Annotated in this window: 206 protein-coding genes, 1 tRNA gene, 1 other RNA gene and 1 CRISPR repeat array (1 of these 209 only partly in view); of the genes, 112 read left to right on the forward strand and 96 right to left on the reverse strand. The window is 71.3% G+C overall.

Going from position 1 to position 230,686, the window contains the following annotated elements; genetic code table 11:
• The 6 genes from Drose_RS30085 to Drose_RS30110 all read left to right on the forward strand — a co-directional run.
• A protein-coding gene (locus Drose_RS30085) for a DEDD exonuclease domain-containing protein (RefSeq protein ID WP_260724652.1) crosses the window boundary here: on the forward strand, positions 1-1,170 show its 3' portion. 564 nt of this gene lie to the left of the window's left edge; 1,170 of the gene's 1,734 nt are visible here — the last part of the coding sequence; its start codon lies off the left edge, out of view; its stop codon occupies positions 1,168-1,170.
• Positions 1,171-2,362: 1,192 nt separating this feature from the next.
• Positions 2,363-4,216, forward strand: a complete 1,854-nt coding sequence (locus Drose_RS30090) for a RelA/SpoT family protein (RefSeq protein ID WP_390891460.1) — start codon at positions 2,363-2,365, stop codon at positions 4,214-4,216.
• A gap of 17 nt (positions 4,217-4,233) precedes the next feature.
• Positions 4,234-4,752 carry an NUDIX hydrolase gene (locus Drose_RS30095; protein ID WP_260724653.1) on the forward strand — a complete coding sequence of 173 codons (519 nt, stop codon included), beginning with the start codon at positions 4,234-4,236 and terminating at the stop codon, positions 4,750-4,752.
• Positions 4,749-5,576, forward strand: coding sequence for a nucleotidyltransferase family protein (locus Drose_RS30100; protein ID WP_260724654.1), 828 nt, complete (start codon positions 4,749-4,751; stop codon positions 5,574-5,576). The genes Drose_RS30095 and Drose_RS30100 overlap by 4 nt, the downstream gene beginning before the upstream one ends.
• A gap of 37 nt (positions 5,577-5,613) precedes the next feature.
• Positions 5,614-5,901 (forward strand): Lrp/AsnC family transcriptional regulator, encoded by a 288-nt coding sequence (locus Drose_RS30105; RefSeq protein WP_260729863.1) that lies wholly within the window; start codon positions 5,614-5,616, stop codon positions 5,899-5,901.
• A gap of 170 nt (positions 5,902-6,071) precedes the next feature.
• Positions 6,072-7,088 (forward strand): aspartate-semialdehyde dehydrogenase, encoded by a 1,017-nt coding sequence (locus Drose_RS30110; protein WP_260724655.1) that lies wholly within the window; start codon positions 6,072-6,074, stop codon positions 7,086-7,088.
• A gap of 104 nt (positions 7,089-7,192) precedes the next feature.
• Here Drose_RS30110 and Drose_RS30115 read toward each other — a convergent pair whose 3' ends face one another.
• From Drose_RS30115 to ctaE, 7 genes are all read right to left on the reverse strand, one after another.
• Complete coding sequence (locus Drose_RS30115; RefSeq protein ID WP_260724656.1) at positions 7,193-9,130, reverse strand: S9 family peptidase; 1,938 nt, start codon at positions 9,128-9,130, stop codon at positions 7,193-7,195.
• Between the two features lie 220 nt (positions 9,131-9,350).
• The gene (locus Drose_RS30120) at positions 9,351-10,259 is read right to left on the reverse strand and encodes a transposase (protein WP_260722880.1); all 909 of its coding nucleotides are present in this window, start codon (positions 10,257-10,259) and stop codon (positions 9,351-9,353) included.
• Positions 10,249-10,851, reverse strand: coding sequence for a transposase (locus Drose_RS30125; RefSeq protein ID WP_260722881.1), 603 nt, complete (start codon positions 10,849-10,851; stop codon positions 10,249-10,251). The genes Drose_RS30120 and Drose_RS30125 overlap by 11 nt, the downstream gene beginning before the upstream one ends.
• A gap of 358 nt (positions 10,852-11,209) precedes the next feature.
• Entirely contained in the window at positions 11,210-12,844 is a 1,635-nt protein-coding gene (gene qcrB, locus Drose_RS30130; protein WP_260724657.1) for a cytochrome bc1 complex cytochrome b subunit, read from the reverse strand.
• Positions 12,841-13,944, reverse strand: a complete 1,104-nt coding sequence (qcrA, locus tag Drose_RS30135; RefSeq protein ID WP_260724658.1) for a cytochrome bc1 complex Rieske iron-sulfur subunit — start codon at positions 13,942-13,944, stop codon at positions 12,841-12,843. The genes qcrB and qcrA overlap by 4 nt, the downstream gene beginning before the upstream one ends.
• Positions 13,941-14,807 (reverse strand): cytochrome bc1 complex diheme cytochrome c subunit, encoded by an 867-nt coding sequence (gene qcrC, locus Drose_RS30140; protein WP_260724659.1) that lies wholly within the window; start codon positions 14,805-14,807, stop codon positions 13,941-13,943. The genes qcrA and qcrC overlap by 4 nt, the downstream gene beginning before the upstream one ends.
• Positions 14,808-14,881: 74 nt before the next feature.
• Positions 14,882-15,481 carry an aa3-type cytochrome oxidase subunit III gene (gene ctaE / locus Drose_RS30145; protein WP_260724660.1) on the reverse strand — a complete coding sequence of 200 codons (600 nt, stop codon included), beginning with the start codon at positions 15,479-15,481 and terminating at the stop codon, positions 14,882-14,884.
• Positions 15,482-15,610: 129 nt separating this feature from the next.
• Here ctaE and Drose_RS30150 point away from each other — a divergent pair, with 129 nt between their 5' ends.
• From Drose_RS30150 to Drose_RS30175, 6 genes are all read left to right on the forward strand, one after another.
• Positions 15,611-16,537, forward strand: a complete 927-nt coding sequence (locus tag Drose_RS30150; protein ID WP_390891461.1) for a cytochrome c oxidase assembly protein — start codon at positions 15,611-15,613, stop codon at positions 16,535-16,537.
• Entirely contained in the window at positions 16,534-16,929 is a 396-nt protein-coding gene (locus Drose_RS30155) for a response regulator (protein ID WP_260724662.1), read from the forward strand. The genes Drose_RS30150 and Drose_RS30155 overlap by 4 nt, the downstream gene beginning before the upstream one ends.
• Before the next feature lie 26 nt (positions 16,930-16,955).
• A complete protein-coding gene (trpD, locus tag Drose_RS30160) occupies positions 16,956-18,002 on the forward strand; it encodes an anthranilate phosphoribosyltransferase (RefSeq protein ID WP_260724663.1) in 1,047 nt (348 codons plus the stop codon).
• A gap of 52 nt (positions 18,003-18,054) precedes the next feature.
• The gene (locus Drose_RS30165; protein ID WP_260724664.1) at positions 18,055-18,786 is read left to right on the forward strand and encodes a hypothetical protein; all 732 of its coding nucleotides are present in this window, start codon (positions 18,055-18,057) and stop codon (positions 18,784-18,786) included.
• Positions 18,783-19,028 (forward strand): hypothetical protein, encoded by a 246-nt coding sequence (locus tag Drose_RS30170; RefSeq protein WP_260724665.1) that lies wholly within the window; start codon positions 18,783-18,785, stop codon positions 19,026-19,028. The genes Drose_RS30165 and Drose_RS30170 overlap by 4 nt, the downstream gene beginning before the upstream one ends.
• Before the next feature lie 114 nt (positions 19,029-19,142).
• Positions 19,143-19,685 (forward strand): phospholipase, encoded by a 543-nt coding sequence (locus tag Drose_RS30175; protein WP_260724666.1) that lies wholly within the window; start codon positions 19,143-19,145, stop codon positions 19,683-19,685.
• Positions 19,686-19,734: 49 nt separating this feature from the next.
• Here Drose_RS30175 and Drose_RS30180 read toward each other — a convergent pair whose 3' ends face one another.
• Entirely contained in the window at positions 19,735-20,178 is a 444-nt protein-coding gene (locus Drose_RS30180) for a cytochrome c oxidase subunit 4 (RefSeq protein WP_260724667.1), read from the reverse strand.
• A gap of 16 nt (positions 20,179-20,194) precedes the next feature.
• Positions 20,195-21,073, reverse strand: coding sequence for an aa3-type cytochrome oxidase subunit II (gene ctaC, locus Drose_RS30185; protein ID WP_390891251.1), 879 nt, complete (start codon positions 21,071-21,073; stop codon positions 20,195-20,197).
• A 100-nt stretch (positions 21,074-21,173) separates the two neighbouring features.
• Here ctaC and Drose_RS30190 point away from each other — a divergent pair, with 100 nt between their 5' ends.
• Positions 21,174-22,319, forward strand: a complete 1,146-nt coding sequence (locus tag Drose_RS30190; RefSeq protein ID WP_260724668.1) for a cysteine desulfurase family protein — start codon at positions 21,174-21,176, stop codon at positions 22,317-22,319.
• Positions 22,320-22,366: 47 nt separating this feature from the next.
• Complete coding sequence (locus tag Drose_RS30195; RefSeq protein ID WP_260729865.1) at positions 22,367-22,534, forward strand: sulfurtransferase TusA family protein; 168 nt, start codon at positions 22,367-22,369, stop codon at positions 22,532-22,534.
• 465 nt (positions 22,535-22,999) lie between these two features.
• Here Drose_RS30195 and Drose_RS30200 read toward each other — a convergent pair whose 3' ends face one another.
• The 3 genes from Drose_RS30200 to Drose_RS30210 all read right to left on the reverse strand — a co-directional run bounded on the left by Drose_RS30200 (position 23,000) and on the right by Drose_RS30210 (position 25,692).
• Entirely contained in the window at positions 23,000-23,980 is a 981-nt protein-coding gene (locus Drose_RS30200; protein ID WP_260724669.1) for a carbohydrate kinase family protein, read from the reverse strand.
• A 131-nt stretch (positions 23,981-24,111) separates the two neighbouring features.
• Entirely contained in the window at positions 24,112-24,480 is a 369-nt protein-coding gene (locus tag Drose_RS30205) for a HesB/IscA family protein (RefSeq protein ID WP_390891252.1), read from the reverse strand.
• A gap of 93 nt (positions 24,481-24,573) precedes the next feature.
• Positions 24,574-25,692 carry a glycerate kinase family protein gene (locus Drose_RS30210; protein WP_260724670.1) on the reverse strand — a complete coding sequence of 373 codons (1,119 nt, stop codon included), beginning with the start codon at positions 25,690-25,692 and terminating at the stop codon, positions 24,574-24,576.
• A 56-nt stretch (positions 25,693-25,748) separates the two neighbouring features.
• On the opposite strand from Drose_RS30210, the gene nadA reads away from it, so the two are divergent.
• The 5 genes from nadA to Drose_RS30235 all read left to right on the forward strand — a co-directional run bounded on the left by nadA (position 25,749) and on the right by Drose_RS30235 (position 32,977).
• The gene (gene nadA, locus Drose_RS30215) at positions 25,749-26,912 is read left to right on the forward strand and encodes a quinolinate synthase NadA (RefSeq protein WP_260724671.1); all 1,164 of its coding nucleotides are present in this window, start codon (positions 25,749-25,751) and stop codon (positions 26,910-26,912) included.
• Positions 26,913-27,182: 270 nt separating this feature from the next.
• A complete protein-coding gene (gene murA, locus Drose_RS30220) occupies positions 27,183-28,526 on the forward strand; it encodes a UDP-N-acetylglucosamine 1-carboxyvinyltransferase (RefSeq protein WP_260724672.1) in 1,344 nt (447 codons plus the stop codon).
• 89 nt (positions 28,527-28,615) lie between these two features.
• Positions 28,616-29,242, forward strand: a complete 627-nt coding sequence (locus Drose_RS30225) for a DUF3043 domain-containing protein (RefSeq protein WP_260724673.1) — start codon at positions 28,616-28,618, stop codon at positions 29,240-29,242.
• A 154-nt stretch (positions 29,243-29,396) separates the two neighbouring features.
• A complete protein-coding gene (locus Drose_RS38860; protein ID WP_313899950.1) occupies positions 29,397-31,955 on the forward strand; it encodes a WG repeat-containing protein in 2,559 nt (852 codons plus the stop codon).
• Between the two features lie 23 nt (positions 31,956-31,978).
• Entirely contained in the window at positions 31,979-32,977 is a 999-nt protein-coding gene (locus Drose_RS30235; protein WP_260724674.1) for an aldo/keto reductase family protein, read from the forward strand.
• Positions 32,978-33,012: 35 nt separating this feature from the next.
• Here Drose_RS30235 and Drose_RS30240 read toward each other — a convergent pair whose 3' ends face one another.
• Both Drose_RS30240 and Drose_RS30245 read right to left on the reverse strand, forming a co-directional pair.
• Positions 33,013-33,804: a site-2 protease family protein gene (locus Drose_RS30240; protein WP_260724675.1), complete on the reverse strand. Its 792-nt coding sequence runs from the start codon at positions 33,802-33,804 to the stop codon at positions 33,013-33,015.
• A gap of 3 nt (positions 33,805-33,807) precedes the next feature.
• Complete coding sequence (locus Drose_RS30245) at positions 33,808-34,008, reverse strand: hypothetical protein (protein ID WP_260724676.1); 201 nt, start codon at positions 34,006-34,008, stop codon at positions 33,808-33,810.
• Positions 34,009-34,114: 106 nt separating this feature from the next.
• Here Drose_RS30245 and Drose_RS30250 point away from each other — a divergent pair, with 106 nt between their 5' ends.
• Together Drose_RS30250 and Drose_RS30255 are read left to right on the forward strand one after the other, a co-directional pair.
• The gene (locus Drose_RS30250) at positions 34,115-35,899 is read left to right on the forward strand and encodes a bifunctional adenosylcobinamide kinase/adenosylcobinamide-phosphate guanylyltransferase (RefSeq protein WP_260724677.1); all 1,785 of its coding nucleotides are present in this window, start codon (positions 34,115-34,117) and stop codon (positions 35,897-35,899) included.
• Positions 35,887-36,696 carry an adenosylcobinamide-GDP ribazoletransferase gene (locus Drose_RS30255; RefSeq protein WP_260724678.1) on the forward strand — a complete coding sequence of 270 codons (810 nt, stop codon included), beginning with the start codon at positions 35,887-35,889 and terminating at the stop codon, positions 36,694-36,696. Before Drose_RS30250 ends, Drose_RS30255 begins: the two co-directional genes overlap by 13 nt.
• A gap of 86 nt (positions 36,697-36,782) precedes the next feature.
• Here the strand turns inward: Drose_RS30255 and gcvT are convergent, their stop codons facing one another.
• Positions 36,783-37,880 (reverse strand): glycine cleavage system aminomethyltransferase GcvT, encoded by a 1,098-nt coding sequence (gene gcvT, locus Drose_RS30260; protein ID WP_260724679.1) that lies wholly within the window; start codon positions 37,878-37,880, stop codon positions 36,783-36,785.
• Positions 37,881-37,999: 119 nt separating this feature from the next.
• On the opposite strand from gcvT, the gene Drose_RS30265 reads away from it, so the two are divergent.
• The gene (locus tag Drose_RS30265) at positions 38,000-39,559 is read left to right on the forward strand and encodes a leucyl aminopeptidase (protein ID WP_260724680.1); all 1,560 of its coding nucleotides are present in this window, start codon (positions 38,000-38,002) and stop codon (positions 39,557-39,559) included.
• Between the two features lie 6 nt (positions 39,560-39,565).
• Here Drose_RS30265 and Drose_RS30270 read toward each other — a convergent pair whose 3' ends face one another.
• Positions 39,566-39,880, reverse strand: a complete 315-nt coding sequence (locus Drose_RS30270; protein WP_260729868.1) for a hypothetical protein — start codon at positions 39,878-39,880, stop codon at positions 39,566-39,568.
• A gap of 202 nt (positions 39,881-40,082) precedes the next feature.
• On the opposite strand from Drose_RS30270, the gene lpdA reads away from it, so the two are divergent.
• The 4 genes from lpdA (at position 40,083) to lipB (ending at position 45,214) form a co-directional block, all read left to right on the forward strand.
• Positions 40,083-41,465 (forward strand): dihydrolipoyl dehydrogenase, encoded by a 1,383-nt coding sequence (lpdA, locus tag Drose_RS30275; RefSeq protein WP_260724681.1) that lies wholly within the window; start codon positions 40,083-40,085, stop codon positions 41,463-41,465.
• 65 nt (positions 41,466-41,530) lie between these two features.
• A complete protein-coding gene (gene sucB / locus Drose_RS30280) occupies positions 41,531-43,342 on the forward strand; it encodes a 2-oxoglutarate dehydrogenase, E2 component, dihydrolipoamide succinyltransferase (protein WP_260724682.1) in 1,812 nt (603 codons plus the stop codon).
• A 90-nt stretch (positions 43,343-43,432) separates the two neighbouring features.
• Entirely contained in the window at positions 43,433-44,323 is an 891-nt protein-coding gene (locus tag Drose_RS30285) for a TIGR01777 family oxidoreductase (RefSeq protein ID WP_260724683.1), read from the forward strand.
• A 258-nt stretch (positions 44,324-44,581) separates the two neighbouring features.
• Positions 44,582-45,214, forward strand: a complete 633-nt coding sequence (gene lipB, locus Drose_RS30290; RefSeq protein ID WP_260724684.1) for a lipoyl(octanoyl) transferase LipB — start codon at positions 44,582-44,584, stop codon at positions 45,212-45,214.
• Here the strand turns inward: lipB and Drose_RS30295 are convergent.
• Positions 45,198-45,797, reverse strand: coding sequence for a DUF6928 family protein (locus Drose_RS30295; protein ID WP_260724685.1), 600 nt, complete (start codon positions 45,795-45,797; stop codon positions 45,198-45,200). The genes lipB and Drose_RS30295 overlap by 17 nt on opposite strands.
• A gap of 98 nt (positions 45,798-45,895) precedes the next feature.
• Here Drose_RS30295 and lipA point away from each other — a divergent pair, with 98 nt between their 5' ends.
• Positions 45,896-46,831, forward strand: coding sequence for a lipoyl synthase (lipA, locus tag Drose_RS30300; protein WP_260724686.1), 936 nt, complete (start codon positions 45,896-45,898; stop codon positions 46,829-46,831).
• A gap of 25 nt (positions 46,832-46,856) precedes the next feature.
• Positions 46,857-47,558, forward strand: coding sequence for a DUF4191 domain-containing protein (locus Drose_RS30305; protein WP_260724687.1), 702 nt, complete (start codon positions 46,857-46,859; stop codon positions 47,556-47,558).
• 24 nt (positions 47,559-47,582) lie between these two features.
• On the opposite strand, the gene Drose_RS30310 is transcribed toward Drose_RS30305, so the two are convergent.
• A complete protein-coding gene (locus tag Drose_RS30310; protein WP_260724688.1) occupies positions 47,583-47,948 on the reverse strand; it encodes an RDD family protein in 366 nt (121 codons plus the stop codon).
• Between the two features lie 179 nt (positions 47,949-48,127).
• Here Drose_RS30310 and glnA (Drose_RS30315) point away from each other — a divergent pair, with 179 nt between their 5' ends.
• Positions 48,128-49,552 carry a type I glutamate--ammonia ligase gene (gene glnA / locus Drose_RS30315; protein ID WP_260724689.1) on the forward strand — a complete coding sequence of 475 codons (1,425 nt, stop codon included), beginning with the start codon at positions 48,128-48,130 and terminating at the stop codon, positions 49,550-49,552.
• 157 nt (positions 49,553-49,709) lie between these two features.
• On the opposite strand, the gene Drose_RS30320 is transcribed toward glnA (Drose_RS30315), so the two are convergent.
• The 3 genes from Drose_RS30320 to glnA (Drose_RS30330) form a co-directional block, all read right to left on the reverse strand.
• Positions 49,710-52,610, reverse strand: a complete 2,901-nt coding sequence (locus Drose_RS30320) for a bifunctional [glutamine synthetase] adenylyltransferase/[glutamine synthetase]-adenylyl-L-tyrosine phosphorylase (protein WP_260724690.1) — start codon at positions 52,608-52,610, stop codon at positions 49,710-49,712.
• Entirely contained in the window at positions 52,610-53,410 is an 801-nt protein-coding gene (locus tag Drose_RS30325; RefSeq protein ID WP_390891253.1) for a type 1 glutamine amidotransferase, read from the reverse strand. Before Drose_RS30325 ends, Drose_RS30320 begins: the two co-directional genes overlap by 1 nt.
• Positions 53,411-53,472: 62 nt before the next feature.
• A complete protein-coding gene (glnA, locus tag Drose_RS30330; protein WP_260724691.1) occupies positions 53,473-54,825 on the reverse strand; it encodes a type I glutamate--ammonia ligase in 1,353 nt (450 codons plus the stop codon).
• 152 nt (positions 54,826-54,977) lie between these two features.
• Between glnA (Drose_RS30330) and Drose_RS30335 the strand changes: the two genes are divergently transcribed.
• Positions 54,978-56,702, forward strand: a complete 1,725-nt coding sequence (locus tag Drose_RS30335; RefSeq protein WP_260724692.1) for an NAD+ synthase — start codon at positions 54,978-54,980, stop codon at positions 56,700-56,702.
• 190 nt (positions 56,703-56,892) lie between these two features.
• Complete coding sequence (gene panB, locus Drose_RS30340) at positions 56,893-57,723, forward strand: 3-methyl-2-oxobutanoate hydroxymethyltransferase (RefSeq protein WP_260724693.1); 831 nt, start codon at positions 56,893-56,895, stop codon at positions 57,721-57,723.
• 27 nt (positions 57,724-57,750) lie between these two features.
• Here the strand turns inward: panB and Drose_RS30345 are convergent, their stop codons facing one another.
• The 6 genes from Drose_RS30345 to Drose_RS30370 all read right to left on the reverse strand — a co-directional run bounded on the left by Drose_RS30345 (position 57,751) and on the right by Drose_RS30370 (position 65,096).
• Positions 57,751-59,319 carry a methyl-accepting chemotaxis protein gene (locus Drose_RS30345; RefSeq protein WP_260724694.1) on the reverse strand — a complete coding sequence of 523 codons (1,569 nt, stop codon included), beginning with the start codon at positions 59,317-59,319 and terminating at the stop codon, positions 57,751-57,753.
• Between the two features lie 81 nt (positions 59,320-59,400).
• On the reverse strand, positions 59,401-60,600 hold the full coding sequence (locus Drose_RS30350) for a cytochrome P450 (protein WP_260724695.1): 1,200 nt from the start codon (positions 60,598-60,600) through the stop codon (positions 59,401-59,403).
• Positions 60,597-61,292 (reverse strand): NADPH-dependent F420 reductase, encoded by a 696-nt coding sequence (npdG, locus tag Drose_RS30355; RefSeq protein WP_260724696.1) that lies wholly within the window; start codon positions 61,290-61,292, stop codon positions 60,597-60,599. Before npdG ends, Drose_RS30350 begins: the two co-directional genes overlap by 4 nt.
• On the reverse strand, positions 61,289-62,713 hold the full coding sequence (locus tag Drose_RS30360; protein WP_260724697.1) for an RNB domain-containing ribonuclease: 1,425 nt from the start codon (positions 62,711-62,713) through the stop codon (positions 61,289-61,291). The genes npdG and Drose_RS30360 overlap by 4 nt, the downstream gene beginning before the upstream one ends.
• Positions 62,714-62,838: 125 nt before the next feature.
• Positions 62,839-64,773 carry a hypothetical protein gene (locus Drose_RS30365; RefSeq protein ID WP_260724698.1) on the reverse strand — a complete coding sequence of 645 codons (1,935 nt, stop codon included), beginning with the start codon at positions 64,771-64,773 and terminating at the stop codon, positions 62,839-62,841.
• A gap of 125 nt (positions 64,774-64,898) precedes the next feature.
• A complete protein-coding gene (locus tag Drose_RS30370; protein ID WP_260724699.1) occupies positions 64,899-65,096 on the reverse strand; it encodes a hypothetical protein in 198 nt (65 codons plus the stop codon).
• A gap of 436 nt (positions 65,097-65,532) precedes the next feature.
• Here Drose_RS30370 and Drose_RS30375 point away from each other — a divergent pair, with 436 nt between their 5' ends.
• A complete protein-coding gene (locus Drose_RS30375) occupies positions 65,533-65,952 on the forward strand; it encodes a hypothetical protein (protein WP_260724700.1) in 420 nt (139 codons plus the stop codon).
• A 64-nt stretch (positions 65,953-66,016) separates the two neighbouring features.
• Positions 66,017-67,300, forward strand: coding sequence for a 3-phosphoshikimate 1-carboxyvinyltransferase (gene aroA / locus Drose_RS30380; RefSeq protein ID WP_260724701.1), 1,284 nt, complete (start codon positions 66,017-66,019; stop codon positions 67,298-67,300).
• 84 nt (positions 67,301-67,384) lie between these two features.
• Here aroA and Drose_RS30385 read toward each other — a convergent pair whose 3' ends face one another.
• The 7 genes from Drose_RS30385 to rnpB form a co-directional block, all read right to left on the reverse strand.
• A complete protein-coding gene (locus tag Drose_RS30385; RefSeq protein WP_260724702.1) occupies positions 67,385-68,059 on the reverse strand; it encodes a fascin domain-containing protein in 675 nt (224 codons plus the stop codon).
• A 137-nt stretch (positions 68,060-68,196) separates the two neighbouring features.
• The gene (locus Drose_RS30390) at positions 68,197-68,391 is read right to left on the reverse strand and encodes a hypothetical protein (protein WP_260724703.1); all 195 of its coding nucleotides are present in this window, start codon (positions 68,389-68,391) and stop codon (positions 68,197-68,199) included.
• A 105-nt stretch (positions 68,392-68,496) separates the two neighbouring features.
• On the reverse strand, positions 68,497-70,059 hold the full coding sequence (locus tag Drose_RS30395) for a DUF2142 domain-containing protein (protein WP_260724704.1): 1,563 nt from the start codon (positions 70,057-70,059) through the stop codon (positions 68,497-68,499).
• Entirely contained in the window at positions 70,056-70,499 is a 444-nt protein-coding gene (locus Drose_RS30400; RefSeq protein ID WP_260724705.1) for a GtrA family protein, read from the reverse strand. The genes Drose_RS30395 and Drose_RS30400 overlap by 4 nt, the downstream gene beginning before the upstream one ends.
• A 383-nt stretch (positions 70,500-70,882) precedes the next feature.
• On the reverse strand, positions 70,883-71,131 hold the full coding sequence (locus tag Drose_RS30405; RefSeq protein WP_260724706.1) for a hypothetical protein: 249 nt from the start codon (positions 71,129-71,131) through the stop codon (positions 70,883-70,885).
• Positions 71,132-71,412: 281 nt separating this feature from the next.
• The gene (locus Drose_RS30410; protein ID WP_313900056.1) at positions 71,413-72,198 is read right to left on the reverse strand and encodes a Uma2 family endonuclease; all 786 of its coding nucleotides are present in this window, start codon (positions 72,196-72,198) and stop codon (positions 71,413-71,415) included.
• A gap of 11 nt (positions 72,199-72,209) precedes the next feature.
• An RNA gene (gene rnpB / locus Drose_RS30415) (RNase P RNA component class A) lies at positions 72,210-72,587 on the reverse strand.
• Between the two features lie 29 nt (positions 72,588-72,616).
• Between rnpB and Drose_RS30420 the strand changes: the two genes are divergently transcribed.
• Positions 72,617-73,396, forward strand: coding sequence for a sulfite exporter TauE/SafE family protein (locus Drose_RS30420; protein ID WP_260724707.1), 780 nt, complete (start codon positions 72,617-72,619; stop codon positions 73,394-73,396).
• Here Drose_RS30420 and Drose_RS30425 read toward each other — a convergent pair.
• Genes Drose_RS30425 through Drose_RS30445 form a run of 5 tightly spaced genes read right to left on the reverse strand, consistent with a single transcriptional unit; the run spans position 73,393 to position 77,858 of the window.
• Positions 73,393-74,481, reverse strand: a complete 1,089-nt coding sequence (locus tag Drose_RS30425) for a bifunctional RNase H/acid phosphatase (RefSeq protein WP_260724708.1) — start codon at positions 74,479-74,481, stop codon at positions 73,393-73,395. The genes Drose_RS30420 and Drose_RS30425 overlap by 4 nt on opposite strands.
• Before the next feature lie 4 nt (positions 74,482-74,485).
• Complete coding sequence (locus Drose_RS30430; protein ID WP_260724709.1) at positions 74,486-75,226, reverse strand: zinc ribbon domain-containing protein; 741 nt, start codon at positions 75,224-75,226, stop codon at positions 74,486-74,488.
• Positions 75,223-76,017 carry a Nif3-like dinuclear metal center hexameric protein gene (locus tag Drose_RS30435; RefSeq protein WP_260724710.1) on the reverse strand — a complete coding sequence of 265 codons (795 nt, stop codon included), beginning with the start codon at positions 76,015-76,017 and terminating at the stop codon, positions 75,223-75,225. Before Drose_RS30435 ends, Drose_RS30430 begins: the two co-directional genes overlap by 4 nt.
• A gap of 9 nt (positions 76,018-76,026) precedes the next feature.
• On the reverse strand, positions 76,027-76,605 hold the full coding sequence (locus tag Drose_RS30440) for a flavoprotein (protein ID WP_260724711.1): 579 nt from the start codon (positions 76,603-76,605) through the stop codon (positions 76,027-76,029).
• A gap of 20 nt (positions 76,606-76,625) precedes the next feature.
• Entirely contained in the window at positions 76,626-77,858 is a 1,233-nt protein-coding gene (locus Drose_RS30445; RefSeq protein ID WP_260724712.1) for a helix-turn-helix domain-containing protein, read from the reverse strand.
• Positions 77,859-78,051: 193 nt separating this feature from the next.
• Between Drose_RS30445 and Drose_RS30450 the strand changes: the two genes are divergently transcribed.
• The gene (locus Drose_RS30450; protein WP_260724713.1) at positions 78,052-78,678 is read left to right on the forward strand and encodes a bifunctional DNA primase/polymerase; all 627 of its coding nucleotides are present in this window, start codon (positions 78,052-78,054) and stop codon (positions 78,676-78,678) included.
• Positions 78,679-78,914: 236 nt separating this feature from the next.
• On the opposite strand, the gene Drose_RS30455 is transcribed toward Drose_RS30450, so the two are convergent.
• Together Drose_RS30455 and aceE are read right to left on the reverse strand one after the other, a co-directional pair.
• Positions 78,915-79,313: a hypothetical protein gene (locus tag Drose_RS30455; protein WP_260724714.1), complete on the reverse strand. Its 399-nt coding sequence runs from the start codon at positions 79,311-79,313 to the stop codon at positions 78,915-78,917.
• 667 nt (positions 79,314-79,980) lie between these two features.
• On the reverse strand, positions 79,981-82,725 hold the full coding sequence (gene aceE / locus Drose_RS30460) for a pyruvate dehydrogenase (acetyl-transferring), homodimeric type (RefSeq protein WP_313899951.1): 2,745 nt from the start codon (positions 82,723-82,725) through the stop codon (positions 79,981-79,983).
• 268 nt (positions 82,726-82,993) lie between these two features.
• Between aceE and Drose_RS30465 the strand changes: the two genes are divergently transcribed.
• The 5 genes from Drose_RS30465 to Drose_RS30485 all read left to right on the forward strand — a co-directional run bounded on the left by Drose_RS30465 (position 82,994) and on the right by Drose_RS30485 (position 87,565).
• Complete coding sequence (locus Drose_RS30465) at positions 82,994-83,392, forward strand: hypothetical protein (RefSeq protein WP_260724715.1); 399 nt, start codon at positions 82,994-82,996, stop codon at positions 83,390-83,392.
• A 23-nt stretch (positions 83,393-83,415) separates the two neighbouring features.
• The gene (locus Drose_RS30470; RefSeq protein ID WP_260724716.1) at positions 83,416-83,820 is read left to right on the forward strand and encodes a secondary thiamine-phosphate synthase enzyme YjbQ; all 405 of its coding nucleotides are present in this window, start codon (positions 83,416-83,418) and stop codon (positions 83,818-83,820) included.
• A gap of 60 nt (positions 83,821-83,880) precedes the next feature.
• Positions 83,881-84,324 carry an NUDIX hydrolase gene (locus tag Drose_RS30475; protein ID WP_260724717.1) on the forward strand — a complete coding sequence of 148 codons (444 nt, stop codon included), beginning with the start codon at positions 83,881-83,883 and terminating at the stop codon, positions 84,322-84,324.
• Between the two features lie 63 nt (positions 84,325-84,387).
• A complete protein-coding gene (locus tag Drose_RS30480; protein WP_260724718.1) occupies positions 84,388-87,027 on the forward strand; it encodes a transketolase C-terminal domain-containing protein in 2,640 nt (879 codons plus the stop codon).
• Positions 87,028-87,133: 106 nt separating this feature from the next.
• Positions 87,134-87,565, forward strand: a complete 432-nt coding sequence (locus Drose_RS30485) for a DUF3052 domain-containing protein (protein ID WP_259858988.1) — start codon at positions 87,134-87,136, stop codon at positions 87,563-87,565.
• 1 nt (position 87,566) lies between these two features.
• On the opposite strand, the gene Drose_RS30490 is transcribed toward Drose_RS30485, so the two are convergent.
• Positions 87,567-90,281 (reverse strand): Hsp70 family protein, encoded by a 2,715-nt coding sequence (locus Drose_RS30490; protein WP_260724719.1) that lies wholly within the window; start codon positions 90,279-90,281, stop codon positions 87,567-87,569.
• A 46-nt stretch (positions 90,282-90,327) separates the two neighbouring features.
• Here Drose_RS30490 and Drose_RS30495 point away from each other — a divergent pair, with 46 nt between their 5' ends.
• From Drose_RS30495 to Drose_RS30515, 5 genes are all read left to right on the forward strand, one after another.
• Positions 90,328-90,786, forward strand: coding sequence for a peroxiredoxin (locus Drose_RS30495; protein WP_260724720.1), 459 nt, complete (start codon positions 90,328-90,330; stop codon positions 90,784-90,786).
• A gap of 102 nt (positions 90,787-90,888) precedes the next feature.
• Positions 90,889-90,963: transfer RNA gene (locus Drose_RS30500), tRNA-Val, on the forward strand.
• Between the two features lie 300 nt (positions 90,964-91,263).
• The gene (locus tag Drose_RS30505) at positions 91,264-91,998 is read left to right on the forward strand and encodes an XRE family transcriptional regulator (RefSeq protein WP_260724721.1); all 735 of its coding nucleotides are present in this window, start codon (positions 91,264-91,266) and stop codon (positions 91,996-91,998) included.
• 10 nt (positions 91,999-92,008) lie between these two features.
• Positions 92,009-92,485 carry an NUDIX hydrolase gene (locus Drose_RS30510; protein ID WP_260724722.1) on the forward strand — a complete coding sequence of 159 codons (477 nt, stop codon included), beginning with the start codon at positions 92,009-92,011 and terminating at the stop codon, positions 92,483-92,485.
• Positions 92,478-92,942, forward strand: a complete 465-nt coding sequence (locus Drose_RS30515; protein ID WP_260724723.1) for a hypothetical protein — start codon at positions 92,478-92,480, stop codon at positions 92,940-92,942. Before Drose_RS30510 ends, Drose_RS30515 begins: the two co-directional genes overlap by 8 nt.
• Here the strand turns inward: Drose_RS30515 and Drose_RS30520 are convergent.
• Together Drose_RS30520 and Drose_RS39230 are read right to left on the reverse strand one after the other, a co-directional pair.
• Positions 92,907-93,452, reverse strand: a complete 546-nt coding sequence (locus tag Drose_RS30520) for an HD domain-containing protein (RefSeq protein ID WP_260724724.1) — start codon at positions 93,450-93,452, stop codon at positions 92,907-92,909. The genes Drose_RS30515 and Drose_RS30520 overlap by 36 nt on opposite strands.
• 24 nt (positions 93,453-93,476) lie before the next feature.
• On the reverse strand, positions 93,477-93,623 hold the full coding sequence (locus Drose_RS39230; RefSeq protein WP_390891254.1) for a GntR family transcriptional regulator: 147 nt from the start codon (positions 93,621-93,623) through the stop codon (positions 93,477-93,479).
• Positions 93,624-93,999: 376 nt separating this feature from the next.
• Here Drose_RS39230 and Drose_RS30525 point away from each other — a divergent pair, with 376 nt between their 5' ends.
• The 3 genes from Drose_RS30525 (at position 94,000) to Drose_RS30535 (ending at position 95,089) form a co-directional block, all read left to right on the forward strand.
• Positions 94,000-94,287 (forward strand): type II toxin-antitoxin system Phd/YefM family antitoxin, encoded by a 288-nt coding sequence (locus Drose_RS30525; protein WP_260724725.1) that lies wholly within the window; start codon positions 94,000-94,002, stop codon positions 94,285-94,287.
• A gap of 20 nt (positions 94,288-94,307) precedes the next feature.
• Positions 94,308-94,565: a type II toxin-antitoxin system RelE family toxin gene (locus Drose_RS30530; RefSeq protein ID WP_260724726.1), complete on the forward strand. Its 258-nt coding sequence runs from the start codon at positions 94,308-94,310 to the stop codon at positions 94,563-94,565.
• Positions 94,566-94,630: 65 nt separating this feature from the next.
• A complete protein-coding gene (locus tag Drose_RS30535; protein ID WP_260724727.1) occupies positions 94,631-95,089 on the forward strand; it encodes a hypothetical protein in 459 nt (152 codons plus the stop codon).
• 388 nt (positions 95,090-95,477) lie between these two features.
• Here the strand turns inward: Drose_RS30535 and Drose_RS30540 are convergent, their stop codons facing one another.
• Positions 95,478-97,046, reverse strand: coding sequence for a methyl-accepting chemotaxis protein (locus Drose_RS30540; protein ID WP_260724728.1), 1,569 nt, complete (start codon positions 97,044-97,046; stop codon positions 95,478-95,480).
• A gap of 97 nt (positions 97,047-97,143) precedes the next feature.
• Here Drose_RS30540 and Drose_RS30545 point away from each other — a divergent pair, with 97 nt between their 5' ends.
• Positions 97,144-97,608: a hypothetical protein gene (locus Drose_RS30545; protein WP_260724729.1), complete on the forward strand. Its 465-nt coding sequence runs from the start codon at positions 97,144-97,146 to the stop codon at positions 97,606-97,608.
• 3 nt (positions 97,609-97,611) lie between these two features.
• On the opposite strand, the gene Drose_RS30550 is transcribed toward Drose_RS30545, so the two are convergent.
• Positions 97,612-98,391, reverse strand: a complete 780-nt coding sequence (locus Drose_RS30550) for an aldo/keto reductase (RefSeq protein ID WP_260724730.1) — start codon at positions 98,389-98,391, stop codon at positions 97,612-97,614.
• A gap of 43 nt (positions 98,392-98,434) precedes the next feature.
• Here Drose_RS30550 and Drose_RS30555 point away from each other — a divergent pair, with 43 nt between their 5' ends.
• Both Drose_RS30555 and Drose_RS30560 read left to right on the forward strand, forming a co-directional pair.
• Positions 98,435-99,787: a GH1 family beta-glucosidase gene (locus Drose_RS30555; protein ID WP_260724731.1), complete on the forward strand. Its 1,353-nt coding sequence runs from the start codon at positions 98,435-98,437 to the stop codon at positions 99,785-99,787.
• A 65-nt stretch (positions 99,788-99,852) separates the two neighbouring features.
• On the forward strand, positions 99,853-100,239 hold the full coding sequence (locus Drose_RS30560) for a hypothetical protein (RefSeq protein ID WP_260724732.1): 387 nt from the start codon (positions 99,853-99,855) through the stop codon (positions 100,237-100,239).
• A gap of 258 nt (positions 100,240-100,497) precedes the next feature.
• Here the strand turns inward: Drose_RS30560 and Drose_RS30565 are convergent, their stop codons facing one another.
• Positions 100,498-103,686: an efflux RND transporter permease subunit gene (locus tag Drose_RS30565; RefSeq protein ID WP_260724733.1), complete on the reverse strand. Its 3,189-nt coding sequence runs from the start codon at positions 103,684-103,686 to the stop codon at positions 100,498-100,500.
• Between the two features lie 99 nt (positions 103,687-103,785).
• Here Drose_RS30565 and Drose_RS30570 point away from each other — a divergent pair, with 99 nt between their 5' ends.
• The 4 genes from Drose_RS30570 to Drose_RS30585 all read left to right on the forward strand — a co-directional run bounded on the left by Drose_RS30570 (position 103,786) and on the right by Drose_RS30585 (position 110,517).
• Entirely contained in the window at positions 103,786-104,292 is a 507-nt protein-coding gene (locus Drose_RS30570; protein ID WP_260724734.1) for a MarR family winged helix-turn-helix transcriptional regulator, read from the forward strand.
• 35 nt (positions 104,293-104,327) lie between these two features.
• Positions 104,328-105,710 (forward strand): glutamate--tRNA ligase, encoded by a 1,383-nt coding sequence (gene gltX / locus Drose_RS30575; protein ID WP_260729872.1) that lies wholly within the window; start codon positions 104,328-104,330, stop codon positions 105,708-105,710.
• 81 nt (positions 105,711-105,791) lie between these two features.
• Positions 105,792-107,075: a cellulase family glycosylhydrolase gene (locus Drose_RS30580; protein ID WP_260724735.1), complete on the forward strand. Its 1,284-nt coding sequence runs from the start codon at positions 105,792-105,794 to the stop codon at positions 107,073-107,075.
• Positions 107,076-107,205: 130 nt separating this feature from the next.
• Positions 107,206-110,517, forward strand: a complete 3,312-nt coding sequence (locus Drose_RS30585; protein ID WP_260724736.1) for an ATP-binding protein — start codon at positions 107,206-107,208, stop codon at positions 110,515-110,517.
• A 190-nt stretch (positions 110,518-110,707) separates the two neighbouring features.
• On the opposite strand, the gene Drose_RS30590 is transcribed toward Drose_RS30585, so the two are convergent.
• Genes Drose_RS30590 through Drose_RS30600 form a run of 3 tightly spaced genes read right to left on the reverse strand, consistent with a single transcriptional unit; the run spans position 110,708 to position 113,156 of the window.
• The gene (locus tag Drose_RS30590; RefSeq protein ID WP_260724737.1) at positions 110,708-111,556 is read right to left on the reverse strand and encodes an ABC transporter permease; all 849 of its coding nucleotides are present in this window, start codon (positions 111,554-111,556) and stop codon (positions 110,708-110,710) included.
• A complete protein-coding gene (locus tag Drose_RS30595; protein WP_260724738.1) occupies positions 111,553-112,554 on the reverse strand; it encodes an ATP-binding cassette domain-containing protein in 1,002 nt (333 codons plus the stop codon). Before Drose_RS30595 ends, Drose_RS30590 begins: the two co-directional genes overlap by 4 nt.
• Positions 112,555-112,586: 32 nt before the next feature.
• Positions 112,587-113,156 (reverse strand): NADPH-dependent FMN reductase, encoded by a 570-nt coding sequence (locus tag Drose_RS30600; RefSeq protein WP_260724739.1) that lies wholly within the window; start codon positions 113,154-113,156, stop codon positions 112,587-112,589.
• A 143-nt stretch (positions 113,157-113,299) separates the two neighbouring features.
• Here Drose_RS30600 and Drose_RS30605 point away from each other — a divergent pair, with 143 nt between their 5' ends.
• Positions 113,300-113,647 carry a nitroreductase family deazaflavin-dependent oxidoreductase gene (locus tag Drose_RS30605; protein ID WP_260724740.1) on the forward strand — a complete coding sequence of 116 codons (348 nt, stop codon included), beginning with the start codon at positions 113,300-113,302 and terminating at the stop codon, positions 113,645-113,647.
• A 68-nt stretch (positions 113,648-113,715) separates the two neighbouring features.
• Here Drose_RS30605 and Drose_RS30610 read toward each other — a convergent pair whose 3' ends face one another.
• The 3 genes from Drose_RS30610 to Drose_RS30620 form a co-directional block, all read right to left on the reverse strand.
• The gene (locus tag Drose_RS30610; protein WP_260724741.1) at positions 113,716-115,047 is read right to left on the reverse strand and encodes a TIGR04013 family B12-binding domain/radical SAM domain-containing protein; all 1,332 of its coding nucleotides are present in this window, start codon (positions 115,045-115,047) and stop codon (positions 113,716-113,718) included.
• A 77-nt stretch (positions 115,048-115,124) separates the two neighbouring features.
• Positions 115,125-115,589 carry a hypothetical protein gene (locus Drose_RS30615; protein WP_260724742.1) on the reverse strand — a complete coding sequence of 155 codons (465 nt, stop codon included), beginning with the start codon at positions 115,587-115,589 and terminating at the stop codon, positions 115,125-115,127.
• Positions 115,586-116,176, reverse strand: coding sequence for a MarR family transcriptional regulator (locus Drose_RS30620; RefSeq protein ID WP_260724743.1), 591 nt, complete (start codon positions 116,174-116,176; stop codon positions 115,586-115,588). The genes Drose_RS30615 and Drose_RS30620 overlap by 4 nt, the downstream gene beginning before the upstream one ends.
• A 193-nt stretch (positions 116,177-116,369) precedes the next feature.
• Here Drose_RS30620 and Drose_RS30625 point away from each other — a divergent pair, with 193 nt between their 5' ends.
• On the forward strand, positions 116,370-117,263 hold the full coding sequence (locus tag Drose_RS30625) for a ParA family protein (protein WP_260724744.1): 894 nt from the start codon (positions 116,370-116,372) through the stop codon (positions 117,261-117,263).
• An 11-nt stretch (positions 117,264-117,274) separates the two neighbouring features.
• Positions 117,275-117,682 (forward strand): hypothetical protein, encoded by a 408-nt coding sequence (locus Drose_RS30630; RefSeq protein ID WP_260724745.1) that lies wholly within the window; start codon positions 117,275-117,277, stop codon positions 117,680-117,682.
• An 11-nt stretch (positions 117,683-117,693) separates the two neighbouring features.
• Here Drose_RS30630 and Drose_RS30635 read toward each other — a convergent pair whose 3' ends face one another.
• On the reverse strand, positions 117,694-119,910 hold the full coding sequence (locus tag Drose_RS30635; RefSeq protein ID WP_260724746.1) for a HelD family protein: 2,217 nt from the start codon (positions 119,908-119,910) through the stop codon (positions 117,694-117,696).
• A gap of 154 nt (positions 119,911-120,064) precedes the next feature.
• Here Drose_RS30635 and Drose_RS30640 point away from each other — a divergent pair, with 154 nt between their 5' ends.
• The 7 genes from Drose_RS30640 to Drose_RS30670 all read left to right on the forward strand — a co-directional run bounded on the left by Drose_RS30640 (position 120,065) and on the right by Drose_RS30670 (position 127,654).
• Positions 120,065-121,084, forward strand: coding sequence for a glycoside hydrolase family 5 protein (locus Drose_RS30640; RefSeq protein ID WP_260724747.1), 1,020 nt, complete (start codon positions 120,065-120,067; stop codon positions 121,082-121,084).
• An 85-nt stretch (positions 121,085-121,169) separates the two neighbouring features.
• Positions 121,170-122,363 (forward strand): PucR family transcriptional regulator, encoded by a 1,194-nt coding sequence (locus Drose_RS30645; protein WP_260724748.1) that lies wholly within the window; start codon positions 121,170-121,172, stop codon positions 122,361-122,363.
• Positions 122,364-122,537: 174 nt separating this feature from the next.
• Positions 122,538-123,698: an acyltransferase domain-containing protein gene (locus Drose_RS30650; RefSeq protein WP_260724749.1), complete on the forward strand. Its 1,161-nt coding sequence runs from the start codon at positions 122,538-122,540 to the stop codon at positions 123,696-123,698.
• Entirely contained in the window at positions 123,695-124,642 is a 948-nt protein-coding gene (locus Drose_RS30655) for a beta-ketoacyl-ACP synthase III (protein WP_260724750.1), read from the forward strand. The genes Drose_RS30650 and Drose_RS30655 overlap by 4 nt, the downstream gene beginning before the upstream one ends.
• Positions 124,643-124,695: 53 nt before the next feature.
• Entirely contained in the window at positions 124,696-124,941 is a 246-nt protein-coding gene (locus Drose_RS30660; RefSeq protein WP_260724751.1) for an acyl carrier protein, read from the forward strand.
• A gap of 77 nt (positions 124,942-125,018) precedes the next feature.
• Positions 125,019-126,236, forward strand: a complete 1,218-nt coding sequence (fabF, locus tag Drose_RS30665; protein ID WP_260724752.1) for a beta-ketoacyl-ACP synthase II — start codon at positions 125,019-125,021, stop codon at positions 126,234-126,236.
• An 8-nt stretch (positions 126,237-126,244) separates the two neighbouring features.
• The gene (locus Drose_RS30670) at positions 126,245-127,654 is read left to right on the forward strand and encodes an acyl-CoA carboxylase subunit beta (protein WP_260724753.1); all 1,410 of its coding nucleotides are present in this window, start codon (positions 126,245-126,247) and stop codon (positions 127,652-127,654) included.
• A gap of 221 nt (positions 127,655-127,875) precedes the next feature.
• Here Drose_RS30670 and Drose_RS30675 read toward each other — a convergent pair whose 3' ends face one another.
• Positions 127,876-129,582, reverse strand: coding sequence for a glycoside hydrolase family 3 N-terminal domain-containing protein (locus Drose_RS30675; RefSeq protein ID WP_390891255.1), 1,707 nt, complete (start codon positions 129,580-129,582; stop codon positions 127,876-127,878).
• 38 nt (positions 129,583-129,620) lie between these two features.
• The gene (locus tag Drose_RS30680) at positions 129,621-130,112 is read right to left on the reverse strand and encodes a DUF3145 domain-containing protein (protein ID WP_260724755.1); all 492 of its coding nucleotides are present in this window, start codon (positions 130,110-130,112) and stop codon (positions 129,621-129,623) included.
• Positions 130,113-130,354: 242 nt separating this feature from the next.
• On the opposite strand from Drose_RS30680, the gene Drose_RS30685 reads away from it, so the two are divergent.
• Both Drose_RS30685 and Drose_RS30690 read left to right on the forward strand, forming a co-directional pair.
• Complete coding sequence (locus Drose_RS30685; RefSeq protein WP_260724756.1) at positions 130,355-130,687, forward strand: hypothetical protein; 333 nt, start codon at positions 130,355-130,357, stop codon at positions 130,685-130,687.
• 128 nt (positions 130,688-130,815) lie between these two features.
• A complete protein-coding gene (locus Drose_RS30690; RefSeq protein ID WP_260724757.1) occupies positions 130,816-131,817 on the forward strand; it encodes an alpha/beta fold hydrolase in 1,002 nt (333 codons plus the stop codon).
• Here the strand turns inward: Drose_RS30690 and Drose_RS30695 are convergent.
• Positions 131,755-132,753 (reverse strand): saccharopine dehydrogenase family protein, encoded by a 999-nt coding sequence (locus Drose_RS30695; RefSeq protein ID WP_260729873.1) that lies wholly within the window; start codon positions 132,751-132,753, stop codon positions 131,755-131,757. The genes Drose_RS30690 and Drose_RS30695 overlap by 63 nt on opposite strands.
• Positions 132,754-132,789: 36 nt before the next feature.
• Between Drose_RS30695 and Drose_RS30700 the strand changes: the two genes are divergently transcribed.
• From Drose_RS30700 to Drose_RS30725, 6 genes are all read left to right on the forward strand, one after another.
• The gene (locus Drose_RS30700) at positions 132,790-133,443 is read left to right on the forward strand and encodes a DedA family protein (protein ID WP_260724758.1); all 654 of its coding nucleotides are present in this window, start codon (positions 132,790-132,792) and stop codon (positions 133,441-133,443) included.
• A gap of 75 nt (positions 133,444-133,518) precedes the next feature.
• Positions 133,519-135,672, forward strand: a complete 2,154-nt coding sequence (locus Drose_RS30705) for a HelD family protein (RefSeq protein ID WP_260724759.1) — start codon at positions 133,519-133,521, stop codon at positions 135,670-135,672.
• A gap of 243 nt (positions 135,673-135,915) precedes the next feature.
• Entirely contained in the window at positions 135,916-136,695 is a 780-nt protein-coding gene (locus tag Drose_RS30710; protein WP_260724760.1) for a DeoR/GlpR family DNA-binding transcription regulator, read from the forward strand.
• Between the two features lie 14 nt (positions 136,696-136,709).
• On the forward strand, positions 136,710-137,783 hold the full coding sequence (galT, locus tag Drose_RS30715; RefSeq protein WP_260724761.1) for a galactose-1-phosphate uridylyltransferase: 1,074 nt from the start codon (positions 136,710-136,712) through the stop codon (positions 137,781-137,783).
• Positions 137,780-138,934 (forward strand): galactokinase, encoded by a 1,155-nt coding sequence (galK, locus tag Drose_RS30720; RefSeq protein WP_260724762.1) that lies wholly within the window; start codon positions 137,780-137,782, stop codon positions 138,932-138,934. Before galT ends, galK begins: the two co-directional genes overlap by 4 nt.
• Before the next feature lie 222 nt (positions 138,935-139,156).
• Entirely contained in the window at positions 139,157-140,485 is a 1,329-nt protein-coding gene (locus Drose_RS30725; RefSeq protein ID WP_260724763.1) for a nitric oxide synthase oxygenase, read from the forward strand.
• A 61-nt stretch (positions 140,486-140,546) separates the two neighbouring features.
• On the opposite strand, the gene rocD is transcribed toward Drose_RS30725, so the two are convergent.
• From rocD to Drose_RS30740, 3 genes are all read right to left on the reverse strand, one after another.
• A complete protein-coding gene (gene rocD / locus Drose_RS30730; protein ID WP_390891256.1) occupies positions 140,547-141,764 on the reverse strand; it encodes an ornithine--oxo-acid transaminase in 1,218 nt (405 codons plus the stop codon).
• Complete coding sequence (gene ddaH / locus Drose_RS30735) at positions 141,761-142,552, reverse strand: dimethylargininase (RefSeq protein WP_260724764.1); 792 nt, start codon at positions 142,550-142,552, stop codon at positions 141,761-141,763. The genes rocD and ddaH overlap by 4 nt, the downstream gene beginning before the upstream one ends.
• 115 nt (positions 142,553-142,667) lie before the next feature.
• Positions 142,668-142,883 (reverse strand): hypothetical protein, encoded by a 216-nt coding sequence (locus Drose_RS30740; RefSeq protein ID WP_260724765.1) that lies wholly within the window; start codon positions 142,881-142,883, stop codon positions 142,668-142,670.
• Between the two features lie 133 nt (positions 142,884-143,016).
• Between Drose_RS30740 and Drose_RS30745 the strand changes: the two genes are divergently transcribed.
• Genes Drose_RS30745 through Drose_RS30760 form a run of 4 tightly spaced genes read left to right on the forward strand, consistent with a single transcriptional unit; the run spans position 143,017 to position 145,066 of the window.
• The gene (locus tag Drose_RS30745) at positions 143,017-143,415 is read left to right on the forward strand and encodes a hemerythrin domain-containing protein (RefSeq protein WP_260724766.1); all 399 of its coding nucleotides are present in this window, start codon (positions 143,017-143,019) and stop codon (positions 143,413-143,415) included.
• 22 nt (positions 143,416-143,437) lie between these two features.
• A complete protein-coding gene (locus Drose_RS30750) occupies positions 143,438-144,037 on the forward strand; it encodes a nucleotidyltransferase family protein (protein ID WP_260724767.1) in 600 nt (199 codons plus the stop codon).
• 37 nt (positions 144,038-144,074) lie between these two features.
• Entirely contained in the window at positions 144,075-144,320 is a 246-nt protein-coding gene (locus Drose_RS30755) for a hypothetical protein (protein WP_260724768.1), read from the forward strand.
• The gene (locus tag Drose_RS30760) at positions 144,317-145,066 is read left to right on the forward strand and encodes a metallophosphoesterase family protein (protein WP_260724769.1); all 750 of its coding nucleotides are present in this window, start codon (positions 144,317-144,319) and stop codon (positions 145,064-145,066) included. The genes Drose_RS30755 and Drose_RS30760 overlap by 4 nt, the downstream gene beginning before the upstream one ends.
• 84 nt (positions 145,067-145,150) lie before the next feature.
• Here Drose_RS30760 and Drose_RS30765 read toward each other — a convergent pair whose 3' ends face one another.
• Complete coding sequence (locus Drose_RS30765; RefSeq protein WP_260724770.1) at positions 145,151-145,999, reverse strand: SigB/SigF/SigG family RNA polymerase sigma factor; 849 nt, start codon at positions 145,997-145,999, stop codon at positions 145,151-145,153.
• A 253-nt stretch (positions 146,000-146,252) separates the two neighbouring features.
• Complete coding sequence (locus tag Drose_RS30770) at positions 146,253-147,521, reverse strand: glycosyltransferase (protein WP_260724771.1); 1,269 nt, start codon at positions 147,519-147,521, stop codon at positions 146,253-146,255.
• A 189-nt stretch (positions 147,522-147,710) separates the two neighbouring features.
• On the opposite strand from Drose_RS30770, the gene Drose_RS30775 reads away from it, so the two are divergent.
• Positions 147,711-150,179 carry a SpoIIE family protein phosphatase gene (locus Drose_RS30775; protein WP_260724772.1) on the forward strand — a complete coding sequence of 823 codons (2,469 nt, stop codon included), beginning with the start codon at positions 147,711-147,713 and terminating at the stop codon, positions 150,177-150,179.
• Positions 150,180-150,213: 34 nt separating this feature from the next.
• Here Drose_RS30775 and Drose_RS30780 read toward each other — a convergent pair whose 3' ends face one another.
• A complete protein-coding gene (locus Drose_RS30780) occupies positions 150,214-150,849 on the reverse strand; it encodes a hypothetical protein (RefSeq protein ID WP_260724773.1) in 636 nt (211 codons plus the stop codon).
• Between the two features lie 117 nt (positions 150,850-150,966).
• Between Drose_RS30780 and Drose_RS30785 the strand changes: the two genes are divergently transcribed.
• Both Drose_RS30785 and Drose_RS30790 read left to right on the forward strand, forming a co-directional pair.
• Positions 150,967-153,165: a TRAP transporter permease gene (locus Drose_RS30785; RefSeq protein WP_313899952.1), complete on the forward strand. Its 2,199-nt coding sequence runs from the start codon at positions 150,967-150,969 to the stop codon at positions 153,163-153,165.
• Complete coding sequence (locus Drose_RS30790) at positions 153,162-154,184, forward strand: TAXI family TRAP transporter solute-binding subunit (RefSeq protein ID WP_260724774.1); 1,023 nt, start codon at positions 153,162-153,164, stop codon at positions 154,182-154,184. Before Drose_RS30785 ends, Drose_RS30790 begins: the two co-directional genes overlap by 4 nt.
• Before the next feature lie 31 nt (positions 154,185-154,215).
• Here the strand turns inward: Drose_RS30790 and Drose_RS30795 are convergent, their stop codons facing one another.
• The gene (locus Drose_RS30795) at positions 154,216-154,542 is read right to left on the reverse strand and encodes a hypothetical protein (RefSeq protein ID WP_260724775.1); all 327 of its coding nucleotides are present in this window, start codon (positions 154,540-154,542) and stop codon (positions 154,216-154,218) included.
• A gap of 244 nt (positions 154,543-154,786) precedes the next feature.
• Positions 154,787-157,111, reverse strand: a complete 2,325-nt coding sequence (locus tag Drose_RS30800) for a M28 family peptidase (RefSeq protein WP_260724776.1) — start codon at positions 157,109-157,111, stop codon at positions 154,787-154,789.
• Positions 157,112-157,304: 193 nt separating this feature from the next.
• Between Drose_RS30800 and Drose_RS30805 the strand changes: the two genes are divergently transcribed.
• Complete coding sequence (locus tag Drose_RS30805; RefSeq protein ID WP_260724777.1) at positions 157,305-157,718, forward strand: DUF6401 family natural product biosynthesis protein; 414 nt, start codon at positions 157,305-157,307, stop codon at positions 157,716-157,718.
• A gap of 13 nt (positions 157,719-157,731) precedes the next feature.
• Here Drose_RS30805 and Drose_RS30810 read toward each other — a convergent pair whose 3' ends face one another.
• Genes Drose_RS30810 through Drose_RS30820 form a run of 3 tightly spaced genes read right to left on the reverse strand, consistent with a single transcriptional unit; the run spans position 157,732 to position 158,895 of the window.
• Positions 157,732-158,016: a Smr/MutS family protein gene (locus Drose_RS30810; RefSeq protein ID WP_260724778.1), complete on the reverse strand. Its 285-nt coding sequence runs from the start codon at positions 158,014-158,016 to the stop codon at positions 157,732-157,734.
• Between the two features lie 22 nt (positions 158,017-158,038).
• Positions 158,039-158,440 (reverse strand): rhodanese-like domain-containing protein, encoded by a 402-nt coding sequence (locus Drose_RS30815; RefSeq protein WP_449247097.1) that lies wholly within the window; start codon positions 158,438-158,440, stop codon positions 158,039-158,041.
• Positions 158,434-158,895 (reverse strand): cysteine dioxygenase, encoded by a 462-nt coding sequence (locus tag Drose_RS30820; RefSeq protein ID WP_260724780.1) that lies wholly within the window; start codon positions 158,893-158,895, stop codon positions 158,434-158,436. The genes Drose_RS30815 and Drose_RS30820 overlap by 7 nt, the downstream gene beginning before the upstream one ends.
• A gap of 387 nt (positions 158,896-159,282) precedes the next feature.
• Between Drose_RS30820 and Drose_RS30825 the strand changes: the two genes are divergently transcribed.
• Both Drose_RS30825 and Drose_RS30830 read left to right on the forward strand, forming a co-directional pair.
• Positions 159,283-160,248, forward strand: a complete 966-nt coding sequence (locus Drose_RS30825) for an ATP-binding cassette domain-containing protein (RefSeq protein ID WP_260724781.1) — start codon at positions 159,283-159,285, stop codon at positions 160,246-160,248.
• Positions 160,245-161,105 carry an ABC transporter permease gene (locus tag Drose_RS30830; protein WP_260724782.1) on the forward strand — a complete coding sequence of 287 codons (861 nt, stop codon included), beginning with the start codon at positions 160,245-160,247 and terminating at the stop codon, positions 161,103-161,105. The genes Drose_RS30825 and Drose_RS30830 overlap by 4 nt, the downstream gene beginning before the upstream one ends.
• Before the next feature lie 6 nt (positions 161,106-161,111).
• Here the strand turns inward: Drose_RS30830 and Drose_RS30835 are convergent, their stop codons facing one another.
• From Drose_RS30835 to Drose_RS30845, 3 genes are all read right to left on the reverse strand, one after another.
• Positions 161,112-164,258 (reverse strand): BTAD domain-containing putative transcriptional regulator, encoded by a 3,147-nt coding sequence (locus tag Drose_RS30835; RefSeq protein ID WP_260724783.1) that lies wholly within the window; start codon positions 164,256-164,258, stop codon positions 161,112-161,114.
• A gap of 84 nt (positions 164,259-164,342) precedes the next feature.
• Complete coding sequence (locus Drose_RS30840; RefSeq protein WP_260724784.1) at positions 164,343-165,383, reverse strand: S1 family peptidase; 1,041 nt, start codon at positions 165,381-165,383, stop codon at positions 164,343-164,345.
• Positions 165,384-165,494: 111 nt separating this feature from the next.
• A complete protein-coding gene (locus tag Drose_RS30845) occupies positions 165,495-166,292 on the reverse strand; it encodes a phosphatase (protein ID WP_260724785.1) in 798 nt (265 codons plus the stop codon).
• A gap of 60 nt (positions 166,293-166,352) precedes the next feature.
• On the opposite strand from Drose_RS30845, the gene Drose_RS30850 reads away from it, so the two are divergent.
• Entirely contained in the window at positions 166,353-167,006 is a 654-nt protein-coding gene (locus Drose_RS30850) for a hypothetical protein (RefSeq protein WP_260724786.1), read from the forward strand.
• A gap of 42 nt (positions 167,007-167,048) precedes the next feature.
• Positions 167,049-168,368, forward strand: a complete 1,320-nt coding sequence (locus Drose_RS30855; protein WP_260724787.1) for an HNH endonuclease signature motif containing protein — start codon at positions 167,049-167,051, stop codon at positions 168,366-168,368.
• Between the two features lie 7 nt (positions 168,369-168,375).
• Here the strand turns inward: Drose_RS30855 and Drose_RS30860 are convergent, their stop codons facing one another.
• A complete protein-coding gene (locus tag Drose_RS30860) occupies positions 168,376-168,990 on the reverse strand; it encodes a TetR/AcrR family transcriptional regulator (protein ID WP_260724788.1) in 615 nt (204 codons plus the stop codon).
• Positions 168,991-169,681: 691 nt separating this feature from the next.
• Between Drose_RS30860 and Drose_RS30865 the strand changes: the two genes are divergently transcribed.
• Positions 169,682-170,866: an FAD-dependent oxidoreductase gene (locus Drose_RS30865; protein WP_260724789.1), complete on the forward strand. Its 1,185-nt coding sequence runs from the start codon at positions 169,682-169,684 to the stop codon at positions 170,864-170,866.
• A 14-nt stretch (positions 170,867-170,880) separates the two neighbouring features.
• On the opposite strand, the gene Drose_RS30870 is transcribed toward Drose_RS30865, so the two are convergent.
• The 3 genes from Drose_RS30870 to Drose_RS30880 are packed head-to-tail and all read right to left on the reverse strand — an operon-like array spanning position 170,881 to position 172,810.
• Complete coding sequence (locus tag Drose_RS30870; protein ID WP_260724790.1) at positions 170,881-171,930, reverse strand: winged helix DNA-binding domain-containing protein; 1,050 nt, start codon at positions 171,928-171,930, stop codon at positions 170,881-170,883.
• A 42-nt stretch (positions 171,931-171,972) separates the two neighbouring features.
• Positions 171,973-172,524, reverse strand: coding sequence for a Clp protease N-terminal domain-containing protein (locus Drose_RS30875; protein ID WP_260724791.1), 552 nt, complete (start codon positions 172,522-172,524; stop codon positions 171,973-171,975).
• Positions 172,525-172,552: 28 nt separating this feature from the next.
• The gene (locus Drose_RS30880) at positions 172,553-172,810 is read right to left on the reverse strand and encodes a helix-turn-helix domain-containing protein (RefSeq protein ID WP_260724792.1); all 258 of its coding nucleotides are present in this window, start codon (positions 172,808-172,810) and stop codon (positions 172,553-172,555) included.
• An 81-nt stretch (positions 172,811-172,891) separates the two neighbouring features.
• Here Drose_RS30880 and Drose_RS30885 point away from each other — a divergent pair, with 81 nt between their 5' ends.
• From Drose_RS30885 to Drose_RS30910, 6 genes are all read left to right on the forward strand, one after another.
• Positions 172,892-173,518, forward strand: a complete 627-nt coding sequence (locus Drose_RS30885) for an ATP-binding cassette domain-containing protein (protein ID WP_260724793.1) — start codon at positions 172,892-172,894, stop codon at positions 173,516-173,518.
• Entirely contained in the window at positions 173,515-174,213 is a 699-nt protein-coding gene (locus tag Drose_RS30890; RefSeq protein WP_260724794.1) for a hypothetical protein, read from the forward strand. The genes Drose_RS30885 and Drose_RS30890 overlap by 4 nt, the downstream gene beginning before the upstream one ends.
• Entirely contained in the window at positions 174,213-175,244 is a 1,032-nt protein-coding gene (locus Drose_RS30895; RefSeq protein WP_260724795.1) for an isopenicillin N synthase family dioxygenase, read from the forward strand. Before Drose_RS30890 ends, Drose_RS30895 begins: the two co-directional genes overlap by 1 nt.
• A gap of 159 nt (positions 175,245-175,403) precedes the next feature.
• Positions 175,404-175,529 (forward strand): hypothetical protein, encoded by a 126-nt coding sequence (locus tag Drose_RS30900; RefSeq protein ID WP_259859097.1) that lies wholly within the window; start codon positions 175,404-175,406, stop codon positions 175,527-175,529.
• 67 nt (positions 175,530-175,596) lie between these two features.
• Entirely contained in the window at positions 175,597-176,931 is a 1,335-nt protein-coding gene (locus tag Drose_RS30905; protein WP_260724796.1) for an LCP family protein, read from the forward strand.
• A gap of 55 nt (positions 176,932-176,986) precedes the next feature.
• A complete protein-coding gene (locus tag Drose_RS30910) occupies positions 176,987-177,847 on the forward strand; it encodes an NAD-dependent epimerase/dehydratase family protein (RefSeq protein WP_260724797.1) in 861 nt (286 codons plus the stop codon).
• A 10-nt stretch (positions 177,848-177,857) separates the two neighbouring features.
• Here the strand turns inward: Drose_RS30910 and Drose_RS30915 are convergent, their stop codons facing one another.
• Positions 177,858-179,042, reverse strand: coding sequence for a M48 family metalloprotease (locus Drose_RS30915; protein ID WP_260724798.1), 1,185 nt, complete (start codon positions 179,040-179,042; stop codon positions 177,858-177,860).
• 198 nt (positions 179,043-179,240) lie between these two features.
• On the opposite strand from Drose_RS30915, the gene Drose_RS30920 reads away from it, so the two are divergent.
• From Drose_RS30920 to Drose_RS30930, 3 genes are all read left to right on the forward strand, one after another.
• The gene (locus Drose_RS30920; RefSeq protein WP_260724799.1) at positions 179,241-180,911 is read left to right on the forward strand and encodes a GspE/PulE family protein; all 1,671 of its coding nucleotides are present in this window, start codon (positions 179,241-179,243) and stop codon (positions 180,909-180,911) included.
• 71 nt (positions 180,912-180,982) lie between these two features.
• Complete coding sequence (locus tag Drose_RS30925; protein ID WP_260724800.1) at positions 180,983-182,089, forward strand: type IV pilus twitching motility protein PilT; 1,107 nt, start codon at positions 180,983-180,985, stop codon at positions 182,087-182,089.
• Between the two features lie 107 nt (positions 182,090-182,196).
• Entirely contained in the window at positions 182,197-183,429 is a 1,233-nt protein-coding gene (locus Drose_RS30930) for a type II secretion system F family protein (protein ID WP_260724801.1), read from the forward strand.
• Here the strand turns inward: Drose_RS30930 and Drose_RS30935 are convergent.
• The gene (locus Drose_RS30935; protein WP_260724802.1) at positions 183,405-183,578 is read right to left on the reverse strand and encodes a hypothetical protein; all 174 of its coding nucleotides are present in this window, start codon (positions 183,576-183,578) and stop codon (positions 183,405-183,407) included. The genes Drose_RS30930 and Drose_RS30935 overlap by 25 nt on opposite strands.
• A gap of 82 nt (positions 183,579-183,660) precedes the next feature.
• On the opposite strand from Drose_RS30935, the gene Drose_RS30940 reads away from it, so the two are divergent.
• The 11 genes from Drose_RS30940 to Drose_RS30990 all read left to right on the forward strand — a co-directional run bounded on the left by Drose_RS30940 (position 183,661) and on the right by Drose_RS30990 (position 194,221).
• Positions 183,661-184,152, forward strand: coding sequence for a prepilin-type N-terminal cleavage/methylation domain-containing protein (locus Drose_RS30940; protein WP_260724803.1), 492 nt, complete (start codon positions 183,661-183,663; stop codon positions 184,150-184,152).
• 166 nt (positions 184,153-184,318) lie between these two features.
• Entirely contained in the window at positions 184,319-185,098 is a 780-nt protein-coding gene (locus tag Drose_RS30945) for a prepilin peptidase (RefSeq protein WP_260724804.1), read from the forward strand.
• A 65-nt stretch (positions 185,099-185,163) separates the two neighbouring features.
• A complete protein-coding gene (pilM, locus tag Drose_RS30950) occupies positions 185,164-186,189 on the forward strand; it encodes a pilus assembly protein PilM (RefSeq protein ID WP_260724805.1) in 1,026 nt (341 codons plus the stop codon).
• Positions 186,186-187,484, forward strand: coding sequence for a PilN domain-containing protein (locus tag Drose_RS30955; RefSeq protein WP_260724806.1), 1,299 nt, complete (start codon positions 186,186-186,188; stop codon positions 187,482-187,484). The genes pilM and Drose_RS30955 overlap by 4 nt, the downstream gene beginning before the upstream one ends.
• Positions 187,484-188,041, forward strand: coding sequence for a type 4a pilus biogenesis protein PilO (gene pilO / locus Drose_RS30960; RefSeq protein ID WP_260724807.1), 558 nt, complete (start codon positions 187,484-187,486; stop codon positions 188,039-188,041). The genes Drose_RS30955 and pilO overlap by 1 nt, the downstream gene beginning before the upstream one ends.
• Before the next feature lie 9 nt (positions 188,042-188,050).
• Positions 188,051-189,712, forward strand: coding sequence for a type IV pilus modification PilV family protein (locus Drose_RS30965; protein ID WP_260724808.1), 1,662 nt, complete (start codon positions 188,051-188,053; stop codon positions 189,710-189,712).
• Entirely contained in the window at positions 189,709-190,335 is a 627-nt protein-coding gene (locus tag Drose_RS30970) for a hypothetical protein (RefSeq protein WP_260724809.1), read from the forward strand. The genes Drose_RS30965 and Drose_RS30970 overlap by 4 nt, the downstream gene beginning before the upstream one ends.
• Positions 190,335-191,840 (forward strand): ricin-type beta-trefoil lectin domain protein, encoded by a 1,506-nt coding sequence (locus Drose_RS30975; RefSeq protein WP_260724810.1) that lies wholly within the window; start codon positions 190,335-190,337, stop codon positions 191,838-191,840. Before Drose_RS30970 ends, Drose_RS30975 begins: the two co-directional genes overlap by 1 nt.
• Positions 191,841-191,945: 105 nt before the next feature.
• Positions 191,946-192,710, forward strand: a complete 765-nt coding sequence (locus Drose_RS30980; RefSeq protein ID WP_260724811.1) for a phosphatase PAP2 family protein — start codon at positions 191,946-191,948, stop codon at positions 192,708-192,710.
• 53 nt (positions 192,711-192,763) lie between these two features.
• Positions 192,764-193,666 carry a methyltransferase domain-containing protein gene (locus Drose_RS30985; protein WP_260724812.1) on the forward strand — a complete coding sequence of 301 codons (903 nt, stop codon included), beginning with the start codon at positions 192,764-192,766 and terminating at the stop codon, positions 193,664-193,666.
• A gap of 9 nt (positions 193,667-193,675) precedes the next feature.
• A complete protein-coding gene (locus tag Drose_RS30990; RefSeq protein WP_260724813.1) occupies positions 193,676-194,221 on the forward strand; it encodes a VanZ family protein in 546 nt (181 codons plus the stop codon).
• Here Drose_RS30990 and Drose_RS30995 read toward each other — a convergent pair.
• Both Drose_RS30995 and Drose_RS31000 read right to left on the reverse strand, forming a co-directional pair.
• Positions 194,121-194,810, reverse strand: a complete 690-nt coding sequence (locus tag Drose_RS30995; protein WP_260724814.1) for a hypothetical protein — start codon at positions 194,808-194,810, stop codon at positions 194,121-194,123. The genes Drose_RS30990 and Drose_RS30995 overlap by 101 nt on opposite strands.
• Positions 194,811-194,883: 73 nt before the next feature.
• Positions 194,884-196,965, reverse strand: a complete 2,082-nt coding sequence (locus Drose_RS31000; RefSeq protein ID WP_260724815.1) for a M3 family metallopeptidase — start codon at positions 196,963-196,965, stop codon at positions 194,884-194,886.
• Between the two features lie 92 nt (positions 196,966-197,057).
• Between Drose_RS31000 and Drose_RS31005 the strand changes: the two genes are divergently transcribed.
• A complete protein-coding gene (locus Drose_RS31005; RefSeq protein WP_260724816.1) occupies positions 197,058-197,930 on the forward strand; it encodes a PhzF family phenazine biosynthesis protein in 873 nt (290 codons plus the stop codon).
• A gap of 14 nt (positions 197,931-197,944) precedes the next feature.
• On the opposite strand, the gene Drose_RS31010 is transcribed toward Drose_RS31005, so the two are convergent.
• Positions 197,945-199,129 carry a citrate/2-methylcitrate synthase gene (locus Drose_RS31010; protein ID WP_260724817.1) on the reverse strand — a complete coding sequence of 395 codons (1,185 nt, stop codon included), beginning with the start codon at positions 199,127-199,129 and terminating at the stop codon, positions 197,945-197,947.
• A gap of 87 nt (positions 199,130-199,216) precedes the next feature.
• Here Drose_RS31010 and Drose_RS31015 point away from each other — a divergent pair, with 87 nt between their 5' ends.
• The gene (locus tag Drose_RS31015) at positions 199,217-200,443 is read left to right on the forward strand and encodes a homocitrate synthase/isopropylmalate synthase family protein (RefSeq protein ID WP_260724818.1); all 1,227 of its coding nucleotides are present in this window, start codon (positions 199,217-199,219) and stop codon (positions 200,441-200,443) included.
• 12 nt (positions 200,444-200,455) lie between these two features.
• Here Drose_RS31015 and Drose_RS31020 read toward each other — a convergent pair whose 3' ends face one another.
• The 3 genes from Drose_RS31020 to Drose_RS31030 form a co-directional block, all read right to left on the reverse strand.
• Positions 200,456-200,647: a hypothetical protein gene (locus tag Drose_RS31020; RefSeq protein WP_260724819.1), complete on the reverse strand. Its 192-nt coding sequence runs from the start codon at positions 200,645-200,647 to the stop codon at positions 200,456-200,458.
• 203 nt (positions 200,648-200,850) lie between these two features.
• Positions 200,851-202,161, reverse strand: a complete 1,311-nt coding sequence (locus Drose_RS31025) for a helix-turn-helix transcriptional regulator (RefSeq protein ID WP_260724820.1) — start codon at positions 202,159-202,161, stop codon at positions 200,851-200,853.
• A gap of 200 nt (positions 202,162-202,361) precedes the next feature.
• Positions 202,362-202,910 carry a transposase gene (locus Drose_RS31030; RefSeq protein WP_260724821.1) on the reverse strand — a complete coding sequence of 183 codons (549 nt, stop codon included), beginning with the start codon at positions 202,908-202,910 and terminating at the stop codon, positions 202,362-202,364.
• Between the two features lie 28 nt (positions 202,911-202,938).
• On the opposite strand from Drose_RS31030, the gene Drose_RS31035 reads away from it, so the two are divergent.
• On the forward strand, positions 202,939-203,673 hold the full coding sequence (locus tag Drose_RS31035; protein ID WP_260724822.1) for a carbonic anhydrase: 735 nt from the start codon (positions 202,939-202,941) through the stop codon (positions 203,671-203,673).
• 791 nt (positions 203,674-204,464) lie between these two features.
• On the opposite strand, the gene Drose_RS31040 is transcribed toward Drose_RS31035, so the two are convergent.
• Entirely contained in the window at positions 204,465-204,986 is a 522-nt protein-coding gene (locus tag Drose_RS31040) for a fascin domain-containing protein (protein WP_260724823.1), read from the reverse strand.
• 327 nt (positions 204,987-205,313) lie between these two features.
• Between Drose_RS31040 and Drose_RS31045 the strand changes: the two genes are divergently transcribed.
• Positions 205,314-205,643, forward strand: coding sequence for a hypothetical protein (locus Drose_RS31045; RefSeq protein ID WP_260724824.1), 330 nt, complete (start codon positions 205,314-205,316; stop codon positions 205,641-205,643).
• A 165-nt stretch (positions 205,644-205,808) separates the two neighbouring features.
• A complete protein-coding gene (locus tag Drose_RS31050; RefSeq protein WP_260724825.1) occupies positions 205,809-208,988 on the forward strand; it encodes a BTAD domain-containing putative transcriptional regulator in 3,180 nt (1,059 codons plus the stop codon).
• Positions 208,989-208,992: 4 nt separating this feature from the next.
• Here the strand turns inward: Drose_RS31050 and Drose_RS31055 are convergent, their stop codons facing one another.
• Together Drose_RS31055 and Drose_RS31060 are read right to left on the reverse strand one after the other, a co-directional pair.
• Entirely contained in the window at positions 208,993-209,559 is a 567-nt protein-coding gene (locus tag Drose_RS31055; protein ID WP_260724826.1) for a dihydrofolate reductase family protein, read from the reverse strand.
• A 119-nt stretch (positions 209,560-209,678) separates the two neighbouring features.
• Complete coding sequence (locus Drose_RS31060; protein WP_260724827.1) at positions 209,679-211,283, reverse strand: ADP-ribosyltransferase domain-containing protein; 1,605 nt, start codon at positions 211,281-211,283, stop codon at positions 209,679-209,681.
• Between the two features lie 137 nt (positions 211,284-211,420).
• Here Drose_RS31060 and Drose_RS31065 point away from each other — a divergent pair, with 137 nt between their 5' ends.
• Positions 211,421-212,098, forward strand: coding sequence for a macro domain-containing protein (locus Drose_RS31065; RefSeq protein ID WP_260724828.1), 678 nt, complete (start codon positions 211,421-211,423; stop codon positions 212,096-212,098).
• Positions 212,099-212,467: 369 nt separating this feature from the next.
• On the opposite strand, the gene Drose_RS31070 is transcribed toward Drose_RS31065, so the two are convergent.
• The 10 genes from Drose_RS31070 to Drose_RS31115 form a co-directional block, all read right to left on the reverse strand.
• Entirely contained in the window at positions 212,468-213,589 is a 1,122-nt protein-coding gene (locus Drose_RS31070) for a restriction system modified-DNA reader domain-containing protein (RefSeq protein WP_260724829.1), read from the reverse strand.
• 622 nt (positions 213,590-214,211) lie between these two features.
• Positions 214,212-217,137: direct repeats of the CRISPR family, unit length 36 nt; unit sequence GCCTCAATGAAGGGCAGCTCCGACGGGAGCTGCGAC.
• 186 nt (positions 217,138-217,323) lie between these two features.
• Entirely contained in the window at positions 217,324-217,626 is a 303-nt protein-coding gene (cas2, locus tag Drose_RS31075) for a CRISPR-associated endonuclease Cas2 (protein ID WP_260724830.1), read from the reverse strand.
• 151 nt (positions 217,627-217,777) lie between these two features.
• Positions 217,778-219,238 (reverse strand): CRISPR-associated endonuclease Cas1, encoded by a 1,461-nt coding sequence (gene cas1, locus Drose_RS31080; RefSeq protein ID WP_260724831.1) that lies wholly within the window; start codon positions 219,236-219,238, stop codon positions 217,778-217,780.
• Positions 219,238-220,263 carry a hypothetical protein gene (locus Drose_RS31085; protein WP_260724832.1) on the reverse strand — a complete coding sequence of 342 codons (1,026 nt, stop codon included), beginning with the start codon at positions 220,261-220,263 and terminating at the stop codon, positions 219,238-219,240. The genes cas1 and Drose_RS31085 overlap by 1 nt, the downstream gene beginning before the upstream one ends.
• On the reverse strand, positions 220,260-222,983 hold the full coding sequence (cas3g, locus tag Drose_RS31090; protein WP_260724833.1) for a type I-G CRISPR-associated helicase/endonuclease Cas3g: 2,724 nt from the start codon (positions 222,981-222,983) through the stop codon (positions 220,260-220,262). The genes Drose_RS31085 and cas3g overlap by 4 nt, the downstream gene beginning before the upstream one ends.
• The gene (gene csb2 / locus Drose_RS31095) at positions 222,980-224,479 is read right to left on the reverse strand and encodes a type I-G CRISPR-associated protein Csb2 (protein WP_260724834.1); all 1,500 of its coding nucleotides are present in this window, start codon (positions 224,477-224,479) and stop codon (positions 222,980-222,982) included. Before csb2 ends, cas3g begins: the two co-directional genes overlap by 4 nt.
• On the reverse strand, positions 224,476-225,714 hold the full coding sequence (cas7g, locus tag Drose_RS31100; protein ID WP_313899953.1) for a type I-G CRISPR-associated RAMP protein Csb1/Cas7g: 1,239 nt from the start codon (positions 225,712-225,714) through the stop codon (positions 224,476-224,478). Before cas7g ends, csb2 begins: the two co-directional genes overlap by 4 nt.
• 94 nt (positions 225,715-225,808) lie before the next feature.
• Complete coding sequence (locus tag Drose_RS31105; protein WP_313899954.1) at positions 225,809-228,964, reverse strand: ATP-binding protein; 3,156 nt, start codon at positions 228,962-228,964, stop codon at positions 225,809-225,811.
• Complete coding sequence (locus Drose_RS31110) at positions 228,961-229,602, reverse strand: hypothetical protein (protein ID WP_260724836.1); 642 nt, start codon at positions 229,600-229,602, stop codon at positions 228,961-228,963. Before Drose_RS31110 ends, Drose_RS31105 begins: the two co-directional genes overlap by 4 nt.
• A gap of 1 nt (position 229,603) precedes the next feature.
• The gene (locus Drose_RS31115) at positions 229,604-230,461 is read right to left on the reverse strand and encodes an endonuclease domain-containing protein (protein WP_260724837.1); all 858 of its coding nucleotides are present in this window, start codon (positions 230,459-230,461) and stop codon (positions 229,604-229,606) included.
• Positions 230,462-230,686 lie beyond the last annotated feature (225 nt).

Below are 230,686 nucleotides of genomic sequence, written 5' to 3' on the forward strand. Positions count from 1 at the left end.
GCCCGCCTGGGCAGCCTCAAGGTGCACACCGTCGGCGACACCCTGGAGTTCGTCAAGGCGGTCAGCCCGGCGCAGCGACGCAAGCGGCACCTCGCCGACGGCCTGCCCGACAAGCCGGGTGTCTACGTCTTCCGCGGGCACCAGGACCGGCCGCTCTACATCGGCACTAGCTCGTCGATCGCGACCCGGGTGCGCAGCTACTTCACCGCCGCGGAGAAGCGCGCCCGCATCGACGAGATGCTCAACGCCGCGCAGCGGGTCGAGGCCATCCCCTGCGCGCATTCGCTCGAGGCGGAGGTGCGGGAGCTGCGGCTGATCGCCGTGCACAAGCCGCCGTACAACCGCCGCTCGAAGTTCCCGGAGCGCGTCCTGTGGCTCAAGCTCACCGCGGAGGCCTATCCGCGCTTGTCCGTCGTGCGGGACCTGCACGACGACGGCGCCGCCTATCTGGGGCCGTTCAGCTCGCGGCGGGGCGCCGAGCTCGCCGCGGCGGGCATCTACGACGCACTGCCGATCCGGCAGTGCACCCACAAGCTCTCCCTGCGCACCACCACCCCGGCCTGCGCGCTCGCCGAGCTGGGCCGCTGCGCCGCGCCGTGCGAGCACCGCATCTCCGCCGCGGACTACGAGGCGGCGGCCGCCGCGCCGTTCCGGACCGCGACGGTCGGCGACCCGGGGCCCGTCGTGCGCGGGCTGATGGCGCGGATCGAGACCCTGTCGGCGGCCGAGCGGTTCGAGGACGCGGCGGTCATCCGCGGCCGGCTCGCCGCGTTTCTGCGCGCCGCGATCCGCATGCAGCGGCTGGCCTCGCTGACCGCGCTGCCGGAGCTGATCGCCGCGCGTCCGGCCGCCACCGGCGGCTGGGAGCTCGCCGTGGTGCGGCACGGCCGGCTCGCCGCCGCGGGCGTCTCACCCCCTCGGGTACATCCACAGCCGACACTGGATGTGGTAATCGCCACAGCCGAGACGGTGCAGCCCGGTCCGGGGCCGACGCCGCGCGCCTCGCCCGAGGAGACCGAGCGCATCCTCGCATGGCTGGAGCGGCCGGAAACACGGCTGGTCAAGGCCGACATCGGGTGGTCGTCACCGGCCACCGGGGCGGGCCGGTGGCGGCCGTTCCTGGCCCGCGCGGAGGCCGCCGCCACGGTTCGGATCGATCTGGACGGGTAAGCACATCGGACGTTCGCACATACTCAAATGACCGATCGGATACCGCAGAGCAAACTAGGCTGGAACCTACCCAAACCCAGGCCCGTCAGGCCCGTCGGTGAGGAGGTGCCGCATGGAGCCCGGTCTGCATCAGCCCGGCGCGCCCCTTGATGCTGGTCCCTCCATGGTCACCGGACACACCACGGCGCACAGCGAGTTGATGGTGGACCCAGGGGCGCCGGACGGCAACCCCTCGGAGTCGCCCGGATTTCCCAGCGGTTTGAGCACCGGGTTCGCGCCCGCGACGACCGCTCGCGACGCCCATCTTCTCCTCGACGAGGCGGCCGAGGTTTTCGCCACCGAGCCGCGCGACACCGACGCTCCCGGCACACGGCCGCCGGGATCGAGCGACCCGCCACCGGGCGCTCCGGGATCGGGCGTCTTCGGCTCCGGCGCGCTGGGGTCCGGCACGCCAGGGATGAGCCCTCTCGGGTCGGGTGCGATCGGCACCGGGCTGGCGGCTTCCGGGCCGCTCGGGTCCGGGCTGCTCCGGACCGACAACGTGGGCTCCGGCGGGCTCGGCAGCGACGGGCTCCGGACCGGCGAGATGTTCCTCGGGCCGAAGGGGCTGCCCGTCGCGGCCATCAGCGCGCCGGAAGCACCGCCCGGCCGCAGGCACCGCCCCGCGGCACCGCCGGGCAACGACCGGGCCACCGGGGAGCGGCACGCGACATGGCCGGCCAACGACCATCCCGCGGCGGCGCGGTCCAAGCAGGGCGAGAGCACACAGACAGCGGTTGAGCGTCACGAGGAAGTCTCCGCGCGGGAGCGCGTCGAGCGCCGGACGCAGGAGGAGCCGCAAGGCCGCGACCAGACACCGGCGCAGGAGAACGAGCGCGCCGGATCCGGCCGGGAGCCGGGAACGGCCGACGAGGACCGGAAACCGCCACCATCCGCCGCGGAGGAAGGCGACCGGTCGCGGGCCGCCGGGACGGCACCGGACGAAACCGCCCGGGCCAAGACCGGGCACAAGACCGGGCACAAGACCGCCAAGCCGCACGACCAGCCGCAGACCGAGCGGGCCGAGCCGACCGAGCCGACCGAGCGGGCCGAGCCGGGCGCGGAAGCCGCGAACAAGGGCGTGAAGAAGCGGCCCGTGCCGCGACCCAAGTTCCGTGAGCCCGAGGACGACCGGTTCGCCACGCCGCGGAGGCTGTTAACCGCGCCGCCCACCGACGACTCCCCGGCAGTACCGCCGCCACCCAGTTACTCAGCGCTGGTCGGCGGCGCTGTTCCCGGCGACCCCACCTCGACCTACTCCGCCATCATCGGCTCGCGGCTGCGGGCCATGCTGCCGTGGCAGTCCACCGAGGACCCGATGGCCCCGATCCTCCGGGTGCACCGCCAGATCCACCCGAGCGCCGACGTCGCGGTGATCCGCCGGGCGTACGCGACGGCCGAGCAGATGCACCGCGGCCAGATGCGCAAGAGCGGCGAGCCGTTCATCACCCACCCGATCGAGGTCACCGAGATCCTCGCCGACCTGGGCATGGACACCACCACGCTGGTCGCGTCGCTGCTGCACGACACCGTCGAGGACACCGACTACACGCTCGGCGCGCTGGAGCGCGACTTCGGCGGTGAGGTCGCGCTGCTGGTCGACGGCGTCACGAAGTTCGACAAGATGTTCTACGGCGCCGACGCCGAGGCCGAGACGATCCGCAAGATGATCGTCGCCGCCGGGCGCGACGTGCGGGTGCTCGTCATCAAGCTCGCCGACCGGCTGCACAACATGCGCACGCTCGACGCCCGGTCGCGCTCGTCGCAGGTCCGCATCGCGACCGCGACCAAGGAGGTGCTGATCCCGCTGTGTGAGCGGCTCGGCATCCAGGCGTTGAAGCGCGAGCTCGAGGACTGGGTGCTGCGGGCGATCAGCCCGAGCGGCTATGCGCTGATCGCCGACTACGTCAACCAGCGCATCGGCTGGGACGGGTACCTCGACCGGGTCATCTCCTCCGTGACCGGCGACCTGCGCAGGTTCGGCCTCGACGCGACGGTCTCACCCCGGCCCCGCCACCTGTACTCCATCTGGAAGGACACGGTCGACGGCAATTACGTCGAGCCGCACGACCTGCCCCGGGTGGTCATCATCGTCGAGGGTCCGGACACCGACTGCTACGCGGCGCTCGGCGTGGTCCACGGCAAGTGGCGCCCGGTGCCGGGCCGTTTCAAGGACTTCATCGCGACGCCGAAGAACAACAACTACAAGTCGCTGCACACCACGGTGCTCGGGCCCGAGGGCCTCTCGGTCGAGGTGCTCATCCGTACCGTCGAGATGCACCAGGCCGCCGAGTTCGGCATCGTCGCCAACTTCCGCTACCCGCACACCGCGGCGAGGTTCGGGCCGGCCACCAAGGCCGAGCAGCTCGACTGGCTGCGCCGGCTGCTCGACTGGGAAGCGTCGGCGTCCGACCCGTCGCAGTTCATCGCGTCGCTGCGTTGCGACCTCGCCGAGGACCAGATCCTGGTGCTGACGGCGGGCGGCGGGCGCCCGGTGCTGCTGCCGGCGGACGCGACGCCGGTCGACCTGGCGTACATCCTCGGCGCCGACGTCGGCAACCGATGTATCGGCGCGCGGGTCAACGGACGGCTCTCCGCCGTCTCCTCGCCGCTCGCCGACGGCGACACCGTCGAGATCATCACGCGGGCCGGCGGGCGCGGCGAGTTCGACTTCGACCCCGACGCCCCGGCGCGCGGGCCGTCGCCGGAGTGGCTGGAGTTCGTGAAGACCCCGCACGCCCGGCTGCACATCAGCCGCTGGTTCGAGGCGCACGAGGCGCCCGCCATCACGGTGGCGAACAAGGTACGGCTCGGACGGCTCGCGATCGGCCTCGCACTGCGCCAGCAGGGCCGCGGCCTCGCCAGTGACCTGCCGCTGGTGCGGCTGGCGCCCCGGCTCGGCTACCCCGACCTGGAGACGCTGCTGGTGGCGGTCGCCGACCGCACGCGCACCGCCGAAGACGTCGTGACGGAGTTGATCGCCCTCGTCGACCACTCCCCCGGATAGGTCGTTAGCCTTCTCGGATGAGCAGTCTTCGTGGCCGGCTGCGCGTTACCGCGTATCGAACGTTCTACCGCCTCCCCGGCCGCTGGAAGCGCCGGATCGTGCGGACGTTCCAGCCGACCTACACGATCGGCGCCGTCGTCCTCGTCCGCGACCCGGAGGCGAGCCGCATCCTGCTCCTGCGCCAGCCGCCCGGTGCCGGCTGGTCGCTGCCGGCCGGGCTGATGGACCGCGGCGAGACGCCGATCCAGTGCGCGGCCCGCGAGCTCGGCGAGGAGACCGGCATCGAGCTGCCGACCGAGCGGCTGCGCCCCGCCAACCCGAACGCGGTCGTCCACACCCGCGGACAATGGGTCGACATGGTGTTCGAGGCCGAGGTCGAGCCCGAGGACGAGTACACCGTCGACGCCGCCGAGGTCCTCGAGGCCGCCTGGCACCGGCTCGACAACCTGCCGCCGCTGACCGTGTCGACGTCGAACCTGCTGGCGCACTACGGCATCGGCCCGTACCGGGACTATCCAGAGGTACTGTCGCGATGACGGAGGTCTGCGCGGTCATCCTCGCCGCCGGGGAGGGGCGCCGCCTGCGGCCGCTCACCGAGCACCTGCCGAAGGCGCTGTGCCCCGTCGGCAACGTCGCGCTCCTGGACCGCGCACTGCTGCGGGTCGGCGCGCTCGGTCTCACCGGTCCGGACCGGCTCGCGGTCAACGCCTGTTACCTCGGCGACCAGGTGGCCGAGCACGTCGGTGGGCGGGCCCACCTCTCCGTGGAGCCGGGGGATCCGCTCGGTACCGCGGGTGGGCTCGGCAACCTGCGGGACTGGATCGCCGGGCGGGGTGTGCTCGTCGGCAACGCCGACGCCTACCTGGCCTCCCCCGGCCACGGCCCCGGCCCGGACATCGCCGCGCTGCTCGACGGCTGGGACGGCCACACCGTGCGGCTGCTCGGCGTCCCGGGTCCGCCGAAGGAGTTCGGCGCGCACCGCTTCGCCGGGTTCTCCCTGCTGCCGTGGGACCTCGTGGCGGAGCTGGAGCCGATCCCGTCCGACCTGGTCCGCACGACCTGGCGGCCGGCCGAGCGGGAGGGCCGGCTGGCGGTCGTCGAGTACGCCGGGACGTACCTCGACACCGGAACGCCGGCGGATTATCTGAAGGCCAACCTGCACGCCGTACACCTCGGAAATCTCGTGGCGGAGGACGCCGTGGTGACCGGGGCACTCGACCGGGCGGTCGTCGGCGCCGGCGCCGTCGTGGCCGGGAACGTGACCCGCGGCGTGGTGTGGCCGGGCGGGGTGGTCGGCGCGGATGAAACGCTGATCGACGCTATCCGGGTCGGGCGAGAGCTCACCGTCGACGCGCACTAGCATGACCGTTGTCGACCTGCTGGAAGGAGCCTCCAAGGTGATCACGGCGATCGTCCTCATCGACTGTGTTACCGACTCGATCCCCGAGGTGGCCGAGAGCATCGCCAACCTCGACGGGGTCAGCGAGGTCTACTCGGTCGCCGGCAACACCGACCTGATCGCCATGGTGCGTGTGCGGCAGTTCGAGGACATCGCCGAGGTGATCGCCAACAAGATCTCGAAGGTGCCCGGCGTCGTGGACACCGACACGCACATCGCGTTCCGGGCCCACTCGCGGCACGACCTCGACGCGGCGTTCGCGATCGGGCTGCCCGACCCCGATTGAGCATCGACCGATCCCTGGTTGATTTTCTGCGTATTTCCGACGGTGGGGCCAGAAGGCTTCGCCGCCGTCCGGCGCCGCGCCGCAAGAAGGCCCCGTTTGCCCTGGTAACAGCGTCGGCAGTGCGCCAAATCGCATCGAAAGCGCGGTTCTCACCGGGTACCCTCGCGGCCATGAGGATCGGCATCGTAGGAGCCACCGGGCAGGTCGGCAGCGTCATGCGCCAAATCCTGACCGAGCGGCAGTTTCCCGTAGACGAGTTGCGCCTGTTCGCGTCCGCCCGCTCCGCCGGACGGCCGATCGACTGGCAGGGCAAGCAGATCACGGTGGAGGACGCGGCGACCGCGGACTACACCGGGCTCGACATCGTCCTGTTCTCCGCGGGCAAGGGCACGTCGAAGGAGCTGGCGCCGAAGGTGGCCGCCGCCGGCGCCGTCGTCATCGACAACTCCTCGGCCTGGCGCATGGATCCCGACGTGCCGCTGGTGGTCGCCGAGGTCAACCCGCACGCCGCGGCCGACCGACCGAAGGGCATCATCGCCAACCCCAACTGCACCACCATGGCCGCCATGCCGGTCCTGCGCCCGCTGCACGACGAGGCTCAGCTCGTGGCGCTCGTCACGGCGACCTACCAGGCGGTGTCGGGTGCCGGCCTGAGCGGCGTCGCCGAGTTGGACGAGCAGGTCCGCAAGGTCGCCGACGGCGCCACGGCGCTCACGTTCGACGGCTCGGCGGTCGAGTTCCCGGAGCCGAAGCAGTTCGCCCAGCCGATCGCCTTCAACGTGCTGCCGCTGGCCGGCTCGATCGTCGACGACGGCTCCTTCGAGACCGACGAGGAGCAGAAGCTGCGCAACGAGAGTCGCAAGATCCTGGAGATCCCGGACCTTCGCGTCTCCGGCACCTGCGTGCGGGTGCCGGTCTTCACCGGCCACTCATTGCAGGTCAACGCGCGGTTCGCCCGGCCGCTCCCCGTCGAGCGGGCGCGTGAGCTGCTGTCGGCCGCTCCGGGTGTCGTGCTGACCGACGTGCCGACGCCGCTGCGGGCCGCGGGCGCCGACCCGTCGTTCGTGGGCCGGATCCGCGTGGACGAGACGGTCGAGCACGGCCTGTCCTTGTTCGTCTCGAACGACAACCTCCGCAAGGGCGCGGCGCTCAACGCGGTCCAGATCGCCGAGCTGCTCGCCGCGTAACCCGTTGATCTTGCAGTTGTGGTGCCCGACAACCCGGACATCTTGGGAGTTTCGCGGCACCACAACTGCAAGATCGACGGCGTGATGGGGACGGGGCCACGGGATCAGAGGTGGCGGGCGAACCAGTCCAGGATCGCGTCGAAACGGGCCACCCGGTGGGACGGGCGGCCGGTCCTCGACAGTTCGTGGCCCTCGCCCGGGAAGAGCAGGAACTCCACCGTCCCGCCGCGGCGCTTCAGGGCCACGAACAGGCGCTGGGCCTGCTCCACGGGGCAGCGCCAGTCCTGCTCGGAGTGGATGATGAGCATCGGGATCTCGATGCGATCCGCGTAGGTCAGCGGGCTCTGCGCCTCCAGTGAGCCGCCCTCCGCGCCGTAGAGCGAGTCGGCGAAGTACCAGCCGATGTCGGACGAGCCGGTGAAGCTGTCGATCGCGTTGACCGCACGCTCCGAGATCGCCGCCTTGAAGCGGTCGCCGTGGTGCGCCGCCAGCCAGGTTGTCATGAACCCGCCGTGCGAGCCGCCCAGGACACCGACCCGCGAGCCGTCGAGGTCCGGCGCCTTCAGGGCGGCGTCGAGCAGCGCGATCAGGTCGACGGCCGACACCTCGCCGACGTTGCCGCGCACCGCCCGGCCGTGCGCCTCACCGTAGCCCGACGAGCCGCGCGGGTTGCCGTACACCACGGCATAACCGGCGCCGGCGTAGACCTGGGCCTCGTCGAAGAGCCGCCAGCCGTACTGCGTGAAGGGTCCGCCATGGATCATCAGCAGGACCGGGTGCGGGCCCGCACCCTCGGGACGGACGACCCAGCCGTGCACCGGATACCCGTCGGGGGTGGTCGCCGTCAACTCCACCTGCTCCAGCACCGGGAAGCCGGCGCTGAAGTTCGTCAGGCGGCGCTCCCCCGCGTACACCTCACCCCAGTCCGCCGGACCGGCGATCGTCGTCACGAGGGTGCCGGCCGCCGACGCGAACCCGGTGACCTGCCGTTCCCCGTCGACAAGGAGCTCGGGCGTCCCGCCCTCGAAGGGCACGAGCAGGAGTTGTACGGCCCCGCGGTGCTCGTTCGGGAACAGCACCCCGGCGTCGGTGACGTCGATGTACCCGCTCGGCGAGGAAAGCTGGTACGTCTCGTTGTCGAGCAACTGGGTGACCGCGCCGCCGCCGGCCGGGACCGACCACAGCGACTCGTGCCGGATCACCGAGTCGACCCGGCCCTCCCCGGCCGGGTAGCCGGTGAACACCACGCTCCTGCCGTCGGGCGTGAAATGCGGCATCCCGGGCGAGAGGGTGGTGTCGGTGAGCACACGCAGCCCGGTGCCGTCGGTGCGGACGACGCACACGTCCGCGGCGACGTCGTCGGCCCAGGTCTCGTGCTGCTCGGAGACGAACGTGAGCCACTCCCCGTCCGGGCTCCACCGCGGGTCGCCGTGACTGCGCTCGCCATCGGTGAGCTGCTCGGTCGCGCCGTCGAGCGTGGTGACGAACAGGTGCGCCGGCCGGTCGTGCAGGAAGCCGAGCCCGTCGACCCGGTGGAACAGCTTGGTGATCCGCCGTGGCGGCTCGCCGTCGGGCCCGATCTGCTCGCCGTCCGCGGTCTTGCCGGTGCCGTAGCGCCCCTCAGCCGGCACCCGAGCGGAAAACGCCAGCCGGGAAGCGTCGGGCGACCAGACCGGCGCTCCCACGCCGAGCGGCCGGTCGGTGAGCCGGCGGGCCTCACCCCCGCCGAGCGGCATGACGCATAGTTGCGGCGCGCTGTCGTGCTCGGCCTTGTCCCCGCCGGCGCGGCTGCCCTTGTCCTTCGTCGCCCGCAGGAACGCGAGCCAGCGCCCGTCCGGCGAGATGCGCGGCGCGCTGTCGTGCCACCCGTAGGTGAGCTGGACCGGTTCCCGCGAGCCGTCGGTGGCGAGGAGCCAGAGCTGGGAGGTGTACGTGTCAGCCGCGAACTCGAGGCGCGTGACCGAGACGACGGCGATCCTGCCGTCGGGGCTGATGGTGGGGGCACCGGGTAGGCGCAGGTGCGATAGATCGATTGGCTTCACGGTCTGCACAGTAGCGGTGGTCACACTTCTTACCAATGGGTAACCTCCTACCTCTACCCTACGGTCATATGGAGCCGTCGCAGGAGCATCTGGACCGCGGGACCGACCGGCGCGCGTTCCGCCGCAGTCCGCCGCCATGCCGCCCAGGGTCCATGATCATGGGAAAGATCTGGCTGCCCCGATAGCCAGATCTTTCCCATGATCATGGCGTCCTGAGGATTTAAGGTTGTTGTTTGGTCTTGGTGTTGGGGTTTCGGCGTTTGGGGTGGCCGGTGTTGGCGGGTCGGCCCTTCTTGATCACTGGTTGGCGGGTCCGGGCATGTTTGTTGGTCGATCCCTTCGGGCGGCCGGTGCCGGGCCGGGAGGGTTTCGGCGGGTTGGCCGGGGTGGGCAGGTTCGCGGTAATGAGCCGAAATACCCGGCGGACGCGGCGGGGGCTGAGGTGCTCGGGTGGGCAGCGTTGTTCCCAGGGCAGGCGGTGATCGGTGGCGAGGGTTCTGGCCAGGTGGAGTTGGGTGTAGGCGAAGGCGACCAGCCAGCTCCATCGTTCGGCCTGGGCGGGGTCGATCGGGGTGTGCCCGGTCCAGTGCAGGTCCTGCTTCTTGAACCGGAAGCTGTGCTCGATGGTGAACCGGTGCCGGTAGGCGTCGGCGAGCACGGTCAGGTCGAACGCGTCGGCGGGGCCGGCCCACCATAGCCACCACACCTGGGTGTGTCCGGTGCGGGTGGTCTGCTCCCGCCGGATCAGGGTGCCCTCGACGATGCCGGTGCCTTGCCATTTGCGGCGCTGCCGGGGCTCGGGATGCTTAGCGTGCCAGGCCCGGGTCCATACGATGCCGCCACCGCCACCGCCACCGCCACCGCCGCCACCGCCACCGCCACCGCCGCCACCGTCGTCGTTGTTGTTGTCGTGGGTGATGATCTGTTCGGCGTCGGGCGGGCCCCAGGTATCGGGTTCGTCGAGGGCGAACCGGGCGCCGTGTTTGCGGGGCCGGCCGGGCGTGCCCGGCTCCCGCGGCGGGGGCGGGGCGAAGAAGACCCGGTCGCCGCGCAGCCGGACCAGGACCTGCACGCCCTCGGGCAGGTGCTGGGTCAGGTAGATCGGGCAGCAGCCCACATCAGCCAACATCGTGCAGGAACAGCGGAATCCCGGGCACCTTACCGGCCCGCAGTTGGGCGGCCAGGTCGGCGATCTGCGCGGCGGCCAGATCGTTGGCGTTGTCGGCGGTGCCGACCCGACGCAGGTCCATCGGCACGACCCAGGACCGCTTCGGGTCACCGGCCGCGCCCAGTCCGACCTGACACAACCACTGCACCGCCCAGCCCGGCACCACCGGCGTCCCACCGGCGCTGTCACGTTCGGCGGCGTACTGCATCCCCACGTCCGGCACATAGCGGGTGTCCGGCCGCGGGAACTTCGACACATCCACGGCGAACATCAACACACCGGCCGGGCGCACATGCCGGGCCAGCAACGCCCGCGCCGCGACCACATCCACCGCACCACGCTCCAGCGCCTGGTACAAGCTGCCCCAACCCCGCCGCAGCACCGGCTCGAACATCAACTCCGCCACCGACCGGATCGGCCGCGTGCTCCCGGCGAGGGCGTCGACCAACTCGAACAACGTGTCCGCCCACCGGCCGAAACAGCGGTACACCCCGTCCCGGAACTCGGCCAGCACCCGCAACTCGTGGTCCGGGTCGCACGCCACGACACTCATCGGGTGCGGCATAATGATCTCCGACGGCTGTTTTGGATTTCCTGATCTTGGTCGGTCTGGATCATGCCAAGACAGCCGTCCCTGTTGCAACCCGCAACCAAAATCACCCCCAGCCGCTTAAATGTCCAAGGCGTCGCCCGGCCCGGAACACGCCGGCCCGGTTCCAGCGACGACCACGAGCGACCAGACGCCGCCCGCACGACCGTGCGTCACCGTCCCGTAGCGCAACACCGAGGTGGACCGACGACCGCACGGCTTGACCAGGCGGCTCCGCGCCCCGGCGGCGGCATTTCCACGAGCGTGGGATGACGCGAAGAGGCCCCCGGGGTTCACCCGGGGGCCTCTGACACACACGGATCTAGTGACCCGTCGTGATCTCCTCGCGGTCCGACGGCTCCTCGACCTGCCGCTTGGCGGGTCTCGGCGCCGGGGCCGGCTTCTCGATCGGGTAGAAGAAGCCCTTCACCGTCGGCGCCAGGGCACCGATGCGGTTCATCTTCTTCGGGACGACCCAGCCCCCGTATTCCAGGCCGTGGTGGCCGTCCTCGCCGTGACCGTTGCCCGACGGCAGCGGCAGCGGCTGGTGGACCTCGACGAAGCGCCCGTCCGGCAGGCGGCGGATGATGCCCGTCTCCACGCCGTGGGCCAGCACCTCGCGGTCGTGCTGCTGGAGGCCGAGCGCGATCCGGTACGCCACGTAGTAGGCCAGCGGCGGCAGCACCAGGATGCCGATGCGGCCCGCCCACGTCATCGCGTTGAGGCTGATGTGGTACTTGTCGGCGAGGACGTCGTTGCCGCCCGAGAGCAGCAGGACCACGTAGAACGCGATCGCCATCGCGCCGAGGGCCGTGCGGAACGGGTTGTCCCGGGGGCGCTCGAGCAGGTTGTGGATCCCCCGGTCCTTCGAGAATCTCGCCTCGATGAACGGATAGAAGATCGGCAACATCGTCAGGATGCCTGGCAGCACCACCGTCGGCCAGAAGATCGGCGGAATGGTGTAGCCGTCACCGTAGAAGAAGTCGAACCTGATCTCCCAGGCCGGGAAGAGGCGGGTCGAGCCGTCGAGGAACATGACGTACCAGTCGGGCTGGCTCGCCGCCGAGACCACCGCGGCCTTGTACGGGCCGAACAGCCAGATCGGGTTGATCTGGAACAGCCCCGCCAGGGCGGCGATCATGGCGAACACGATCATGAAGAAGCCGCCGGCCTTGGCCGCGAAGCCCGGGAACATCCGCACGCCGACCACGTTGGTGTTGGTCCGGCCGGGGCCGGGCCACTGCGTGTGCTTCTGCTTCACCAGCAGGCCCATGTGGACGCTGATGAGCGCCAGCAGCGCGCCCGGGACGAGCAGCACGTGCACGATGTAGAGCCGGTCGAGGATCACCTCGCCCGGGAACTCACCCCCGAACAGCGAGGTGGTCACCCAGGTGCCGACGACCGGGATCGACAGCATGATGGCGCTCGCGATGCGCAGGCCGGTGCCGGACAGCGCGTCGTCGGGCAGCGAGTAGCCGCCGAAGCCCTCGAGGAAGCCCATCCAGAACAGCAGGACACCGACGATCCAGTTGGTCTCGCGCGGCTTGCGGAACGCGCCGGTGAAGAACACCCGGAACATGTGCACCACGATCGCGGCCATGAACAGCAGCGCCGCCCAGTGGTGCATCTGCCGCATGAAGAGACCACCGCGGACGTCGAACGAGATGTGCAGCGCGGTGTTGTACGCGTTGGACATCTCGACGCCGCGCAACGGCGTGTAGCTGCCGTTGTAGACGGTCTCCTTCAACGACGGGTCGAAGAACAGCGCCAGGAAGATGCCGCTGAGCAGCAGGACGACGAACGAGTAGAGCGCGATCTCGCCCAGCAGGAAGGACCAGTGGTCCGGGAAGACCTTGTTGAAGAGGCGGCGCAGCGGGGTGGACGCCTGGAACCGCTCGTCGATGGCCTTCGCGGAGTTGGCCGGCATGGCCCGAAGGTCGATCTTCCGCCGTTTCATGGCCGCTCCCAAAATGCCGGTCCGACCGCGACCTTGTAGTCAGAGGTCGCCACGAAGTAACCCTCATCGTCCACGGTGATGGGCAACTGAGGCAATGCCCGGCTGGCCGGGCCGAACACCGGTCGCGCATTGTCGGTGATCTGGAACTGCGACTGGTGACACGGGCACAGCAGGCGGTTGGTCTGCTGCTCGTAGAGGCTCGCCGGGCAGCCCGCGTGGGTGCAGATCTTCGAGTAGGCGACGAAGTTCTCCCACTGCGAGCCCTTGTTGACCTCCTTGGCGTTCGCCAGCGTCGCGGCGGCGTCCGCTTCGCGGAGGTGGATCAGCAGGGTCGGCGAGTCGGCCCACTTGTTGGTGGCGCCACCGGGGATGCCGGGGTAGACGGTGATCTGGCCGCCGACGCTGACGTCGGCCGGGCGGATCGGGGTGCCGTCCTCGTGCGTCAGCCGGACCGGCTTGCCGTCGTTGTTCTTCGGGTCGAAGCCGGTGGTGAAGTAGACGTTCTCACCGTTCTGCTCCGGCGCCTTGATCAGCGACCCGACCAGCAGGCCACCGGCGACCGCGCCGAGCGGCGCCGCACCGGCGAGGAACGCCAGGCCGACGAACTTGCGCCGCTTGAGGCCCAGCTCGTCGCCCATGTTGAGGATCGTCGCGGCGGTGAGCTTCTGCTCGACCGCGTCGGACGGGCCGTCGTGGCGTTCCTGGACCGAGACCTCCTCGGGGAGGAGCTTCTTCGACCACGTGACGATGCCGATGCCCAGCGTCAGCAGGGCCAGGCCGAGCGTCGCGCCGAGGACCGGGGTGTAGTACGGGTAGAGCGCGCGGTACGTCGAGTCGCCGTGCCCGTACTTCCACGGCCAGGCGATGTACGCGACCACGAACGCGGTCGCCATCAGGCCGGTGAGCAGGAACAGCAACGCCAGGACGCGCTCGATGCGCCGCTCCGCGCGGGTGCCCGGGACCGGGAACCGCGGCGCGTAGTGGACGATCTCCACACCGTCCCGCCGGGCACCCTCCCTGACCAGGTCGAACCGGGTCAGGTGAGGATCGCTCGCGTCGAACTCTTCCTCAGTAGCGGAGTGAGAAGTTTGGGTGGTCATGACTTCCCTGCAATCCACAGCGTGGCGAACACGAGCGCCGCGATACCGACCAGGAAGATGACGAGTCCCTCGGTAACGGGGCCGTAACGACCGATGCCCCAGCCGCCCGGCGTGGCCGCCTCGTTCTTGTTCACGTCCTGGATGTACGCGATGATCGCGGCCTTGTCGTCGGGGCTGAGCTGGTTGTTGCCGAACACCGGCATGTTCTGCGGGCCGGTGAGCATCGCCGCGTAGATGTCCCGGTTGGTCGCGTGCTGCAGCGTCGGGGCGAACTTACCCGACGAGAGCGCGCCACCGCCGGTGGAGAACGCGTGGCAGGACGAGCAGTTGACCCGGTAGAGCTCACCGCCGTGGGCGAGGGTCTTGCTGTTCGCGGTGGCCTTCTTCACATCCTCGTCGAGGGTGCGGGCGTCCGGCAACTGCGGACCGCCACCCAGCTCCTGGATGTAGGCGCCGATGTCGGCCGCCTGCTTGTCGGTGAACTGCGGCTGCTTGCGCTCGGCCTGCGCCTCCTGGCGGGCCAGCGGCATGCGGCCGGTGTTGACCTGGAACTCGACCGCCGCGGAACCGACGCCGATCAGGCTCGGGCCGCGGTCCTGCACACCCTGCGCGTTGCGGCCGTGGCAGGTGATGCAGCTCTGTTCATAGAGCGCCTTGCCCCGGGCCGCCGACTCCGACAGCGCCGGCTGTTCCTCGGCCCGGCCGACGCCTGGGGCGTATGCGCTGTAGAGGCCGCCGACGAGGGTGAGTGCGGCGACCAGGCGCACGGCCGCCGACAACCGCCGGCGCAGCTTGCTCCTCGCCGCGCGCGCGCCACCCGGCACCAGCCGGGCAAGCGGCCGCTTGCTCTGCTCAGAAGTCATGGCCTCACCTTTGTCGTCATCACCTATGTCGTCTCAGAAGTGGTGGTCCCGGATGCGTGACGCGGCCCGAACCTCTACTGCAGGAAGTAGATCATCGCGAACAGCGCGATCCAGACCACGTCGACGAAGTGCCAGTAGTACGACACGACGATCGCCGAGGTCGCCTGGGCGGGTGTGAACCGGCCCATGGTCGTGCGGATGAGGTAGATGATGAAGGCGATCAGACCGCCGGTGACGTGCAGGCCGTGGAAGCCCGTCGTCAGGTAGAACATCGACCCGTAGCCGTCGCCGTTGATCTTGACATCCTCGTGCACCAGGGTCCGGTACTCGTTGACCTGGCCGAGGACGAAGATCAGGCCCATGACGAAGGTCAGCGCGAACCACCGCCGCAGGCCGTGCACGTCACCGCGCTCGGCGCGGAACACGCCGATCTGGCAGGTGATCGACGACGCCACGAGGATCAGCGTGAAGGTCAGGGCATAGGGGATGTTCAGCACTTCGGTGTGCTTCTCCCACAGCTCCGGCGCGGCGGCGCGGATGGAGAAGTACATCGCGAACAGTGCCGCGAAGAACATCAGTTCGCTGGAGAGCCACACGATCGTTCCGACACTGACCATGTTGGGCCTGGTCAGTGAGTGGATCTGGCTCTTGGCAATCGCTGGGGCCGCAGTCACGCCGTCATTATTGCCCCCCGATCATCACCACTCTTGCACGGGGTCCACCAGACACGGACGATTCGTGCGTCGGCATAGTCTGGGGACGTGCTCCACGCTGCTGAACCAGGCCCTCCGTCGGCGTCGACGATCCTCGGATCGTTCCACGTCTCGTGGCTGACGCTGGTGCTCCTCACCGCCGCCGGCCTCTACCTCGCCGGCGTGCTCAAGCTGCGCAAACGCGGCGACACGTGGCCGGTTGCACGGACCGTGCTCTTCCTGCTCCCCGGCCTCGGATCCATCGCCGCGGTCACCATGACCGGGATCGAGCGGTACGATACGACGCTGCTGTCGGTCCACATGATCCAGCACATGATGCTGTCCATGATCGCGCCGATCTTCCTGGCCCTGGGCGCGCCGGTCACCCTGGCCCTGCGCACCCTGCCCGGGCGCGGCCGCCGGACGCTGCTGGCCGTCGTGCACTCACGCGTGGCGCGCGTGATGGCCTTCCCACTGGTGGCGTTCGGCATGTTCGTGGTCACGCCGTTCGTGCTCTATTTCACGAATCTGTACGAGCTGACCATGCGCCACGCGTGGATCCACGAGCTGACCCACGCGCACTTCATCGCCGTCGGCTGCCTGTTCTTCTGGCCGCTGATCGGCCTCGACCCGCTGCCCGGCCGGTGGCCGTACCCGGCCCGGGCGCTGCTGATGTTCCTGTCGACGCCGTTCCACACGGTGCTCGGGCTGACGATCATGCAGAGCAAGGACCTGCTCGGCGGCGACTGGTACCCGTCGCTGCGCCTGGGCTGGACCGACCCGGCCGGGGACCAGGTCGTGGCCGGCGGCATCCTGTGGGCCGGCGGCGAGATCGTCTCCGTGACCATGCTCGCGGTCCTGGTCGTGCAGTGGATGCGCCAGTCCGACCGCGAGGCGAAGCGCGTCGACCGGCAGCTCGACCGCGAGGAGCGGCAGCGGCGCGAGGAGGCGGAGTGGTCCGCCCGCACCGGCATCCCGATGGCGGCGGACGGTACGATCCCGGAGGCACCCGCCACACGAGGAGCAGCGCGCACATGACCCAGCACACCGTCCTGCTGTACAGCGACGATCCCGAGGTCCGCGACCGGATGCGGCTGGCCATCGGCACCCGCCCGGCGGCCGACCTGTCGGTGCGGTTCGTCGACGCCTCCACCTACGCCGAGGTCGTCAAGCTGGTCGACGACACCGACATCGACCTGCTGGTGCTCGACGGTGAGGCCACCCCCGGCGGCGGTCTGGGCATCGCCCGGCAGCTCAAGGACGAGATCGCGGGCGCGCCGCCGGTCGTGCTGGCGATCGCTCGGGCGGCCGACCGCTGGCTGGCGTCCTACGCCCGCGTCGAGGGCACGATCATGTATCCGCTGGACCCGGTGACCACCGGCGAGACCGTCGCCGGCCTGCTCCGCGCATACCCCGCCATCCGCCAGTAGACTCTCTCCCCCGCACTGGAGGCGCCATGGGCGACCGCACCTGGCCACTGCTGCTCAGCGCCCTGCTCCGCGGCGAGGACCTGTCCGCCGAGGACACGCGGTGGGCGATGGGCGAGATCATGGCCGGTGAGGCCACCCCCGTGCAGACCGCGGCCTTCGTGATCGCGCTGCGGGCCAAGGGTGAGACCTCCGCCGAGGTGGCCGGGTGCGCGGAGCTGATGCTGGCCACCACGCCGCGGGTGCCGCTCTCCGACGAGCAGCGGCACGCCGCCGTGGACATCGTCGGCACCGGTGGCGACCGGGCCAACACGGTCAACATCTCGACGATGGCGGCCGTGGTGACCGCCGCCGCCGGCGTGCCGGTCGTCAAGCACGGCAACCGGGCCGCCTCCTCCTCGGCCGGCGCCGCCGACGTGCTGGAGAGCCTCGGCGTCACGATCGACCTGGGCCCGGAGGACGTCGCCCGGTGCGTCACCGAGGTGGGCATCGGCTTCTGTTTCGCGGCCCGGTTCCACCCGGGCATGCGCCACGCCGGCGTGCCGCGCCGTGAGATGGGCGTGCCGACGGTGTTCAACTTCCTGGGCCCGCTGACCAACCCGGCGCAGCCCAGCGCGGCCACTATCGGCTGCTTCGACGCCCGCATGGCTCCGGTGATGGCGGATGTACTGGGCAGGCGCGGTTTCTCGGTGCTCCTCGTGCGCGGCGAGGACGGCCTCGACGAGTTCACGACGGCGGCACCGACCCGGGTCTGGGCCGTGACCGGCAACATGGTCACCGAGACCGTGATCGACGCCGTCGACCTCGGCCTGCCCCGCTCCGCACCCGGCGACCTGCGCGGCGGTGACGCGGCACACAACGCCGGCGTGGCCCGGCGGATGTTCGCCGGCGAGCCCGGGCCGGTGCGCGACGCGGTGCTGCTCAACGCGGGCGCGGCCATCGCCGCCCGCGCCGGGTTCTCGCTGGACGACCTGCACGACCAGGTGCGCGCCGGCGTCGAGAAGGCCGCCGCGGCCGTCGACTCGGGCGCGGCGACGGCGCTGATCGAGCGCTGGGCCGCGTTCAAGGCCGCGTAGCGCCGCACCGCGGACCGCATAACCACCGGCGTCTCAGCGCCGTTGGTTCAACGTGTCCGAAACGCCGCGCAACAACCCCAAGAAGGCGCTGCTCTCCGCGATCATCGCCGGCGCGCTGACGCTCGGCTTCGCCGGCATGATGGCGAAGTCGTGCGACACGCCGCCGAAGCACCAGGCCCAGCCGGCCAACCCGGCGCTCGAACTGGTCGACCAGTTCGCCTCCCGCCTGGTGCTGGGGCTGGAGACGGACGCCACGATGCAGTACACCACCACCTCCGGCGTGGTCGTGATCGTGTCCCAGTCGTCGCCCCGCCGGGCGTACCGGAGCGGCGGGGTGACGTACATCTCGACCCCCGACGGCACGTATCTGTGTCACACGGCACCCGCCCCGTCGCCCGCCAAGGGCAAGAAGGCCGCTCAGCCGTCCGTGAGCTGCCAGGAAGGGCCGGGGGTGGACTCCATGTCCCCGTCGCAGGCGAAGACGATCAGCGAGGCTTTCGGGGGCGAGTTCCTGGCCCCCGAGGCGGCCCTGGGGCGGCTGGCGACCATCGCGAACGGCGAGGGGGTGCGGACCGGCACCTCGAAGCGTGGCGACGCCCAGTGCGTGTCGGTGGCGGCGACCGGGCTGCGCACCGAGACGGCCTGCATCAATCCGGCGGGCCTGCTCGCCTACTTCGAGGGCACCACGGACGGCGGGAAGGCCACCCGGCTCGTCCTGGAGTACACGACCCCGAGCGTGACCGCCGAGGCCTTCGTGCCGCCGAGAACGACGGCCAAACCGTGACCCGACACGCCGTCGGCAAATCCTCCGCGGCCGGCGACGGCGGTGGCACGGTGACGGTCATGGAGCTCCACTGCGACACCTGCGACCGGCTGCGACTCTTCGAGAAGCCCGTCTGCACCGACCACCCTCGTGCGACGTGTCCGGACCGGGCCTGCACGGCGTGCGGCGAGGCGATCGTGGTCGCGCCGGTGATCCTGCTGATGGACCGGCGCTCCCGGGTGCTCCTGCGCCGAGCGGCCTGAACGACCGTTCAGCTCCCGGCTGGTACCGCTCAGCGCAAAGCACTCCGGCATCTCATATAGACCCTGGACAATCCTTGGCACCTCCTTCCGGCACCCGACCAGAGGTGTGTGCCCATGAAGTTCCGGCGCCTCGGCGTCCCCGTCGCCGTCCTGTTCCTGACCCTCGGTCTCGCCGCGGCTCCCGCGGCGGCGGCCGCCCCCGCCGACAAGCCCGCCGTGATGTCGAGCTGGTCACAGCCCACCGCCACCAGCTTCAGCGCCTGGAACGCCGCCCGGCGGAACCAGGGCGCATGGGCCGCGTACGGCTTCGACTGGTCCACCGACTCCTGCTCGACCAGCCCCGACCAGCCGCTCGGCTTCGACTTCCGGCTCCCCTGCCAGCGCCACGACTTCGGCTACCGCAACTACAAGGCGATCGGCCGGTTCCCGGCGAACAAGGGCCGCGTCGACGACAGCTTCTACCACGACCTCAAGGCCAGGTGCGCGGCCTACAACAGGTTCGTGCGGCCGGCCTGCACCAGCCTCGCGTGGACCTACTACCAGGCCGTCGTCGCGTTCGGCGACGTCGTGCTGAGCGACGCCCAGTTGCAGCGCGCCGCCGACCTCAAGGAACGCGGCGAACTCGCCGCCGTCAAGGCCGCCCGCGGCGATCGATGAGAACGTGCGGAAAGGGGGCCCCGAGAGGCCCCCTTTTCCCAGGTCACGCCTAGTGCTCGGCGCCCCGGCGGGAACCGGTGTAGTACTCGAACATCAGGCCGCACGTGGCGACCAGCACCGCCAGCAGGCCGACCGCCACCAGCCACCACTGATTGAAGCCGAGGCCCAGGCTCGCGATCATCGCGGAGAGCGCCAGGCCGAACGGCCAGTAGCTGCCCGGGCTGAAGAAGCCCAGGTCACCGGCGCCCTCGGCGATCTCCGCGTCGGCCCGGTCCTCCGGACGCGGCTCGATGCGCCGCGAGATCATCCACAGCGCGCTGCCGACCATCGTCAGCAGCAGGCCCGACAGGATCAGCGCGACGACGCCGATCCACTCGATGCCACGGTGCCCGGCCTGCTCGGGCGACGCCACGTCGGTCCACCAGGCGTAAAGGGCCGCCATCGCGAACAGGAACACCGCGAGGACGAAGAAAAGACGCCCTTCAGACTTCATCGCCGTTCGCCCTTTCTCAGCTCGAGGACCGCTTGGTGCGGTCGGTGTCGAACGGGTGGGTCGTCGTCGCGTAGCCGTTGTTCGGGAAGCCCAACTGTGCGAGCGCCTCGGGCGTGCTCCGACCGGCCGTGCGCAGCTCCAGGTACTGCTGGTACTGCGCCGGCGTGACGACCCGCATCTCGAAGTTCATCATCGAGTGATACGTGCCGCACAGCTCCGCGCACCGGCCGACGTACGCGCCCTGCGCGTTGTCCTTGAGCCGGATCTCGAACTTGTTCTCCACACCGGGGATGACGTCCCGCTTGAACAGGATGTCCGGCACCCAGAACGAGTGGATGACGTCTTTCGAGTTCTCCCTGAACTGCACCGACTTGCCCGCCGGCAGCACCAGGATCGGGATGTAGTCGTCGGCGCCGACCTCGGTGATCGGGTTGCCGGCCGGCCCCTTGCTGTCGCTGTGGACGAACTGCCAGTTCCACTTCGAGGCGATCACCTCGACGCGGACGTCCGGGTTCTTCGACAGGCGGTCCACGTCGGTCTGGATGATCGCGGTGTAAAAGAACAGCACGGCGATGACCACGAACGGCGCCACCGTGTAGAGGATCTCGAACGGCATGTTGTAGCGCGTCTGCGGCGGCAGCTCGTCGCCCCGCTTCCGGTAGCGCACCACGCACCAGAAGATCAGGCCCCAGACGAAGACGCCGACGGCGAGCGCCGCGACGACCGACCCGATCCACAGGTCATACATCCGGTCACCCTGCTCGGTGATGCCCTTCGGCCATCCGAACCCGTGGAACGTGTCCTCGATGGAGCAACCGGCGAGCAGGGTCGTCACCCCGACGGCCGAGACGGCGAGCCCAACGGCGCGCGCGGGGCTCAAACCTCTTGAGACCACCTGCTCCTGCCTCCTTAGCAGCGCCGTGCGGCGGGTCCCGGAGCTTCTTCCGGTAGCTTCGCACGGCAAGCCTCACCAACGCTGGCGAGCGTACTCGACCATGTGCGGTCCGCCCGGCTTGGGGTGGCCGTGTCCGGCTCGCGATACCGTTGCGCGCGTGGGCGTCTACTTCGACTCAGCCACCGCCACACCCCCGCATCCCGTTGCGCGGCAAGCGTTTCTGGCCGCGGCGGACGAGGGATGGGCCGATCCGGGCAAGCTCTACACGCAGGCCCGCAGGGCGCGGCAACTCCTCGACGCCGCTCGCGAGGCGACCGCCGCGATCCTGGCCGTGCGCCCTGATGAGCTGCATTTCACCGCCGGCGGCGCCGACGCGGTGCGGCACGCCGTCGCCGGCACCCGCCGGGCCCGCGGGCGGCGGCTCGTCGTACATTCCGCCGTGGAGCATTCCGCCCTCATCGAGGCGGCCGGCGACGACGCCGTCGGCGTGCCGGTGTCGGTGACCGGACGCGTCGACCTCGAGGCCCTGCGAACCGCGGTGAATTCGCCGGAAGTGGCCATGGCGGCGGTTCAGAGCGCGAATCATGAGGTTGGGACGGTCCAGCCCGTGGAGGCCGCCGCCGGGCTCTGCGCCGAGGCGGGGGTGCCGCTGCTGGTCGACGCCGCCCAGTCGATCGGCCGGATGGCGCTGCCCACGGGCTGGTCCCTCCTGGCCGGCAGCGCCCGCAAGTGGGGCGGGCCGGCCGGTGTCGGCGTGCTCGCCGCGCGCAAGGGCACCCGCTGGGAGCCGGTGTGGGACGGCCCGGTCGACGTGCCGGCGATCGTGGCCGCGGCCGCGTCGCTGCGAGCGGTCATCGACGAGGCGGCGGTCGAGTCGGCCCGGCAGCGCGCCCTGGTCGACGAGATCCGCCGGACCGTGGCGGCGACCGTGCCGGACGTGGAGGTGGTCGGCGAGCCGGACGAGCGGCTGCCGCACATCGTCACGTTCTCCTGTCTCTACGTCGACGGCGAGGTGCTGCTGCACGCCCTCGACCGGGCCGGCTTCGCCGTGTCGTCGGGCTCGGCGTGCACCGCCGACACGCTCCGGCCCTCGCACGTCCTGGCCGCGATGGGCGTGCTCACCCACGGCAACGTCCGGGTGTCGCTGCACCGCGACGTGTCGGGCGAGGACGTGCGCCGGTTCCTCGCCGTGTTGCCGTCGGTCGTCGGGTCGGCGCGGGCGGAGGCGGGGGTGGCGGGCCTGTGAGGCTCGTCGTCGACGCGCGCGGCAAGCGCTGCCCGCTGCCGGTCATCATGCTGGCGAAGCTGGCCGGCGGGCAGCCACCCGGCACGGTGATCGAGGTGCTGGCCGACGACCCGGCGGCGGCCGTCGACATCCCGGCGTGGTGCCGGATGCGCGGTCACACGTTCGTGTCGACCGACGGAGACCGGCACACCGTCCGCCTGCGCGATCACGAGTAGCGCGGTCGGGCGGCTCGGCCACGGTCTCATGATCGCGCAGTCGAGCCCAACGACTCGGTGCCAACTCGGGCAATCCAGACAATTCGGGCGCGGGCCGTCGCCGCCGGGCGCACCGGTCGGCGCGCGTTCCGCCGCAATCCGCCGCCAGGCTGCCACGCCGCCGCAATCCGCCGCCAGGCCGCTCGATCCCATGATCATGGGAAAGATGTGGCTGCCCCGATAGCCACATCCTTCCCATGATCATGGAGTCGCCCGGACCGGAACGCGCCGTCCCGGGTCCAGCGGCGATCATGAGCGACAGCCACCGCCCGCACGACTGTGCGTCACCGTCCCGTAGCGCAACACCGGGGTGGACGGACGACCGCACGGCCGAACTTCGCAGCCTTGCCTGATCATGGAGTCGCCGGAACGCGCCGCCCGGGTCCGGCGGCGACCGCCCGGACCCGGCGGAGAGCGAGCCGGTCGTCAGGCGGGCAGGTGTGCCCGGATCTCCTCGGCGGCCAGGTCACCGTACGACTCGGAGATGCGCTTGGTGAACTCGTCGGCCACGACGGAGTACTCCTGGGGGCCGACCGTCTCCAGGACGAGCGCCGCGATCATCGAGCCGACCTGGGCGGCCCGCTCCAGGCTCAGGCCCCACGACAGGGCGGCGAAGAAGCCGGCACGGAAGCCGTCGCCGACGCCGGTCGGGTCGTAGGCCTGGACGCCCTTGATCACCGGCACGGTGATCTCGCCGTCGACCTCCCGGCCCCGGATGACGACGCCGTCCTTGCCCAGCGTGGTGACCAGGATGCCGACCTGGTCGAGCAGCGCCTGGGTGGTGAGGCCGGCCTTCGACTCGAGCAGCTCCTTCTCGTAGTCGTTGGTGAGCAGGTAGGCCGCGCCGCCGACGAGCTTGCGGATCTCCTCGCCGGACATGCGGGCGATCTGCTGGGAGAAGTCGGCGGCGAACGGGATGCCCAGCTCACGGGCCTCCTCGGTGTGCCGGACCATGGCGACCGGGTCGTTGGCGCTGACCAGCAGCAGGTCGACGCCGCCGATCCGCTGGTGGACGGGGTGCAGCTCGATGTTGCGGGACTCGGACATGGCGCCCGCGTAGAAGGAGGCGATCTGGTTCATGTCGTCGTCGGTGGTGCACACGAACCGGGCGGTGTGGGCGATCTCGCTCATGTAGACCGAGTCGCAGTCGACCCCGTGCCGGGTCAGCCAGCTACGGTAGTCGGCGAAGTCCGCGCCGACCGCGCCGACCAGGATCGGGCGCAGGCCCAGCAGACCCATGCCGAAGGCGATGTTTCCGGCGACGCCACCCCGCCGGACGGTGAGGTCGTCCACCAGGAACGACAGCGACACCTTGTGCAGTTGGTCGGCCAGGAGCTGCTCGGCGAAGCGGCCCGGGAAGTGCATCAGGTGATCGGTCGCGATCGAGCCGGTGACGACGATCTTCATGAAAACCTCTGGGAGTCGGGGCGACAGGAACGACAGCCCAGACAGCCTACCGATGCCCGACACACAAAAGCCGCCCCCCGTTCATCCCGGGGAGCGGCTCGCGTGATGAGTCCTGATCGAACTCCCGGTGCCTAGTGGAACGAGTCGCCGCAGGCGCACGAGCCCTGCGCGTTGGGGTTGTCGATGGTGAAGCCCTGGGCGTCGATGCGGTCGGCGAAGTCGATCGTCGCACCGGTGAGGTATGGCACGCTCATGCGGTCCACGACGACCTCGAAGCCGTCGTAGGTGCTGACCTTGTCCCCGTCGAGCGAACGCTCGTCGAAGAACAACTGGTAGCGCAGGCCGGAACAACCGCCGGGCTGCACCGCGACGCGCAGCCGGAGGTCGTCACGGCCCTCCTGCTCGAGCAGGCCCTTCACCTTGAGGGCGGCATCCGTGGTGAGGCCGATGCCGGCCGGGTTGTCCGTCTGAACGGGCTCGGCAAGCTGCGAAGCGGTCACGATCAAAGCTCCCTGCGGTGATGTCTACAGTTCCACCGGTGCCAACACCGCGACTCCCGATGGCATTCCCTCCTCATAGTGACACGGTTTCTGCTAGCGGCTCCACTGCCTGGCCAGGCGTCCGCCGAGCGCACGCAGGCCGTCGGCGGGTCGGGAGAGCGCTTCCTCGACGCTCTGGAAGTGCTCGACCAGTGAGTGGGACTCGGTGACGCCGATCGAGGCGGCCTCCCGGCGGCCCGCGGCGATCCGGCCGGCGACGACCACGCAGGGCACGCCGCGGTCTCGTGCGGCGCTCGCCACACCCGCCACGACCTTCCCGCGCAGCGACTGCTCGTCGAACGAACCCTCGCCGGTGACGACCAGGCCGGCCGCATCCAGTTCCCCGTCCAGGCGGGTGAGCCGCCGGACCAGCCCGATGCCCGACTCGATCCGCCCGCCCATCGCCAGCAGCGCGGCGCCCAGGCCGCCGGCCGCACCCGCGCCGGGCAGGTCGGCGAGGCCATCGGGGGCGGTCGGCAGCGCGGCCAGCACACCCGCGAAGCGGCTCAGCGCGCCGTCGAGCAGGAACACGTCCTCCCGGCCGGCGCCCTTCTGCGGGCCGAAGATGGCGCTGGCGCCGTGCAGGCCGATCAGCGGGTTGTCGACGTCGGTCGCGGCGATCAGCACGGCGTCACGCAGCCGGGGCACGCCGCCCAGCGCCGCGCAGGCGGCCAGCGCCGCGCCGCCGTAGGGCAGGGCGTACCCGGCCCCGTCCAGCGGCGCCGCGCCGAGTGCGGCCAGCAGGCCGGCGCCGGCGTCGTTCGTACCGCTGCCGCCGAGACCGACCACGACGGTGCGCGCGCCGGCCTCCACCGCGGCGAGCAGCAGCGTGCCCAGGCCGAAGCTGGTGGTGTGTTTCGGATCACGTTCGCCCGGGGCGAGCAGGTGCAGGCCGCACGCCTCCGCACTCTCCACGTAGGCGGTGTCGCCGTCGAGCAGCACGTGGCCCTCGACCGGCCGGCCCAGCGGGTCGGTGGTCGGGACGGTGAGCAGCTCGGCCGACGGCAGCGCGGCGGCCAGCACCGCCAGGAACCCCGGCCCGCCGTCCGACAGCGGCCGCAGTACCACCGAATCGTCCGGCTTCACGGCGCGCCACCCCTCGGCGAACGCCTCCGCGGCCGAGACCGCCGAAATGGTGCCGGCGAATTTATCGGGGCAGACCAGGACACGCATCCGGCCATTGTGCACGTCACAATGCCCGCCGTTACCGGGCATGGGACCATCGAGGGGTGACCTGGGTCGAACCTTCGCCAACCGCCACCGCGTTGCTGCTGCTCGGCCGCGGCGCCGACCCCGACACCGAGAAGGGTGTCGAGTGCCCCGGCGACCTGCCCGCACCGAGCGACCCCGGCCTGGTCGAGCGCGCCGCGCGGGCCAAGGCCGCCCTCGGTGACCGCGTCTTCGTGCTGGGCCACCACTACCAGCGCGACGAGGTCATCCAGTTCGCCGACGTGACCGGCGATTCCTTCAAGCTCGCACGCGAGGCCGCCGCCCGGCCCGGCGCCGAGTTCATCGTGTTCTGCGGCGTGCACTTCATGGCCGAGAGCGCCGACATCCTGACCTCCGACAGCCAGCGGGTCGTGCTGCCCGACCTGGCCGCCGGCTGCTCCATGGCCGACATGGCCGCCCTGGTGCAGGTGGAGAAGGCCTGGGACCGGTTCGCGGAGCTCGGGATCGCCGGGGAGATCGTGCCGGTGACGTACATGAACTCGTCCGCCGACATCAAGGGCTTCGTCGGGCGCAACGACGGTGTGGTCTGCACCTCGTCCAACGCGGAGACCGCCCTGCGCTGGTCGTTCGAGCAGGGCACCAAGGTCTTCTTCCTGCCCGACCAGCACCTCGGGCGCAACACCGCGGTGCTCAAGATGGGCATGTCGCTCGACGACTGTGTGCTCTACGACCCGCACAAGCCGGGCGGCGGCCTCACCGACGGGCAACTGCGCGGGGCGAAGATGATCCTCTGGCGCGGGCACTGCTCGGTGCACGGCCGGTTCACCCTCGACAGCGTCCACGACGTGCGCGAGCGGGTGCCCGGGGTCAACGTGCTGGTCCACCCCGAGTGCAAGCACGAGGTCGTCACGGCCGCCGACCACGTGGGCTCCACGGAGTACATCATCAAGACGATCGAGGCGGCCCCGGCCGGCAGCGCGTGGGCCGTCGGCACCGAGCTCAACCTGGTCCGCCGCCTGGCGAACGCCCACCCCGACAAGCAGATCATGTTCCTGGACCGCAACGTCTGCTACTGCTCAACGATGAACCGCATCGACCTGCCCCACCTGGTGTGGGCGCTCGAGGAGCTCGCCGCCGGCCGGGTGCCGAACCAGATCACGGTCGACGCGGAGACCGCCCACCACGCGCGGGTGGCGCTCGACCGGATGCTCGCCCTGCCGTAAAGCACCGTCACCACCGGATCGCCGCCCGCGTGAGCCTCGTCGCTTCCGCGGGCGGTTCATTCCGCGGGTCATGCCGCCGTGAGGAGACGCTCCGTCACCCTGTGTGGTGATCCCTGTCGGAGTCCTGTCTTCGTGCCATCCCCGGCGTGCGGACCGCTTCGCCATGCAGTACATGTGGATATGCTGCGCGGCGATGCAGTGCGTCCCGCACCTCGGCCTCACGCTGCGTCAGCATCTGCTTCCTTTGTTCCTGCCTGCAGGAGGGGTTCCGTGACCAACTACGACGTCGGCGACGTCCTCACCGTCCACGGCGGCACGCCGCTGAACGGTGAGCTGCGCGTGCGCGGTGCCAAGAACCTCGTCTCCAAGGCGATGGTCGCCGCGCTGCTCGGCGAGACCCCGAGCCGGCTCTACGACGTCCCCGCGATCCGCGACGTCGAGGTGGTCACCGGCCTGCTCGAGCTCCACGGCGTCCGGGTCACCCGGGGCGCCCTCGACGGCGAGCTCGTCTTCGACCCGTCCAACGTCGAGTCGGCCAACGTCGACGAGATCAACGTCCACGCCGGCTCCAGCCGCATCCCGATCCTGTTCTGCGGGCCACTGCTGCACCGGCTCGGCCACGCGTTCATCCCCGACCTGGGCGGCTGCAACATCGGCGGCCGGCCGATCGACTTCCACATCCAGGCGCTGCGCGAGTTCGGCGCCGTGGTGGACAAGTCCGAGAAGGGCATGGACATCACCGCCCCCGACGGGTTGCACGGCGCCAAGCTGGAGCTGCCCTACCCCAGCGTGGGCGCCACCGAGCAGATCCTGTTGACCGCGGTGCGGGCCGAGGGCGTCACCGAGCTGCGCAACGCGGCCGTCGAGCCGGAGATCATCGACCTGATCTGCGTGCTGCAGAAGATGGGCGCGATCATCAAGGTGCACACCGACCGGGTCATCGAGATCCAGGGTGTGCCCCGCCTGACCGGCTACAGCCACCGGCCGATCCCCGACCGGATCGAGGCGGCGAGCTGGGCCGCCGCCGCCCTGGCCACCCGCGGCGACGTGTTCGTCAAGGGTGCCCGGCAGGCCGACATGATGACGTTTCTCAACCTGTTCACCTCGGTCGGCGGCGCGTTCGAGATCGACGACACCCCGGGCGAGGGCGGCATCCGGTTCTGGCACCCGGGCGGCGAGCTCAAGGCCGTCGCCATGGAGACCGACGTCCACCCCGGCTTCATGACCGACTGGCAGCAGCCGATGGTCGTGGCGCTGACGCAGGCTCGCGGCCTGTCGATCGTCCACGAGACGGTCTACGAGCGGCGGCTCGGCTACACCGCCGCGCTCAACCAGATGGGCGCCACCATCCAGACGTACCGGGAGTGTCTGGGCGGCACCCCCTGCCGCTTCGGCCGGCGCAACTTCATGCACTCCGCCGTGATCGCCGGCCCGGCGAAGCTGCACGCCGCCGACCTGGTGATCCCCGACCTGCGGGCCGGGTTCAGTCACCTGATCGCGGCGCTCGCCGCCGAGGGCACCTCCCGGGTCTACGGCGTGAAGCTCATCCAGCGCGGCTACGAGAACTTCGAGGGCAAGCTCAACGGCCTCGGCGCCCACGTCGAGCTCGGCTGACACCCGCTCCGGGCGGCGCCACGATCGACGTGGCGCCGCTCCGCGGGCGGCGCTGCTGTTCATGCCCCGAGTGGGCTACCCTTCACGGCGTGCCGTCGCTGTTTCGCCGAAAGTCGGAAGACCCCGACACCGTAGCCGTGCCCGCCGCCGAGGACACCGAATCCGAGATCGCCGCAAGGGGGCACACCCCGTCGAAGCGCGAGCTCGGCAAGGTCACCCCGAAGCGGGTCGTCGCCGGTCGCCGAGCCGCCGAGCCGCCGGCGGCCAACCGGCGCGAGGCGGCCAAGCGCATGCGCGAGCGGATGCGGGCCGAGCGGCTCGAGGCGCGCGAGGGCATGGCCAACGGCGAAGAGCGCTATCTGCTGGCCCGCGACAAGGGCCCGGTCCGGCGGCTCGTGCGCGACATCGTCGACTCGCGGCGCACGATCGGCACCTGGTTCTTCGGCACCACCTTCCTCGTGATGCTCGTGGGCTTCAACCGCAACCTCAACCCGAGCATCTACTTCGCGGCCAACGCGCTCTTCGGCGTCATGTTCATCGCCACGGCGATCGACAGCTACCTGCTCTCCCGCACCGTGAAGCGGCTGATCAAGGAGCGGTTCCCGGACACCACCGAGAAGCTCGGCCGGCTGTACTTCTACGCGATCATGCGGGGCATCTCCTTCCGCTTCATCCGCAACCCCAAGCCTCAGGTCAAGGTCGGCACCGCCATCTGAGACACGATTCGGCGGCGCCACGCCCCGCGACGGTGGCGTCGGGAGGGTCGGAGGCCGTACCCTCCCTTCGCGACCGGTCCACAGTGCATCGAGCGCGCTCGCGGCGAGCGCCGGTGCATGAGGGGTGCCGGAGTGGGGCGAGGAGAGCGAAGCTGTGAGCGACGAGTACCCGGGAGCAGAGCCGGGAACCGCCGCGCCCACCTGGGCGGCCGTGCCTACCGTGTCGTGGAACCGCATCCCGGAGCAACGCCGCGAGGAGCCGGACCCGTCCGCCGGTCGGCGGCCCCGCGGGCCACAGCAGCCTCACGAGCAGCACCCGCCGCACGACCACCCGCAGGGCGGTCGTCGCGCGCCGTATCAGCGTGGTTACGAGGAGCAGGGCCTTCCCGGTTACGGAGCTCCTCAGCCGGGCCGCCCGCCGCAGGAATACCCGCAGGGTGGTCCCGCTCGGCAGGGCGGCCATCCGGCGCAGGGCCACCCCCAGCAGGGCTACCCGCAGGGCGGCCGCCCGCCGCAGGGTGCCGCCTACGGCCGCCCGCAGAGCCGCGCCCTGGACGGCCCGACCGATGAGGTGCCCCGGGTGCCGCGCGCCATGCGTGGCGCCGCCGGCAACCCTCCCCCGCCCCAGGCACGGCCGGCGGGCCGCGCCTCGGTGGGCGCGCCGCCGCCCGGCCGCAACCCGAACGTCCACGGCGGCCCGGCCAGCCACGGCGGCCCGGCCAGCCACGGCGAGCCGCCGCCCGGCCGCAATCCGGCGACGTACGGCAGCCCCGCCGGCAGCCCCGCCGTCCACGGCGGACGCGGCGGCCAGCACCACGCCGACCCGCGCGGTGGTCAGCCACCCCCCGAAGCGCGGGGCGGGCGGCAGCAGGTGGCCGACCCGGCGCTCAACGCCTGGGGCCCGGCCCGGCCGACCGCGCCCCCGGCGGACGCCCCCGTGAGCAGCGCACCTGCGACGGAGCCGTTCAGCGCCTGGCATCGGAACCGGCCCGTCGAGCCCACCATGCCCGCGGAAGCCCCGATCTCCGCCGCGCCCGTTTCCGCCGCGCCCGTCTCGTCCGCACCTGTGTCGTCCGCGCCCGTCTCGGCGGCACCCGTCTCCGCCGCGCCGGTCTCGTCCGCCCCGGTCTCCGCCGCACCCGCCGGCCCCGCGCCCCATGATCATGTGCCTGCCGGGCTCCCGTCCGCCGCCGCGGACACGTCGGCCGTCGCGCAGGGCACGGCCATGGGGAGCTACCGCTCGGCGGCGCTCACCGGCGCGGGCGTCGACGGGCTCCAGGCGACCGGATACCTGCCGATCGTCCGGCCCGGCGCCGACGGGTTCCCGCCCGAGCTGGCCGCGATCGCACCGCAGTCGCCGCCCGGGCCCCGCGCGGCGGAGCCGGCCGAGCCGGCCGGACCCGACCCGGAGCAGATCCTGGCCTCGTACGTGTGGCGCTTCGACCCCGACACCCTCCGCGAGCAGATCGAGGGTGCGGAGATCGACAAGCTCAACGAGGTCCGCGACCAGCTCACCGCCAAGCTCAACGGCGTCGCCGACAATCCGACCCGGGCCCGGCTGCTCAGCCTGCGCGCCGTCGTCTCACGGATCCTCAACGACCTGCCCAAGGCGTTCGCCGACGGCAAGCTCGCGCTCGCGCACGCCGAGGCGACCGGCGAGCTGCGGCGGATCGCCATCGCGCAGGCCCGGCTGGCGCACGTGCTGCAGTGGCGGGAGGAGTTCGAGGAGGCCGACCGGCTGTTCACGCTGGCGAACTCGTCCGAGCTGCCCGACCGGCTGCGCGCCACGATGCACCAGCACGCCGGCAAGTGCGCGTACGACCAGGGCCGCTACATGGAGGCGTGCAACCATTTCGAGCGGGCGCTCGACCTGCGCAAGGAGGAGGACCCGGAGCTCATCGCGCAGACCGAGCTGGCGCTCGACGCGGTCTTCCGGCGGGTCGCCGAGAAGGGCTGGGGCCCGTATCCGCGGACCCGCGACGAGACCCTCCAGATCCGCAAACCGCCCTCCCCCGCGTTCGACGAGCAGACCCAGCGGTGGGGCTACATCGAGCGCGACGGCAACTTCGTCATCGGCCCGGGGTACCTCGACGTGCAGCCGTTCCGCGACGGCGTCGCCTGGGTGCAGCGGCAGGGGTCGGAGAACTGGGAGCTGATCGACGACACCGGCCGGGTGCTCATCGAGCCGCCCGCCGGTTACATCGGCGTCGGCAGCTTCTCCGACGGCATCGCGTGGGTGTCGCGCGACGGTACGACCCGGTGGATCGCCATCGACAAGGCCAACACGGTCCTGATCTCGACCGGCTACGACGACGTGCGGCCGTTCCGCCGGGGCGTCGCGGCGGTGCGGCGCGGCCCGCACTGGGGTGCCGTGGACGGGGTCGGGCGGGTCGTGGTCTCGTTCCAGTACGACGGCTTCGCGACCGCGCTGCTCGACGGCCGATACATCGACGGCTTCAGTGACGAAGGTCTCGCCGTCGTGTCGCTGGACGGCCGGAAGGGCGTGGTCGACCGGTCCGGGCGGGTGCTCGTACCACCGATCCATCACACGCTGATGATTCACCCGGTGGCGTTCCTGATCGCCGACGACGCCCAGCGCTGGGGTGCGCTGGACCGGCGGGGACGGACGGTCATCGAGGCGACGTTCCCCAGCCGCACCGGGGTCACCGACGAGATCGACCGGCTGCTGGCCGACACCCGCCCGGTGATGTAAGGAGCGGCGATAGGGTCGGAGTCATGGAATTTCGACACCTCGGCCGCTCGGGACTGCTCGTCAGCGAGATCTCCTACGGCAACTGGATCACCCACGGTTCGCAGGTCGAGGCCGATCAGGCCACCGCCTGCGTGCACGCGGCCCTCGACCTCGGCATCACCACGTTCGACACCGCCGACGTCTACGCCGGCACCAAGGCCGAGGTGGTGCTCGGCGAGGCACTGAAAGGGCAGCGTCGCGAGGGCCTGGAGATCTTTACCAAGGTGTTCTGGCCGACCGGCCCGGGCCGCAACGACCGCGGCCTGTCCCGCAAGCACATCATGGAGTCGATCAACGGGTCGCTGCGCCGCCTGCGGACCGACTACGTCGACCTCTACCAGGCCCACCGGTACGACTACGCCACCCCGCTCGAGGAGACGATGGAGGCGTTCGCCGACGTCGTGCGCAGCGGCAAGGCGCTCTACGTCGGCGTGTCCGAGTGGAAGGCGGAGGAGATCCGCGCGGCCCACGCGCTGGCCCGCGAGCTGAAGATCCCGCTGGTCTCCAACCAGCCGCAGTACTCGGCGCTCTACCGGGTCATCGAGGCCGAGGTCGTGCCCGCGTCGGAGGAGCTCGGCATCGGCCAGATCGTCTGGTCGCCGCTCGCCCAGGGTGTGCTGACCGGCAAGTACCTGCCGGGCCAGCCGCCGCCGGCGGGGTCCCGCGCGACGGACGAGAAGTCGGGCGCCGGCTTCATCGCGCGGCTGCTGACCGACGAGGTGCTCACCGCGGTACAGCGGCTCAAGCCCCTCGCGGAGCAGGCCGGCCTGACGATGGCCCAGCTCGGCGTGGCGTGGGTGCTGCAGAACCCCAACGTGTCGTCGGCGATCGTCGGCGCGACGCGCCCCGAGCAGCTCCAGGACAACGTGAAGGCGTCCGGCGTGCAGCTCGACGCCGAGCTGCTGAAGCGGATCGACGAGGTGCTGGCCCCGGTCGTGGTCAGCGACCCGGCGCTCACCCAGAGCCCGGCGCAGCGGCCGTAGCGCTGGTGGAAGGGGCCGGCCGGGCCGGCCCCTTCTCAGAAGGACCAGAACTTGAAGAAGCCGTAGCCCAGGCTGACGTAGTCCGCGGGCATGCCCAGCAGGTCGCCGATCGACTGGACGCCGCCGAAGAACCAGGTGTTGATCATCGGCGACCAGAGCAGCGCGATGAGCAGGAGCATGCCGTAGGGCGCCACGTGGTTGAAGCCGCGCTGCCACTGCGGGGACAGCCACGGGTAGAGCAGGTTGCCGCCGTCGACGCCCGGCATCGGCACGAAGTTGAGCACGCTCGCGGTCAGTTGGAGGAACGCCAGGAACGCCAGCGCCGCCCAGAACTCGAGGTGGCTGCTCTCGGCCACGCCGAGGCTGAACGGCAGGACCAGCACGACGGCCAGGACCAGGTTGGTCGCCGGGCCGGCGAAGCTGATCAGGCTGTCGACGAACCGGCCGCGCACCGCCGAGTGGTTGACCCACACCGCGCCGCCGGGCAGGCCGATCCCGCCGAGGAGCACGAACACCAGCGGCAGCACGATCGACAGCAGCGGATGCGTGTACTTCAGCGGGTCGAGCGTCAGGTAACCGCGGTGGGCGATGTCGTGGTCGCCGCCCTTGAACGCGACGACCGCGTGGGCGTATTCGTGCAGGCACAGTGAGATGGTCCAGCCGGCCGCGACGAACACAAACACGTTGATCTTGAGATTGCCGAACCCGGCCCAGGTCATCCAGCCGGTGATGACGAACAGCGCGACCAGCCCGAGGAAGATCGGACTGGGGCGGAACGCCTCACGCGGCAGCCGTGCGACCCGGTCGGTATATCGACCGTACGACACGTGTCAGCCCCCCGCGGGTAGCAGGCTCATCTTGTATTCCGTGCGGTCGTCCTCCGTGAGGGTCGCCGTCGTCGCGCCCTTGGCCACCAGCTCCCGCCAGGTCTGGCCGAGCCACGACTCCGCGTCGGACTGGCTGGAAAACGCCTCGTTCGGCCCGTCGATCGGCCGCTGCTCAGCGTCTTCGAACTGCCACGTCCACGCCATTGGTCACACTCCCGTCCCAGGTAGATGACTTCGAGCGTATCGGCCTCACGGCCGTCAGCGGGCTCCGGCCACCGGAAAGTGCACGGACGGCCTCTAGAGTGGCGGCATGCGGTTGCTGGTGCTCGGAGGAATCCGGTCCGGGAAGTCGGAAGCGGCGGAGGCACTCGTCGCTGACGCCGAGCGGGTGCGGTATGTCGCGACGGCGCCGGAGGAGCATGGCGGCACTCCCGACGAGGGCTGGTCGGCGCGGATCGCCGCGCACCGTGGCCGGCGTCCGGAGCACTGGCGGACCGAGGAGGTGGGCACCGAGCCGGACCTGCTGGCGGACCTGCTCACCGGCGCGAAGCCGGAGGATGTCGTCCTGGTCGACGACCTGGGCGGCTGGCTGAGCGCGGTCTACGACGCGGCTGGCGACTGGTCGGACCCGTCCGCGGGTGACACCCGGATCGGCGCGCTCGCCGACGCGGTCCGCGCCTGCCCGGCGGCCCTGCTGGTGCTGGTCGGCACCGAGGTGGGCCTGACCGTCATGCCGATGACGGAGTCCGGCCGTACCTTCGCCGACGCCAACGGATTGCTCAACCAGCGTGTCGCGGCGGCCTGCGACGGCGTCGCCATGGTCGTGGCCGGTGAGGTCAACTGGCTGCGTGGCGGCGAGTTGGTCGGCCACGCGGGCGGGCGGGAGCGGGCACCCGTTTCGGTGGCCGCCGCACCGGTACGTGACGAGACTCCGTTCGTCTTCGAGGGCGCGACCGCGGGGGCGGTGCTGTCCACCGCCGACAGCGGCGACATGCTGTCCTTCTCCCCCGGCCTGGAGCTGCCGCTGCCGGACGAGTCGACCGCGGCCGAGGCGGCGGAGCGGCTGCTGACGCTGAAGCTCAACGGCGCCGGCCTCGGCGGCCTGCTGCCGGTCGTCCGGTTCGCCGGCGGCGCGCAGGGCCGGCCAGACCCGCGCCCCTGGCAGCGGCCCCGGGTCCTGGTGCTGCGCGGCGACCGCGCGGGCGCGTTCGCGGCCGGCGACTCGGCGGACGCCGCCGACCAGCGGCTCGAGGACGTCGTCGAGGGCACCGGCACGCTCGCGATGCTCGCCGCGACCGCCGGCGCCAGCGTCCAGGCCATCGACTGCCCCGAGAGCGGCCCGGCCGAGCTCCACGACGCGCTCGACGACAACAGCGTCGACGCCGCGCTGACGCTCGGCTGGCGGCTCGCCGACGCGGCCGCCAACGAGGGTGTCGACCTGCTGATCGTGGGCGCCTGCGGCGCCGGCTCCGACGCGGCGGCCGCGGCCGTCGTGGCGGTGCTCACCGGCGGCGAGCCGGCCGCCCTGCTCGGACGGGTCGTCAACGCGGCCGGATTCGTCGACGACGAGGCCTGGATGCGCAAGGTCGCCGCGATCCGCGACGTCCGGCACCGGATCCGGGCCCGCAGCCGCGATCCGCACGCCATCCTGTCGATGCTGGGCGGCGGCGACATCGCCGTGGCGACCGGCGCTCTCATCGGCGCCGCGTCCCGGCGGCTGCCCGTCATGGTCGACGGGCCGGTCGGGATCGCGGCCGGCCTGGTGGCCCGGGACTACGGCGCGCAGACCCGGCACTGGCTGCTGATGCCCGACCACGGCGACAACCCGACCGTGAAGCTCGCCGCCGACGTGCTCGGCGTCACCCCGTTGCTGCGGCTCAAGCTCGGTCTGGGTGAGGGCGCGACGGCTCTGGCCACGCTGCCGCTGGTCAACACCGCCCTGACCGTCGCCGCGGCCACCCCGCGCGCCCGGGCGGCCGTGCCCGCCGACGACGGGCTGACCGAGGGGGAGCGGATCGAGTCGGAGATCCAGCGGGTCGTGGCCGATTCGCCGACCGCGGAGATGCCGCACGTGAAGCCGTCGTGGGAGGACTGAGACTCGCCCTCACCCTGTTCACGGTCGCGCCGCTGCGAGCCGACCGGTTCGACCGTCCCGCGGCCCGCACGGCGATGGCCTTGGCCCCGCTGGTCGGCGCTCTTCTCGGGGCCCTCCTGGGCCTGATTGGCTGGGCCGTGCGGGCGGCGGGCGCGACACCGCTGCTGGCGGCCGCGATCGTGGTGGCCCTGGCCGTCCTGCTCACCCGGGGGATGCACGTCGACGGCCTGGCCGACACGGCTGACGGCCTGGGCTCGTACGGTACCGCGGAAAAAGCCCTGGCAATCATGAAAAAATCGGACATCGGCCCCTTCGGTGTGGCCGCGATCGCGGTGGTGCTCCTGGTCGAGACGGCCGCGGCGAGTTCGCTGCTGAGCACGACGGCCACCCCGCCCGCCGGCTCGGCCGCGCTGCCGGCGACGGCGAGCGGCCTTCCGGCCGGGGTGCATGGGCTGGTGGCCTTGGCGGCGGCGTTCGCCGCCGGTCGGCTGGCCGCCACGGTGGCCTGCCGCCGCGGCCTGCCGGCCGCCCGCCCCGACGGACTCGGCGCCCTGGTCGCCGGGACGATCGGCCGCTCCCTGCTGGCGGTGGCGGTCCTCGCCACCGCCGCCCTGGCCGCGCTGGCCCACCCGTGGCGCGGCCCGCTCGCCGTGGCCGGCGCGGTGGCCGTGTCGTGGCTGCTGACCGAGCACGCCCGCCGCCGCCTGGGCGGCGTGACGGGCGACGTCATGGGCGGCGCGATCGAACTCTCGACGACGACCGCCCTGGTGGTGCTGGCAATGGGCGACCTGTCGTAACGACGGTAGTTCCTGATCGTGGCGCGTTTTTGCGCGTGGATCGACCAAAACGCGCCACGATCAGGAGAATCGACGACCGGGTGAGGTCAGCGGACCGAGGACTTCACGAACGGGGGCTTCACCACGCGGACCTGGGAGCGGCGGCCCCGGACGTCCAAGGCGATCTCGTCGCCTTCGGTCACACCCGACGCGGTGTCGATCAGGGCCAGCCCGATGCCCACCTTCCGGGTCGGGGAGAATGTGCCGCTCGTCACCTCGCCGATCGTGTCGTCGCCCGAGGCCGCCAGGACCCGCATGTGGGCCCGGGGGATGCCGCGGTCGAGGGCCTCGATGCCCCACAGGAGGCGGCGGGGGCCTTCGGCCTTCTCCGCCAGGAGCGCCTCGCGGCCCCAGAAGGCCGGCTTCGACCACCCGACGGCCCATCCGGTCCGCGCCTGGACCGGCGTGATGTCGAGCGACAGGTCCTGGCCGTGCAGGGGGTAGCCCATCTCGGTCCGGAGGGTGTCCCGGGCCGCCAGGCCACAGGGGCGGGCCCCGCCTTCGACGAGGGCGTCCCACAGCGTGTGCGCGTCATGTGACGGTACGACCAGCTCGTACCCGTGCTCGCCGGTGTACCCGGTGCGGCACACGACGACGTCGGTGCCCTGGTGGGCGGAGACGGTGAAGCTCATGTAGTCGTGGTCGGTCGGCAGGCCGAGGGACGCCAGCAGTTCCGCCGAGCGCGGGCCCTGCACCGCGAGGACCGCGAACAGCTCGTGCTGCTCGACGACCGAGATGCCGTTGGGCGCGGCCGCGGTGAGCCGGCGGACCACCTCGGCGGTGTTGGCCGCGTTCGGGATGAGGAACACGTCGTCGTCGCCGAACCGGTACGCGATGAGGTCGTCCACCACGCCCCCGGTATCGTCGAGGCACAGAGTGTACTGCGCTTGGCCGGTCGTGATGCGGTCCAGGTCGTTGCTGAGGCAGCGGTTGACGAACGCCGCCGCGCCACGACCCCGCACCCGGGCCTTACCCAGGTGCGACACGTCGAACACGCCGACGTCCTCCCGGACCGCGGCGTGCTCCTTGAGCACGCCACCGCCGGCGTATTCCAACGGCATCTCCCAGCCACCGAACGCCGCGAACTTGGCACCGAGCGCCGCATGGCGGTGATACAGCGCGGGGTGCCGCAAGGGTTGCGTCATGCCCGCAACCTATCGCGTTGGTTATCGTGTCCAGCACCCGATTCGGCGGCATGCTGGAGCTGCGGTCAACGCCGCGGTCGAAATGCCGCGAACGACACCATCAGCGATGTGGAGCCCGAGTGACCTCCCTGACCCTCGTCGACACCGACCCTGCCGAGCTCGCCGTCGACGCCGTCGTCGTCGGCGTCTACGCGCACGAGGGGGGCGACGCCAAACTGCTGCTCGCCTCTGGCGCCGAGAGCGTCGCCGCCGCGTTCAGCGACCGGCCGGGCGGCGGGCTGGCCGAGACCCTGCGCGTGCTCGGCGCGACCGGTGCGGTGGGCGAGGTGACGAAGGTCGCCGCGTTCGGCGCCGTCACCGCGCCGCTGGTGGTCGCGGTCGGGCTCGGCCCGGAGCCGGCGGGCGCCGCGCCGGCGGCGGAGACGCTGCGCCGCGCGGCCGGGTCGGCGGCCCGGGCCCTCGCGGGGTCGGCCGCGATGGCCCTCGTGCTGCCGTTGTCGGACCGTGACACGCCCACCGACGAGGAGCTGACCGCGGGCGTCCGCGCGGTCGCCGAGGGCGCCGTGCTCGGCGCCTACCGCTTCGCGGGCTACAAGACGAAGCCCGCGGCCGGCCGGCGCGACCCGGTGCGCAAGGCCGTGATCCACGTCCCCGACGCCGGCGCCAAGGCGGCGAAGGCGGCCCTGAAGCGCTCCACGACGGTCGCCGCCGCCGTGGCCCGCACCCGGGACTGGATCAACACCGCTCCCAACGAGCTCCGCCCGCCCCAGTTCGCCGACTCGGTGGCCGCGGCCGCCGCGGAGACCTCGCTCGAGGTGTCGGTGCTGGACGAGAAGGCGCTGGCGAAGCAGGGGTACGGCGGCATCCTCGCGGTCGGCCTGGGCTCGGCCGCCGCGCCGCGGCTGGTGCGGATCGCCTACGAGCCGGCCGGGGCGACCCGGCGGGTGGCGCTGGTCGGTAAGGGCATCACCTTCGACAGCGGTGGCGTCTCGATCAAGCCGGCGGCGGGCATGTGGGAGATGAAGTCCGACATGTCCGGTGCCGCGGCCGTCGCCGCCGCCATGATCGCGATCGCACAGCTCAAGCCGAAGGTCGCCGTGGTCGGCTACGCGCCGATGGCGGAGAACATGGCCTCCGGCAGTGCGTACCGGCCGGGTGACGTCGTCTCGATGTACAACGGCAAGCAGGTCGAGGTGCTCAACACCGACGCCGAGGGCCGCATGATCCTCGGCGACGCGATCGCCCGGGCGTGTGAGGACGAGCCCGACTACCTGTTCGAGGTCTCGACGCTCACCGGCGGCCAGGTCATCGCCCTCGGCAAGCGGATCTCCGGGGTCATGGGCACACCGGAGCTGTGCGAGCGGGTCCGCGGGGCCGGCGAGCGGACCGGCGAGCCGGTGTGGCCGATGCCACTGCCCGAGGACGTGCGCAAGGGCATGGAGTCGGACGTGGCCGACATCTCACAGGTCAACTCGGGCATGGACCGGGCCGGTCACATGCTCCAGGGCGGCGTGTTCCTGTCCGAGTTCGTGACCGAGGGCGTCCAGTGGGCGCACATCGACATCGCCGGGCCGAGCTATCACTCCGGTGAGCCCTTCGGCTACTGGTCCAAGGGCGGCACGGGTGTGCCGGTGCGCACGCTCGTCGAGCTGGTGGAGGAGATCGCCGCGGAGCGGTAGGCCGCGTCAGGTGGTGGAGCGCTTGTTGCGGGCGTTGTAGTCCCGCATCCGCTGCGGATAGCCCACCAGCGCGACGTCGTAGATCGGCAGGCTCAGGCGGTGCGCGAACTGGCGCGCCGCCTGAGGGCTTTCCATGCGCCGGCGGGTCCACTCCCCGTCGTGCGCGATCAGCAGGAGTGTCGTCTCCGTCACGGTCGTGCGGGGCTCGATGAAGCCCTCGACGCCGCGGCGCGAGCGGGTGAACTCCTCGAGATGGACAAGATCCTCACGGCTCGCGGTGCGCCCACCGGCTGCCGGCCTGCGTCGGCGGAACCACGCCACGATCCGCTCCTCCCCTGTCAGTTCGCCGCCCAGCGTACGACGGGAGGACACGTTCGCAGTGCCCCGTCACGCCGGTGGGGCACCTACCGTCGCAGGCGGGCAGTACAAGTGACAAGATGGCCAAGGATCGTCATGCGAAGGGCGAACCCCGCACTCGCACCGCCACGGGCCGCCGGGGCCCGTGCATCACCTGGGAGAATCCGTGAGCGACCCACACGCCAACTCCTTCGACGTCCTGATCCTGGGCGGGGGCAGCGGCGGCTACGCGGCGGCGTTCCGCGCCGCGCAGCTCGGCCTGTCCGTCGCGCTGGTCGAGAAGGACAAGCTCGGCGGCACCTGCCTGCACCGCGGCTGCATCCCCACCAAGGCCCTGCTGCACGCCGGCGAGGTCGCCGACGCGGCCCGTGAGGCGGAGCAGTTCGGCGTCCAGGCCACGTTCAGCGGCGTCGACATGAAGGCGGTCAACGCCTACAAGGACGGCGTGGTCACGAAGCTGTACAAGGGCCTTCAGGGCCTGGCCAAGGCCCGCAAGGTCCGGCTGATCGAGGGCGAGGGCCGCCTCGTCGCGGCGGACGCCGTCGAGGTCGGCGGCACGCGGTACACGGCGAAGCACGTCGTGCTCGCCACGGGCTCCTACTCGAAGACGCTCCCGGGCCTGGTGGTCGACGGCGAGCGGGTCATCGCCAGCGAGCACGCGCTCGGCCTCGACCACGTGCCCGCGTCGGCCGTGATCCTCGGCGGCGGCGTCATCGGCTGCGAGTTCGCCAGCGCGTGGAAGTCGTTCGGCGTCGACGTGACGATCGTCGAGGCGCTCCCGCGGCTGCTCGCGGTGGAGGACGAGGCCAGCTCCAAGGCGCTGGAGCGCGCGTTCCGCAAGCGCGGCATCGCGTTCAAGGTGGGCAAGCCCTTCGAGGGTGTCGAGCGCACCGACACCGGTGTGAAGGTGTCCATCCAGGGCGGCGACACGATCGAGGCGGAGGTGCTGCTCGTCGCCGTCGGCCGCGGCCCGACGACCGCCAACCTCGGCTACGAGGAGCAGGGGGTCAAGATGGAGCGCGGCTTCGTCCTCACGGACGAGCGCCTGCGCACCTCGGTGCCCAACGTCTACGCCGTCGGTGACATCGTGCCGGGCGTCCAGCTCGCGCACCGCGGTTTCCAGCAGGGCATCTTCGTCGCCGAGGAGATCGCCGGCCTGCACCCGCAGGTCATCGACGAGGCCGGCATCCCCCGGGTGACGTATTCCGAGCCCGAGGTCGCGTCGGTCGGGCTCAACGAGTCCAAGGCCCGCGAGCTGCACGGCGACAAGATCGAGACGGTGCAGTACGACCTCACCGGCAACGGCAAGAGCCAGATCCTCAAGACGGCTGGCTTCGTGAAGCTGGTCCGGGTCCAGGACGGCCCGGTCGTGGGTGTCCACATGGTGGGCAGCCGGGTGAGCGAACTGATCGGTGAAGCCCAGTTGATCTACAACTGGGAGGCGTTCCCGGGCGACGTCGCCCCGCTGGTGCACATGCACCCCACGCAGAACGAGGCACTCGGCGAGGCGCACCTGGCGCTGGCCGGCAAACCGCTGCACGTTCACTGATCACTGGCACCCGACCACCCACTGTCAGCACATTTCAGAGCAACAGTTTCGAGGAGTCGTTTCACATGCCGGTATCGGTAACCATGCCCCGGCTGGGCGAGAGTGTCACCGAGGGCACCGTCACCCGCTGGTTGAAGCAGGAGGGCGACCAGGTCGAGGCCGACGAGCCGCTGCTCGAGGTCTCCACCGACAAGGTCGACACGGAGATCCCGTCACCGGCCGCCGGCGTGCTGACGCGCATCGTCGTGCAGGAGGACGAGACCGCTGAGGTCGGCGCCGAGCTCGCGGTGATCGGCGACAGCGCCGCCGGCGGCGAGTCCGCCCCGGCCGCCGCCGCACCCGCGCGGGAGGCGGAAGAGGCACCGCAGGAGGAGGCCGAGCCGCAGCCGCAGGCCGCCGCCGCGGCCGAGGAGCCGCCCGCCGCGGGCGGTGGCGAGACCACGCCGGTGAAGATGCCCGCGCTGGGCGAGAGCGTCACCGAGGGCACCGTCACCCGCTGGTTGAAGCAGGTCGGCGACCAGGTCGAGGCCGACGAGCCGCTGCTCGAGGTCTCCACCGACAAGGTCGACACGGAGATCCCGGCTCCGGTCTCCGGCACCCTGCTCGAAATCAAGGTCCCGGAGGACGAGACCGTCGAGGTCGGCGCCGAGCTGGCCACGATCGGCGCCGCGGGTGCCGCCCCGGCCGCGAAGGCCGAGCCGGCCCCGGCCAAGGCCGAGCCCGAGGCGGAGCCCGCGAAGGCGGAGCAGCCGGCCCAGCACGCGCCGGCCGCGGAGGCCCAGCCCGTACAGCAGCAGCAGCCCGCGACGCAGGCGGCCGCTCCGCAGCGGCCGGCCGAGCCGCAGCCCGCGGCCAAGGCGCCGGTGCAGGCCGGCCCGCCCACCAGCGTGACGGCGGCCCCCGGCGGCAACGGCAAGGTCGAGGGCGACGAGGCCGGTTACGTCACCCCGCTGGTGCGCAAGCTCGCCGCCGAGCACGGCGTGAGCCTCTCGGCGCTATCCGGCACGGGCGTCGGCGGGCGGATCCGCAAGCAGGACGTCCTCGACGCCGCGGCCAAGGCGAAGGAGGCCGCCGCCACCAAGCCGGCCGAGGCTCCGGCGGCCGGCCAGGCGCCCGCCCCGGCCAAGGCGGCCCCGAAGGCGGCGCCGAGCCCGCTGCGCGGCCAGACGCAGAAGCTGACCCGCATGCGGGCGCTGATCGCGCGGCGGATGGTGGAGTCGTTGCAGATCTCCGCGCAGCTCACCACCGTCGTCGAGGTCGACATCACCAAGGTGGCGAAGCTGCGGGAGAAGGCCAAGCAGCAGTTCCTCCAGACGCACGGCGTGAAGCTGTCGTTCCTGCCGTTCTTCGCCCTCGCGGCGGTCGAGGCCCTGCGGGTGCACCCGCAGGTCAACTCCTCGATCGACCTGGAGGCGAGCACCGTCACGTACCACGACGCCGAGCACCTCGGCATGGCGGTCGACACCGAGAAGGGCCTGATCGTCCCGGTGATCAAGAACGCCGGCGACCTCAACCTCGGCGGCCTGGCCAAGCGGATCGCCGACGTGGCGGACCGCACCCGCAACAACAAGCTCAACCCCGACGACATCACCGGCGGCACGTTCACGCTGACCAACACCGGCAGCCGGGGCGCGCTGTTCGACACGCCGATCATCAACCAGCCGCAGGTCGCGATCCTCGGCACCGGCGCGGTCGTCAAGCGTGCCGTGGTCGTCGACGACCCGGAGCTCGGCGAGATCATCGCGCCGCGGTCGATGGTCTACCTGGCGCTGTCGTACGACCACCGGATCGTCGACGGCGCCGACGCCGCGCGCTTCCTCAGCACCATGAAGGAGCGCCTGGAGGCCGGCAACTTCGAGGCCGACCTGGGCCTGTAGCACACGACGGCGCGGCGGCGGGGAGGGTCACCCATCTCGCCGCCGCACCGTTTTCGGGGTACCCGCGTGGCGATTGGGCAAGATGACCACATGCAGATCCTGATCGCGGGGGCGTCCGGGTTCCTCGGCCAGCGGCTCGTCCCGCACCTGCGCTCCTCCGGACACCAGGTCACCCAGCTCGTCCGCCGACCGGCCCGCAACGCGGGTGAGGTGCGGTGGGACCCGGTGGCCGGGGTGATCGACACGGCCGTGGTGTCGGCCGCCGACGGGGTGATCAACCTGGCCGGTGCCGGGGTCGGCGACAAGCGCTGGACCGCGGCGTACAAGAAGGTGCTCGTCGACAGCCGCATCGACACCACGACCACCCTGGCCAGGGCGATCGCCGCGGCTCAGCCACGCCCTCGGGTGTTGCTCAACTCCTCCGCCGTCGGCTACTACGGCGACACGGGCGACCGGACCGTCGACGAGCAGTCACCCGCGGGTGACGGGTTCCTGGCCGACCTGTGCAAGGTGTGGGAGGCCGCGACCCGGCCGGCGGAGGACGCCGGGACGGGGGTCGTCCTGCTGCGCACGGGCCTGCCGCTGGCCCGCGACGGCGGCCTGCTCAAGCCGCTGTACCTCCAGTTCAAGCTCTTCGCCGGGGGGCGGCTCGGCAGCGGCCGGCAGTACCTGCCGTGGATCTCCGTCCCGGACTGGCTGGCCGCCGTGACGTATCTGCTCGACGCCGACGTGTCCGGGCCGGTGAACCTCACCGGCCCCGATCCGGTCACCAACGCCGAGTTCTCCGCCGCGCTGGCCCGGCAGTTGCACCGCCCGAACCTGTTCCCCGTGCCGGGCTTCGCGCTCCAGGCGGCGCTGGGCGAGTTCGCCCGCGAGGCGCTGGTCAGCCAGCGGGTGCTGCCGGGCGTGCTGACCCGGGAGGGCTTCCCGTTCCGTCACCGGACGATCGACGACGCCATGACCGTGGCCATGACCACCTGACCCCACCCCGCCCGCCCCGCCCGCGCCCCGTCCCGCCCCGGAGAGTGCGCCGATCTTGCAGTTGTGGTGCCCAGACACTCCGGCCTTGTCCGGTTTGTGGGGGGCCACAACTGCAAGATCGACGGAGGGAGGAGGCTCGTTCGCGGGCGGTATGTGGGGAACACCACGCCCGGTGTGAGCTTCGACGCACCGCTATGCCCGGAAGCCGCACATTCCGGCGCTGGCGCGTTGGCCGGGATGCGGGGTTACTCTGCATGCGTGACGAGCGTTCTCGACCTTCACATCGTCCGGGCCGGCGTCGTCGACTACGAGGTGGCCCTGACGGAGCAGCGACGGATCCACGAGGCCGTCGCCAACGGCGAAGCACCCGACACGGTGCTGCTGCTGGAGCATCCGAGCGTCTACACGGCCGGCAAGCGGACCGAGCCGGAGGACCGCCCGCTCGACGGGACGCCGGTGATCGACGTCGACCGCGGCGGCAAGATCACCTGGCACGGGCCCGGCCAGTTGGTGGGCTACCCGATCGTCAAGCTGCCCGACCCGATCGACGTGGTCGCCTACGTGCGGCGCATGGAGCAGGTGCTCATCGACGTGTGCGCCGAGCTGGGCCTGGCCACGGTGCGGGTCGAAGGGCGCAGCGGGGTCTGGGTCGCCGCCGACGAGCGCGGGCCGGACCGCAAGGTCGCCGCGATCGGCATCCGGGTCGCGCGCGGGGTGACGCTGCACGGGTTCGCCATCAACGCCGACTGCGACCTCTCGCGGTACGACATCTTCGTGCCGTGCGGCATCCGGGACGCGGGCGTGACGTCGCTCTCGGCGGAGCTCGGCCGCGACGTGACGGTCGAGGAGATCCTGCCGATCGTCGAGCGGCACATCACGAAGCTGTACTGATCCGGTAGGCGACCACCGGGATGAGCTCCGGGTCGACGTCGTCGATCCGGTCCTCGTCCCCGCACCGGAAGCCGAAGAGCCCCAGCAGCGACCGGCAGCACAGCGCCTCGTCGCCGTCGGCGTCCTCGAAGGGCAGGCGCTCCCCCTCGTCCTCGCAGACGTCCGGGTCGCCGCTGGCGCTCAGCGCGCGCACTCGGGTGCCGTCGCGCCAGAGGCCGTAGCTGCACCAGTCGGCCGCGCAGTGTGCCGTGTGCAGCAGCACGTGGCGGCGCTCGGAGGCCGACAGCACCACGGGGTCGAGCTCGGACGGGCGCCTGGGCGTCAGCCGCCAGCAGCAGACCAGGTCGACGGTGCCGAAACAGCCCACGTGGACCACGTCCTCGGGCGGGTCCATGGCGTCGACGAGCAGCACGTCGCCGATCTCCTCCAACGTGGCACCCGGGAACAGGCGCTCGGCGAGCGCGCGGGTGGCGGGCTTGTCCAGCACCGGACAGGCCCGCAGGACGTCGATCGGGTTGCCGTCGGCGAACGCCAGCAGCGTGTCGTTGAGCGCCACGTTTCGGTGGTTACCGATCGGCGGCATTCAGAAACCTCACCGTCCGCTCCATTCGCGGGTGGCGCGAACGTGACGTCAATCGCGTTCCCAGCACTCGGGCAACGGCGCGGCGTAGTCTTCGGTTTGTGACCGTCGTTGTTCCGGAAGGGCGCCGTCTGCTGCGCATCGAAGCGCGAAACGCGGAGACGCCGATCGAGCGCAAGCCGCCGTGGATCAAGGTCTCGGCGAAGATGGGCCCCGAGTACACGCACCTGCGGGGCCTCGTCCAGCGCGAGGGCCTCCACACGGTCTGCCAGGAAGCCGGCTGTCCCAACATCTACGAATGCTGGGAAGACCGCGAGGCGACCTTCCTCATCGGTGGCGACCAGTGCACCCGCCGCTGCGACTTCTGCCAGATCGACACCGGCAAGCCGGCCGAGTTCGACGCGGACGAGCCGCGCCGGGTCGCCGAGTCGGTGGCGACGATGGGGCTGAAGTACGCGACCGTGACCGGTGTCGCCCGCGACGACCTGCCCGACGGCGGCGCGTGGCTCTATGCCGAGACCGTCCGGCAGATCCACGGCCTGGTCGAGGGCTGCGGCGTCGAGCTGCTGATCCCCGACTTCAACGGCGAGTCCGCGCTGCTCGATGAGGTCTTCGCCGCCCGGCCCGAGGTGCTCGCGCACAACGTCGAGACCGTGCCGCGGATCTTCAAGCGGATCCGGCCCGCGTTCCGCTACGACCGCTCGCTCGACGTGCTGACCCAGGCTCGTGCCGCCGGCCTGGTCACCAAGTCGAACCTGATCCTCGGCATGGGTGAGGAGCGCAGCGAGGTCACGCAGGCGCTGAAGGACCTGCACGCGGCCGGCTGCGAGCTGGTGACGATCACGCAGTACCTGCGGCCGTCGCCCCGGCATCACCCGGTGGAGCGGTGGGTCAAGCCGGAGGAGTTCGTGGAGCTGCGCGAGGAGGCCGAGCAGATCGGCTTCGCCGGCGTGCTCAGCGGCCCGCTGGTCCGCTCCTCGTACCGGGCCGGCCGCCTGTATCTCCAGGCGCTGGACAGCCGGGCGCTGAAGGCTTGATGCCTTCCCACTAGACTCTTCAGGTATGGCAAAGGCCCAGGAGCCGGAGAAGGTCGGGTTCTTCACCCGCCTGAAGCAGATCGGCATGGTGTTCTCGTTCACCGCGAAGCGCGACAAGCTGTTCGTGCCGCTCGTGGTGGCGGTGGTGCTCGTGCCGCTGGTCACGGTCGGGCTCCTCTTCGGCTTCGGCGTCATCTCCTGGATCTGGCTGCCGCTGGGTGTCCTGCTGGCGCTGCTGGGCACGGTCATCGTGCTCAACCTCCGCTCGCAGAAGGCGATGATGAAGGAGGCCGAGGGCCAGCCCGGCGCGGCCGCCTCGATCATCGAGAACATGCGCGGCGACTGGCGGGTGACCCCCGCCGTGGCGTCCACCACCCAGTTCGACATGGTGCACCTGGTCATCGGGCGGCCCGGCGTGATCCTGCTCGGCGAGGGCAACCCCGGCCGGGTCCGCGGCCTGATCAACCAGGAGCGCCGCCGGCTGGTCAAGGTCATCGGCAACGCCGACCTGCGCGACTACGTCATCGGCAACGACGAGGGGCAGTTGCCGCTCGCCAAGGTGCGCAGCACGCTCATCCGGCTGCCACGCACCATCACCGGCAAGGACGTCAACTCCCTCGACAAGCGGCTCAAGGCCCTGTCGGCCCGGCCGCAGATGCCGCGTGGCGCCATGCCGAAGAACATGAAGCCGCCGAAGGGCGCGTTCAAGGCGATGCGGGGCCGCTGAGCCCGCACGCCGCCGCGCTTCGCGCTATTGAGGGGTCGGCTCGGTCGGCACCACGATCGAGCCGGCCGCCTTGTCGTGCAGGCCGCGCTGCTGCCGGTCCAGGATCAGCGCGGTGACGAGCGGAAGCAGGACGATGCCGCGCAGAAGGGCACGTGGCACGCCGATCACGCCGCCTGTGACGATCGACACGACGCGGATCCGCATGAGTTTCATGCCGACGGTCTGCCCGAAGAATCCCAGGAACAGCGCATATTCGACGACGAGGATCCCTGGGGCGATCCACGGCTCTCGAACCGGATCCGCGATCGCACCCGCGATGAGCAGGCACAGCAGCCAGTCGATGAGGAGCGCGCCGAAACGTCGCGCGAGCGGGGCCGGGGTGAGTTCCACGGCGGCCCAGACTACCCAACTGAACAGCGTCGATGATCGGCTGAATCACAATCTGCGAAACACGGCGGAAACAGTCGGGACATGCCGGGGCAATCGCACGGTTCTACGGTCGCCATCAACCAGCCACCTTCACACTGAAGTGATCATCAGACTGGTTCTGCCTGCGACCTGGAGGACGAGTGTTCGCCAATTCCGACGAGCTGCTGCGATACGTGAAGGACGAAGGCGTCCGCTTCGTCGACGTGCGCTTCTGTGACCTGCCGGGTGTGATGCAGCACTTCAACGTCCCGGTGGAGTCGTTCGACGAGAAGGTGTTCAGCGAGGGGCTGGCCTTCGACGGCTCGTCCATCCGTGGCTTCCAGGCGATCCACGAGTCGGACATGCTGCTACTCCCCGACGTGTCGTCGGCCTTCATCGACCCGTTCCGGGTCGAGAAGACCCTGGCGCTGAACTTCTTCATCCACGACCCGTTCACGCGTGAGGCCTACTCGCGTGACCCGCGCAACGTGGCGAGGAAGGCGGAGGCGTACCTCAAGTCGAGCGGCGTCGCCGACACCGCGTACTTCGGCGCGGAGGCCGAGTTCTACATCTTCGACTCGATCCGGCACGAGACCTCGGCGAACCAGGCGTACTACTACATCGACTCGATCGAGGGCTGGTGGAACTCCGGCAAGGACGAGCCGGGCGGCAACCGTGGGTACAAGACCGCCTACAAGGGCGGCTACTTCCCGGTCCCGCCGGTCGACCACTACGCCGACCTGCGTGACCAGATCGTGCAGAAGCTGCTGGGCGCCGGCTTCGAGGTCGAACGGTCGCACCACGAGGTCGGCACCGCCGGCCAGGCCGAGATCAACTACAAGTTCTCGACGCTGCTGCACTCCGGCGACCAGATGCAACTGTTCAAGTACCTCGTGAAGAACACCGCCTGGGCCGCCGGCAAGACCGCGACGTTCATGCCCAAGCCGCTGTTCGGCGACAACGGCTCCGGCATGCACACGCACCAGTCGCTGTGGCTGGGCGGCGAGCCGCTGTTCTACGACGAGGCCGGCTACGGCGGCCTCTCGGACACCGCCCGGTGGTACATCGGCGGTCTGCTGCACCACGCGCCGTCGCTGCTGGCCTTCACCAACCCGACGGTCAACTCGTACCGCCGCCTGGTTCCCGGCTACGAGGCCCCGGTCAACCTGGTGTACTCGCAGCGCAACCGCTCCGCCTGCACCCGCATCCCGGTGACGGGCACCAACGCGAAGGCCAAGCGCGTCGAGTTCCGCGTGCCGGACCCGTCGGCCAACGTGTACCTCGCCTTCTCGGCGATGCTCATGGCCGGCCTCGACGGCATCAAGAACAAGATCGAGCCGCCGGCGCCGATCGACAAGGACCTCTACGACCTGCCGCCGGAGGAGGTCGCCAACGTCAAGCAGGTCCCCGGCTCGCTGCCGGAGGTGCTCGACTCATTGGAGGCCGACCACGGCTTCCTGCTCGAGGGCGGCGTCTTCACGCAGGACCTGGTGGACACCTGGGTCTCGTACAAGCGCATCAACGAGGTCGACCCGGTCCGCCTGCGCCCGACCCCGCACGAGTTCGCGATGTACTACGACGTGTGACCCCGCCACGACCCGCGAACGGCCCGTCCCCACAGCGGGGACGGGCCGTTCGCGTGCCACCCCAGCGCGTTGATCTTGCAGTTGTGGTGCCTGACAAACCGGGCATTCAGGGAGTGTCCAGGCACCACAACTGCAAGATCAACGCCAGAAAGGGGGGTCAGGGGGTGTTGAAGACGCGTTCCGCGGACTGGCGGCCGTGGCGGGCCACCCGGAGGTACTCGTCCAGGAATTCCTGCGGCTCCATTCCGCGGCCCACCACGCGGGCCGCCGCGGCCAGGTCGGGACCCTGCCGCGGGAGCTGGTCGGTGGCCCGGCCGCGGACCAGGGTCAGCAGGTTGCGCACCGTCGACGCCTGGCGCCAGGCCGCCTTCAGGGCCGCCGCGTCCGCCGGGTCCACCAGGCCCGCCGCCTCGGCCGCCGACAGCGCCTCCAGCGTCCGCGGGGTGCGTAGCGCCGGTACCGCCGCGCCGTGGTGCAACTGGAGCAACTGCACCGTCCACTCCACGTCGGCCAGGCCGCCGCGGCCCAGCTTCGTGTGGGTGGTCGGGTCGGCGCCGCGCGGGAGGCGCTCGCTGTCGACCCGGGCCTTCAGGCGGCGGATCTCCTGGATCTGGTCGCGGGTGAGGCCGCCCGCCGGGTAGCGTTTGGCGTCCGCCAGCTCCAGGAACCGCGCCCCCAGCTCGGCGTCGCCGGCCACGAACCGGGCCCGCAGCAGGGCCTGCGCCTCCCAGACCTTCGACCAGCGGGCGTAGTACTGCTGGTAGGCGCCCAGGCTGCGCACCAGCGGGCCCTGGCGGCCCTCCGGCCGCAGGTCGGCGTCCACACCCAGCGGCGGGTCGGGTGCCGGGCGGGCCAGCAGCCGGCGGAGCTCCTCGGCCACCGTCAGGGCGACGCCGCTGGCGGCGTCGTCGGCCATGCCGGGCGGGGCCTCGTAGACGAAGAGGACGTCGGCGTCGGAGGGGTAGCTGGTCTCGTGACCGCCGAGGCGGCCCATGCCGATGACGGCGAACGGCAGCGGCGCGACCGCGGACGACGTCACGCCCAGCGTGGCGCGCAGGGTCGCGTCGATGACGGCGGACAGGGCCGTGCCGACCTCCTCCACGTCGAGGAGGCCGAGCAGGTCGGCGCCGGCGATGCGGAACAGTTCCCGCCGGCGCAGCGCGCGCACCGCGTTGATCGCCGTCTCGGGGTCGTCGTGCCGGTCGGCGGCCGCCGCGAAGCCCTCGGTGAGCACTTCGGCGCTGCGCGGTACGAGCTCCGTGTCGTCGGCGAGGAGCCGCAGGGCCTCGGGATCGTGGACGAGCAGCTCGGTGACGTACCGCGACAGGGCGAGCAGCCGGGCCAGCCGGAACGCGATCGGGCCCTCGTCGCGCAGCAGCCGCAGGTACCACGGGGTGTTGCCGGCCTTCTCCGACACCTGCCGGTAGGCCAGCAGCCCGCGGTCCGGCTCGGGCGCGTCGGCGAACTCGCTGAGCAGCGCGGGCAGTAGCTGCCGCTGGATGGCCGCGGTGCGGGACACGCCGCCGGTGAGGGACTGCAGGTGGCGCAGCGCGCCGGCCGGGTCGGCGAAACCGAGCGCGGCCAGGCGGGCGCGGGCCGCGTCCGGGGTGAGCCGGAGCTGCTCGCTGGGCACCCGGGCGACGGCCTCCAGCAGCGGCCGGTAGAACAGCTTGGCGTGCAGCCGCCGCACCTCGCCGGAGTGCCGGACCCACTCGGTGCGGAACGACTCGACGGCGTCCCGGGCGGCGCTCGGCCGGTAGCCGAGGGCGTGCGCGAGCCAGCGCAGGGCCGACGGATCGTCGGGGACGGTGTGGGTGCGGCGCAGCCGTTGCAACTGGAGGCGGTGTTCGACGACCCGGAGGAAGCGGTACGCCCGGAGCAGCGCCTCGCCGTCCGCGAGCCCGACGTACCCACCCTCGATGAGCGCACGCAGCCCGGCGAGGGTCGTGGGCGTCCGCAGCGACTCGTCGGCCCGGCCGTGGACGAGCTGGAGCAACTGCACGGCGAACTCGATGTCACGCAGCCCGCCCGGGCCGCGCTTGATCTCGCGCTCGACCTCGCCCCGCGGGATGGCGTCGACGATGCGCCGCCGCATGGCACGCACCTCGTCGACGGCCTCGGGGCGCTCGGCGGCCGACCAGATCAGCGGCTGGAGCGCGGCGAGCCACTCCGCGCCGAGGGCCAGGTCGCCGGCGGCCGGACGGGCCTTCAGCAGCGCCTGGAACTCCCAGGTCTTCGCCCACTTGTGGTAGTACGCGAGGTGCGAGGCGACCGTCCGGACGAGCGCGCCACGGCTGCCCTCGGGGCGCAGGGCCGCGTCGACGGGCCAGGCGACGACACCGCAGATCTCCATCATGCGGGCGGCCAGGGCACTGCCGGCCCGCATCGCGGTCTCGACGTCGACACTCTCCGCCGCCGGCTCGGCGACGAACACGACGTCGACGTCGCTGACGTAGTTGAGCTCCCGGCCGCCGCACTTGCCCATCGCGATGACGGCGAGCCGGCACTGGTCGGAGACGTCCTTCTCGCCCGTGGCGATGCCGAGCGCGGCCACCAGGGTCGCGTCCGCCAACTCGGTCAGACGCCGCATGGTGACCTCGACGTCCGCCGCGCCCGTCAGGTCGGCGGCGACGATCCGCAGCAGCTCCCGCCGGTACGCGCTGCGCAGCAACGGCACCGTCGACACGTCGCGGGTCGCGTAGCCGGCCGGCCGCTTGTTCTGCTCGCCCCGCAGTTCGTGCCACTCGTCGGGGTTGGCGACGAGGAGGTCGCCGAGGGTCGCGGAGACGCCGAGCACGCCGATGAGGCGGCGGCGCACGGCCTTGTCCTCGATGATCACGGTGCGCACCTCCTCCCCCGCCGCCTCGAACAGCCGGTGGAGCTGGAACAGCGCGAGATCGGGATCGGCGGCGAAGTACAGGGTGTCGAGCACGGCCGCGGCGTCGTCGTCGACCGGCGTGCGGGCCGCGGCGTCCCACAGGCGCAGACCGTCGGGGCCGGTCATCGCCTCGGTGCGCGCGTTGTCCGTGAACCCGAACCGCGCGAGATGGCTCGGCATCAGCGCGGCCCCAGCAGGGGCAGTGAGCGCAGGCCACCGTCGCCGTGCGGGCTCCGGCCGAGCGCGACGGCCGCGAACCGTTCCGCGAACGGCCGCCAGATCTCCGCGACGTCGTCCTGGGCGGCGTCGACCTGCTCCAGCATCTCGATCGGGTCGATGCCGAGGTCCGCGAGCGTCGCCACGCCGTCCATCGCCCAGGCGGCGAACATCTCCGTGTCGCACTCGATGTGGAATTGCAGGCCCCAGGCGGAGCCGCCGACCCGGAACGCCTGCACCGGATAGTGCGTGGAGGCGGCGAGCAGCACCGCGTTGACCGGCAGCTCGACGATCGCGTCGCGATGCCACTGGAGCACGTCGGGCGCGAACGGGACGGCGGCGAAGATCGGGTCGTTGTCGGCGACGTCGCGGCGGGCAACCAGCTTGACGCCGATCTCCGGTCCCTCGGTGCTCCGCTCGACCGTGCCGCCGTGCGCCTGCGCGAGGAGCTGCGCCCCCAGACAGACGGCCAGCGTCGGTACCTTGTGCCGGACCGCCTTGCGCAGCAGCCCTTCGAGGGTGCCGAACCAGGGCGAGGTGCGCTCGCCGGACTCGTCGGGGAAGGCGTCCTGCTCCCCGCCCATCACCACGAGCGCGGCATAGCCGTCCAGGTCGGCGGGGAGCGGGTCACCGGCGTGCGGTCGCACCACGTCCAGGGTGAGTCCGCCGCCGGTCAGCCAGTCGCCGAGCCGTCGCACGTCGTCGGTCGGGTCGTTCTCGACGACCAGCGCCACGTTCCCCCGGGGAGTACCTTCGATCGTCACCCACCGACAATAACGACCGGGCGTCGACTCGATCCCGGTGACATCGTCGGGCCCCCGACGTCCTACATGAGGCCGAGGTACCGCTCGCGCTCGAACGGGGTGACGACGCGGCGGTACTCCTCCCACTCCGTGCGCTTGTTCTTCAGGAAGAAGTCGAAGACGTGCTCGCCGAGCACCTCGGCGACCAGCTCCGAGCCCGCCATGACGTCGAGCGCCTGGGAGAGGTTCTCCGGCAGCGACTCGTAGCCGGCGGCGCGCCGCTCGCCGTCGGTGAGCCCCCAGACGTCGTCCTCGGCGCCGGGCGGCAGCTCGTAGCCCTGCTCGATGCCCCGCAGGCCGGCGCCCAGCATGACCGCGAACGCGAGATACGGGTTGCAGGCCGAGTCGAGCGAGCGCACCTCGACGCGGGCCGAGTTCGGCTTGCCGTAGGCGGGGACGCGGACCAGCGCGGACCGGTTGGTGTGGCCCCAGCAGACATACGCCGGGGACTCGGTGATCCGGTTCGGCACCGTCTGCGGGAAGAGCCGCTTGTAGGAGTTCACCCACTGGTTGGTGATCGCCGTGTACTCCCGGGCGTGCACCAGCAGCCCGGCGATGAACGCCTGCCCAACCTTGGAGAGCTTCATCGGGTCACTCGCGTCGTGGAACGCGTTGCGCTCGCCCTCGAACAGCGACAGGTGCGTGTGCATGCCGCTGCCCGGCTGCTCGGTGAACGGCTTCGGCATGAAGGTGGCGTGCACCCCGTGCGAGAGCGCGACCTCCTTGATGACGTGCCGGAACGTCATGATGTTGTCCGCCGTGGTCAGCGCGTCCGCATACCGCAGGTCGATCTCCTGCTGGCCGGGCGCGACCTCGTGGTGGCTGAACTCGACCGAGATGCCGATCCGCTCCAGGGCCAGCACGGCCTGGCGGCGGAAGTCGCGGGCGACGGCGTGCGTGGTGTGGTCGAAGTAGCCGCCCGTGTCGACCGGGGTCGGCACGGAGCCCCTCTCCCCCATCGACTCGAGCAGGAAGAACTCGATCTCGGGGTGGGTGTAGAAGGTGAAGCCCTTCTCGGCGGCCCGCGACAGCGCCCGGCGCAGCACGTGGCGCGGATCGGCCCAGGACGGGGAGCCGTCGGGCAGTGTGATGTCGCAGAACATGCGGGCACTTTCACCCGACATGCCACCCTCGAAGGGGAAGACCTGGAAGGTCGTCGGGTCGGGCATGGCGACCATGTCCGACTCGTAGACCCGGGCGAAGCCCTGGATCGCCGAGCCGTCGAAGCCGATGCCCTCCTCGAAGGCCGACTCGAGCTCGGCCGGGGCGACCGAGACGCTCTTCAGCGTGCCGAGCACGTCGGTGAACCACAGCCGGACAAAACGGATGTCCCGCTCCTCCAGCGTGCGGAGCACGAACTCCTGCTGACGATCCACGGTGGTTCCCCCACGAGCTGCGGTGTCCATGGCCGATCCGGACAAGTCTCGCCCGGTGGTGTTACGCACAAGTTACCGGACCTGCCCTCCCGCCCGGCACTGGAGTGAACGTCACAGCGGCGGTGCGCGGCGGCGTGGTCCACACTTGGTACATGCCCCGGTTGCGACTCGCGCTCGCCCAGATCGACCCGACGGTAGGCGACATCGCCGGAAACGTGGCCCTGGTGCTCGGCTGGACCAGCAAGGCCGCCGGTGCCGGCGCCCACGTGGTGGCCTTCCCGGAGATGATGCTCACCGGATACCCCGTCGAGGACCTGGTGTTCCGGGAGTCGTTCGTCGCCGCCTCCAGGCACGCCGTCGCCGAGCTGGCCGAGCGGCTGCACGCGGACGGTCTCGGCGAGACGGTCGTCCTGGTGGGCTACCTCGACGCCGACGAGGTGGGGCCCCGCAACGCGATGGCCGTGCTGCACCGCGGCGGCCAGGTCGCCACGTACTTCAAGCACCACCTGCCCAACTACGGCGTCTTCGACGAGGACCGGTACTTCGAGCCCGGCGACACGCTGACCGTAATCCGGGTCGGCGGGGTCGACATCGCGCTCACCATCTGCGAGGACCTGTGGCAGGAGGGCGGCCCGTTCGCGATCGCCGCCGCCGCGCGGGTCGGGCTGGTGGTGAACATCAACGGCTCGCCGTACGAGCTGAACAAGGACGACACCCGTCTGGCCCTGGTCGCCCGCCGGGCGGCCGAGGCACGGGCGATCGTGGCGTACGTCAACACCGTCGGCGCACAGGACGAGCTGGTCTTCGACGGCGATTCGATGGTCGTACGGCCGGACGGCTCGCTCATCGCCCGCGCCCCGCAGTTCGCCGAGCACCTGATGGTCCTCGACCTGGACCTGCCGGCCGCCGCACCGGCCCCGCCCGCGGTGCCGGAAACCGAGATGCGGGTCGTCAACGTCCACATCTCGGACAGCGTCCCTTCGAGCGAGCAACCCGCACCGCCGCCGGAGATCGCCGCCCGCATCACCGACGAGGCCGAGATCTGGCAGGCGCTCGTGCTGGGCCTGCGCGACTACGTGCGCAAGAACGGCTTCCGCAGCGTCGTCCTGGGCCTGTCGGGTGGCATCGACTCGTCGGTGGTCGCCGCGATCGCCTGCGACGCGATCGGCCCGTCCAGCGTGGTCGGCGTCTCGATGCCCAGCGGCCATTCGTCGGAGCACTCCCGCGACGACGCGGCCGACCTGGCCCGGCGCACCGGCCTGGACTACCGCGTGGAGCCGATCCAGCCCATGGTCGACGGCTTCCTGGCCAACATGTCGCTGTCCGGGATCGCGGTGGAAAACCTGCAGGCGCGCGTCCGCGGCGTGATCCTCATGGCCCTGTCGAACCAGGAGGGTCACCTGGTGCTGACGACGGGCAACAAGAGCGAGCTCGCGGTCGGCTACTCGACGCTCTACGGCGACTCGGTCGGCGGCTTCAACCCGATCAAGGACGTGCCGAAGACGCTGGTCTGGCGGCTGGCGACCTGGCGCAACGAGGAGGCCGAGCGGCGCGGCGACGTGCCGCCGATCCCGGCGAACTCGATCGTGAAGCCGCCGAGCGCGGAGCTGCGCCCGGGCCAGCTCGACACCGACTCGCTGCCCGACTACGCGGTGCTCGACACGATCCTGGCCGGCTACGTCGACGGCGACCTGGGCCGCGACGACCTGGTGGCGGCGGGCCACGACCCGGCGGTGGTGGACCGTACGCTGCGGATGGTCGACTTGGCGGAGTACAAACGCCGGCAGAGCGCCCCGGGCACGAAAATCTCGATCAAGGCGTTCGGCCGCGACCGCCGCCTGCCGATCACGAACCGCTTCCGCGAGCCCTCCACCTGAGCCGGACGAGACCGGGACCCGGCGGCAGCGGCCGCTGCCGTCGCCGATCACCCGGAAGCCGCCGAGCCCGACCCCGGCTGTGAAATATCGCATCCAGCCCTGCCGGGGCCGGCGAGCGCGGTGCGACGATCAGGGAAGACAGCCCGGGGACCCCGGCATGGGGCCTCGAGGAACAACAAGGAGGACATCGATGTCCGAAGTCCAGTCCCTCTACGGTGGCGCCGTCAACCGCCGCGTTCGCACGAGGGATCTGCTCGCCGCCAAGGAGCGCGGCGAACGGTGGCCCATGCTCACGTCCTACGACCAGTACACGGCGGGCATCTTCGACCGTGCCGGCATCCCCGTCCTACTCGTCGGCGACTCCGCGGCCAACAACGTCTACGGCTACGCCTCCACGGTCCAGGTCACCGTGGAGGAGCTGCTGCCGCTGGTCCGCGCCGTCGTCCGATCGACGAGCCGGGCCCTGGTCGTCGGGGACCTGCCCTTCGGCTCCTACGAGGAGGGGCCGGCCCAAGCCTTGCGCACCGGGGTCCGGTTCATGAAGGAGGGCGGCTGCCACGCGGTGAAGCTCGAAGGAGGCGTACGGGTCGCGCCGCAGATCGCCGCCCTCACGAACGCGGGCGTCCCCGTCATGGCGCACATCGGCTTCACCCCGCAGAGCGAGCACGCGATCGGCGGCTACCGCGTCCAGGGCCGTGGCGACGCGGCCGAGAGCGTCGTCGAGGACGCCCACGCGGTCGCCGAGGCGGGCGCGTTCGCGGTGGTGCTGGAGATGGTGCCCGGCGACGTGGCCAAGCGCGTCACCCACGAACTGCGGATTCCGACCATCGGCATCGGCGCCGGTGCGGAGACCGACGCCCAGGTCCTCGTCTGGCAGGACATGGCCGGACTGCGTGCCGGCAAGACACCGCGGTTCGTCAAGCAGTACGCCGACCTGGCCGGCGCGCTGGCCGAGGCGACCCGGGCGTTCGCCGACGAGGTCCGCTCCGGCGCGTTCCCGGCACAGGAGCACACGTTCTGACGACCGCGAGCGGCGGAGGACCCCTGTCTAGTACCTGAAGTGCGAGACGAGCTGGCGCAGGTCCTGCGACATCTGCGCCAGCTCGGCCGCCGCACCCTGCGCGCGCCCGACGCCCTGCGCGGTCGTCGTCTGGGCGTCCGCGACCCCGGCGATGTTGCCCGCGATCCGCTCGGCGCCGACCGCCGCCTCCGAGACCGAACGGCTCATCTCGGCGGTGGTCGCCGACTGCTCCTCGACCGCCGAGGCGATCGTCGCCTGGTACTGGTTGATCTCCTCCACTACCGCAGCCATGCGCCGGATCGCCTCGGCCGCGGCGCCGGTGTCGGCCTGGATCGCGGTGACCTGCTGGCGGATGTCCTCGGTGGCCTTGGCGGTCTCCTGCGCGAGGTCCTTCACCTCGGCGGCGACGACGGCGAAGCCCTTGCCGGCCTCGCCCGCCCGGGCCGCCTCGATCGTCGCGTTGAGCGCGAGCAGGTTCGTCTGCTCGGCGATCGACGTGATGAGCTTCAGTACCGTGCCGATCTCGGTCGAGGAGCCGGCGAGCCGGTCCACCTTCTCGTTCGCGGCGTCGGCCTCCCGGACCGCGCCGGAGGCCACCCCGGCGGCCTCGGCGGCGTTGCGGGCGATCTCGTGGATCGACACGCCCATCTCCTCCGCGCCGGCGGCGATCATGCCGACGTGCCGGGACACCTCGTTCGACGAGTTCGAGGCGTCGGTCATCTGCCGGCTCGTGGTCAGCGTGGCGCCGGAGATGCCGTCGCTGACCTCGGACAGCCGGTGTGAGGCGTCGGCGAGGGCGTCCGAGCTGGTGCTGACGGCGGCCAGGGAACGGCGGATGCTCTCCATCGCCTCGTCGAGGCTGGCCGCCATCCGGCCGATCTCGTCGCGGCCCCCGACCCCGGCCTTCTGGGTCAGGTCGCCGCGGGCCAGCCCCTCCAGGACGGTGCGGACGCGGCGCACCGGGCCGCTGATCGCGCGGATGACCGGGATCGACAGCAGCAGGAAGAAGACGATGCCGACGACGATGACGCCGACGGTCGCCCACCGTGCCGTGGCCCGCGTGGTGGTCATGGCGTCGCGTTCCGCGGCGACCCGGGCGTCGATCAGATCCTGCAGAGCGCCGAGCTTGTCGTCCACGGCGTGGTTACGGTCGGCGATCTCCGGCTCGCGTGAGCGTACCGACGCCTGGTCCCGCTGCGCGTCCCGCACGAACGTGTCGATGAAGGTGTTGAACGCCAGGGCGTCGGCCTTGATGTCGTCGAGTGCCGCCCGGACGTCGCCGGGCAGCGTGAGGGCGTCGAGCTCGGCGAGCACGTCGGTGACCGAGGCCAGGTCGCCGGGGAGGTCCTGGATGATCGCCCCGACGTCCGGCTCGGCCACCGACCGGTAGGCGTCGACCTTCAGCTCCGCCTCGCGGGTGTCGAGGTGGTGCACCATGCCGCTGGCGGCCTCCAGCGTCCGCACGACCTCGGCCTGGTCGCTCAGCTTGAGCTGTGCGTAGATGCCGGTGCCGCCGGTGGCCGCCGAGACCACCACACCGGCAACGCAGAGCACGCCGATCTTCTGGACGATGCCGAGGTTGGCGAAAACGGCCATGCTGTCCCCATTCACGCGATATGTGCGGGTGTACCCGTCACATCGGCCGCTCGCGTACCGGGTTGAAGGATTGTCGAGCCCCTACAGCGACACCTCGAGCTTTTCGAGGCCTCTGATGACGTAACCGGGCTTCCACTCGGGCTCCTGCGCGAGCCGCAGGCCGGGCGCCTTGTCCAGCATCGCGCCGAACGACGCGGCCAGCTCGATGCGGGCCAGCGGCGCGCCCAGGCAGTAGTGGATGCCCGCGCCGAACGAGACGTGCGGGTTCTCCTTGCGGCACAGGTCGAGCCGCTCCGGCTCGGCGAACACCGCCGGGTCGTGGTTGGCGGAGCCGAACAGCAGCGCGACCTCACTGCCGCGCGGGATCGGCACGCCACGGACCTCGATGTCCTCCAGCACCCAGCGCTCGAACATCTGCAGCGGTGTGTCGTACCGCATCAGTTCCTCGATCGCGCCGGGCAGCAGGTCCCGGTCCGCGCGCAGCAGTTCGAGCTGGTCGGGGTTGCGCAGCAGCGCCCACCAGCCGTTGCCGGTGACGTTGACGGTCGCCTCGTGACCGGCGTTGAGCAGCAGCACGCAGGTGCCGATCAGCTCGTCCTCGCTGAGCCCGTCGACGGCGGCGAGCGCGCTGACGAGGTCGTCCTGCGGTGCTGCCTTGCGGGCACGCGCCAGCGCGCGCAGGTAGTCGGAGAACTCCTCCGAGGCCCGCACCGCGGCGTCGGCGGCTTCCCGGGACGGGTTCAGCTCGTACATCCCGCACATCGCCGCCGACCACGGCCGCAGGTGGTGCCGGTCGGCCTCGGGGATGCCGAGCAGCTCGGCGATGACCGTCACCGGCAGGGGCTCGGCCACCTCGGCGATGAGGTCGCCGCCGCCGTTCTCGACGAACGCGTCGACGAGCCCGTCCGCGAGCCGCCGCACGACGGGCCGCAGCGCCTCGACGCGGCGCGGCGTGAACGCCTGCGACACCAGCCGGCGCAGGCGGGTGTGGTCGGGCGGCTCGCGGTCGAGCATGCCGTTGTTGTTCAGGTGCCAGAACGGCTCCTGGTGGGCCGGCGGCTCCGGCCGGCCCATCTCGGCGTGGGAGAAGACGTGCAGGTAGCTGCGGCCGAGCCGGCGGTCCCGCAGCAGGGCGTTGACGTCCTCGTGGTGCGAGACGAGATACTGCCGGGAAGGCTCGAACCAGCAGACCGGCTCGTGCTCGCGCAGCCACGCGTAGGCCGGGTAGGGCCGCGCGACGAACTCCCGCGACCACGGGTCGAACGGTCCGCCGGCGGTCACAGGTCGGTCACCCGGATTCCGGCATGCGCCTTGTACCGCTTGTTGATGGCGATGAGGTTGGCGGTCAGCGCCTCGACCTGCCCCGCGTTGCGCAGACGCCCCGCATACACCCCCCGCATCCCGCTGATCCGTCCGGCGAGCGCCTGCACCTGGGTGGCGGCGTCCCGGTCGTCGCCGAGCACCAACACGTCGAGGTCGACGCGGTCGACCTCGGGATCGGCCAGCAGCACCGCGCTGACGTGGTGGAACGCGGCGCACACCCGCGCCTCGGGCAGCAGGGTCGCGGCCTGCTCGGCGGCGCTGCCCTCGGGGACCGGCAACGGGAACGGGCCTTGCTTGTCGAAGCCGAGAGGGTTGACGCAGTCGACCACGATCTTGCCGCCCACCAGCAGCGGGGCGAGGTCCGCCACCGTGGCCGCGTGTCCCTCCCACGGCACCGCCACGATCACGACGTCGGCCTGGCAGGCGAACGGGTTGTCACCGCCCTCGACGAGATCGGGCGTCACTCCCGGCATCTCGCGCAGCTCAGCGGCCGCATGGGCGCCGCGCTCGGTGGACCGGGAGCCCACGAAAATCCGCTGGCCGGCCCGGGCGAACCGATAGGCGAGGCCGCGGCCCTGCGGGCCTGTGCCGCCGAGGATGCCAACGGAGAGTCCGGAAACGTCGGGCAGTTCGATCTGGTCGTAGCTCATGCCTCCAGTTGTACCCTCTCGAACTGCACCCTCCGACGGGCCGGGTCGGCATCGGCCAGCCGGACCCGGATCCGTTCCCCCAGCGGCAGTGCCTCTCCCACGCAGCGGGCCCGCACGGGCGGCTCGTCGAGCGCGATGGCGCCCCGGTCGCCCTTCGGCTCCACGTCGAGAACGGCCGCCTCGAACTGCTCGCCCACACGCCCCGCGAGCAGCACGGCCTCGGTGAGGTCCACGGCACCCCGCTCGGCCGCCCCGGCGACCCGGTCGGTGCGGCGCATCACCTCGGGCAGCTTCGGCAGCGCCTCCCGCGCCCACAGCGGGACCTCAGCGCCCGAGAACAGGGCGAGGCACACCTCCGTGACGTACCGGTCGGCCAGGCGCCGCAGCGGGGCCGTCACGTGGGCGTACGGCGCGGCCACGGCGGCGTGCAGCGGCTGCTCCGGCTCCGCGCCGTCGAAGGCCGTGTAGCCGGCACCGCGCAACATCTCGGCCGCCTGGTCCAGGAACGCCGCCGCACGGGGCCGCGCCGGGTCCAACGCCGCGATCACCCGCCCCGGCGAGGCTCCGTCCGGCCACGGTACGCCCAGCGCCCCCGCCGCCAGCCGCAGCCGATCGACGACATCGTCCGGCGGCGCCGGCATCGTGCGCAGCAGCCCGACCTTGCCGTCGAGCATGATGCGCGCCGCGGCCATGCCGGTCAGCAGCGAGATCTGCGCGTTGTACTCCTCCACCGGCACCGGCGCCCGCAGCGTCAGCCGCCAGCCGTCACCGTCCGGCTCGACCTCCTGCTCGGGCAGCGGCAGGTCGACCGCGCCGCGCCGCAGGCCGCGCTCCACGAGCAACTTGCCGACCTCCGGCAGCAGCGCGACGGACTCGTGCGCGGTGCCCGCGTCGACGTCGCGCTGGACCTGCTCGTAGTGCAACTGGGCCCGGCTGCGCACGCGGGCCCGCTCGACCGTCACCGCGGTCGTGGCGCCCTCGGCGTCGAGGTCGATCGTCCACAGCACGGCGGGCCGGTCGGCGCCGGGCAGCAGGCTCGCGGCGCCCTCGCTGAGCACCCGCGGGTGCAGCGGCACCTTGCCGTCGGGCAGGTACACGGTCTGGCCGCGCTCCCGCGTCTCCGCCTCAAGCGCGCCGCCGGGGGTGACGAACGCGGCGACGTCGGCGATCGCATACCAGACCCGATAACCGCCGCCGCCGTCGCCGCGCCGCAGCAGCAGCGCCTGGTCGAGGTCCTTCGACGTGGGCGGGTCGATCGTCACGAACGGCAGGTCGGTGCGGTCGGGCCGGTCGTCGAAGCTCAGCTTCGCGGCCGCCTCGGCCTCCTCGGCGGCGGCGGCGGAGAACCCGGTCGGCAGCTCCAGCTCGCGACGGAGCTCGGTGAAGTCGATCCGCGGGGCGAATATTCGGCGGGAGGTCACCGGTCAGTCATACCAGTCGTCCGGCGGTCCGGACATTGGTCGATCGTCGCGGACGCCGCCCGCGACACGACAGAGGCGCGGCCCGTGCCGGGCCGCGCCTCTGTGCGGTGCTTCGAGCGTGGGTGTTACGGGCGGGCCAGGGAGGCCCAGTCGGCGGCCGTCATGTTCGCCGCCTCCTCGGGGTTGTTGCCGTTCTCGCGGCCGGGGAGGGCCTCGGCCTCGGCACCCGACACCGGAGCGGCCGGAGCGCCCTCGACGTCCCCGGCGCTGCCGGCGTCGAGACCGCCCTCGGACACGACCGCCGGCGGCGCCGGCTCGGTCGCGGCCGGCTCGCCAGTGGCCGCCACCGTGGCACCGGCCGCGACCGGCTCCGTGACGGCGGCCTTCTTCGCCGGGGCCTTCTTCGCCGGGGCCTTCTTCGCCGGGGCCTTCTTGGCCGCCGTCGACTTCGCGGCGGTCTTCTTCGCCGCCGTCGACTTGGCCGTGGTGGCCTTCGCCGCCGGGGCGGTCTTGGCCGGGGTGGCCGACTTTGCCGGGGTGGCCGACTTTGCCGGGGTGGCGGTCTTGGCCGGGGTGGTCTTGGCGGTCGTGGCCTTCGCCGCCGTCGCCTTCGCCGTCCTGGCCGGGGTCGCCCTCGCGGTCGTGGCCTTCGCGGTCTTCGCCGGCGCCGTCTTGGCCGCCGCCTTGGTGGCCGGCGCCTTGGTGGCGGTCGCCTTGGTGGCGGTCGCCTTGGCGGCCGTCCGCGCCGGGGTGACCTTCGCGGTCGTCGACTTCGCCGCCGCCCTGGTCGCCGTCTTCGCCGGCGTGGCCTTGGCGGTGGTCTTCTTCGCCGCCGTCTTGGCCGGGGCCGCCTTGGTGGCGGCCTTCTTCGCCGGCGCGGCCTTCGCCGTGGTCTTCCGGGCGGCGGCCGTCTTGGCGACCGCCTTGGTGGCCGTGGTCTTCTTCGCCGGGGCCGCTTTGGTGGCCTTCGCCGCAGTGCTCTTGGCGGCGGTGCTCTTCGCCGCGGTGCTCTTCGCCGCGGTCGTCTTCGTCGCCGGCTTGGCCGGGGTGACCTTCGCCGCCGTCTTCTTCACGGCGGCCGCGGCCTTGGTGGCCGTGGCCTTGGTCGCCTTCACCGCCTTGGTCGCCGCCGCCTTGGCCGCCGACTTCGCCGGGGACGCCTTGGCCGCCGTCGTGCGCTTGGCGGGCGTGGCCTTGGTGGCGGCCTTCGCCGGCGTCGCCGTCTTCTTCGCCGCCGCGGCCTTGGTGGCCGTGCTCTTCGCCGCGGTGGTCTTCTTCGCGGCCGCCGACTTGGCCGCGGTCTTGGCCGGAGCGGCCTTGGCCGTGGTCTTCTTCGCCGCCGCGGCCTTGGTGGCCGTGCTCTTCGCCGCGGTGGTCTTCTTCGCCGCCGCCGACTTGGCCGCGGCCTTCGCGGTGACCTTCTTCACCGGGGACGCCTTGGCCGCGGCGGCGGTCGACCGGGTGGTCGCCTTCGCCGGAGCGGCCTTCGCGGCCGCCGCCGTCTTCTTCGCCGCCGTCGACTTCGCCGCAGGCTTCGCCGCCTTCGTCGCCGCCGTCTTCTTCGCCGCCGGAGCCGCCGCCGTCGTCTTCTTCGCCGCCGTGGAGCGCGCCGCCGGAGCCGCCGCCGTCGTCTTCTTCGCCGCCGCAGGCTTCGCCGCCTTCGTCGCCGCCTTCGCCGTGGGCGTCGCCGCCTTCGCCGTGGAGCGCGCCGCCGGAGCCGCCGACTTCGCCGCCGACTTCGACTTCGCCGCCGGCTTGGCCGCCGTCGACCGGGTGGCCGACTTGGTGGCCGACTTGGTGGCCGACGCCGCCTTCGCGGCGGGGGCCGTGGCCGCCTTCGCAGCCGTGGAACGCGCCGCGGTGGACTTGCGGGCGGTGGTCCCGATCGACGGGGTCACCGTCGAGGTCGCCGTCCGGCGGGAGGCCGAAGCGGCGACCGTCTTCGCGGCCCTGGCGGGGGCCGTCGACGTCACAGCGGTCGCCGGGGTGTCGGCGGCCGGGCTCGTTGCGGCCGCGCGCGTTGCGGCCGATCTCGTGGTGGCCTTCTTAGCTGCGGCCATCGTGGTCCTCCTGGAGGAGATTCTCCCGCGTCCTGCGGGATGTTCGCGGTTGGGTTGTGCGGGTGGACGGTTTTGCCTTGCCGGTTGTGCCGGGCGGTTCGCGGTCGCCCTGCGCCGGCCTTTCGCTAGTGCTTGCCTTCCCACCGTTCGTCTTCGGCGTCCCACGCCTCGTTGCGTTCCCGAACTTTGTCGAGCGCCAGTTCGGCCTCTGACGCCGAATCATAAGGGCCCAGTCGATCCCTTCCGGCGCACATGTCGGCCTCGGACTCGACCCGCTGGTGAGAAAGGCACCAGTAGTACCGCTCAGCACCGCTGCTGCTCATGACATCACTGTGCACCGCAAACGAAACATGCGCCACCGAAACCGGCAAATAGCTGGTTGGGATTCCACAGTAGACGCAACCGGCCGACACCGGTCGCAGACACGCAGAGCACGCCGTACCGAGGCCTCGGGGGCTCGCACCGGGTTCGTGAATCCCTTGCGCGACAAGGCTTCCGGCGATCATGGCCGACCGCGAAATCCCACCGCGGACGGGGAAATGGGGTACCGGTCCTGTGTCCACCATCACCCGAGGGTGAGCCGAACGGAGGAACCACATTCGAGTCGTCCGGTCGACCCTCCGTTCCTCGTTTGGAGGCGAACGAGGAAGCGTCCACCGTGGACGGCACCGCCAGGAAGCGCCGCCGGGGCCGCTACGATCCGGTTGCCCGCCGCCGGGGATCCGGACCCGATCCCCCCGCACCCCCGTGGAGTCCACCATGACCCAGGATCCCGCAGTGGTACCTCCGGATCCCGCGCCCGCCGCCGTCCTCGCCATCGGCGGCTCCGCGGACGCCGACGACGTCGCCGCGCACCTCGTGGGCGGCCGGCTCGTGCCTGCCCGGGACGGGCGGCGGCCCCTGCTGGTCTACACCGCACCGGACGCGGCGGTCCGCGACGTGACCCGCTACCTCCGCGCCCGCGCGCTGACGTTCGTCCGGTTCGGTCTGCACGTGGGCGACCTGCCGCACGACGCCGAGCGGCTCGCCGGGCCGGTCGTGGACATCGCGCTGCGCCTCGCCGACCGTGCGGCACCGCGTGAGCTGTGGGTGTCGGCGGCCGTCCGGCACCTGACGGCCGGCTCGCCGGTCGCTCTGGAGCCGGTGGACGACCTGACGTACCGCGTGCGGCTCGCCTGACGGAGTGGTGCGGCGGTGCCGGGGCACCCGCCGTACCCGATTCGGGCTGCGGAAGAATTGCCGTGTGACCCTGCATGCTGAAGAGCTGCCCGAAGTCCTCGCCGTCACGCCGCTGACGGCGCCGCCCGACGCGTCACTGCGCCCGCCGGGCTCGAAGAGCATCACCAACCGGGCACTGATCTGCGCGGCGCTCGCGCCGGGGCGCAGCACGCTCACCGGGGTGCTGTTCGCCGACGACACCCACGCGATGCTCGACGCCGTCCGCGCGCTGGGCGCCTCGCTGACCGTCGACGAGGCCGCCCGAACCGTCGTCGTCGACGGGGTCGACCCGCGCACCGCGACCGGTCCGGTGACCGTCGACGCGCGTCAGTCCGGCACGACGTCGCGGTTCATCCTGCCCGCCGCGGCGCTGCGCCCGGCCCGCGGTGTCGTCGACGGCACCCCGCAGCTCCGCGCACGGCCGTTCGGCCCGCTGGTCGACGCGCTGCGCGAGCTCGGCGCGACCGTCGAGGACCTCGGGAAGCCCGGCTTCCTGCCGGTCGCGGTGACGGGCCCCGTGGCCGGCGGCAAGGTGGCGCTGCCCGGGCACATCTCCAGCCAGTACCTCTCGGGCCTCATGATGGCCGGGCCGCTCATGACCGACGGGCTCTCCGTCGAACTGACCTCCCAGCTCGTCTCGGTCCCCTACGTCGAGGCGACCGCCGCGGTCATGGCCGCGTTCGGCGTGACGGTGGACGGGCTGCGGGTGCACCCGGGTTCGTACCGGCCGACCGAGTACGACATCGAGCCCGACGCGAGCGCCGCCTCGTACCTCCTGGCGGCCGCGGCGATCGGCGACGGCCGGGTCACCGTCGAGGGCCTCGGTTCGCGGAGCCTCCAGGGCGATGTGCGGTTCGCGGACCTGCTGGAGCGGATGGGCGCCCGCGTCGAGCGGGCCGAGGACCGGATCACGGTGACGGGCACCGGCGCGCTGCACGGCATCGACGTCGACATGGCCGACATCTCCGACACCGCGCAGACCCTCGCCGCCGTGGCGGTGTTCGCCGACTCCCCGACACGGGTGCGCGGCATCGGCTTCATCCGCGGCAAGGAGACCGATCGGATCGGGGCGGTCGTGACCGAGCTGCGCCGGGCCGGCGTCGACGCGGTCGAGGACGCCGACGGGTTCACGATCGACCCGGGCATGCCGGCACCGACGGCCTTCGAGACGTACGAGGATCACCGGATGGCGATGAGCCTGGCGCTGCTCGGCCTCCGGGTCCCCGGCATCCGGATCAAGGACCCGAAGTGCGTCGCGAAGACCTACCCCGAGTACTTCGTCGATCTGGCCCGGCTCTCCGCGGCGTGAGCTCCCTGCCGGTCGAGCCGCCGACCGGACGACCGCCGGGCGGCGGCCGGCGATCCGCGGGCGGGCCGCCCGCGGATCCGAGGCTCACACCACCGGGTCGAAGCGCAGCGCTTCCCAGCTACCGCCGCTCGCCCCGCTGGACTTCATCATGCTGTACGAGGCGCCGGTGTAGTCGAGACGGCAGGTCCAGAACGTGCCGCGGGAGACGTTGCGCAAGAAGTAGCTGCCGCCCTCGGACCACACGTCGAACGTCTCCCAGATGTCGACCCACTGGCCGCGGCCGCGCAGGACGCCGAAGTCGGCGCCGGAGTAGTTGAACTCGGCCGTCACGAGGTATCCCGACGCCGCCGTGAGGTACACGGTGCGGCCGCCGTCCTGCGAGCAGATGCTGAACTGCTCCCAGCTCCCGCGGGAGCCGAAGGCGGTGCGGGCGCGGAGCATGTTGTGCAGGGAACCGGTGTACCCCTGCTCCTCGGCGACGTACCGGCCCGCGCGGATGCTCCAGATGTAGTACCGGCGGCAGTAGACCAGCCCGGGCACTGTGGTCGGCTCGATCGCGAGCGCGGTCTCGGTGCCGGCCGCGGCGGCGTTCGCGGGCGTGGCTCCGGTCATGTCGATCCTGGCAGGCTTGAGGCTGCCCATGTCGACGGCGCCTGGCGCCGCGTGCTCTTCGGCCCGCGCGATCGCCAGCGGCGTGGCGATCGCGGCGGCCGCGACGACACTGAGGACAATGGCGAGACGCGCCCTGATGCGTGGCACTGCTGGTCTCCTGAAGCGTGGCCCGGGGCGGTCACGGGTAACCGCGCACTGTGGCCATGCTCCGCATGTTCGTCGATGCGAGTCAAGCGAGGAAAGCCGATATTAAGGGCAACCTGAGCCACACTTAGCGGCGCCGGTCACCAGCCCCGCACCGCGACCCCGGCATCCCGTCGCCGGACGAGCCCGCCATCCGGCGATCGGCCGCCGCACGCCTCGATCCAGCGGTTCACGAGGGACACCACGACCGCCTTGTGCAGCTCGCTGCTCTCACGGTCCGGGACCCGGGACGGCACGTTCCGGGTCCAGCGGCGATCACGAGCGACAGACACCACCCGCACGACGGTGCGTCACCATCCCGTAGCGCGACACCGGGTGGACAGACGACCGCACGGCTTCACTTCGCGGCCTTGACCTCTGGCCGCACAAACGCTGCACGATCATGAGACGGTGACCGAACCGGCCAACCGCTGATCGTGGTGGTCCCTGCCCGGTGCGGCGTCCGGCACAAGCTCGTCCGGGCCCGTCGCGGCCCGCGTCGACGCGCGCCAGAACAGCACCCCGACCACGACCAGGCCGACGAGCATGAGCAGCAGCGGCGACAGCGAGCCGACCCGCGGATGCCAGTCGCCGGCGAACGGGTTGAGGTGGCTCAGGCCGAGGTGCTTCGGCCGGCCCTGCTGCCAGCGCTGCATGGTGAAGACCAGGGCGACGAACTGGATCGGAACCAGCGCGACGACGGCGATCCGGGTGTATGCGCGCGACTGCGCGGCGGTGAGGACGTGCCGCTCCATGATGAAGGCTGCGATCAGCGGGATGCCGGCCATCATCGGCATGAAGTACCGCGCCTGCGTCACGTATCCGAGGGTGTTGGCCTGCTCGACCTGGATCGCGAACGGCAAGCCCACCGAGCCCACGATCATCGCCGAGAGCCGCCAGCGGTCCAGCCGGCTGCCGAAGGCGAGCGCCGGCACGATCAGGCCCGCGGCCAGCCCCCACCAGACCGGGTAGGCCGGCTCGAACATCCGGGTGTCCAGCCAGGACGTCAACCCGACGATCTGGTGCAGGTATCCGCCGTCCCAGTACACCCACCGCTCCATTTCGACCTGTGCCGCCTGGAACACGCTGAACCGCTGCTCGATCGAGAGGGGCACGATGTTCGTCGCCCCGGCGTAGAGCGTCCACCACACCGACACGGCGACGGCGAGCGCGAGGCCGGCGAGCCAACCCCGCACCAGCCGCGTCCGGAGCAGTTCACGCAGGCGATCGAGGCGGATCGGTACCAGCAACACCGCCATGATGACGGCCACCCACAGCGGGCCGGTGACCTTGAGCACCGACAACGTGGCCGCGCTGATCCCCATCAGCCAGATCAGCGGCCGGTCGGCGCCGCGCCGCGGGCCGAGGAACAGTGCGACGCCCGCGGCACACAGCGCGATACCGGCGGTCATCTCCAGACCGTTCGGGTTGATCGCGCCGCCGAGCTCGATCACCATCGGTGACGCGGCCACCAGGAAACCCGCGAGCGGCAGGCCGAACCGGGACCGGCGGGCGAGCACGACGAAGGCGCTGGCCAGGAACGCCGCCGACAACGCGGCGCTGATCATGCGGGCGAGGTACAGCCCGGTCCAGCCGCCGAAGGTGTTGAGCGGCCAGCCGACGGCCATGTAGTACAGCGGGAAGTAACGGCCGGCGGTGCTGGAGAACCGCACCTTCGGGCCGGGCCGCAACGGCGGGGCGCAGGCGGCCGACTCGGCCAGGTCGTGAATCCAGCAGTTGTCCGCGGTGTATTCGGCCGGGACGGACTGGAGGAGCCCCCAACCGGACTCCTCGCCGGTGAACTCGCCGGCCGCCGCACCTGCCGCGCGCGCGATGTGTGCCCGGTCGTCCATGGTGCCGTCGAACGGCGCGGCGACGGACCACGACGACATCACCAGGAAGAAGCCCAGGAAGGCCAGGAACCACTGGCCACGGCGCCACACCAGCGTGAGCAGCTTCTTCACGTATAGATCCACTTCTTGGACACGAAGTAGTTCATGACCACCAGGAGGGACGTGCACAGCACCTTGGCCAGCAGGTAGAACAGGCCCAGCCCGGTGAGGGCCGAAATGAGCAGCACGTTCAGCCCGAGGTTGGCGCCGACCAGCAGCACGTACCGGAAGAAGTGCCGGCCGATCGCGGCACCGCTCGCCTCGAAGGACCACAGGCGGTTGAAGCCGAAGTTGAACAGCAGGCCGGTGATGTACGCCAACGCCGTCGCCGCCGGCAGCCACAGCCGCAGGACGCCGTGCAGAACGAACAGCGTGCCCGCGTCGATGCCCAGACTCGTGACGCCGACCAGCAGGAACCTGACCGCGCTCAGCCTGGCCAGCGTGCCGACGGCCCGCACGATCAGGGTCGGACTGCCCTGGCTCGCAAGCCGGTTGTCGACACGGTCCGACATGCTGGCGTCTCCTTGCCTGGGGGCATGCAGCCAGCAGGGCCGGGGGTGCATGGCAGGTGCTGCGTGGCGGCGCATCAGAGAATGGAGGACCACGCTGGCCGTGGGGCACACGGGCACGGATCGTGCGACCACCCCGTTAACGGCGGCGCCGCACCGACACAGGCACGGAATGCTCGCGACCGCCTCCCCCTCGGACTGCTGCAGCGATGGACAGTAGTGAGGCTGCTGCGGCACGTCAAGCCCCGGCCGGCCTGCCATGCTCGGCACCGGACCTCGCTCACGGCGGCGTTCCAGCAATCGACACGGGTGAACGGTAAAGCCGGACTACCACGAAGTGGACAGCACATGGGCTGCCAGGCGGGCGGCGCGGTCCGGGCGTCCGCCTACAGCGCTGACGCGTCCAGGCGGAACGGGAACGGCTCCTGCGTCTCCAGCGCCTCGCCGGCCGTCGCGACTGCATGCTCGACGTAGTGCGCGCCGTCGAGGCGAAGGAGCCGCAACGACACCGCGCCCGCCTCGTCGGGCTCGACCAGGAGGTACCACTCGATCCGGGCAGAGGTCTCACCGAGCGCGAAGTACTCCTCTTCGGTCCACGGACCGTTGTGACCTAGTTCCAGTACGGCCACGCTCATGACGCCTCACCTCCTGGCGGATCCTGCCACAAGCGTCCCACGCAGCGGCGGGCGTATGCGACCGTGAAGAAGCTCTGGCCTGAGCTGGATATCGACAACACCAGCGAATACCCGCAGCTCAGACGCCCGCACAGGCCCTTGACAAGCAGGGCGACGGACGAGTCGACCTGTACGCCGGGTTCTCGGGGGGCGTTGTGCGTTTGACCTGGTGTTTCTCTGCTGTGGGAAGGGCTCAGGGCGTCGCCAGGGCGTGCGGCGTCGTCTTCCTTGTTGGGGCGGTCTCAGCGGCGGCGCAGCAGGGCGCGGGTCTCGATCGCGATCGGGAATGGCTCGTCGGAGACGAGCGTCTCGCCATCCTTGGCGACCGCGTGCTCGACATAGTGGCCGCCGTCGAGACGGAGCAGCCGAAGCGTCATGGAGTCAACCGTCCCCGGCTCGATGAGCAGATACCAGCCGATGCGAGCAGCGGCGTAGAGCTGCATCTTCAACACACGGTCAGCGCCGGCATTGCCCGGTGACACGACTTCGCCGACGAGGACGACGTCGGCAGCTTCGACGAGCTTGCCGTCCTCGATCGGCGTGACGACAAGATCCGGGATGAAGATCTGGCCCGAGGCGAGGCGGACGTTGATCGCCTCGAAGACCCACAGATCTTCCTCGTCGGCCGCTCCTTCGAGCATGCTCGCCAACCGGCGTGCGACGTGCTGATGGCGCATGGTCGGTGCCGGGCTCACCAGCAGACTCCCGTCAAACAGCTCGATCCGGTTCGTGGTCTCGCCGAGCGCGAAGTACTCGTCTTCGCTCCACGGACCGACGTGCTCCAGCACGGCCACGCTCATCGGCGACTCACCTCCTGCGGGATCCTGCCACAAGCGTCCCACGCCGGCCGCCCCGTCGACAGCGGTACGCGACCGCATCCGAACCGCCGCCCACGCAACAAAGGCAGTAAGGTTACGCACCATCGTCACGTTGCCTTGGGAGGATCCGGCCTCCGCCCAAAGCTGACCGATCATGCCGAACGACGCAGGTGAATAACCGCAGCTCAGAACGGCACAAACAACGATCACCGGCAAGGCGACGGACGAGTCGACCTGTACGCCGGGTTCTGTCCCTGCCTGTGGCAGGGGGCGGCCATCCATCTCGGCCTGCCGTCGCCGGCAGGCTCCAGCGGTCCACCCGCAGGCTCGGGCGGGCCGCCCTCGAACGCCTGCGCAGGCCCGTAGGCCCTTTTGACCTTGCTCCGGGTGGGGTTTACCGAGCCGCCCCGGTCACCCGGGGCGCTGGTGGGCTCTTACCCCACCGTTTCACCCTTACCCTGCTGGGCGGTCTGTTTTCTGTGGCACTTTCCCGCGGGTCACCCCGGGTTGCCGTTAGCAACCACCCTGCCCTGTGGAGCCCGGACGTTCCTCGGCGGTGCCGCGAAACGTGGCACCGACGCGGCCGCCCGGTCGACTCGTCCGTCGCACTGTCTATCCTATGCCGACCATGGACCTCCCAGACATCGCGCTCCTGTCGGCCGCCGGGCTGGCCGCCGGCACCGTCAACGCGATCGCCGGTGGCGGGTCGCTCATCACGTTTCCCGCGCTGATCGCGACCGGGTTGGGGTCGGTGCCGGCGAACGTCACCAATTCGGTCTCGGTCTTCCCCGGATACGTCGCCGCCGTCTACGGCAGCCGCGCCGACCTCGCGGACCTCGCCCGCGACAGCTCGAAGCGCACACTGCTGGCCCTCGTGCCGACGTCGATCGTGGCGGCGAGTCTCGGGTGCGCCCTCCTGCTGGCGACGCCGGAGGCCGCGTTCGACATCGTCGTCCCGTTTCTGGTACTGGCAGCCGCCGCCGTCCTGGCGTTCCAGGACCGGCTCCGGCGACTGGTCGGGCACCCCAGGGACCTCTCCCCCGGCCGGCGCGGGCTCATCCTGCACGCGACGGTCTTCCTCGGTTCGCTCTACGGCGGATACTTCGGCGCGGCCCTCGGCGTCATGCTGGTCGCCGCGCTCGGCCTGGTCCTCGACCAGTCGATGGCACGCGTCAACGCACTCAAGAACGTCATCTCGGCCCTCGGGGGCCTGGTGACGGTGTGCGCCTTCGCCCTGTTCGGGCCGGTCGACTGGGCCGACGTCCTGGTCGTCGCGCCGACCGCGGTGATCGGCGGTTACCTCGGCGCGCGGCTGGCCCGCCGGCTGCCGAGCCGGGTGCTGAAAGCGCTGGTCGTGGTGTTCGGCGTCACGGTCGGCCTGGTGCTGCTCCACCGTGCCTTCTTCTAGGCGGGCTTCTCGGCCAGGTGTCCCGTCTCGTTGACGGACCGCACCGCGACGCCGCCGTCGGGCCACGAGTCCACGACCGACAGCCCGGCGGGGTCGAGGTACAGGCGGTGCAGGAACGAGTCCCCGGCCGCCAGCGCGTCGCGCAGCAGCAGCTTGATCGGGGTCACGTGGCTCACGACGGCGATCTGCCGACCGGCGTATCGCTCCTGGAGCCGCCGCACGGCCCGCCGCACCCGCATGGCGACCTGCTGGAACGACTCGCCTCCGGGCGGCGCTACGGCGGTCGAGGCGAGCCAGCGGTCGAGCTCGGCGGGAAACTCGGCGCGGACCTCGGCGAAGGTCAGCCCCTCCCATTCGCCGAAGTCGCACTCGACCAGGTCGTCGTCGACGACCACCGGCACGTCGCCGAACGCGGCGGCGGTCTGGCGGCAGCGCCGCAGCGGCGAGGTGACGACGGCGTCGATCGAGGGTGCGACGGCGAGCGCCCGGGCGGCGGCAGCGGCAGCCTGCTCCCGGCCGCGGCCGGAGAGCGGGACGTCCCCGCGGCCGGAGTACCGCTTCTCGGCGGTCAACGGCGTCTCCCCGTGCCGCACCAGCACCATCCGCAGCGGCGACCCGGTCGACGGCGGTGCCCAGGACCGGGTCGGCGCCGACGGCGCCGGAGCGGGGACCTCGGGTGCCGGAGCGGCCGCACCGTCCATGGCGGCGTTCGCCAGGCGGTCGGCCTCCGTGTTCCGCTCCCGGGGGATCCACGAGTAGCGGACGGTCCGGAACCGCTTGGCCAGCGCCGCCGCCTCGGCCGCCAGGGGCCGCAGCCCGGGGTGCTTGATCTGCCAGCGCCCCGACATCTGCTCGACGACGAGCTTGGAGTCCATCCGGACGTCGACCTCGCCGGCACCCAGCTCCGCGGCTGCCCGCAGCCCGGCGATCAGCCCGGTGTACTCCGCGACGTTGTTGGTCGTCACGCCCAGCGCGCCCTGGCGCTCGGCGAGCACCTCGCCGCTCTCGGAGCGCACGACGGCGCCGTAGCCGGCCGGGCCGGGGTTGCCCCGCGACCCGCCGTCCGCCTCGACGACCACGCGCATCCGGTCAGAGCCCCGACTCGGCGGTCCGGACCAGGATGCGGCGGCACTCCTCGCACCGCACGACCTCGTCGGCCGGTGCCGCCTTGACCCGGGCCTTGTCACCGCCGGCCAGCTCGATGCGGCAGCCCTCGCACCGGCCGTGGCGGAGCATCGCGGCGCCGATGCCGCCGCTGCTCTCCCGGATCCGGTCGTAGAGCGAGACCAGGTCGGCGGGCAGGTCGGCGGCGAGCGGCCGGCGGCCGGCCCGGCGGAACTCCTCGTCCTTCGCGATCCCGGCCAGGGCCTCGTCGCGGCGGCGCTCGCTCTCCTCCCGTGTGCCGCGCGCGGCGGTGAGCCGGCCGACGACCTCGTCGAGGGCGGCCTGCGCGGTCTCCCGCTGCTCCATCAGCTCCAGCTCGGCGTCCTCGAGCTCGCTCTGGCGCCGGTTGAGCGTGGCGATTTCGTGCTGGAGCGCCTCCAGCTCGCGGGCCGGGCCGGTGCCGGCGTCGAGGCGGGCCTGATCCTTGTCCTTGCGGGCGCGGACCTGCTCGACGTCGCGCTCGAGACGGCTGATGTCGCGGTCCAGGTCGTCGACGGCGACCTGGGCGCGGACCCGTTCGTCCTCCAAAGTGGACAGCTCACGCGCCAGCCGGTCCAGCTCGGCGTGCTCGGGCAGCGCCTTGCGCTTGTGGGCGAGCTGGGTCAGCGCGATGTCGATCGCCTGTAGGTCCAGCAGCCGCCGCTGCGCTTCCGGATCAGCTTTCACGAAGGAGTCCTCCACAGGGTCCAGGGAGACGTGTCCACATCGGACACGATCGTCTCCACGCCGGCCTCGGTCCGCAGGAACACCGCGACGTCGTCGAGCCACGGCCGCTCCGACGCCCAGTGCGTGACGTCGACGAGGGCCGGTCCGCCGCCGGCAAGATGTTCCTGCGCCGGATGGTGGCGCAGATCCGCGGTCAAGTATGCGTCAACGCCGGCCCGCACGGCGTCGGCCAGGAACGCGTCGCCGGAGCCGCCGGACACGGCCACCGTGGTGACGGGTGTGGACGGGTCCCCTGATGCCCGTACACCTCCGGGCAGAACGGCGGCGGCGAGCTCGACGAACTCGGCCAGGGTCGCCGGGACGGGCAGCGTGCCGATCCGGCCGTGCCCGCGGGAAGGCTCGTCGGGTGAGGGGCGCAGCGGGCGGACGTCGCGCAGGCCCAGGCGGGCCGCCAGGGCGTCGGAGACGCCGGGGTTCGCGACGTCGCCGTTGGTGTGGGCGGTGTAGAGCGCGATGCCGGACCGGATCATCCGGTGGACGATGCGCCCCTTGTACGTCGTTGGCGCCAGGGTCGAGACGCCGCGCAACAGCAACGGATGGTGGGTGAACATGAGGTCGGCGCCGGCAGTCGCCGCCTCCTCGACGGTGGCCGGGTCACAGTCGACGGCCAGGAGGACCTTGGCGACGGGGGCGTCGGGCTCACCCAGGACGAACCCGACACGGTCCCAGTCCTCGGCCCAGGACACGGGATAGCGCTGCTCCAGCAGCCGCACCAGTTCGGCGACGCGCACGGCGTGACGTTACTCCACGCCGCCCGGGCCGGCGACGCGTTGGGCGTGGATGGCCGGATGCTCGTCGAGTGCCCTGAGCGCCAGTTCCCAGGGGAACTCCTCCACCAGCCGGTCGCCCTGGCCGGGCGCGTGCAGCCGGACGACGTCCTCGCCGTAGAGCACGGTCACGCCCCACGAGCGGAGCCGGTCGATCGACTCGCCGAACGCCGGGTGGGCGGCCATCGCGGCGTTGGTGAACGGCAGGGCCACGATCGGCAGCCCCATGCCGATGGCCTCTACGAGCATGCCCAGCGCCAGGGTGTCGGCGATGCCGGCGGCCCACTTGTTGATGGTGTTGACGGTCGCCGGCGCGACGATCATCGCGTCGGCCGCCGGGAGGACGTCGGGGTCACCGGGGTATTTGTACCGGTGCCGGACGGGATGCCCGGTCTGCACCACGATGCGGGGAACGTCGAGCCACTTCAGGGCATCGGGTGTGGCGACCACGCAGACGTCCCAGCCCCGTCGCCGAGCGAGCGAGACCAGCTTGCCAACCCCTTGGGTGCTCGGGGAGCCGCACACCACAGCGTAAAGGACGGGTCCGGACATGCCGGCATTGTGCACCCTGTTCAGACCCCGACGCTCATATGTTCGGCCAGTTCGGCGACCGAAGCTGACGGAGTGCCCCGGGTGCGGCGCAGCACGTCGCTGAGCACCTCGTGGGCCAGCGGCCGGCAACGGATCTCGGCCGGGGCCAGCCGATCACCCTCCAGCAGCATCTCGCTGGCCACGTCGATGTCGCCGATCAGCGCCCGGGCCCGCGCCTGATCGAGGAAGTGGTGGGCCCGGCGCTCCGGCAGCAACGCGTTGAACCCCTCAGGGTCCAGCCGTTCGTGCACCTCCACCGCCGTCCGGCCCTCACCGAGCTCGACGGCGGCCGCCGCACGATGGAGCTGGACGTTCGTCGGCCCGAAACAGGTCCAGTAGTAGTTGGCGTCGCCGTCGAGACCGCGCGACGCCTCCTCGGCACCGGCCAGCAGGTCCCGGACCGTCGCACCGTCACCGATCCGGGCCGCCGCCATGGCACCCTGCAACAGGAGCTGACCGTAGACCGAGAGCCGTTCGGGCGAGCTGTCGTTGCCACCGACACCGGGAGCGAGCCGATTGGCGACGTTGACGTTGATCTCCAAGGCCGGTCGGGCCCGCCCCAGGGACAGCAGCGCCATCGCGACCCGCGCGGTGGCCACACCGGCGAGCAACTGGTCGCCGGCACGGTGGGAGACGGCGATCGAGCGGTCCGCGGCGAGCCAGGACAGCTCGTGCTCGCCGAGCTTGCGCAACACCGACGCGGAGATCTGGTAGACCTGCCCGAGCAGGTGGGCGGCCTCCCGCGCATGCGGGCCGTCGCCGTAGGCGGTGTCGGCGGCCTGCGCCTCCCGCAGGAGGCGGGGCAGGGTGCGGGCGAGCGCGCCGTACTTCGCGTGCTGGAACGACAGCCAGGCGTGGGTGACCGCCTTGCGCATCTCGCTCAGCGGCGGCGGCTCCGGCGGGGCGTAGAAGAAGGCGCTGATCTGGTCGTACCGCTCCAGAGCGGCGCGGATCTCCTCGACCTCGACCTGGTCGACGCCGCTGGGGTTCTCCGGCCGGCGCTCCGGGTCCTTGCCGAGCAGGATCTGCACGTCGAGCTGCAACACATCGGCGATCTCGTACACGACGGAGAACTTGTCGAGCCGGCGCACCCCGCGCTCCACCTTGTCGACCCAGCTCTTTGACTTGCCGAGCCGATCGGCGAAGACCTGCTGCGACATCTTCCGCCGGTTCCGCCAGTACGCCACGCGGCGGCCGATGGGCAGCTCATCCACGTCGCTCACCTCCGGAGGTCACCCGCCCGGTCGAAATCGCACGCTTTGTGCGGTTCCACCGGCACGCCTGCTCATACGTTCCGAGATGCAAGTTGCAGCCCCCGTCGCCAAGACCAACGACGTACACAGCGTCCGGTGACGTGACGTGGTGCTGTGCGCACTTCCGAGTGATCCCGCCTGGCAGGAGGCGTTCATGCTCGCTTGGGAACGGTTCAAGCTCCGCAAAGCGGCCGTCGGGTACACCGCGCACGGCTGGCCGGTGCGGCCCGGCGCGGCGCTGGTCGGCGGACCCGCCGGACGGCTGTCGCGGCAGCGCCGCTTCGACTGCGGCGAGGCCGGCTGCCCGACGGTGGCCTGCCACCCGGCACCGCTGCCGCCGACCGCCTCGCCCGAGGTCGCGGCCGCGCACTGGCGGGTCCGGCCGTACAGCGTGCTGTTCCCGACCGGGCACGCGTTCGACGTGCTGGAGGTGCCGGCCGCACTGGGCCGGGCCGCGCTGCTCGGTGACGGGTTCGTCGCGGCACGCGGACCGGTCGCGGTGGCCCCCGGCGGGCGTTGGATGTTTCTGGTACTCCCGGGTCACGGCGTCCTGCCGGAACTGGCCCAGCAACCCGAGGTCGTGCTGCACGGTCCGGATTCCTGGGTGCCCGCACCGCCGAGCCCGCAGTTCGGCGGGCGGGTGCGCTGGGAACTGCCGCCCGACGCCCACGGCTGGCGGCCGGCCGAGCCCTACGCCGTGCAGGCGCTCATGCTCGACGCCCTCGGGGCCGGTCCGTCGACCGCCTTCGATCGGCGCACCACATGGCGTGCGGCGGCATAACTGGGCATGCATTGGCTACGCTTCCTGCCGGGGGTCCGTGCCGAAACCTCGCTCGGCCGATCCCGCACGAATATTCACGTGCAGAATTCAGGCCGATGCCCAAGGTAGCGTCGCTGTAGCCCTAAGTCGACCCCTTGTAACGCAACGGATGTACTCAAGAGATAGGCAGCCGCCTACCTACCATTGAGTGTCGATCTACTCTATTGATCGACTTTCCTGAGTGACGACCCCGCCGATCACTCGCGGACCGAGACGTCGACCGTGGCCACGACCCTACGCAGGCCGTCGGACAGCTTGCGGTCCGGGACCTCCATCGGCTCCGCCGCCGGGTCGGCCCGGATGATCCGGCCGCCGTCGGGCAGGCGCACACCACGGGCGGCGAGCAGTGCGGTGAGCGCGCCGTGTGCGATCTTCGTCGCGTCGTCGTCCTCGGCCCACACCTGGAGGCCGAGATGCCACCGTACCGCACGGGCCCACGGCATCCGGGAGGCGACCGGCTCCCCCACCGCCTCCACGAGCAGCACGGGCACCGCGTCGACCACGTCGTCCGGGCGGGTCGTCACCAGCGTCACGCCCGCCAAGCGCTCCTGTGCGCCGAGGTACGCCATGACCAGCGCGACAGCGTCGGGTGGCATCGTTCCTGCACGGCCCTTCGGTGGGTTGTGGTGCGGCGTCCAGCACGCCGGCCGGAGCGCTGCCGGTCGCGTCGGCACCGATACATTTCATGTTCTCCGAAGAAAAGAATCATCAACCTCGGGAGAAACGGCGTGTCGTGTCGCATGGTCCGACATTTCTCGGCCGCGGCGCGCCGGCGCCTCGACATCACCGCGACCATGCGCTCCAACGCCGAATCCTGCACTATGATGACATCGGCGATGCCCGATCATCATGCGTTCGCCGAATCGGCCGGAAAAAATGCCGAGCCGATCAAGGTCGCGGCGACTCCGCCGGCCGGCCCTTTCCGGCTCATGACCGCCGTCCGGGGCGGATCACCCGAGCTTCGCCGGCGCGTCGCGCGGGACGGCGGGATCCGCCGGGCGGCTCCCGGCACGCAATTGTGCCCCGGAAATCGACCGCGAGGGCCTATTCGGCGGCGGATCCGACCGCACCGAACACCGCGACACCGGTTGTTTCACCACCGGTCCGGACAACGGTGAAAGAAACCGTCACGAGCCGGGTGAATGAGCGCGTCACCCGGCGGTGGCGGCCCGCCGCACGGCCACCCGGACGGGTGACGGCAACGGACGAGGGCCGTGCCCCGATCGGGGCACGGCCCTCGTAGCGACGACCCCTGTCACGAGGTCACGAGTCGCCACCGGTCTCGCCGACCGGCGCGGCGTTGACGTCGTCGATCGCGTACTTCTTCGCCGCCTCCGCCGGGGCCGAGGCCGGGACCTCGCCACGGCGGGCGAGCTGACGCAGCGCGGCGACCACGATCGACTCGGCGTCGACGTGGAAGTGGCGGCGCAGCGCGTGACGCGTGTCGGACAGGCCGAAGCCGTCGGTGCCCAGCGAGGTGTAGTCGTTCGGCACCCAGCGGGCGATCAGGTCCGGCACCGCCCGCATGAAGTCGCTGACGGCGACGACCGGGCCGGCGGTGTTCTGGAGGACCTGTGTCACGTACGGCACCCGGGGCTCCTCGGACGGGTGCAGCAGGTTGTGCTCCTCCGCCTGTACCGCGTCCCGGCGCAGCTCCGTCCAGGACGTCGCGGACCAGACGTCGGCCGCCACGCCCCATTCCTCGGCGAGGAGCTTCTGGGCCTTGAGCGCCCACTGCATGCCCGTGCCCGAGGCCAGCAACTGCGCCTTGGGGCCCTCCTGGACCGGTGCCGCCTGGTACCGGTACAGGCCCCGCAGCAGGCCTTCCACGTCGACGCCCGCGGGCTCGGCGGGCTGGAAGATCGGCTCGTTGTAGACGGTCAGGTAGTAGATGAGGTCCTCCGGGGCCTCACCGTACATGCGGTTGACCGCGTTCTCGGTGATGTGCGCGATCTCGTACCCGAACGCCGGGTCGTAGGCCACGACGGCCGGGTTGGTCGCCGCGATGAGCAGCGAGTGGCCGTCCTCGTGCTGCAGGCCCTCACCGTTGAGCGTGGTGCGCCCGGCGGTCGCGCCCAGCAGGAAACCACGGGTCATCTGGTCGGCGGCCGCCCAGATGCCGTCGGCGGTGCGTTGGAAGCCGAACATCGAGTAGAAGATGTAGACCGGGATGATCGGCTGGCCGTGCGTCGCGTAGCTGGTCCCGGCCGCGGTGAACGAGGCGACCGAGCCGGCCTCGTTGATGCCCTCGTGCAGGATCTGACCGCCGGTCGACTCGCGGTACGACAGGAAGAGCTCCCGGTCGACCGGCGTGTAGTTCTGCCCGTGCGGCGAGTAGATCTTCGCCGTGGGGAAGAGCGAGTCCATGCCGAAGGTCCGGGCCTCGTCGGGGATGATCGGCACCCACCGGTTGCCCATGCCCTTGTCCCGCATCAGGTCCTTGAGCATGCGGACGAACGCCATCGTCGTGGCGACCTTCTGCTTGCCGGAGCCGCGCTTGATGTCGCCGTAGACCTTCGACTCGGGCAACTGGAGCGGGATGTGGGTGGTGCGCCGCTGCGGCACCGGGCCGCCCAGCGCGGCCCGCCGCTCCCGCATGTACTGCATCTCGTCGGACTTCTCGTCGGGCCGGTAGTAGGGCACCGCATACGGGTTGTCGCCGATCGCGCTGTCCGGGATGTCGAGGTACAGCCGGTCGCGGAAGTCCTTGACGTCCTGGAGCGTGAGCTTCTTCATCTGGTGGGTCGCGTTGCGGCCCTCGAAGTGCGAGCCCAGCGTCCAGCCCTTGATCGTCTTGGCGAGGATCACCGTCGGCTGGCCGGTGTGCTCGGTGGCCGCCTTGTACGCCGCGTAGAGCTTGCGGTAGTCGTGGCCGCCCCGCTTGAGGTTCCAGATCTGGTCGTCGCTGAGGTGCTCGACCATCTTGCGGGTGCGCGGGTCACGGCCGAAGAAGTGCTCGCGGACGTAGGCACCGGACTCCGCCTTGAACGTCTGATAGTCGCCGTCGGGCGTGACGTTCATGAGGTTGACCAGCGCACCGTCGGTGTCGGCGGCGAGCAGCGGGTCCCACTCGCGGCCCCAGACGACCTTGATCACGTTCCACCCGGCGCCCCGGAAGAAGGCCTCCAGCTCCTGCATGATCTTGCCGTTGCCGCGGACCGGGCCGTCGAGGCGCTGCAGGTTGCAGTTGATCACGAAGGTGAGGTTGTCGAGCTCCTCGCGGGCCGCGACGCCGATCGCGCCGAGGGTCTCCGGCTCGTCCATCTCGCCGTCGCCCAGGAACGCCCAGACGTGCTGGCCGGACGTGTCCTTGAAACCCCGGTTGTGCAGGTACCGGTTGAAGCGTGCCTGGTAGATCGCGTTGATGCCGCCGAGGCCCATGGAGACCGTCGGGAACTCCCAGAAGCTCGGCATGAGCCGCGGGTGCGGGTAGCTGGGCAGACCGCCGCCGAGGCCGCGGTGCGACAACTCCTGGCGGAACCCGTCGAGCTGCTGCTCGCCGAGCCGGCCCTCCATGAACGCCCGCGCATACATGCCCGGGGAGGCGTGGCCCTGGAAGAAGACCTGGTCGCCGCCGCCCGGGTGGTCCTTGCCGCGGAAGAAGTGGTTGAAGCCGACCTCGTAGAGGCTGGCGGCACTCGCGAAGGTCGAGATGTGACCGCCGACACCCACGTCGGGACGCTGGGCGCGCTGGACGAGCATCGCGGCGTTCCACCGGATGTAGGCGCGGATGCGCCGCTCGACGTGCTCGTCACCCGGGAACCAGGGCTCGCGCTCCGGCGGGATGGTGTTGATGTAGTCGGTGGTGGTCAGCGGCGGGACGCCGACCTGTCGCTCCCGGGCGCGCTCCAGCAGGCGCAGCATCACGTATCGGGCGCGCTTGGTGCCGCGCTCGTCGATAACTCCGTCCAGCGACTCGACCCATTCGGTGGTTTCCTCGGGGTCGATGTCCGGCAGTTGGCTCGGCAGGCCGTCGCTGATCACCGGGCGCTTGCGTTCGGTGGACACAGGCGTTCCTTCTATTGGTCGCGACCGGAGGACGATGGCGTGGCGCGCTGCGACCGGTCTGGGTGGCCTCTGGGTGGCTCGCTGGTTCATGGCCGTTGTGTGGGCCCATGTCCCATCCTGCCCGCCCCTCGTGCCGTCCGTCACGTCTACGGGACACCAACTGCGACGCGCGACACGATACCCATGGGTAACCTCTGTCGTGTTTCGCTATTGACGGGACGGCGACTCATCCAGTATTCCAGGCTTCCGCGTCGGTTACCGTCCGGCCGTGCCCGACAATTCCGCCTGGTGGCTGCTGCTCCCCCTGGGAATCGTGACCATCGCCCTGAGCATCGTGACCGTCACGGTCGTGCGGGTCGTCCGCAAGGTCGCGGCGCCCGCCGTCAAGCCCGCGAACAACCCGCTCGGGCCCACCTGGACGCCGGGCGGGCCGGACTCCCCGCCACCGCCGCCCCACCACCCGTCACCGACCTCACCCCACGACCCCGGGCCCGCGTTCCACACATATGGCCATACGATCGACCATCACCACCACGGCCACGGCGACTCCGGCTCGAGCTGGAGCGACTCCGGTTTCTCCAGCTCGACCGACTCCGGCTCGAACGACTCCGGGTCGTCGGGTTCGAGCGACTCGGGCTCGAGTGCCGGTTCGAGCTCCGGCGACTGACGGCAGGCTGCCACACTGTGGCGATGCACACCGAGGTCATCACCGTCCGGACCGGCTCACGGCCGGCCGTCCGGGACATCACCGACGATGCGAGCCGCTTCGTGGCGGAGCGGGGCGACGGGCTGCTGCACGTCTTCGTCCCGCACGCGACCGCCGGCGTGGCGATCATCGAGACCGGTGCCGGCAGCGACGACGACCTCCTGCGCGCCCTCGACGACGTGCTGCCGGCCGACGACCGCTGGCGGCACCGGCACGGCTCCCCCGGCCACGGCCGGGACCACGTCATGCCGGCGTTCGTCGCGCCGTATGCGACCCTGCCGGTCCTCGGCGGTCGCCTCGCCCTGGGCACCTGGCAGTCGATCTGCCTGGTGGACCCCAACGGCGACAACACCACCCGCCAGGTCCGCTTCTCATTCCTGCGGGGATAAAGCCTGAATGAACCGCGTTTCTTCCCGGCCTCCGGGCCGTGGCGCGTGAGGATTGATGCCGTGATCGAGCGCCGTGTCGCCGTTGTGTTCCTCGTCGACCCCCAGGGCCGGCTCCTCATGCAGCACCGTGACCGGCACGCCAAGGTGTCGCCGAACCAGTGGGCCATGCCCGGCGGCAAGATCGAGGACGGTGAGACGCCGATCGCCGCGGCCCGCCGGGAGGTGCTGGAGGAGACCGGCCTGACCGCCGACGTGCTGGAGCACTACGACACCCGCACCCGGCCGTCGGTGTCCACCGTGGACGGCCTGGTGGAGATGCACGTGTTCTGCGGGCCGACCGACGCCACCCAGGAGGATGTGGTGCTCGGCGAGGGGCAGGCGATGGTGTTCCTCACACCCGAGGAGGCGCTTTCGCGTGACCTGGGCGTGACCGCCGCGGCACTGGTGCCGGGTTTCCTCGACTCCCCGCAGTACAGAGCCCTTGCGGAGCGCGGGCGGGCGTAGCCGCCGGCGACGCGTCCGCGCGGACGGACGGGCTGGAGTGGCGTCCGATGACCGTTTTCGGCCATGCTGTCGAGCGTGACCACCCCTCAGGATCTCGACGAGCGCTTCCGTTCGGAGCTTGCCGGGCTTGTCGCCGCCACGGTCATCCGGGACCTCGACGAGCCGGTGCGGGACGACACCGCGCTCACCGGCGCGCAGGCCCGGGCGCTCTTCGACGCCCAATCGACGAGCCGCCACCTCGACCTGGCCGCCCGATGGCTGCGCAGCTTCGAGGCGGGCTACTACACGATCGGCTCGTCCGGCCACGAGGGAAACGCCGCGGTCGCGGCCGCGCTGCGCCCGACCGACCCGGCCCTGCTGCACTACCGCTCCGGCGGCTTCTACTGCATGCGCGCCGGTCAGGTCGCCGGCAGCGACCCGGTCCGTGACGTGCTGCGCGGGGTGGTCGCCTCGGCGCGGGAGCCGATCGCCGGCGGCCGGCACAAGGTCTTCGGCCACGCCGACCTGCACGTCATCCCGACCACGTCGACGATCGCCTCGCACCTGCCGCGGGCGGTCGGCGTGGCGTACGCGCTGGGCCGCGGCCGCCGGGTCAACACCGCCTCCGGCCGGCCGGCGCCCGCGGCGCGTGACCTCGTCCCGCCCGCCAACGGGCACGGCTGGCCCGCCGACGCCGTCGTCGTGTGCTCCTTCGGCGACGCCTCGGTCAACCACGCCGCCGCCACCGCGGCGCTCAACACCGCCGGCTGGTGCGACCACGTCGGCATCAAGCTGCCGCTGCTGTTCCTCTGCGAGGACAACGGCCTGGGGATCAGTGTCCGCTCGCCCGACGGCTGGGTCGCCGCGACCCTGCAGAGCCGGCCCGGCGTGCGGTACTACGCGGCCGACGGCTGCGACAGCGCCGCCGCCTACGACCGGGCCGCGGAGGCGGCGGCGTGGGTCCGGCGGTACCGCAGGCCCGCCGTCCTGCACCTGACCACGGTCCGGCTGATGGGCCACGCCGGCGCCGACGCCGAGATGGCCTACCGCTCGCCGGCCGACATCGCCGCCGACCTGGCCCGCGACCCGCTGGTGCGCACCGCCAGGCTGCTCGTCGACGCGGGCATGGCGACCCCGGCCGAGCTGATGGCCCGCTACGACGAGCTGGGCTGGGAGGTGCGCCGGGTCGCCGAGGAGGTGCTCGGCGAGCCGAAGCTGGCCAACGCCTCGGAGATCACCGCCCCGCTGGCGCCCCGGCGGCCGGTGCGGGTGTCGCGGGCGGTCAGCGACGCGGCCACCCAGTTGATCGACGAGGAGGACGGCGACGTCGCCTCGATCGGTGACGACCTGGAGTTCACGCCCGCCGGGGCCGCCGCGCCGCGGATGGCGGCCGGCGAGCCGCCGTGGGCCCTCGGCGAGCCGCCTGCCGCCGGTCAGCCCGGTGCCGCCGCGCCGGACGGCGCCGGGAGCCCGGACGAGCCCGCGCGCGAGGACGGGGATGGTTCCGGGGATGATTCCACGGCGCCTGCCGAGGTCGCCGCCGACGACGAGGACGAATGGCCCGAGCCTGCCGCCGAGGAGGTCCCCGAGAGCGTCGACGCCACCACACCGGCCCCGAACGGCCGGCCCGGCGGCACCGGGCACCCGCCGACCCGCGCCGCCGCCTTCAACGGCCGCCTGCCCGAACGGGCCGGTCCGCTGACCCTCGCCCAGACCATCAACGCGACCCTGACGGACGCGATGCTGGCGTATCCGCAGATGATCCTCTTCGGCGAGGACGTCGCCGCGAAGGGCGGCGTCTACGGGGTCACCAAGGGACTGCGGGACCGGTTCGGCGGCACCCGGATCTTCGACACCCTCCTCGACGAGACCAGCATCCTCGGCCTCGGCCTCGGCGCCGGGCTGGCCGGCATGCTGCCGGTGCCCGAGATCCAGTACCTGGCCTATCTCCACAACGCCGAGGACCAGCTACGCGGCGAGGCCGCCACCATGCAGTTCTTCTCGCAGGGCGCCTTCCACAACCCGATGGTCGTGCGGGTCGCCGGCCTGGCGTACCAGCTCGGTTTCGGCGGGCACTTCCACAACGACAACGCCCTGGCCGTGCTCCGCGACATCCCGGGCCTGGTCGTCGCCGCGCCCGCCCGGGCCGAGGACGCCGCGCCGATGCTGCGCACGTGCCTGGCCAGCGCCGTCGTCGACGGCAGCGTGTGCGTCTTCCTGGAGCCGATCGCGCTGTACCACACCCGCGACCTGCACTCCGAGAACGACAACTGGTGGCTGTCCGACTACGCACCGCCGAGCGAATGGTCGGCCCTCCATGTGCCGATCGGCCGCGCCAGGGCGTACGCCAGCGGGCCCAACGACGACCTGACGATCATCACCTTCGGCAACGGGGTACGGCTGTCGCTGCGGGCCGCCGCCCGGCTCGCCGGGGAGGGCATCGCCTGCCGGGTCGTCGACCTGCGGTGGCTCGCGCCGCTGCCGGTCGGCGACATCATCAAGCACGCCTCGGACACCGGCCGGGTGCTGGTCGTGGACGAGACCCGCCGCTCGGGCGGCGTCGGCGAGGGGATCATCGCGGCCCTGGTCGACGCCGGATACGTCGGGGTCGCCCGGCGAGTGGCCGCCGTCGACTCGTTCGTGCCGCTCGGACCCGCCGCCAGCCACGTCCTGGTGTCCGAGGAACAGATCGTCCAGGGCGCGAGATCCCTGTTGGCCCGGTAACTTGGACCGATAGTTTTTCGATCGCATCGGTGCGCCACTTGCGTTGACGGCCCGTACTGTGTGGACTACGCGCTAACAGTGGTGTTTCGACAGGAGGCAGTGGACAGTGAACGCGACCGCGGGTCAGGCCGAGGTGAAGAGCCTGGCGGACCGGTTCGGAGTCGAACCGGGCATGGTCGTTATGGAGATGGGGTACGACGACGACGTCGACCAGGATCTCCGCGACGTCCTGATCGACCGGTGCGGGGAACTGGTTGACGAGGAGACCGACGAGGTCGTCGACGTGGTGCTGCTCTGGTGGCGCGACGACGACGGCGACCTGGTCGAGACGCTCATCGACGCGCTCGGCCCGCTGGCGGACAACGGCGTGGTGTGGCTGCTCACGCCCAAGGCCGGCCGCCCTGGACACGTCGAGCCGAGCGAGATCAACGAGTCGGCGCCCACCGCGGGGTTGCAGCAGACCTCCACGGTCAACGCCGGCAAGGACTGGACCGCCGCGCGCCTCGTCGCGCCCCGCGCCGCCAGGTCTCGCCGCTGAGCTAGCCCGCCGTGCTCGTCGACGGGGGATTCCAGGTGGGAGACTTCGTTGGCGAGCTCGACGACCAGCCCGACCTCGTCGTCGATGGCGAGCTCTTCGGGCTGCCCCCGCCTGCGTTCGTCGAGGACTGCGGCGTGAAGACCCGCACGTCGGAGAACTCGACGTCGGCCACGCCGGTGCTCGCGAACGCGCCCAGGTTGGTCCGGCCCTTCAGGATCTCCACGTCGCTGACCGGCCCGAACTGCACACCCCCGATGTAGAAGTTCAGCGTCGTGCCGTTGACGACGAATGCCACGTACGCGTCCGACTCGGCCTTGTACGTCCACTCCGCGAGCGTGTTGTTCTGGCTCGGGGCGGCGTCGCCGAGGCGGTGGATGCGGACATTGCCGTCGGCACAGTACGCGAGCACGTAGCCCTTGTCGCCGGTGCGCAGCCACATGCCGGCGCAGCCGCTGGTCAGGTGGACCTTCGCCTCGATGGCGGAGTCGGTGAGACCGGTGTCGAGCGGTTGCTTCAGCGTGCAGCCGGTCAGCCCCTTGTCAACGGTCGTCACGTGCAGCGTCTCCGACGTCGCCTCGCAGCGGCCACCCTCGGACTCTTCCTGGTTGCGCCAGACGTCGTCGACGTCGCCGATCTGCATCTGGCGCCAGCCCTCGGGCACCCAGAAGGGCCGCTGCTCCCGCCGGTACCCCTGCGGGATGACGCGCGGGCTGCGGCTCGCCTGGGGCGCCACGCTCGGCGTCGTGGACGCCGACGTGGCGCCCTGCTTGTCGCGGGTGTTGCGGTCGCGGAACACGACGTATCCAGCCAGCGCCAGCGCCAGCACAAGGAGCCCGACCAGCATCGGCACCGCCAGGTTGCGGCGGGGCCGGGACGGCGGCGGTGGCGTCGGCGGCTCCTCCCGCAACGACGGCGACGCGTACACGGCCGGCGTCGCGGCCGGCGAGATGTAGACCGGTGCCGGAGCGGGCGCCGGGATCGGCGCCGAGGGGCGGATCGGCTGGGTGGCCTCCGCATCGGCGCCGTACATTCCCGGCCCGACCGGGCTCACCGGCGCCGAGCTGACCGGCCTGGCCTGGCCTGCCTGGTACGGACTGACGGGGCTCACCGGGGCGGCGCTGACGGGGGCACCACTCACCGGCCCGCCGCTCATGGGCAAGGCGCTGACCGGTGCGGCCGCTCCGGTCGGCGTGGCGGGCCCGTGGTGGTACGCGGCGGGATTGACCTGCTGGAAGCCTGCTCCGGGCTGTCCTGCCCCGGGCTGTCCTGCGCCCGGCTGGCCGGACTGACCCTGACCGGCGCCCGGCTGGCCGGGTTGCCCGGACTGCCCCTGGCCCGGATATCCCGGCTGGCCGGACTGGGCTCCCGCCTCTCCTGGCTGCCCCGCGCCCGGGTAGCCGGGCGCACCGTGCTGCGGCCGGGCGCCCTGCTGGAACGCGACCGGTGCGGGCTGGGCGGACTGCGGGAAGCCGCCGGGCGGGGTCGGGCCCGAAGGTGTCGCCGCCTGGGCCGCCGCCGCTCCGGCGAGCGCCGCCCCGGCCCCTGCCGCGGCGGCTCCGGCCGGCCCTGCCGCGGCGGCACCTGCTGCTCCCGCGCCGCCCGGGGCACCGCTGACGGGCTGGGCGGTCGAGGCGGCCTGAGCGCCGATGTTGACCCAGGCGCGGAGGCTGCCCTCGGCAACGACCAGCTCGGGCTGTTCGATGATCGTCGGGGCGAGGCCGAGCTCGCGCTCCAGGAGCGTGGCCACCTGCGGGATGCGGCTCGACCCGCCGACGAGGAAGACGCCGGCGAGCCGGGCCTTGTCCAGGCCGGCCCAGCGGATCACCCCGGCAGTCGTACGGACCGTCTGCTCCAGCAGCGGACGGGCGCGCTCCTCGAAGGCGTCCCGGGTGATGGTGACGTCGGCGGCGAGGATCGGCACGTGCAGGCCGGTCGTGGCGGTCCGGGACAGCATCTCTTTCGCGATGCGGGCGTCGTCCCACAGCAGGCGCCGGTGGCGGCGGTCCTCGGTGGTCTGCGGGCTCTCCAGGCGACCCCAGACGTCGGGATCGGCGAGCTGCTGCTTCGCGTAGTCGAGGATCAGCGCGTCGAGGTCGAGGCCGCCGAGGTCGTCGATGCCGTCCACGGCTCGCACGTCGAAGCCCTCGCCGGCACGGGTCACGATGCTCGCGTCGAAGGTGCCGCCACCGAAGTCGTAGACGAGGAGGCCCTGGTCGGCGTCCAGCGGCTTCCGCAGTACACCCGCGAAATAATGCGCGGCGGCGACCGGCTCCGGCATGAGGGCCGGCTGGGGCAGGCCCGCGAGCTTGGCGCCCTCGACCAGGGCGAGGCGGCGCGACACGCCCCAGGCCGCCGGGTGCGTCATCGTCACCGCGCTGACCGGCCCGCCCGCGACCCGGGTGGCCTCCTGCGTGACGTGCGAGAGCACGGCCCCGATCAGCGCCGGCACGGTAACCTCACGGTCGCCGAGCAGCACGGTGCCGTCGTCGATGCGCCGCTTCGGGCTGGCCTCGAACCGCGCCGGGTCGACGCGCGCGGCGTGCACGGCGTCACGGCCGACCAGCACCGCGCCGTCGGTCTGCGCGTAGACCGAGGAGGGGAGCAGCGGCGAGCCGTCGAACAGCAACGGGCGAACCCTCCCGTCCGGCCACGCGATCAGCGCGACGGTGTGGGAGGTCCCGAAGTCGATGCCCAGACGTGGACCCGCTGCTGCCATGCGGGCGAGTGTAGGCCCCCGGTACGACACCTGGCATGCTCATGTCGTGACTCTGGAAGTCGGATACGAGGCGCCGGACTTCGTCCTCAAAGATCAGAACAATCAGGAGGTCCGGCTGTCGGCGTTCCGCGGCCGCAAAGCCGTCCTCCTGGTTTTCTACCCGCTGGCGTTCACCGGCACCTGTCAGGGAGAATTGGGGGCAGTACGGGACAATCTCGGCGACTTCCAGAACGACAACGTCCAGGTTCTGACAGTCAGCGTCGACTCGCCGTACAGCCACAAGGTGTGGGCCGACCGCGAGGGCTTCGGCTTTCCGCTGCTGTCGGATTTCTGGCCGCACGGCGCGGTGGCCCGGTCGTACGGGGTGTTCAACGAGAAGGCGGGCTTCTCGAACCGCGGCACGTTCCTCATCGACTCGGCGGGCGTGGTGCGGTTCGCGGAGGCGCTGGGCCCCGGGACCGCTCGCGACCAGGAGAGCTGGCGGACGGCGATCGCGGCCCTGTGAGTCCCCCGGGTCCACAGGCCGGTAATGCCGGGTGGGGCTGGTGGGGCGCTCGGGTAACATCTGGGTACCCAATCTTCGGCGGGTGACCCCGCCGGCGATCCGGGGCGCGTAGCTCAGTGGAAGAGCACCCGCCTTACAAGCGGGGGGTCGTTGGTTCGAACCCAACCGTGCCCACCAGCAAGTTTTCTCGCTCGAATCGATCTCCAAAGGGCGTTGGGCAGCCACCTGTGTAGCAACGTCCCGTCACGACAGCCACTCGCCCAACTTGCTCAGCGCCTCGCGCATCACCGTGCGAAAGATCTGAACATGGTGGACAGGTTCAGATCTGCGCCGCTGCGGGATCCCGGTGAAGGTTCGTTGGTGTTCGATGCATTGAGCATCCGCTATATGACGGGAAGTATTCAGGTCATGGCTGGACGTGTTGAAGATGTCTCGCCTAGGGTGGGCATCTGCCGAGACGTCCTTTGACGGGGAGCTATGCCGAACGAACGTCTGCGCACAGCGATGCTGGAACGCGGCCTCACTCCGGTCGACCTCGCCGATGTCCTCGAAGTCGACCCCAAGAGCGTGGAACGGTGGATCGCGGGCCGGCTGCCGTACCGCCGCCACCGCTACGCCGTAGCCGCCCGCCTCGGCGTGGACGAGTCGTATCTGTGGCCGGACGCGATGAGCCGAGACCAAGTCGCCAACGCCTCCGAGAGCGAGATCGTCAACATCTACCCGGCGCGCTGGGCCGTCCCGTCAGAGCTGTGGCGCTCATTCTTCGACAACGCCGAGCACGAGATCGGCATCCTCGTCTACAGCGGCCTGTTCATCCCAGAGGACGCCGGGATTATGCGCGCCATCCGCCGCAAGGCCGAGAACGACATCAAGGTCCGCATCCTGCTAGGCGACCCCGACAGCGACAACGTCTACCAGCGCGGCATCGACGAGGGCATCGACATGGACATGGCGGCCCGTTGCCGCATGGCCCAGGTCTTGCACGCTCCGCTCCGCGAGATCGATGGCGTCGAGTTCCGCCTGCACAGCACGATCCTCTACAACTCGATCTACCGCGTCGACGACCAGGTGCTCGCGAACACCCACATCTTCGGCACGCCCGCCTCCAACGCCCCGGTCCTGCACCTGCGCCACGTCGCCGGCGGAGACATGGTCAGTACCTATGTCGAGAGCTTCGACCGGGTATGGGCCAACGGCACACCACTGGATTGAGGTCCCCGTCTTGGCCCGCCGCATCGACTATTTCGACGACCCTTCCGCGCCTCAGGCGAACAGCCTCGTCCCGTCCGCCAACGCGGTGGTGGTGAACGAGGCGGGCGAGTTGCTGCTGATCCACCGCACCGACAACGACAACTGGTCGCTTCCGGGCGGGGCGATGGAGCCGGGCGAGTCGATGACCGACTGCGCGGTCCGCGAGACGTTCGAGGAGACCGGCATCCACGTCGAGGTCACCGGCCTGATAGGCATCTACACCGACCCCCGCCACGTCATCCTCTACACGAGCAACAACGAGGTCCGGCAGGAGTTCTCCATCGTCTACACCGCGCGACCTCTCGGCGGCTCACCGACGCCCAGCGACGAATCCCGGGAGGTGGAGTGGGTCCCGCCCGACGCGATCGGTGGCCTGGCGATGCATCGCTCGATGCGCCTGCGGATCGAGCACTACCTGACCCGCGCCGGGAAGCCGCACCTTGGATAGCGATTGGATCAACGCCGCGGGCAGCGTCTTCTCCGCCCTCGGTACCGTTGGTGCGTTCATCGTCGGCTTTGTCCTCCTGCGCCGCGAGCAGAACCGCCAGGCGGAGCGTGCCGAGGATGAACGGCGCGGCCAGGCAGCGCGGATCAGTGCGTGGGTGGAGGCGTATCGCAAACCCGACGGCGCCCGCGAACTGGCGTTCCACATCCACAACGCCAGCCAGATGCCGATCTACGAGGTAGAACTCCCGATGCCCGAGGGAGACGACGCCGAGTTCGTCGGCCTGGTCCCGCCCGGCCAGACGATCCGCCGCCCCGCCCCGGCGTCATGGCTGCGCTCCTACCTCGACCCCGAACCCGTCGAAATCGAGTTCCTCGACAGCGCCGGCCGCCGCTGGACCCGCAACGAGCAGGGCCGGCTGACGTCAGCGGCCGAGAGCGACCAGAACCCTGCTCGTTGACGCCTCCAGCAGTGGCCTAGCCTGGGTCAACGACCGCGTCACGAGATGCCCGTCGCCGTAGCGCCCGAACGCCTCCGCAAGCCGCTGTTCAAGGTCCACGGGCGTTCCGGTAGGGCTCGTCGTCATGTCGCAGAACGTCAGCGCGTCGAGCACGAGGTCGGCCGGACTCGGAAACTCGCCCGCCAGATCCTCGGCCAGCCCGCGGTTCCGCGCCTCGACCAGGGCGCACGAATGGTTGGCGACCAACCGGATCAGCCGCTCGTCGGCGTGCTCGACATCGCGGAGGTAGCGCGCACCGTCGAGCGGATGGAAACCAGCCTTGTTGAGGTCCGGGGCGTACCCGATGTCATGCAACCAGGCCGCACAGATCAGCAGCTCGGCGTCGTCGCCGACGATGTGGGCGATGTCTTCCGCGGTGTGCCCGACGCCCCGCACATGCGCCCAGCGCGTTGGCAGCGGCTCGGCCAGTAGATGACGCGCGAGGTCGCGAGCCCACGGGACATGTTCCACATGTCCGAGACTAATGGCAGTCGATCACCGCGGCTTGACGAACCGACCCTTGCCCTGCACCGAGACCGTGACATCCCGCAACGCCGCGAGCGCCTGCCGCGCCGTGCCGCGGGCCACCCTATGCTGCTCGACCAGCGCGGCCTCACTCGGCAACCGCGCCCCGGCCGTCATCTCCCCGGACTCGATTAGCCCCGAAGCTCGGCCGCAATCCGCTGATATTGCGGCTGGGCCCGCTCCGTGCGCGCGCCCGGCGGCGCTGCGCGGAACCGGCGGCCGGACGTCGATCGCCCAGTCGTACCGCTTCCTCCGCACTTGCTGCCCTTCCTCAAGGAGCACGTCGCCGAGTGGGCAGGGAAGGAACGGCTGTTCGTCGGCCGGTCCGGCGAGCCGATGCGCACGCGGTCGAGGGCCGAGATGCGGAGATCGCCTCGGCGCTGTCTGATATTGCCGCGCACGGCTCGTCCGCGAGGCTGCCCAGGACGATCGTGGCGAAGGGGTGAGAACGGTGCTGTGGACCACTCGAACCAATCGGACTAGAATTCGGACTATGACGCAGATCCTGAACGTGACCGACGCCAAGGCTCGACTGTCCGAGCTGGTGGCCGCCGTGGCGACCACGCACGACAACGTCGAGATCACCCGCAACGGCGAGCCGGCGGCGGTGCTGGTGTCGTTCGAGGAGCTGCGGGCGCTGCGCGAGACGGTGGCGATCCTGTCCGATGCCGCGGCCGCCGCGGACATCCGCGAGGCGGAAGAGGACATCGCGGCCGGGCGGCTGACCGACGCTGAGGACCTGGGCGACGTGATGCGGGCACGCCGCCGGGGCGCCGCGTGACAGAGCCCGAGCGATGGAGTGTGAAACTCACCGGCCCAGCGCGGCGCGCGCTGGAGACCGGACTACCGGAAGCGATTGCGTGGGCGGCGTACACCTTCGTCACTGAGCGGCTGCCCACGAACCCGCATCGGCTCGGCGGCGAGCTGGACGGTCCGTACGAGGGCATGCGCTCGGCGCAGCTCGGCACCTACCGCGTGGTGTACCGGATCGAGGAGGAGACCAGGACGGTCTACGTGTTGTCGATCCGGCTTCGCGGAGACGTCTACGGCGTCCGCTGATCGGCTTCCGGTTCCCCGCATAGCTGTGGCAAGATCTCCGCAACGTTGACGGGTCGGAGGTTCGCGTGGGTGCAACAGGATGGGACTACCTGGTCCCGTTCGACGGCAGTGTGGCCACCACGCTCGAACAACTTCGCGCCGAGGTCTTTGCCGCCGGTGACTACTACTGGCCGGGCGGGGATGATCGGCCGAAGCCGGCGACGGAGGATGAGCTGTGGGCCGACGAGTGGGTCCACGAAAGCATGACCCATTCGATCTTGGACATCTTCAAGGTGGGTACCGGCGATCCCGCGAGCGACGACGCCTTCGGCAGCACATTCGAGGTGACGGCGGGCGAGTGTGAACGGATCTTCGGCACAACACGGGTGACAGCCGACGACCTGGCACGCATGCCGCGCCCGGATGGCGACCCCACAGCAGCCCTCAACCCGCTCCTGACCCACCGCGGCGTTGGGCGGCATCTGATTGTCCATGCCGCCGGGGTGCCCGATCAGATCCTGTTCTTTGGCTACTCCGGAGACTAACCAGGAACACGCGGGCGGCTTGGGGCACGCGAGGGGCACGAAGACCACAGGCAGCACCTCTGACCTGTGGAAAGGCGACCGCCTTACAAGCCGGGGGTCGTTGGTTCGAACCCAACCGTGCCGTAGGGAGCGTTCTCGCCCCAGTGCGAGCGGCCTCGGGGCGGGCGACTCCATGATCATGGGAAACATCTGGCTATCGGGGCAGCCACATCTTTCCCATGATGAGATCGAGGGGCACGGCGGAGGATTGCGCCGCAACGCGCCCGCCGGCACACCTCAGCGGCGACACCTCTGAGCCCGGCGCCCGAATTGTCGATATTGTTCCGCGGGCCTTGCCTGATCATGAGGTCCAGCGTGGGCGTACCAACCCGACGACGGTGCGCGCTCCTCAGTAGCGGAAGGTCTGGACGATCGTCCGGAGGTCGCCGGACAGCTCGGCGAGGCTGCCGGCGGCGCGGTTCGCGTCGGCGATGCCGGCCCTGGTCAGCTCCACCGACGAGGCGACCTCCCCGACCGTCGTCGCGACCTCGTTCCCGGTCGACGCCGCGGCCTCGACGCTCCGGCTCATCTCCTCGGTCGTCGCGGACTGCTCCTCGACCGCCGAGGCGATGGTCGTCTGGTACTCGTTGATCTGCCCGATGATGCCGCTGATCTCCTCGATCGCGGCGACCGCGCCGGCCGTGTCCGCCTGGATCGCGGCGATCCGGCGGCCGATGTCGTCGGTGGCGCGGGCGGTCTCCTGCGCCAGGTCCTTGACCTCGCTCGCGACGACGGCGAAGCCCTTGCCGAGCTCGCCGGCGCGGGCCGCCTCGATGGTCGCGTTGAGGGCCAGGAGGTTGGTCTGCTCGGCGATCGACGTGATCACCTTGACGACGTTGCCGATCTCCGCGGACGAATCGCCGAGCTTGCCCATGACCGCACTGGTGGTACCGGCGACCTCGACGGCCCGGCCGGCGACGGACACGGCCTGGGTGGCGCTCTGCGAGATCTCCCGGATCGACGCGCCCATCTCGGTGGTGCCGGCCGCGACCGTCGCCACGGTGCTCGACATCTGCGCGGCGAGTCCGGCCACGGCGTTCGCCTGCCGCGCGCCGCTCGTGGCACCGTCGGCGCTCTGCCGGCTCGTGGTGGCGAGTTCCTCGGCGGCGCTGGCGAGCATCGTGGAGTGTTCGGCGAGCCGGGCGACCGTGCCGCGCAGCGTGGTGGTCGCCTGGCGCAGTGAGCCGGCCATCTCGCCGACCTCGTCGCGCTGGTCGACGTCGGCGTCCTGGGTGAGGTCGCCCTCGGCGACGGCCTTGAGCACGTGGGACACGCGACCGAGCGGCTGGACGATGAGCCGGGCGATGTAGACGGCGAGCGCGACAGCGAGCGCGAGGGCGACACCCAGCAGCACGATCACCGAGAGCCGGGTCGACCGTGCGGTGTCGGCGAAGTCCTGCCCGGCGACCAGCGCCTGTTCGGCGCGGGTGGTCTCCCGCAGGAGCAGATCCTCGTAGGTCTTGCGCAGGTCGCGGCCGGGCCCGAAGGCCGCCTTCACCGCCGCGTCACGGTCCGTCGCGAACGTGGTGAACTCGGCCTCCACCGCGGTGAACCAGGCGTCGATGGCGGCCTGGATCCGGTCGACGGTGGCTCGCTCGGCCGTGCCGCCGACGACACGCGCCTCCTCCAGGGCCTTGTTGACGTCGGTACGGCGGCCGAGAGCCTCGTCCCGGAACGAGACTTCGCCGACGAGCAGGAAACCGCGCTCGTCGTTCGCGGCGGCCTTGGCGACCAGCGCCGCCCGGTGCAGCGCGGAGATGTACGGCACGGACTTGCCGACCTCATGGTCACGCGTCGCATGCAGCTCACCGATGCCCGCGATGGCGAGGAGCCCGGTGGCGGCCGTGCCGGCGACCGCGACTCCGGCGACGATGAGAATCTTGGTAAACACGCGGCGGGATCCCAGCCAGCGGCGCATCAGCGGTTCCTTGTTGTCTCGTCCGTCCAGATGTTCTTCCATCGGAACGACCGAGAGCGGCCGTACCTGAGGAAAAGCGTGCGCGAAGATGGGCGCCGTGGAGAAATGGGTGTCGTTCCGCCGGTCGCGGATCGACCGCGTCGTCGCCCTCGTCCGCGCCGTGGCGGAGTCGGGCGACCCGGGCGAGCACGGCGACGGCGTCGAGGTCGTGGTGGAGGCCCCGCGCAAGAAGTGGTGGCAGGCGCTGTTCAACCGCGACGACACGCTCGCTCAGGCGCGGATCGTCGTGACCCGCGAGGGCGGCGAGGTGCGGTACCCGTTCGACATCCAGTTGATCACGGCGTACGGCGCGAATGCCGCCCACCGCCTCGGCACCCGTCGAGGATGGGCGGTGAGCAACTCCGCCGGCATGGCGTTCGTGATCCAGAAGGGGACGCACCGCGACGGGTTCGACTTCGAGGAGTTGACGACGGGCGCGGTGGCGGCCCTGGCGAAACTGCGCCGCCACCCTCAGGAGCGGGGCTGGCGGGCACGGGTCGACAGGGCCGTCAAGCGCGTCTAGCAGCTAGTGCCGCAGCGTGTCGATGGTCGCGATCTCGTCGGCGGTGAGCTCGAAGGACAGGACCGACAGGTTCTCGCGCATCCGGTGCTCGTGGGTCGACTTCGGGATGGCGACGATGTCGTGGTGGAGCTGCCAGCGCAGCACCACCTGCGGCACCGTCACGCCGTGGGCCTCCGCGATCGCCACCAGCCGGCGGCCGGTCAGCGGGGTGTTCTTCAAGGAACTGTAGCCCTCCACCACGATCCGCCGCCGGCGCATCTCGTCGAGAAACTTCGGCTCGTGCTCCGACGGGCTCCAGGACACCTGGTTGACCACCGGCGTCTCGCCCGTCTCGCGGATCAACTCGTCGATGAGCTGCGCGTCGTAGTTGCTGACGCCCAGGGACCGGGCCCGGCCGGCGGCGCGCTGCTCCAGGAACGACACCCACGTCGGCAGGGACCTGCCACGCGACGGCGGCCAGTGGATGAGCCACAGGTCGGCGTAGTCCACGCCGAGGGCCTTCAGGCTCGCCTCGATGGCCTGCCGCTCGCGGCCCGCCTGCGACGGCAGCAGCTTGGTGGTGATGAAGACCTCGGAGCGGTCCAGCCCGCTGTCGCGCAGTGCCCGGCCGATCTCCGGCTCGTTGCCGTACATGGTCGCCGTGTCGATGTGCCGGTAGCCGACGTCCAGCGCCGTGCGCGTCGCGTCGTAGGCGGACTGCCCGGTGATCTGCCAGGTGCCGAACCCGACGACCGGCAGCGCCACCCCGGGCGCCAGCTCGACGGTTGGGATCTCAAGTGCCATTCCCTCATACTGCCCCGTTGATCCGACGCGGTAGCGTGCGGCTATGTTGGATTTTCCGCCAGAATTCCGCTTCGGCGTGTCCACCGCCTCCTACCAGATCGAGGGTGCCGTCAGCGAGGACGGGCGCGGAGCGTCCATCTGGGACACCTTCTGCCATACACCGGGCCGGACGGCCGACGGCGACACCGGCGACGTCGCGTGCGACCACTACCACCGGTGGGAATCGGATCTCGACCTGATGTCGGAGCTGGGGGCGGGCGCCTACCGGTTCTCCGTGGCGTGGCCGCGGATCCAGCCGACCGGCAGCGGCCCGGCGGTGCCGGCCGGCCTCGCCTTCTACGACCGGCTCGTCGACGGGCTGCTGGCGCGGAACATCGACCCCGTCGTGACCCTGTTCCACTGGGACCTCCCGCAGGCGCTGCAGGACGAGGGCGGCTGGACCAACCGGGACACCGCGATGCGGTTCGGCGAATACGCCGAGCTGGTCGGCGAGAAGCTAGGCGACCGGGTGAAGCTGTGGGTGACGCTCAACGAGCCGTACATCCACTTCGCGCTCGGTCACGTGCAGGGCGTGCACGCCCCCGGCCTGACGCTGGCGCCGGACGCGTACCCGCTGGTCGTACACCACCTCCTCCTCGCACACGGGCTGGCGGTGTCCGCGCTGCGGCAGCACTCCAGGGCACCGATCACGCTGGCCAACAACTACTCGCCCGTGTGGGTCGCCGGCGACACCGACGACGACCACGCCTCGGCCGCCTTCTACGACATGGTGCAGAACCACCTGTTCACCGACCCGGTGCTGTTGGGGGCGTATCCGCCCGGGTTCGAGGCGCTGCTGGGCGAGGTCGACGTCGACAGCATCGTCATGGAGGGTGACCTGGAGGTCATCTCCCAGCCCGTCGAGGCGCTCGGCGTGAACTACTACAATCCGACGCGGATCAGCGCCCCGGTGCCCGGGGAGAGCCTGCCCTTCAGCCGCGTGCCGATCGAGGGGTACCCGCTGACGGCGTTCGGCTGGCCGGTCGTGCCCGACGGGCTCCGGGAACTGCTGGTGGGCCTCAAGGAACGGTACGGCGACAAGCTCCCCCCGATCTGGATCACCGAGAGCGGCTGCTCCTGGCCGGACCTCGACGACCAGTTCCGCATCGACTACCTCTCGGGACACCTGACGGCGGTGCGGCAGGCGATGGACGCCGGCGTGGCGGTGCACGGCTACTGCACGTGGTCGCTCATGGACAATTTCGAGTGGGCCGAGGGCTACGGGCAGCGGTTCGGCCTGGTCCACGTCGACTTCGCGACGCAGGAGCGCACGAAGCGGCGCTCCTTCGAGTGGTACCGCCAGGTTTGCACCGTAGCTGCACCCCGGGCGGACTTGCAGGGGGAACCAACCGGATGACACCGTGGGTGCGGGGCAATCCGTAGCGTTGCGCAGGTCAGTCGTGCGCAGCGTTGGGAGTCGTCGTGACCGAGCAATACGCCGGAGCCCTGCTCTATCTGGTCCCGGTCGTCGTGGCGGCGATCGTCGCGTTCGTGGTGACGCGCCCGGAGAAGTCCGCGGCCGAGCCGGCGCAGGCGGACCTCGGCGACGTGCCCGGCCCGGCGCCGCGGATCCCCGCCCAGCGGACCTACACGCCGAACCGCCGCGTGCCCTCCCCAGCGCCGCCGTCGCCGACCCTGCTGCACGCCGCGCTGTCGTCCCACCTGGCGGCGGTGGCGGGCTCGGCGACGTCGGCGCACGCCCCGGCGTCGGCCAAGCAGCCGGCCGTCCGCCCGGCCCGGCTGGTGTCGATCCGGCGCCCGGCCCGCATCCCGCGCCGCCCGCTGCACCGCTGCCCGCACAAGCCGTAACCACCGTCGCGGTCCATGCCGCCCGCTGCACCGCTGCCCGCACAAGCCGTAACCACCGTCGCGGTCCATGATCATGGGAAAGATCTGGCTATCGGGGCAGCCATGTCTTTCCCATGATCATGAGGTCGAGCGGCACGGCGGCGGATCGCGGAGATCCGCAGCCGCGAAACGTCGAGGCCGGCCGTCGGTTGTGACGGCCGGCCTCGTTCCGCGGCGGAGTCCCCGGTGTCCCCGGTGCCCCCGGTAACGGGACAGGTGCTAGTGGGACGGGGCGGGAGCGACCGGATCGAGCCGGTGGCGGCCCTCGCCGTCCGAACCCTCGGAGTCCTCCGGCTGGATCCCGGCCGGGCCGCCCGGGGCGGCGTGCCGGCCCTCGCGCTTGAGGCGGCGGCGCTCCTTCCCGCCCTCGACCATCGAGTAGAGCGTCGGGACGAGCACCAGCGTGAGCAGCGTGGAGCTGACCAGACCGCCGATCACCACGATCGCCAGGGGCTGCGAGATGAAGCCGCCCTCGCCGGTGAGGCCGATCGCCATGGGCAGCAGGGCGCAGATCGTCGCCACCGCCGTCATGAGGATCGGGCGCAGGCGGCGCCGGCCGCCCTCGATGACCGCCTCGCGCACCGGCATGCCGCTCTCGCGGTACTGGTTGATGAGGTCCATCAACACGATCGCGTTGGTGACCACGATCCCGATGAGCATCAGCACACCGATCATGGCCGGCAGGCCGAGCGGGGTGTTCGTCGCGAGCAGCAGCAGGATCGCGCCGGTCGCGGCGAACGGGATCGACACCAGCAGGATGAGCGGCTGGGCCACGCTGCGGAACGTCGCCACCATGATGATGAAGACGATCGCGATGGCCGCCAGCATGGCGAGGCCGAGCTGACCGAACGCCTCCTGCTGGTCCTGCGTGACGCCGCCGAGCGTCACCGTCGCGCCGGCCGGCAGGCTGAGCGCGTCGAGCTTGCGCTGCAGCTCGGTGGAGACGTCGCCGAGGTTGTCGCTGGTTGACCGGCCGGTCACCGAGGCGCTGCGGTGGCCGTCGATCCGGGTGATCGCGACCGGTCCGGCGGACTCCTTGACCTCCGCGACCTGGTCGAGCCGGATGAACGGCGGGTTGGCCTGCACCGGGATCTGCAGCGCCTTGAGCTGGTCCAGTGTCGCCGGCGCCGGGCCGGAGCGCAGCACGAGGTCGCGCTGCTGGCCGTCGACGGTCAGCTCGGTGAGCGTCTGCCCGCGGTACGCGGCGCTGACGATGCCGCCGATCGCGGCGTCGGACAGGCCGTAGCGCGCGGCGACGTCCCGCTTGACCCGCACGTCGATCCGCGGGTTGCTGGCGGCGAGGTTGCTCTCCACGTCGGCGATGCCGGCGGTCGTGGACATCACCTCCTGTACCTGGGCGGCGGCCTTGTTGAGGTCGTCGATGTTGTTGGCCTTGACGATGACCTCGAGCTGGTCGGCGGACCCGCCGCCACCGCCGCCACCGTTGATCTTCACCGTGCCGACGCCGTCGCCCTGCCCGGCGATCTGCGCGCGCAGCTCGTCGATGACCTTTTCGACGTCGACGCCCTCTTTGGCGGTGACCGAGAAGTTCGCCGTGTTCGTCGACTGGGCGCCGGCGAAGCCGAAGCCGGCGGAGGCACCGATCGTGGCCTGGTACGCCTCGATGTCGCCGCGGCTGCTAAGCAGGTCCTCGATCTTCTTCGCCGCGGCGTCGGTGGCCGCCAGGCTGGAGCCGACCGGCAGCTCCTGCGAGATGGCGAACTCGCTCTGCCCGGACTGGTCGATGAAGTTGGTCTTCAGCAGGGTCGCCGACCCGATCGTGAGCACGAACACGACAAGGCTGACGGCGACGGTCACCCAGCGGGTGAAGCCGGACCGGGTGACCCAGCGGATGATCGGCACGTAGGAACGCTGCAGCGGGCTGCGCCGCTCCTTCTCCAGCGCCTTGGCCTCGATGGCCTCGCGCTCCTCGACGCCGAGCTGCTTCGGCGGGCGCAGGAACCAGTACGCCAGGACCGGCACGATCGTCAGCGACACGAACAGCGAGGCGAGCAGCGCGACGGTGATGGTGATGGCGAACGGCCGGAACAGCTCGCCGGCCAGGCCGCCGACGAGGCCGATCGGCAGGAACACCGCGACCGTGGTCAGCGTCGAGGCGACGACCGCGCTGGTGACCTCGCGGACGCCGGTGAGGATCGCGTGGCGCTTCTCCTCGCCGTACTCGAGATGGCGTTTGATGTTCTCGAGGACCACGATCGAGTCGTCGACGACACGACCGACCGCGATCGTCAGGGCGCCGAGCGTCAGCAGGTTCAGCGAGTAGTCGCCGATCCACAGGCCGATCAGCGCGACGACGACGGAGAGCGGGATCGACACCGCGGTGACGAGGGTCGAGCGGATCGACACCAGGAACACCAGGATCACGATCACCGCGAACAGCAGGCCGAGCGCGCCCTCGGTGGTGAGGCTCTTGATGGACTTCTCGACGAACGGCGCCTGGTCGAAGACCGGGCTGATCCGGGTGTCGCCGCCGAGCTGCGCGCGCAGGTCGGCGAGCTTGTCGCGGACCTCGTGGCTGATCTTCACGGCGTTGCCGTCGGGCGACGCGGTGACCGCGATGCCGAGGCTCGGCTTGCCGTTGGTACGGGTGATCGACGTCGCCTCGACGCTCTTGAGCTCGACGGTCGCCACGTCACCGAGCTTGGTCGTCGGCGTGACGTTGAGCCCCTTGAGGTCGTCGACCGTGGCGAGTGTGCCACCCACCTGCACCGCGAGGGACCGGTCGCCCTCGGTGAGCGTGCCGGCGGGGAAGGACACCCCGTTGGCCTTCAGCGCGGCGGTCAGCGACTGGGCGTCGACCCCGGCCGGGAGCGCCTTCGCCGGGTCCAGCGTGATCAGCACGTGTTGCGTCTCGGCGCCGGTGATCTCGACCTGCCGCACGCCCTCGATGCTCTCCAGCGCGGGCACGACGATCGCGTTGAGCTGCTGGGCGAAGGCGATCTGGTCGCCCGACTTGGAGGCGGCGAGGACCACGGCCGGCAGGTCGTCGGTGGAGCCCGCGATGACCTGCGGCTCAACGGTCGACGGTAGCTGCGAGCGGATGCGCGTGATCGACGTCTGGATCTTGTTGGTGACCTCGTCGATGGACGTGCCGAAGTCGAAGGACACCTGCACCGTGGCGACGCCCTCACGGCTGGTGGAGGTGATGTCGGTCAGGCCGGGAACACCCTGCAGCGCACCCTCGATGGGCTTGGTGACCTGCTCTTCGACGATGTCGGGCGACACGCCCGGGTACGGCGCCACGACAAACGCGGCCGGGAAGTCGATCGACGGGATGAGTTGCTGCTTGAGCGACGGAATGGCTACGGCGCCGAAGCCCAGGACGACGATCGCGATGATCGCGACCAGCCCCCGGTTCGCCAAACTGAGCCGGGCGAGGAACGACATGTCAGGAGTCTTCTTCCGATCGGCTACGACAGACGTCAGTTCGTGTGATGCTAACCGTTTGCCTCGCGCAAAGTTTTTCCAGGGGGTAAAAAGACTCCTGTGAAGACTCACAGGGAAGCCCTGCTGCACCGCGTGATGATGGCCGAGCAGCGGATGCGTGCCCTGGTGGCCTACGACCGCACCAACCCGATCTTCTCAGTAAACCTCACGATGCAGCAGCTCAAGGTGTTGTTGCTGCTCTCCCGGCAGGACGGCGTCGCAGCTCAGGAGCTCACTCGCCACCTCGGGGTGACACCGGCCACGATGTCCGGCATCGTGGATCGCCTGGTGACCCACGGTCACGTCGTGCGGGTCGAGGACCCCCATGACCGCCGGATCCGTCGCATCCACCTCTCCGCCGTCGGTCGCGGGCTGCTGGAGGACATCATGGACAGCGGCACGCGGGCCCAGCGGCGGCTGCTGGACCGGCTGGACGACGAGACGCTGGTGATGCTCGCGACGGTCCTCGACCGGATCATCGAGGCCGGCGTGACCGAGGCGAGAGAACAGGGGATCGAACTGCCGCCGGAAATCCGGTGTCCGGAGCCAACTAGTCTGGAAGCGTGACTGTTCGCGTTCGCTTCGCTCCCTCGCCGACCGGGATGTTCCACGTCGGCGGTGCCCGCTCCGCGCTGCAGAACTGGATCTACGCCAGGCAGCACGGGGGCGTGTTCGTCCTGCGCATCGAGGACACCGACGTCGCCCGCAACCGTCCGGAGTGGACGGAAGGCATCCTCGACGCGCTCGCCTGGATCGGCATCGCCCGGGACACCTACGAGGGTCCGTACTTCCAGTCCACCTACGCCGAACAGCACTGTGCCGCCGCGCACCAGCTCTACACCTCCGGCCGCGCGTACTACTGCGACTGCACCCGCGAGATGATCCAGGAGCGGGCCGGCGCGCAGTTCCGCGGATACGACGGCTTCTGCCGCGACCGCTCACTCGGTCCGGGTGAGGGGCGGGCGCTGCGCTTCCGCACCCCCGACGAGGGGGAGACGCGGGTCGTCGACCTGGTCCGGGGCGAGCCGACGTTCGACAACCGGCTCATCGAGGACTTCGTCATCGCCCGTGCCGACGGCTCCGCGGTGTTCCTGCTCGCCAACGTCGTCGACGACATGACGATGGGGATCACCCACGTCATCCGGGCCGAGGAGCACCTGCCCAACACCCCAAAGCAGCAACTGCTCTGGGACGCGCTGGGCAGGACCCCGCCGATCTGGGCGCACGTGCCGGTCGTCGTCAACGAGAAGCGGCAGAAGCTGTCGAAGCGGCGGGACAAGGTCGCCCTGGAGCAGTACCGTGACGAGGGCTACCTCGCCGACGCGATGCGCAACTACCTGATGCTGCTCGGCTGGGCTCCCGCGAACGACCGGGAGATCGTGCCCTGGTCGGTCATCGAGGACGAGTTCCGGATCGAGGACGTCAACCCGTCGCCGGCGTTCTTCGACGAGAAGAAGCTGCGGGCGTTCAACGGCGAGTACATTCGCGCACTGCCCCCCGCCGCGTTCGTCGAGGCGTGCACGCCGTGGCTGACCGGCACGCCGGTGGCGCCCGGCACGACCGACGTGCCCGCTCCCCCGTGGCCGGCGGCGAACTTCGACCCGAAGGTCTTCGAGGCGCTCGCCCCGCACGCCCAGACGCGGATCGCCCTGCTGTCGGAGATCGTGCCGAACGTCGACTTCGCGTTTCTCGACGAGCCGCCGACCGACGAGGCGGCCTGGGCGAAGGCCATGAAGGAAGGCTCGGCCGACCTGCTGGACGCCGCGATCGCGGCGTTCGAGAGCGCCTCGTGGGAGGCGGAGACCCTGAAGTCGGCGCTCGAAGCGGTCGGCGCCGAGCGGGGCCTGAAGCTGGGCAAGGCACAGGCCCCGGTGCGGGTCGCGGTGACCGGCCGGTCGGTGGGCCTGCCGCTGTTCGAGTCGCTGGAGGTCCTGGGCCGCGAGCGCACGCTGTCCCGCCTGCGGGCGGCCCGCGCCCGCCTCTGACCGGCCCGGCGGTGTCCGCCCGTCCAGGTTCACCCCGGGCGGGCGGATACGGGACAACCGGGCGGGGTAGCCGCAGGGGCCGTGAGAACCGTGCTGGTGGTCGCGATGCTCCTGGCCGGCCTGGGTGTCCTGGCCCCGCGCGACGCACACGCCGCCGAGCCGCGGGTGGGCATTCACGTGCGCGACGGCCGGGTCGTCGAGGCCAACGGCAGCGACCTGGTCCTGCGCGGCGTGAACCACGACTTCATGTGGTGGCCGAACCGCAACGACGTCTTCGCCGGCATCAAGACGGCCGGCGCCAACGCGGTGCGGGTGCCCCTCGGCATCGGCCATCAATGGCGGCTGGCCAAGAAGGAGGAGGTCGCGAACCTCGTCGGCCTCTGTGCGAAGAACCGCCTCATCTGCGTCATGGACGCCCACGACACCACGGGCTTCGGCCAGGACAAGAAGGCCGCGACGATGGCGCAGGCGGTGCGGTTCTGGCTCGACATGCGCGACGTGCTGGTCGGCCACGAGGACCACATCATCGTCAACCTCGCCAACGAGCCGTTCGGCAACGGAACCACGATGCCCTGGGTGCAGCAGACGTCCGACGCGATCCGGTCGCTGCGCGCCGCCGGCCTCAAGCACGCGCTGATGATCGACGGCCCCGGCTGGGGCCAGGACGAGTCGTTCGTCATGCGCGACAACGCCGAGCGGGTCGTCGCCGCCGACCCGCTCGGGAACACCCTGTTCGACATCCACATGTACGGCATGTTCAACAACGCCGGGAAGGTCAACTCCTACCTCAGCTCGTTCACGCAGCGCCGCCTGCCGATCGTCATCGGCGAGTTCTCCGGCGAGCACCAGTGGGGCGACCCGGACGAGGACGCCATCATGGCCTACGCGGAGGCACGCGAGCTGGGGTACTTCGGCTGGTCCTGGAGCGGCAACGACGCGCAGTACAGCTATCTCGACCTGGTGAAGAACTTCGACGCCAACAGCCGCACCGCCTGGGGACAGCGCTTCATCAACGGCCCCAACGGCCTGACGACGGACACCCGGGAGGCCACGGTCTTCCGCAACGGCACAGGTGCGGACCAGAAGAACCGCGCACCGCGGGGGGTGACCGTCGCCGACGTGACCTCGAACAGCGTCCGGCTCAACTGGCAGCGCCGGCCGGGCGCGGTCGGCACGACGTACCAGGTGGTGGCCGTGAACGGTGCGGCCGAGGTCCGGGTGCTGACGACCAGCCGGACCGACGTGACCCTAAAGGGCCTGAAGGGCTCGACGGAGTACACCTACGCCGTCTACTCCCGGGACCTGCTCGGCAAGCGGTCGCCGCGCTCGGCGATGGTCGCCGCGGTCACTCCCCCGGCGCGCTGACGGCCTCCGCACCGAGGGTTCGACCCGACCATCCCGGCGGTGACGCGCGGAACCTTCGACAGTCCGCAGCGTCGTACGGGCTCGCGAGCCCGAAAAAATGTCAGAGGGGTTCGCTACCGTCTGAAGGGTCATGTGGACCCGGGTCAGTGAGACAGTCATCGGGCGGGAGCACCCCGCCGGTGTGCTGCGTGCCGAGATCGACCGGGTGGCCGAGAGCCACGGCGGCCTGGTGCTGGTGACCGGCGAGCCGGGCATCGGCAAGACGACCCTGGTCACCGGCGCGGCCGAGGCGGCACGCGACCGCGGGGTCACGGTCGTCGGCGGCCGCTGCTGGGACTCCGAGAGCGCGCCGGGCTACTGGCCGTGGGTCCAGGTGCTGCGCGGCCTGCACCGGCAGGCGGCCGCGGACGAGTGGGCGGCGATCGAGGAGGCCGGCGGCGGCAGCGTCGCCGCGCTGCTCGGCCGGGCGACCCGCCCGGAGGAGCAGGCCGACACGTTCAGCCTGTATGACGACGTGACAGCGGCCCTGGTGGCGGCGTCCCAGCACCGCCCGGTGATGGTCGTCCTCGACGACCTGCACTGGGCGGATCCGGCGTCGCTGCGGCTGCTCGAGTTCGCGGTCCAGCACACCTGGTTCGAGCGGCTGCTGCTGGTCGGCACCTACCGCGACGTCGAGGTCGAGTCCGTCACCCACCCGCTGCGTGCGCTGATGCTGCCGCTCGTGGCCAAGGCGACCACCGTGACGCTCACCGGACTCGAGCCCGCGGAGGTGGCGGCGCTGATCACCCGCGCGGCCGGCCGGGAGCCGTCCGCCGCGGTGGTGGCCGAGGTGCACCGGCGCACCGGCGGCAACCCGTTCTTCGTGGAGCAGACCGCACGGCTGTGGCGGGCCGGCGGGTCGGTGTCCGCGATCGCGCCGGGGGTGCGCGACGCCGTGCGGCGCCGGCTCGACCTGCTGCCCGACCCGCTCGTCGAGCTGCTCACCACCGCGTCGGTGCTGGGCCACGAGTTCCACCGCCAGCTCCTTGCGGCCTCGGTCGCGGCGCCGGTGCCCGAGGTCGACCGCCTGCTCGACGGGGCGATGGCGGCCCGCCTGGTGGTCGGCCGGGGCGGCGGGCGGTTCGCGTTCGGCCACGACCTGGTCCGCGAGACGCTCTACGACGCGCTGCCCGACCAGGAGCGACACGACCGGCACGCGGCCGTGGTGCGGGCCGTCGGGCGGACGCCCACGCTGCGTGACCGGCTGTTCCCGAGTGACCTGGCCCGCCACGCGTATGCGGCCGGCGCGCTGGTCGAGCCGGCCGTCGTGGTCGAGCACCTGCTCGCCGCCGCCCGCGAGGCATCCGGCCGGTTGGCGCCCGAGGAGGCGATGGGCCACCTCCGCCGGGCGCTGGAGCGGGCCGAGGATCCGGCCCGGCGGGTGCTGATCCACCTCGACCTGGCGCAGGAGCTGCTACACGGCGGCGGGCGCCGTGAGTCTTGGGACCACATCGAGGCCGCCGCGTCTCTGGCCCGCGACGTCGACGACCCGGCGGTGCTGGCCCGGGTGGCGCTGGTGGCCGATCGCCACCGGGGACCGCGCAGCCGCGAGGCGCCGTTGATCGAGCCGCTGCTGCGGGAGGCACACGCCCGGCTCGTCGGCGCCGACGACGGTGACCTGCCGCGCGACCGTCTGGTGGGCGAGCTGATCCGGCACGCCGAGATGCTGGCGCGCGAGAGTCGGAACGACGAGGCACTCGCGTTCAGCCTGTGGAGCCGCCACGACTCGATCTGGCGGCTCGGCTCGGCCCGCGAGCGGGAGGCGCTGCTGTCCGAGATGGAGACCGTGGCCCGGCGCTCCGGCGACAGCCACACCGCGACCTTCGCGGCGTCGCTGCGCTGGGTCGCCCTCCTCGAGCTGGGCGACCCGCGGTACTACGCGCAGCTCCAGACGATGCAGGCGCTCGCGGAGCAGGTCGACGTCGCCCAGGTGCGGCTCGCGCTGGCGATCGACAGCGCCATCATCGCCACGCTGCGCGGTGAGTTCACGGCCGCCGAGACGCTGCTGCACGAGATCCGGCTGCACTTCGACTCCGCCCACGACGACTACGCCTACATGGGTCACCACGTCCACTGGGCGCTGCACATGCAACGCGGCCGGTTCGCCGAGGCGGGCCGCGTGCTCGGCGACATCTCCGAGGCGCGGGGTCCCTACCTCGCGCTGGCCGCCGCGTTGACCGCCGCCGCCCAGGGAGACCCCGGCCCGGGGACGCAGCACATCGCGGACAACGCCGGCCGGCCGTGCCCGCCCTCGATGGAGCCGCTGTTCCTGCGGCTGCTCGCCGAGGTCGCGGTACTCACCGGCGACCCGGCGGCATGCGCCCAGGCCCGCGCGGCGTTCGCACCGCACCGCGGCCGGTGGCTGGTCTCTGTCTACGGCTGCGACGTCAGCGGCCCGGTCGACCTGTGGGTGGCGATGATCGACGCGGCCGAGGGCCGGTGGCACGACGCGCTCTCCGGGTTCGCGTCCGCGCGGGCGGCAGCCGACCTGCTCGGGGCGCGACCGTGGTCGCTGACCGCGCGGCTGGGGCTGGCGACGGCCCTTCTGGACAGCGGCGCGTCGGCGGTGACGCTGCTGGCCGAGGTCGAGCGCGAGGCGGCCGAGATCGGCATGCCCCATCTGGCCGCCAAGGCCGCCGCCCTGGCCGGCGGTTCAGGGCTCCCGCCGCCGGCCGCGACGGCCGACGGCGCCGGGCCGCCGAGCCAGGCCGACGCCCGTGTCGGCGGCCCAGGGCTCTCCGGTGCGGCCGGTGGCACAGGTCTTCCGGGTCCGGCTCTCGCAGACCCGGCCGTTGATGCCGGCCGGGTCGCCGGTGTGTCGACCTCGGCGGGTGGCCGGATCGGATCCGCCGATCCCGCGGCCGAGTTCCGGCGTGAGGGGGACGTGTGGCGGCTGGCCTTCGCCGGGCGGGTCGTGCACCTGCCCGACGCGAAGGGACTGCGCAACCTCCACGTGCTGCTGAGCCGGCCGGGCGACGACATCGCGGCGGTCGAGCTGCTCGACCCGGCCGCGGGGCCGGAGCTCGTCGCGGCCCGGCGGATGGGCGGCGACCCGATCATCGACGACGAGGCCAAGGCCCGCTACCGGCGACGGCTCGGTGAGCTCGACGAAGCGATCGACACCGCCTCGCTGCGTGGTGACACCGCCAAGGTGGACGCCCTGGACGAGGAGCGCCGCGCGCTGATCGGCGAGCTCCGGGTGGCGGCGGGCCTGGCCGGCCGCACCCGCCGCCTGGGCGACGAGGCCGAACGCGTCCGTAAGACGGTCACCGCGCGCATCCGGGACGCGCTCCGCAAGATCGACGAGCGCCATCCCGATCTGGGCGCCCACCTCCGTGACGCGGTCTCGACCGGCACCACCTGCCGATACGCTCCGCCGGCCGAGGTCCGCTGGCGGTTGTGAGCGCGCCCGGACGGCGCCGGGTGTCAGCGCCAGTCGGCCCACCGGGCCGGCTGAGCCGTGCGCACGGCGCGGCTTGCGGCAAGCACCGCATGCGGCGTCGGCACGTGTCGGCGACCGCACGGAAACGGCCCCGTGCGCGGTTCGCGCACGGGGCCGAGGTTCGCGGCCGAAACCGGTAGTGCGGCCCCGCTCACTTGCGGTTGTAGCGGTACATCGTCAGGGGGCCGAAGACCAGGACGAAGCCGGCGCTCCACACCAGGGTCCACATGATGTTCCGGCTGTCGGGGCTGCCCTCCATCACCGAACGGATCGCGGCGACCAGGTGGGTGATCGGGTTGAGCTTGACGAACGCCTGGAGCCAGCCGGGCATCGTCCCCGGGTCGACGAAGACGTTGCTGAGGAACGTCAGCGGGAACAGCACCAGCATGCTGACGCCCATGACCGACTTCTCGCTGCGCAGCACCAGGCCGAACATCGTCCACACCCACGAGAACGCGAACGAGAACACCACGAGCAGGCCGACGCCGGCGGCCACGCCCACCACGCCGCCCTCCGGGCGGAATCCCATGACGAAGCCCACGCCGAGGATGACCAGGGCGGCGAGGACATAGCGGAGCACGTCGCCGAAGATCATGCCGACGAGCGCCGCCGGCCGCCATACCGGCAGGGTCCGGAACCGGTCGAACACGCCCTTCTCGATGTCGGTGTTGAGGCCCACCCCGGTGTACATCGTGATCATCACGACGCTCGTCACCATGATGCCGGGCAGGAAGAACTGCAGGTAGGCACCGGTGCTGCCGGCGAGCGCACCGCCGAACAGATAGGTGAACATCAGCGTCATGATGATCGGGAACGCCGTCACGTCGAAGAGCTGCTCCGGCACGTGCTTGATCTTGAGCATCGCCCGCCAGCCGAACGTCACCGACGCCGACAGGGCGCTCGGCCTCGGCGGCCGGGCACCGGGTGCGAGGACGGCACCCAGCGTCTCCGGAGACGGCACGTAGACCGTCTGCGTATCCGACGTCGTGGTGGTGGTCATCGAACAGCCTCCATCTCAGCGGTACCGGCGGGCGCGGCCGGGCGGTCGGTCAGGGCCAGGAACACCTCGTCGAGGCTGGGCTGGCCGAGGGAGAAGTTGTCGACGACGATGCCGGCCCCGGCGAGCTCGGACAGCACCCGGGAGGCCTGGTTGCTGGCCTCGAAGTCGGAGCCGTCGACCCGTGCGGTCAGCGCCACCGGGTCGGCCTCGGGCTCGACGGCGGCGCCGAGCGCACGCGTCAGCACCTCCTGCGCGAGTGCCCGCGACGAGGCGTCCCGGAGGCGCACGTGGATCGTGCCGGAGCCGATCGAGGACTTGAGCTCACCGGGCGTGCCCTCGGCGATCACCTTGCCGTGGTCGACGACGGCGATCCGCGACGCCAGCCGGTCGGCCTCCTCGAGGTACTGCGTGGTGAGCAGCACCGTCGTGCCCTGCGCCACGACCGCGCGCACGATCTCCCAGACCTGGCTGCGGCTGCGCGGGTCGAGACCGGTCGTCGGCTCGTCGAGGAACAGCAGCTCGGGCGTGTTGAGAATGCTCGCCGCGATGTCGATGCGCCGCCGCATGCCGCCGGAATACTTCTTGACCTGGCGCCCGGCGGCGTCGGTCAGCCCGAACGCGGCCAGCAGCCCGTCGGCCCGCTCCCGGGCGGACGACTTGCGGTGGCCGAGCAGCCGGCCGAGCAGGACGAGGTTTTCGAAGCCGGTCAGATCCTCGTCGACCGACGCGTACTGACCGGTGAGGCTCACCTTGGCGCGCACGGCGTCGGCGTCGCGCACCACGTCGTGCCCGAACACCCTCGCCGAGCCCCCGTCGGGCCGGCTCAGCGTGGCCAGCACCCGCACGGCCGTGGTCTTGCCGGCGCCGTTGGGGCCCAGCAGACCGTAGACGCTGCCGGCCGGGATGTGCAGGTCGACGCCGTCCAGCGCACGTGTCTCGCCGAACGTCTTGACCAGTCCCTTCGCCTCGATCGCGGGGCTGGCTGGTCGGTCAGTCATGATCTTCCCTCCGTGGGATCCGTGCGTACTTTTCACGAGACATAGGGGCGGGCCGCGCGCCCCTCACGCAGCGTCAGACCCCACCAGCAGAGCTGATCGAGCAGGACGTGGGCGGCCTGGACCGGGGCGTCGCCGCCGAGCAGCCGCTCCAGGTCGCCGTCGTCGTCCAGCAGGTCGACGCCGACACCGTCACGCATGGTGACCGTGTGCAGGGCCGTGAACACCGTCCGGAGCTGGTCGACCGCGTGCAGTCCCTCCGAGCGGCAGCCGTACGAAACGAACCCGACCGGCTTGGCGTGCCACTCGTCGTAAGCGAAGTCGATCGCCTGCTTCAACGAGGCGGGAAAACTGTGGTTGTACTCCGGCGTCACCACCACGAAGGCGTCGGCGCGCTCCACCTCGGCCGCGAACGCCGCCATCTGCGGCGTCGCCTCCGCCGGATAGCCCGGCGGAAACGCGAACCCGGCGATGTCGATCACCGAGACCAGCACCTCGTCACGGCGCCCGGCCTCGGCGACGAACCAGCGCGCGATACGGTCGCCGACCCGACCCTCCCGGGCGCTGCCGATGATCACGGCCAGGTGCAGCGGTCTGTCCTTCATGGCGGCACCTCCCTGTCATCCTGGAGGCGCGAGACGGCCCGCTAGATCAGATCTAGCGGCCGTGCCGGGCGCTACCTCCGGCGAGCTTCGAGTCACAGCCAGAGACGGAGACCCTGATGCCGATGCCACGGTGGTGGGGGCACGTGAACAAGAGGCTGTTCAACCCTCGCGCGATCGCGGGCGGGAGGTGGCCGGTGCTGCTGCACGTCGGTCGTGTTTCCGGCGCGACGTGCCGCACGCCGATCGACGCGCATCCCGTCGAAGGTGGCTATCTGTTCGTTCTGGTGTACGGATCACGCTCGGACTGGGTGCGAAACGTCCTGGCAGCCGGCGGTGCGCGGCTCCAGGTCGGCGGGAGGGAGGTGGAACTCGCCGCCCCGCGCCTCGTCGGGGAGAGCGAGGCGTTCCGGGCCCTCCCCGACACGGTGGCACGCCCCCCGAGGCTGCTCCGCATCACCGAGTTCCTCCGGATGGGCCTGGTCGCAGGCTGACGCGGCCCGGTCGTCACGACCTTGAGGTTGGCCGGGAGCGGGTGCTCGGGCCGTCGCGTCCTCGGCTCCTACGGGTTCGCCGGACTTTCGACCTGTTCCGGGCTCGGGCGGATCGGCAGTAACGTCCGGCTGCGTCCAGGCCGTGGGTATGCTTCCGCGGCAGCGGCGAGGCGTTGGGCGTGTTCGCGTTGGCGTTGCCAGTGTCCGTAGAGGGCGCCTTGTTGGGAGAGTCGGTCGACGGCGCGGATGGTTTCGGGGTCGACGTCGCCGGGTGGGGCGTCGCGCCAGGGGGTGCCGGGCAGGGGCATGAAGGTGTGGGCATGGATGCGGGCGCCGAGTTCGGCGAGTTCGCGGGCGAGAGTGAGGGAGGCGTCGACGTCTTCTTGGTCTTCGCCGGGCATGCCGAAGATCATGTCGACGTTGATCCGGAAGCCTTCCTCGACCCCGAGCCGGATGGCGCGTTTGACTTCTTCGACGCCGTGGCCGCGTTTCGCCGCGTCGAGGACCCGGTCGGAGCCGGACTGCGCGCCGACGATGATGTTGTTGTTCGAGCAGTACTTCTTGACGAGTTGCAACGCCTCACGGCTGACGTGCTCGGGGCGGATCTCGCTGGGGAACGAGCCGAAGAAGACCCGCCCGTCGGGGCCAAGGCCTTCCTTGCAGGTGGCGAGGAGTTCCTCGACGGCGGCGAGGTTCGGTGACTCGTCCTGGCTGCCGTAGGACAGCGCGGTGGGGGTGATGAACCGGACGTCGCGCAGCCCGCGCTCGCGCATCCGGTCGACGTGCCAGCGGACGTTGTCGACGCTGCGGTGCCGGAACCGGGCCGAGAACATGAAGGGCGTCTGGCAGAACCTGCACGCGTAGACGCATCCCCGCGTGATTTCGATGGGGTTTATGCGCTTGTACGTGAGCGGGAACGCCCGGTACGTCCCCAGCGGCTCGCGGTGCGCCTTGCCGGTTCGTTGCAGGGTGCCGTGCTCGTCGCGGTACACCAGGCCCTGGATGCCCGCCGGGTCGCCTGCGCTGTCGACGAGTGACAGCAAGGTGCTCTCCCCCTCGCCGACCGCGGCGATGTCCCAGCCAGCGTCGAGGGTCTGCACCGGCTCCGCGGTGGCGTGCACGCCGCCCGCCACGTGCACGGCCCCGGGCGCAGCGGCCCTGATGCCCGCCAGCTCCTCCGCCAGCGCGGCCGCGTCGGGCGAGTAGAACGACCACAGCACGAGCACCTTGGCCGCCTTCGCGGCCCGGATCGCCTCGACGGTGGCCGCGGCCGTCTCGGCGAAGACGACCTCGTAGGCGGTTGCGGTTTCGTGCTCCTCCAACGCAGCGAGCAGCACGTGGTGGCCATAGGTTACCGCCTTGCGGTACCGCAGGATCAACGTCAGGTCGCAGCCGCCCACCGCGCCATCCTGCCAGAACTCTCGACCAACGCCGGAGCCTGGCACGCCTGACGTTGCTGTGACTGCTTGTGCGGCGTTCAGAACGGGCTCATCTGATCCAGAACCCGGGCCGCCAGGTCGAGGATCTGTTCGACCTTGGGAACGTCGCGCTCCACTTCGTCCGCGCTGATGCTCGGCGCCGAGGCTGACGGGTATTCGACCTGGTTGCGGCGACGGCGGAGGCGGTCGAACGGGCGCAACACCCCGCCGAGCGGCGGATCGAGCTGCGCCGTGACTGCCTCGCGGACCGCGATGTGGCCGCCTCGGCTCGTCGCCCGCAGGCCCTGGTTCTCCAGCACAGCGGCCAACGATTTGCGGGCACCGTCGTAGAGCAACTGATACGCGCCGGCCGGGTCGGAGTCCGCGATGGCGTCCGCGGACGCGAGATGCCGGCGGGCTTGGGCCAACAGAACGTCGGCGTGGTCGCGGCTGGCCGGCACGCGCTCCAGCTCACCCCGAGCAATCATGCCGTCCAGGGCCTCTCGCCCCTGTTGCCATCTCACGATCGGTCTCCAGCCTCCAGGATCGGGTACGACGGGCGGGAACGCACCGACGCGAGGAAGGGATCGTCGTCCGCCGACCGCCACGCGGCGGCGGAGACACGATGCACGTTGACCTCTCGGCCGAGTCGCCGCTCGGCGGACCGGGCCGCGTCCGCCAGGTCGTCGTCGTCGGCGTCGCCTACCACCAGCACATCGACGTCGCGGGGCGCAGGTCCGGCGGTGCCGGTGTAGCGGGCCGCCCACGAGCCGTAGATGTACGCCTCGTCGACACCACCGATCCCCGACAGCAGATCGGTCAGGACGGCCGCTGGGCCATAGGTCAGCGCCAGCAGTTCCGTGAGCGGACGGGCGAGCGGATTGTTGAGATCCGCCCCGACCAGGCGCAACCGCCCCCGCCGCTCCTCGCGCACGAGGCCGGCTGCCGCAAGGTGGCTGACCTCCCGGCTGATGGTCGACTGGGAAACCTTGAACCGGCGGGCCAATTCGACCACTGAACTGCTCGTCTCCGGGTGCAGGAACAGCCAGGCCAGCAGCTCGCCGATCAACGGCGAGCGCAGCAGGGGTAGCAGCCGAGACCTTACTTGCACAGTCTGCATCATATCTTGCAGCTAGTGCAAACGTGGGCCATCCGGCCGGCAGAGCTCTCCGGTGGCGAGCGGCGGCGGAGCGGCGGCGGAGCGGCGGCGGAGCGGCGGCGGAGCGGCGGCGGAGCGGCGGCGGAGCGGCGGCGGAGCGGCGGCGGAGCGGCGGCGGAGCGGCGGTGAATGGCATGCTGCAACGATGAGCGTGGTCTCCGTGATCAACTACAAGGGCGGCGTCGGCAAGACCACTGTGACCGCGAACATCGGCGCCGAGCTGGCCGCACGGGGCCGCAAGGTGCTGCTGATCGACCTGGACCCGCAGGCCAGCCTCACGTTCTCCTTCTACCGGCCGGCCGACTTCGAGGAGCGGCAGCAATCGACGATCCTGAACTGGTTCCGGGACTTCATCGCCGGCCGGACCGAGGTGCCGCTGCACCGGCACGTGCTCACGCCGCAGGAGATCAACGCCAAAGTGCCGGGCCGGGTGGACCTCCTCGCCGCCCACCTGGGGTTGATCGAGACCGACCTCGACCTGGCCGCGATCCTGGGCGGATCCCGGTTCCTGAAACAGCACCCGCGCTACCTCCCCGTCCACCGGGCCCTCGCGGACGCCCTGGACGACCGGATGTTCCACGGTTACGACTCGGTGCTCATCGACTGCCCGCCGAACTTCAACATGGTCACCCGGACCGCGATCGTGGCGAGCGACCACGTCGTCGTGCCCGCGCGGCCCGACTACCTGTCGACGCTCGGCATCGACTACCTGAGGGGTCGCCTCACCCGGCTGGTCGAGGAGTACAACTCGATCGCGCCGCGGCCGATCAATCCGGAACTCGTCGGCGTCATCTACACGATGGTGCAGTGGACGGCGGCCGGGCCGCTCAACTCGCAGCGCACCTCGGTCGAGCGAACCGCCGAGATCGAGATTCCCGCCTTCCTGCAGACCGTGCGGGACAGCAAGACGGCGATCACCGAGGCGGGGGTGAGTAGTCTGCCGGTGGTGCTGGCCCCGCCGGGCAACGCCGCGATCGAAAACCTACGATACGAGCTGCAGCAGCTCACCAGCGAGTTCCTCGCGCGGACCAGGATCTGAGGAGTGCCCGCATGACCGACCCGGCCGACCTCGCGCAGAAGGTCCTCGTCGCCGTCGCCGCCTTCGTCCGGACCTTGCCCGCGGACCAACTGGAGGACCTGGCCAACGGCGCCGCGAAGCTGGAGCTGGTGCCGAAGGGCGGCCGGCCGGCGCGGAAGAGCGCCGCGGCCGCCAAGCCGCTGCCGGTCCCGGCCGGTGAGGTCGAGTCGATGCTGCGGCAGATCGCCAACCGGCCGGCGGGCGAGCAGTACCTGGCCGACCTCAAGCTCGGCGTCCCGCAGTTGCGCGACCTCGCCAAGACGCTCGGGGTGACCGTGGCCAGCAAGGCGACCAAGGCCCAGGTCACCGCGGCGATCGTCGAGCAGGTCGTCGGCCGCCGCCTGGACTCGGAAGCGATTACGCGGATGGCCGCTCGCTAGGTCGCGGTTCCTCAGGGGCGGTGGTGGCGGCCCTTCGGGCGGCTGCGGCCCGAGCGCTCGTCGAGCAGCGCCGCCGTGCGCTGGAGGACCTCGTCCCACGCTGTCACCGGGGCGCCGGCGCTGACGAGTGCGGCCAGGTCCTCGGCCAGGCGGTCGAGCGACGACAGCTCCACGGTCGGGTCCGGGTCGGGCTCGACGACCACCCGCTGGCGCGGGATCCGGTCGGTGACGTCGCCCGGCGGGTCGAGCGGGAGCACCTGGCCGGCGCAGACGACGTCGAGGTACCGGATCGTGCGGGTCAGTGCCACGAACAGCAGGCGGTGGCCACGTGGGTCCTCGGCGACGATCTCCTCCGGCTCGACCACGATCACCGCGTCGAACTCGAGGCCCTTCGCCTCCTGCGGTGACACCAGGTTGATCGAGCGCTCCAGCTCCCCCTGGTCGGCGCGGCCCCACGGCAGGTCGTTGGCGTGCAGGGCGAACTCGATCTCGGCGCGGCAGGCGGCCGGGCAGACGATGCCGACGAAGCGGCCGGCGTCGAGGTGTTCCTTGGCGAGCTGGGCGACCCGGCCGGGCCGCTCGCCGGGCTCCACGACGTGCTCGCCGGGATCGCGGGGTCCGTCGCGGACGACCCGGGTCTGCTGGACGTTCGGAGCGGCGATCGGCAGGAGCCGGGCGGCGAGCTCGAACACCTGGCGGGGCACGCGGTAGCCGTACCGCAGGCCGAGGACCACCATGGGCAGCGCCGAGGGCAGGTGCTCGGTGACCTCCTCCCAGTGGTCGCGGGCCCATGCGCCGGTGGACTGGGCCAGGTCGCCGACGATGGTCAGGGAGCCGGTCGAGGAGCGGCGGGCCACGGCGCGCAACTGCATCGGCGACAGGTCCTGCACCTCGTCGACCACGATGTGGCGGAAGCGGCGGGAGACGCCGTTGAGCAGCTCCTCCAGCTCGTCCAGCAGCGGCACGTCTGCCACGCTCCAGACCTCCGCGGACAGCCGGTCGGCTCCCCGGCGGTGCAGCAGCGCCAGTTCCTCGGCGGTGAACTCGTCGCCGCCGGCGTTGGCGAGGCGGGCGGTCGAGCCGAACAGGCCGCGCAGGAACGCCGGGGCGCTCTGCAGCGGCCAGAGCCGCTCGAGAAGGTTTTCGACCGGGGCGAGCCGCTCCGGCTCGGGCGGGCCGCCGCGCTCGCGAACCAGGTCGGCGAGGCGGGCGCGGAGGCGCTGGCGGCGCTGCGCGTAGGGGCCGCCGGCCTGCCGGGCGTCGGCGACCGCGGCCGCGACCTCCACCCCGGACAGCGTGATGAACCGGCCGTCGAAGAGCATCCGCTCGGCGGGCTCCGGCGTGCCGATCCTGGCGTCGAGCGCCCGGGCCAGCAGCCGCGCCATCCGCGCCTCACCCTTGATCCGGCGGATCTGCGGGCGCTCCGGCCGGCCGCGCTGCACGGCCGGTCCGAGCTGGTCGATGTCGAGCTGCTCGACGTCGGTGTCGCCGAGGAGGGGCAGGACCGACCGGATGTAGCGGGTGAACGCCGGGTGGGGCCCGACGACCAGGACGTCCCGCGGGCGGAGCTGGTCGCGATGGTTGTACAGCAGCCAGGACACCCGGTGCAGGGCGACGGCGGTCTTGCCGGTGCCGGGGCCGCCCTCGATGACGAGGAGCCGGTCGAGCGGCGTGCGGATGAGACGGTGCTGCGCGGCCTGGATCGTGGCGACGATGTCCCGCATCGAGCCGGTCCGCTCGCGGTCCAGCTCGGCGAGCAGCGCACCGTCGGGCAGCTCGGTCGGCGCCGGCTCCAGCGCGGAGACGGCGGCGGCGAGCTGCTGGAAGACGAGGTCGTCGAAGTCGAGGATCCGGTTGCCGTCGCAGCGGAAGGTCCGCTTGCGCCGCAGGCCGCGCGGCTCCTCGACGCTCGCCTCATAGAACAGGCCGCCGACCGGGGTCTTCCAGCTCACGACCAGGATCTGGTTCTGATCGTCGACGATCCGGTCACGGCCGACGTAGTAGACCTCGTCGTCGGCGGTGTCGATCCGGCCGACCGCGACGCCCTCGCCGGGCTGGGCGAGCGCCTCCTTGCGGTTGCGCCGGAAGATGGCGAGCCGCCGGCCCGTGCCGGCGTTGGCGGCCGCGTCAGGGGTCTCCCCCAGCTCGGCGCGCAGCCGCTCCCGGTGCTTGTGAGCCAGGTCGAAGTGCTGTTGTTCGGCGGCGAGCTCCGCTGCCTTGGACTCCAACGGGTTCCGCCTCCCGCGATCTTTACGCACTGTGCGTACTACTTCGACGGTTCGCTCACGTTACCTTGAGTCAGGGAGCCCGGTCGATTCCCACGCCGGGTGGTTCACCTCATGAAAACGGGTAGGTGGCGACCCAGGGGGTAGCTCGCGGGCCGTGGTCACGCGACTCGCCGTCAAGATGGCGTTTCCCGCCCTCCTGTTGTCGTTGCTGGGTGCGGCCTACGTCTCCCCCTCACCCGCCTACGGGGCGACCGGCATCAAGGCCGTCGGCGGCACGCTCGTCGAGGCCGGCGGCGAGCCGCTCGTCCTGCGCGGGGTGAACCACGGCTACGCGTTCGGCCGGGGGCCGGCGTCGGTCTTCGACGACATCAAGGCCGCCGGGGCCAACTCGGTGCGGGTCTCGCTGTCCAGCGGTCACAAGTGGGCGGCCACGACGCCGGGCGAGGTGGCCTCGGTGATCGCCCGGTGCAAGGCGGCCCGGCTGATCTGCGTGCTCGACGTGCACGACACGATGGGCTGGGGCACCGAGTCCGGCGCGGCGACGATCAGCGAGGCGGTCGACTACTGGCTCGGCCTGAAGAAGGTGCTGCTGCGCCAGGAGTCGTACGTCATCATCAACCTCGCCAACGAACCGTCCGGGCACGCGATCAACGCGGACTGGGTCGACAACACGAAACTGGCGATCAAGCGGCTCCGCGCGGCCGGCCTGCTGCATGCGATCATGGCCGACGCGCCGAACTGGGGCAACGACTCCTTCCACGTGATGTACGACCACGCCGCGGAGGTGTTCGACAGCGACCCCGAGCACAATGTGATCTTCGACGTACACATGTACGGCCCGTTCAACACCGCCGACAAGGTCTCCGCGTACCTCGACGCGTTCGTGCGGCGGCGGCTGCCGATCGTGGTCGGCGAGTTCTCCATGATCCACCAGTACGGCGACCCGGACGAGGACGCGATCATGGCCTACTGCGCGGCGCACAACCTCGGATACCTGGGCTGGTCGTGGAGCGGCAACAGCCCTGAGTACCACTATCTCGACGTCGTCTCCGGCTTCCGTCCGGGCCGGGAGACGGTGTGGGGACACCGGCTGATCGACGGGCCGGACGGCCTGCGGGCGACGGCCCGGGAGGCCGGCGTCTACGGCGGCTTCTGGCGCGCCGCCCGGCGCTGAGCCGCGATGGTACGGCGGGCGCCGGCCGGGTGCGGCACAGCCGGTACACGATCAGCCTCTTCGAGGCTCGTGAAAAGCTGTCCGGGTGCCGAACTCCCTCGAGGCCAGCGTGCGGTCCATCGAGCGGGCCGCGGGTGCGCTCGCGACCGCCAGCGTGGCGCGGATGGACGAGACGCTGCCCTGGTTCCGCGAGTTGCCGGCGGACCAGCGGGCCTGGGTCATGCTGGTCGCACAGGCCGGGGTCCGGTCGCTGGTCGAGTGGGTGCGCAGCCGGGAGAAGGGCGCGCCGCTGCCGCCGGACATCTCCGACGAGTTCTTCGACACGGCGCCGCGGGCGCTGGCCCGGTCGATCAACCTGGGGCAGACGGTGCAGCTCATCCGGGTCACCATCGAGGTCGTCGAGCAGCAGCTACCGCGCCTGGCCGCGCCCGGCGAGCAGGACGCGATCCGGGAGGCGGTGCTGCTCTACAGCCGGGAGGTCGCCTTCGGCGCGGCGCGGGTGTACGCGCGGGCGGCGGAGACCCGCGGCGCCTGGGACGCCCGCTTGCAGGCACTGCTGGTGGACGCGCTGCTGCGCGGCGACTCCTCGGACGTGCTGGCCAGCCGCGCGGCGGCGCTGGGCTGGGCCGACGCGGCCCCGGTGGCGGTGGCGGTCGGCAGGTCCCCGGGCGGGGAGGCGGCGGCGGTGCTGCACACCGTCTACCGCGCCGCGCGCCGGATCGGCGTGGAGATCCTCGGCGGGGTGCACGGCGACCGCCTGGTGGTCGTGCTCGGCGGCGCGGCGGACCCGATGGCGGCGACCGAGCGGCTGCTCGTCGGCTTCGGTGAGGGCCCGGTCGTGGTCGGGCCGGCGGTGCCGTCACTGGACGAGGCGACCGAGTCGGCGCGGGCCGCACTCGCCGGCTATCGGGCCGCGCCCGCCTGGCCGGCCGCGCCCCGCCCGGCCGCGGCGGCCGACCTGCTCCCCGAACGTGCCCTGGCCGGGGACGCCGAGGCCCGGCGGATCCTGCGGCAGGAGGTCTACGGCGCGCTGGCGCGGGCCGGCGGTGAACTGCTGGAGACGCTGGACGCCTTCTTCGCCGGCGGCGGGGTCCTGGAAAGCGCCGCCCGGGGACTGTTCGTGCACCCCAACACGGTTCGCTACCGGCTGCGGCGGATCGGTGAGGTGACCGGTTTCACCCCCTTGGTACCACGCGACGCGTTCGCGCTCCGCATCGCGCTCACGATCGGCAGACTGGACCCGTTCGCACCGGCCGCTGTACCACCGATGGCGCAGTGAGCCGGATGTCACCAGGATCACTGCCCACGTGAACGGGAGGTTGCGGCAGGTAACCGCGTGGATCTGTTGGCACAACACCACGCTATCTTTTGTAGGGATCCTACAAACGAGGTGGTCCACTTTGGTGCGTAGCGCTACCCGCCTGCGTGTCCCGCATCCGGAACAGTCATAGACGTGCTTGCCGTACTCGCCCCCGGGCAAGGTTCCCAGAAGCCAGGTTTCCTCACCCCGTGGCTCACGCTGCCCGGCGCCGAAGCGCGCCTGCGCTGGTGGTCGGCCCTTTCCGGGGTCGACCTGGTGCACCTCGGCACCACGGCCGACGAAGCGGAGATCAAGGACACCGCCAAGACGCAGCCGCTGCTGGTCGCGGCCGCGCTGCTGACCGCCGAGCAGCTTCCGATGTACGACGCCACCGTCGTCGCCGGGCACAGCGTCGGCGAGCTGGCGGCCGCCGCGCTCGCCGGGGTGCTCACCCCGGAGGCCGCGGTCACCCTCGCCGGGGTCCGCGGGCGCGAGATGGCCGCGGCGTGCGCACTCGAGCCGACCGGCATGAGCGCCGTGCTCGGCGGCGACCAGGACGAGGTCCTGAGGGCGATCGAGGCCGCCGGGCTGTACGCGGCCAACCGCAACGGCGCGGGCCAGATCGTCGCCGCCGGCGCGGTCGCCGGGCTGGAGAAGCTGTCGGCCAACCCGCCCGCCCGGGCACGTGTCATCACGCTCAAGGTCGCCGGGGCGTTCCACACGCCGTACATGGCACCGGCCGAGGAGTCCCTCGGCAAGGTCGCCGCCGGCATCACACCCGGCACGCCCGGCAAGATCCTGCTGTCCAACCGCGACGGCACCGCCGTCGACCACGGCCCGACCATGCTGCTGCGCCTGGTCCGCCAGGTCACCGTGCCGGTGCGCTGGGACCAGTGCATGCAGACCCTGGCCGACCTCGGCGTGACCGCGGTGATCGAGCTGGCGCCGGCCGGCACGCTGGCCGGCCTGGCCAAGCGGACCCTCAAGGGCATCGAGATCGTCCAGGTCAACACGCCGGACGACCTGACCGCCGCACGGGACACGATCGCGCGCCACGGCACCGCGCCGACGCATGAGCCGCACCCCGAGTTCAGCGTCGTCGTCTCCGGCACCGCCGGCACGTTCACGCCGCTTCCGGACCTGACCGAGGGCTCACCCGTGAGCACCGGCCAGCTCATCGGGGCGATCCAGACCCGGCAGGGGCCGGTCGACGTCACCGCACACGACGGCGGCGTGCTCACCGAATGGCTCGCGAACCTCGACGACCCGGTCGCGCCCGGCCAGCCGCTCGCCCGTATTGGAGGTCAACTGTGAACCTCGGCTCGAAGATCCTTGCGTTCGGACACTACCAACCCTCCCAGGTGGTGACCAACGACGACCTGTCGAGGGTCATCGAGACCAACGACGAGTGGATCCGTGACCGGGTCGGCATCGCCCAGCGCCGGGTCGCCGGCACCGAGACCGTCGCCGACATGGCGACCGCGGCGGCCGGCAAGGCGCTCGCCGCGTCCGGGCTGACCGCAGGTGACATCGACACGGTCATCGTGGCGACCTGCAGCTCGGTCGACCGATGCCCCAACGTGGCCACGCGGGTGGCGGCGAAACTGGGCATCAACGCGCCCGCCGCGTACGATCTCAACACCGCCTGCTCCGGATTCTGCTACGGTCTGGCCAGCGCCGACCACGCGATCCGCGCCGGTGCCGCCCGCAACGCGCTGGTCATCGGCGCGGAGAAGCTGTCCGACGTCACCGACTGGACCGACCGCACGACGGCGGTGCTGTTCGGCGACGGGGCCGGTGCGGCGGTGCTGACCGCGATCGGCGAGGGCGAGCAGCCCGGCGTCGGGCCCGTCGTCTGGGGCTCCGCGCCCGACAAGGGCGACGTGCTGAAGATCGAGGGCTGGCGGCCGTACATCAAGCAGGAAGGCCAGGCGGTCTTCCGCTGGGCGACCACCGCCATCGCGCCCTACGCACAGGCCGCGCTCGACCGGGCCGGTGTGCAGGGCAAGGACATCGCCGCGTTCGTCGCGCACCAGGCCAACACGCGCATCATCGACGGCATCACCAAGCGCCTCGACATGCCCAACGCGATCGTCCTCAAGGACCTCGTCGAGTCGGGGAACACGTCGGCGGCGAGTATCCCGCTCGCGCTGTCCAAGGCGATCGAGCGGCGTGAGGTGCCCTCCGGCGCTCCGGTGCTGCTGTTCGGGTTCGGTGGCGGCCTGACCTACGCGGGGCAAGTCATCCGCTGTCCGTAGCCCTGCGTTCATCCTTGTTCCACAAGCGTGTCAATCCAAGGAAGGAAAGCTCTATGCCCACCCGTGAAGAGATCGCCGCAGGTCTCGCCGAGATCCTCGAAGAGGTCGCCGGAGTGAACCCCGACGACGTCGCCGAGGAGAAGTCGTTCACCGACGACCTCGACGTCGACTCGCTGTCGATGGTGGAGGTCGTGGTGGCGGCCGAGGAGAAGTTCGGTGTCAAGATCCCGGACGACGAGGTGCCGAACCTGAAGACCGTCGGCGACGCCGTGTCGTACATCGTCAAGTCGCAGGCCTGATAGCCCGCCGTCGCGGTCTTGGGCAAGGCTCGGCAACCCCGGGACTTGTCCAAGACCGCTCAGAGGAGTGTTGAGCAGTGAGTGTTGAGGTCGTCATCACCGGCATCGGTGCGACCACCCCCCTCGGCGGCGACGCCGCGTCCACCTGGGACGCGATGCTCGCCGGCAAGTCGGGAGTGTCGGCGCTGACCCAGGACTGGGCCGCGCAGCTCAGCGTCCGGATCGCCGCACAGCTCGCCGTCGAGCCGACCGAGAAGATCGACCGTGTGCAGGCCCGCCGCCTGGACCGCTCGGAGATGACGGCGATCGTGGCCGCCCGCGAGGCGTGGGCCGACGCCGGCTCCCCCGAGGTGGAGAAGGAGCGGCTCGCCGTCAGCGTCGGCAGTGGCATCGGCGGTGCGCAGACCCTGCTCAACCAGGACGACATCCTTGAGGCGAGCGGCCCGCGCAAGGTCTCGCCCCACACCGTGCCGATGCTCATGCCCAACGGGCCCGCCGCCTGGGTCGGCCTGGAGCTGGGCGCGCAGGCCGGCGTCCACTGCGTGGCGAGCGCCTGCGCCACCGGCGCCGAGGCCATCGCGCACGCCCTCGACCTCATCCGGCTCGGCCGGGCCGACGTCGTCGTCGCCGGCGGCACCGAGGCCGTGATCCACCCGCTGCCGATCGCCGGCTTCGCCTCGATGCGCGCGATGTCGATCCGCAACGACGACCCCGAGCGCGCCTCCCGCCCCTGGGACAAGGGCCGTGACGGCTTCGTCCTCGGTGAGGGCGCCGGCGTCATCGTCCTCGAGCGTGCCGACCACGCCCGGGCGCGCGGCGCCCGCATCTACGCACGGCTCGCCGGAGCCGGTCTGACCTCGGACGGTTACGACATCGTCCAGCCGCATCCCGAGGGTGCCGGCGCTGTGCGTGCGATAGACTTCGCGCTGCGTGACGCCGGTGTTGCCAAGTCGGACGTCGTGCATGTCAACGCCCACGCCACCTCGACGCCGGTCGGCGACCTGGCCGAGATCAAGGCCCTGCACCGCGCGCTCGGCGACCATCCGGTGATCACGTCCACCAAGTCGATGACCGGCCACCTGCTCGGTGCCGCCGGCGCGGTGGAGTCGATCGCCACGATCCTCGCGATCCATCACGGGGTCGTGCCGCCGACCATCAACCTCGACGAGCCGGACGACGAGCTCGACCTGGACGTGGCCGCCCACAAGGCGCGTCCCCTCGACATCCCGGCCGCACTGAACAACTCGTTCGGCTTCGGTGGTCACAACGCAGCGCTTGTCTTCGCCCGCGTATAGGAGTCCTCGTGACGCTCACGTCCGCACCGTCCGGCATCGAGACCGTCGACCACCGCGATCCTGAGGTGCGCCTCCGCGCGCTGTTCGACCGGGGCACCCTGCGGCTGCTCCAGGCCCGCGACGACTCCGGCGTGCTGGCCGGGCGCGGCCAGATCGACGGCACGCCGGTGATCGCCTTCGCCAGCGACGCCACGAGGATGGGCGGTGCGATGGGCGACGAGGGCTGCCGCCACATCGTCGACGCGATCGACATCGCGGTCCGCGAGCGGTTGCCGGTCTTCGGGCTGTGGCACTCCGGCGGCGCGCGGCTCGCCGAGGGTGTCGTGGCGCTCGACGCGGTCGGCCAGGTCTTCGCCGCCATGGTCCGCGCCTCCGGGCGCGTGCCGCAGATCTCGGTGGTGCTCGGCCCGGCCGCCGGCGGTGCCGCCTACGGCCCCGCGCTCACCGACATCGTGGTGATGAGCGGTGCCGGCCGCATCTTCGTCACCGGCCCGGAGGTCGTCCGCAGCGTCACCGGCGAGCAGGTCGACATGGAGCGCCTGGGCGGCCCCGAGCCGCACGGCCGCCGCTCCGGCGTCGTCCACGTGACCACCAAGGACGACGAGTCGGCGCTGGCCCACGCCCGCGAGCTCGCCTCGCTGCTGGGCAAGCAGGGTCGCATCTGTCCCGACGACGTGGTGGACGTCGACCTCGGCGCGCTGCTGCCGGCCGAGACCAACCGGGCCTACGACGTGAAGCCCCTGGTCAAGAGCCTGCTCGACGCGCCGGGCGTGGAGCTGCACGCGAAGTGGGCGCCGAACATCGTCACGACCCTGGGGCGGTTCGGTGGCCGTACCGTCGGCGTCATCGCGAACAACCCGCTCCGCCTCGGCGGTTGCCTCGACGCGGCCGGCGCGGAGAAGGCGGCCCGGTTCGTGCGCATGTGCGACTCGCTCGGCGTGCCGCTGATCGTCCTGGTCGACGTCCCCGGCTACCTGCCCGGTCTCGGCCAGGAGTGGGACGGCGTGGTGCGCCGCGGCGCGAAGCTGCTGCACGCCTTCGCCGAGGCGGTCGTACCGCGGGTGACGCTCGTGACCCGCAAGGCCTACGGCGGGGCGTACATCGCGATGAACTCCCGCTCCCTCGGCGCGACGGCCGTGTTCGCGTGGCCGAACGCGGAGGTCGCGGTCATGGGCGCGAGTGCGGCGGTGAACGTCCTGCACCGCAAGAAGCTGGCGGCGGCACAGCCCGGGGCGCGCGAGGAACTGCGCGCGCAGCTCGTCCAGGAGCAGCTCGAGGTCGCGGGCGGCGTGAACCGCGCGCTGGAGATCGGCGTCATCGACGACGTGGTCCAGCCCGAGGAGACCCGCCGCCGCATCGCGGGCGCGCTGGCCGGCGCCCCGGCGGCGCGCGGCGCGCACGGCAACATCCCGCTGTAGAGCCGGAACGGTTTCGGGCCGCGCGGACGGCGATCGCCGGCCGTGGGCCGGTTCCTGACTACGTCCGGGCCAGCGCACCGGCGAGGCTGGTCAGTCCGCCGACGAGGACCAGGCACCGGTCCCCCGCTCCCAGCTCAGGTCGACCACCACGCCGGGAACCCGAACCGCCCGTGCCCGGAACCGCCTCCCACGTACCCATTCCCCGGTCGTGCCAACCACCGTCACGCGCAGGCGGTCGCGGGCAGGCCCTGCACCGGGACCGGGGACCTGCCCGGCGCCTTCGCCCTGCCGACCAGGACGTCGGCGAGCGCCTGCATCGAGGCGTTGGACGAGGAGTAGGTCGCCAGCAGGGTGCCCTTCGCCGACCGCAGCACATACGGGGTGTCCAGCGCCACGGTCACCGCCGCCGACTGGGACAGGTCGGACGACCCCTTGCCGTAGCCGATCAGGCGGACCTCCGTGCCGCCTTGCCGCACCACGTCGGCACCCGCCGCCTGCAGCGCCGCCTCCAGCCAGCCCCGCGCCGTCTCGCTGCCCGCGGAGGTCACCCGGACCGGGCCGGTGACCAGCGCGCCCTGGCACGGGCCGCGGAACACGGTGATCCCGGCCGCCGCGCCGGCCCGGGCGGCCGCCTTGCCGGCCGCGCCGTTGACGACGGACATCTCCGGCTTCGGCACCTCGGCCAGCCGGAACTTCAGGGTGAGGATCCGGGTCGCCGCCTCGACCATGCGGGTCTTCGGCAACCGACCCGAGCGCACGGCGTCGAGCAGGCCCTTGTAGGCCGCCGACAGGCTCGGCGGCATCAGCAGGATGTCGTTGCCGGCGAGGATCGCCCGGACCGCCGCCTCGCCCGCCGACCACCGCTCGGCCGGCTCCATGTTCAGGGCATCGGTGACGACGACCCCCGCATACCCCAGCTTCGTCCGCAGCAGGTCGATCAGCACCTTGCTGGAGAACGAGGCCGGCACGCCGGGATCGATGGACTTGACGTCGAGGTGGCCGGACATGATCAGTCCGACGCCGGCCTCCTGCGCGGCGACGAACGGCGGCAGATCGCCGGCCTCCAGGCTGCGCAGGTCCTGGTTGAGCACGGGCAGGCTGTTGTGGCTGTCGACGGTCGTGTGGCCGTGACCCGGGAAGTGCTTCACCGTGGCCGCGACCCCGGCCGACTGCAGGCCCCGCACGGCGGCCCCGACCTGGACCGAGACCCGCTGGGGGTCGCTGCCGAACGAGCGGGAGCCGACGACGCCGCCGGGCTGCGCGCCGAGGACGTCGGCGTCGGGGGCGAAGTCGAGGTTGATCCCGAGGGCGGCCAGCTCGGCGCCGGCCGCGTTCCACGCGGCCTCGGTCACCTTCGGGTCGTCACCGGCGCCGAGTGCCATCGCGCTGGGTAGCTGGACCATGCCGTCCTTGATCCGGGTGACCTGACCGTATTCCTGGTCGGTGCCGATCAGCAGCGGCACCCGGGCGGGCAGGCTCAGCGCCGCCGTCTGGAGGCCGCCCGTGAGCTTCGCCACCTGGGCCGGCGACTCGACGTTGGTGGTCTTGTTGGTGCCGGCGGTCGGGTCGTCGGCGCTGCTGGAGACCAGGATGACCCCGCCGAGATGGTACTTCTTGACGATCTCCGCGGGCGTGGACGCGCCCGCGTAGGCCTTGTTCGCCGACACCGAGCCGGACGACACCTTGTCGGCGTCGTTGCCGTAGGCATACGGCATCAGGACCTGGCCGACCAACTCCTCGTCGGTGAGCTTCGCGGCGAGCTCGGCGGCCTGCCGGGCCGGGTCCGAGCCCGGGACGACGGCGGAAACGGGCGGGCTGCTCGACGGCGCCGGTGCGGACGACCCCGTGTCGGAGCACCCGCTGACCAGCACGGCGAGCGCCAGGACGGCGGTCGTCGAGATCTTGCGAAGGGCCGGCACACCCGCCACTCAACCATGCACGGGCAAGTTCCCCAACTCGGGAGCGGCTACCCGACTCGGGTGAGGAGGGTGAGCGGGACACCGTCTCCGGCGTGGCGGTATGGTTCGAGCTCCGCGTCCCACGGCGCGCCGAGCGCCTTCTCCAGCGTGTGGGCGAGGGTCTCGTAGCCGCGGGCGCCCGCGACCAGGCTGCGCAGCCGGTCCTCGGACAGGACGATGTCGCCGTTGGCGCTGGTGGAGCCGCGGAACAGTCCGCGGCCGGGCACGTGCATGAACCGCTCGCCGTCGACGCCGGGACTCGCGTCCTCGGTGACCTCGAAGCGGATCATCGGCCACTGCCGCAGCGCGGCGGCCAGCTCCGCACCGGTGCCGGTCGCGCCGGTCCACGAGCACTGGGCCCGCCGGGCCGAGGGCTCGACAGGCTGCACCGACCACTCGAGGCGGACCGGCGCGCCGAGGACGCGAGCGATCGCCCACTCGACGTGCGAGGACACGGCGAGCGGAGTCGAGTGAACGTATATGACGCCACGCGTGGGCACGAAGGACCTCCCGGAGACCGAGGTGCGTCTTCCCCTACGACCTCGCGCTCCATGGGTCAAGCCCGGGCAGCGACTTTGCTGTTGGGACTCATGATGACGATGATGCGCGCGGTGCGCCAGAGAATCGCCAACTCGGGTCCTACGAATTGTGCAACGCTCGGTGGGCCCGAAAGGTTACCCGGCCGGGGTGTTACAGTTTTGGGCGTCTCTGCACTTCACGCCTCGACAAGGAGTTCCCGCCCGTGGCGAGCAACACCTCGAAGACCGCGCGGGCCTCAGTCCGCGCGGGTCAGGCCGGAGCAGCCGGCGCTCTCAGCGTCCTGGGTGAGTTCAAATATCTCATCCCGCTCAACAACGGCAAGCACGTCTACGTGCGCAATCTGACCAACGGCAAGACCAACCACCTCAGCACCGCCTCCGACGCCTTCGTCGAGGAGATCCGCGTGCTCGCCGGTGCCGGTCACGCCACCAAGATCCGCGCCGAGCTGCAGGCGCTCGCCGCCGCCAACCCGAGCCACGGCTGGGACGCGACCGAGAAGCGCCTCATCGAGGCGGGTGTGCTCGAAGCCGCCTGAGCTTCAGCCGAACGACAGCCGCCGGAGGGCTCCCCCGGCGGCTGTCACCGTTTCCGGTCCGTAACACTCTCGAAATCCCTCTGGTCCGCGACGGAGTAATTCGACGTACTTCCGGGTAACAATTGGCCATGGGTTCCGTCGCCTCACCCCCCATCAGGCTCAAGGACGGCGCCCGCCTGTACAGCTTGCTCCACCCCGCCGCGCCGTCGGCCTCGGGCGCGGCGCCCGTAACGGTGGTCCTCCTGCACGGCTGGACGCTCGACAACCGCCTCTGGCGTCACCAGATCGCCGACCTGGCCGGCCGGCTCGGCGCTCCGGTGCGGGTGCTCGCCTTCGACCTGCGCGGCCACGGCCGCTCCTCGGCCACCCACGGCGCCGACGCCACGCTCGAACAGCTCGGTGACGATCTTGCCGAGGTCATCGAGCAACTGGTCCCCGAGGGCCCGATCGTGCTGGCCGGGCACTCGCTCGGCGGGATGGCGATCATGGAGTACGCGCATCGCCATGCCGCGGCGTTCGCCGACCGGGTGGTCGGTGTGGTGCTGATCTCCACCTCGGCGGAGGGCTCGTCCCGCACCAGCTACGGCCTCAGCCCCCGGCTCGCCCGGGTCATGCGCATCCTGGAGATCCAGGGCGCGGGCCTGCTCGCCCGGTCCGGCGCCTGGCGACCGCATCGCCGGCTGATGCCGCTGCTCGCACCGGGCGTGCGCTGGCTGGTGTTCGGCCAGCGGGTCGACACGAGCTGGGTGGCCCTGACCGCGTCGATGGTCGGCAACGCCCCGCTGTGCGCGATCGGCGGCTTCCGCCCGTCGGTCGACCTGCACCACCGGGTCGAGACACTGGCCGCGATGCGGGGCCTTCCCGCGGCGGTGCTCGTCGGCTCGCTGGACCGGCTGACCCCACCGGCCTGCGCGGAGACGATCGCGCGCGAGCTGCCCGACGCCGACCTGGTGATCTGCGACCAGGCCGGCCACATGCTGCCGATGGAGCGCCCCGACGCGGTGACCGACGCGATCGTCTCCGTCATCCGGCGCGCCTCGGTGGACCCGGCCGTCCGCGAGCGCGCCTCAGCCCAGGTGCACCTCGACCCCGCTCAGCCGCCGGACGAAGTCGGCGCCCAGCGCCTGTGACGGGGTGTGGACGCCGGCTGGGACGGTGCCCGCGCGGACCTCCCGCACGGCCCGTAGCGTCGCGTCGGCGGTGAGTGCGTAGGCGTTCGGGCCGGTCAGGGTCGCCGAGCGCGGGTTGCCGGCGGCGTCGCGGACCTCGGCCCAGACCTCGCAGCCGGTCGCCGAGCGGCGCTCCCGCGACGGGCCGCCCCGGCGCACGAGGGCCTGTGCGAGCGTGCGCAGCGGGCCGAACCCGAGCACCTTCACCAGCGGGGAGCCGGCGTTGCGCGGAAGGCTCGTGTAGACGGTGATGTTCGGAATGCCGGTCGAGCGGTACGCCGTGACGAGGTCGCCCCAGCGGGTCGCGCCCACGGTCCGCGGGCCGGACGGAAACGGGACCGCACGGGACGGAGTGCCGAACCGGGTCGGGACCAGGACACCGTCGACCCGGCGCAGGCCACCCGCGGCCGCCTCGCCGAGCGCGGTGCGGGCGGTGCCGCGGCTGAGCCCGCCCGGAGCGTGGAACGCCAGCTCCAGGGCGACCGCGTCGGGGACGGCGGCGGCCAGCCCGGCGGCCAGGCAGTCGGTCGGGACCACGTCGAAGCCCGCACCGGTGATCATCACGACGCCCGCCGCCCGGGCCGCGGCGTCCTGGGTGAACATCCGGTCGAGGACGTCGAGCTCGCCGGTGATGTCGAGATAGTGTTTGCCCGCCGAGAGGCACGACGCGACCAGGGGCGCGGCGGTGGCGGCAAAGGGGCCGGCGCAGTTGACCACCGTGTCGACGCCGTCCAGGGGTACGGCCGCCGGGTCGCCTATCCGATAGGACAACCCCAGTTCGTCCGCCAGGGGAGCCACACTGGACCGGGATCGTCCCGCCAGGATCGGACGCTCCCCACGGTCGACCGCCAGCCGGGCCAGCAGCCGCCCGCTGTAGCCGTTCGCGCCGTACACCATCCACGTCACACCACGACAGTATGAGAGGGTTACCGGGTGCATTTCATCGAGGAGTGGATGGGCACGCTCTCCCCGGTCTGGATCTACCTCCTGGTCGGCGGCGTCATCGGCGTCGAGAGCATGGGCATCCCGCTCCCGGGTGAGGTCGCGCTCGTGACCGCCTCGCTGCTGTCCGTCGGGACCAAGATCAGCCCCTGGCTGGTCGCGGGGTCCGCGTCGGCGGGCGCCATCATCGGCGACTCCATCGGCTACCTCATCGGCCGCCGGGGCGGCCGGCGCCTCCTGGAGCGCTTCGGCCGGCGGTTCCCGAAGCACTTCGGCCCCGCCCACCTCGCGAAGGCCGAGCGGGCCTTCCAGCGGTGGGGTGTCTGGGCCGTGTTCTTCGGCCGGTTCATCGCGCTGCTGCGCATCCTGGCCGGCCCGCTCGCCGGTGCGCTGCACGTGCCGTATGGCCGGTTTCTCGCCGCCAACGCCCTCGGCGGGCTAACGTGGGCCTTCGGCACCGTGTTCGCGATCTACTCGGTCGGCCGGGTCGCGGAGAAGTGGCTCAAGGACTTCTCCTGGATCGCACTGGCGGCGGCGGTCGTCGCCGGCCTGATCACGACGTTCTACCTGCGTCGCAAGGCCGCTGCCGAGGCCAAGGCCCTGCGCGAAGCGGCGGATAAGGAGCCCGCGACCGCCCACGACTGACGCCGACAGCACGGTGCCCCGGACGCACGAGTAGGCTTTCGGGGTTGTTTTTCCGGCGGCGGCAGGAGTAGGGCGTTGAGCGACGCGGTTCGCGAGTCGGAGATCGCCGCCGAGCAGGCCTACCTGGACCGGGTCTACGTCCGGCTCGACCAGCTACGCGTCTCCGCCGCCGAGGTGGAGAAGGCCGGCTACAGCCTCGCCCGGGTCGGCAACTTCGGCGCACTCGTCGAGCGCGACGCCATGGTCTACCACGCCGCCCGGCGCCGCCGGGCCCTGGAGAGCGAGCACGACGGGCTGGTCTTCGGCCGACTCGACCTGGGGCCCGACGGGGTCTCCGGCGCCGACGCGGCCGCCGTCGAGCCCGCGGTGCCCGACGGCGAGGTGCGCTACATCGGCCGGCTCGGCCTGCGGGACGAGTCCTACGATTCGCTCGTCGTCGACTGGCGCGCCCCCGCCGCCGCGCCGTTCTACCGGGCCACTCCCGCCGACCGGATGGGTGTGGTGCGGCGACGGAGCATCAGGAGTACCAACGAGAAGGTCGTGAGCATCGAGGACGACCTCCTCGACCCGGCGGGCGCCCCGGAGTCCATGGCGGTGATCGGGGACGGTGCGCTGCTCGCCAACCTCTCCCGCGCCACCGGCCGCGGCATGAAGGACATCGTCGCCACGATCCAGCGGGAGCAGGACGACGCGATCCGCTCCCCCGCGTCCGGAGTGACCGTCGTGCGCGGCGGCCCCGGCACCGGCAAGACCGCGGTCGCGCTGCACCGGGCGGCCTACCTGCTGTATGCGGACCGTAACCGGTACGAGTCGGGCGGCGTGCTCGTCGTCGGGCCGTCGGACGTGTTCGTCGGCTACGTGTCGCGGGTGCTGCCGTCGCTGGGTGAGGACACCGCGACGCTGCGCTCCCTGGGGCAGCTCGTCGAGGGCGTGCAGGCGACCCGCCACGAGCCGCCGGAGGTCGCCGCCGTCAAGGGAACGCTCCGCATGCAGCGGGTCCTGGCCCGCGCGGCCCGCGCCCCCGTGCCGGACTCGCCGGACCGCCTCCGGATCCTGTACCGCGGGGAGCTGCTGAGCCTCGACAAGCCGGCGCTCGACGACCTGCGCCGCACCGTGCTGAACCTGGGCGTGAAGCGCAACGCCGCCCGGGCCAAGGCGGCCGGGCACGTGCTCGACACGCTGTGGCGGCAGAGCGTCGAACTGCTGCCGTCGAGCCGGCAGCAGCACCGCGAGGAGTTCGCGCCGGACATCGCGGAGCGGCCGGAGTTCATCCAGTTCATGCGCGGCTGGTGGCCGGTGCTGCGCCCGGCCGGCGTGCTCGGCTGGCTGACCGACCGGCGGCGGCTCTCGCGCTGGGCCAACGGGGTGCTCAGCAACCGCGAGATCGCCACGCTGTCCGGCTCGATCCGCCCGGACGACCCGTCGGTCGAGGACGTCGCGCTGCTCGACGAGCTGCACGAGCTCCTCGGCGACCCGCCGGTCCGCCGCCGGCCGCCGCGCGACCCCTTCCAGGTCGCGGAGGGTGTGCGCGAGGTGACGACGTATGCGGACCGGATGGCGGCGGCCCGCGCGCGGGCGGTCGAGCGACCGGAGGACTACCGCGACTACGCGCACATCATCGTCGACGAGTCGCAGGACGTGTCGCCGATGCAGTGGCGCATGATCGGGCGCCGCGGTCCGCACGCGACCTGGACGATCGTCGGTGACCCGGCCCAGGCGGCGTGGGCCGACCCGGCCGAGGCGGAGCGGGCGATGGACGGCGCGGTGGGCACCCGGCGGCGCTCGGGCTTCACGCTGACCACCAACTACCGCAACTCGGCCGAGATCTTCGCGACCGCCGCGCGGGTGATCCGGCAGGCCCAGCCGGACATCGAGCTGCCGACGGCGGTGCGGTCGTCGGGCGTGGCGCCGGTCGAGCGGGTCGTCGAGGACCTGGAGCCGGCGGTCCGTGAGGCGGCGCAGGCCCTGCTGGACCAGGTGGAGGGCACCGTCGGCGTGATCACCCCGACCGGCCGCCGCGACGAGGTCGCGAAGTGGGTCGACGGGCTGGGCCCGGAGCGGCTCCAGACGGTGGGCGCGCTGGACTCGAAAGGCATGGAGTATGACGGCGTGCTGGTCGTCGAGCCGGCCGACATCCGCGCGGAGTCGGCGACGGGCTTCCGGACGCTGTACGTGGCCCTGTCCCGGGCGACACAACGCCTGACGACGGTGGGAACCCGGCCGTACTGATCGGCCCCCGGAAGCGCCCGAAGCGCCCGGGACCGCGCGATCCAGCGCACCGTCCTGTTTGAATTTGTTGACTTCTGGTCGGCCAGGTTCGAAGCTGTAGGCCATGCGAGCGCGCCCGGACTTCGGCCGGGTCGGCAGGGTGCCCAGCCGTCCCCGCGACGTAACGTCTGCGGTGGAATCCATTCCGGAAACGGTCATGCGCGCGGCCGCACCGTCCGCTGCGCCTGCGAAGGGAACGGCGTGATGCTCGCACAGCAACGTCAGGCGGCCATCCTCGACCTTGTCCGCCGCCACGGCGGCGTGCGGGTGAGCCAACTGGTCCGCCAGTTCGGCGTCTCCGACATGACCGTCCGGCGCGACCTCGAGGCGCTCGCCGACCGTGGCCTGGTCGACAAGGTGCACGGTGGCGCCACGATCGCCGGCCCCGGCTCGACCGAGGAGCCCGGCTTCGACGCCAAGTCGGTGCGCCAGCGCAACGAGAAGGCCGCGATCGTCGAGCGGGCCGTGAAGCTCATCGAGCCGCACACCGCGGTCGCGCTCTCGGCGGGCACCACCACCGCCGCCCTCGCCGCACACCTCGTCGACGTCCCGGGACTGACGGTCGTCACCAACTCGATCCCGGTCGCCGACACCCTGTACCACGCCGGGCGGCCCGACCAGACGGTCGTGCTCACCGGCGGGATCCGCACGCCCTCCGACGCTCTCGCCGGCCCGGTGGCAGAGGCGGCGATCCGCTCCCTCAACGTCGACGTGCTGTTCCTCGGCGTCCACGGGATGAGCCCGCGCACCGGCTTCACCACCCCCAACCTCATGGAGGCCGGCACCAACCGCCTGCTGGTCGCCGCCGCACGACGCCTCGTCGTGCTGGCCGACCACACGAAGTGGGAAATGGTCGGTATCGCGACCATCACCCCGCTCGACGAGGCGGACATCCTCATCACCGACGTCGGGCTCGCCACCGAGGCGCGGGTCCAGCTCGCCGAGCGCGTCGGCGAGCTGATCGTCGTCGATCCGAACGGTTAGGACCTGGAGAACGAGTGAAGCGCACGGTCACCCACCTCGCCGACGGCCGGGAACTCATCTACTTCGACGAGCGCGACGACGCGACCCGGGACGCCGCCGACCGGCGGGACCTCCCCCCGCCGCCGCCCGCCTCGGAGATGCGACACGACCCGGTGCTCGACGAGTGGGTGGCGATCGCCACGCACCGGCAGACCCGAACGTTCCTCCCGCCGTCCGACCAGTGCCCGTTGTGCCCGTCGACGCCGGAGTGGCAGAGCGAGATCCCCTCCGCCGAGTACGACGTGGTGGTGTTCGAGAACCGCTTCCCGTCCTTCAGCCATCGGGTCGGCCCGGCGCGGGGTGACCTCCTGCCCGGCCTGGTGCCGACCCGCCCGGCCGCCGGCCGGTGTGAGGTCGTCTGCTTCACCTCCGACCACGAGGCCTCGTTCGCCTCGCTCTCCCCGGACCGGGTGCGCACGGTCGTCGAGGCGTGGGCCGACCGGACCGCCGACCTGAACACCCGCGACGACGTCGAGCAGGTGTTCTGCTTCGAGAACCGCGGCGAGGAGATCGGGGTGACGCTGCACCACCCGCACGGCCAGATCTACGCGTACCCGTTCGTGACCCCGCGGACCCACCGGATGCTGCGGTCCGCTCGCTCGCACAGCGGTGGCAACCTCTTCGCCGGCCTGCTGGCCGCCGAGCGGGCCGACGGCACGCGGGTGGTCGCGTTCAACGAGCACTGGACCGCCTTCGTGCCGGCGACGGCGCGCTGGCCGTTCGAGATCCACCTGTACCCGCACCGCCAGGTCCCGGACATCCCGGCGCTGAGCGGCGCGGAGCGCGACGCGTTCGGCCCGCTCTACCTGGAGACGCTGCGCCGCCTCGACGGGTTGTTCGGGCTGCCGATGCCGTACATCTCGGCCTGGCACCAGGCACCGGCGCGGGTCGACCGGGACCTCGCGTACCTGCACCTGCGGGTGTTCAGCACCCGGCGGGCGCCGGGCAGGCTCAAGTACCTCGCCGGCTCCGAGTCCGGCATGGGTGTGTTCGTCAACGACGTGCGGCCGGAGCAGGCCGCCGAGATGCTGCAGGGGGTCCGGCTGTGACGGCTGTCGGACGGCTTCCGGCGGGCGGTTACGACGCCGTGTGGGCGAGCCCGGGGCGGGTCAACCTCATCGGCGAGCACACCGACTACAACGACGGGTTCGTCCTGCCGTTCGCGCTCCCCCACAGCACGGTGGTGGCCGCGACGCGGCGCGACCGTCCCGAGTGGACGGTGTGGTCGGAGACGACCGGTGAGACCGTGCGCTTCGGCCCGGACGAGCGGGTCGGGGGCTGGGCCGCCTACGTCGCCGGGATCGTGTGGGTGCTGCGCGAGGCCGGCCACGACGTGCCGGGTGCCGACCTCAAGGTGACCTCCGACGTGCCGCTCGGCGCCGGGCTGTCCAGTTCCGCCGCCATCGAGTGCGCGGTCATGGCGGCCCTCGTGGACCTGGCCGGCGCGGACCTGCCGATGCCGCTGCGGCCGCGGCTGGCCCAGCGGGCCGAGAACGAGTACGTCGGCGCCCCGACCGGCATCATGGACCAGGCCGCGGCCACGCTGTGCCGGGCCGGGCACGCGCTGTTCCTCGACTGCCGGTCGCTGGCCACCGAGCACGTGCCGTTCGACCTCGCCGCCGAGCGGCTGGCGATGCTGGTGGTCGACAGCAAGGCTCCGCACGCCCACGTGAGCGGCGAGTACGCGGCCCGGCGCCGGTCGTGCGAGGAGGCGGCGAAGATCCTCGGCGTGGCGGCGCTGCGCGACGTCGACGCGGACGGTCTGCCCGACGCCCTCGCCGAGCTCGGCGACGAGGTGCTGCGCAAACGGGTCCGGCACGTGGTCACCGAGGACCAGCGGGTCCTGGACACCGTGGCGGCGCTGCGCGCCGGGGACGTGCGGGCGGTCGGCCCGCTGATGACGGCGTCGCACGAGTCGATGCGCGACGACTACGAGATCACCGTGCCGCAGGTCGACACGGCGGTGCGGGTGGCGCTGGAGCACGGTGCGTACGGCGCGCGGATGACCGGCGGCGGCTTCGGCGGGTGTGTCCTCGCGCTGGTCGACGAGGAGCACCGCGACACCGTCGCGGCGGCGGTGCGGGAGGCGTTCGCCGCCGACGGCTTCACGCCTCCCGACACGTTTGTCGTCACCCCCGGGGAAGGCACCCGCGACGTCGGCGGACGAGCCGCGCGGCGGCCCGGTCGGCGGTGGTCGTAGCCGCGGACGTCGACACGCTCGCCGCGGACGACCGGAACCGCAGCTATTTCGCCCGGACCTCGAGCGTGCCGGGGTCGTAGCGGCCGCCGCCGACGGCCAGCGGCCGGCGCGCTCCGCCGGTCCGCCCGGACGCACACATTGTGCGACCTCGGCCGTTACCGGCCCCCCAACATTGGTTCCTCACGACCCCTGGGAACCCCCGCCAGCGTTGGGAGGACAAGCGTGAGCGTGCCTGGATACCGCGACACGCCAGGACCGCAATGGGATCCGCACACACCGGTGGACCCCGCAGAGGCCGAGGAATTCCTCGCGCTGTTCCACCGCGAGAACCCGCAGCACGGCGAAGGCCGCGAGCGGATCGCCGAGGTCCGGGCGGAGATCGCCGCCACCGGCACGTACACCCACACGTACGCGGAACTCCTCTTCGGCGCCCGGGTGGCCTGGCGCAACGCGAGCCGCTGCATCGGCCGCCTGTACTGGCGCAGCCTCGTGCTCCGGGACCTGCGCGAGGTCAGCGCGCCGGACGAGGTCTTCGAGGAACTCGTCCGCCACCTGGGCCTCGCCGGCCAGCGGGAACGCAACGTGATCCGGCCGGTCATCTCGGTCTTCGCGCCGCACGTGCCGGGCCGCGCCGGCACCCGCCTGTGGAACGAGCAGCTCATCCGCTACGCCGGGCACCGCCACGCGGACGGCACGGTCGTCGGCGACCCGCGGTACGTGCCGTTCACCGAGACGCTCCAGCAGTACGGCTGGCGCGGCAAGCCGGACAACCCGTTCGACGTGCTCCCGCTCGCGATCGAGGGCCCCGCCGGGGACGTGAACCTCTACGAGCTGCCTGAGCACGCGGTCTGGGAGGTGCCGATCGCGCATCCGGAGTACCGCTGGTTCGCCGAGCTCGGCCTGCGCTGGCACGCGATCCCGGCGATCTCGAACATGCGCCTGACCATCGGCGGGGTCGACTACCCGCTGGCGCCCTTCAACGGCTGGTACCTGGGCACCGAGATCGGCGCGCGCAACCTCGCCGACGCGGACCGCTACAACCTGCTGCCGGTGGTCGCGGAGCGGCTGGGGCTGGACACGAGCACCGAGCGGTCGCTGTGGAAGGACCGGGCCCTGGTGGAGCTGAACCGGGCGGTGCTGTGGTCGTTCGACCGGGCGGGCGCGCGGATCAGTGACCACCACACGGAGTCGGAACGGTTCCTGGCGCACGTGGCGAGCGAGGAGCGCGCGGGCCGGACGACCCCGGCGGACTGGACGTGGATCGTGCCGCCGATGAGCGGGGGTGCGACGGGGGTCTTCCACCGGTACTACGCCGAGGCCGACCAGCGTCCCGCCTTCTATCTCGACAGCGACGCGCGTGAGCTGGGTCGCCGGGGCCGCTCGCCGATCACACCGGCGGCGGGTGCGGGGCGCTGCCCGTTCCACGAGCCTTCGGCCGTGCCGGCCGGGCCGGCCGGGCCGGCCGGCACGGCCGGATCCGCTCCGGAGCAGGCGACGGCCGCGACGCGAGACGGTTCTGAACCCACTGCTGCTGAACTCTCTGATTTCTAGACCCACTGGCCGGTGCGGTTGTGGCGCCGGGCGCCACAACCGCACCACCGGGCCGGGGCGCTCAGGAGCTGAGCACCTCGGCCAGGGCGTCGACGGCCAGGTCGATCTCCTCGCGGGTGACCACCAGCGGCGGGGCCAGTCGAAGGGTCGAGCCGTGGGTGTCCTTGGCCAGCACACCCCTGGCCATCAGTCGCTCGCTCGCCTCGCGGCCGGTCATGAGCGCCGGGTCGATGTCGATCCCGGCCCAGAGGCCGCGGCCCCGGACGGCGGTCAGGCCCTTGCCGACCAGCGTGCCGAGGCGGGCGTGCAGGTGCGCGCCGACCTCCTTGGCGCGGGCCTGCGGCTCGCCGGTGTTCAGCAGGGCGACGACCGCCCGGGCGACCGCGCACGCCAGCGGGTTGCCGCCGAACGTGGAGCCGTGCTCGCCGGGGCGCAGCACGCCGAGGACCCCGCGGGAGGCGGCGACGGCCGACACCGGGACGACGCCGCCGCCGAGGGCCTTGCCCAGCACGTACATGTCAGGAACGACACCCTCGTCGTCACAGGCGAACGTGTCGCCGGTGCGGCCCAGGCCGGACTGGATCTCGTCGGCCACGAAGAGGACGTTGCGGCCGGTGCACAGCGCCCGGACGCCGGTCAGGTAGCCGGCCGGTGGCACGAGCACACCCGCCTCGCCCTGGATCGGCTCGACGAGCACCGCCACGGTGGTCTCGTCGATCGCCGCGGCGAGGGCGTCGAGGTCGCCGTAGGGCACGATCCGGAACCCCGGCGTGAACGGGCCGTAGTCGGCACGGGCATCGGGGTCGGTGGAGAAGCTGACGATCGTCGTGGTGCGGCCGTGGAAGTTGCCGTCGGCGACGACGATCGTGGCCCGGCCGTCGGGGACGCCCTTGACCTTGTACCCCCACTTGCGGGACACCTTGATCGCGGTCTCGACGGCCTCGGCGCCGGTGTTCATCGGCAGCACGAGGTCCTTGCCGCACAGTTCGGCGAGCTCGTGGCAGAACGGGCCGAACTGGTCGTGCAGGAAGGCGCGGCTGGTCAGCGTCACCCGGTCGAGCTGTTCGCGCGCCGCCGCGACGAGGCCGGGGTGGCGGTGGCCGAAGTTCAGCGCCGAGTAGCCGGCGAGGCAGTCGAGGTACCGGCGGCCGTCAACGTCGGTCACCCAGGCGCCCTCGGCCTCGGCGATGACCACGGGCAGCGGGTGGTAGTTGTGCGCCGTCCAGCGCTCGGCCTCCGCCACCGCAGGGGTGGTACGGTCCGTCATCGCCGCGGTCATGCCCGCACCTCCAACGTGCAGCACTTGGGTCCGCCGCCGGCCTTGTGCAGCTCGGACACGTCGACCGGCACCGGTTGGAATCCCTTCGACGCTAGCGCTCCGGCGAGCGCGGTGGCCGCGGCCGGCAGCACCACGCGATCTCCGTCACTGACGGCGTTGAGCCCCAGCACGGCGGCGTCCCCGGCGGTGGCGACGACGGCTTCGGGGTACAGCCGTCGCAGCACTTCCTGACTGCCGGGCGAGAACGCCCCGGGGTAGTAGGCGATGTTGTCGTGCGACAGCACCGTCAGCGCGGTGTCGAGGTGGTAGTACCGGGGATCGACGAGCTGCAGGCTGATCACCGGCCGGCCGAAGAGCTCCTGCGCCTCGAGGTGGGCGGCGTGCTCGGTGCGCAGCCCGGTGCCGGCGAGGATGACCGCACCGGCGAGCAGGAGGTCGCCCTCGCCCTCGTTGACGTTCTTCGCGGCGTGGACGTCGAAGCCATTGCGCGCGAACCACGACAGGTAGGCCGGGCCCTCGTCGGCGCGCTCCGGGTGGCGGAACTGCGCGCCGTAGACCTTGCCGTCGACGACCGTGGCACCGTTGGCGGCGAAGACCATGTCCGGCAGGCCGGGCACCGGGTCGATCAGGTCGACGGTGTGTCCGAGCGACAGGTAGAGCTCGTACAGCGTCGTCCACTGCGCGACGGCCCGCTCGACGTCGACGGGCGCGGTCGGGTCCATCCACGGATTGATCGCGTAGTCCACGGCGAAGTGTGTGGGTCGACACATCAGATAACGACGGCTCATGAGCAAAACCTACGGTGCGGCCAGGGCGGCGAACCATTGCGATCCGCTGCTTCTTGGTGCATGTTTCTTGTCTTGTACCGCCACCGAGCAACGATTTGTTGCGTCCATCCGAGACCTAGCCGAGCTGCCGCCAGTTGCCGGGCCGCGCCAGCAGCCCGGAGACGCAGTCCATCGCGGCGTCCTCGTCGCCGAACTCGTAGCGCCGGCAGCGCCCGTCGGCGCCGCCCTCGCGGGACTCGACCCACCAGTTGCCCGCGTCCTCGAACAGGTACACGTCGCGCCGGGCGAGCCGGCCCCAGTTCCCGTTCCACCAGTGTTTTCTGCGCTCCACAGGCAGTATTCGAACACAGGTGCCAACAGTGGCGGAAGGCGACCCGCCCAAATCGATCAGGACGGTTAGCCTTCCACCTGTCCGGGTACGCCCCTGGTGCGCTGCCGCTTTCTGCCGAGTGGGGGTTTGGCTCATGCCGCCGGACGAGCAGGACCTCATCGACCTGCTCGTGGCCGACCACCGGCGGCTCGAATCGCTGTTCGCCGAGATCGAGACGTCCGCCGAGGCGTCCGCCAGGCAGGCGGCGATCACGGCGGCGATCACGCTGCTCGACCGGCACACCCGGGCCGAGGAGGCGCTCCTGCATCCCGCGTTGCGCGAACGGTTGCCCGCCGGCGAGGCGATCGTCGCCTACGAGACCGGCGAGCACGGACGGATGGACGAGCTGCTCACGCGTCTCGGCGCGCTCGACGACACGGACCCGGCGTTCGACGGGCTGCTCGCCACACTGCTGGACGCCGTGCGCCAGCACATGCAGGAGGAGGAGACCGAACTGTTCCCGCGCCTGCGATCGGCGCGTGTGACGGAATGAGCGGACGGGTAAGCCAGTACGCATGGCAGTTCCCGAGAACAGGCAGCCGCTGATCGCGACGCTCAAGAAGGCGGCGTTCCATCTCAAGGAGACCGGCATCCCGTTCTGCCTGGCGGGCAGCTTCGCGGTCTATGCGCGCGGCGGCGAGTCCGTCGACCACGACATCGACTTCCTCATCAAGGAAGCGGACGCCGAACGCGTCATGACCGGCCTCGGCGAGGTCGGCTTCCGTTGCGAGGTGCCGCCCGAGGGCTGGCTGGTCAAGGCCTGGGACCAGACCGAGGACGGGGATCTGCTGATCGACTTCATCTTCTGCCCGGTGCAGCGGCCGGTGACCGACGCGACACTCACCGACACGGATGTCATCGCCGTCAACGCCTGCCACATGCCGGTGCTGTCGGCGACCGAGCTGATGATTCACAAGGTGCTGACCTGGTCGGCACACTACTGCGACTTCGCGCGGGGACTGCCGGTCGCGCGCTCGCTGCGGGAACAGATCGACTGGCCACGGGTCTTCCGGGAAACGGCCCACTCGCCGTACGCGCATGCTTTCCTGTTCCTGATCGATCGCCTCGGCGTCATGTCGTTGTCGGAGGCGAGCGCGCTGTCCGCCGCCGTCTAGTGCGTGCTGTCCGGCCTGGGGTTTGAGGGGGACGACGATGACCGTCGACCAGTACGTCGAGAGCGAGCTGCAGCATCTGCTCGCCGAGGACGAACGCATCGCGGAGCAGGGCATCCGCTTCGTGCGTACCGAAGGTGGGATCAGCCTCGTCGGTGAGGTCGAGAGCGCCGAGCGGCGCGACCTGATCTGCCAGGTGGTTGCCGAGGCGTTCCCGGAGCTGCCGGTGCGCTGCAACATCGGGCTCACGCGGGTGCACGAGCCGGAGGAGGTCGAGGAGCTGTGACGGTCCGGGAGAACCGCGTGCGCGTCGCGGCCGTCGGCGACGTGCATCTCGACGCTGATGTGCTGGGCCGCTACCGCCCGGCGCTCGAACACGTCGGCGAGAAGGCCGACGTGCTGCTGCTGGCCGGCGACCTGACGCGGCACGGCACGACCGACGAGGCGCGGTGCGTGGCGCAGGAGTTCGGCGGACTGGCGGTGCCGGTCGTCGCGATCCTGGGCAACCACGACTACCACAGCGACCAGGAGTACGAGGTGGCGAAGGTCCTGGAGGACGCCGGCCTCACCGTGCTGGAGTGCACGGGCACCGTGGTCGACCTGGACGGCGTGCGGGTCGGCATCGCCGGCACCAAGGGCTTCGGCGGCGGGTTCGCCGGCGCGTGCGCGAGCGAGTTCGGCGAGCCGGAGATGAAGGCGTTCACCCGGCACGGCCGCGAGGTCGCCGAGCGGTTCGGCCACGCGCTCGCCCAGCTCGACTGCGACGTGCGGATCGCGCTCACCCACTACTCGCCGGTGCCGGAGACGCTGCTGGGCGAGCCGCTGGAGATCTACCCGTTCCTCGGCTCGTACCAGTTGGCGCAGGCGATCGACGCCGCGCCGACGGTGGGGCTGGCGGTGCACGGGCACGCCCACGCCGGCTCGGAGCGGGGCACGACACCGGGCGGCGTGCCGGTCCGCAACGTCGCCCACCCCGTGATCAAGCAGGCCTACAACGTCTATCAGTTGTCGTCGGTGCTGGCTCCGGTCTGACCGGCCGGTTCCGCCTTCGGCGCCTCAGCGCCGCCCGGTTCCGCCTTCGGCGCCTCAGCGCCGCCCGGTTCCGCCTTCGACACCTCAGCGCCGCCCGGTTTCGGCGAGGCGTTCCCTCAGGAACGCCAGGGCGTGCGCCAGCAGCCGCGAGACGTGCATCTGTGAGATGCCGAGCCGCTCGGCGATCTGCGTCTGGGTCAGGTTGCCGGCGAAGCGCATCGCGAGGATCCGCTGCTCACGGGCCGGTAGCTGGATGATCAGCGGACGCAGCGTCTGCCGGTCGTCGACCGCCTCGAGGTCGCGGTCGACGCCACCGAGGATCTCGGCGAGCTCCACGCCGTTCTCCTCGCCGGCGGCCGGCGCGTTGATGGACAACGTCCGGTACGCCTGGCCGCACTCGATGCCCTCGATGATCTCCTCTTCGCTCACGTTCAGGCGGGTGGCGAGGTCGGTGACGGTCGGGGAGCGGCCGAGGTCCTGGGCCAGGTCGCCCGAGACCTTGCTGATCTCCAGGCGCAGTTCCTGGAGGCGGCGGGGGACGCGGACGTCCCAGCCCTTGTCGCGGAAGTGTCGTTTGAGCTCGCCGACGATCATCGGGATCGCGTAGCTGGTGAACGCGGCGCCGCGCGTCGGGTCGTAGCCGTCGACGGACTTGATCAGGCCGAGGTTGGCGACCTGGACGAGGTCGTCGAACTGTTCGCCGCGGTTGCGGAAGCGCCGGGCGAGGTATTCGGCCAGCGGGATGTACAGCTCGATCAGCCGGGCCCGGACGCGGTCGCGGTCGGGCCCGGCGGGAAGGTCGGCGAGCAGGGTGAGGAGCGCCTGTGCGGCGGCCTCCGTCTCCCGGTTGCCGGAACGGCCGGTCCGCTGGGCCGGGATCGCCGGGCTGGTCTTCGGGGTCTTCCGGGCGGCGCGATGCGCGGTGACGGTCATGAGGGGGTCCCCCTGCCTGCTGCCCGGCCGGGCGACGGTGCTGGGGAGCGCACGGCCGGGGCGGAAGAATGCCGGCTGGCGCCCTGGTCTCGAGCGCCCGGCAGGAATCCCGCGGCGGCGATCGCGGCTGTTTGACGATCACGCCTCGACAACGACCGGCGGATTGCCCGTTAGCCGTTCGGATGATGCGGGTCAGCCAAAGGTACCGCCTTCCGGCCGGGCGAGGCAAGGCACGTACACCTCCCGGAGCCTCTCAGCCAGAAACCTCGGTCAACGCCCCGTCGTCCTCCTCGGCGTCCTCACCGGTGTCGTCCGACTGCACGGCACCGCCGGTCACCGCCGTGTAGACCCGCAGCAGGTCGGCGGCGGTGCGCTCCCAGGTGTACCGGCTGCGGACCCGGTCGATCGCCGCGCTGGCGTAGCTCATCCGGCGCACCTCGTCGCCGAGGAGTCCGCGGAGGGCGCCGGCGAGCGCGTACGTGTCGCGGGGCGGCACCAGCACGCCGGTCACGTTGTCGATGACACTCTCGGCGATCCCGCCCACCTCGTAGGCGACGATCGGCACGCCGCACGACATGGCCTCCAGCGGGGTGAGGCCGAACGGCTCGTACCACGGCGCGCAGCCCAGGACGTCGGCCGAGCGGTACCAGCCGGGCAGCTCGTCCAGCGGCACGGCGCCGATGAGCCGCACCCGGTCGCCGACACCGCACCGGTCCGCCAGTTCCATGAGCCGCCGCGCCTCCGGGTCCCGGTCCAGCCGGGCCGGGTCGGGGCCGCCGACGATCACCAGCTCCGCGCCGGGGACCCGGCGCAGCGCCTCGACGAGGTCGGCGAAACCCTTGCGCTCGACGAGCGGGCCGACGCTGAGGATCCGGCGCAGTCCGGGCCGCGGGCGGTCGGCGGCCGGGCCCGCGGGTGTGAACCTCTCCCCGTCGACGCCGGACGGGATGATGATCGTGTCGGCGCGACGGATGCCCATGCGGCCGAGTTCCGTGACCTCGTCCTCGCACTGGGCGACGACCCGGTCGACCAGTGTGCCGAGGGTGCGTTCCAGGCCGACCCGCTGCTCCGGGCTGCTGTCGCGATCCTTGAGGTGGCGGCGCTTGACGGCGCCGAGCCCGTGGTACGTCTCGATGACCGGCAGCCGGTGCTCGGCGGTGGCGGTCAGCGCGGCCAGGCCGCTCAGCCAGAAGTGGGCGTGGACCACGTCGGGGGTCTCGCCGTGGCCGTTGTCGCGCCAGCGGGCCGCCAGCGCACGGCCGAAGTCACCCATGAAGGGAAGCAGGTCGTCGACCGGCATCGGCTCGGCCGGGCCGGCGGACACGTGCTCGACGGTCACGCCTTCGGCGTACGGCACCGTGTCGTCGACGTCGGGCCGGTCGCGGCGGGTGTACACCCGCACGTCGTGACCCAGCCCGCCGAGTGCCTCCGCGAGCGCCGCCACATGCGTATGCTGACCACCGGTGCCCGGGCCGCCGAGGGCGAGCGGGCTCGCCTGGGCGGAGATCAGCGCGACCTTCAACGCTCACCTGCCCACGACGAAGCTGCTCGTAGCACCTGTGCAAACCTCCACGTGGCCGACGCTGCTGACCTGCCAAGGCCCCTACCCGAGCGAGTTGGTGGTAAACATCAACGGGCGAGTCGCTACCGGCTCGCCGGCGGACCCGCGCCGTGGGTCCGTCTCGAGGCACGGCAGGAGGCGTCAGCAGGCATGGTGGACAAGGCCCCCGCCGAGGGCGGCAGCGCCGAGCCGGCCGAGGCGCTCGCGGCGCTCGTCGCCAAGCTCCGGGCCGAGCTGACCGGGGTGCGCACCGCCATGCGGAACCGCGCGGTCATCGAACAGGCCAAGGGCGTGCTCGTCGAGCGGCTCGGCATCACTCCCGACCAGGGATTCGACCAGCTCGTGCGGCTCTCCCAGCGCACCAACATCAAGCTCATCGAGGTCGCGGCCGCGATCGTCGGGACCACGTCACCCGACCCGAACGCGCCGGATGTGGTGAACCTCATCGACGACGAGCTGCGCCAGCACGTCGCGCGCCGGCGGGAGCGCCCGCCCGCGCCGTCCCCCGCCTCCCCCGCCCCCGCGGCCTCCCCGGCCCGCCGCCGGGCCAGCCGCACGCCCGAGGTCGAGGCGCTGCAGTCCCAGCACCAGTTGCTCAGCGCCCGGATCGCGGCGGCGCGCAGCTACGACGAGATCAGTGCGGTGCTCGGGACCGCGCCGACCGCCTGGCCGGCGCCGTCGACCGTGCTGCTGACGCTGGTCGACCCGGACGGCGCACAGCGCGGCGTCGGCGCCCACGGCGTCGCCGGCGAGGTGCGCAGCCGCTGGTCCCGCATCCCGCCGGATCCGGCGCTGCCGCTGGTCGTCGCGGTGCAGGACGCCGAGACGCTCTGGCTGTCCGCCGACGACGAGGCCACCCGGCGCTTCCCGGTGATCGGGCAGCAGCCGTTCAGCGGGGCGACCATCCTCGCCGCACCGCTGGTCGCCGGCGAGCGGATCATCGGCGGCGTCCTGCTGACCTGGGCCGAGGTGCTCCCGGACGGCGACGAGCTGCGGCGGTACGTCGCAGCGCTGCTCGAGCCGGTGGCGCGGCAGGTCGACGCGCTGATCGGCGACGAGATCGCCAGCGCCTGGTTCCACGTCGAGGGCGAGGAGAGCGGCCAGGCAGCGCCGGCGCAGGTGTGGCTGCCGACCGTCGTCGACGCCCTGCACAATCCGGCGGCGCTGCTGTCGCCGGTCACCGAGGACGGGCAGCTCGTCGACTTCCGCGTCGAATACGCCAACGGCCTCGCCCGGCAGATCTTCACCGGGGCACGCGTCGACCCGGACGAGGCGACGCTGCTGGCCGCTTACCCGGCGCTGGGCAGCGCGACGCTGTTGCCGGAGTTCGCCCGGCTGTTGCAGGACGGCCAGCCGAGGCGCCTGGAAGGGCTGCGGGCCGATCCGCGCACGGACGGCGTGCCCGGCCCGCAGACGCTCTCGGTGCACGCGGTGCGACTCTGGGACCGGGTGTTCGCGGTCTGGCGGGTCGCCACCGAGGCCGACCTGATGTACGACCAGCTCCTCCAGGCGGAGCGCATCGCCGGGACCGGCTCCTTCTGCTGGGAGCTGCGCGACCCGGAACCGCGCTGCTCCCCCGAGCTCATCCGGCTCTTCCACGGCGGGCGCGACGCGGCCCGCGTGCCGGTCGAGGAACTGACCGCCAGCGTCCACCCCGACGACCTGCTCGCGGTGCAGGACGCGGTCCGTCGCACGATCGTGGAGGGCAAGCACCTCCTCGCCGAGGCGCGCGGCGCCGGGCGGGTCAACGGCCGGCGGCTCCGGCTCACCGCCGAGCCGATCTTCGACGACACCGGCAACGTCACCGCGGTGCGCGGCACCGTGCAGGACGTCACCGAGGAGCGGGCGATCGAGGCCCGGCTGCGTCGCGCCGAGGAGGCGCTCGCGGCGCAGCGGCACCGGCTCGCGGACGAACGGCGGGCCGCGGAGGCCCTGCAGCGCGCGCTGCTGCCGACCGACCCGGAGCTCGGGCACATGGAGGGCATCGGGATCTGCGGCCGGTGCCGCTCCCCCGAGCGGGTCGGCACCGTCGACGGCGACTGGTACGACGCGACGGCCCTGCCCGACGGCGGCACCGTGCTGGTCCTCGGCGACGTCGACGAGCAGGGCCTCTCCTCGATGACGACGGCGGCGCGGCTGCGGTACGCGGTCCGGGCGTACGCGATGCTCGACATGTCGCCCGGGGACATCCTGACCGCGGTCAACGGCATGCTCTGCGCGATGGAGGTGGAGCACACCGCCTGTCTGGTGGTGGCCCGTTTCGCCCCCGAGACCCGGGAGCTGCGGTGGGCGGCGGCCGGGCAGGTCGCCCCGATCCGGTACACGGCCGCGGGCCGGGGCTCGGTGCTGTCCGGGCCGCTCGGCTTGCCGCTGGGTGAGATCGCCGAGATGCGGTACACCGACACCACGGTCACGCTGGAGCAGGGTGACCGGGTGCTGCTCTACACCGGCGGCCAGGCCCGCGTCGACCGGCGTCGCGGGGGTGGCCTCGACCTGGTCCGCCGGGCCGGTGAGCACGTCGACCTGAGCGACTTCGACGCGGTGGTGGCGCACCTGATCGGCGCGCTCAACGTGGCCGACGACGAGGACGTCTGCGCGATGCTGATCAACGTGCGCTGATTCCCGCGCCGAGTTCCTGGTGCTGCGGTCCTGCTCAGGCCTGCCGGGTGTCCCAGTCCCACGGCAGGCCGAGACCGTCGAAGCGGCCCAGGGCGTCGCGGTGGCGGGCGGCCAGGACGACACGGTCCGGGCCGAGGTGGCCCAGAAGGTCGTCGTCGCCGTAGTACCGGGTCCGCGGGTCGGGCCAGTGCCACAGGGCGTCGTCGAGCTCGCGGAGCCGGACCTTGACGGCGCGCAGTTCGTCCGGTGCGGGCTCCAGGTAGACAAGACCGTGCAACGGGGCGTACGTCGCCTCGTACACCGCCGCGTAGACGAGGAACCGGGACAGTGACAGGCCGGTGGGAAACTCGTCGTTCTCGTAGACCTCGGGGTCGCCGGGCACACCAACGTCCGGAATCTTCCAGTTCTTCCAGTCCGGGATCGAATACCAGTCGTCCGCGCCCTCCCAGAATCGGACCATTCCGTTCTCGGGTCTCAGGTCGGTCCACGGACGCATGGCGTGGTCGCGGCTAAGCGGGAGCGAATAGCGGGCGGCGACGCGGTACCAACCGGCCAGCGGCTCCGGGACGCCGGGGAGCGGCAGGTCGACAGGCGGACGATCGGGCAGGCCGTACCAGCGGTGGACGAACCGCCCCAAACTTTCCGGCGTCACCACGTCGAGCTCGTACACGCCGAACATCATGCCGGGTGCGACAACCTCCGAGGGCGGCACACCGTTGCGCATTCGCGACCTAACTGCCGATGTTTACGGTTACGAATATTCATGAGTTCGCGTACTCTCCGGGCCGTGCCAGAGATTCAGCCGAACGGGGTAGCGGCCGATGCCGAGGCGGACGCCGCCGATGAGCCGAACGGCGGATCAGCGATTCCGGACGCTTCGCGGGACACCGCCGCCGGCGGCGCACGAGGCGACCGGCCGGCCGCGGCGGCCGTCTCCGACGTCGACGCGACGCTCAACGACCAGGGCGTGCGGGAACTCGCCGCGCAGTTCGAGGACGAGAAGCCGGGCCGCCGGCTGATCGGGCCGGTGCGGATCGGGGTCACCGCCGTCGGGACGGCCGCCGCGCTGCTCGTGCTCTGGCAGGTCTTCCGGCCGCTCCCCCAGGGCAGCCAGTACTACCTGGTCGTCTTCCTCAGCGCGGTGCTGCCGCTGGTGTTCGTGCTGTACCCGTCGGGCGCCCGGCTCCCGTGGCCGCGCCGCGAACCGGACGTCGTCCCGGTCGACGAGGGACCGACCGGCACCGACTGGGTGCTCGCCGCGGCCGCGCTGGTCGTCTGCCTCTACCCGCTGCTGCCGTTCGAGATCGGCGCGGCCGGGGGCGGCTACGACGCGTTCCTGAACCGGCAGGGATTCCTCGAACCGCTCGACGTGGTGATGGGCGCCGTTCTGCTGCTGCTCGTCGTCGAGGCGTGCCGCCGCACGACCGGATGGGTGCTGCCGATCGTCTGCGCGCTGTTCCTCGCCTACGACTACTACGGCGGCCTGCTGCCGCAGACCTGGTCGATCGCCCACGCCGGGCTGGACTTCGACCAGATCATCGACGCGCTGTACAACTCGCCGAGCGGGTTCTACGGCACGCCGCTCGACGTCGCCGCGTCGTACATCGTCCTCTTCACGATCTACGGCGCGGTGCTCGACCTGTCCGGCGCCGGCGCGTTCTTCGTCGAACTGTCGGTCGCGGCGTTCCGCCGCTCCAAGAGCGCCGCCGGGCGCACCGCCGTGGCGTCCGGTTTCCTCCTCGGTACCGTGTCCGGCTCCGGCGCCGCGACGACGGTGAGCATCGGGGCGGTGACCTGGCCGATCCTGCGCCGGGCCGGGTACCCGGCGGAGCGGGCCGGCGGCATGCTCGCCGCGTCGGGCGTGGGCGCGATCCTGTCGCCGCCGACGCTGGGCGCCGCCGCGTTCATCATCGCCGAGTACCTGAACGTGTCCTACCTGGTCGTCCTCGGCTGGGCGACGATCCCGACGCTGCTGTACTACCTGGGCATCCTGCTGTCGGTCGAGATCGACGCCCGCCGGTTCGGCGCACGGCCGGTCAACCTGCGGGTCCAGTCGCCGTGGCAGTTGCTCGCGCGGTTCGGGTACCACTTCCTCTCCCTCTTCGTGATCATCGTGCTGCTGGCGCTAGGCCAGCCGGCGACGCAGGCGGTCATCTACGCCACACTGCTCGCGGCGGCGCTGTCGTTCCTGGACCGCCGGCACCGGCTCACCCCGCGCCGGCTCGTCGAGGCGCTCGCCGCCGGCATCCGCGGGGTTCTGCCGGTCGTCGCGGTCTGCGTCGCGGCCGGGGTCATCACCGCCAGTACCACCAAGACGGGCCTCGGGCCGCAGATGTCGGGCCTGATGGTCGACTGGGCGCAGTCGCTGGCGACGAACCACACCGCCGTCGTCGCGCTCACCGCCGTGTTCGCCGCGGTGGCGCTCACGCTGCTCGGCCTCGCGGTGCCGGTGACCGCGTCGTTCATCATCGGCTGGGTCATCATCGGCCAGGCGCTGATCAACCTGGGCATCTCCGAACCGGCGACGGCGATGTTCATCTTCTACTTCGCGGTGCTGTCCGAGGCGACGCCACCGACCGCTCTCGCCTCCGTGGCCGCGGCCGCGGTGACCGGCGGCAGGGTGTTCCCGACGATGTGGCAGACGCTGCGGTACGCGCTGCCCGCGTACCTGGTGCCCATCGCGTTCGTGGTCACGCCGATCGGCCGTGCGTTGCTCGGGCTCGCCGGGTGGGGCGACATCGCCTTCGCCGTGGCGGCGTCGGCGCTCGGCGTGCTCGCGCTGTCCATCGCCGCCGGCGGCTGGCTGATCGGTCTCGGCAAGGCCGGTGTCGTGCCGCGGGTGCTCGCCGGGCTGGCCGGCCTCCTGCTGCTCTGGCTCGACCAGGCGACCGTCGGCGTCGGCGTGGGTCTGCTGCTGGTGGCCGCGGTGCTCGTGTACCTCAGTGCTCGATCTCGTATTGACGCTCCTAGAGAGGATGTGCCGTGACATCGAAGTCCTGGATCGGAACCTGCGTGGCGGGCGCCCTGGTGCTGACGGCGATGGCCGGATGCGGAGGCCGGCAGACCGACAACACCACGGACAAAGCCGGGGCGAACTCGGAGATCGCCTGCACCGTCACCTCCGACACCCGCATCGCGATCGCGACCGGTAACACCACCGGCGTGTACTACGTCGTCGGCAACGCCCTGGCCACCCAGATCACCCAGGCGACCGGCGACAAGGTCAAGGCGAGCGCGGCCGAGACCGGCGCGTCCGTCGGCAACATCAAGGGCCTGGACAAGGGCGACTACCAGGTGGCGTTCTCGCTGTTGGACAGCGCGACCGACGCCGTACAGGGCAAGGGCTCGTTCGACAAGCCGGTGAAGATCGCCGCGCTCGGCCGGATCTACGACAACGCCACCCACGTCGTGGTGCGCGCCGATTCCGGGATCACCTCGGTCGCCGGCATGAAGGGTAAGCGGATCTCGACCGGCTCGCCGAACTCGGGCACCGAGGTCATCGCGCAGCGCCTGCTCAAGGCCGCCGGGCTCGACCCCGACAAGGACATCCAGCCGCAGCGGCTCGACCTGGCGAAGACCACCGAGGGCGTGAAGGCCGGCACGATCGACGGCTTCTTCTGGTCCGGCGGCCTGCCGACCGCTGGCGTCACCGACCTGTTCACGACCAACGGCGACAAGGTGAAGTTCCTCGACGTGTCCGGCCTGCTGCCGGAGATGCGGAAGCTCGGCCCGGCGTATCAGGAGGGCAGGATCCCGGCTGCGACGTACAAGACGCCGGGTGACGTCAAGACCATCGTGGTGCCGAACGTGCTGCTGGTGCGTGAGGACATGAACGCCGACCTGGCCTGCGTGCTGACGAAGACGCTGGTGGAGAAGCGCGAGGAGCTGGCGAGGGCCAACCCTGCGGCCAAGGGCATCACGCTGGAGACGATCCGCAAGACCGACCCGGTGCCGCTGCACCGCGGCGCGGTGGCGGCCCTGGACAAGGCGGGCGCCGCGAAGTAAGGCCCGACTCCGGAGATCGTGGTCCCGGCTCCTACCCCGAGATGGCGGTTCGGTCCGGGACCACGACTCCGAGGTCGCGGAGGACGACGGCCAGGTGTGTCTGCACGGCACGGGCGGCGGCCATCGCCGCGTGCACGGCGTCGCGGTCCGCGGCGTCGTGCGGGAAGAACGTGAGCCGGCCGTCGGCACGCCACACCACCGGCACGTCCAGCCGTTCGAGGATCGCCGTCAGGGCCGCCTGGCCGCTCATGAGGGTGGCGCGGACCGCACGGGACGGTGCTCCACCTCCACCGATGGCGGGCACTCGCCAGACATCGTCGACCGTGCACGCCTCCGCGGCCGCCACATCGATCACCATATGTCGACGGTAGGAACGGCGTGCGGTGTTTCACCAGCAAGATTTTCTTCCTGTGGACAACCGTCACGTCGAGCCGGTGGGCGGTGGACCTGGCCGAGGGGCCGGCGTCGGCGGGGTCGGCAACCGCACGCCTCAGGCGGGCTTCGGGATCGCGGGTTCGGTGCAGCGTGCGGCCGTTTCGGGGTGCGGCCGTTTCGGGGTGCGGCCGTTTCGGGGTGCGGCCGTTTCGGGGTGCGGCGTAAGGTCAGAGCATCGTCGTGATGGCCACCGCGAGCAGTTCGCTCGAGTGGCTGCCGAAGACGCCGACCGTCGGCGGGCGCGGTGTGAATCCCGGCAGGCCGGACAGGCCGTCGCTACCGTCCACGAGGCGGAGCTTGAACCGGCCAGGGCCGTCGAGGAGCAGGGTCACCTCGATGCCGCCGGACGGCGGGCCGTGGAAGATGACACCGAAGCGATCCCGCTCGTCGAGGTACGTCACGGCGTCGCGGCCCTCCACGATGGCCCGCACGACCCGGTGGTCGCCGACCTCGCCGTAGAACGACACGAACCGGACCTGCCGCTTCGACTCCAGCCGGAAGCGCACGGTGCGCCGGTTGCCCGAGGTGTCGTCGGAGAGCACGACCACGGTCGGGGCCGGAAGGTCGGCGACGTTCGCCGGGCCCACCGAGAGCATGCCCTCGGGCAGGACCGGGAACTGCCGGCTCTGCTCCTGCCGGTTGCGCACATACCGCGACGTCCACTCGCCCGGGGACTGTTCCAGGCTGACCCATCTGGCGACGTTGGTGTCGCGGTCGAGTGCGTACATCAGGTGGGTCGGCTCCGGGTGACGGCTGTCCCACCGGTCGACGAGCAGGCCGACGGTCGTGCAGAGCACCGCCACGACCAGGGCCGCGACCGCCGGGGCGGAGCCGAGCAGGCGGTGCCGCGGCTCGCCGGCCGGGCGGAACAGCGGCTCGAACGCCGGCAGCACCGCCAGGCCCAGCAGCACGGCGAACATCGCCGCGGCGGCGCCGGTCGCCAGGCCCAGCGCCGGGAAGAACAGCGCGACGGTGGGCGCCAGGATGAGCGCCGCGACACCAGCACCGGCGACCAGCACAGTGATCTTGAGCAACTGCTGGCGCGCGTGCAGCGCGGCGATGCCGGCGAGCGCACCGGTGAGGGCGGGGATCGCCGCGAGATACGACCCGCCGGGGACGGCGGCGGCGAACACCACGCCGAGCACGGCCAGCAGCGCCAGCCCGCCCGTCGCCAGCGGGACGGGGCCCAGCCGGCGGCGGCTCAGCGCATACCACCCCAGGAGCATGCTCGCGGCGAGCGCGACGACACCGAACCGGAACCAGGTCGGCCGGGCCGGGTCGAGCAGTTCCCCGTATCCGGGACGGATCGCCACCAGCAAGGTCCACAGGAGCTGGGCGGCGACGGCGACCACAACGACCGGCACGAGCGCCAGACCGAGTCCGGCCAGCGTGCGGGGCACCGACGTCAGGCCACGGCGGCGCGCCAGGAACACGAGGGCGGCGACGGCGAGCACCGCGATCACCGCGATCGGCCAGGTGAGCGCCGACGGGTAGCGCACCAGGAACCCGGCGAACGGGAAGTAGACCGCGTCCCCGGAAGCCGGACGCACCAGCGGCGCCAGGTCGGCCTGGCCGAGCTCGCGGGTCAGGACGAGCGCGTTGTCGCCGTGGTGCTGGAGGCTGGCGCGGTCCATCGTGTCGGGCCGGTCGAACGGACTGTGGTAGACGCTGGAGCCGTCGATGTAGGCGGTGTTGAGCCCGGTGAACCGGGACTGGCCCAGAAACGGGGTGAAGTCGGTGTCGTTGGACAGCAACCGGTAGACCTCGACGGCGAGGCTGGTGCCGACCGGGTGCGGGGTGCGGGCGTAGACGTCGATGAGATCGGCGTTGCCCTCGGAGGTCTGGAACATGACGGCCGGGCCGCGGCTGCCACGAGCCTCGAAGTTCAGCACGACGGACTGGCGCCGGCCGAGCGGGTGACGGGTGACGAACGCCTCCGCGCCGCACAGGCACGCCTCCTCGGCGTCGGTGAACAGGAAGACGATGTCGTTGCGCGGCCGCTCGCCGGTCGTCAGCGCGCGGGCCACCTCGAGCAGGGTGCCGCTGCCGGCGCCGTCGTCGTTGGCGCCGTAGCTGACCTGGACCGAGTCGTAATGCGCCATGAGCACGACCTGGCCGGTCGAGGCGGTGCCGGGCAGGACCGCGACGACGTTGCGCACCCGGGCCATGCCGCCGTCGCCGAACTTGCCGGCGTTGACCCCGACGCTGTCCTGGACCTCGGGGCGCAGCCCGAACCCGGCCAGGGTCTCGACGATGTACTCCCGGACGCGGTCGGCGGCGGGGCTGCCGGTGACGTGGACCTCCTGCCCGATCCGCTCGACGTGGGTGAACGCGCGTCCGGCGGAGAACTCACCGGCGGGGGCCGACGCCGGGCGGGGTGCGGGTGGCTGGACGTCGGCGATGCCGAGCGCGGCGAGCAGCGCGAGCACGATCGCCGCGGCGGCGGCGACGAGCGGCCGCCGCGGCGGTGCGGCGAAACTGCGGTCGGACAAGGGTCGGTCCTCCTGCTGCGGGGGTGAGCCACATTCTGCACTCCTCCACCGACACTTCCCGCCCGGACCTACGGCGCGTCCGGCCGCGACCACGCAGCGTGATGCAGGTCGGACGGAGCGCTCGAGGTCAAGATCGGGTGCCGCTCGGTTGTTGGGGATCCCGGAGCGCCCCGGGCCGCATAGCGTCTCGACCATGAACAACGAACTGACGCCAGCCGTGCCGGCCCCTTCGTTCGGCACGCCCCCGTTTGACGCCGGATCGTTCGACGCGAGCCACCTGGCCACCGCCGAGCTCGCCGCCCGCCACCAGCTCGACCAGGTGATGGCCATGGTGGGTGTCGACGGGCTGGTGGAGGCCCTCGCCCAGCCCTTCCTGCTGGCGAAGGTCGACCAGCACGCCGCGGCGGTACGGGAGAGCCTGACCGCCGCCGGGAAGCCGGTCGACGCGATCTCGCTCGCCGGTTACGCGCGCTCCGTGATCGCCGTGCACCAGCGCCACGGGCGGCCGCTGCCGACGCCGGAGAGCGTCGACTGGTCGGCGGCGGACTGGACGGCGCTCCGGCTCGTCGCGGTCTGCCATCTAGCGGACGCCGCCGGCGCCCTCTGAGCGGCCGGGCGGGTCAGCGCCGACGGCCGGAACGACCGGAGGACTCGTTCCAGCGGAAGTGCACGAAGAGCCGGCCGAAGTTGTCCGAGTCCTTCTCGATCCGGTGGTAGAGCGCCTTGATCTCGCGCTGGTCGAGGAACCGCAGCACCCGCTTCTTGAGTGCGCCCGACCCCTTGCCGGGGATGATCTCGACGAGGGTGGCGCGCTTGGCCACCGCCTCGTCGATGATCCCGCGCAGCGCACGGTCGATGTCGCCGCTGCGGTTGAAGATGTCGTGGAGGTCGAGCTTGAGCTTCACCTCACCAGCCTAATCGCCGCCGTCAGGCGGCGGCGGTCACCGGATGACCGGCCGCCTTCCACGCCTGGAAGCCGCCGACGAGGTCGGTCGCGAGGTGCAGGCCCAGGTCCTGCAGCGCGGCGGCGGCGAGCGACGACGTGTACCCCTCCGAGCAGAACACCACGACCGGCAGGTCGAAGCGGTCGGCGACGGCCAGCCGCGCACCGCTGCGGGGGTCGAACCGCCACTCCAGGACGTTGCGCTCGACGATCAGGGCACCCGGGATCTCGCCTTCCGCGGCGCGCTGCGCGGCGGGGCGGATGTCGACGAGGACGGCTCCCTCGGCGACGGCGAGCCGGGCCTGGTCCGGGTCGAGCCGGCGCAGCCGGGCACGGGCCTCGTCGAGGATCGTGTCGATGCTCTTTCCGGGCTGTACGGTCACCAGTCCGCTCCCGCCCTCGTGATGGACTCGACGCTGAGCCGGCCGTCGTGCAGCCGGTAGCGGGTCATGGCCCGCAGCGCCGGGCCGTAGACGTGCACCGTCACGGCCGGGCGGATGCCGGCGTTGACGACCCGGTGCACGTGGTGCGGGCCGAACCGCCGGCCCCGCCCGGCCGGCATCCCGGTGCCGACCAGCTCGCCACCCCTGACGGTCTGCTCGACGATCTCGCCGGAGACGACGGTGAACGCGCCCGCCGAGCCGCCGTGGTCGTGCAGGTCGGTCCCCTGGCCGGGCAGCCAGGTCAGCAGCCAGACCTCGTGGTCGCCGACGGTGGCGAGCCGCCCGTACCAACGCTCGCGCGGGTCGAACCGGGGCGCGAACGGCCAGTCGTCCGGCGCTGCCGCAGAGCGGCGCGCGATGTCCAGCAGGTCGACGGCGACCCCCGTGGAGACAGTCATAGAAAACTCCAGTATTCATACGTATTAGATAGGAATTAGAGCACACGCCGAGAATGCGGCCGCGAAGCGGGGATCGGGGTGTCGCGAGCGAAGGCTCTAGCGACTACAGCACGCGCTGGCGTGTCGAGCGAGGTCGACCACCAGTTCCTGGGTCAGCAACGCACCTTCGGGCCCCATGGAACCGATGGTGCCGATCCGGACACGTGGCCGTCAACCCGCGTCCACGATTCGGGACACGCCGTACGACACGGAAATGCCGGCGAACGGTGCCGGCGAACGGTGCCGGCGGGTGACAGGACGATGTGCGCGGTTTGCCAGCGCGGTACGGCAGGCTGAGAGCGTCGCGGTCCGTGAACGTCGCGGACCCATCCACAGGGGGAACACGCCATGAGCTTCGCTTTCCAGGCCACCGGCCTGGTCAAGCGCTTCGGCAAGACCACCGCGCTGGCCGGGGTGGATCTCGCCGCCGAGCCGGGCACGGTGCTCGGGGTCCTCGGCCCCAACGGCGCCGGCAAGACCACCGCCGTGCGCATCCTCGCCACGCTGCTGCGCCCCGACGAGGGACAGGCCGTCGTCGGCGGCTACGACGTGGTCCGCCACCCGGCGGCGGTCCGCCGCATCAGCGGCCTGACCGGTCAGTTCGCGTCGGTGGACGAGGACCTCACCGGCGCCGAGAACCTCGTCCTCATCGGCCAACTGCTCGACCTGCGCCGCGCCGACGCGAAGGCCCGCGCCGCGCAGTTGCTGGCCGAGTTCGACCTGACCGAGGCGGCGAACCGCCCGGCCAAGACGTACTCGGGCGGCATGCGGCGCCGCCTCGACCTGGCGGCCAGCCTCGTCGGCCGGCCCGCGATCGTCTACCTCGACGAGCCGACCACCGGCCTCGACCCGGCCAAGCGCGAGGACGTGTGGAACATGGTCCGCGCCCAGGTACGGGAAGGCACGACCGTACTGCTCACCACGCAGTACCTCGAGGAGGCCGACGCGCTCGCCGACGACATCTCGGTCTTCAACCACGGCAAGGTCATCGCGCACGGCACGCCGGCCCAGCTCAAGCACATCGTCGGCGGGCAGACCATCAGCGTGCGCCCGGCCGATCCGGCACACCTGGAGACGGTGGCGGCGATCCTGACGGCCGTCTCCGACAACCAGGTCGAGTCGCACGGGCGCGGGGTGCTGTCGGTGCCGGTCGCCGACGACCGGGCGATGACAGCGGTCGTGCGGCGGCTCGACGAGGCCGGGATCGGCGTCATCGAACTGTCGCTGCACCTGCCGAGCCTCGACGAGGTGTTCTTCACGTTGACCCGCGGCGAGAACACCGCGGACCCGCGGCAGGCGCAGGTGCCGGCATGAGCACCCCTCCCACCACCACCGCTTCCACCACCACCGCTTCCACCACCACCGCTTTCTCAGCCGGCACGCCGATCCGCGCGGCCGTCCCGGGCCGCCCGTTCGGCCTGGTCCGGCACAGCCTCGTCATGGCCCGGCGCAGCCTCATCAAGACGATGCGTACGCCCGAGCAACTGCTGGACGTCACGCTCCAGCCGATCATCTTCATCGTCCTGTTCGTGTACCTGCTGGGCGGCGCCATCTCCGGCTCCCGCCACGAGTACCTGCAGTTCCTGCTGCCCGCGCTGCTCGTGCAGAACGTGTTGTTCGCGTCGGCGCCGACCGGCGTCAGCCTGAACACCGACATCAAGACAGGGGTCTTCGACCGGTTCCGCAGCCTGCCGATCGGGCGGTCCGCGCCGCTGATCGGCGGGGTGCTCGGCGACATGATCCGGTTCGTGGTGGCGATCGTGGTGATGCTCGGCTTCGGCTACATCATCGGCTTCCGATTCGGGACCGACCCGCTGTCCGTCATCGCCGCCTGCCTGCTGATGATGTTCATGGCGTTCTGCTTTAGCTGGATGTTCGTGCTGCTCGGCATGGTCGTCCGCGAGCCGGGCGCGGTCCAGGGGCTCGGGTTCGTCATCATGTTCCCGCTCACCTTCGGCACGAACGTGCTCGTACCGACCGACACCCTGCCCGGCTGGTTGCAGGCCTGGGTGAAGGTCAACCCCGTCGCCGACGCGATGCAGGCGGCCCGCGCGCTGATGGTCGGCACAGGCCCGACGGCCGGGCCGGTGGTGCGGACGCTCGCGTGGTCGCTCGCGATCCTGGCGGTGTTCGCGCCGCTCGCGGTCCGCGCGTACCGCAGGAAGGCCTGAGCCGGCTCAACCCGGCCGCAGCAGGTCGACGGCTGTCCCCCGCGGCATCGAGGCGCCGCGGGCGACAGCCGTCTCGAACGCCTCGTCGCCGAGCTCCACACGCAGCAGCGCCGACCGGCGCAGCCAGTCCAGGTCCGACAGATCCGGGCCGCCGCCGAGCTGCTGCGCGACGCCCAGGATCTCGGCGGCGGTGCCGGGCGCGCCGCGAGCATGGGCGAGCCCGGCCCAGCCCATCGCGACCCGCGCCACGACCGGCATGTCCCGCACCGGCAGGGCCATCCGCATCGCCGCGGTCAGCCGTGCCCGGGCGGTGTCGAGCTCACCGCGCTCGACGTCGACGTGGGCGCGAGCGGCGAGCAGGATCGCCCGGTACTGCGGGGCGACCAGCGACAGGTCCCGCTGCAGGCGCCACGCCTCGGCGTAGAGCCGGTCGGCCTCGTCGAGGTCGCCTTCGGCGCGGGCCACGTGCCCCAGCTCCAGCATCGCATGCGACACGTCACGCGCCGCCACTCCCACGTCCTCGACGAACGCCCGCAGCTCGGCTCGCGCCACCGCCGGCCCGTCGGTGTGGACGCGCAGAGCGGCGAGGCTGATCCGCTGGAACGCATCGTTCGCCTGGATCCCGAGCTGGTGATGCAGCTCGATCGACTCCTCCAGAAAGCCGACGGCGGTGGCGAAGTCGCCGCGCCGGGCGTGCGCGCCCGCGGCCGAGGACAGGGTCATCGACAGGCCCCACCGCTCGCCGACCTTGCGGAACCCGACGGCGGCCGCGTCGAGGGCGCGCAGCATGCCGTCGATGTCGCCGTCGTTCTCCCGCAGGTGGCCGAGGAGCGTCAGCAGCATCGCCCTGGTCCAGGTGTCGACGGGGCCGGCGAGCCGCTCCTCGATGACGGCCGTGCCGCGCTCACTGTCGTCGCGGAACAGGTTCACCACCGGTTCGACGAGCGCGACGAAGGGATGGGCGTTCGCCCGCGGTACCGTCGCCGCCAACGTGGTCAGCTCGTCCAGCAGGTCGTGGTCGAACTGGAAGTCGCCGGCGAATCCGCTGTTGACCAGATACACCGCCAGCACGACGATCCGCGGGTCACGCGGGACGTCGCCCGGCACCCGCCGGATCCGGTCGAGCCAGAGCGCCGCTTCCGCGTGGTTGTCCTCGAACATCCAGAACCAACCCGCCGCGGCACCCAGCCGGTGCGCGCCGGCCGCGTCGCCGGCGTCGCAGAAGAACGCGACGGCCGCGTGCAGATTGTCGCGCTCGGGCCGCAGGCGCTCGAGCCGGTCGAGCTGCGCGGCGGTGCGCAGGTGCGGCTCCGCCTCCTCCATCAGCGCGAGGAAGTGGGCGGCGTGCGCGGCGCGGGCCGGGCCCACTCCCCCGCGCCGTGCCAGCTCCTCCAGCGCGAACTCGCGAATCGTCTCAAGCATCCGGTACCGCACCGTGGGTCCCTCGACGACCTGCAGCAGCGACCGGTCGACGAGGGCGTCGAGGGATTCCTCCGGGTCGTCGACGCCGGCGACGGCGCCGGCCGCGACCGCGTCGAAGGTGCCCGGGAACACCGCGAGCGCCGCACCGAACCGCCGCTCCCGCTCACCGAGCAGGTCCCAGCTCCACGCCACGACGGCGTGGAGCGTGCGGTGCCGAGGCAGGGCGGTGCGGCTGCCCCCGGTCAGCAGCCGGAACCGGTCGTCGAGCCGGGCCGCGACCTGCTCCGCGGTGAACGAGCGCAGCCGGGCCGCGGCCAGCTCGATCGCCAGCGGCAGGCCGTCGAGCCGGCGGCAGATCTCCACCATCGACCCCACGTTGTCGCCGGTCACCGCGAACCCGGGACGCACCGCGGCCGCCCTGTCCCGCAGGAGTTGTACCGCGGGAAACGTGACCGCCTCGCCGGCGGTCACGGTGCCGTCCGGGTGGCGCAGCGGGCCGACCGGGAACAACGACTCGCCGAGGATGCCCAACGGCTCCCGGCTGGTGGCCAGGATCCGCAGCTTGGGGCTGCGGCCGAGCAGTTCCTCGCCGAGCCGGGCGGCGGCGTCGACGACGTGCTCGCAGTTGTCCAGGACGAGCAGCACGCCAGCCCCGGTGAGGGCCTCGGTGAGCTGGTCCAGGACGTCGAGGCGGCGTGGACGCCGGGGTCCCTCCGGCTGACCGAGCCCACCCGCGTGCAGCGTGCGCAGTACCGTGGCCGGCACCTCCGCCGCCTCCGTCACCGGCGCCAGCTCGACCAGCCACGCCCCGTCGGGCAGGTGCCCGCCGACCCGGGCGGCGACCGAGGTGGCGAGCCGGGTCTTGCCGGCGCCGCCGGGGCCGACGAGCGTGACGAGGCGGCTGTCGAGGATCTGCGCGCAGAGCTGCTCGACGGCGCCGGCGCGGCCGACGAAGCTGGTCAGTGCGGCGCGGAGATTGCCGGTGCGGTTCCGCCGCGGCGTCTCCTGCCGCTCGGCCCGCAGCACGGCGAGATGGGCGTCGCGGAGCTGCGGGGAAGGGTCGGCGCCGAGCTCGTCGGCCAGCCTGGCCCGGCACTCCTCGAACACGGTGAGCGCCTCCGCCGGCCGCCCCTCGGCCTGCAGCGCGCGGATCAGCAGTGCGGCGAGCCGTTCACGCAGCGGATGCTCGGCGGTCAGTTCCCGCAGCCGGGCGACGGCGTCGCCGGGGAACCCGCCGGCCTCCGCGAGGTCCTCGGTGGCGGCGAGCCGCAGCTCCTCCCACCGGGCCGTGAACGGCGCCGCGAACCCGGCACCGGCAACGTCGGCGAGCGCCGGGCCGCGCCACAGGGCGAGCGCCTCACGCAGGAGCCGCCCGGCCGCCTCGGTGTCGTCGGTGCGCAATGCCCGGCGGCCGGCGGCGGCGAGCCGCTCGAACCGCGAGGCGTCGACGGCCTCGTCGTCGAGATCGAGGCGGTATCCGCCGGTGCCGGACACGAGGGCCGGGTGTCCGCCGAGGGACCTGCGCAGGCGCGACACGAGCGACTGGACGGCATTGGCGGGGTCGGCGGGGCCGCCGCCGGGCCAGAGTGCCTCGGCGAGCCGGTCAACGGCGACGGGACGGCCCGGCTCGACGGCCAGCCGGATCAGCAGGGTGCGCAGTCGTGCGCCACCGAGCTCGGCCGGGCGGCCGCCGATGTCTACGGTGAGTGGTCCGAGCAGCCCGACACGCATGGGTCAACTCTGCCACCGGCGTGGGCCGGGCCGCGTCCTGCCGTCCGGCCCACGGTGGGTGTGGTGCTGCGCTGTCGCGGTGTGTCAGTAGATGCTCACGCCGTACACGCTGAGCGGTTCGGTGACCGGCTGGAAGTACGTGACGCCGCCGGAGCTGCAGTTGCCGCTGCCGCCGGAGGTCAGGCCGAGGGCGGTCGTGCCGGCGAAGAGGGAGCCGCCGCTGTCGCCGGGCTCGGCGCAGACCGTCGTGCGGATCAGGCCGGTGACGCGACCCTGTGAGTAGTTCACCGTGGCGTCGAGCTGGGTGACGGAACCGCCGCGCACGCCGGTGGTCGAACCGCTGCGGCGGACGGACTGGCCGACGGCGGCGGCGCCGGCGGAGGTGATCTCCTGGAACGAGCCGTTGTAGAGGGAGACGTTGCCGGGGTGGGAGACGCCGGCCGCGTAGCGCACGATGCCGTAGTCGTTGCCCGGGAAGCTGGTGCCGGTCCGGGTGCCGAGGACCGAGCCGCTGCTCGTGGTCCAGGTCGAGCCGATGTTGGTGCAGTGCCCGGCGGTCAGGAAGTAGTAGGTGCTGCCGCTGACCACGTTGAAGCCGAGCGAGCAGCGGGAACCGCCGGAGTAGATGGCCTGGCCGCCCGAGATCGTCGGGCGCAGCTCGCCGGACATCCGCTCGATGCGCGCGCCGCTGCCGAGACCGGCGACGGTCGTCTCCAGGGTCTTGACGTGCTCGACCGGGACGGTGCTGTCGATCGAGACGACAACCTGGTTGCTCACCGGGTCGACGGCCCAGGCCGTGCCGGGGATGCCGGCCTTCGCGTCGAGGAGCGACGTGATGCGGGCCAGCTCGGCGCCGCTGTGCTTGACCGTGCGAGCCTTGGCGCCGGCGGCCTCGACGCTCTTGGCGGTCGCGGCGTCGGTGACGTTGACGACGAGCTTGCCCTGCGCGTCGAGGTATGAACCGGCGGTACGGGTGCCGAGGTGCTCGATGAGCGCCTCGGCGTTGGCCGCCTTGGTTTCCGCCGCCGCTTGTGCCACGGACGGTGCGAGGATCGAGCCGGCGACGAGCCCGGCGCCCGCGGCGATGACCGCGGCCCGCTGGAACGAGGATCTTGTGAGTCTCATGGGAGCCTCCCTGAATCGGAGCCGATAAATATCGACCTCGACAGATGCTTCCAGCGGAAAGGGACTCACACAAGATTCACTGTCAAATTCGGTCATAGCGCTCTCGTCATATCACCGCCGCCGGCGGCCCACACCCTCCAGCAGGAACTCGCTCACCGGGCCGTACAGGTGCGGCTGGACGTTGTCGTCGATCGGCACCGTCACCGACACGCGACCCTCGGCCTCGGCGATGAACAGCGCCGGGTCGTTGCTGTCCGCGAAGGCCACCACGTCGAGGCCGGCCGCCGCCGCGGCACCGGCGAACCCGTGGTCGGCGACCACCAGGTCGGGCAGCCCGGCGCCCTGCCGCTCCAACTCGGCCAGCATGATCCGCATGCCGTCCGGCGAATGGGTGTGCCACAGCGCGATGCCACGCTCCGCCGCCACCGCCACACCGCCGACGTACCGCACCGCCAACTGATACTCGCGGCCGTCGTACCGCCCCAGCGACGCGAACACCGCACCCGGCGCCGGCAGCAGCAGCTCACAGCCGGCCGCCCGCAGCGCCGCGGCGATCGCGAGATGCACCTCGATCATCCCGGCCGGGTGACCGGTCGCCACCAGCACCCGCTCCCGCCGCTCGGCAGCAAGGCGCAACCGATCGCGCATCCGCTCCAGAGCACGGACGGTCTTGTGCGGGTCGATCACGTCGGTGCCGGTCGCGCGATCCGGGTCGGCGTCGATGCCGACCCGTTGGGCCATGACCGCCAGCACCTCAGGCAGCGTCCACGTCTTCAGCGGGATCAGACCGAACAGGTATCCCTCATGACCTTCGGCGAACGCGGTGGCGTTGCCGTGGTTGGAGGAGCGAGTGGTCTCGACATCACCGGCGAGCCGCGCTTCGCGAAGATAGCTCACAAGCTCAGGCATATGACCCATGGTAGGCATACACACCCCCGGCACCGAGGAAAGCGGCCTAAGGTCACAGACATGCCGGATGCCGACACACGCGTGTATCTCGAGGCCGCCTCGAAGAAGGTCTTCGCCGGAAGCCTCGACTGGCCGGGCTGGGGCCGCTTCGCCAAGACCGAGGAAGCTGCGATCGAAGCCCTGGCCGCCTACGCCGAGCGGTACGCCCCCGTCGCGGCGGCCGCCGGGTTCAGCTTCCCGGCCACACCGCGGTTCACCGTCGTCGAACGGGTGCCGGGCACGTCGACCACCGAGTTCGGCGCGCCCGACGGCCGACCCGCCGCGGACCGCACGCCGGTGACCAAGGTTACCGCCGACCGGCACACCAAACTGCTGCGCGCCGCCTGGACGGCCTTCGACGACCGCGCCGCCACCGCACCGGAGTCGCTGCGCAAGGGACCCCGCGGCGGCGGACGCGACCGGGACAAGATGATCGACCACCTGATCGGCTCCGAAGCCGCCTACGCGCGCAAGATCGGCGTCAAGCACCGCCCACCGGTCATCGACGACAAGGACGCCATCGAGGCCCTGCGCGCCGACGTGCTGGCGGTCCTCGGCCGACCCAGCGACGGGGAGCCGCTCACGGCCAACGGCTGGACCGCGCGGTACGCCGCCCGGCGGTTCATCTGGCACGTGCTGGATCACGCATGGGAGATGGAGGATCGCAGCGAGTAATCGGGGCCGGGATGTGTCGGTGGGGTGGGTTACGGTGCAGGCATGGGGGAAGAGGCGGGGGTTCCTGGTCCGATCGGACCGCTGACGGACGCACTCGCCGCACTCGTCGACCTCGATCCTTCGACACTCGACGACGCGGCGGTGCGCGAGGCCACCCTGCTCCTGCTCCGCTCCCACAACCAGCTCGACGCGGCCATCACCCGGTTCCTCGGCGTGTTCGACGACCGGCGCCTGTCCCGCCACGACGCATACGGATCCACCAAGCGCTGGCTCGAAGCATTCGGGCGACTCTCCGGCCCGGCCGCCAGCAGTCGCATGCGGGCCGTCGAGATCACCCGCCTGCTGCCCGACCTGGAGGAGGCCTTCGGGGCCGGCGAGGTCAGTTCCGAGCACGTCAACCGGATCGGGCTCACCGCCGAAGAGGTCGGCGACGACGTCATCGAGCAGGTCGAGCAGACACTCGTACCGCTCGCACGCCAATTCGACCCGCACACGCTGCACGAGGCCTGCGCCTATCTGCGCGACGCCGCCCTGCGCGACAAGAACACCCCGCCCGACCAGCAATACCTGCGCCGCGGCGTGACACTCACCCGTCTCGGCGACATGTGGAAGCTGCGCAGCATCCTCGACACCGAGACCGGGGCCTTGCTCAGCGCCGGCCTCGACGCGTTCACCAAGGCACCGGCCCCCGACGACGACCGGAGCCCGGCCCAGCGACGCCACGACGCCCTCGCCGACCTGCTCACCGCGACCCTCCGGGACGGCCGCGCGCCGACGGTCGGCGGCGGACTGCGGCCCCACATCGCGCTGTTGATGCCGGTCCGGCGATACATGCAACTGCACGACCACGGCGACGACCCGGACGGGAGCTGGGACGCCTGTGGCGACGACGGCCCCGCCGTGCTCAGCGAGTGGGGTCCGGTTCCCGACGGGCTCGCCTCCCGGCTGAGCTGCGATGCGATGCTCCAGCCGATCTGGCTGCACCCCGACAACGGTGTGCCGCTGAAACTCGGCCGGGCCTATCGCAACACGCCACCGGCGCTGCGCCGGGCGTTGGCGGCCCGCGACCCGCACTGCCGCTGGCCCGGCTGCCGGATGCCGGCCAACTGGTGCGACAGCCACCATCTGCGGGAGTGGATCCGCGACCACGGCGAGACGGACATCGACAACCTCGTGCTGCTGTGCCGCTACCACCACGTGTGCGTGCACGAGCGCGGCTGGTCACTGCGCCGCGACCCCGGCAACGGCTGGATCATCGTCATCCGGCCCGACGGCACGCCGTACGAGCTCGGACCCAGCCATCCGCGCGCCAGCGCGGCCCCCTACAGCAGAGGCGGTGGCGGCGACCCGCCGCCCGGCTGACACGTCGTCATCGGACGGCGTCGGGGCCCGCACCGGCGAGGCCCCGCAACAACAACTGCGTCAACGTCTCGATCGCCTCGTCGTCGGTGAGTCGCGGCTCGGGTGCGGTCAGGTGGGCATAGGCGAAGAACGCCAACATCGAACCCATCGCATCGGCCACCACGGCCGGGCGGCCCGGCAGCACACGGCCGCTCTCCGCCATGCGCTCCAGGTGCTCGCGCAGCATCGTGGTGTCCTGCGCGAGCCGCTGCCGGGCCGTGCCGCTGTAGGGCTCCTCGGCCGTCGACGCCTGGAACAGCGCCACCATCACGGGCAGATGGTCGCGGAAGGCGGTCCAGGCCGCGGCGACGTGAGCGCGCAACTGGGCCTCGTCGGCGAGGTCATGGTCCGGGTCGTGGTCGGGCAGAGCGGCGTCCGCGGTCACCTCCATGTCGACCAGCAGCGCCTGGAGTAGCTCCTCCTTGCTGGAGAAGTGGTCGTAGAAGGAGCCGACCGCCCGGCCGGCCTCGGCCGTGATGTCACTGATCTTGGTGTTGAGGTAGCCGCGTTCGGCGAACAGCCTGCGGGCCGCATCCTTCAGTGCGGCCTGGGTCTGGGCCGCCTTCTCCTTGCGCGTCACCATGGCCGCCACCGCCTCACTCGCTCCCCCGCTCGCACGTCGTCACCACCACATCCCGGAGCGCGGCTCCGGCCCGCCCGGTCGTCCCGTTCCCTTCATCGGTCCGCTCCCTTCATTGGTCCACGATCGGATCGGACAGAACACGTCGCTCCCCACTGCTCACCGTTCGGGACCGGCCCGGCGGAACCGGTCATTTCCGTTCCGCACGGCTCAGGGCCGCAAGGACCTTCCCGAGTTCCTCACCGGCTCAGGACCGGTTGAGACAGACGGTCCCTTTGGTTCCGCACCATTCACGACCGGCTCGGCCGGCCGGTCATCCCCGCTTCCGCACCGTTCCACGAGCGGCTCGGACGGCCCCGGACCAACTCGGACCAACTCTGGACCAACTCGGGCCAACTCTGGATCAGCTCGGGTGCAACTCGTACCGATTCAGTCCATCTCAGATCGTCGTGACCCGTTTTGCAATTTCTCAGGACGACCCGCACCGATCTCACCACCCGAATCTCACCGCCCGAACGGACTCCACCAACTCGGACCAGTCAACGCCGACGCGCGCCGCATCGCACCCGGCCCGGGCCACGAGACCCAGCGCGCAGGCTACGGGATTTGCCAGCCGCAGATCTTGCCGACCGACCGGAGTAGCGATATAACCGAACTTAGATTCACTGAATATCAATTCACTAAGGAGGTCCGCATGGAAGCGGTGATCATCGGCGGTGGAGTCGCCGGGCCTGTCGCGGCGCTCGCGCTTCGGCGGATCGGATGGGACGTCACCATCTACGAGGCCTACGCTGATCCGGCCGGCGACGTCGGCTCGTTCATCAGCCTCGGGGCCAACGGACTGCGGGTGCTCGACGCCATCGGCGCCGGCCGCGCCGTCACCGCCCGCGGGACCGCGATTCCGCTGCTCCGTCTGTGGAGCGGTCGCGGCAGACTCCTGGGCGAGGCACCGCGCGGCCGCGTCACACTGATGCGCGGCCACCTGGTCGAAACCCTGCGCGACCTCGCGATCGACGCCGGGGCCTGCCTCGTCACCGGCCGACGGCTGCAAGACGTCCGCAACGGGACGGCGACGTTCGCCGACAGCACCGCCAATCCCCGGGCAACGAGCCGGGAGACCGTCCAACCCGACGGCGGCCACCGCCATGCCGGCCAACCGGCCACCGCCGATCTGATCGTCGGCGCTGATGGCGTGCACTCACGGCTGCGTACCATCGTCGACCCCGGTGCGCCAGCGCCGGTCTACGCCGGGTTGTGGACCGTCAGCGGCAGGTCGACCCACCCGGTCGAGCCCGGCGCGTTCAACCTCGTGTTCGGGTCCAAGGCCACCTTCGTGTACGCGGCAACCGCGGCCGGGACGCTGTGGTCGGCCCAGGTGCCGTCCCGCACCCGGCCCGCCGCATACCTCGGCCACGAGTCGCTGATCGAGCTGTACCACGGCGACCGCGGTCCGGCGGCGCGGATCATCGAACACACCGACCAGTGGCACCCGTTCACCGTGCTGCGGCGCCTGCCGTCGGTGCCGCGGAGCCACCGCGACGCCATGGTGCTCCTCGGCGACGCCGCGCATCCGATCGGCGCCGGGCAGGGCGCGTCACTGGCCATCGAGGACGCGGTGGTCCTGGCGAAGTGCCTCCGCGACCGGGCAACCGTGACCGACGCCCTGGCCGCGTTCGACCGCCTGCGCCGGCCGCGCACCGACCGGATGCTGAAGGCTGCCGGCGTCAACAGCGGCGCGAAGATCGCCGGGCCGCTCGCCGCCCGAGTCCGTGACGCGTTGATGCCGGTGCTCTTCCGGCGGTTCGCCACCCGCGGCAGTGCCTGGATGTACGACTACGACGTCGAGTGGCAGACTCCGGTCGCCACGGTGTCCGCGTGAGGGGCGGCGCCGGATCAGGCGTGCAGTTCGGTCAGCCGGCCCGCTTCCGCGGTGACCTCCTTGCGGACCGACGCCGGCAACGGGGTGAACGGCTCCCACGCCACCTCCCCCTTCGCGGGCTTCTTGCCGGCGCGGTACGACCAGACCCCAGCCACCTGCCCGTCGACCAGGAACGTCCCGATCGACTGCGGCATGCGGACGTGGAACACCTTCGACCGGTGCTCCTCCGGCAGGATCAGCGTGCGGCGGGCGTGGGCGAGCAGCGTCGCGTCGTACGTCGGCAGGAACCGCACCGGTGCCGGGGTTTCGGGGTCCGGCAGCGGCCCGTCCGGCAGGTCGACGAGTTCCCGTCCCCGCTCGTCGCCGAACCGGCGCAGTTCGAGCCGGTTCAGGACGGCGGCAACGGTGGCGACCGGCAGGCCGGCCCAGTCCGCTATCTCGGTGCGGTGGGCCGGCCCGAACGCGCCCAGATAGCGTCGGATCACCAGTTCCTGCGCGTCGTTCTCGGTCACGTCGGGCGGGCCGACCCAGTCTTCGGCGGCGCCGAACAGGTCCGCCCGCCGCCGCGCCCACGTGCCGGACGGTGGGACGCGCACCATGTCGAGGTACATGCCGATGCCGCGCCGGACGCGGGGCCCGAACAGCTCGTCGATCTCGGTCCGGGGAACCGGCCGTTCGCGGAGCAGTTCCCGCAGTCGGGCCACGGCGTCCGCCATCTCGGCGGGGTCGGGCCGGTCACGGGTCAGCCGGTCGTACCATTCGCGGCGGGCCCGCCGGACACCGGCCGCGAACGGCCAGAAGTCGGCCCGCGACACGAGGTGGATGGTGGCCCGCAGAAGCGTCGCCTGGACGACCTCACGGCGCTCCAGCAGGCGGGTGAGTTCGGCCCGGTCGAAGCCTTCGATGCGGGTCCACAGTCCGATGTACATCGACGGCGCGTACTGCGCCTGGAGGCCGCCCATGCGCTCGAGCACGTCGGGGACGGTGTCCGGCACCCTCTTGAGCAGCATTTGGCGGGCGAGCAGCGCCCGGTTGAGATCACGCCAGGTAAGGGTCCGCTCCACGGAGAAACCGTAGATCAGCCCGGGATTCGGCGGAACGGCACCTCACGCGGCGTTCTTGAGGGCGGTCTGCACCAGTTCCATGGTGCGGTCGTAGCTGATGCCTTGTTCCCGCAGCAGCCGGGCACCGAGTCCGCGCTCTTCCTTGAGCACGCCGAGCAGGATGTGCTCGGTGCCGATGTAGTTGTGCTTCATCGACAGGGCGACGCGGAGTGACAGTACGAGGGCCGTCTTGGCGCCGTTGTTGAATCGGGTAGGGATCTTGGTGCGGCGACGGAGGAACCCGCCGCGTTCGGCCGGCTCGGCGCGTTCCAGCGCTCCCGGGCCGAAGGTCTGCTCGATGCTGGACCGCACCGCGTCGAGGTCGATGCCGATCGAGCGCAAGGCGGCCGCCTCGTCCCCGGCGGCGAGCATGGCCCGCCACGAGTCGGGGTCGAGGCCGGATGCCCGCAGGACGGTGTGCGCGATGCCGCCGTCGCCGGCGAGCATCGCGAGCACCAGGTGCTCGGTGCCGATCGCGTGGTGGCCGAGCGCGTCGGCCTCGACCTTGGCCGTTTTCACGGTCGTCCGGGCACGGTCGGTGAACCGCTCGAACATGCTGCTCCCCTTTCGCTGTTCGATCGCCCTAGGTCCGGTCGTTCGCCGGATCGGGCTGCGTGGTGGGCCGCACGGGTTTGCGGCCGGCGTGTTTCTTGTGGACCGCCTGTCGTGACACGTCGAGCGCGTCGGCGATCTCCTGCCATGACCAGCCCTGCAGGCGGGCGTTGTCGACCTGGAGCACTTCGAGCGCGTCGGCGAGCCGGCGCAGCGCGACCGCTGCGCGGAGGCCGATGCGCGGGTCCGGGTCAGTCGCCGCCGTGGCGAGGTCGTTCGCCTCCGTCATACGTCAACCTTAGTTGACAAGCGATTGTGCGTCAACCTTTGTTGACAAATGTTGGTGACAACCCTCTGCTACGTTCCGAGCGTGCACCAGAACGTGAAGCTCTACGCGCGTGGCATCACGAAGAAGTTCGGCCGCCGGACCGTCCTCGACAACGTGCACCTCGCCGTGCACGCCGGGGAGATCACCGCGATCGTCGGCGCCAACGGCTGCGGCAAGAGCACCATGCTGCGCATCTGCGCCGGCCTCACCAGCCCCGACCGCGGCACCGTCCAGGTCCACGGCACACTCGGCTACTGCCCCCAGGACGGCGGCACCGTCGACTTCCTCCTGCCCGACGAGCATTTCACGCTGATCGGTGCCGGCCGCGGACTGTCCCGGCGCGCGTCCCGGGCCGCCGGCCGCGCACACGCCCGGGCGCTCGACTGGGAGCCCGGCCAAGTTCAGGCTCGCCGGCTCTCCGGCGGCACCAGGCAGAAGCTCAACCTGGTCATGGCCGGCATCGGCGAGCCCGACGTGCTGCTGCTGGACGAGCCGTACCAGGGGTTCGACCGCGGCACGTACCTCGACTTCTGGGACCAGTTGCACGCCTGGCGCGACCGGGGCAAGGCCATCGTTGTGGTCACCCACCTGCTCGCCCAACTCGACCGGGTCGACACCGTGCTGGATTTGTCCCGGACGACCACGCCCTGGAGGACCGGACACCGATGAGGAAAACGCTCACCGTCGCCGAGATGGCGCTGCGGGAGATCAGCCGCCGGCGCGGTGTCCTGGCGATCCTGCTGCTTCTGCCGCTGGCGTTCTACCTGACCCGCCGCTCGGACCACATCGGGCAGTCGGTACGGTTCGTATTCCTGGGCTTGAGCTGGGCGATGAGCACCGCGGCCCTGTTCGCGGCGAGCGCGGCCCGGGGCATGGAGCCCCGGCTGCGGATCGGCGGCTACCACGGCTGGCAGTTGGTGCTGGGACGCCTCGGCGCGCTGTGGGGGCTCGGCGCCGTCATCAGCGTTCCGTACTTCCTGCTCATCCGCTTCGACCAGCGCGACCTGCGGTACACCTCGATCGCCCTCGTCATGGCACTGCTGGTGCTGATCGCGCCGCTGTTCGGGGTGCTGCTCGCCGCGGTGCTGCCGCGCGAACTGGAGGGCACGCTCGTGCTGCTGCTCGTCGTCGGGCTGCAGATGATGATGGACCCGTCGGGCGACGCCTCCAAGCTGCTGCCGTTCTGGTTCAGCCGCGAGATCGGCACGTATGCGATCGACCTGACCGGCTCCGGCTTCCTGTTCCGGGGACTGGTCCACGCGGCCGTGACCCTCGCGGTCCTGGCCGCGGCGCTCGGGATCGCCTCCGGTATCCGGCTGCGCCGCCGGCGGCACCTTCGATTCGCCACGACCGTGAGCCGCTGATGGTCGCGCTGCCGATCGTCGACGTTTCCCGGCTCGTCCGGGCCGGCGAGGACCCGCGCGCCGCGGCGGCGATCGAGGCAGCATGCCGCGCGAGCGGCTTCTTCTACGTCGCGGGCCACGGTGTCCCGGAGGAGCTGATCGCCCGGCTCGACCGCGGTGCCCGCGCCTTCTTCGCGCTGCCCGAGACCGAGAAGCTGGAGATCGCCATGGCGCGGGGCGGCCGGGCGTGGCGCGGCTTCTTCCCCGTCGGCGCCGAGCTCACATCCGGGGTGCCCGACCAGAAGGAAGGGCTGTACTTCGGTACCGAACTGGGCCCGGACGCACCGCAGGTGCGGGCCGGCCTGCCCCTGCACGGCGCGAACCTCTTCCCCCGCGGGGTCCCCGAGCTGCGGTCCGCCGTGCTCGAGTACCTGGACGCGCTGACCGGCACGGCACAGGCCGTGCTGCGGGGCGTGGCGCAGAGCCTCGGGCTGGCTCCGGGCTATTTCGCCGACGGGTACACCGCGGAACCGACCGTGCTGTTCCGCGTCTTCCACTACCCGCCGACGCCGCCGGGCAGCGACGCCTGGGGCGTCGGCGAGCACACCGACTATGGCCTGCTGACGCTGCTGCTGCAGGACGACAACGGCGGCCTGCAGGTGAAGACGCGCACGGGCTGGCTCGACGCCCCGCCGCTGCCGGGCACGTTCGTGTGCAACATCGGCGACATGCTCGACCGGATGACCGGCGGCTGGTACCGCTCGACCCCGCACCGGGTCCGTAACCTGAGCGGCAACGAGCGGCTGTCGTTCCCGTTCTTCTTCGACCCGGACTTCACCGCCGAGGTCCCGGCGCTGCCGGGGCGGGCGGCGACCGGCGCGGACGGCGAGCGGCGGTGGGACGGTCAGGATCTTCGCGCATTCACCGGCACCTACGGGGAATATCTCGTGGCAAAGGTGGGCAAGGTGTTTCCTGGGCTCAGCGCGGACGTCGGGGCGAGCACAGGATCGGGTACCGGATCGGCAACGGGGACGGCTCGGGAATCGGTCTGAAGGCGACAACCCGTTACCGACCGGCGGTGCGGATCGTAGAACCCGTGTAAGGGTTCGAAGAACCGTTCACGCAGGTCAGGCACGTGGCACGATGACGGGAGCAAACCTGTCCGCGGTGTTCCTACCGTAAGAGTCACCAGACCGCGACAGGAGACGGCGATGACCACCCCGACCACCACCACGACCCGTAAGCTCACCAACCTCGACAGCGAGCAGGGAATGCTGGTGCTGCTCGCGGTGATCGTCCTGCTCAGCGTGATCGGCGTGATCGTCGTCGGCGGCTGATCTCCGGGACGACTGAAAGGTCCGGCGTAGCTGCGTCGCCCGGTGCCGCTCCTACCGTCTTGAGGGTATGACGCCCGACGCTCCACTCGAACCGGGGCCGCTCGAACAGGAGCCGCACGACGTGTTTCAACGCCACGAGCGTCTCGCCGGGAATCCGCACCCCGGCCGGCCGGCCGACGTCACGTCGCGCCGGCCGAAGTCGTCACCCGCCCAGGCCCGGCGCAGGGCCAGGGCGGGCGGGACGGCACCGGCGAAGGGGGTCCCGGCGCAGCGGCGCCGGGACCCGAGGTGGGCGCGCACGCTGATGGTGGTCGGCGCGGTCATGATGATGCTGGCGGGCAGCGCCTTCGTCGCGAAGGACGCGGTGATCGGATACGCGACGAGCAGCGTCCGGCAGGAGGACCTGATCGTCCCGGCGGCCGAGCAGCAGGGCAAGCACGTGACGATCAGCGGGGCGAAGAACATCCTGCTGGTCGGCATCGACCCGCGCCCGGACCAGGACCCGTCGGAGGCGATCCGCTCCGACTCGATCATCATCCTGCACATCCCGGCGAGCCACGACTCGGCGTACCTGATCTCGATCCCCCGGGACACCTGGGTGAAGATCCCGCGGTTCGACAACGGCAAGGCCAGGTACAACGGCGGCCACGACAAGATCAACGCCGCGTTCGCCGAGGGCGGCCTGAAGACGACGGGCAAGGACAAGCGCAAGTACGGTACGACGCTGCTCGCGGACACGATCAAGGAGAACTGGGGCATCACCTTCGACGCGGCGGCGATCGTCGACTTCACCGGCTTCACGAAGGTGGTGAACGTGCTCGGCGGCGTCGACATGTACGTCGACCAGGAGACGAGGTCGGTGCACATCGGCCACGACGCCAAGGGCAACACGAAGGTGCCGTACCTCCAGCGCACCAGCGACTCGGGCGGGACCGATCTGATCCCGGTCGCCGGCGTGACGCCCCAGACGTACCGCGTCGGCTACCAGCACCTCGAGCCTTGGCAGGTGCTCGACTACGTGCGGCAGCGGGAGACCCTGCCGAACAGCGACTACGACCGGCAGCGCCACCAGCAGCAGTTCATCAAGGCGCTGTTCAAGAAGATCGCCAGCAAGGACGTGCTGACCGACCCGGCGAAGCTCAAGAAGGTGCTGGACGTGGTCGGTGAGGCGATGACGATCGACTCCGGCGGCATCGGGCTGGACGACTGGATCTTCGCGATGAAGGGCATCGGCGGCGACAACCTGCTCACCATCAAGACGAACAACGGCACGTTCCACTCGTCGCAGGAGCAGCCCGGCGCGGAGGCGCTCGACCGCACCACGCTCGCGCTGCTGGAGTCGGTGCGCACGAACACCGTGGAGTCGTTCGTCGCCAGCCGCATCGACCTGGTGAGCAAGTAGCCAGCCGAGCGGTCACCCGCGACCACCGGCCGGGGACCGTGCGAAGATCGGTTCCATGTCGCGGATCGTCGTCACCGGAGCGAACGGCAAGACCGGTCGGGTCGTCGTCGCCGACCTCCTCGCCCACGGCCACTACGTTGTCGCCACCGACGCGGTCGGCAGGGCCGGCCACCTGGGTGACCTCGGCACCCCGCTGCTGATCGCCGATCTGGCCGACTACGGCCAGGCGGTCGAGGTGCTACAGGGCGCCGACGCGGTGGTCCACCTCGCGAACATCCCGGCCCCGGGCATGTATCCGCCGGCGGTGACGTTCAACCGCAACTCGGCCATGAACGCCAACGTCTTCCTCGCCGCGCAGGCCGTCGGTCTCGGCGGTGTCGTGTGGTCGTCCAGCGAGACGACGCTCGGCCTGCCGTTCGACACGCCGCCGCGGTACGCGCCGGTGGACGAGGACCACTTCCCGTTCCCGACGACGACGTACGCGCTGTCGAAGGTCGTCGGCGAGACCGTCGCGCGGGAGATCGCCGGTTGGAGCGGCATCCCGTTCGTCGGGCTGCGGCTCTCCAACGTGCACGTCCCCGAGGATTACGCCGCCGTGCCCGGCTACTGGCCGGATCCGCACGCGCGGAAGTGGAACCTGTGGGGGTACGTCGACGCGCGTGACGTCGCCGCCGCCTGCCGGCTGGCGCTGGGCGCGGCCGCCGCCGGCACGGTCGCCGGGGCGACCTCGTTCGTCATCGCCGCCGCGGACACGATCATGAACCGCCCGTCCGCGGCGCTGCTGCGTGAGGTCTTCCCCGACGTACCGGTGCGGAAGGATCTCGGCGAGTTCGAGACCCTCCTGTCGATCGACCGCGCCCGGGAGGTTCTCGGCTACGCGCCGAAACACTCGTGGCGTGATCACGTGGCCCGGTGACACCGGCGCGTTAGAGGCCGGGCGAACGGGACAGGAGTTCCAGCAGTACGGCGAGTGCCGCCGGCGAGTCGTGCGCGGCCCGGGCGAGCAGTGTCAGGTTGTGCTGCTCACCGTCGGGGCTGACGAGGACCCCGGCGGCCGCCGGATGGATCCGCCGCCAGCCGCGGGCGGTCAGCGCCGCCTCCGCGACCACGACCACGGACGGTGTCCCGTCGAGCTCCTCCGGCTCCGCCGGCGGCTCGGGCTGTGCCGGCCAGTTCGCGGCGACCAGCTCGTCCAGCCGGGTCAGCAGCACCTCCACGACCTCGGCCGGCCCGATCGGCGGACGGCGCAGCAGCGTCGCGACCTGCTCGGTGACGGCCCGGGCCTGCCGGCCGAGCCAGCCGGGCCAGTCGGCGTCGGAGACGGACGCGAACGTCACCCAGTCGGTGCCTTCCCGCTTGAGGACCTGCCGGGCCAGCGACCGCTCGGTCTCGGGGCCGAGCGGCGCCAGCGGTACCACCTCTGTGGTACGGAGTTCGACGTGGACGGCGGTGAGTGCCGCGATGGCCCCGGCGAGGCCGGGGTGACGGGCCATGAGGGTGGTACGGGTGTCGTCGTCGAGTTCGGCGATGACCGCGCCGGCGCGGATCGCGGCCTGCCAGCCGGTGTGCAGGTCCTGGATGGCGGCGCTGGTCCGCTGCCACACCTGCTCCTCGAGGTCGAACGCCAGGTCGGCGAACTCGAACTCGGCGAGGTCGGCCTTGACCACGGCACGGGCTGCGGTGTGCAGCCCGGAGGCGCTGCTGGCGGCCTGGTCGGCCTTCCGTTCGAGCGCGTCCGCGAAGTGCTGAGTGGCCCGCAGGACCGCCATGGACCGGCCGCGGGGCAGGCCCGGTTCGACGGCGTCGTCGTGCAGCGTGCGGAGCCGGACGACGAGATGGGCCCGGTGGTGGTCGACGACCGCGAGTTCGTGCGCGACCAGGGCACGGATCTCGTCGGTGGTCAGGCACTGCAGCAACGGCAGCCCGACCAGGAGCACCCGCCGTCGGCGGCTGGCCCAGGACCGGATGACGCCGTGCCCGGTGAGCAGGACGACGTCGGGTTGGGCGACGCCGACGCGGGCCGCGACCTCGGACACGAGCGCCAGCAGATCGACCTGGGTCGTCGCCTCGACGCCGGGTGGTGGGGGTCCCGGTGGCCTACCGTAGCGCATCAGCAGCCACCGGGCTCGCCAAACGCTGATATTGCCGGGCAATCCGCTTCTGGGTTCTTCCACGACGGCAACCGACACAGCGAAGCATCCTCTTGACGGCGCCGCTCACCGTCAACCAACCCGGTCCCCGCGCCAGGGGTGAAACCCGAAACTCACCCGGATGGCCGCCGATAAGTCCTCTGGTGACACGGGGGTGAGATGTACCAGACGTTCAGGCCGTTGCTGGACGCGCTGAAACACGGCGGTGCCGACGCGGAAGCGGTCGACCGGGCAGCCGAGGAGGCCGAGCGGACCGGCCGCTCGATCCGTGCCGTCCTCATCAACGACCACGTGGTCACCGAGGAGCAGCTCACCGCGGCGTCGGCCGACGCGTACGGCATCGCGACGCTGGACCTGGTCGGATACCCGATCGACCCGGCCGCAGTCACCAAGATCCCGATGGCGCTGGTGCTGAGGCACCGGGTGCTCGGCATCGCCCTCAACGACCGCGAGATCACCGTCGGCATCACCGACCCGGGTGACGTCCTCGCCCTGGATGACGTCCGGGCGGCGACCGGGCTCACGGTGCGCCCGGTGGTCGTGGCCCGCTCCGAGCTTCGCAAGATCATCGACCGGTTGAAGCGCGAGGAGAACGACCTCGGCGAGGTCGCGGAGAGCCTGCGCGCGGAAGCGACGCCGACGGTCTCCAACCTGACGTCGATCAACGAGGACGCGCCGATCGTGCGGTACGTCAACTCGCTGCTCGAACAGGCGATCGTGAACCGGGCCTCGGACCTGCACCTGGAGCCCGGCGAGCACAACATGCGGGTCCGGTACCGCATCGACGGCGTCCTCCACGAAGTGGACACGGTCCCGAAGCACGTACAGTCGGCGCTGATCTCCCGGCTGAAGATCATGTCGAACGTCGACATCACCGAGCGCCGCGTGCCGCAGAACGGCCGGATCACGGTCGAGATCAACCAGCGAGCCGTCGACCTGCGCACCGCGACCCTGCCGACGGTCTGGGGCGAGAAGATCGTCCTGCGGGTGCTCGACACCAGCGGCATGGACCTGAAGCTGGCGAAACTCGGCTTCAGCAGGTCCAACCACGAGCGGTTCGCCAAGTCGTTCTCCAAGCCGCACGGCATGCTCCTGGTGACCGGCCCGACCGGCTCCGGCAAGTCCACCACGCTCTACGCGACGCTCGCCGAGATCAGCAAGCCCACCGTCAACATCATCACCGTCGAGGACCCGGTCGAGTACCGCCTGCCCGGCGTCAACCAGGTGCAGGTCGACCACAAGGCCGGGCTGACGTTCGCGGCGGTCCTGCCGGCCATCCTGCGCTCGGACCCCGACGTGGTCCTCATCGGCGAGATCCGGGACCGGACCACGGCCCAGTTGGCGGTCGAGGCCGCTCTCACCGGCCACCTGGTCCTGTCGACGCTGCACACCAACGACGCGCCGAGCGCGGTGACCCGGCTGGTCGAGATGGGCATCGAGCCGTTCCTCGTCGGCTCGTCCGTCGACTGCGTGCTCGCCCAGCGGCTCGCGCGGCGGTTGTGCGACTGGTGCAAGGCCGAGTACACGCCGGCCGAGGCGGAACTCGTCGGCGCCCGCTGGCCGATCGACGAGATCGGCGCGCCGGAGACGCTGTGGCGCCCGGTCGGCTGCCGCTCCTGCGCGAACACCGGCTACCGGGGCCGGATCGCGCTGCACGAGGTCATGCCGGTGTCGCCGGAGATCGAGAAACTAGCTGTCGACCGCGCCTCCGCGCACGAGATCCAGCAGGTCGCGTACGAGCAGGGCCTGCGGGACCTGCGGGTCGACGGCCTCATCAAGGCCGCGGAGGGGCAGACCTCGATCCCGGAGGTGGTCCGGGTGGCGGTGTAGTCCTCACGTTCCTCCGGCCGCTGCCGATGTCGACAGCGAAGTGTCCTGCATCGGTACTGCAAGGAGCCTGCGTGACGGCAGCCGGACTGACCACCGCCATCAGCGACGAACGTGCCTCGCTCGACGCCATGCTGGTGTCGCTCGTCCGCGCCGGCGGCTCCGACCTGCACCTGACCGTCGGTGCGCCGCCCACGGTCCGCGTCAACGGCGGCCTGCGGTATCTGCCCGGATACGACGAGCTGACGCCCCAGGACACCGCGATGCTCGTCCGGGCTTCGGTGCTGAACGACCTCCAGTGGCACCAGTTCGTGCGGACGCAGGAGCTCGACTTCGCCTACGCCATCGAGGGCGTGTCCCGGTTCCGGGTCAACCTGTACTCCCAGCGCGGCTCGTTCGGCGCAGCGTTCCGGGCGATCCCGCACAACATCAAGCCGCTCGACCAGCTCGGCGTCCCCGACCAGGTGGCGCGGTTCGCGCACCTGCACCGCGGCCTCGTGCTGGTGACCGGGCCGACCGGGTCGGGTAAGACGACGACCCTGGCCGCGATCCTCGACCTGGCGAACCGCACCCGCTCGTCGCACATCGTCACGATCGAGGACCCGATCGAGTTCCTCCACCCGCACAAGCGCTGCCTGGTCAACCAGCGGGAGGTCGGCGCCGACACCAGCTCGTTCGCGATGGCGCTGAAGCACGCGCTGCGCCAGGACCCGGACATCATCCTGGTCGGCGAGCTGCGGGACCTGGAGACCACGGCGACGGCGCTGACCGCCGCCGAGACCGGCCACCTGGTCCTGGCGACGCTGCACACGCAGAGCGCGGCGCAGACCGTCGACCGGGTCATCGACATCTTCCCGCCGCACCAGCAACAGCAGGTCCGGGCCCAGCTCTCCAACGCGCTGCAGGGTGTCGTCACGCAGGCGCTCGCGCCGCGCGCCGACGGGCAGGGCCGCACGATCGTCTCGGAGGTCATGTTCGCCACGCCGGCGATCCGGAACCTGATCCGTGAGGGCAAGAACCACCAGATCCCGTCGTTCATGCAGTCCAGCGGCAACGACGGGATGCTCTCGTTCGACCAGCACCTGGCCGAACGGGTCCGCCAGCAGCTCATCTCGTACGAGACGGCGCTCGAGCTGAGTCACTCGGCGGAGGAGTTCCGCCGGCTGGCCGGGCGCACGTGACGCGCCACCCATGAGCGCCGCACACACCACCCATACACACAGCACCGCATACGCACAGCACCGCATACACACAGCACCGCACGTGACGAGAGCGCGGATGTGACTCCATGACCGCTACGAAGACGTTCGACTACCAGTCGATCGACCACGACGGGAAACGCGCCAAGGGCAAGATCGAGGCGTCGAACGAGCTGGCCGCCGCGCAGCTACTGCGCCAGCAGGGCCTCACCCCGCTGGCGATCACCGATGCGGACACGTTGATGCGGCGCGAGATCCGCGTGCCGGGCCTCGGTGACCGTACGACGCTGAAGGACCTGTCGGTGTTCGCCCGGCAGTTCGCGACGATGACCCAGTCGGGCATGTCGCTGCTGCGGTCGCTGGCGGTGCTGGAGGACCAGGCGCCGAGGCCGTCGCTGAAGAAGGCGCTCGCCGAGGTACGGCTGGACATCGAGGGCGGCATGTCGCTGTCCGGGGCACTCGGCAAGCATCCGAAGGTGTTCCCGGCGCTCATGGTGGCGATGATCCGGGCCGGCGAGACGGGCGGGTTCCTCGACAACGCGCTCGACCGGATCGCGACGAACTTCGAGAAGGACGCGGCCCTCCGCGGAAAGATCAAGAGCGCGCTGACGTATCCGGTCATCGTGCTCATCTTCACCGCGGTGATGATCAGCGCGGTGCTCATCTTCATCGTGCCGATCTTCGAGAAGATGTTCCAGCAGCTCGGCGGCGAACTGCCGCTGCCGACCCGGATCATCGTCGGCGCCAGCCATACGCTCTTCTGGCTGGGCCCGGTGCTCATCGCGGTCGCCGTCGTCGTCACCGCGGTCTTCCGGCGGGTGATGGCGAAGAAGCCGGCGGTCCGCCTGTGGTTCGACAAGGTGAAGCTGAAACTGCCGGTCTTCGGGCCGTTGTTCACGAAGATCGCGCTGAGCCGGTTCTCGCGGAATCTCGGCACCCTGCTGGGGGTGGGTGTGCCGGTACTGCAGGCGCTCGACGTCGTCGGCGCGACCACCGGCAACAGTGTCGTCACAGCCGCGATGACGGACCTGCAAACCTCGGTCCGTGCGGGCCGGCCGATGTCGTCACAGCTCAGCCAGCACAAGATCTTCCCGTCGATGGTCGTGCAGATGATCGAGGTCGGCGAAGAGAGCGGGCAAATCAGTCAGATGCTGGAGAAGGTCGCCGATTTCTACGACCGAGAGGTCGACAGCGCGGCCGAGGCACTGACCGCGTCCATCGAGCCGATCATGGTACTCGTCATGGGTGGCGTGGTCGGCGGGATGATCGTCTGCCTCTACCTGCCGATGTTCTCGATCTACCAGAACATCCAGAGCAACTGAACCGCCGGCAGCAGCAACACCGACAGCAACACCGACAGCAACACCGACAGCAGCAGCACCGCCGCCGAAGACGGCAACCCGGACGCAACCGGACGCCGAACGCGAAAGCACCCCGCACCACCGCTACTGAGAACGGCACCGAACACCACCCGAACCACCCCTGGCGTCAGGCAGCGGAGCCTCGCCGCCATTTCCCGAGACCCAAGGCAGGCAGGAGCAGGAGGCTCACCCATGAAGGAGACGCTGCGCAGGATGCAGAAGAAGCGGGCGGCCGGAGACAGCGGCTTCACGCTCGTCGAACTGCTCGTCGTCGTCGTGATCATCGGCGTGCTCGTCGCGATCGCGGTCCCAATGTACCTGAACTACCGCAAGGGCGCGGCCAACAAGTCGGCGGAGTCCGACGTGCGCGCCGCGGTCAGCGCGGTCGAGCAGTTCTACACCGAACACGACAACCAGTACCCGAAGTCCGGTGACAGCACCGCGGAAAAGCTCATCTTCGGCCTCGAGGACAGCGGCGGAACGTCGACGGAGGAGAACACCCAGGTGGCCACGTTGTCACCGGGCAACAGCATGCAGTATGAAAACAACGGCGCCACGTACCGCATCTGCGCCATGAACAGCGACGGCAAGACCGTCTACTACTACGACAGCTCCACCGGCGGCTCCGTCAAGAAGTCGAGCGCGAAGACACTCGCCGACTGCATCAGCCCCGCCGCCCCCTGATGCCCGGCCGTCACTGACACCGGCGGCGTTGTGGTGGCTCGCGACCGCGGGCCACCACAACGCCCTACCGCCTACCAGAACCCGCGTACCAGAACCCGACCAACAGAAACCCGACCAGCAGAAACCCGACCAGCAGAAACCCAACCAGTGACCCGGAAGGACCGTCATGACGCTCGCACTCGTCGTCGGCGTGCTCGGGCTCGCGGTCGGGTCGTTCCTCAACGTCGTCATCCACCGCGTCCCTCGCGGCGAGTCGCTGCTGCGCCCGGCGTCCCACTGTCCACAGTGCACAGCCCCGGTCCGCCCGTGGCACAACGTCCCGCTCCTCGGCTGGCTGCTGCTGCGCGGCCGCTGCGCCGACTGCGCCGCCCCGATCAGCGTCCGCTACCCTCTCGTCGAGGTCGGCACCGCCGTGCTGTTCGTCGCGGTCACCGCCCGGTTCGGCCTCTCCGCGAGCCTGCCCGCCTGGCTGTACCTCGCCGCCGTCGCCGTCGCCCTGGCGCTCATCGACCTCGACGTGCTGCGGCTGCCGAACGCCATCGTGCTGCCCTCGTACGTCGTCGCGCCGCTGCTCCTCCTGCCCGCCGTCGTCGTCGAGCGGGACTGGGCGGCAGGGCTTCGCGGGCTGGTCGCGATGGCGGCATTGTGGGTCTTCTACTTCCTCCTCTCGCTCGTGTACCCCGGGGGCATGGGCTTCGGCGACGTCAAGCTCGCCGGTGTCCTCGGCCTGTACCTCGGCTGGCTCGGCTGGTCGTCGGTCGCCGTCGGCACGTTCGCCGCGTTCCTCCTCGGCGGGATCGTCGGCGCCGTGCTGTTGGTCACCGGCCGCGCCGGGCGCCGGACGGCGATGCCGTTCGGCCCGTCGATGCTCGCCGGCGCGCTGCTGGCGCTGTTCGCCGCCGCGCCGATCACCGGTTGGTACAGCTCCCTCCTGCTGCCCGCGTAGACCTGCCCGCGAAGGCCCGCCCGCGTAGACCCGCCCTCGCGTACGACAATCATCGAAGGAGCACGATGGCCGCTGTCAACCTGGTCGGACTGGATATCGGCACGGTGTCCATCCGCGCGGCGGAGACCGGCAACAGCAAGGACGGGCCCGTCGTCAACAACTTCGGGCACATCCTGCTGCCGCCGGGGGTCGTGCAGAACGGCGCCGTCCAGGACGAGGCCGCCGTCACCACCGCGCTCAAGCAACTGTGGGCCACGTTCAGGTTCCGCGGCCGCAAGGTCGCGCTCGGCGTCACCCATCAGCAGGTGGTGGTCCGTGAGACGACGGTCGCGAACCTGCCGGCCAAGGAGATGCGCAAGGCGCTGCCGTTCCAGGTCCGCGACGCGCTCCCCCTGCCGCCGGAGCGGTCGCTCATCGACTTCTACCCGCTCGAGGACCCCGGCGCCGCCGACACGGTGCGCGGCCTGCTGATCGCCGCCCCGAAGGAGCCGGTACTGGCCGCGGTCCGGGCCATCGAGGCCGCGAAGCTCCGCGTCGTACGGGTCGACCTGGCCTCGTTCGCGCTGCTGCGCGCCGCGTCGCGGCTCGACGAGCAGGTGGAGGCGCTGGTCGACATCGGCGCCCACGCGACGAGCGTGGTCGTGCACCACGACGGGGAACCGCTGATCGTGCGCACGATCCCGCGGGGCGGCAACGAGGTCACCAAGACCGTCGCCGATCGGCTCGACATCCCGTTCGAGCGGGCGGAGGAGCTCAAGTGCCGGGTGGGACTGCGCTCCGACGCCGACGCGGCGAGCGTCGCCGCGCTCAAGGACTCCGTGCGTCCGCTCATCAACGAGATCGGCAATTCCTTCGCGTATCTCACCGCCGGCGGCCGTCAGGCCCGGGTCAGCCGCCTGGCGCTGTCCGGCGGCGGTTCGATGCTGCCCGGCCTGCTGGAGGCGCTGCGCGACCAGCTCGGCGTCGAGGTCATCGCCGTCGATCCGGTGATGCGCCTGCGGGCCCTGCGCCGGGTCCGGCACGGCAGCCTCGAACAGGTCCGGGCGTCCGCCGCCGTGTCGGTGGGCCTGACCCTGGGAGCGAACACATGACCGCCCCGAGCGACCCGCACGGCCGGGGAGCCGGCGACTGGCAGGACGGGTCGCAGCGCCGGCTCACCGGTATCGTGCTGCCCTCGTTCGACGACCCCGGCGCCGACTTCGACGAGCTCGAACACCGCTCCGGCCGGGACACCCGGCCGGAGGCGACGGACGAAGCCCACAGCGTGCCGGTCGTGCCGTCCGGGCCGCCCCCGTCGTGGCCGCCGCTGCCGGAGGACACCGCCGCGCAGGAGCGCGATCCGGAGCAGGCGAAGCGCGAGTTCCCCCGCTACATCCACGGCGAGTTCGTCCTCCCGGCCGGCACCCCGCGGCAGGAGCCCGCCCTCGACCCGTTCGTCATGCCCCTGGCCGCCCCGGCGACGGAAGCACCACCGGCGGCCGTCGTGACCCCGGTGCCCCCCGAGATCGCCGACGCCCCCACCCGGCCCATCCCGGCGGTGCCGCCCGCCTCCGACGAACCGGCGGACCGGCCCACGGCACCTCACGTCCACAGAGGATCCGGACCGCAGACGCAGCCGGCCCGACCCCGGCTCACGCAACCCCGCCCCACCCCGGCCGAACCCACCCACGCCGAACCCACCCAGCCGCGGAGGGCCGGCCCGTGGAACGGTGTGCCGCACCCCGCGTTCCCGGATGCGACAGCCCGGACGTTCCGCATCCTGCCCATCGCCGCCGACCTGCTGCCGCTGGAGATCTCCGAGACGCGCCGCGTCCGCCGGGTCCGCCGGTTCGTCGTCTCCGGCGTCGCCCTGGTCACCGCGCTGGTGCTGGCCTGGTACGGCTCGGCGGCCTACGAGACCGGCCGGGCCCAGCGGGACCTCGACAGCGCCACGGACACCACGCTCAGCCTGACCCGCCAGCAGAACGCCTACAACGAGCAGGTCAAGACCCGCGCCCGGTCCATGCGGATCACCAACCAGCTCAAGGTGGTCCTGGCCCGGGACCTGTCCTGGTCGGCGCTGCTCACCTCGTTGCAGCAGGCCGCACCGAAGGGCGTGAAGATCACCGGGGTCACCGGCTCGCTGTCGGCGGACAGCGAGACCCGGTCGCCGGGCGGTGCCGTCGGCCTCATCACGCTCACCGGCACCGCCCCGACGAAGACCGCCGTCGCGTCCTACGTGGACACCCTCGGTGGCGTGGAGGGCATCGCGAACCCGTTCCCGACCGACGCGACGCAGGAGGACGACGTGGTGGCGTTCACCGTCCGCATGGACATCACCGGGGCCGCGCTCGGCGGGCGGTACACGACGCCGTCGGCGGCTCCCAGCGCCTCGGGAGGCAACTGATGCGAAGCGACCGCCTCTGGCAGCTCGGCGGCGCCCTGTGCGCGGCCGCGATCGTGGCGTTCGGCTGGTTCTTCTTCATCAACCCGAAGTACCAGGAGGCCGCCGACATCCGGGCCCGCGTCGACGACACCGGCGTCCAGGTCGCCGTCCAGCGGCAGAAGCTGGCCCAACTGCGCAAGGACAACGAGCACCTCGGGGAGTACCAGGCCCAGCTCGCCGCCGACCTCGCCGCGCTGCCGGAGACCGACTCGGTGTCGTCGCTGCTGCGGGAGTTGCAGGCCGCGGGTGAGCTGGCCGGCGTGACGGTGAGCGGCGTGACGGTCGGCAACGCGGTCGCCATGAAGACGGCCGGTGCGACGGTGCACGCGCTGCCGGTGAGCCTGTCGGTGGTCGGCCCCAGCGGGAAGATCAACCCGTTCCTCGACCAGTTGCAGAAGGTACAGCCGCGGGCGGTGCTCATCAGCAGCGTCAACCTCGCGCCCAGCACCGCCGACGGCGCCGGCGACCGTACCAACGTGACCGTCAACCTGCACGCGTTCTACGCCCCGACCGAGTAGCAGGCCGTCATGACCCCGCGCCCCAAGGACGACACAGGCTTCAGCCTGGTCGAGACCCTCGCCTCGATCGCGATCATCGGGGTCGTCATGACGGCGCTGACGACCTTCTTCGTGTCCACGACGAACACGCTGAACAAGGAGCGCGGCCTGCAGATGGCGGTGCGGCTCGCCCATGACGGCGTCGAGCTGGTCAAGTCGCTGCCGGGCGCCACCGTCGTCGCGGGCCGCAGCCGCAAGGACGTCGCGAACCAGCTCAAGAACGACACGATCCCGTCGCTCGACCTCGCTGCGCTCAACGCCACGATGCGGCCGGCCTACGACACGACCCTGGCCGCGACCGCGAGCAGCGTGAACCCGGTCCTGCCGATCGTGCCCGAGCGGATGAAGGTCAACGACACGTCGTTCGAGCGGCACTGGCTCGTCGGCGCGTGCACGATGCCGCTCGGCGGCGGGGACTGCGGTGTCGCGGCGATCGCCGACCCGTTGCGCTACTACCGGGTCGTCGTGGCGGTCACCTGGCAGAACACGCGGGCGTGCGCGGGCGGCCGGTGCTCGTACGTCACCCAGACCCTGGTCTCCGCGTCCTCGACGGATCCGGTGTTCAACCCGAGCGTCACGGTGGCGCCGCCGCTGCCCGACAACCCGGGTAACCAGGCCAGTGACGTCGGCGTGGCGATCGACCCGGTGAAGCTCTCCGCGACGACGTCGTACCCGCCGATCACGTGGACGGCGGACAATCTGCCGCCGGGCCTGTCGATGAGCGACGCCGGGCTCATCAGCGGCACCCCGAAGATCCCCGGCGTGTACGTGGTGCGGGTGAACGTGCAGGACGCGAGCAGCGCCAACGACGCCTCGTTCAACTGGGTGGTGAACGCGCTGCCGACGCTCGCGCCGCCGGACCAGACGTGGGACGCGGGCTCGGCGGTGTCCTACCAGGTGCCGGTCGTCGGCGGAACGGCCCCGTTCACCTGGACGGCGAAGGGCCTGCCGGACGGCCTGTCGATCGACCCGGTGACGGGTGTCGTCACCGGGTCGAGCAAGGTCAGCGGCCCGGCGGCGGTGGCGACGGTCGACGTGACGGTCACCGACAAGTACCAGCGGTCCGCGAAGGCGTCGTTCAAGTGGAACGTGAAGGCCGCGGTGCTCTCCCCGAACCGTTCGGTCCCGATCGCGCTGAACCAGGGTGAGGCCTACTCCGGTTCGGTCGTCGGGGGCGGCGGCTCCGGCAGCTACACCTGGTCGGCGACGAACCTGCCGGACGGGCTCACGATCTCCGGCGCCGGTCTGGTGACCGGCACGGTGAACGGTTCGACGCGGTACCTCGTGACGATCGGCATCAGGGACAGCCTGGGCGCGACGAACTCGATGCTGGTCCCGGTCGACGTGACGGTGAAGGGCACCGGTCTGCGGGTCACCGCGCCGTCGACGGCGTCCGCGGACCGGACGAACGCCAAGGGCACCGCGATCACGACGGTGACGGCGCAGGCCGGTGGCGGCGCCGGGACGTACCGGTGGACGCAGACGGGCCTGCCGCCGGGCGTCTCGCTGAACGCGACCACCGGGGCGATGACCGGCACCCCGACCACGGCCGGCACCTACATCGTGACGCTCGTCGTCACCGACAAGGCGAAGACGTCTTCCATCTTCATGTTCGTCTGGACGATCACATGAGCATCCCGAACATCCTGGCCAGGCTGCGGCGGCGGGCCGGGGCCGGCGCGGACGACGACCGCGGCGTGACGCTCGCCGAGATGGCCGTCACCACCGGCATCCTGTCCGCTGTCATGGCCATCTTCACCACGGGGGTGGTGCAGCTATTCCGGGCCGGCAACAACAACCAGATGGTGGCGCTGACCCAGGCGGAGCTGAACACGGCGTTCCTGCGGCTGGACCGCGAGCTGCGCTACGCCGCGGGGATCGGGCCGGTCCACCCTACCGGGGGCGGGGGCGGCTCCGTCGAATACGTCAACACCGAGACGGCGACCGGCGTCCCGGAGTGCGCGCAACTGCACCTGGACGCGGCCGGCGGGACGCTGCGCCGGCAGGTGTGGCCGCAGGGGACGAAGCCGCAGCACCGCTGGACGGTACTGGCGAGCGAGGTCGACGTCGCGAAGAGCTCGTTCACACTGCCGCCGCTGACCGAGAACACCGGCTTCCAGCGGCTGCGGATCAAGCTGGTGGTGACGACGCCGGGGCTGGGCCGCACCGTGGCGACCACGGACATCACGTTCACCGCCCTGAACAGCACACGGGGCACCGACCCCGCCACCGTCTGCCCGGAAGCGAGGACGTGATGCGGCGCATCATCCGGCTGTTCCGCCGCGACGACCGCGGCTCGCTGCCGCTCGCGATGCTGCTCACGCTGGTGGGGACGTCGTTGAGCACGCTCATGGTGCCGATCGTCATCACCCAGGTGCGGGACACCGCGAGGACGGTCGAGCGGGCGAAGGCGCTGCACGCCGCGCAGTCCGGGATCGACGTCGTCATCGGCGGCATCCGGGCCTCGGGCGGCTCCATCGCCAAGCTGATGTGCTTCCCGGCCGACGATCCGCTGCTGGGCGTCGTCGGCGGCGGGCTGCCGGGCCGGTACCGGGTGTCGGTGCGGTTCCAGGACGTGGCGAAGACGGACTTGCCGTGCGTGACGCGGGTGTCGCGCCTGCTGTCGGTGCCGTCGTTCGCGGTCATCACGTCGACCGGCACGGTCCAGGGCACCCCCGGTGCCGAGTTCCTGCCGGCGACGTCGCGGACGCTGACCGCGACCTACGTGTTCCGTTTCACCAACGAGAACATCGAGGGCGGGCTGGTGCGATTCCTCGGCGGCTCCTACTGCCTCGACGCGGGCTCCGGCTCTCCGGCGGTCGGCACCATCGTCACCACCCAGCCGTGCAGCGCGGGCAGTTCGCGGCAGACCTTCGCGTACACGAAGAGTCTCACCCTGCGACTGGTGTCGTCGAGGACGGCGGCGAACCCGCACGGTATGTGCCTCGACTCCGGCCCGGACCCGGTGCCGGGCACGCTCGTCCAGTTCCGGGTGTGCGGCTCCCCGACGATCCCGTACCACCAGCGGTGGAGCATCAACGACAGCTCCAAGTTCCAGGGCACGAAGGCGGACGGGAGCACCCTGAGTGATCTGTGCTTCCACGCGAAGGCCGGCAACACCGCGGGTGCGTTCGTCGAACTGTCGGCCTGCGGCGGCGCGGCGGACAACACCCGGGTGTTCGCCCCGGAGGCGTCGGTGGGTGCCGGCGCGGCCGGTCCCCCGGCGCAGCTCGTCAACTTCAAGCAGTTCGGCCGCTGCGTCGACGTGACGAACTTCAACGTCACGCTCGGCTTCCTCATCGTGTGGCCGTGCAAGCAGGCGCCGAACCCGGTGAACGTCGGCTGGAACCAGCGCTGGACGGTCCCGTCCGAAAGCACCGGGATCGGCACGGTCAGCGGGCGGATCACCACCTCCGACGGCAGGACGACGTACTGCCTGACGACCGCGGAACCGGACGCCGCGTCGAAGTTCGTGACGGTGGCGGCGTGCCCGACCGGCACCGACGACGCGACCCGCTGGGCGGTCTCGTACCAGGAGCAGAGCTACGGGACGAGCTACGTCATCAAGGACCACAACGGCCGCTGCCTCAGCCCGACGAACCTCGACGACAAGACCCTGCCCGCGAACGACGTCTTCAAGGGCACCACCACGGTCAGCAAGCTCATCACGGCGCCGTGCGACGGCTCGAAGCTGCAGAAGTGGAACGCACCGGCGAACATCGAAGATCCTTCACCCCTGAAGAACATCGGGGAGGACTGACCTTCACCTAGGGGATGTCCTGACCCGGGCGGGGCCGGGAGATCAGGGTGAAGTCGGTGCATCGCCTGGATGGCATCGAGGCGGGCCGGGACGAAGCTGAACGCCATGACCATCACCTGGGAGGAGCCGAAGGCCGCGACCGGGCCGGCACCGGTCGCACTGGGCCGGCAGGTCGCCATCGTGACCGCGGCCGTGGCCGCCTACTTCCTCGTCCGCGGCGCCACCGAGGCGGCGACGGGTCGCGCGCTGGACAACGCGTACTCCATCGTGGACTTCGAGCGTTCCGTCGGGCTGTTCCACGAGTCGTGGCTGCAGCGGACGTTCGCCGGGGCACCGGAAGTGGCGACGTTCTTCAACTGGATCTACATCTGGGGCCACTGGCCGGTCATCGTGGTGACCCTGATCTGGCTGGCGCGCAGCCATCCCGCGATCTACTACCGCACCCGCAACGCGATGCTGCTGTCCGGCGGCGTCGGCCTGGTCGTGTTCACGCTGTTCCCGGTGGCCCCGCCACGCCTCGCCGCGCTGGGCATGGTCGACACGGTGACGGCGACCTCCGACGCCTACCGGGTGCTGCAGCCGACGATGTTCACCAACCAGTACGCGGCGATGCCGAGCCTGCACGTCGGCTGGGACCTGCTGATCGGCCTGGCCATCGTGGTCGCCGCCCGGCGGCCGCTGCTGAAGGCGGTCGGCGCGGCCCTGCCGGTCCTGATGGTCGCGGCGGTGGTCCTGACCGCCAACCACTACATCGTCGACGCGATCGCCGGCGCCGCTCTCACCACGCTGTGCTGGTTGTTCTTCACGGCCCGGCAGCGCATCCCGTCGCCGCGCGGTTATGCCGGCTGGGACGGGATGCGGGTGCGGTAGCCGGACACCGGCAACTCGCGGCGCCCACCCCGCCGAGCGCATACGCTGCACACATGGACCATCTCGCCGCGGAACCGCTCGAGGTCGAGCGCACGGGGTTTCCGGCGGACGTGATCCCGCTGCAGTATCAGGCGCTGCTGCTGACCGACGAGCGCCGGATGGACGCCTTCCAGCGGGCGATCGTTCACGCTGTCCGGCCGGGTATGCGGGTCCTCGACCTGGGCGCCGGGACCGGCGTGCTGTCGTTCTTCGCCGCGAGTCAGGGCGCGACGGTGACGGCGGTCGAGCGGGAGCCACGGGTGTTCGCCACGGCCCGGGCCGCGCTGCGGGCCGCCGTCGGCGACGCGGTGCGCGTCCTGCACGCCGACGCCCGCGACTACCTGCCGGAGGAGCCGGTCGACGTGGTGCTGTGCGAGATGCTCCACGTCGGCCTGCTCCGCGAACGGCAGCTCGAAGTGATCAACAGCTTCAAGCGCCGGTACCTGAGGCATGTCGGCGGCCCGCTCCCCCGGTTCCTGCCGGAGGCGTGCGTCCAGGCGGCCCAGCCGGTCGAGCAGGACTTCACGTACTGTGGCTATACCGTGCCGGCACCGGTCTTCCAGTTGCCGGACAGCATCCAGCCGCGCACGGTCGAGGCGGCGCCGCCGCAGGTGTTCCAGCAGTTCTTCTACCAGGACCCGCTGCCCGGCCGGTGCGGCGCCGACCTGCGGTTCGTGGCCGAGCGCCCGGCGACGGTCAACGCGGCGCGGATCGTCACCAAGAATCTGCTGGCGCTCACGTACGAGCCGCCCGGCAGCATCGACTGGACGATGAACTATCTCGTGGTGCCGCTGCGCGAGCCTGTCGAGGTGCTGGCCGGCGACGAGGTGCGGCTCCGGTTCGACTACTGCCCGGGCGACGAGATCCCGGCCCTCACCGACTCGCTGGAGGTCAACGTCCTCGCGCCCGCCGGGTAGATTTCGGGGATGCGACGCAGGCTCGCGCTCGCCGGTGTCATCGCCGGGACCCTCCCCTGGGTCGTCATGATCCTCGTGCCGACGTCGCGGGAGCGCCGGGTCAACCTCGACCCGGTCCAGGGCCTGACGGACGTGCTCACCGGTGACCCGCGGGCGGCGGTCGTCCAGATGGGCGGCAACCTGGCGGTGTTCGCGGCGTTCGGCGCGCTCGGCCCGCTCCGGTGGCGGCTCAGCGCCTGGACGGTCACCGGCCTCGCCGCGCTCGGCTCGCTGATCCTGGAGTCGTTGCAGTACGTGCTGTGCCTCGGCCGTGTCTCGGCTGTCGACGACGTCATCGTCAACGCGCTGGGTGCGGGACTGGCGGCGCTGCTGACCCGCCGCTGGTGGCTGCGGAACGCGGAACGCGACGCGCCCGGCCCGTCGCGCTCAGCGCCGGCGCGGCCGCATACGTCGCTCAGCCGGTCAGTTCGTCGACGATGCGCTGCGCCGTGGTGGCGTGTTTCGCGTAGGCGCTCGCGAACGCGGACCGCTGGACGGCCTGGGCCGCGTTCGTGACGCTCATCTGCTGCCAGCCGTTGACCTTGAGCAGCCGGTTGTAGAACTTCGCCGACGCGAACGCCGGGTCCATCAACTGCTCGGGTGTGCCCCAGATGCTGACCCGTTGCTGGAAGATGCCCACCGAGTCGTAGTCGGTGCCGGTCCCGTCGTGTGGCAGCCTCATCGAGGCCGGCACCTTCGGGTTGGCGAGGTTGCGCAGGTAGGACTCCTGCAACGCGGTCGCGATCGCCACCACCATGGCCCGCTCGGGTAGCTGCATCTGCCGGGCCACCTCGATGACGATGAACGCGTTGTTCGTCTGCGCCTGGTTCAGCCCGGCGACCGGCTTGGGCACCAGCGACGCGCCCGGCGCGGAGGCGACCAGGACCCCCCGGGCCGCGTTGGCCCCGCTGTGGGTCTCGTAGAACTTCGCGGCGTCGAAGGAGGTGTCGTCCGCGACCGGGGCTGAACCCTCGGGAAAGATCGCCCAGGAAACACCGACACTGATCAATGAGGCGACCAGGCTGACCACCGCCAGGAGCGCCAGCCTGCTGATGTGCAGACGGTGTCCGGCGGTGCGCCTGCGCCGAGAGGTGGCGCCACGCACCGCGACAGCTTACGAACGTGGCGCCCGTACCGAAAGACGGGATCCCTCTCTCACCTCATTGTTTGAACAAAACCTAAGAAACGGCGATCAGCCCACGTCGCTTGAGTAGTGGCTCGATCAACGGATCGCGACCACGGAACGCGCGATAGACCTGCATCGAATCCGCGCTGCCACCCTTCGACAACAGCCCCTCGCGGAACGTGTCGCCGAGCTCGCGCCGCAGCCCGCCCTCCTCGACGAGCCAGTCGACGGTGTCGGCGTCGAGCACCTCGCTCCAGATGTAGGAGTAGTAGCCGGCGCTGTACGCGGCGCCGCTGAAGATGTGCGCGAAGTACGGCGTGCGGTATCGCGGCGGCACGAACGGCACCGCGACCCCGGCCCGCTCCAGCGCGGCCGCCTCGAACTCGCGCACGTCGATCGGCTGGTCGCCCATCGCGTCGAGGTCGTCGACGGTCAGCGTGTGCCAGGCGAGGTCGAGCAGCGACGCCGCGAGATACTCGGTCGTCGCGAAGCCCTCGTTGAACTGCTTCGCGGCCTGGAGCCGGTCGACGATCTCCTGTGGCAGCCGGTCACCGGTCTCGTGGTGGACCGCGTAGTTCTCCAGCACCTCCGGCCAGAGCATCCACACCTCGTTGACCTGCGACGGGTACTCGACGAAGTCCCGCGGCACCCGTGTGCCGGCGAACTTCGGGAAGTACACCTGCGAGAACAGGGTGTGCAGGGCGTGCCCGAACTCGTGGAACAGCGTGCGGACCTCGTCGAGCGTCAGCAGGGTCGGCTCGCCCTCCGGAGCCCGGTTGATGTTGAGGTTGTTCACGACGACCGGCGCGGTGCCGAACAGCCGCGACTGGGGCACGAGCGCGTTGGCCCAGGCGCCGCCGCGCTTCGAGGTGCGGGTGAAGAAGTCGCCGATGAAGAGGCCGAGGGGGCTGCCGTCATCGTCGAGGACCTCGAAGACCCGCGCGTCGGGATGGTAGGCGGGCAGGTCGGGCCGTTCCTCGAAGCGCAGCCCGTAGAGCTTGCCGGCGGCGAAGAAGACCCCGTCCCACAGGACGCGCTCCAGCTCGAAGTACGGCCGCAGCTCGGTCTCGTCGATCGCATACCGCTCCCGGCGCACCCGCTCGGTGTAGTACGCCCAGTCCCACGGTTCGAGCGTGATCTCCGGGCCGATGGCGGCCTGGAGGTCCTCAGCCTCGGTCTGCGCGTTGGCGACCGCCGCCGGGGCGAGCTTGGCCAGCATCTCCTCGACGGCCCGCACGGTCCGCGCGGTGTTGTCGGAGATCTGGTAGGCGGCGTGGTGCTCGAACCCGAGCAGCCGGGCGCGCTCGGCCCGCAGCCGGACGATCCGCCGCACCAGGTCGGTGGTGTCGTGCTCGTCGCCGCGGCCGCCCCGGGTCACGGAGGCGGTGTGCAGGCGTTTCCGCAGGTCCCGGTTGTGCAGGGAGGCGAGAGCCGGCTGCGCGGTCGGCAGGATCAGGTTGAGCACGTAGCCCCGCTCCAGGCCGCGGTCGCGGGCCGCCTGCTCGGCGGCGGCGATCGCGTCGTCGGACAGCCCGTCGAGGTCCGCGACGTCGTCGACGACCACCGCGCTGGCCTTCATCTCGTCGCGCACCTTGTTGCCGAAGTCGGTGGCGAGGCCGGCCAGCGCCGCGTTGAGCTCGCGCAGCCGCACGTGCTCCTCGTCGGAGAGCCGGGCACCGGCGCGCACGAACTCGGTGTGGTAGCGCTCCAGCAGCCAGCTCGACTCGGCGTCGAGGCCGAGCGACTCACGCTGGTCGTAGAGCGTCTGGATCCGCTGGTACAGGCTGCGGTCGAGCATGATCGCGTCGCTGTGCGCCGACAGCAGCGGCACGACGGTGCTTTCGATCTCCTGGAGCTCGGGGCTGGTGTCGGAGCTGGTCACGTTGAAAAACGCGGCCGAGACGCGCTGGAGGATCCGTCCGGAGCGCTCGAGGGCCACGAGGGTGTTCTCGAACGTCGGCGGCTCGGGGTCGGCGGCGATCGCGTCGGCCTCGGCGCGCTGCTCGGCCATGCCCCGCTCGAATGCGGGCAGGTAGTGCCCGATCTCGATGCGGTCGAACGGCGGGAGCTGGTAGGGAAGTTCGCTGGGGACGGCGAACGGGTTTTCTGCGGGGAACGGGTTGTCCGTGGTCACCTCAACGACTGTATCGGCCGGGACGCCGCGCCACCGGCCCCTACTCGTTCTGGCAGTGTCCCACGCACCCGCCGGATGGATACGGTGACGCCGTGTACGGGTATGTGATCGCAGACGTGTTCACGGAAACCGCGCTGGCGGGCAACCCGCTCGCCGTCGTGCTCGACGCGACCGGGCTCTCCGCCGGGCGCATGCAACGCATCGCCCGCGAGATGAACCTGTCGGAGACGACCTTCGTGCTGCCCCCGGCCGCCGGCGGCGACGTCCGGGTGCGGATCTTCACGCCGATCGGCGAGCTGCCGTTCGCCGGCCATCCCACGTTCGGCACGGCGGTGGTCCTCGCCGAGACCGGGCACCCCGGCACGCACGGCGAGGAGCTGCGGATGGAGACGGGGATGGGGGTCGTGCCGTTCCGGCTGCACCGCGGGCGGCACGGCGGCCGGCGGGTCTGGGGCGCGCGGATGCTCCAGCCGATCCCGGTGTGGGAGCCGTACGACCGGGCGGACGAGCTGCTCGACGCGCTCGACGTGCCCGTGTCGACGCTCCCGGTCGAGGTGTACCGCAACGGCCCGCGCCATGTGTTCGTCGGCCTCGACGGCGAGGCGGCGCTGGCGGGCCTGCGGGTCGACCTGCGCGCCCTGGCGACCCACCCGGACCTGGCCGCGAACTGCTTCGCCCCGACCGGCGACCCGGCGGTGTGGCGGACCCGGATGTTCTCGCCGGCCTACGGCGTGACGGAGGACGCGGGCACCGGTTCCGCGGCCGGCCCGCTGGCGCTGCACCTCGCCCGCCACGGCCGGGTGCCGCTCGGCACCCGGATCACGGTCCGCCAGGGCGTCGAGATGGGCCGCCCGTCGACCATCCACGCCCGCGTGGACGGCACCCTCGACCGGGCCGGCGGGATCGAGCGGATCGAGGTTTCCGGCACCGCGGTGGTCGTGGCGGCGGGAAGGCTCTACGTCTAGGCCAACTCGTGGTGCTAGGCCAACGGCCCGGTGTACGAGGCCCGCAGGCGGAGCTTCGTCGGCCGCTCGTACTCCTCGATGGCGTGGGCGAGCCAGCCCACGGTCCGCGCGATGCCGAAGATCGCCTCGCCGGCACCGCGGGGCATGCCGGCGAGGTGGGCCAGCAGCCCGAGCGCGAAGTCGACGTTGACGTCGGGCAGGCGGCGCCGGCCGGCCTCCTCGAGGATCGCGTCGGCGACGGCGAGCCGCGAGTGCCCGGGCACGGCGGCCCGGATTCGTTCGAGCAGCGCGGTCGCGCGGCCGTCGCCGGAGCGGTAGACGGCGTGCCCGAACCCCGGCACCCGCTCCCCCTGCCGGAGGCGCTGCCCCATCACGGCGGACGCCTGTGCCGGCTCGGACGTCTCGGCGAGCATCGCCTCGGTACCGAGTGAGGCCCCGCCGTGCAGCGCACCGCTGACGACGCCGAGGCCGGCGGCGACCACCGCGTACGGGTCGGCGCGTACGGACGCGGCGACCCGCGCGGCGAGGGTCGAGGCGGCCAGTTCGTGGTCGGCGAGGAGCACCGTCGCGAAACGCAGGGCGTCGGCGAGCGCCGGGGCGGCGTCCGGGGCGGCGAGCTTCGCCCACAGCCGCCCGGCGACCGGTCCGCCGGCGACAGGTCGGGGAACGCTGCCGGGCAACGCGTCGACGAGCCCGGCCACGATGCTCTGGCCGATGAGCGCGACCGCCGCCGGGTCCAGCGTCAGCCGCACGGGATCCGCGGCGGCGAGGGCGGCGACGATCACCTGCAGGCGCTCCAGCGGCAGCACGGAGGCCGGCAGCCCCGCCTGCGCCGCCCGGGCCGCGGCGACGGCCTCCGGTGCCGCCGCCCAGCGGTCCACATGATCGTGGTCCTTGCCCGTCCACAGCCAGCCGGCGACGTGTTCCAGGTGCCAGGTGTCGGCGAGTACCGTGGCGTCACGACCCCGGAAGAAGGGCCGGTCGCCGCCGAGCAGGGTGACGGCCGACTCGATGACCAACTCGGGGTGGCGCCCGGAGCGGCGGGGCCGGCCGCGCAGCGCGAGCCGCTCGACCTCCTCGGCGTCGAAGAGGCTGCGCCCGTCGTCGCCGCGGCGCCGCGTGAGCACGCCCCGGCTGACGTAGGCGTAGACGGTGGCGGTCTTCACACCCAGCCGCCGGGCCGCGTCCTCGACGCTCATCCACCTGCTCAACGCCACCCCTCCGGCCATGTAGGTTGACTTTCGTCAACGTTGACACATGATGAGCACGACAGTCAACCTGAACGCATGCCGCTGATCCATTTCCTCGACGTCACCAACCGCGACGGAGTCCAGACCGCCCGGACCGGGCTGTCCAAGTTCGGCAAGACGATGGTCAACTTCTACCTGGGCCGGCTCGGGGTGGCCCAGTCCGAGATCGGCTTCCCGTTCCTGTTCCACGAGGTGCCGTACATCCGCGCCCAGACCGCGCTCGAGCAGGCCGGCGCCTTCGGCGGGCTACGCCTGTCCGGCTGGTGCCGGGCCGTGGCCGCCGACGTCGAGCGGTCCGCCACGCTCGGCCTCAAGCACTACAACCTGTCGATCTCCACGTCCGACCAGATGCTGCGGAACAAGTTCCGCGGCCGGCTCGACCGGCCGGCGCTCATCCGCGAGACGGTCGAGGCGGTCCGCACCGCGAAGGCCGCCGGCGCGCAGACCGTCGGCGTCAACGCCGAGGACGGCTCACGCACCGACGACGGGTTCCTCACCGAGTTCGCGATCGCGGCGCGCGAGGCGGGCGCCGACCGCCTGCGGTACTGCGACACGATCGGCGGCGACACCCCCGGACGCATCGGCGAACGGTTCGCGAAGCTCGCCGGTACCGTCGGCATGCCCATCGAGACGCACTGCCACAACGACCTCGGCATGGCGGTGGCCAACTCGCTCGCCGGCGCGTTCGGCAACCTCGACGCGGGACAGGACGCCTGGATCAACACCTGTGTCAACGGCATCGGCGAACGGTCCGGCAACGCCGACCTCGTCTCGTGCATCCTGGCCCTGCGGCACGGATTCGGCGTGCCAGCCGGCGCCGAGATCGGCGATCCGCTCGACCTGACCTGGGCGCGGCGGTTCGCCTGGTGGGCGTCGTACGCGTTCGGCCAGCCGCTGCCCAACCACCAGCCGGGTGTCGGGCCCAACGCGTTCGCCCACGAGTCCGGTATCCACGCCGACGGCGCGCTCAAGGACCACCGCAACTACGAGCTGTACGACGACGAGGAGCTGGGACCGTTCCCGCACGACCGGCACGCCCGCGCCGGCCGGATCGTCCTCACCGGCGAATACGGCGGACTGGCCGGCTTCCGGCATGTATTCGACGACCTGGGAGTCGAGGTGACGGACGAACAACTGACGTTCAGGCTGGTCCAGCTCTGCAACGCGGCGACCGGCCGCCCGCTCACCGATGACGAGCTGCGGCTGATCGCCGTGTATCCGAACGAGCTGGCCCTGCTGTATCCAGGGCTGCTGATCCGGTAGCCCGGGCCGGGGCTACAGCATCCCGTGCTCGACGATCCAGCCGAGCTGCAGCAGTTCCTCGCCGGAGAACTCCAGCGCCACGATGTCTGAGAAGCGGCGCTGGATCTGGACCGGCGTGTACCGATGCACGGCGCAGTCCATCCAGATCGGGATGCGCGAGGCCGGGTTGGCCAGGACCACATGCCTGCCGCAGCGATGCTCCATGCCGGACCAAGCTAGCCCCGCGCGAGAGCCCAGGACACCCTGCCACCGGGAATGCTCCGGCCGAGTCTGTGTACACCAATTGGTGTAGGAGCGCAGGCCCCGGAGGCCACGCCGTCCCGGCTCCGGCGAACGACCCGGATCCGCAGCTCACGCGCCACTCACCGAAGTTAACCTTGGTGGGTCTCCCGTCGGTGGAGGCGGGGTCAACCCGTGGCGGGGCCGCCGCTCTGGACGGCCAGGATCGCCAGGCGCACCCGGTTCGGCGCGCCGGTCTTGGTCATCAGCCCGGCGATGTGGGTCTTCACCGTCGTCACACCCACGTGCAGGCGGTCGGCGATCTCCTGGTTCGACAGCCCCGCACCCACGAGGGCGAGCACGTCGCGCTCACGGGCGGTCAGACCGGGCAGCGCCACCGCCGCGGGCGGCTGGACCGCCTCCGCCGCGCCGTGCGCGCCGACCGCCCGCGACACGGGGCCGGACCCGCCGTCGTCGGTCACCGACCACTCCACGGCCCGGTCCCGCATCCGCACGACGAGCCGGGCGCGCGCGGCCGGGCCGGCGTGCCGAGCGACGTTCGTCAGGGCCTCCTGGGTCAGCCGGAGCACGGCCAGGCCCCGTACCGCATCCAATGTGGACACCTCCGGATCGATGTCGGCGTCGACCGTCACGCCGGTCTGCCGGGCCCGGTCGGCGGCGGCCTCGAGCGCGGCGGGCAACGACGCCGGCTCGATCGACACGACGGCGGGGGATCCCGCGGCGGTGACGGCCTCGGGGGCGCGCAGCACGGTGACGAGCTGCCGGAGGTCGGCGAGCGCGGCGGTACCGGTGGTGTGCACGTCGTCGAGGACCGCGACGGTGCGCGGGTCGGGCCGGGCGCCGCCGCCGGTCAGCACGTGCCGGGCCGCCCCGACCCGCAGGACGATCGAGGCGACGTGGTGCGCGACGACGTCGTGCAGCTCCCGGGCGATGGCGGTGCGCTCGTCGGCCCGCGCCGCCCGGGTCTCGGACAGCCGTCGCCGCGCCTCTTCCGTGGCCCTGGCCTCGGCCTGCCGGGCTAGCTGCCGCGTGGCGCGGATGTTCGCGCCGAACAGCACCGGGACGCCGACGAGGATGAGGATGTTGTACGTGACGCCGAGTGCCTCGCCGGGCAGTTTCCGCCAGTCGTCGGCATAGTTCACGCCGAAGAGCGCGGCGGTGACGATCCACAGCTTCGGGCCGGGGCTGTGCAGCGCGAGCTCCAGTGCGGCCCAGCTCGACCCGACCGTGGGGATGACCGTCTGTCCTTCGCCGCACAGCGCGGCGACCGCGAGGACCGCGGACTGCGCGAGTGCGCCCGCGAACAGGAAGCGGGCGCACAGCGGGATGAGCGCGAACTCGGTGAGATCGGCGGCCCAGTCGACCCAGTTGCGCGGCTCGGCCGGGTTGCGCAGCAGCAGGAGGTATCCGACGCCGCACAACGCGTGCAGGAGCAGCCTGGCCAGGGCGTATCGCTCGTCGAACATCCGGGTGAGCACGGCTCCACGATAGGGTCTCATCGAAGGATCGCGGCGGTCCCGCCCGCGCCTGCCGCGGCGAGGAGACCGGCAGCGGTCAGCGTGAGCGCGTCCGGGTGGATGAGCGGCTGCCCGCACAGCGCCTGCCAGGTGACCAGGGCGAGGAGGCCGGTGAAGAGGGCGGCGCCGAGCAGGACGAGCCGGGCCCGCCGGTCGGCGGTTCATGCGGTTTCGACCAGCCCGACCGGCCGGAGCGCGGCGCCGACCGAGAACTGTCGCCGGTCGGGCCGGTCGGCGGCTGCGGCGATGGTGGTGATCAGTCGGCAGGTCAGGATCTGTTTGGTGGGGCCGCCCTTGGTCCACAGGGCGAAGGCCACCGGCAGGCTGACCGGCCGGTCAGCCTGCCGGTCGTGGAAGGGCAGGGTGACGACGATGGCGGCGATCACCCAGTTGTTGCCCCAGGCGACCTTGTTGCGCCGCGGCCCGGTGGCGGCGCCGTCGTGGTGCCAGGCGGTGGCGTGGACCTTGCGGCCCGAGCGGTGGAACAGGGTGTCGTCCACGGCGATGAGTACCGGGGCGTCACCGGGCAGCAGGTGGGACACGACCAGCCTGGTCAGTGCGGTGCTGACCGGCGTGACACACCAGCGGGCGTGACCGAAGAACCAGTACGCCCGGGAGTGGTGCCATACCCCGGCCAGCCCGGCCCCGGCTCTACGTTCGCCCTGGGTGGATACGCGACTGTGAGCTGCATTACATTGATGGACGCCCATCAAGTCCCGGCGCCGCCGGTGATGAAGATTGCGCGTACCAACAAATTTAAGGAGTTCGATGTCAGACCTCACCCTCGGTCGGCGCGCGCTGCTGACCGCAACCGGCCTCACCGCCGGCGCCTTCGCGTTCCCGGCCGCCGCTTCCGCCCACACCAGCGGCGGCGACCCGGAGGTTCACACGCCGCAGCAGGCGCTCGCCCGCCTGCTCACGGGCAATCATCGGTTTACCTCCGGCCACCCGCGGCACCCGCATCAGTCGCTGGATCGGCTGCGGGAGGTGGCCGCCGGCCAGCACCCGTTCGCGGTACTGCTCGGCTGCGCCGACTCCCGGGTTTCCCCCGAGATCCTGTTCGATCAGGGAATCGGCGACCTCTTCGACGACCGGGTCGCCGGCAACATCGTCAACGAGTTGATGCTGGGGAGTATGGAGTACGCCATCGAGGAGTTCGCCCCGCCGATCGTCGTGGTGCTTGGCCACGAGCGGTGCGGCGCCGTCGCCGCCACCCTGTCGGCCATCGAAACCGGCAGCACCCCGCCGGGTCACATCGGCGCGATCGTCGATGCGCTGCGGCCGATCGTCGAGCCGTACGCGGGCACCGGCCCGAACGCCGTAGAGAACGCGGTCAACGCGAACATCCGCGCGCAGGTGGCCGCGGCGCAGGCACGCAGCGAGATCATCCGGGCGGCCGTGCGCGCCGGGCGCACCGCGGTCGTCGGCGCCCGCTACGACCTCGACACGGGTGTCGTGACGGTGGTTCGCTGAACCGGGCTCCACCATGGTCGGCAGCGCGCGAACGGCGTGCTGACTGGATGGGGCTGGTCCACTGAGGGCCAGCCCCGTCCAGTGCGGCTGGTCGAGACCACGCATTCGATCTTGGCCCGGGGCCCCGAACGTGGACCCGCCGGACTCCTGCCGGAGCCTGTTCGTCAGCGCGGGCAAAGCCCACTCGGCCTGCGACTCGCAGCAGGTCGAAGTGCCCGGATCGCCGGTGAATATCGGTACAAGTCCGAACCACAACTCCAAGATCGACGCAGGAAGATGGGGTCAGGCGCTCCTCGCAGGGGCGGTGCTACAGGATGAACCGCTCGTCGGCGAGCGGGCCGGTCACCTTGTCAGATTCCAGGAACAACCACGCCATCGGGTCGTCCTGCTGCTCGGCCGACCTCACGCCGGCGGCCTCCTCTCGCGTCGTTCCTTCCCTGTTCAGCACCGCTTTGTCCATGCCGACCTTCCATTGTGCCGATCGTCATCGAACTCCACCGTTACCCGGATCCTCACCCCGCGAAACGTGCGGAATCTCACCCCCCGAGACCGCGCACTTTGACGCCAGCGACCGGCGCGCCCTCCCGCGTTCGCGCTGTCGCTCCCGCACCCAACGGGCCGCTATCCAACCGGAGAAGATAGGCGCAGGCACAGCCTTCCAGCGCGATCGTTGGCTTCGACACCCAAATGATCAGGAAGCCGTGCCCGTCCTACCTGCCAATCACCGCGCCCGGCACGTCCCAGCAGAGACCGTCCGATCAGGATATTCCATCATCTTGCCGGGGCCGTGGCTAGCGGGCCACGTTGAGAATAAATTTTTCGTGGCCGCCGCCGTTGGCGTTGAACTGGCAGTTGACTATCCCACCGCCGGAGTCGGTGGCGGCCGTCACCCCGGAGCCGACCATGCGCAGGTACGCATTCGGAAAGGCCGTCGCCGACTCGAAGGAGAACGAACCGTCCGCCTGCGGGTGAAGCTTGAACTTCTCGTAGGGCTCCGCGCCGAATTGGCAGTTGACCGTCCCACCGCCGGGCCCCGAGGTGATGGCCGGCAACCCGGCGCCGTCCATGCGCAGATACACATTCGGAAAGGCCGTCGCCGACTCGAAGGAGAACGAACCGTCCGCCTGCGGGTGAAGCTTGAACCTCTCGTAGGGCCCCGCGCCGAATTGGCAGTTGACCGTCCCACCGCCAGAGCCGGCGAAGGTCGTCACCCCGGTGCCGTCCATGCGCAGATATACATTCGGAAAGAACGTCGATTGAATCGTGATCGGCGCGTCCCCGAGCGTCGCGAGATCTGTTACTGACAACGGCATGAGGCCCTCTCTTTCTCTTGGGAATACTCACAATAACCGGATCGTCACAGACAGATAAGCCCCAGCGCTTGGCGAGGGGCGAACGTAACGACGATGGCGGACATATACGACGAAACCGAACTCCAGCGCTATGCGGGAACCTCGTAACCGGCGACGACTGCGGGATCTGTCGCTTCGCGGCTGAACTGGCGAGTTCGCAGCACCGTGGCGAGTCACGTGGCGAACGACGACGGCCGGATTCTCAGCGAAAAGTGGTGAATTTTGCCCGCTGCGACTCGGGGCGCTCTGGGCGATCCTTCGGCAGAGCCATCCGCAACTGAGTTACCGATGCCCGATCGTGATCAAGTGCATTGGCGACGGGATCGAGAACTCCTGCTCGACCTGCTGCCCGAAGACTTCGAGCAATTGCCGAACCTAGCCGGAGGAACGTTTGGCGCAGCTCACCCGATCGGCGTTGAGTCACATTCCAAGGAGCCCGCTGCCGGCACAGTACATAGCGCGGTGGTGTTGTTCGACGTGCTGGGCGCGACGGTCGCCAACCACCGACCCCGGGAAAGGAGCGCAATGTACGGAAGGCTGCCGGTGACCGGCATCGGAGCGATCACGCCGGCCTGTTCGGCTGGCACCATGTGCTCGAGTTCATCGGCAGCGAGGTGATCAGCCTCGACACCACCGTGGCGTTCGTGGCACCGGTCTTCACCGCCGTCGTGCCGTACTTCCACCACGACATCCGCCCCCGCAGCGTGCCCCCACGGCTGCACGCCGCCGGCGTGAACAGGTGCTCCGGGGCGGCTGACAGCAGATGGACAGTAGCCTGGGGGCGTGCGATTCGGGGCGCTGGGGCCGCTGGCAGTGTGGACCGACAAGGGTAAACCGGTCACGGTTCCCGGGCGGAAGGTCCGGGCGCTGCTCGCCGCGCTCCTGGTTCACGAAGGCCGTGCGGTGTCCGTCGACGGGCTGGTCGAGTCGCTGTGGGGTGAGGCGGCCCCCGCCGACCCCGGCGCCGCGCTGCACGTGCGGGTTTCCCAGTTGCGCCGCGCTCTCGAAGGGGCCGAGTCGGGCGGGCGGGACCTCGTGGTGTCCCAGGCCCCCGGCTACGCGCTGCGGACCGCGCCCGAGGCCGTCGACGCCGCGAGGTTCACAGCGCTCCTGAACGATGCGGCGCAGACGGCCGGCGACCCCCGGACCCGCGCCGGGCTGCTGGCCGAGGCGCTGGGCCTGTGGCGCGGTCCGGCCCTGGCCGACTTCGCCGACGAGGAGTTCGCCCGCGCGGCCGCGGCCCGGTGGGAGGAGCAGCGGCTGGCCGCCGTCGAGGCACACGCGGAGGCCCGGCTGGACCTGGGTGAGCACCGCGAGCTGGCCGGCGAGCTGGGCGAGCAGGTGACCCTGCACCCGTACCGGGAGCGGCTGCGGGCCGCCCACATGCGCGCCCTGCATCGCGCCGGCCGGACGAGTGAGGCCCTCGACAGCTTCCACCAGTTGCGGCAGCAGCTCGCCGACGAGCTCGGCCTCGACCCCGGCCCGGAGCTCGCCGCGCTCCACCGCGCCCTCCTGGCCGGTGACCCCGCCGAGGACCCGCCGGCACCGGCGAACCAGCGGCCGATCACCAACCTGCCGGCACCCGTCACCGGCCTGATCGGCCGCGAACCGGCGGTGCGGCGGATCCGGGAGCTGCTGGCGTCCGGCCGGCTCGTCACGCTCACCGGCCCTGGCGGGGTCGGCAAGACCAGCGTGGCCGTGGCGGTCGGCCACGCCGTCGCCGAGACGTATCCGGGCGGCGCGTGGCTCGTCGACCTCACCGCCTGGGACGGGCAGGGCGACCCGGCCGAGCCGGTCCTGGCCGCGCTGTCCATCCCGGATCCGCCGGGCGGTTCGGAACCGGCGGGCGATCGCCTGGCGACCGCGCTGGGGGACCGCCGGACGCTGCTGGTGCTGGACAACTGCGAGCACGTGGTCGAGCGGATGGCCGGGCTGCTCGGCGAGCTGCTGCCGGTCGCGTCCGGCCTGCGGGTGCTGGCCACCAGCCGGGAGCCGCTGCGGCTGCGCGGTGAGGCCCGCTGGGAGCTGCCGCCGCTGGACGTCCCCGACACCGACGACCCGGGCCGGCTGGCCCGCTCGCCCGCGGTACAACTCTTCCTGGCCCGGGCCGGGTTGGCTTCGGCGCCGGAGACCGCGACCGGTCTTGCGGTCGTGGCCGAGATCTGCCGGCGGCTCGACGGCATCCCGCTGGCGCTGGAGCTGGCCGCGACGCGGGTGCCCGCGCTGGGCGTGTCCGAGCTGGCCACCCGGCTGCGGGTGCCGCGGGACCGGTTCGGGTTGCTGCGCCACGGACCACGCGACGCGCCCGAACGGCAGCGCACCCTGGCCGCGGTGATCGACTGGAGCTGGCAGCTCCTGGCCGAGGACGAGCGGGCCGTGCTGCGCCGGCTGGCCGTGCACGCCGGCGGGTGCACCCTCGCCGCGGCCGAGGCGGTGTGCGGCGGCGAGGTGCTCGACGTGCTGGCCGGGCTGGTGGACCGCTCGCTGGTGACGCGCACCGACGGGCCCCGGTTCCGGCTGCTGGAGTCGGTGTCCGCGTACTGCCTGGACCGGCTGCGCGAGGCCGGCGAGGAGGACGAGTTGCGGCGCCGCCACGCCGACCACTATCTGGCCCTGGCGGAGCTGGCCGGGCCGCGGCTACGCGGGCCCGGCCAGCGGGAGTGGCTGCACCGGCTGGACGCCGAGGCCGCGAACCTGCGGGTGGCCCTGGAGACGTTCCGCCGGGCGGGCGCGGCCGGGCCGGCGCTGCGGCTGGCCGAAACGCTGGTCTGGTACTGGTTCCTCCGCGGCCGCCTCACCGAGGCGCGCCGGGCGCTGGCCGGCGCGCTGGCCGTGCCGGGCGAGGCACCCGCCACCCTCCGTTCCTCCGTCGAGGCCTGGGAGGCCGGCCTGGCGATCCGGCAGGGGCAGGCCGGGCCGGAGCGCGCGTTCGAGGTGCTGCAGCGGTACGACCGGACGGCGGATCCGGCCGGCCGCGCCCGGGCCGAGTGGTTCCTCGCGGCCTCGATCATCGACTTCGGCGACGTGACGGCCACCGGCGAGCTGCTGGATCGGGCGCTGGAGACGTTCCGCGCCACCGGGGACCGCTGGGGTGAGGCCGCGGTGCTGGGCATCCGGGCCATGCTCGCTCACATCCGGGGTGACCAGGGCGCTCTGGAGCACGACGCCCGGCGCAGCGCCGAACTGTTCGGCGAGCTGGGTGACGACTGGGGTGTGCTCCAGGCGACCGACTGGCTGATCGGTCTGGCGGACATGACCGGCGACCACGCGGAGGCGGCCCGGCTGAGCCGCGACGGCCTGCGGATCGCCGAGGACCTGGGGCTGTGGTCCGACGTGGCCGGCCGGCTGGGCTGGCTGGCGTGGATCTCGGTGCAGGTCGGCGACTACGCGCACGCCTACGAGTACGGCGAACGGGCGAAGCGGCTCGCCGCCGAGCAGGGGCTCCGGGTGAGCGAGGTGTTCGCCACGATCAGCCTGGCGTTCGCCGCCCGCCGGTCCGGCCGGCTGGACGCGGCCGAGGAGCACCTGCGGTGGCTGCTGACGTCGGCCCGGCAGCAGCAGACCGCCGACAGTCACCCGCCCCACCTGTCGATGGTGCTGGCCGAGCTGGGGTTCCTGGCCGGGCGGCGCGACGATCCGGTGGCGGCGCTGACCTGGCACCGGGAGGCCTTCGACGTGTTCGGCGAGCAGGGCGCCCCGGCCGGCCTGGCGTGGGCGCTGGTGGGCCTGGCCGACGCCCTGGTCCTCGACGGGCGCCCCGGCCTGGCCGCGCAGTTGCTCGGGACCGCCGACGCCGTGCGGCAGAAGAACGGTCAGCCGATGTCGGTGTCGGAGCGGGAGGAGGTGGACCGGATCACGGCCGCGGCCCGCGCCGCCGAGCCCGGCTTCGCCGACCTGTTCGCGCGCGGCGGTGAGCGCACGCCCGAGGAGGCCCGGTCCCTGGTGGACGGGGACCGGGCCTGAGCGTCTACTTCGGGACGTAGACGTGGATGACGATCCCGGAGTCGAACCGGTGCAGTTCCGCCAGCTTCAGGTGGGTGGTGTCGAACCCGGCACCCTCGAACAGGTGCTTGCCGGCGCCGACGACGACCGGGAAGTACCAGAAGTGGAACTCGTCGACGAGGCCGTGCTCCACCAGGGTGCGGTCCAGCTCGCCGGTGCCGTACTTCAGGATGTTGCCGCCGGGCTGCTCCTTGAGCTTCGCGACCTCCTCGGCCACGTCCCCCTTGATCAGCGTGGCGTTCCAGGTGGTCTCGGTCAGCGTCCGCGACGCCACGTATTTCGGCATGTTGTTCATGAACTCGGCAGCTTCGCCGTCCCGGCCCGACCACGCCTCCGCGAAGGCCTCGTAGGTCACCCGGCCCGTCAGCATGGCGTCCACGCCGGACATCAGCTTCATGGCGTAGTTGTTGTGGTCCTCGTCCCAGTACGGCTGGCCCCAGTGCTGCGGCTCTGCGCGGGAGGCCGTGGACGGCCGAGTGTCGTCGATGATCCCGTCCAAGGACACGAACGTCGACTCGATGATCTTGCGCATTGCCACACTCCCGTCGATCCCGCCGGCGGCCCGTTTCCGCCTGCCCTGATGCCGACAAGGCTGCCGGGCCGGCCTTACGGTTTCCTTCAGGTCGCCCTACGTCCCGGCATTCGCCCTGCTCACGCCACCAGTCGCTGCTCCTCAAGCTCCGTCAGCCGGACGGTGCACAGGCTGCCGCGCTCGGCCTTCACCTCGGTCACCTTCAACTGGGTGCCCGGCGGGAGGATGTACTCCTCCTCGCCGGTGAACGCGGAAAACCGGCGAATGCCGACGGCCCGCACCGGGAGCACCTCGAAGAGCGTCCGCTTGCCGCGGCTGCCGAGGAACGCCTGAGCCACGCCGAGCTTCGACGTGCACGACGACACACCCCACCACGTCACGGTCTGGCCGAGCGGATACTGCGACCGCAGGTCCAACGACACCCCGCGCCACAGCGGCTCGGTGCGGGCGGGCAGCCGCGACACGGCCGAGAACAGCAGCCGCAGATAAGGCAGATAGGGCACGATCCTGCTCCGGTCCGGGTCGCGCAGGGTGGCGTTGATCTGCCGGTAGAACGCCGACTCGCACGTGTAGAGATACAGCGCGGCGACCTCGTCGGCGGACAGGCCGCCGACCGCGTCACCCGCCGTGTCGGCCTGCGCCCGGCCGAACTCATGCGACTGCTCCACGTGCCAGTCGAGACCCGACAAGATCTTGGCCGCCGGGGCGATCGCCGCACGGAAGTCCATGAGCGGGGTGTCGAACACGCCCGTGATCGCGGGCAGGACGAGGCCCTCGTCCTTGACGCTGGCGAGCCGCTCCAGATAGAGCTTGTGCAACTCCATCGTGGAGGCGATGAACGCACCCATGCGGTCGGCGGTGCCCCCGTCCTGACTATTCCAGCCCTTGCTGGGCAACCAGTCGATCTCCCCGGCACCGAGCGCGGCGAGCGCCGCGTTGACCACGGCGAAGTGCTCCCCGTCGCAGAAGACGTCGCCCTGCGCCGCCGGGTTGGGGTGGTCGATGTGCCGGACCTCCACCGCGGGGTACTTCTTCTGGAGGCGCAGCACGATGTTCTTCAGGTTGCGGGCGTGCGCGCCCCACCACGCGAACACCACACCCCGGTCCTCCTCGGCGGCGTCCTGCTTCGCCTTGAGGATCTCCTCGACGAGCTTCTCGACGACCGGCCGCCAGAAGGCGGTGTGCTGGTCGGTGGCCATCGCCCCGTCGCCGCTGGCGGTGAGCGACGCGTTCAACAGCAGCACGCCCTGCGTGAGCATCGCCTGGAACCATTCCGGCGGCTGCACGGTGTCGTGCTCCTTGAGCAGCGCGCGGATGTCGGCGATCGGCGTCTTCTTCGCGATGCCGTACTTCCACATCGCCGCCGCCTTGATGATGCAGCGGATGCTGACGACCCGGCCGAACTGGCTGTCGGCCCAGTCGTGGAAGGTGTTGTCGAACATGGCGATGCCGGTGGCGCTCTCCGGCCGCGGATAGGGATTCTGGCCGAAGACGACGACCTTCCACTTGTGCGGCGGGTTGGGCTTGAGCGCCTGGAAGGTCAGCTCCCGGACCGGCACCACCTGCGGGCTGCGGCCCGGGCCCATGAACGTGGCCGCGGCCGGCTGCGCCTCGATGACGGGCTTCAGCAGCGGCAGCCACGGCTCACCGCCGCCCGTGAAGAGCTCGGCGAGCGCCAGCGGATCGGCGGGATCGGCGGGCGTCGGGGCGGTGCTGTCGCTCATCGTGGACTCCCGGAATTGGGCGGTGGAGGGTCGACGGCATGGCACAGTAACACCGACCTCCGACAATTTTTCGGCTCGCACGGCCCCGGTATGTTCATGCCGCCGAAGGCCCTCTTTCTCTGGATCGGAGTGCGCCCATGACCGTCAACCACGCCCAGCCGCAGCTCAGGGTCGTGCTGAGCGACGTCAACGCAAAGGTCGTCCAGGCGTGGACGTCGGCGTTCGCCGACACCGCCGAGGTCGAGATCGTCAAGGGCTCGATCGTCAACCAGCACGTCGACGCCTGGGTCAGCCCGACCAACTCGCACGGCCGCATGGACGGCGGGGTCGACGCGGTCGTCAAGCGCCACCTCGGCGCGGGGATCCAGTTGCGCGTGCAGCGGGCGATCCGCGACGAGTTCGGCGGTTCGCTGCCGATCGGCAGCGCCGTGTGCGTGCCGTCCGGCGCGGCCAACCCGAGGTTCCTGATCTCGACGCCGACGATGGAACACTCGGTGGAGAACGTGCGCGAGACGCTGAACGTGGCCCTGGCCTGCGCCGCCGCGTTCCAGGCGATCCACATGCAGAATTCGCGGGAGCCGGGCAGCATCCGGTCCGTGGCGCTGGTCGGCATGGGCGCGGCGACGGGCAAGGTCCCCCCGCAGGTCTGCGCCAACCTGATGTGGGCCGGCTACACCCTGTTCAACGACTACTCGTTCCACGACTACGAGGACCTGCGCCAGACGGTGACCGGGCAACTCGCCGACATCGAGGCCCGCCCCGAGACCGAGCGGGTCCGGATCACGCCCCCGGCGCGGCCCCGCACCCGCGGCTGACCAGGTTCCCGGCCGAACTCGGCCGCTCGCCCCGTTCCTGACCCCGACCGCCGGGAACGGGGCGACCGGAAGGGACGTCGCGCTGGTCGCACACGCGCACGTGGCGATTCGGGCAAAGATGCTGCACCCTGACCAAGATCATCAGCGGCAACCATCCGGTCAGCGCCGCGCTCTTCGGGAGGTGCGGGCGGGCGCAGCAGGCGAAGCCCGCAAGCGGGAGCGGGCGATGCACCATACGGATCGCACCCTTCCCGGCGCCGGGCAGCAGGTCGCTACCACCTCTGCTGGTGAGCCGGCAGTGCCGACCGACCACGCTCGGCGGCCGGCTCGTGGGCGACTCTGGCACGGCCCGGCGGGCGGATCAGGAAACTAGGCGCCGTGAGCGATCCTGCGCCGGATTTCCTTGATCGTCACAACGTCTCCGCTCCTTGAGTCCTCGGCCCGCCAGAAATCCATACCGTCGGTTGCGATGACCGAGGCCGCCGCGTCCTGCCCGCGCACTTCGGTCTTGACGGCCGCGCCGGCCGCCGACAGCGATTTGTGCACCTGGCCGCCGTAGCGAACGCTACCGTCCCCGAGTAGTTCGGCACGATAGGTGATACCCAGATAGTCACCGTAGAGGATGGCGCCTGGTCGTAGCCGCCCTGCCGCGATCAGGTCCGAGACACGGAGCTTGCGCTCCTCCGGACCGACCCGTCGCCTTGGCGCAGAGGAAGATCGCGCCGCAGACGAAACCGTCATCGTCGGCCCCACCGGCGTCGGGGCAGGAGACGAGCTCACCTCCGCCGGGTCAACTGAAGTCGGGAACAATGGACTTGCGGCGACCGGAAAATCAAATGTCGCCCGGGCCCGTGCCAGGCTGGACCGGATCGCATCTCCGTTGAGTTTCGGGAGCCGCCGATCGAGCAGCTCCACGAGGTCTGCGGCAGGCTCGCCGGCCGCGAACAGCTTCGTCAACTCGGCGTAGACCTGGCGGTCGACGAAGAAACTCTTCCACATCTCCTCAATGCGGTTCTCGCGCATGTTCTCCTTGCTCAACAGGCTGAGCAACTCCATCGCGACCTCGGGATCGGAGTCGACGCGGACGGCGCGGAAAAGCTTCTGTTCGATGGGCACCGGCGCATGAGCGTTGTAGACGCGCCACTCAGCGCCATCGGTCAGCGCAACCCACTCGACACCAGCAACGGCGGCGTAGCTGATCGTCTGGTTCGCCCACCGCGGATCGTCGAGATTCTCGCCGAGCCCCTTCGCCTCGATGAACAGCCGTGGCGTCCGCAGGAGCAGGAGGGCATAGTCCACCGGGTTATCGGTTGTGCGGCGCCGATACTCACGGTGGACCTCATCCGGGTCGTAGACATCCCAGCCAAGGGCATCGATGATCGGTTCGATCAGGCTCGCCTTCGTGTTCTGCTCGCCGAGCCGCTGCGGATGGCGGCGAAACCTCTCCAGCCGTTCGACACTCTGCTTGATCCCGTCTCGCAGCTCACGCACGTCTCGCTCCTAGCTCCGGGTGAACAGATCGTAGTACCGCCGCACCCCTGAACGGCCCGAGCAGAGCTTCCGCACCACAGCCACGTCAATGCGGCCGCAGGAATCCAAAGCCGCCCCAGCGAGTCGACCTGCCATCGAGCCGGGCCAGCGGCCGGACGCCAACGCTCACAGGCCACTCCATATGTCCTTGGGTTCCGGCATTGACCAATACGATGTCATGGGAGGTTCTATACGTGACAAATCGGTTGCCTGACGATACTGACGACAGGCCCGGCTCATCGACCTTGCGTGGACATCTACGTCGCGGGCGTATACTCCTGAACCCGGTGGCTGGGGCGCCGTACTGCAAGTTCGGCGCGCACCGCAAGAAGCCGCACGATGGCGAGCCGGCTCCAGCGACAAGCCGCTGGATGATCACCGTCGCAGCCATCGAGGCGATCGAGCATCCGACACGCCCCGCTGCGGTCTGCGTACACGCCGGCAGTGCCACCGTCAGGCTCAGCGAGGCCAATAAACAGCGGTCGAACCGTGGCAACGCCGCAAAGCAGCCGCTGAGCCACACAATGTGGCATGGACCTGTCAACGCTCCGAAATTTTCAGCCGTCGTTGACATCGCCAACATGCCTCAAAGAAGGGCAGCTCCGACGGGAGCTGCGACCTGGCATGGCACACAGCGGCAGCCTTGATTGGCGTAGGCGCCTCAATGAAGGGCAGCTCCGACGGGAGCTGCGACACGTACTCGTCGGGTTCGGGGATGTCGCCTCGGATCCGGCCTCAATGAAGGGCAGCTCCGACGGGAGCTGCGACGTGGTCAGCATGCTGCCGCCGGCCGGGTGGTGCCCGCCTCAATGAAAGGCAGCTCCGACGGGAGCTGCGACCGAACGTGTGCGCATCCTCGAGACCCCGCCGACCGAGCCTCAATGAAGGGCAGCTCCGACGGGAGCTGCGACGGCATTCCCTGGCGACAGCGGCTCCGTCGTCTTCGAGCCTCAATGAAGGGCAGCTCCGACGGGAGCTGCGCCTTGACAGCAATGGCCGCTGGGAACGCAGCGAGAACTAGCCTCAATGAAGGGCAGCTCCGACGGGAGCTGCGACCCCACGCCGAGGCAGATGCGCCGAGCGCGGTTCCGGCCTCTGCCTCAATGAAGGGCAGCTCCGACGGGAGCTGCGACCGCTTCGTGGTGCCGTCGACGTCAACGGAGGCGTCGCCTCAATGAAGGGCAGCTCCGACGGGAGCTGCGACCCGCTCTGTGCTGCGTAAAGCCGGTCGTAGTCCCAAGGCTGCCTCAATGAAGGGCAGCTCCGACGGGAGCTGCGACGGACCCTGGCCAGCCGGCAGCGTCCGCCGCGTCTACGCCTCAATGAAGGGCAGCTCCGACGGGAGCTGCGACCCGTTGCGGGCGGCGAGCCGATCGAGGGCATCGCGGCCTCAATGAAGGGCAGCTCCGACGGGAGCTGCGACCGCCGAGCATGAGGGCCGCCGGGCAGTGTTCGCCGCGCCTCAATGAAGGGCAGCTCCGACGGGAGCTGCGACGAGGGCCAGATGACGCAGTGGACCGGCGAGCCGGCGCCTCAATGAAGGGCAGCTCCGACGGGAGCTGCGACCGGTACTCCCGGCGTTCCTCGTGACTCATGTCCTGGCCTCAATGAAGGGCAGCTCCGACGGGAGCTGCGACCACGCCGCCGAGCAGCACCGCGACCTCGGGCACGGGGCCTCAATGAAGGGCAGCTCCGACGGGAGCTGCGACCGGTTGGCATCAAGACTCCTGGTGTTCATGTTGGTATGCCTCAATGAAGGGCAGCTCCGACGGGAGCTGCGACCCTGCTCGGCTTCGCATGCCTGTCCGCCGGCGTGCCTCAATGAAGGGCAGCTCCGACGGGAGCTGCGACAGGGCACCCGCCGGTTCACCGACACCGGCGCCGAGGAGCCTCAATGAAGGGCAGCTCCGACGGGAGCTGCGACGGTTATGCGCCACTATTTCACCGCGACGTTCCTCCAGCCTCAATGAAGGGCAGCTCCGACGGGAGCTGCGACTCGGCACCACCCAGCGGCACCGGTCGTAGTCGCCTCAATGAAGGGCAGCTCCGACGGGAGCTGCGACGTGGCCACCGACGCGCTCGCCGTGGGCGGCAGCCAGCCTCAATGAAGGGCAGCTCCGACGGGAGCTGCGACCTGGAGTTGCTGCGGTGATGGCGCGTCCACGGTGTTGCCTCAATGAAGGGCAGCTCCGACGGGAGCTGCGACGCGTTCGCGCTGTTCGCCGGTCAGGCCGACGCCGCCGGGCCTCAATGAAGGGCAGCTCCGACGGGAGCTGCGACCGCAAGGCCAACTGGCGGGACCGGATCGCGAAGGCGCCTCAATGAAGGGCAGCTCCGACGGGAGCTGCGACCGGTGCGGTCGGGGCGGTGGTGGCGGCTCGCCGGGCCTCAATGAAGGGCAGCTCCGACGGGAGCTGCGACGTCCGCCGGCGCCCACCGGTCGACCCACGCGAGGCCGCCTCAATGAAGGGCAGCTCCGACGGGAGCTGCGACCGGCAGGCCCTGGCACACCGGGCACTCGTCCTCGCCGCCTCAATGAAGGGCAGCTCCGACGGGAGCTGCGACACCATCACCATCAGCCAGACGCTGAGCGCGGGCGTGCCTCAATGAAGGGCAGCTCCGACGGGAGCTGCGACCGCGATTGAGCACCGCGACGAGCGGCCCGCCGGCGAGCCTCAATGAAGGGCAGCTCCGACGGGAGCTGCGACGCCCTACCCGGCCTCAACCCGGCCACCGCACGGGAAGCCTCAATGAAGGGCAGCTCCGACGGGAGCTGCGACCGCGTTCCAGATCTGCTGCCAGCTCGCACCGTTGCCGCCTCAATGAAGGGCAGCTCCGACGGGAGCTGCGACCTGTATGGCCTGCTACGGCAGGCTGGTGCACGCGATCTCGCCTCAATGAAGGGCAGCTCCGACGGGAGCTGCGACACCATGACCGTGACGCCGGCCGCCGCCGGCGGCTCGCCTCAATGAAGGGCAGCTCCGACGGGAGCTGCGACGGCCACCGCCGAGCACGCCGTCACGAACCTCGCCGAGCCTCAATGAAGGGCAGCTCCGACGGGAGCTGCGACGCGGGAGCACGGAGGTAAGCGCGCCACCCGGCGGGCTGCGCCTCAATGAAGGGCAGCTCCGACGGGAGCTGCGACTCTCGATCTCTTCGAGGAACGCCGATGAGGGGACGTTGCCTCAATGAAGGGCAGCTCCGACGGGAGCTGCGACACCATGACCGTGACGCCGGCCGCCGCCGGCGGCTCGCCTCAATGAAGGGCAGCTCCGACGGGAGCTGCGACGGCCACCGCCGAGCACGCCGTCACGAACCTCGCCGAGCCTCAATGAAGGGCAGCTCCGACGGGAGCTGCGACGCGGGAGCACGGAGGTAAGCGCGCCACCCGGCGGGCTGCGCCTCAATGAAGGGCAGCTCCGACGGGAGCTGCGACTCTCGATCTCTTCGAGGAACGCCGATGAGGGGACGTTGCCTCAATGAAGGGCAGCTCCGACGGGAGCTGCGACTGGGTTCGGATTCTAGTACCGGTGAGCAGCGCTGACGTAGGTTTGCCGCGAAGGGTGCGTTCCAACGCTTCGGTACAGGCCGCTCAGATGGCACAGAAGGTCACGCGTTAAGGAAAACATCCCTGGCAGGGTGGCATGCGACGGCTGCACGCATACGGCCGGGATGACGGAGGCTTCGCCGACGATCTAGAGAATCGCCGGACCGTGGTCCGTAATCGTGCGACTACGGCCGATCACGTCGAGCGTACTGCGTTGATTTTCCCTCAATGAGCCGAGGTCGCAGAAGAGCACGGAGTCGGTGGTCTCGTCGATGAGGTTGATGAGCTGCGCCCGGAGGCGCAGCAGCTTCGCCGGCCGTGCGTCGACGATGAAGACGCTGTACTGGACGCGGTCACCGTACGACTCGAGTTTCTTCGCGACTTGTGTCCGGCGTAGGTCGTCCGAGATGTCGTATGCGATGAGGTAACGCCGCACGTCGTCCAGGCTCATCGGATCTTGATGCCTTGGTAGCCGGGTTGCGTACCGTCGATGACGCCGAGCACGAGGCGTGCCTGGACCTCCATCGCCCGCCGCCACGTGACCTCGTAACCGAACAAGGGGTGGCGGAAGGTGCCGTTGATACGGCGTTCGTGGCCGGCGATCAGGGTCCTGCGACCCGTTCACCGATCCGCGTGGTGCCGAGGACGGTTGAGAAGTCCCGCGCCCGGAGTTCACCGTTGTTGAACGCGTTGATCACGACGGAGTCGGCGACCGGAGCGCGGAACTCCTCCACGAGGTCAAGCGCGAGCGCCGGCTTGTTGCGCCCGCTGCTGTGCAGAAACCCGGCGTGCGGGTCGAGGCCGCAGGCGACGACCGCGCGCAGGGCGTCGGCGGTGAGCAGCCCGTAGCACAGGTTGAGTGCCGCGTTGATCGGGTCGCGGGCGGGCCGCCTCGACCGTACCGAGAAATCAAGTTCTTCGGCGGCGACGACCTTCGGCCGCAGCATGGTGAGGAAGTGCTCGAAGTACCTCGCTGCGGCGTCGCCCTCGATGCCGAGGAGGTCGGTCAGGGATCTCGCCTCAAGCGCGTCGCGCTGCAGGTCACGCAGTCGGGAGACGGCGCCTGGGGCGTCGCCGTGCCGACGCAACAGCGTTCCTTGATTGGAGATCTTCGCCGATACGAACTGTCGGGCGAGGTCGATCCGGCCGTTGTGCGAGGCGACGTGCTGGCGTAGGCGTGGCCCGCCGTTCGGACCTTCTGCGCCCTTCGCCCATCCGATGACCCTGCCGGTGCTGCCGCACCACACGACGGACAGGCTGCGCCACAGCAGTTCGCGGATGAGCCCGCTGGAGAGGTCCACGTTGCCGTGGATCACGACGCCCTGCACGCGTTCGATCGGGAAGGTGCCGAGCTTCTCGCCGCTCTTGCTGAGCTCGATGCGCCCGCGTGCGATGTAGGCACGCGAGCCCGGCGTGGCCAGGTGCAGCACCTGGGTGTCCGGATCGGCCACCACGATCCGGCGGGTCACCGGCGCCAGCGGGCGCTCGTCAGGCAGGCAGACGCTGATGTGGGAGCAGCGTGAGCAGCGCCGGTCGTCCTCGAGCGGTGGGGGTGCCTCGTCCGCGTCGAGCGTCTGCGCCGTGGCCTCCACCATCGCGCGTGCCCGCGCCTTGTCATCCGGAGACAGCGGCACGTCGACCCTGGTGCGGTGGTTGGTGAAGTAGATCGCCTGTCCCGCGACCGGATAGCCCATGTCGGCCAGCGCTGTGGCGAGCAGGGCCACCTGCACGCGCATCGGTTCGGTGACCTCGGGACGGCGGCGGATCGGTGTCGCTTTGTGCTCGACGACCGTCATCGCGGCGGTGTCGTCCAGTTCGACGGTGTCGCACCGGCCGATCACGCCCAGGTCGTGACTGATGACGTCGACGGCCCGGTAGCGACGCGAGCGTGATCCGGCCGGGTCGTCCGCGGGGGCGTGCGCCTGGGTGCCGAACTCCATCTGGTGGGTGTCGGTGGTCTCCCCGGCCGCTTCCAGCCAGGCCCGACGGGGGCAGAACGCCTGATGCGCCACCAGGCTGATGGGGATCAGTTCGCGCTGCCCCTCGTCGAAGATCTCGGACATCAGCGGGCGCCCGTCTTGAGGATCTCACCGTTCATGGCGCGGCGTTCCGGCGCGCTGTCGCTGCCGAAGCGCCGCACCGGGAAGCGGATGACGGCCGTGACGCCGCGGTTGGCGAGCCATTCGCGTGCGGTCGCGTCGGACAACCCGGAGCCGTCCGGGCTCAGACCTTGTTCGGCGAATCGTCGGAGCGGACCGCTGGCGATGACGGATCGAAGGCGGGCGGTACGCCATGCGCCCTCCCAGACCGGCACGTAGCAGTGGCCCGCGGTTCCCTTTCCGAGGTGGCCGCTCGTATCCGCGAAGTTCTGGTTTCGGTAGGCGATGGGGAACTGTGAGATTCCCCAGAGCGCACACCAGGCCACGGCGTTGTCGACCGGTCCCGGCGCAGCGAAGCCGGTGGCCGTGCGGCTGGCCAACGCGTCCTTGCCGATCTCGTCCCGGAGGTGCCGGCCCTGGAGACCGTCGCTGACGGCGGGCGGAGTGCGGGCGGCGACCGCGGCGGCAAGCGGGCGGAGCCGGTTGCCGACGAACTCGGAACCCTGGTTGCGTGGCTGCATCTCCAGCCGGCTGGCCCCGTCGTCCTGAAGCCGTTGACGCTGGCGGTTGAAACGCCAGTAGCTCGGCTCTCCCAGCGCGGCGATCAGCCGCAGATCGAGCAGCGCCCGCGCCTCGGTGAGCTGGTCGAGCACCTCGTGCCGCCGGGCCTGGAGTGAGCACCAGCCATCGCGCGAGCCGATCACGCCGAGCCGCGGGCTCATCAGGCCACGCGGCTCGCTGTCGCTGACGTGCCGGGCCGGCCAGGCGTCCGGGGCCGCGAGCCGCTGCGCGTGCGCGCGGACCAGCTCGCCGATGACGTCCGGTGTCGCCCGTGGTGCGCTGAGCACCGGGCGGGTCGCCATCCCGCCGCTCCAGGAGAGTCGGACGCCTTCGAGGCCGCCGTCTTCGACGATCGCCGCGAGCCCGTACAGCGCCATATGCGACAGCATCGTCCGGGGCTCGGCTGACGCCAGTACGAAATCGTTCATCTTCCCTCCGCCGAGACCTGTCCGTCGGCGGCACGGAGCACGGCCTCGAGATAGGCACAGCCCCAAACCCCCCAGCGGGCGTGCGTACGCTCGATCAGCTCGTCCCAGCCGCCCTCGTCGAACAGCTCGGCCGCGACCTCGTCCAGCTCGGGCAGTAGCTGGCGGCTCGAGTGCGGGAAATCGTGCCGGCCCCGCCCGTGGCTCGTGCCGACCAGCCGCACGGCGAGGTCTCGCTGCCCCGCATCCAGTTCGGACAGTGCGCGCCAGGCGTGGACAGCGGACATCTGCTCGTGCCGCCAGCCCGTTGGTAGGCCGGAGGCGGTGCGGAGCCGCCGTATCCACTCGACGCTCACCATGCCGCTTTTGGCGAGTGGCTCCGGGGCGTGCGGACCGGCGCCGAGCGACATCTGGAAGCGTGGGTCCGACTTGCCGTCGTCGTGGTGCGACCCGGCGACGCGCATGGTCTCCACCAACTGTTCACCGAGGCCCAGCCGCCCGGCGACCGCCGCAGCCCGCTCGGCGACGTCGGCGGCATGGCGATGCAGTGGCACCCGCCGAGGATGCCTCGACCACGACTGCCGCAGCTCGTCGTCGGCCGCCGCCTTGCGGAGGTCGACCACAATCAGCCGGACCAGCTTGGTGTCGGTGTCCGACAACGGCCCGTGCACGATGATCCCCGCGTCGGCGGGCTTGTTCGCAGGAGTGTCGAGCAGTTGTGCGGCAGCGCGCACCATCGGCCGGGGCTCCAGCTTGGTCTCGTGGTCCCGCAGCAGCCGGGCAAGCTCGGCAGGATCGAGGTCGCCCTGTTCGTCGAGGATGGCGTCCGCAGCGTCGAGCAGGCGACCGCCAGCATCCGTGTCGCGCTCGATCCGCAGTACCACCTGTCCGACCTGCGCATCGGCGTCGAGCACGTCGCCGACCCGCTCAGCGCCGTCGGGGGTGAACACCCCCGCGGTGAACAACTCCGCGGTGTCATCCACGACAAGCTGGTCGCCGGGTCGGAGCCGTTCGCCCTCGATGAAGGTCCGTGGCGGCTCACCGGGCCGGACGAGGACGGCCGCGGGTTCCGGCTTGAGCCGCGGCTGGATCGTCGTGGCAGCGTGGATCCGGACCGGGAAAACCTCGTGCGGGCGCGGTGGAAGGGCCTCGATCAGCCGTACGGCGTCGGCGGGGTCGACCGGCAGCGCCCGCCGGACGACGAGCCCGACCTCGTGGTCTTCGCTGAGGTCGTCGGAGAGCCACAGGTCGAGGTCGTCCTGCTCGGCGGCCAGGTCGTCGTTGGTCCGTGCCAGGTGCCACGCCTGAGCCAGCTCCAAGCGCTGGAACAGGTCGCGCACGGGCTCGGGCGACGGTGGCCGGCTCTCCCGCAACGCCCACGGCGCGAGGCCGCGCTCGTCGGCGCACCGCTCGCGGAGCCACTCGTGGGCGGCGACCAGATCGCCACGCCGGTACGGCAGGTCGTTGTCCTGGTTCGGCAGGTCCGCCGTGGGCACGACAACGGCGACCTCGGCCGTGCGCCGCCCGAGCCGGTTGACCCGGCCGGCCCGTTGCGCGAGCGCGCCGCCGGACGCGAGCTCGGTCACGGCGGCGCTCAGGTCGAGGTCGGCACCGACCTCGAGCGTCTGGGTCGACACCAGCACGTCCACCGAGGGATCCCCGCTGAGGCTGAGCAGCCCGCGGCGCCGCTGCCGCAACGCCACGACGTCATGTGGCCTGAGCCGCCCGCACACCAGTTCAGTGTCCAGGCCGCGCGATCGCAGCTCGGCGGTGACGGCCACGGCCACGTGGACGGTGTTGACGAAGCAGCCGACGGTCGGCCCGTACGCTTCCCGCAGGCGTACCGCCTCGTCAGCAATGGCGCGCACGCCTGCCGTTCGCCCAGCGCCGGTGCGTGGGATCGGCCAAGACGCGAGCGGCACGAGGGTGACGGGCTTCGGGACGGTCAGCCGTTGCCGCAACGGTCCGTCGACGGTCAGGTCGTCCGGCTCGACACCGACGGCCACGCCGGCGTCGGCGCTGGGCGTCGCGGTCGTCTCGACCACCTGCAGCACCGGCGCGGCCAGCGGTTCGTCGGCGACCGCGGCGAGTTCGGCGACCCGGCGGGCCGTGATCACCAACTGCCGGGACAGGTGGGCCTCGTCCACGACGACCACCGTGTCGTACGCGAGCAGGCCGGCCTCGCGCGGCCGGGCCTCCCGGCGCGACCCGTAGCCGGCGAGCAGGAGCCGCGACCCCCACATGTCCGGCGTCGCGCAGATCACGGCGCAGCCGACCGGATCGTCGCGCCACGACCGGGGTGGCGGTGCCCCGCCCCGCAACCGGACTGTGCGTAGCGGTGATGTGCCGTTTCCCGGCCAGCGCAACGAGTCGAGCGCCTCGGCCACCCGGCCCAGGACATCGTCGCGGCCCCGAGCATCACGGAGCTTGACGGCGACGAACTCCGCGTGGTCGTACTGGTCGTCGACGAGCGCACGGCGGTCGACCACCAGCGCGAGCCGGCGGGGCACCCGCAGCCCGTGGTGGGCCGCCATGAGCGCCACAGCGAAGACGTGCACGTCGATGACGCTGGTCTTGCCGGCGCCGGTCGGTGCGACGATCTGGTCGGGCCAGCGCCCGGTGTCGAGAACAAGGTCGAGCAGCCGAAGCTGCCAGCGGAACGGCTGGTGCCCGCCGTGAACCTCGGCGAAGAAGGCACCGAAGTCGGCGCGGTCGAGGCTCACCAGGCCAACCGCCGGGCGTTGTCCGCCGGCACATCGACCGGGACGAGGAGGCCACCGCCGAGATGCCGGGTCTGCCCGATGGCCGCGATCGTCCGCGAACCGGCCAGGTCGCCGAGGCTCAGCATCGCCCGGTACGGCTGGATCAGCGCATCCGGATGGATCTTGTGTACGTACCGGCCCGCGTCGCCGTCGATCACCCGTACCACCGAATGCACCTGGACGCCGCGCGCGACAGCGCCGGCGGCCAACGCACGGTAACGGGCCTCACCGCGGCCCGGCGCGGGGATGTCGTGCCGCCACACCATCGCGACCGACATGGCCACGGCGTCGGCGAGGGACCAGCCCCCGCCGCGCGGCGGGCGGCTGTCGGGGATGGCGACCGGATCGGTGCGCCACCACCGGACGGTGCCAGCGGCCGGCTCCGGCCAGAACTGGTCGGCCGGCTCCATTACCGGCGCACCGGCGACGCCGAGCCGGCCGTACGACGACGTGACACGGCGTAGCCGCGACACCGCGGCACCGATCATGGCGAACTCGACATCGGTGATATCGCGGGGCAACAACAGGGCCAGGGTGGATCCGCCGACGAACTGGATCGCGCAGCGGTTGCCCGGACGCGGCGCTCCAGGAGCGTAGACACCGGTCAGCACCGCCGGCGCGCCGTCGCCGACGAGCGAGATGAGCGCGCGATGGACGGCGACCGCCCACCGCACCCGTTGGTCCGGCGGGATCTCCCGGTGCAGTGCGATGCGCAGCACCGACGTCCACGGGGTTGGCGGGGCCGGCGGTGCCGGCGCTGTGTAGCGCCCCGTGATGACTCCGGTGGTGATCACCGGCGGCGGCGCGGTCCGCTCGCTCGACCGGTGGGCGTCTGCCTTTCCCGGCGGCGGCACCGAGGCTGCCTGATGCGCCGCCTCCAGCGCGTCGACCCGCCCGGTGGTGGCCACCGCGAGGTCGAGCCCGGACCCGGTGAACAGGTCCGCTTCGCGGTCGAGGAGATGTGTCGGTTCGGCCTCCGCGACCGAGAGCCGGACGGGTGATTCGGTGGTGCCGAGGTACGGCACCTCGGGGCACAGTTCGGTCAGGGCCGCGACGACCGGATCGGGCGGCCGCTGCCCCCACGTCCACGCGAACACCCCGTTCACCGCGACGCCGCCGACGGCCGCCTTGCCGATCAGCTTGTCCTGCAACGGGCTGCGGCCCTCCTTGACGATCAGACCATCCTTCCGGTACGCCGTCGCGGCACCGTCGTTGCACAGCGTCGCCGGGACGGCGATCCCGTCAGGCGGGTGCTCCTCCAGCCACCGCAACGCCTCCCGGTCGGCGTCGCACGGCCGCAGCCCGTCACCGTCGACAACCGCCCGAACCCCTTGCGCCGCCGCGCACAGCAGGCCAGCATGCAGCCGGGCCGGAGACGGCACGGAATCCAGCTCACCGCTGCCCACATGTCCCTTGTAGACACCGAGCAAGGGCTCGGCAACGATCGCGAAGGTCACTTCTCCTCTGCTTCCCCGTCGACCGCACCCGAAACGATGTCCGGGTTACCGACGACCCGCAGCGCCAGGCCCGACCACGTGACGTCGGCGACCTTCTCGGCGTGCGCCAGCGCCTCGCTCAGCAGCAGATCGGCCGAGTCGATGTCGAGCGGTTCGACCTCCAGGAACTCGCCGCGCCGTTGGTCAAGTAGCACCTTCGGGGTCGCGGCCTCGCGCAGGTCGCAGTTGGCCCGCAGGTACAGTTCCGCGTCCGACCGGGCCAGCGCGTTGAGGGCCAGTGCTGCCAGCAGTGCGCGGCACGCCGCGTCGCCCTCGGGACCGGCCCCGAACCGCATCTGCCGCAACGTGGCGAACGACAACACATGCGTACGGATGATGGTGTCGCAGGCCACACCGGCAAGCTGATCCAGCGTCGGCGGGATGCCGCCGAGCCCCAGCGCGGACGCCGACTGCGACGCACCCGCCTTGATGGCACCGGCCGCCTTGACGATCTTCTCAACCGTCGTCGCGCTCATCTCGTCCTGTTGGCCGGTCGCCAGCTCCTTCATCGCCTTGCCGCCCAGGTTGATCTGCATACCGACCGGGTCGACGCGCGCGCCGCCACGCATCCCGGGCGTAGGTGTGATCAGCTTGCCCGCCGCGTCGCGGCTGGCCGCGACGAACCCTACGATCTCCCCGACCAGCGCGCTGCGCCAACGGCCCTGGCGGCTGCGCCGGCTCGAGTCCCAGCCTCCGAAGACCAGCGTCACCGGGCTCGTTTCGAGCAAGGCCCGCGCGTTGGCCGGGGTCGCGTCCCGAACCGCCCGGTACGCGGGCACCTGCGTGGTCGGTTGGCCGTCGACCGTACCGGCGCGGATGTGCCCGTCGAACACACGGTGCGGCAGGGTCAGGTCGTAGTAGCGGTCGATCCTGCCCTCCCGCTCGTAGGTGACCAGCACGTGCGGCATGCGCGACAGCAGCGGGTGCCCGTCGTCGACGGCCTGGGCCAGCGCCTGCTCCGCCCGGTTGAGCTGGGACTGCTTGGAGTCGATGACAACCGCGTAACGGTCTTCGCCGTCGAGGTAACGCTGCTCGTAGGCGTACACCCCGCCCTTCTTGCCACGCTCGGCGAACTTGGCCGGTGCGACGGACGTATGCGCTCCACCCGCAGGCTCAAGCGGCGTGGTCGAGGTCAAGCAACTCGAACCGCCCGGCGACCCGGCGGCAAGTAGCGAAGCGAGATCCAACGATCGCATGCAGGGCTCCCTTCCGAAGCAACTGAACTATGGGTCATGACGCAAATTTGGGCTGGGCTTCTATTGAGGTGTGATACTCCGCAATGTCTTGTTGTCACGTCGTCCGCAGCGCCCCTTCCTGTGGTGCCACCGCGGGACGGGCGCGGGTGATCACCTCGTCCGTGGACAGAGGGCTGGGCGGGTGGTGGCTGAGGCATAGCGGGGTGCGGGCCCTGCGGAACGGCTCGCCCTCCAGCGCCACGTAGAACTGCCCCGTGCTCAAGCGTGAGATGTCCGGCACGTCGCCGCCCTTGAAGCGGGCCATCTCGCGGGCGGCCTCGATCTGGACCGGTGCGTTGAGGAGGCCGAAGAACTGCGTCGCCGCGTTGCCGGGTATGTGGCTGTGCAGGCCCTTGGGCGCCTGCGTGGCGAAGACCAGGCCGAGCCCGTACTTGCGGGCCTGGGACGCCAACATCAGCGTGCTGCGTGTGCACGCGGTCATCGCCCCGGACGGCGCCAGCGTCTGTGCCTCGTCCATGACCAGCAGACCGCCCAGGGGACGATCGCGGGCGGGGTTGCGCTTGATCCACGAGAAGAGTGCCATCTGGAGCTGGTTGACGAAGCCTTGCCGCTTCTCCTCGCCCGGGAGACCGACGAAGCTGATGACCGATATCCGCGCTCGCTTGTTCGCCTCCGGTGTCAGGAGAACGCCGGGATCTGCCGACTGCCCCACGCCACCGAACAGCGGGTCGTTGATCCGCGCGGCTTCGAGGTTCTCCGCGAGGTCGGCCGCGATCGTCGCGGCGCCGACCAGGTCACTCACGTCCATTGGGAGCTCGCGCAGAAGGTCGATCAGCCCGCCGAGCGTCGCCTTCTCGGAGCGGCGGCCGTAGTGCCGCAACGCCTGGCGCAGCACGGCCTGACCGCGGAGCGCCTTCGCGGTGCCGGCGGCAACCTGCGCGCGCGGCGCCAAGGCGTCCACCGCGACGTCCACCGCCTGCGAGAACTCGTCCGGGTCGTCGCGGACGCTGCGAAAGTCGGGCAGCGGCTGGAACGTCAACGGCCGTCCACCCTCGCGCCCCGGCGTCCAGACCACCACGTCGGTCGAGTCAAGGTAGTCGGCCGCCGCCTCAGCGTCGCCTTCGTCCCACGCGTCCGGCGGGGCCGGCCAGGGATCGCCGAGACGGGCGAGGTCGTTGTTGGGGTCCAGGACGATGGCGGACACGTCCAGCCGGGCGCATTCCTCGATCAGCCGTCGAATGAGGACGGTCTTGCCCGACCCTGAGCCGGCGAAGACGGCGGTGTGCTTGCGCAGCGCCGACAGCTCGACGTGGATCGGGTCGCCCCGATCGAAGTCGGTGCCGAGCCGTACGTACGTGCCTGACCGCCCGGGTTCCGCCTGCGCGGCCGGAGCCGAAGCCGCGTCCGGCGCCCCGTGCCGCGTCGGAGTCGTTTCGGTGGTGACGTCGCGTCCGGCGTCCGCGAGTGCGGTCGCCAACAGCGCGACGTGCGAAGCGGGACGCCGGTCGGCCAGCCACGCCTGGAGAGCGTCGGGCTCCTCGGCAAGAAGCGAGCGCAACGCGACCAGGCTGCGCAAGTCGTCGTCACCGACGGGCAGCGTACATCCGCCGGCCGCGACGAAGTCCTCGACTGCTTTTCGGCGCTTGGGGCTGGTCGACCACTCGTCATTGCGCAGCACGAAGAGCCTCCGTTGCGCGACACCGTGTGCGAGACCGGCCGCGACGCAGGCGTTACGGAGCCGGGATAGTTCGGCGTTGTAGTGCTGTTCGGCGATCGCCCGGAACGCCCAGTGTGCCTCATCGCCCGTCCGGTCGTCGAGGGTCCGTCGCAACCGCGCGTGCAGGGCCGGTTTCCTGCTGGCGATGGTGTCCTGCTGGAAGTCGGCGTCCGCGTCCTCCCGTATCCACGCGTCCAGGCCCGCCGCCAGTAGAGCCGGCATCTCGGTGTCCTCGTTGGCCGGGTCGAGCAGTCCGGCCACGTCCGCTTGGTCCTTGAGCGCCGCGTACCGGTCGTCGAGGGTATGCAGCGCCGGCCGGTCGACGGGTCCCGACGCCGGCGCGTCATCGGAAACCGAGAGGCTGGTCATCTCCTTGACTTCGGCGTTGAGCACGCATGAACGGATGTGCCGCTCCACGTTGATGAGGAGTTGTCGCGGCGTGAAGTCGGCGGCGTCCTCGAACGCCTCGGGACGCACCGGCCACGTCGGGTACGGCGGCACGAATCCGACCTCCTCGTAGTGCGCGGCGAGTCGCCGTTCGACGAGGGCCCGGCCGACACCGGCATCCGGGATCGACTCGAGGGGTGCTGTCTCACGGAACCGGTCCTGAACCGTGTCGACGGCGTTGGTCCTGATCAAGGCCCACGACACGGGTAGCAGCGCCAGCACCGTCAACGTTCGCCGGGTCATCTCGCGCAGCTCCATCAGGCCGCTCGCGACCTGGTCGAGCAACACGGCGTCGCGCCAGCCGTCGGCCCCGCCGCCCTCGTTCCGGCTTGCGACCTGCGCGATGAGACCGTCGACCTGGTCGATCGCGACGACCGACGGTCCCGTGAGGGCGAGCAGCCGGGACATATCGGAGACGATCTCCTGCGGAAGGCGCGGCGCCGGGCGGATGCCCCACGCCGCCCGCTCTCCCGCTTCGGCCTCGTCGGCGCCGAGCAGGTACGACATGGCCACGTCCTGCGCGCGATGGTCCGAGCTGGCGAGCAGCACCAGGGCCCGGGCGGTGTCGCGGCCCTCGATGGCGAGTTGCCGGCTCAGCCCCCGCAGACCGGCAGAGAACTCGTCCAACCGCTCCACGGCCATCGGGGCCTGGCCGGTCACCGCCCGTTTCGTCGCGAGAGGCAGGTCGAGCGCGTCGGTCAGGCGCCGCAAGAAGCGGTCGAGCTGCGTTCCGCCGCCGTTGACCTCCCGGTGCAGGCCGTCTACGTACGACGCTGACGTGCTGCGCCAGAACGTGTTGGCGTCGAGCAGGTTGACCAGGAAGAAGTAGCCGCTTCGGAGCTGGGTCAGTTCACGGACATGGCTCAGCAGATGCGTCTTGCCGGCGCCTCGTTGCCCCTGCACCGCCACCCCGATCGGGCTGGCGTCGACACTGCGTTCGGCCGCCGACAACCCGTCCAGAATCGTCGTGATGATCTGCCCGTGCAGGCCCTCGACGTGGAACCGCGCCGGGTGCCACACGTCGTTCTTCGTCGGCGCGTAGTTGAACTGTAGGTGGGCGAGCGCCTTCAACATCGACTCCGTCACGATGTCCCCATCGAGATGGAGTGTTTGGGTTGGTCGCCGATGATCACCGCCGCTGCCCGCGTACGGGTGTCGAGCGTCTTCTGGTTGGCCTCGGGCACGAGGGCAACCCCGGAGCGGCGGTTGAGTCTGCGCAGCGCCGCGTCCATCTCGGCGGCGGTGACGTCGGTGACGATGTCACGGAGGTCGGCGATGCTCACCCAATCGCCGGGACGGTGGGCGAGCGTGCGGTACGCCGTGCGGATGCGTTCCTCGACGGTGGGCTCGGCAGGACCGACGTGCCCCGCGGACGCCTCGATGAAGCCCTCGAGGTCGAGCCGCTGGACGGTGAGGAATTGACCCAACCGCCGGAGCACGGCGTACAGTGCGCCACCGGCTGCGCCGGCGCGCGGCGGTACGGCAGTGGACTCCAGTTCGGCGGTGCAGTAGGCCCAGCCCCGCTTGCCCAGCGTCAACAGGATCCTGTTCCGGGACGGTCGCTCTACCTCGATCAGTTTCAGCCCTTCCAGCTTCTCCCGCGAATGCTTCTCTAGCCGGCAGCCGTGTTGGCCGGTCAGAGTAGCGTTGGTTACCGTCCGGGCCTCAGTCATGAGGATGAACAGCGCGGCTGTCTCCACCATCGTCAAGCGCTCTTCCGGCACGTCAATGTCCTTTCTGGGTTTGTCTACGAGTCGTGAGGAACTGCTGGAGAAGCGTGAGCACGTTTTCGAGCTCGTCGCGAACCTGGGCGTTCGTGAACCGGAGCACGGCGTAGCCGTTGAGTTGCAGCATCACGTCCCGGCGACGATCGTCAGCGAATTTCGTCGGCGAGCGGTGGTCGGATCCATCGATCTCGACAATGCAGCGTTCGCGTTCCCACAGCAGATCGACCCGGACGGGATTGATCAGTGGGCCGGGCCTGACGGTGCAGTTCCAGACTCGCCCTGTCGCCCACGGCCGGGCAGCGAGGACCGCCTCCAGTGTCATCTCGGCCTGGCTTGCCGGATGCGGCTTTCCGGCGCGGGTCCGACGCCGGCGTGAGGCACGGGCCGGGGAGTCCGTCGGCGAAGACGCCTGAGCCCGCACCGTCCGTACTGGCGGTCCGGCGGCCGCCTCTGATGCCCCGTCGGCTGGGGGGAACCGTTCACCAAGGATCCACACCGCCATACGGCCGTGGTCGACCAACCATGCGGCCGCGCACGCCAGCACCAGGGCGCCGCGCTCGTCCAGGTCGTCACTGGAACGCATCAGCAAGGCACAGCTCGACCGACCGAGACCGGTCGCGAGAACACGTGCGAGGCCAAGCGCCCGGACCTCCGGCGGATGCCGGCCGGTCGACGATCCCCGTCGCCGCAACGCGCCGACGGCCAGGTCCGCGAGGAACGGCCCGAACTGCCCGGTGCGAGCGGCATGAGCCAGCGCGACCGCACCCACGGCCGCCGGCGCCGCGCCTGCTGACGTCTGGATCCCCTCCGCGCCGGGGAGCCAGGCGGGAAAGAGCTGTCCGGCGATCGACTCCATCTCCTCCAAGGCGGCGTGGACGACCTCGGCCTGGCTGTGAGCCCGAGAGGCCCGACAAGGGACCACGGCTGGCGCGTGCGGTGAAGCTTGCGCCACGGCGCGATCAAGGTCGGTCGCGGCGGAGCATCTGACCCAGGCAACCCGGTCGAGCGGCATGTCGGCCAAGGAGAATGCCACTCGATCATTCGGCTTTGAGATCACGGGCGCCGATCCTGTCGAAGGTCA

Source organism: Dactylosporangium roseum, from assembly GCF_025264685.1.
Classification (GTDB): Bacteria; Actinomycetota; Actinomycetes; order Mycobacteriales; family Micromonosporaceae; genus Dactylosporangium; species Dactylosporangium roseum.

Coding starts and splice junctions, on each gene's coding strand:
- Drose_RS30450 (WP_260724713.1), top strand. CDS start 78,052: ATGCTCGCTTGGGAACGGTTCAAGCTCCGCAAAGCGGCCGTCGGGTAC.
- Drose_RS30840 (WP_260724784.1), bottom strand. CDS start 165,383: ATGAGACTCACAAGATCCTCGTTCCAGCGGGCCGCGGTCATCGCCGCG.
- Drose_RS30285 (WP_260724683.1), top strand. CDS start 43,433: ATGCAGATCCTGATCGCGGGGGCGTCCGGGTTCCTCGGCCAGCGGCTC.
- Drose_RS30595 (WP_260724738.1), bottom strand. CDS start 112,554: ATGACTGACCGACCAGCCAGCCCCGCGATCGAGGCGAAGGGACTGGTC.
- Drose_RS30200 (WP_260724669.1), bottom strand. CDS start 23,980: ATGAAGATCGTCGTCACCGGCTCGATCGCGACCGATCACCTGATGCAC.
- Drose_RS30625 (WP_260724744.1), top strand. CDS start 116,370: ATGAGCGTGGTCTCCGTGATCAACTACAAGGGCGGCGTCGGCAAGACC.
- gltX (WP_260729872.1), top strand. CDS start 104,328: ATGTTCCACGTCGGCGGTGCCCGCTCCGCGCTGCAGAACTGGATCTAC.
- Drose_RS30965 (WP_260724808.1), top strand. CDS start 188,051: ATGACCCCGCGCCCCAAGGACGACACAGGCTTCAGCCTGGTCGAGACC.
- Drose_RS30695 (WP_260729873.1), bottom strand. CDS start 132,753: ATGGTGTACGGCGCGAACGGCTACAGCGGGCGGCTGCTGGCCCGGCTG.
- Drose_RS30525 (WP_260724725.1), top strand. CDS start 94,000: ATGACGCAGATCCTGAACGTGACCGACGCCAAGGCTCGACTGTCCGAG.
- Drose_RS30320 (WP_260724690.1), bottom strand. CDS start 52,610: ATGCCGAGCCATCTCGCGCGGTTCGGGTTCACGGACAACGCGCGCACC.
- Drose_RS30920 (WP_260724799.1), top strand. CDS start 179,241: ATGTACCAGACGTTCAGGCCGTTGCTGGACGCGCTGAAACACGGCGGT.
- Drose_RS30420 (WP_260724707.1), top strand. CDS start 72,617: ATGGACCTCCCAGACATCGCGCTCCTGTCGGCCGCCGGGCTGGCCGCC.
- npdG (WP_260724696.1), bottom strand. CDS start 61,292: ATGAGCTACGACCAGATCGAACTGCCCGACGTTTCCGGACTCTCCGTT.
- Drose_RS30245 (WP_260724676.1), bottom strand. CDS start 34,008: ATGGCGTGGACGTGGCAGTTCGAAGACGCTGAGCAGCGGCCGATCGAC.
- Drose_RS30490 (WP_260724719.1), bottom strand. CDS start 90,281: ATGGCAGCAGCGGGTCCACGTCTGGGCATCGACTTCGGGACCTCCCAC.
- Drose_RS30990 (WP_260724813.1), top strand. CDS start 193,676: ATGCGACGCAGGCTCGCGCTCGCCGGTGTCATCGCCGGGACCCTCCCC.
- Drose_RS30335 (WP_260724692.1), top strand. CDS start 54,978: ATGCCCCGGTTGCGACTCGCGCTCGCCCAGATCGACCCGACGGTAGGC.
- Drose_RS30370 (WP_260724699.1), bottom strand. CDS start 65,096: ATGAGCAGCAGCGGTGCTGAGCGGTACTACTGGTGCCTTTCTCACCAG.
- Drose_RS30875 (WP_260724791.1), bottom strand. CDS start 172,524: ATGTTCGAGCGGTTCACCGACCGTGCCCGGACGACCGTGAAAACGGCC.
- Drose_RS30750 (WP_260724767.1), top strand. CDS start 143,438: ATGGCAGTTCCCGAGAACAGGCAGCCGCTGATCGCGACGCTCAAGAAG.
- Drose_RS31060 (WP_260724827.1), bottom strand. CDS start 211,283: ATGAGCGACAGCACCGCCCCGACGCCCGCCGATCCCGCCGATCCGCTG.
- Drose_RS30765 (WP_260724770.1), bottom strand. CDS start 145,999: ATGACCGTCACCGCGCATCGCGCCGCCCGGAAGACCCCGAAGACCAGC.
- Drose_RS30755 (WP_260724768.1), top strand. CDS start 144,075: ATGACCGTCGACCAGTACGTCGAGAGCGAGCTGCAGCATCTGCTCGCC.
- Drose_RS30405 (WP_260724706.1), bottom strand. CDS start 71,131: ATGAGCGTGGCCGTACTGGAACTAGGTCACAACGGTCCGTGGACCGAA.
- Drose_RS30600 (WP_260724739.1), bottom strand. CDS start 113,156: ATGAAGGACAGACCGCTGCACCTGGCCGTGATCATCGGCAGCGCCCGG.
- Drose_RS30425 (WP_260724708.1), bottom strand. CDS start 74,481: ATGCGCGTGGTCGTCGAGGCGGACGGCGGGTCGCGGGGCAACCCCGGC.
- Drose_RS31015 (WP_260724818.1), top strand. CDS start 199,217: ATGCCGCTGATCCATTTCCTCGACGTCACCAACCGCGACGGAGTCCAG.
- Drose_RS30190 (WP_260724668.1), top strand. CDS start 21,174: ATGTGCGGTCCGCCCGGCTTGGGGTGGCCGTGTCCGGCTCGCGATACC.
- trpD (WP_260724663.1), top strand. CDS start 16,956: ATGGGCGACCGCACCTGGCCACTGCTGCTCAGCGCCCTGCTCCGCGGC.
- Drose_RS30295 (WP_260724685.1), bottom strand. CDS start 45,797: ATGCCGCCGATCGGTAACCACCGAAACGTGGCGCTCAACGACACGCTG.
- Drose_RS30850 (WP_260724786.1), top strand. CDS start 166,353: ATGCCGGATGCCGACACACGCGTGTATCTCGAGGCCGCCTCGAAGAAG.
- Drose_RS31065 (WP_260724828.1), top strand. CDS start 211,421: ATGACCGTCAACCACGCCCAGCCGCAGCTCAGGGTCGTGCTGAGCGAC.
- Drose_RS30710 (WP_260724760.1), top strand. CDS start 135,916: ATGCTCGCACAGCAACGTCAGGCGGCCATCCTCGACCTTGTCCGCCGC.
- Drose_RS30830 (WP_260724782.1), top strand. CDS start 160,245: ATGAGCACCCCTCCCACCACCACCGCTTCCACCACCACCGCTTCCACC.
- Drose_RS30820 (WP_260724780.1), bottom strand. CDS start 158,895: ATGACTGTCTCCACGGGGGTCGCCGTCGACCTGCTGGACATCGCGCGC.
- Drose_RS30375 (WP_260724700.1), top strand. CDS start 65,533: ATGACCCAGGATCCCGCAGTGGTACCTCCGGATCCCGCGCCCGCCGCC.
- Drose_RS30365 (WP_260724698.1), bottom strand. CDS start 64,773: ATGGCCGCAGCTAAGAAGGCCACCACGAGATCGGCCGCAACGCGCGCG.
- Drose_RS30100 (WP_260724654.1), top strand. CDS start 4,749: ATGACGGAGGTCTGCGCGGTCATCCTCGCCGCCGGGGAGGGGCGCCGC.
- Drose_RS30345 (WP_260724694.1), bottom strand. CDS start 59,319: ATGGCCGTTTTCGCCAACCTCGGCATCGTCCAGAAGATCGGCGTGCTC.
- Drose_RS30970 (WP_260724809.1), top strand. CDS start 189,709: ATGAGCATCCCGAACATCCTGGCCAGGCTGCGGCGGCGGGCCGGGGCC.
- cas1 (WP_260724831.1), bottom strand. CDS start 219,238: ATGTCCGAGATCTTCGACGAGGGGCAGCGCGAACTGATCCCCATCAGC.
- Drose_RS30835 (WP_260724783.1), bottom strand. CDS start 164,258: ATGCGTGTCGGGCTGCTCGGACCACTCACCGTAGACATCGGCGGCCGC.
- Drose_RS30305 (WP_260724687.1), top strand. CDS start 46,857: ATGGCAAAGGCCCAGGAGCCGGAGAAGGTCGGGTTCTTCACCCGCCTG.
- Drose_RS30855 (WP_260724787.1), top strand. CDS start 167,049: ATGGGGGAAGAGGCGGGGGTTCCTGGTCCGATCGGACCGCTGACGGAC.
- Drose_RS30400 (WP_260724705.1), bottom strand. CDS start 70,499: ATGTCGGACCGTGTCGACAACCGGCTTGCGAGCCAGGGCAGTCCGACC.
- Drose_RS30905 (WP_260724796.1), top strand. CDS start 175,597: ATGACGCCCGACGCTCCACTCGAACCGGGGCCGCTCGAACAGGAGCCG.
- Drose_RS30540 (WP_260724728.1), bottom strand. CDS start 97,046: ATGCGCCGCTGGCTGGGATCCCGCCGCGTGTTTACCAAGATTCTCATC.
- qcrC (WP_260724659.1), bottom strand. CDS start 14,807: ATGACTTCTGAGCAGAGCAAGCGGCCGCTTGCCCGGCTGGTGCCGGGT.
- qcrB (WP_260724657.1), bottom strand. CDS start 12,844: ATGAAACGGCGGAAGATCGACCTTCGGGCCATGCCGGCCAACTCCGCG.
- Drose_RS30775 (WP_260724772.1), top strand. CDS start 147,711: ATGGTGGACAAGGCCCCCGCCGAGGGCGGCAGCGCCGAGCCGGCCGAG.
- Drose_RS30550 (WP_260724730.1), bottom strand. CDS start 98,391: ATGGCACTTGAGATCCCAACCGTCGAGCTGGCGCCCGGGGTGGCGCTG.
- Drose_RS30565 (WP_260724733.1), bottom strand. CDS start 103,686: ATGTCGTTCCTCGCCCGGCTCAGTTTGGCGAACCGGGGGCTGGTCGCG.
- Drose_RS30455 (WP_260724714.1), bottom strand. CDS start 79,313: ATGCCACCCGACGCTGTCGCGCTGGTCATGGCGTACCTCGGCGCACAG.
- sucB (WP_260724682.1), top strand. CDS start 41,531: ATGCCGGTATCGGTAACCATGCCCCGGCTGGGCGAGAGTGTCACCGAG.
- Drose_RS31045 (WP_260724824.1), top strand. CDS start 205,314: ATGCCCGATCGTGATCAAGTGCATTGGCGACGGGATCGAGAACTCCTG.
- Drose_RS30155 (WP_260724662.1), top strand. CDS start 16,534: ATGACCCAGCACACCGTCCTGCTGTACAGCGACGATCCCGAGGTCCGC.
- Drose_RS30985 (WP_260724812.1), top strand. CDS start 192,764: ATGGACCATCTCGCCGCGGAACCGCTCGAGGTCGAGCGCACGGGGTTT.
- Drose_RS30480 (WP_260724718.1), top strand. CDS start 84,388: ATGCTGTCGAGCGTGACCACCCCTCAGGATCTCGACGAGCGCTTCCGT.
- Drose_RS30860 (WP_260724788.1), bottom strand. CDS start 168,990: ATGGTGACGCGCAAGGAGAAGGCGGCCCAGACCCAGGCCGCACTGAAG.
- Drose_RS30175 (WP_260724666.1), top strand. CDS start 19,143: ATGAAGTTCCGGCGCCTCGGCGTCCCCGTCGCCGTCCTGTTCCTGACC.
- Drose_RS30095 (WP_260724653.1), top strand. CDS start 4,234: ATGAGCAGTCTTCGTGGCCGGCTGCGCGTTACCGCGTATCGAACGTTC.
- Drose_RS30795 (WP_260724775.1), bottom strand. CDS start 154,542: ATGGTGATCGATGTGGCGGCCGCGGAGGCGTGCACGGTCGACGATGTC.
- Drose_RS30120 (WP_260722880.1), bottom strand. CDS start 10,259: ATGTTGGCTGATGTGGGCTGCTGCCCGATCTACCTGACCCAGCACCTG.
- Drose_RS30505 (WP_260724721.1), top strand. CDS start 91,264: ATGCCGAACGAACGTCTGCGCACAGCGATGCTGGAACGCGGCCTCACT.
- Drose_RS30975 (WP_260724810.1), top strand. CDS start 190,335: ATGCGGCGCATCATCCGGCTGTTCCGCCGCGACGACCGCGGCTCGCTG.
- Drose_RS30690 (WP_260724757.1), top strand. CDS start 130,816: ATGGGTTCCGTCGCCTCACCCCCCATCAGGCTCAAGGACGGCGCCCGC.
- Drose_RS30590 (WP_260724737.1), bottom strand. CDS start 111,556: ATGACCACCACCACGACGTCGGATACGCAGACGGTCTACGTGCCGTCT.
- Drose_RS30910 (WP_260724797.1), top strand. CDS start 176,987: ATGTCGCGGATCGTCGTCACCGGAGCGAACGGCAAGACCGGTCGGGTC.
- Drose_RS30585 (WP_260724736.1), top strand. CDS start 107,206: ATGTGGACCCGGGTCAGTGAGACAGTCATCGGGCGGGAGCACCCCGCC.
- Drose_RS30865 (WP_260724789.1), top strand. CDS start 169,682: ATGGAAGCGGTGATCATCGGCGGTGGAGTCGCCGGGCCTGTCGCGGCG.
- Drose_RS30915 (WP_260724798.1), bottom strand. CDS start 179,042: ATGCGCTACGGTAGGCCACCGGGACCCCCACCACCCGGCGTCGAGGCG.
- cas7g (WP_313899953.1), bottom strand. CDS start 225,714: ATGCGATCGTTGGATCTCGCTTCGCTACTTGCCGCCGGGTCGCCGGGC.
- Drose_RS30945 (WP_260724804.1), top strand. CDS start 184,319: ATGACGCTCGCACTCGTCGTCGGCGTGCTCGGGCTCGCGGTCGGGTCG.
- Drose_RS30660 (WP_260724751.1), top strand. CDS start 124,696: ATGCCCACCCGTGAAGAGATCGCCGCAGGTCTCGCCGAGATCCTCGAA.
- Drose_RS30745 (WP_260724766.1), top strand. CDS start 143,017: ATGCCGCCGGACGAGCAGGACCTCATCGACCTGCTCGTGGCCGACCAC.
- Drose_RS30180 (WP_260724667.1), bottom strand. CDS start 20,178: ATGAAGTCTGAAGGGCGTCTTTTCTTCGTCCTCGCGGTGTTCCTGTTC.
- Drose_RS39230 (WP_390891254.1), bottom strand. CDS start 93,623: ATGACGGCCGGGGCGCGGTTGCCGAGTGAGGCCGCGCTGGTCGAGCAG.
- Drose_RS31010 (WP_260724817.1), bottom strand. CDS start 199,129: ATGAGCGTCGAGGACGCGGCCCGGCGGCTGGGTGTGAAGACCGCCACC.
- Drose_RS31055 (WP_260724826.1), bottom strand. CDS start 209,559: ATGCGCAAGATCATCGAGTCGACGTTCGTGTCCTTGGACGGGATCATC.
- ddaH (WP_260724764.1), bottom strand. CDS start 142,552: ATGAGCCGTCGTTATCTGATGTGTCGACCCACACACTTCGCCGTGGAC.
- Drose_RS31115 (WP_260724837.1), bottom strand. CDS start 230,461: ATGGAGTCGATCGCCGGACAGCTCTTTCCCGCCTGGCTCCCCGGCGCG.
- Drose_RS30555 (WP_260724731.1), top strand. CDS start 98,435: ATGTTGGATTTTCCGCCAGAATTCCGCTTCGGCGTGTCCACCGCCTCC.
- Drose_RS30440 (WP_260724711.1), bottom strand. CDS start 76,605: ATGTCCGGACCCGTCCTTTACGCTGTGGTGTGCGGCTCCCCGAGCACC.
- Drose_RS30890 (WP_260724794.1), top strand. CDS start 173,515: ATGAGGAAAACGCTCACCGTCGCCGAGATGGCGCTGCGGGAGATCAGC.
- pilO (WP_260724807.1), top strand. CDS start 187,484: ATGCGAAGCGACCGCCTCTGGCAGCTCGGCGGCGCCCTGTGCGCGGCC.
- Drose_RS30630 (WP_260724745.1), top strand. CDS start 117,275: ATGACCGACCCGGCCGACCTCGCGCAGAAGGTCCTCGTCGCCGTCGCC.
- cas2 (WP_260724830.1), bottom strand. CDS start 217,626: ATGAGCCTGGACGACGTGCGGCGTTACCTCATCGCATACGACATCTCG.
- Drose_RS31020 (WP_260724819.1), bottom strand. CDS start 200,647: ATGGAGCATCGCTGCGGCAGGCATGTGGTCCTGGCCAACCCGGCCTCG.
- gcvT (WP_260724679.1), bottom strand. CDS start 37,880: ATGACGCAACCCTTGCGGCACCCCGCGCTGTATCACCGCCATGCGGCG.
- Drose_RS30195 (WP_260729865.1), top strand. CDS start 22,367: ATGCTGGCGAAGCTGGCCGGCGGGCAGCCACCCGGCACGGTGATCGAG.
- Drose_RS30825 (WP_260724781.1), top strand. CDS start 159,283: ATGAGCTTCGCTTTCCAGGCCACCGGCCTGGTCAAGCGCTTCGGCAAG.
- Drose_RS30940 (WP_260724803.1), top strand. CDS start 183,661: ATGAAGGAGACGCTGCGCAGGATGCAGAAGAAGCGGGCGGCCGGAGAC.
- Drose_RS30880 (WP_260724792.1), bottom strand. CDS start 172,810: ATGACGGAGGCGAACGACCTCGCCACGGCGGCGACTGACCCGGACCCG.
- Drose_RS31040 (WP_260724823.1), bottom strand. CDS start 204,986: ATGCCGTTGTCAGTAACAGATCTCGCGACGCTCGGGGACGCGCCGATC.
- qcrA (WP_260724658.1), bottom strand. CDS start 13,944: ATGACCACCCAAACTTCTCACTCCGCTACTGAGGAAGAGTTCGACGCG.
- Drose_RS30895 (WP_260724795.1), top strand. CDS start 174,213: ATGGTCGCGCTGCCGATCGTCGACGTTTCCCGGCTCGTCCGGGCCGGC.
- Drose_RS30845 (WP_260724785.1), bottom strand. CDS start 166,292: ATGCCTGAGCTTGTGAGCTATCTTCGCGAAGCGCGGCTCGCCGGTGAT.
- Drose_RS30980 (WP_260724811.1), top strand. CDS start 191,946: ATGACCATCACCTGGGAGGAGCCGAAGGCCGCGACCGGGCCGGCACCG.
- Drose_RS30470 (WP_260724716.1), top strand. CDS start 83,416: ATGCACACCGAGGTCATCACCGTCCGGACCGGCTCACGGCCGGCCGTC.
- Drose_RS30805 (WP_260724777.1), top strand. CDS start 157,305: ATGAACAACGAACTGACGCCAGCCGTGCCGGCCCCTTCGTTCGGCACG.
- panB (WP_260724693.1), top strand. CDS start 56,893: ATGTCCGAAGTCCAGTCCCTCTACGGTGGCGCCGTCAACCGCCGCGTT.
- Drose_RS30210 (WP_260724670.1), bottom strand. CDS start 25,692: ATGCGTGTCCTGGTCTGCCCCGATAAATTCGCCGGCACCATTTCGGCG.
- Drose_RS30900 (WP_259859097.1), top strand. CDS start 175,404: ATGACCACCCCGACCACCACCACGACCCGTAAGCTCACCAACCTCGAC.
- Drose_RS30235 (WP_260724674.1), top strand. CDS start 31,979: ATGGAATTTCGACACCTCGGCCGCTCGGGACTGCTCGTCAGCGAGATC.
- Drose_RS31085 (WP_260724832.1), bottom strand. CDS start 220,263: ATGAACGATTTCGTACTGGCGTCAGCCGAGCCCCGGACGATGCTGTCG.
- Drose_RS30125 (WP_260722881.1), bottom strand. CDS start 10,851: ATGAGTGTCGTGGCGTGCGACCCGGACCACGAGTTGCGGGTGCTGGCC.
- Drose_RS30930 (WP_260724801.1), top strand. CDS start 182,197: ATGACCGCTACGAAGACGTTCGACTACCAGTCGATCGACCACGACGGG.
- pilM (WP_260724805.1), top strand. CDS start 185,164: ATGGCCGCTGTCAACCTGGTCGGACTGGATATCGGCACGGTGTCCATC.
- Drose_RS30110 (WP_260724655.1), top strand. CDS start 6,072: ATGAGGATCGGCATCGTAGGAGCCACCGGGCAGGTCGGCAGCGTCATG.
- Drose_RS30250 (WP_260724677.1), top strand. CDS start 34,115: ATGCGGTTGCTGGTGCTCGGAGGAATCCGGTCCGGGAAGTCGGAAGCG.
- Drose_RS30955 (WP_260724806.1), top strand. CDS start 186,186: ATGACCGCCCCGAGCGACCCGCACGGCCGGGGAGCCGGCGACTGGCAG.
- Drose_RS31030 (WP_260724821.1), bottom strand. CDS start 202,910: ATGGGCGTCCATCAATGTAATGCAGCTCACAGTCGCGTATCCACCCAG.
- rocD (WP_390891256.1), bottom strand. CDS start 141,764: ATGACCGCGGCGATGACGGACCGTACCACCCCTGCGGTGGCGGAGGCC.